Source organism: Nonlabens sp. (assembly GCF_018401815.1).
Taxonomy (GTDB): Bacteria; Bacteroidota; Bacteroidia; order Flavobacteriales; family Flavobacteriaceae; genus Nonlabens.
In genome coordinates, this window is sequence record NZ_JAGYKG010000001.1 from 1 (window position 1) to 230686 (window position 230686).

The 230686-nt window shown below is 38.0% G+C and carries 224 protein-coding genes and 1 other RNA gene (1 of these 225 cut by a window edge); 71 read left to right on the top strand and 154 right to left on the bottom strand.

Annotation, left to right across the window (positions count from 1 at the left end; translation table 11 throughout):
• Positions 1 to 66 precede the first annotated feature (66 nt).
• The 7 genes from KG732_RS00005 to KG732_RS00035 all read right to left on the bottom strand — a co-directional run bounded on the left by KG732_RS00005 (position 67) and on the right by KG732_RS00035 (position 5593).
• Positions 67 to 396 (bottom strand): hypothetical protein, encoded by a 330-nt coding sequence (locus tag KG732_RS00005; protein ID WP_213519986.1) that lies wholly within the window; start codon positions 394 to 396, stop codon positions 67 to 69.
• A 12-nt stretch (positions 397 to 408) separates the two neighbouring features.
• Positions 409 to 774: a four helix bundle protein gene (locus KG732_RS00010; protein ID WP_300980294.1), complete on the bottom strand. Its 366-nt coding sequence runs from the start codon at positions 772 to 774 to the stop codon at positions 409 to 411.
• A complete protein-coding gene (locus KG732_RS00015; protein ID WP_213519990.1) occupies positions 738 to 1958 on the bottom strand; it encodes an RNA-directed DNA polymerase in 1221 nt (406 codons plus the stop codon). Before KG732_RS00015 ends, KG732_RS00010 begins: the two co-directional genes overlap by 37 nt.
• Entirely contained in the window at positions 1945 to 2472 is a 528-nt protein-coding gene (locus tag KG732_RS00020; protein WP_213519992.1) for a hypothetical protein, read from the bottom strand. Before KG732_RS00020 ends, KG732_RS00015 begins: the two co-directional genes overlap by 14 nt.
• A gap of 110 nt (positions 2473 to 2582) precedes the next feature.
• Complete coding sequence (locus tag KG732_RS00025) at positions 2583 to 3323, bottom strand: FISUMP domain-containing protein (RefSeq protein WP_213519994.1); 741 nt, start codon at positions 3321 to 3323, stop codon at positions 2583 to 2585.
• Between the two features lie 880 nt (positions 3324 to 4203).
• Entirely contained in the window at positions 4204 to 5079 is an 876-nt protein-coding gene (gene dapA, locus KG732_RS00030) for a 4-hydroxy-tetrahydrodipicolinate synthase (RefSeq protein ID WP_213519996.1), read from the bottom strand.
• Position 5080: 1 nt separating this feature from the next.
• Positions 5081 to 5593 carry a hypothetical protein gene (locus KG732_RS00035; protein WP_213519998.1) on the bottom strand — a complete coding sequence of 171 codons (513 nt, stop codon included), beginning with the start codon at positions 5591 to 5593 and terminating at the stop codon, positions 5081 to 5083.
• A gap of 53 nt (positions 5594 to 5646) precedes the next feature.
• Here KG732_RS00035 and KG732_RS00040 point away from each other — a divergent pair, with 53 nt between their 5' ends.
• The 3 genes from KG732_RS00040 to KG732_RS00050 all read left to right on the top strand — a co-directional run bounded on the left by KG732_RS00040 (position 5647) and on the right by KG732_RS00050 (position 8238).
• Complete coding sequence (locus KG732_RS00040; protein ID WP_213520000.1) at positions 5647 to 6444, top strand: 5'-nucleotidase C-terminal domain-containing protein; 798 nt, start codon at positions 5647 to 5649, stop codon at positions 6442 to 6444.
• A 21-nt stretch (positions 6445 to 6465) separates the two neighbouring features.
• Entirely contained in the window at positions 6466 to 7392 is a 927-nt protein-coding gene (locus KG732_RS00045; RefSeq protein ID WP_213520002.1) for a bifunctional UDP-sugar hydrolase/5'-nucleotidase, read from the top strand.
• Between the two features lie 435 nt (positions 7393 to 7827).
• The gene (locus KG732_RS00050) at positions 7828 to 8238 is read left to right on the top strand and encodes a hypothetical protein (RefSeq protein WP_213520004.1); all 411 of its coding nucleotides are present in this window, start codon (positions 7828 to 7830) and stop codon (positions 8236 to 8238) included.
• A 64-nt stretch (positions 8239 to 8302) separates the two neighbouring features.
• Here the strand turns inward: KG732_RS00050 and ligA are convergent, their stop codons facing one another.
• Entirely contained in the window at positions 8303 to 10372 is a 2070-nt protein-coding gene (gene ligA, locus KG732_RS00055) for an NAD-dependent DNA ligase LigA (protein WP_213520006.1), read from the bottom strand.
• Positions 10373 to 10420: 48 nt separating this feature from the next.
• Here ligA and KG732_RS00060 point away from each other — a divergent pair, with 48 nt between their 5' ends.
• The 3 genes from KG732_RS00060 to KG732_RS00070 are packed head-to-tail and all read left to right on the top strand — an operon-like array spanning position 10421 to position 15900.
• Positions 10421 to 12688: a family 20 glycosylhydrolase gene (locus KG732_RS00060; protein ID WP_213520008.1), complete on the top strand. Its 2268-nt coding sequence runs from the start codon at positions 10421 to 10423 to the stop codon at positions 12686 to 12688.
• 1 nt (position 12689) lies between these two features.
• Complete coding sequence (locus tag KG732_RS00065) at positions 12690 to 13421, top strand: copper homeostasis protein CutC (protein ID WP_213520010.1); 732 nt, start codon at positions 12690 to 12692, stop codon at positions 13419 to 13421.
• On the top strand, positions 13411 to 15900 hold the full coding sequence (locus tag KG732_RS00070) for a glycoside hydrolase family 2 protein (RefSeq protein WP_213520012.1): 2490 nt from the start codon (positions 13411 to 13413) through the stop codon (positions 15898 to 15900). Before KG732_RS00065 ends, KG732_RS00070 begins: the two co-directional genes overlap by 11 nt.
• A 300-nt stretch (positions 15901 to 16200) precedes the next feature.
• On the opposite strand, the gene prmC is transcribed toward KG732_RS00070, so the two are convergent.
• Both prmC and KG732_RS00080 read right to left on the bottom strand, forming a co-directional pair.
• Entirely contained in the window at positions 16201 to 17046 is an 846-nt protein-coding gene (gene prmC / locus KG732_RS00075; protein WP_213520014.1) for a peptide chain release factor N(5)-glutamine methyltransferase, read from the bottom strand.
• Positions 17047 to 17238: 192 nt separating this feature from the next.
• Positions 17239 to 17715, bottom strand: coding sequence for a GNAT family N-acetyltransferase (locus tag KG732_RS00080; protein ID WP_213520016.1), 477 nt, complete (start codon positions 17713 to 17715; stop codon positions 17239 to 17241).
• Between the two features lie 132 nt (positions 17716 to 17847).
• Here KG732_RS00080 and ribD point away from each other — a divergent pair, with 132 nt between their 5' ends.
• Positions 17848 to 18861 (top strand): bifunctional diaminohydroxyphosphoribosylaminopyrimidine deaminase/5-amino-6-(5-phosphoribosylamino)uracil reductase RibD, encoded by a 1014-nt coding sequence (gene ribD, locus KG732_RS00085; RefSeq protein WP_213520018.1) that lies wholly within the window; start codon positions 17848 to 17850, stop codon positions 18859 to 18861.
• A complete protein-coding gene (locus KG732_RS00090; protein ID WP_213520020.1) occupies positions 18858 to 19724 on the top strand; it encodes an EamA family transporter in 867 nt (288 codons plus the stop codon). The genes ribD and KG732_RS00090 overlap by 4 nt, the downstream gene beginning before the upstream one ends.
• Positions 19725 to 19875: 151 nt before the next feature.
• Here the strand turns inward: KG732_RS00090 and KG732_RS00095 are convergent, their stop codons facing one another.
• Both KG732_RS00095 and KG732_RS00100 read right to left on the bottom strand, forming a co-directional pair.
• Positions 19876 to 20124: a hypothetical protein gene (locus KG732_RS00095; protein WP_213520022.1), complete on the bottom strand. Its 249-nt coding sequence runs from the start codon at positions 20122 to 20124 to the stop codon at positions 19876 to 19878.
• Between the two features lie 34 nt (positions 20125 to 20158).
• Positions 20159 to 20356 carry a hypothetical protein gene (locus KG732_RS00100; protein WP_213520024.1) on the bottom strand — a complete coding sequence of 66 codons (198 nt, stop codon included), beginning with the start codon at positions 20354 to 20356 and terminating at the stop codon, positions 20159 to 20161.
• Positions 20357 to 20401: 45 nt separating this feature from the next.
• Here KG732_RS00100 and KG732_RS00105 point away from each other — a divergent pair, with 45 nt between their 5' ends.
• On the top strand, positions 20402 to 21007 hold the full coding sequence (locus tag KG732_RS00105) for a YigZ family protein (RefSeq protein ID WP_213520026.1): 606 nt from the start codon (positions 20402 to 20404) through the stop codon (positions 21005 to 21007).
• Here the strand turns inward: KG732_RS00105 and KG732_RS00110 are convergent.
• Both KG732_RS00110 and KG732_RS00115 read right to left on the bottom strand, forming a co-directional pair.
• Entirely contained in the window at positions 21004 to 21549 is a 546-nt protein-coding gene (locus tag KG732_RS00110; RefSeq protein WP_213520028.1) for a pyridoxamine 5'-phosphate oxidase family protein, read from the bottom strand. The two genes, KG732_RS00105 and KG732_RS00110, sit on opposite strands and share 4 nt — an antisense overlap.
• 57 nt (positions 21550 to 21606) lie before the next feature.
• Positions 21607 to 22017 (bottom strand): thioesterase family protein, encoded by a 411-nt coding sequence (locus KG732_RS00115; RefSeq protein ID WP_213520030.1) that lies wholly within the window; start codon positions 22015 to 22017, stop codon positions 21607 to 21609.
• A 190-nt stretch (positions 22018 to 22207) separates the two neighbouring features.
• Here KG732_RS00115 and dnaA point away from each other — a divergent pair, with 190 nt between their 5' ends.
• Positions 22208 to 23635 (top strand): chromosomal replication initiator protein DnaA, encoded by a 1428-nt coding sequence (gene dnaA, locus KG732_RS00120; protein ID WP_213520032.1) that lies wholly within the window; start codon positions 22208 to 22210, stop codon positions 23633 to 23635.
• A gap of 23 nt (positions 23636 to 23658) precedes the next feature.
• The gene (locus KG732_RS00125; RefSeq protein WP_213521152.1) at positions 23659 to 24108 is read left to right on the top strand and encodes a low molecular weight protein-tyrosine-phosphatase; all 450 of its coding nucleotides are present in this window, start codon (positions 23659 to 23661) and stop codon (positions 24106 to 24108) included.
• A 75-nt stretch (positions 24109 to 24183) separates the two neighbouring features.
• Here KG732_RS00125 and KG732_RS00130 read toward each other — a convergent pair whose 3' ends face one another.
• The 4 genes from KG732_RS00130 to KG732_RS00145 form a co-directional block, all read right to left on the bottom strand.
• The gene (locus KG732_RS00130; RefSeq protein ID WP_213520034.1) at positions 24184 to 25239 is read right to left on the bottom strand and encodes an AMP-binding protein; all 1056 of its coding nucleotides are present in this window, start codon (positions 25237 to 25239) and stop codon (positions 24184 to 24186) included.
• Positions 25240 to 25254: 15 nt separating this feature from the next.
• Positions 25255 to 26208 (bottom strand): CPBP family intramembrane glutamic endopeptidase, encoded by a 954-nt coding sequence (locus KG732_RS00135; protein ID WP_213520036.1) that lies wholly within the window; start codon positions 26206 to 26208, stop codon positions 25255 to 25257.
• A 2-nt stretch (positions 26209 to 26210) separates the two neighbouring features.
• A complete protein-coding gene (locus KG732_RS00140) occupies positions 26211 to 27254 on the bottom strand; it encodes an o-succinylbenzoate synthase (protein WP_213520038.1) in 1044 nt (347 codons plus the stop codon).
• 345 nt (positions 27255 to 27599) lie between these two features.
• On the bottom strand, positions 27600 to 28052 hold the full coding sequence (locus KG732_RS00145) for a DUF4442 domain-containing protein (RefSeq protein WP_213521153.1): 453 nt from the start codon (positions 28050 to 28052) through the stop codon (positions 27600 to 27602).
• Positions 28053 to 28209: 157 nt separating this feature from the next.
• Here KG732_RS00145 and KG732_RS00150 point away from each other — a divergent pair, with 157 nt between their 5' ends.
• The 4 genes from KG732_RS00150 to KG732_RS00165 all read left to right on the top strand — a co-directional run bounded on the left by KG732_RS00150 (position 28210) and on the right by KG732_RS00165 (position 31772).
• Positions 28210 to 28710 carry a DUF4870 domain-containing protein gene (locus tag KG732_RS00150; RefSeq protein ID WP_213520040.1) on the top strand — a complete coding sequence of 167 codons (501 nt, stop codon included), beginning with the start codon at positions 28210 to 28212 and terminating at the stop codon, positions 28708 to 28710.
• Position 28711: 1 nt separating this feature from the next.
• On the top strand, positions 28712 to 29053 hold the full coding sequence (locus KG732_RS00155; protein ID WP_213520042.1) for a PadR family transcriptional regulator: 342 nt from the start codon (positions 28712 to 28714) through the stop codon (positions 29051 to 29053).
• On the top strand, positions 29050 to 30735 hold the full coding sequence (locus KG732_RS00160; protein WP_213520044.1) for a PspC domain-containing protein: 1686 nt from the start codon (positions 29050 to 29052) through the stop codon (positions 30733 to 30735). Before KG732_RS00155 ends, KG732_RS00160 begins: the two co-directional genes overlap by 4 nt.
• A gap of 212 nt (positions 30736 to 30947) precedes the next feature.
• Positions 30948 to 31772, top strand: a complete 825-nt coding sequence (locus KG732_RS00165; protein ID WP_213520046.1) for a DUF2807 domain-containing protein — start codon at positions 30948 to 30950, stop codon at positions 31770 to 31772.
• 188 nt (positions 31773 to 31960) lie between these two features.
• Here KG732_RS00165 and trxB read toward each other — a convergent pair whose 3' ends face one another.
• Positions 31961 to 32947: a thioredoxin-disulfide reductase gene (gene trxB / locus KG732_RS00170; protein WP_213520048.1), complete on the bottom strand. Its 987-nt coding sequence runs from the start codon at positions 32945 to 32947 to the stop codon at positions 31961 to 31963.
• A 118-nt stretch (positions 32948 to 33065) separates the two neighbouring features.
• Here trxB and KG732_RS00175 point away from each other — a divergent pair, with 118 nt between their 5' ends.
• The 8 genes from KG732_RS00175 (at position 33066) to KG732_RS00210 (ending at position 39704) form a co-directional block, all read left to right on the top strand.
• Positions 33066 to 33614 (top strand): cupin domain-containing protein, encoded by a 549-nt coding sequence (locus KG732_RS00175; RefSeq protein ID WP_213520051.1) that lies wholly within the window; start codon positions 33066 to 33068, stop codon positions 33612 to 33614.
• A gap of 58 nt (positions 33615 to 33672) precedes the next feature.
• Positions 33673 to 35181, top strand: coding sequence for a Na+/H+ antiporter NhaC family protein (locus tag KG732_RS00180; protein WP_213520052.1), 1509 nt, complete (start codon positions 33673 to 33675; stop codon positions 35179 to 35181).
• A gap of 73 nt (positions 35182 to 35254) precedes the next feature.
• A complete protein-coding gene (locus KG732_RS00185; RefSeq protein WP_213520054.1) occupies positions 35255 to 36130 on the top strand; it encodes an MBL fold metallo-hydrolase in 876 nt (291 codons plus the stop codon).
• A gap of 11 nt (positions 36131 to 36141) precedes the next feature.
• Positions 36142 to 37053 carry a patatin-like phospholipase family protein gene (locus tag KG732_RS00190; RefSeq protein ID WP_213520056.1) on the top strand — a complete coding sequence of 304 codons (912 nt, stop codon included), beginning with the start codon at positions 36142 to 36144 and terminating at the stop codon, positions 37051 to 37053.
• 379 nt (positions 37054 to 37432) lie between these two features.
• Entirely contained in the window at positions 37433 to 38068 is a 636-nt protein-coding gene (locus KG732_RS00195) for a peroxiredoxin (protein WP_213520058.1), read from the top strand.
• An 85-nt stretch (positions 38069 to 38153) separates the two neighbouring features.
• Positions 38154 to 38468, top strand: a complete 315-nt coding sequence (locus KG732_RS00200) for a co-chaperone YbbN (protein ID WP_169934699.1) — start codon at positions 38154 to 38156, stop codon at positions 38466 to 38468.
• Positions 38449 to 38697, top strand: a complete 249-nt coding sequence (locus tag KG732_RS00205) for a hypothetical protein (RefSeq protein ID WP_213520060.1) — start codon at positions 38449 to 38451, stop codon at positions 38695 to 38697. The genes KG732_RS00200 and KG732_RS00205 overlap by 20 nt, the downstream gene beginning before the upstream one ends.
• Before the next feature lie 107 nt (positions 38698 to 38804).
• On the top strand, positions 38805 to 39704 hold the full coding sequence (locus KG732_RS00210; RefSeq protein ID WP_213520062.1) for a DUF6268 family outer membrane beta-barrel protein: 900 nt from the start codon (positions 38805 to 38807) through the stop codon (positions 39702 to 39704).
• Positions 39705 to 39791: 87 nt separating this feature from the next.
• Here the strand turns inward: KG732_RS00210 and KG732_RS00215 are convergent, their stop codons facing one another.
• Positions 39792 to 40334 (bottom strand): hypothetical protein, encoded by a 543-nt coding sequence (locus KG732_RS00215; protein WP_300980256.1) that lies wholly within the window; start codon positions 40332 to 40334, stop codon positions 39792 to 39794.
• 109 nt (positions 40335 to 40443) lie between these two features.
• On the opposite strand from KG732_RS00215, the gene KG732_RS00220 reads away from it, so the two are divergent.
• Positions 40444 to 41169: a DUF4197 domain-containing protein gene (locus KG732_RS00220; RefSeq protein WP_213520065.1), complete on the top strand. Its 726-nt coding sequence runs from the start codon at positions 40444 to 40446 to the stop codon at positions 41167 to 41169.
• Positions 41170 to 41314: 145 nt separating this feature from the next.
• On the opposite strand, the gene KG732_RS00225 is transcribed toward KG732_RS00220, so the two are convergent.
• The 8 genes from KG732_RS00225 to KG732_RS00260 form a co-directional block, all read right to left on the bottom strand.
• Positions 41315 to 41470: a hypothetical protein gene (locus KG732_RS00225; protein WP_213520067.1), complete on the bottom strand. Its 156-nt coding sequence runs from the start codon at positions 41468 to 41470 to the stop codon at positions 41315 to 41317.
• A gap of 105 nt (positions 41471 to 41575) precedes the next feature.
• A complete protein-coding gene (locus tag KG732_RS00230; RefSeq protein WP_213520069.1) occupies positions 41576 to 41713 on the bottom strand; it encodes a hypothetical protein in 138 nt (45 codons plus the stop codon).
• Positions 41713 to 43047 carry a DUF58 domain-containing protein gene (locus KG732_RS00235; RefSeq protein ID WP_213520071.1) on the bottom strand — a complete coding sequence of 445 codons (1335 nt, stop codon included), beginning with the start codon at positions 43045 to 43047 and terminating at the stop codon, positions 41713 to 41715. The genes KG732_RS00230 and KG732_RS00235 overlap by 1 nt, the downstream gene beginning before the upstream one ends.
• Positions 43047 to 44180: a MoxR family ATPase gene (locus KG732_RS00240; RefSeq protein ID WP_213520073.1), complete on the bottom strand. Its 1134-nt coding sequence runs from the start codon at positions 44178 to 44180 to the stop codon at positions 43047 to 43049. Before KG732_RS00240 ends, KG732_RS00235 begins: the two co-directional genes overlap by 1 nt.
• A 3-nt stretch (positions 44181 to 44183) precedes the next feature.
• Positions 44184 to 45473 (bottom strand): DUF4350 domain-containing protein, encoded by a 1290-nt coding sequence (locus tag KG732_RS00245; protein WP_213521156.1) that lies wholly within the window; start codon positions 45471 to 45473, stop codon positions 44184 to 44186.
• Positions 45473 to 46243, bottom strand: coding sequence for a hypothetical protein (locus KG732_RS00250; protein ID WP_213520075.1), 771 nt, complete (start codon positions 46241 to 46243; stop codon positions 45473 to 45475). The genes KG732_RS00245 and KG732_RS00250 overlap by 1 nt, the downstream gene beginning before the upstream one ends.
• The gene (locus KG732_RS00255; RefSeq protein ID WP_213520077.1) at positions 46233 to 47168 is read right to left on the bottom strand and encodes a hypothetical protein; all 936 of its coding nucleotides are present in this window, start codon (positions 47166 to 47168) and stop codon (positions 46233 to 46235) included. Before KG732_RS00255 ends, KG732_RS00250 begins: the two co-directional genes overlap by 11 nt.
• Entirely contained in the window at positions 47137 to 48117 is a 981-nt protein-coding gene (locus tag KG732_RS00260) for a stage II sporulation protein M (protein WP_213520079.1), read from the bottom strand. Before KG732_RS00260 ends, KG732_RS00255 begins: the two co-directional genes overlap by 32 nt.
• Before the next feature lie 39 nt (positions 48118 to 48156).
• Here KG732_RS00260 and KG732_RS00265 point away from each other — a divergent pair, with 39 nt between their 5' ends.
• On the top strand, positions 48157 to 48879 hold the full coding sequence (locus tag KG732_RS00265; RefSeq protein ID WP_213520080.1) for an RDD family protein: 723 nt from the start codon (positions 48157 to 48159) through the stop codon (positions 48877 to 48879).
• On the top strand, positions 48876 to 49502 hold the full coding sequence (locus KG732_RS00270) for a trimeric intracellular cation channel family protein (protein WP_213520082.1): 627 nt from the start codon (positions 48876 to 48878) through the stop codon (positions 49500 to 49502). The genes KG732_RS00265 and KG732_RS00270 overlap by 4 nt, the downstream gene beginning before the upstream one ends.
• A 42-nt stretch (positions 49503 to 49544) precedes the next feature.
• Here KG732_RS00270 and KG732_RS00275 read toward each other — a convergent pair whose 3' ends face one another.
• The 5 genes from KG732_RS00275 to KG732_RS00295 all read right to left on the bottom strand — a co-directional run bounded on the left by KG732_RS00275 (position 49545) and on the right by KG732_RS00295 (position 55148).
• Positions 49545 to 50414 carry a rhomboid family intramembrane serine protease gene (locus KG732_RS00275; RefSeq protein WP_213520084.1) on the bottom strand — a complete coding sequence of 290 codons (870 nt, stop codon included), beginning with the start codon at positions 50412 to 50414 and terminating at the stop codon, positions 49545 to 49547.
• A gap of 2 nt (positions 50415 to 50416) precedes the next feature.
• Positions 50417 to 51064 (bottom strand): rhomboid family intramembrane serine protease, encoded by a 648-nt coding sequence (locus KG732_RS00280; RefSeq protein WP_300980257.1) that lies wholly within the window; start codon positions 51062 to 51064, stop codon positions 50417 to 50419.
• Entirely contained in the window at positions 51065 to 52897 is a 1833-nt protein-coding gene (mutL, locus tag KG732_RS00285) for a DNA mismatch repair endonuclease MutL (protein WP_213520086.1), read from the bottom strand. It abuts the gene before it with no gap.
• An 8-nt stretch (positions 52898 to 52905) separates the two neighbouring features.
• Entirely contained in the window at positions 52906 to 53187 is a 282-nt protein-coding gene (locus KG732_RS00290; RefSeq protein WP_213520088.1) for a riboflavin synthase subunit beta, read from the bottom strand.
• Positions 53188 to 53528: 341 nt separating this feature from the next.
• On the bottom strand, positions 53529 to 55148 hold the full coding sequence (locus KG732_RS00295) for an ABC-F family ATP-binding cassette domain-containing protein (RefSeq protein ID WP_213520090.1): 1620 nt from the start codon (positions 55146 to 55148) through the stop codon (positions 53529 to 53531).
• A gap of 139 nt (positions 55149 to 55287) precedes the next feature.
• On the opposite strand from KG732_RS00295, the gene KG732_RS00300 reads away from it, so the two are divergent.
• Positions 55288 to 56751, top strand: coding sequence for a redoxin domain-containing protein (locus tag KG732_RS00300; RefSeq protein ID WP_213520092.1), 1464 nt, complete (start codon positions 55288 to 55290; stop codon positions 56749 to 56751).
• A gap of 70 nt (positions 56752 to 56821) precedes the next feature.
• On the opposite strand, the gene fsa is transcribed toward KG732_RS00300, so the two are convergent.
• Positions 56822 to 57478 (bottom strand): fructose-6-phosphate aldolase, encoded by a 657-nt coding sequence (gene fsa / locus KG732_RS00305; RefSeq protein ID WP_213520095.1) that lies wholly within the window; start codon positions 57476 to 57478, stop codon positions 56822 to 56824.
• Between the two features lie 599 nt (positions 57479 to 58077).
• On the opposite strand from fsa, the gene KG732_RS00310 reads away from it, so the two are divergent.
• The 5 genes from KG732_RS00310 to pyrF all read left to right on the top strand — a co-directional run bounded on the left by KG732_RS00310 (position 58078) and on the right by pyrF (position 65446).
• Positions 58078 to 59028 carry a calcium/sodium antiporter gene (locus tag KG732_RS00310; protein WP_213520097.1) on the top strand — a complete coding sequence of 317 codons (951 nt, stop codon included), beginning with the start codon at positions 58078 to 58080 and terminating at the stop codon, positions 59026 to 59028.
• 120 nt (positions 59029 to 59148) lie between these two features.
• Entirely contained in the window at positions 59149 to 61335 is a 2187-nt protein-coding gene (locus KG732_RS00315; RefSeq protein WP_213520099.1) for a glutamine synthetase III, read from the top strand.
• A gap of 376 nt (positions 61336 to 61711) precedes the next feature.
• Positions 61712 to 62890: an AIR synthase related protein gene (locus tag KG732_RS00320; protein WP_213520101.1), complete on the top strand. Its 1179-nt coding sequence runs from the start codon at positions 61712 to 61714 to the stop codon at positions 62888 to 62890.
• 638 nt (positions 62891 to 63528) lie between these two features.
• The gene (gene prfA, locus KG732_RS00325; RefSeq protein WP_213520103.1) at positions 63529 to 64605 is read left to right on the top strand and encodes a peptide chain release factor 1; all 1077 of its coding nucleotides are present in this window, start codon (positions 63529 to 63531) and stop codon (positions 64603 to 64605) included.
• Positions 64606 to 64636: 31 nt separating this feature from the next.
• Entirely contained in the window at positions 64637 to 65446 is an 810-nt protein-coding gene (pyrF, locus tag KG732_RS00330) for an orotidine-5'-phosphate decarboxylase (RefSeq protein ID WP_213521159.1), read from the top strand.
• Between the two features lie 58 nt (positions 65447 to 65504).
• Here the strand turns inward: pyrF and KG732_RS00335 are convergent, their stop codons facing one another.
• Positions 65505 to 66305, bottom strand: a complete 801-nt coding sequence (locus KG732_RS00335; protein ID WP_213520104.1) for a class I SAM-dependent methyltransferase — start codon at positions 66303 to 66305, stop codon at positions 65505 to 65507.
• 62 nt (positions 66306 to 66367) lie between these two features.
• Between KG732_RS00335 and KG732_RS00340 the strand changes: the two genes are divergently transcribed.
• Entirely contained in the window at positions 66368 to 67519 is a 1152-nt protein-coding gene (locus tag KG732_RS00340; RefSeq protein WP_292890515.1) for a THUMP domain-containing protein, read from the top strand.
• A gap of 318 nt (positions 67520 to 67837) precedes the next feature.
• Positions 67838 to 68506 carry a ZIP family metal transporter gene (locus KG732_RS00345; protein ID WP_213520108.1) on the top strand — a complete coding sequence of 223 codons (669 nt, stop codon included), beginning with the start codon at positions 67838 to 67840 and terminating at the stop codon, positions 68504 to 68506.
• Between the two features lie 21 nt (positions 68507 to 68527).
• Here the strand turns inward: KG732_RS00345 and KG732_RS00350 are convergent, their stop codons facing one another.
• The 4 genes from KG732_RS00350 to mnmA all read right to left on the bottom strand — a co-directional run bounded on the left by KG732_RS00350 (position 68528) and on the right by mnmA (position 73656).
• Positions 68528 to 69157, bottom strand: coding sequence for a hemolysin III family protein (locus KG732_RS00350; protein WP_213520110.1), 630 nt, complete (start codon positions 69155 to 69157; stop codon positions 68528 to 68530).
• Complete coding sequence (locus tag KG732_RS00355; RefSeq protein ID WP_213520112.1) at positions 69150 to 70106, bottom strand: nitronate monooxygenase; 957 nt, start codon at positions 70104 to 70106, stop codon at positions 69150 to 69152. The genes KG732_RS00350 and KG732_RS00355 overlap by 8 nt, the downstream gene beginning before the upstream one ends.
• Before the next feature lie 225 nt (positions 70107 to 70331).
• Positions 70332 to 71912, bottom strand: a complete 1581-nt coding sequence (locus KG732_RS00360; protein ID WP_213520114.1) for a S8 family serine peptidase — start codon at positions 71910 to 71912, stop codon at positions 70332 to 70334.
• A 547-nt stretch (positions 71913 to 72459) separates the two neighbouring features.
• Positions 72460 to 73656, bottom strand: a complete 1197-nt coding sequence (mnmA, locus tag KG732_RS00365) for a tRNA 2-thiouridine(34) synthase MnmA (RefSeq protein ID WP_213520116.1) — start codon at positions 73654 to 73656, stop codon at positions 72460 to 72462.
• 163 nt (positions 73657 to 73819) lie between these two features.
• Between mnmA and KG732_RS00370 the strand changes: the two genes are divergently transcribed.
• The 3 genes from KG732_RS00370 (at position 73820) to KG732_RS00380 (ending at position 75832) form a co-directional block, all read left to right on the top strand.
• Positions 73820 to 74794, top strand: coding sequence for a fasciclin domain-containing protein (locus tag KG732_RS00370; RefSeq protein ID WP_213520118.1), 975 nt, complete (start codon positions 73820 to 73822; stop codon positions 74792 to 74794).
• Positions 74795 to 74876: 82 nt separating this feature from the next.
• Positions 74877 to 75344, top strand: a complete 468-nt coding sequence (locus KG732_RS00375) for a transcription elongation factor (protein WP_213520120.1) — start codon at positions 74877 to 74879, stop codon at positions 75342 to 75344.
• Positions 75345 to 75376: 32 nt separating this feature from the next.
• A complete protein-coding gene (locus KG732_RS00380; RefSeq protein WP_292892141.1) occupies positions 75377 to 75832 on the top strand; it encodes a hypothetical protein in 456 nt (151 codons plus the stop codon).
• A 105-nt stretch (positions 75833 to 75937) separates the two neighbouring features.
• Here KG732_RS00380 and KG732_RS00385 read toward each other — a convergent pair whose 3' ends face one another.
• Together KG732_RS00385 and KG732_RS00390 are read right to left on the bottom strand one after the other, a co-directional pair.
• The gene (locus tag KG732_RS00385; RefSeq protein ID WP_213520122.1) at positions 75938 to 76303 is read right to left on the bottom strand and encodes a hypothetical protein; all 366 of its coding nucleotides are present in this window, start codon (positions 76301 to 76303) and stop codon (positions 75938 to 75940) included.
• Positions 76304 to 76474: 171 nt separating this feature from the next.
• Positions 76475 to 77008: a hypothetical protein gene (locus KG732_RS00390; RefSeq protein ID WP_213520124.1), complete on the bottom strand. Its 534-nt coding sequence runs from the start codon at positions 77006 to 77008 to the stop codon at positions 76475 to 76477.
• A gap of 204 nt (positions 77009 to 77212) precedes the next feature.
• On the opposite strand from KG732_RS00390, the gene rluF reads away from it, so the two are divergent.
• A complete protein-coding gene (rluF, locus tag KG732_RS00395) occupies positions 77213 to 77944 on the top strand; it encodes a 23S rRNA pseudouridine(2604) synthase RluF (protein WP_213520126.1) in 732 nt (243 codons plus the stop codon).
• 25 nt (positions 77945 to 77969) lie between these two features.
• On the opposite strand, the gene KG732_RS00400 is transcribed toward rluF, so the two are convergent.
• Genes KG732_RS00400 through KG732_RS00415 form a run of 4 tightly spaced genes read right to left on the bottom strand, consistent with a single transcriptional unit; the run spans position 77970 to position 83127 of the window.
• Complete coding sequence (locus KG732_RS00400; RefSeq protein ID WP_213520127.1) at positions 77970 to 79433, bottom strand: TolC family protein; 1464 nt, start codon at positions 79431 to 79433, stop codon at positions 77970 to 77972.
• Positions 79420 to 80778 (bottom strand): HlyD family efflux transporter periplasmic adaptor subunit, encoded by a 1359-nt coding sequence (locus KG732_RS00405; protein WP_213520129.1) that lies wholly within the window; start codon positions 80776 to 80778, stop codon positions 79420 to 79422. The genes KG732_RS00400 and KG732_RS00405 overlap by 14 nt, the downstream gene beginning before the upstream one ends.
• Before the next feature lie 2 nt (positions 80779 to 80780).
• Positions 80781 to 82454, bottom strand: coding sequence for a peptidase domain-containing ABC transporter (locus KG732_RS00410; RefSeq protein WP_213520131.1), 1674 nt, complete (start codon positions 82452 to 82454; stop codon positions 80781 to 80783).
• On the bottom strand, positions 82441 to 83127 hold the full coding sequence (locus KG732_RS00415) for a TetR/AcrR family transcriptional regulator (protein WP_213520133.1): 687 nt from the start codon (positions 83125 to 83127) through the stop codon (positions 82441 to 82443). Before KG732_RS00415 ends, KG732_RS00410 begins: the two co-directional genes overlap by 14 nt.
• 398 nt (positions 83128 to 83525) lie before the next feature.
• Here KG732_RS00415 and KG732_RS00420 point away from each other — a divergent pair, with 398 nt between their 5' ends.
• Positions 83526 to 84203 (top strand): M24 family metallopeptidase, encoded by a 678-nt coding sequence (locus tag KG732_RS00420; RefSeq protein WP_213520135.1) that lies wholly within the window; start codon positions 83526 to 83528, stop codon positions 84201 to 84203.
• A 96-nt stretch (positions 84204 to 84299) separates the two neighbouring features.
• Here KG732_RS00420 and KG732_RS00425 read toward each other — a convergent pair whose 3' ends face one another.
• From KG732_RS00425 to recQ, 7 genes are all read right to left on the bottom strand, one after another.
• Positions 84300 to 84575 carry an ATP-dependent Clp protease adaptor ClpS gene (locus KG732_RS00425; RefSeq protein ID WP_213521162.1) on the bottom strand — a complete coding sequence of 92 codons (276 nt, stop codon included), beginning with the start codon at positions 84573 to 84575 and terminating at the stop codon, positions 84300 to 84302.
• Positions 84576 to 84628: 53 nt separating this feature from the next.
• A complete protein-coding gene (prmA, locus tag KG732_RS00430; RefSeq protein WP_213520137.1) occupies positions 84629 to 85486 on the bottom strand; it encodes a 50S ribosomal protein L11 methyltransferase in 858 nt (285 codons plus the stop codon).
• A gap of 255 nt (positions 85487 to 85741) precedes the next feature.
• The gene (gene tpiA / locus KG732_RS00435) at positions 85742 to 86494 is read right to left on the bottom strand and encodes a triose-phosphate isomerase (RefSeq protein ID WP_213520139.1); all 753 of its coding nucleotides are present in this window, start codon (positions 86492 to 86494) and stop codon (positions 85742 to 85744) included.
• Between the two features lie 269 nt (positions 86495 to 86763).
• Positions 86764 to 87837 (bottom strand): ABC transporter permease, encoded by a 1074-nt coding sequence (locus KG732_RS00440; RefSeq protein WP_213520141.1) that lies wholly within the window; start codon positions 87835 to 87837, stop codon positions 86764 to 86766.
• Entirely contained in the window at positions 87834 to 88925 is a 1092-nt protein-coding gene (locus tag KG732_RS00445; protein ID WP_213520143.1) for a BT_3928 family protein, read from the bottom strand. The genes KG732_RS00440 and KG732_RS00445 overlap by 4 nt, the downstream gene beginning before the upstream one ends.
• Positions 88926 to 89358: 433 nt before the next feature.
• Positions 89359 to 90291: a peptidylprolyl isomerase gene (locus KG732_RS00450; protein WP_213520145.1), complete on the bottom strand. Its 933-nt coding sequence runs from the start codon at positions 90289 to 90291 to the stop codon at positions 89359 to 89361.
• A 364-nt stretch (positions 90292 to 90655) separates the two neighbouring features.
• Positions 90656 to 92848, bottom strand: coding sequence for a DNA helicase RecQ (gene recQ, locus KG732_RS00455; protein ID WP_213520147.1), 2193 nt, complete (start codon positions 92846 to 92848; stop codon positions 90656 to 90658).
• 85 nt (positions 92849 to 92933) lie between these two features.
• Between recQ and KG732_RS00460 the strand changes: the two genes are divergently transcribed.
• Genes KG732_RS00460 through KG732_RS00470 form a run of 3 tightly spaced genes read left to right on the top strand, consistent with a single transcriptional unit; the run spans position 92934 to position 95098 of the window.
• Positions 92934 to 93899, top strand: coding sequence for an SIS domain-containing protein (locus KG732_RS00460; protein WP_213520149.1), 966 nt, complete (start codon positions 92934 to 92936; stop codon positions 93897 to 93899).
• 1 nt (position 93900) lies between these two features.
• Entirely contained in the window at positions 93901 to 94737 is an 837-nt protein-coding gene (gene tatC, locus KG732_RS00465; RefSeq protein WP_213520151.1) for a twin-arginine translocase subunit TatC, read from the top strand.
• Positions 94738 to 94741: 4 nt separating this feature from the next.
• Positions 94742 to 95098: a carboxymuconolactone decarboxylase family protein gene (locus KG732_RS00470; protein WP_213520153.1), complete on the top strand. Its 357-nt coding sequence runs from the start codon at positions 94742 to 94744 to the stop codon at positions 95096 to 95098.
• A gap of 179 nt (positions 95099 to 95277) precedes the next feature.
• Here KG732_RS00470 and KG732_RS00475 read toward each other — a convergent pair whose 3' ends face one another.
• From KG732_RS00475 to cysQ, 30 genes are all read right to left on the bottom strand, one after another.
• The gene (locus KG732_RS00475) at positions 95278 to 96345 is read right to left on the bottom strand and encodes a glycosyltransferase (RefSeq protein WP_213520155.1); all 1068 of its coding nucleotides are present in this window, start codon (positions 96343 to 96345) and stop codon (positions 95278 to 95280) included.
• A complete protein-coding gene (locus tag KG732_RS00480; RefSeq protein WP_213520157.1) occupies positions 96342 to 97562 on the bottom strand; it encodes a glycosyltransferase in 1221 nt (406 codons plus the stop codon). The genes KG732_RS00475 and KG732_RS00480 overlap by 4 nt, the downstream gene beginning before the upstream one ends.
• Positions 97562 to 98107: a serine O-acetyltransferase gene (locus KG732_RS00485; RefSeq protein ID WP_213520159.1), complete on the bottom strand. Its 546-nt coding sequence runs from the start codon at positions 98105 to 98107 to the stop codon at positions 97562 to 97564. Before KG732_RS00485 ends, KG732_RS00480 begins: the two co-directional genes overlap by 1 nt.
• Entirely contained in the window at positions 98107 to 99135 is a 1029-nt protein-coding gene (locus KG732_RS00490) for a glycosyltransferase family 2 protein (protein ID WP_213520162.1), read from the bottom strand. The genes KG732_RS00485 and KG732_RS00490 overlap by 1 nt, the downstream gene beginning before the upstream one ends.
• A 1-nt stretch (position 99136) precedes the next feature.
• Positions 99137 to 100168: an exostosin family protein gene (locus KG732_RS00495; protein ID WP_213520164.1), complete on the bottom strand. Its 1032-nt coding sequence runs from the start codon at positions 100166 to 100168 to the stop codon at positions 99137 to 99139.
• Complete coding sequence (locus tag KG732_RS00500) at positions 100165 to 101634, bottom strand: glycosyltransferase (RefSeq protein ID WP_213520166.1); 1470 nt, start codon at positions 101632 to 101634, stop codon at positions 100165 to 100167. Before KG732_RS00500 ends, KG732_RS00495 begins: the two co-directional genes overlap by 4 nt.
• Before the next feature lie 27 nt (positions 101635 to 101661).
• Entirely contained in the window at positions 101662 to 102567 is a 906-nt protein-coding gene (locus KG732_RS00505) for an FkbM family methyltransferase (protein ID WP_213520168.1), read from the bottom strand.
• The gene (locus tag KG732_RS00510; RefSeq protein WP_213520170.1) at positions 102560 to 103693 is read right to left on the bottom strand and encodes a glycosyltransferase family 4 protein; all 1134 of its coding nucleotides are present in this window, start codon (positions 103691 to 103693) and stop codon (positions 102560 to 102562) included. Before KG732_RS00510 ends, KG732_RS00505 begins: the two co-directional genes overlap by 8 nt.
• Entirely contained in the window at positions 103693 to 105111 is a 1419-nt protein-coding gene (locus KG732_RS00515) for a UDP-glycosyltransferase (protein ID WP_213520172.1), read from the bottom strand. The genes KG732_RS00510 and KG732_RS00515 overlap by 1 nt, the downstream gene beginning before the upstream one ends.
• A 146-nt stretch (positions 105112 to 105257) precedes the next feature.
• Positions 105258 to 106130: an N-acetylneuraminate synthase family protein gene (locus KG732_RS00520; RefSeq protein ID WP_213520175.1), complete on the bottom strand. Its 873-nt coding sequence runs from the start codon at positions 106128 to 106130 to the stop codon at positions 105258 to 105260.
• A complete protein-coding gene (locus KG732_RS00525) occupies positions 106123 to 107286 on the bottom strand; it encodes an acylneuraminate cytidylyltransferase (protein WP_213520177.1) in 1164 nt (387 codons plus the stop codon). The genes KG732_RS00520 and KG732_RS00525 overlap by 8 nt, the downstream gene beginning before the upstream one ends.
• A 273-nt stretch (positions 107287 to 107559) precedes the next feature.
• Positions 107560 to 108723 carry a glycosyltransferase family 4 protein gene (locus tag KG732_RS00530; protein WP_213520179.1) on the bottom strand — a complete coding sequence of 388 codons (1164 nt, stop codon included), beginning with the start codon at positions 108721 to 108723 and terminating at the stop codon, positions 107560 to 107562.
• Positions 108720 to 109811, bottom strand: coding sequence for a glycosyltransferase family 2 protein (locus tag KG732_RS00535; RefSeq protein WP_213520181.1), 1092 nt, complete (start codon positions 109809 to 109811; stop codon positions 108720 to 108722). The genes KG732_RS00530 and KG732_RS00535 overlap by 4 nt, the downstream gene beginning before the upstream one ends.
• Positions 109804 to 110925: a non-hydrolyzing UDP-N-acetylglucosamine 2-epimerase gene (gene wecB / locus KG732_RS00540; RefSeq protein WP_213520184.1), complete on the bottom strand. Its 1122-nt coding sequence runs from the start codon at positions 110923 to 110925 to the stop codon at positions 109804 to 109806. The genes KG732_RS00535 and wecB overlap by 8 nt, the downstream gene beginning before the upstream one ends.
• Positions 110926 to 110935: 10 nt before the next feature.
• Positions 110936 to 112192 (bottom strand): UDP-glycosyltransferase, encoded by a 1257-nt coding sequence (locus tag KG732_RS00545; protein WP_213520186.1) that lies wholly within the window; start codon positions 112190 to 112192, stop codon positions 110936 to 110938.
• 9 nt (positions 112193 to 112201) lie between these two features.
• A complete protein-coding gene (locus KG732_RS00550; RefSeq protein ID WP_213520189.1) occupies positions 112202 to 113110 on the bottom strand; it encodes a hypothetical protein in 909 nt (302 codons plus the stop codon).
• Positions 113111 to 113117: 7 nt separating this feature from the next.
• The gene (locus KG732_RS00555) at positions 113118 to 114146 is read right to left on the bottom strand and encodes a glycosyltransferase family A protein (RefSeq protein ID WP_213520191.1); all 1029 of its coding nucleotides are present in this window, start codon (positions 114144 to 114146) and stop codon (positions 113118 to 113120) included.
• Between the two features lie 208 nt (positions 114147 to 114354).
• Complete coding sequence (locus KG732_RS00560) at positions 114355 to 115209, bottom strand: glycosyltransferase family 2 protein (protein WP_213520193.1); 855 nt, start codon at positions 115207 to 115209, stop codon at positions 114355 to 114357.
• On the bottom strand, positions 115206 to 116033 hold the full coding sequence (locus tag KG732_RS00565) for a glycosyltransferase (RefSeq protein WP_213520195.1): 828 nt from the start codon (positions 116031 to 116033) through the stop codon (positions 115206 to 115208). The genes KG732_RS00560 and KG732_RS00565 overlap by 4 nt, the downstream gene beginning before the upstream one ends.
• Positions 116026 to 116805, bottom strand: coding sequence for a glycosyltransferase family 2 protein (locus KG732_RS00570; RefSeq protein WP_213520197.1), 780 nt, complete (start codon positions 116803 to 116805; stop codon positions 116026 to 116028). Before KG732_RS00570 ends, KG732_RS00565 begins: the two co-directional genes overlap by 8 nt.
• Before the next feature lie 2 nt (positions 116806 to 116807).
• Positions 116808 to 118097 (bottom strand): glycosyltransferase, encoded by a 1290-nt coding sequence (locus tag KG732_RS00575; protein WP_213520199.1) that lies wholly within the window; start codon positions 118095 to 118097, stop codon positions 116808 to 116810.
• Between the two features lie 4 nt (positions 118098 to 118101).
• A complete protein-coding gene (locus tag KG732_RS00580; protein ID WP_213520201.1) occupies positions 118102 to 119013 on the bottom strand; it encodes a methyltransferase domain-containing protein in 912 nt (303 codons plus the stop codon).
• The gene (locus KG732_RS00585; RefSeq protein ID WP_213520203.1) at positions 119010 to 119924 is read right to left on the bottom strand and encodes a glycosyltransferase family 2 protein; all 915 of its coding nucleotides are present in this window, start codon (positions 119922 to 119924) and stop codon (positions 119010 to 119012) included. The genes KG732_RS00580 and KG732_RS00585 overlap by 4 nt, the downstream gene beginning before the upstream one ends.
• Position 119925: 1 nt before the next feature.
• Positions 119926 to 120669 (bottom strand): FkbM family methyltransferase, encoded by a 744-nt coding sequence (locus tag KG732_RS00590; RefSeq protein ID WP_213520205.1) that lies wholly within the window; start codon positions 120667 to 120669, stop codon positions 119926 to 119928.
• The gene (locus tag KG732_RS00595; RefSeq protein ID WP_213520207.1) at positions 120654 to 121946 is read right to left on the bottom strand and encodes an ABC transporter ATP-binding protein; all 1293 of its coding nucleotides are present in this window, start codon (positions 121944 to 121946) and stop codon (positions 120654 to 120656) included. The genes KG732_RS00590 and KG732_RS00595 overlap by 16 nt, the downstream gene beginning before the upstream one ends.
• On the bottom strand, positions 121943 to 122770 hold the full coding sequence (locus tag KG732_RS00600; protein ID WP_213520209.1) for a polysaccharide pyruvyl transferase family protein: 828 nt from the start codon (positions 122768 to 122770) through the stop codon (positions 121943 to 121945). Before KG732_RS00600 ends, KG732_RS00595 begins: the two co-directional genes overlap by 4 nt.
• Positions 122770 to 123627 carry an ABC transporter permease gene (locus KG732_RS00605; protein WP_213520211.1) on the bottom strand — a complete coding sequence of 286 codons (858 nt, stop codon included), beginning with the start codon at positions 123625 to 123627 and terminating at the stop codon, positions 122770 to 122772. The genes KG732_RS00600 and KG732_RS00605 overlap by 1 nt, the downstream gene beginning before the upstream one ends.
• Before the next feature lie 42 nt (positions 123628 to 123669).
• Complete coding sequence (locus KG732_RS00610) at positions 123670 to 126132, bottom strand: polysaccharide biosynthesis tyrosine autokinase (RefSeq protein WP_213520213.1); 2463 nt, start codon at positions 126130 to 126132, stop codon at positions 123670 to 123672.
• Between the two features lies 1 nt (position 126133).
• A complete protein-coding gene (locus KG732_RS00615) occupies positions 126134 to 126928 on the bottom strand; it encodes a polysaccharide biosynthesis/export family protein (RefSeq protein WP_213520215.1) in 795 nt (264 codons plus the stop codon).
• A gap of 952 nt (positions 126929 to 127880) precedes the next feature.
• A complete protein-coding gene (gene cysQ / locus KG732_RS00620) occupies positions 127881 to 128681 on the bottom strand; it encodes a 3'(2'),5'-bisphosphate nucleotidase CysQ (protein ID WP_213520217.1) in 801 nt (266 codons plus the stop codon).
• Positions 128682 to 128882: 201 nt separating this feature from the next.
• Here cysQ and KG732_RS00625 point away from each other — a divergent pair, with 201 nt between their 5' ends.
• Positions 128883 to 130775 (top strand): ABC-F family ATP-binding cassette domain-containing protein, encoded by a 1893-nt coding sequence (locus tag KG732_RS00625; protein ID WP_213520219.1) that lies wholly within the window; start codon positions 128883 to 128885, stop codon positions 130773 to 130775.
• Between the two features lie 361 nt (positions 130776 to 131136).
• On the opposite strand, the gene KG732_RS00630 is transcribed toward KG732_RS00625, so the two are convergent.
• The 17 genes from KG732_RS00630 to KG732_RS00710 all read right to left on the bottom strand — a co-directional run bounded on the left by KG732_RS00630 (position 131137) and on the right by KG732_RS00710 (position 147766).
• Positions 131137 to 131511, bottom strand: a complete 375-nt coding sequence (locus KG732_RS00630) for an endonuclease domain-containing protein (RefSeq protein WP_213520221.1) — start codon at positions 131509 to 131511, stop codon at positions 131137 to 131139.
• Between the two features lie 485 nt (positions 131512 to 131996).
• Positions 131997 to 132371: an endonuclease domain-containing protein gene (locus KG732_RS00635; RefSeq protein WP_213520221.1), complete on the bottom strand. Its 375-nt coding sequence runs from the start codon at positions 132369 to 132371 to the stop codon at positions 131997 to 131999.
• Positions 132372 to 132856: 485 nt separating this feature from the next.
• Positions 132857 to 133231: an endonuclease domain-containing protein gene (locus KG732_RS00640; RefSeq protein WP_213520221.1), complete on the bottom strand. Its 375-nt coding sequence runs from the start codon at positions 133229 to 133231 to the stop codon at positions 132857 to 132859.
• 505 nt (positions 133232 to 133736) lie between these two features.
• Positions 133737 to 135047: a 30S ribosomal protein S12 methylthiotransferase RimO gene (gene rimO, locus KG732_RS00645; RefSeq protein WP_213520223.1), complete on the bottom strand. Its 1311-nt coding sequence runs from the start codon at positions 135045 to 135047 to the stop codon at positions 133737 to 133739.
• A 393-nt stretch (positions 135048 to 135440) separates the two neighbouring features.
• The gene (locus KG732_RS00650) at positions 135441 to 136052 is read right to left on the bottom strand and encodes a DUF1684 domain-containing protein (protein ID WP_213520225.1); all 612 of its coding nucleotides are present in this window, start codon (positions 136050 to 136052) and stop codon (positions 135441 to 135443) included.
• 4 nt (positions 136053 to 136056) lie between these two features.
• Positions 136057 to 136386, bottom strand: coding sequence for a hypothetical protein (locus KG732_RS00655; RefSeq protein ID WP_213520227.1), 330 nt, complete (start codon positions 136384 to 136386; stop codon positions 136057 to 136059).
• 117 nt (positions 136387 to 136503) lie between these two features.
• Positions 136504 to 138102, bottom strand: coding sequence for an amidase family protein (locus KG732_RS00660; RefSeq protein ID WP_213520229.1), 1599 nt, complete (start codon positions 138100 to 138102; stop codon positions 136504 to 136506).
• Between the two features lie 217 nt (positions 138103 to 138319).
• A complete protein-coding gene (gene ftsY, locus KG732_RS00665) occupies positions 138320 to 139273 on the bottom strand; it encodes a signal recognition particle-docking protein FtsY (RefSeq protein ID WP_213520231.1) in 954 nt (317 codons plus the stop codon).
• Positions 139274 to 139673: 400 nt separating this feature from the next.
• Positions 139674 to 139826: a DUF4295 domain-containing protein gene (locus KG732_RS00670; protein ID WP_101012092.1), complete on the bottom strand. Its 153-nt coding sequence runs from the start codon at positions 139824 to 139826 to the stop codon at positions 139674 to 139676.
• A 7-nt stretch (positions 139827 to 139833) separates the two neighbouring features.
• A complete protein-coding gene (gene rpmG / locus KG732_RS00675) occupies positions 139834 to 140019 on the bottom strand; it encodes a 50S ribosomal protein L33 (protein WP_213520233.1) in 186 nt (61 codons plus the stop codon).
• A gap of 19 nt (positions 140020 to 140038) precedes the next feature.
• Complete coding sequence (gene rpmB, locus KG732_RS00680; RefSeq protein WP_213520235.1) at positions 140039 to 140278, bottom strand: 50S ribosomal protein L28; 240 nt, start codon at positions 140276 to 140278, stop codon at positions 140039 to 140041.
• A gap of 59 nt (positions 140279 to 140337) precedes the next feature.
• Positions 140338 to 141594, bottom strand: coding sequence for a CinA family nicotinamide mononucleotide deamidase-related protein (locus KG732_RS00685; RefSeq protein WP_213520237.1), 1257 nt, complete (start codon positions 141592 to 141594; stop codon positions 140338 to 140340).
• On the bottom strand, positions 141595 to 141930 hold the full coding sequence (locus KG732_RS00690) for an Hpt domain-containing protein (protein ID WP_213520239.1): 336 nt from the start codon (positions 141928 to 141930) through the stop codon (positions 141595 to 141597).
• Positions 141927 to 142541 (bottom strand): fumarylacetoacetate hydrolase family protein, encoded by a 615-nt coding sequence (locus KG732_RS00695; RefSeq protein WP_213520241.1) that lies wholly within the window; start codon positions 142539 to 142541, stop codon positions 141927 to 141929. The genes KG732_RS00690 and KG732_RS00695 overlap by 4 nt, the downstream gene beginning before the upstream one ends.
• Before the next feature lie 3 nt (positions 142542 to 142544).
• Positions 142545 to 144017: an IMP dehydrogenase gene (gene guaB / locus KG732_RS00700; RefSeq protein ID WP_213520243.1), complete on the bottom strand. Its 1473-nt coding sequence runs from the start codon at positions 144015 to 144017 to the stop codon at positions 142545 to 142547.
• Between the two features lie 649 nt (positions 144018 to 144666).
• Positions 144667 to 147099, bottom strand: coding sequence for a hypothetical protein (locus KG732_RS00705; protein WP_213520245.1), 2433 nt, complete (start codon positions 147097 to 147099; stop codon positions 144667 to 144669).
• A gap of 85 nt (positions 147100 to 147184) precedes the next feature.
• On the bottom strand, positions 147185 to 147766 hold the full coding sequence (locus KG732_RS00710; RefSeq protein WP_213521164.1) for a ribonuclease HII: 582 nt from the start codon (positions 147764 to 147766) through the stop codon (positions 147185 to 147187).
• A gap of 312 nt (positions 147767 to 148078) precedes the next feature.
• Here KG732_RS00710 and KG732_RS00715 point away from each other — a divergent pair, with 312 nt between their 5' ends.
• From KG732_RS00715 to KG732_RS00730, 4 genes are all read left to right on the top strand, one after another.
• The gene (locus KG732_RS00715; protein ID WP_300980258.1) at positions 148079 to 149977 is read left to right on the top strand and encodes a putative porin; all 1899 of its coding nucleotides are present in this window, start codon (positions 148079 to 148081) and stop codon (positions 149975 to 149977) included.
• A gap of 36 nt (positions 149978 to 150013) precedes the next feature.
• Complete coding sequence (locus tag KG732_RS00720) at positions 150014 to 150316, top strand: hypothetical protein (RefSeq protein WP_213520249.1); 303 nt, start codon at positions 150014 to 150016, stop codon at positions 150314 to 150316.
• Between the two features lie 201 nt (positions 150317 to 150517).
• Positions 150518 to 152983 carry a TonB-dependent receptor gene (locus KG732_RS00725; protein ID WP_213520251.1) on the top strand — a complete coding sequence of 822 codons (2466 nt, stop codon included), beginning with the start codon at positions 150518 to 150520 and terminating at the stop codon, positions 152981 to 152983.
• 47 nt (positions 152984 to 153030) lie between these two features.
• Positions 153031 to 153582, top strand: a complete 552-nt coding sequence (locus tag KG732_RS00730) for a type 1 periplasmic binding fold superfamily protein (RefSeq protein WP_300980259.1) — start codon at positions 153031 to 153033, stop codon at positions 153580 to 153582.
• A gap of 197 nt (positions 153583 to 153779) precedes the next feature.
• On the opposite strand, the gene KG732_RS00735 is transcribed toward KG732_RS00730, so the two are convergent.
• The 8 genes from KG732_RS00735 to KG732_RS00770 all read right to left on the bottom strand — a co-directional run bounded on the left by KG732_RS00735 (position 153780) and on the right by KG732_RS00770 (position 162470).
• Positions 153780 to 155321: a cryptochrome/photolyase family protein gene (locus tag KG732_RS00735; RefSeq protein ID WP_213520253.1), complete on the bottom strand. Its 1542-nt coding sequence runs from the start codon at positions 155319 to 155321 to the stop codon at positions 153780 to 153782.
• Between the two features lie 238 nt (positions 155322 to 155559).
• Complete coding sequence (locus KG732_RS00740) at positions 155560 to 156888, bottom strand: DASH family cryptochrome (protein WP_213520255.1); 1329 nt, start codon at positions 156886 to 156888, stop codon at positions 155560 to 155562.
• 156 nt (positions 156889 to 157044) lie between these two features.
• Entirely contained in the window at positions 157045 to 157188 is a 144-nt protein-coding gene (locus tag KG732_RS00745) for a DUF2256 domain-containing protein (protein WP_213520257.1), read from the bottom strand.
• Positions 157189 to 157488: 300 nt separating this feature from the next.
• Positions 157489 to 158142 carry a flavin reductase gene (locus tag KG732_RS00750; protein ID WP_213520259.1) on the bottom strand — a complete coding sequence of 218 codons (654 nt, stop codon included), beginning with the start codon at positions 158140 to 158142 and terminating at the stop codon, positions 157489 to 157491.
• A 486-nt stretch (positions 158143 to 158628) separates the two neighbouring features.
• Entirely contained in the window at positions 158629 to 158955 is a 327-nt protein-coding gene (locus tag KG732_RS00755; RefSeq protein ID WP_213520261.1) for a YegP family protein, read from the bottom strand.
• 55 nt (positions 158956 to 159010) lie between these two features.
• Complete coding sequence (locus tag KG732_RS00760) at positions 159011 to 161221, bottom strand: TonB-dependent receptor (protein WP_213520263.1); 2211 nt, start codon at positions 161219 to 161221, stop codon at positions 159011 to 159013.
• A gap of 343 nt (positions 161222 to 161564) precedes the next feature.
• Positions 161565 to 162260, bottom strand: a complete 696-nt coding sequence (gene lipB, locus KG732_RS00765) for a lipoyl(octanoyl) transferase LipB (protein WP_213520265.1) — start codon at positions 162258 to 162260, stop codon at positions 161565 to 161567.
• Positions 162261 to 162311: 51 nt separating this feature from the next.
• Entirely contained in the window at positions 162312 to 162470 is a 159-nt protein-coding gene (locus tag KG732_RS00770) for a YqaE/Pmp3 family membrane protein (RefSeq protein ID WP_213520267.1), read from the bottom strand.
• Between the two features lie 208 nt (positions 162471 to 162678).
• Between KG732_RS00770 and lysS the strand changes: the two genes are divergently transcribed.
• From lysS to KG732_RS00785, 3 genes are all read left to right on the top strand, one after another.
• Entirely contained in the window at positions 162679 to 164367 is a 1689-nt protein-coding gene (gene lysS, locus KG732_RS00775) for a lysine--tRNA ligase (protein ID WP_213520269.1), read from the top strand.
• A gap of 121 nt (positions 164368 to 164488) precedes the next feature.
• The gene (locus KG732_RS00780; RefSeq protein WP_213520271.1) at positions 164489 to 164896 is read left to right on the top strand and encodes a hypothetical protein; all 408 of its coding nucleotides are present in this window, start codon (positions 164489 to 164491) and stop codon (positions 164894 to 164896) included.
• 247 nt (positions 164897 to 165143) lie between these two features.
• Positions 165144 to 165515 carry a hypothetical protein gene (locus KG732_RS00785; protein WP_213520273.1) on the top strand — a complete coding sequence of 124 codons (372 nt, stop codon included), beginning with the start codon at positions 165144 to 165146 and terminating at the stop codon, positions 165513 to 165515.
• A gap of 154 nt (positions 165516 to 165669) precedes the next feature.
• Here KG732_RS00785 and hemL read toward each other — a convergent pair whose 3' ends face one another.
• The 4 genes from hemL to KG732_RS00805 are packed head-to-tail and all read right to left on the bottom strand — an operon-like array spanning position 165670 to position 169097.
• Complete coding sequence (gene hemL, locus KG732_RS00790) at positions 165670 to 166962, bottom strand: glutamate-1-semialdehyde 2,1-aminomutase (RefSeq protein WP_213520275.1); 1293 nt, start codon at positions 166960 to 166962, stop codon at positions 165670 to 165672.
• A 12-nt stretch (positions 166963 to 166974) separates the two neighbouring features.
• On the bottom strand, positions 166975 to 167811 hold the full coding sequence (locus tag KG732_RS00795) for a glucosaminidase domain-containing protein (protein ID WP_213520277.1): 837 nt from the start codon (positions 167809 to 167811) through the stop codon (positions 166975 to 166977).
• Positions 167795 to 168763, bottom strand: a complete 969-nt coding sequence (locus KG732_RS00800) for a 1-aminocyclopropane-1-carboxylate deaminase/D-cysteine desulfhydrase (protein ID WP_213520279.1) — start codon at positions 168761 to 168763, stop codon at positions 167795 to 167797. The genes KG732_RS00795 and KG732_RS00800 overlap by 17 nt, the downstream gene beginning before the upstream one ends.
• Entirely contained in the window at positions 168756 to 169097 is a 342-nt protein-coding gene (locus KG732_RS00805) for a hypothetical protein (protein WP_213520280.1), read from the bottom strand. Before KG732_RS00805 ends, KG732_RS00800 begins: the two co-directional genes overlap by 8 nt.
• Before the next feature lie 118 nt (positions 169098 to 169215).
• Between KG732_RS00805 and KG732_RS00810 the strand changes: the two genes are divergently transcribed.
• The 3 genes from KG732_RS00810 (at position 169216) to KG732_RS00820 (ending at position 172024) form a co-directional block, all read left to right on the top strand.
• Positions 169216 to 169377: a DUF5522 domain-containing protein gene (locus KG732_RS00810; protein WP_213520282.1), complete on the top strand. Its 162-nt coding sequence runs from the start codon at positions 169216 to 169218 to the stop codon at positions 169375 to 169377.
• Between the two features lie 6 nt (positions 169378 to 169383).
• Positions 169384 to 171420 carry a urocanate hydratase gene (locus KG732_RS00815; RefSeq protein WP_213520284.1) on the top strand — a complete coding sequence of 679 codons (2037 nt, stop codon included), beginning with the start codon at positions 169384 to 169386 and terminating at the stop codon, positions 171418 to 171420.
• A 64-nt stretch (positions 171421 to 171484) separates the two neighbouring features.
• On the top strand, positions 171485 to 172024 hold the full coding sequence (locus KG732_RS00820; RefSeq protein ID WP_213520286.1) for a DUF4136 domain-containing protein: 540 nt from the start codon (positions 171485 to 171487) through the stop codon (positions 172022 to 172024).
• Between the two features lie 175 nt (positions 172025 to 172199).
• Here KG732_RS00820 and KG732_RS00825 read toward each other — a convergent pair whose 3' ends face one another.
• From KG732_RS00825 to KG732_RS00945, 25 genes are all read right to left on the bottom strand, one after another.
• The gene (locus tag KG732_RS00825; RefSeq protein ID WP_213520289.1) at positions 172200 to 174533 is read right to left on the bottom strand and encodes a hypothetical protein; all 2334 of its coding nucleotides are present in this window, start codon (positions 174531 to 174533) and stop codon (positions 172200 to 172202) included.
• A 43-nt stretch (positions 174534 to 174576) separates the two neighbouring features.
• Positions 174577 to 175611: a hypothetical protein gene (locus KG732_RS00830; RefSeq protein ID WP_213520291.1), complete on the bottom strand. Its 1035-nt coding sequence runs from the start codon at positions 175609 to 175611 to the stop codon at positions 174577 to 174579.
• A 119-nt stretch (positions 175612 to 175730) separates the two neighbouring features.
• Positions 175731 to 176150 (bottom strand): OsmC family protein, encoded by a 420-nt coding sequence (locus KG732_RS00835; RefSeq protein WP_213520293.1) that lies wholly within the window; start codon positions 176148 to 176150, stop codon positions 175731 to 175733.
• An 11-nt stretch (positions 176151 to 176161) separates the two neighbouring features.
• Complete coding sequence (locus tag KG732_RS00840) at positions 176162 to 178186, bottom strand: thiamine pyrophosphate-dependent enzyme (protein WP_300980296.1); 2025 nt, start codon at positions 178184 to 178186, stop codon at positions 176162 to 176164.
• Between the two features lie 163 nt (positions 178187 to 178349).
• Complete coding sequence (locus KG732_RS00845; protein WP_300980260.1) at positions 178350 to 179663, bottom strand: dihydrolipoamide acetyltransferase family protein; 1314 nt, start codon at positions 179661 to 179663, stop codon at positions 178350 to 178352.
• Between the two features lie 100 nt (positions 179664 to 179763).
• Positions 179764 to 180360 carry a transferase hexapeptide repeat family protein gene (locus KG732_RS00850; RefSeq protein WP_213520299.1) on the bottom strand — a complete coding sequence of 199 codons (597 nt, stop codon included), beginning with the start codon at positions 180358 to 180360 and terminating at the stop codon, positions 179764 to 179766.
• A 58-nt stretch (positions 180361 to 180418) separates the two neighbouring features.
• A complete protein-coding gene (locus KG732_RS00855; RefSeq protein ID WP_213520301.1) occupies positions 180419 to 180799 on the bottom strand; it encodes a four helix bundle protein in 381 nt (126 codons plus the stop codon).
• 53 nt (positions 180800 to 180852) lie between these two features.
• Entirely contained in the window at positions 180853 to 181605 is a 753-nt protein-coding gene (locus tag KG732_RS00860) for an enoyl-CoA hydratase/isomerase family protein (protein WP_213520303.1), read from the bottom strand.
• A gap of 107 nt (positions 181606 to 181712) precedes the next feature.
• Positions 181713 to 182036, bottom strand: coding sequence for a GIY-YIG nuclease family protein (locus KG732_RS00865; protein ID WP_213520305.1), 324 nt, complete (start codon positions 182034 to 182036; stop codon positions 181713 to 181715).
• 48 nt (positions 182037 to 182084) lie between these two features.
• Positions 182085 to 184625 carry a phenylacetic acid degradation bifunctional protein PaaZ gene (gene paaZ / locus KG732_RS00870; RefSeq protein ID WP_213521167.1) on the bottom strand — a complete coding sequence of 847 codons (2541 nt, stop codon included), beginning with the start codon at positions 184623 to 184625 and terminating at the stop codon, positions 182085 to 182087.
• Positions 184626 to 184734: 109 nt separating this feature from the next.
• Positions 184735 to 185946, bottom strand: a complete 1212-nt coding sequence (locus KG732_RS00875; RefSeq protein WP_213520307.1) for an acetyl-CoA C-acyltransferase — start codon at positions 185944 to 185946, stop codon at positions 184735 to 184737.
• Positions 185947 to 186036: 90 nt separating this feature from the next.
• Complete coding sequence (locus tag KG732_RS00880) at positions 186037 to 186417, bottom strand: four helix bundle protein (RefSeq protein ID WP_213520309.1); 381 nt, start codon at positions 186415 to 186417, stop codon at positions 186037 to 186039.
• A gap of 59 nt (positions 186418 to 186476) precedes the next feature.
• Positions 186477 to 186890: a PaaI family thioesterase gene (locus KG732_RS00885; protein ID WP_213520311.1), complete on the bottom strand. Its 414-nt coding sequence runs from the start codon at positions 186888 to 186890 to the stop codon at positions 186477 to 186479.
• A 161-nt stretch (positions 186891 to 187051) separates the two neighbouring features.
• Complete coding sequence (locus KG732_RS00890; RefSeq protein WP_213520313.1) at positions 187052 to 188275, bottom strand: 3-hydroxyacyl-CoA dehydrogenase NAD-binding domain-containing protein; 1224 nt, start codon at positions 188273 to 188275, stop codon at positions 187052 to 187054.
• 56 nt (positions 188276 to 188331) lie between these two features.
• Positions 188332 to 188688, bottom strand: a complete 357-nt coding sequence (locus tag KG732_RS00895; RefSeq protein ID WP_213520315.1) for a four helix bundle protein — start codon at positions 188686 to 188688, stop codon at positions 188332 to 188334.
• A 68-nt stretch (positions 188689 to 188756) separates the two neighbouring features.
• Positions 188757 to 189539 (bottom strand): enoyl-CoA hydratase-related protein, encoded by a 783-nt coding sequence (locus tag KG732_RS00900; RefSeq protein ID WP_213520317.1) that lies wholly within the window; start codon positions 189537 to 189539, stop codon positions 188757 to 188759.
• Positions 189540 to 189594: 55 nt separating this feature from the next.
• Positions 189595 to 190092 carry a 1,2-phenylacetyl-CoA epoxidase subunit PaaD gene (paaD, locus tag KG732_RS00905; RefSeq protein WP_213520319.1) on the bottom strand — a complete coding sequence of 166 codons (498 nt, stop codon included), beginning with the start codon at positions 190090 to 190092 and terminating at the stop codon, positions 189595 to 189597.
• Between the two features lie 82 nt (positions 190093 to 190174).
• Entirely contained in the window at positions 190175 to 190525 is a 351-nt protein-coding gene (locus KG732_RS00910) for a four helix bundle protein (protein WP_213520321.1), read from the bottom strand.
• 54 nt (positions 190526 to 190579) lie between these two features.
• Positions 190580 to 191383, bottom strand: coding sequence for a 1,2-phenylacetyl-CoA epoxidase subunit PaaC (gene paaC / locus KG732_RS00915; RefSeq protein WP_213520323.1), 804 nt, complete (start codon positions 191381 to 191383; stop codon positions 190580 to 190582).
• 61 nt (positions 191384 to 191444) lie between these two features.
• Entirely contained in the window at positions 191445 to 191792 is a 348-nt protein-coding gene (locus tag KG732_RS00920) for a four helix bundle protein (protein ID WP_213520325.1), read from the bottom strand.
• Between the two features lie 48 nt (positions 191793 to 191840).
• Positions 191841 to 192125, bottom strand: a complete 285-nt coding sequence (gene paaB / locus KG732_RS00925; protein WP_101012144.1) for a 1,2-phenylacetyl-CoA epoxidase subunit PaaB — start codon at positions 192123 to 192125, stop codon at positions 191841 to 191843.
• Positions 192126 to 192277: 152 nt separating this feature from the next.
• Positions 192278 to 193240 carry a 1,2-phenylacetyl-CoA epoxidase subunit PaaA gene (gene paaA / locus KG732_RS00930; RefSeq protein ID WP_213520328.1) on the bottom strand — a complete coding sequence of 321 codons (963 nt, stop codon included), beginning with the start codon at positions 193238 to 193240 and terminating at the stop codon, positions 192278 to 192280.
• A 223-nt stretch (positions 193241 to 193463) separates the two neighbouring features.
• Positions 193464 to 194540: a 1,2-phenylacetyl-CoA epoxidase subunit PaaE gene (gene paaE, locus KG732_RS00935; RefSeq protein ID WP_213520330.1), complete on the bottom strand. Its 1077-nt coding sequence runs from the start codon at positions 194538 to 194540 to the stop codon at positions 193464 to 193466.
• 285 nt (positions 194541 to 194825) lie between these two features.
• Positions 194826 to 195689 (bottom strand): hydroxymethylglutaryl-CoA lyase, encoded by an 864-nt coding sequence (locus tag KG732_RS00940; RefSeq protein WP_213520332.1) that lies wholly within the window; start codon positions 195687 to 195689, stop codon positions 194826 to 194828.
• 182 nt (positions 195690 to 195871) lie between these two features.
• Entirely contained in the window at positions 195872 to 196489 is a 618-nt protein-coding gene (locus tag KG732_RS00945) for a LysE family translocator (protein ID WP_213520334.1), read from the bottom strand.
• 91 nt (positions 196490 to 196580) lie between these two features.
• Between KG732_RS00945 and KG732_RS00950 the strand changes: the two genes are divergently transcribed.
• Complete coding sequence (locus KG732_RS00950; protein ID WP_213520336.1) at positions 196581 to 197108, top strand: hypothetical protein; 528 nt, start codon at positions 196581 to 196583, stop codon at positions 197106 to 197108.
• Positions 197109 to 197147: 39 nt separating this feature from the next.
• Here KG732_RS00950 and KG732_RS00955 read toward each other — a convergent pair whose 3' ends face one another.
• Positions 197148 to 198200, bottom strand: a complete 1053-nt coding sequence (locus tag KG732_RS00955) for a quinone-dependent dihydroorotate dehydrogenase (protein ID WP_213520338.1) — start codon at positions 198198 to 198200, stop codon at positions 197148 to 197150.
• Positions 198201 to 198275: 75 nt separating this feature from the next.
• On the opposite strand from KG732_RS00955, the gene lpdA reads away from it, so the two are divergent.
• Positions 198276 to 199667 carry a dihydrolipoyl dehydrogenase gene (gene lpdA / locus KG732_RS00960; protein WP_213520339.1) on the top strand — a complete coding sequence of 464 codons (1392 nt, stop codon included), beginning with the start codon at positions 198276 to 198278 and terminating at the stop codon, positions 199665 to 199667.
• 180 nt (positions 199668 to 199847) lie between these two features.
• Here lpdA and KG732_RS00965 read toward each other — a convergent pair whose 3' ends face one another.
• The gene (locus KG732_RS00965) at positions 199848 to 200741 is read right to left on the bottom strand and encodes a hypothetical protein (protein ID WP_213520341.1); all 894 of its coding nucleotides are present in this window, start codon (positions 200739 to 200741) and stop codon (positions 199848 to 199850) included.
• A gap of 46 nt (positions 200742 to 200787) precedes the next feature.
• Here KG732_RS00965 and KG732_RS00970 point away from each other — a divergent pair, with 46 nt between their 5' ends.
• Positions 200788 to 201144 (top strand): TM2 domain-containing protein, encoded by a 357-nt coding sequence (locus tag KG732_RS00970; RefSeq protein ID WP_213520343.1) that lies wholly within the window; start codon positions 200788 to 200790, stop codon positions 201142 to 201144.
• 76 nt (positions 201145 to 201220) lie between these two features.
• On the opposite strand, the gene aroQ is transcribed toward KG732_RS00970, so the two are convergent.
• Together aroQ and KG732_RS00980 are read right to left on the bottom strand one after the other, a co-directional pair.
• The gene (gene aroQ, locus KG732_RS00975; RefSeq protein ID WP_213520345.1) at positions 201221 to 201637 is read right to left on the bottom strand and encodes a type II 3-dehydroquinate dehydratase; all 417 of its coding nucleotides are present in this window, start codon (positions 201635 to 201637) and stop codon (positions 201221 to 201223) included.
• A gap of 97 nt (positions 201638 to 201734) precedes the next feature.
• Positions 201735 to 202283, bottom strand: a complete 549-nt coding sequence (locus KG732_RS00980; RefSeq protein WP_213520347.1) for a hypothetical protein — start codon at positions 202281 to 202283, stop codon at positions 201735 to 201737.
• A gap of 181 nt (positions 202284 to 202464) precedes the next feature.
• Here KG732_RS00980 and xerD point away from each other — a divergent pair, with 181 nt between their 5' ends.
• Together xerD and KG732_RS00990 are read left to right on the top strand one after the other, a co-directional pair.
• Positions 202465 to 203361: a site-specific tyrosine recombinase XerD gene (xerD, locus tag KG732_RS00985; RefSeq protein ID WP_213521168.1), complete on the top strand. Its 897-nt coding sequence runs from the start codon at positions 202465 to 202467 to the stop codon at positions 203359 to 203361.
• A gap of 144 nt (positions 203362 to 203505) precedes the next feature.
• Positions 203506 to 204474, top strand: coding sequence for an aldo/keto reductase (locus KG732_RS00990; RefSeq protein WP_213520349.1), 969 nt, complete (start codon positions 203506 to 203508; stop codon positions 204472 to 204474).
• A gap of 324 nt (positions 204475 to 204798) precedes the next feature.
• On the opposite strand, the gene rny is transcribed toward KG732_RS00990, so the two are convergent.
• From rny to KG732_RS01010, 4 genes are all read right to left on the bottom strand, one after another.
• On the bottom strand, positions 204799 to 206370 hold the full coding sequence (rny, locus tag KG732_RS00995) for a ribonuclease Y (protein ID WP_213520351.1): 1572 nt from the start codon (positions 206368 to 206370) through the stop codon (positions 204799 to 204801).
• 44 nt (positions 206371 to 206414) lie between these two features.
• A non-coding RNA gene (gene ssrS, locus KG732_RS01000) (6S RNA) lies at positions 206415 to 206526 on the bottom strand.
• Between the two features lie 55 nt (positions 206527 to 206581).
• Positions 206582 to 206872, bottom strand: a complete 291-nt coding sequence (locus KG732_RS01005; protein WP_213521170.1) for a cell division protein ZapA — start codon at positions 206870 to 206872, stop codon at positions 206582 to 206584.
• A 2-nt stretch (positions 206873 to 206874) separates the two neighbouring features.
• Positions 206875 to 207162, bottom strand: coding sequence for a hypothetical protein (locus tag KG732_RS01010; RefSeq protein ID WP_213520353.1), 288 nt, complete (start codon positions 207160 to 207162; stop codon positions 206875 to 206877).
• Between the two features lie 118 nt (positions 207163 to 207280).
• Between KG732_RS01010 and KG732_RS01015 the strand changes: the two genes are divergently transcribed.
• Positions 207281 to 209002, top strand: a complete 1722-nt coding sequence (locus KG732_RS01015; RefSeq protein WP_213520355.1) for a M23 family metallopeptidase — start codon at positions 207281 to 207283, stop codon at positions 209000 to 209002.
• Positions 208999 to 211491, top strand: coding sequence for a TonB-dependent receptor (locus KG732_RS01020; protein WP_213520357.1), 2493 nt, complete (start codon positions 208999 to 209001; stop codon positions 211489 to 211491). Before KG732_RS01015 ends, KG732_RS01020 begins: the two co-directional genes overlap by 4 nt.
• A gap of 1076 nt (positions 211492 to 212567) precedes the next feature.
• On the opposite strand, the gene KG732_RS01025 is transcribed toward KG732_RS01020, so the two are convergent.
• Positions 212568 to 213725, bottom strand: a complete 1158-nt coding sequence (locus KG732_RS01025; RefSeq protein ID WP_213520359.1) for a cysteine desulfurase family protein — start codon at positions 213723 to 213725, stop codon at positions 212568 to 212570.
• 73 nt (positions 213726 to 213798) lie between these two features.
• On the opposite strand from KG732_RS01025, the gene KG732_RS01030 reads away from it, so the two are divergent.
• Entirely contained in the window at positions 213799 to 214773 is a 975-nt protein-coding gene (locus KG732_RS01030) for a hypothetical protein (RefSeq protein ID WP_213520361.1), read from the top strand.
• Here the strand turns inward: KG732_RS01030 and KG732_RS01035 are convergent.
• Both KG732_RS01035 and KG732_RS01040 read right to left on the bottom strand, forming a co-directional pair.
• Positions 214742 to 215272, bottom strand: coding sequence for a Smr/MutS family protein (locus KG732_RS01035; RefSeq protein WP_213520363.1), 531 nt, complete (start codon positions 215270 to 215272; stop codon positions 214742 to 214744). The genes KG732_RS01030 and KG732_RS01035 overlap by 32 nt on opposite strands.
• 3 nt (positions 215273 to 215275) lie before the next feature.
• Complete coding sequence (locus KG732_RS01040) at positions 215276 to 215482, bottom strand: hypothetical protein (RefSeq protein WP_213520365.1); 207 nt, start codon at positions 215480 to 215482, stop codon at positions 215276 to 215278.
• A 104-nt stretch (positions 215483 to 215586) separates the two neighbouring features.
• On the opposite strand from KG732_RS01040, the gene KG732_RS01045 reads away from it, so the two are divergent.
• Genes KG732_RS01045 through KG732_RS13005 form a run of 3 tightly spaced genes read left to right on the top strand, consistent with a single transcriptional unit; the run spans position 215587 to position 218314 of the window.
• Positions 215587 to 217593: a T9SS type A sorting domain-containing protein gene (locus KG732_RS01045; protein WP_213520367.1), complete on the top strand. Its 2007-nt coding sequence runs from the start codon at positions 215587 to 215589 to the stop codon at positions 217591 to 217593.
• A gap of 43 nt (positions 217594 to 217636) precedes the next feature.
• Positions 217637 to 217891 carry a DUF2752 domain-containing protein gene (locus tag KG732_RS01050; RefSeq protein ID WP_213520369.1) on the top strand — a complete coding sequence of 85 codons (255 nt, stop codon included), beginning with the start codon at positions 217637 to 217639 and terminating at the stop codon, positions 217889 to 217891.
• A 60-nt stretch (positions 217892 to 217951) separates the two neighbouring features.
• A complete protein-coding gene (locus KG732_RS13005) occupies positions 217952 to 218314 on the top strand; it encodes a CCC motif membrane protein (RefSeq protein WP_292891718.1) in 363 nt (120 codons plus the stop codon).
• Positions 218315 to 218417: 103 nt separating this feature from the next.
• Here KG732_RS13005 and rocD read toward each other — a convergent pair whose 3' ends face one another.
• The gene (gene rocD / locus KG732_RS01060) at positions 218418 to 219695 is read right to left on the bottom strand and encodes an ornithine--oxo-acid transaminase (protein ID WP_213520371.1); all 1278 of its coding nucleotides are present in this window, start codon (positions 219693 to 219695) and stop codon (positions 218418 to 218420) included.
• Between the two features lie 186 nt (positions 219696 to 219881).
• Between rocD and rlmD the strand changes: the two genes are divergently transcribed.
• From rlmD to KG732_RS01080, 4 genes are read left to right on the top strand one after another with little or no spacing between them, the layout of a single operon-like run.
• Positions 219882 to 221300 (top strand): 23S rRNA (uracil(1939)-C(5))-methyltransferase RlmD, encoded by a 1419-nt coding sequence (gene rlmD / locus KG732_RS01065; RefSeq protein ID WP_213520373.1) that lies wholly within the window; start codon positions 219882 to 219884, stop codon positions 221298 to 221300.
• 6 nt (positions 221301 to 221306) lie between these two features.
• Entirely contained in the window at positions 221307 to 222812 is a 1506-nt protein-coding gene (locus KG732_RS01070; RefSeq protein ID WP_213520375.1) for a TlpA disulfide reductase family protein, read from the top strand.
• A complete protein-coding gene (locus KG732_RS01075) occupies positions 222809 to 223321 on the top strand; it encodes a DUF6452 family protein (protein WP_213520377.1) in 513 nt (170 codons plus the stop codon). Before KG732_RS01070 ends, KG732_RS01075 begins: the two co-directional genes overlap by 4 nt.
• Positions 223302 to 223997: a DUF6048 family protein gene (locus KG732_RS01080; RefSeq protein ID WP_213520379.1), complete on the top strand. Its 696-nt coding sequence runs from the start codon at positions 223302 to 223304 to the stop codon at positions 223995 to 223997. The genes KG732_RS01075 and KG732_RS01080 overlap by 20 nt, the downstream gene beginning before the upstream one ends.
• Before the next feature lie 83 nt (positions 223998 to 224080).
• On the opposite strand, the gene KG732_RS01085 is transcribed toward KG732_RS01080, so the two are convergent.
• The 3 genes from KG732_RS01085 to ruvX form a co-directional block, all read right to left on the bottom strand.
• A complete protein-coding gene (locus KG732_RS01085; RefSeq protein ID WP_213520381.1) occupies positions 224081 to 224476 on the bottom strand; it encodes a DUF5606 domain-containing protein in 396 nt (131 codons plus the stop codon).
• Positions 224477 to 224567: 91 nt separating this feature from the next.
• A complete protein-coding gene (def, locus tag KG732_RS01090; protein ID WP_213520383.1) occupies positions 224568 to 225161 on the bottom strand; it encodes a peptide deformylase in 594 nt (197 codons plus the stop codon).
• A gap of 124 nt (positions 225162 to 225285) precedes the next feature.
• Positions 225286 to 225699, bottom strand: coding sequence for a Holliday junction resolvase RuvX (gene ruvX / locus KG732_RS01095; protein ID WP_213520386.1), 414 nt, complete (start codon positions 225697 to 225699; stop codon positions 225286 to 225288).
• A 101-nt stretch (positions 225700 to 225800) separates the two neighbouring features.
• Between ruvX and KG732_RS01100 the strand changes: the two genes are divergently transcribed.
• Complete coding sequence (locus KG732_RS01100; RefSeq protein ID WP_213520388.1) at positions 225801 to 226616, top strand: 2,3,4,5-tetrahydropyridine-2,6-dicarboxylate N-succinyltransferase; 816 nt, start codon at positions 225801 to 225803, stop codon at positions 226614 to 226616.
• Positions 226616 to 227704 carry a glycosyltransferase family 9 protein gene (locus KG732_RS01105; RefSeq protein WP_292901277.1) on the top strand — a complete coding sequence of 363 codons (1089 nt, stop codon included), beginning with the start codon at positions 226616 to 226618 and terminating at the stop codon, positions 227702 to 227704. Before KG732_RS01100 ends, KG732_RS01105 begins: the two co-directional genes overlap by 1 nt.
• 46 nt (positions 227705 to 227750) lie before the next feature.
• Here KG732_RS01105 and KG732_RS01110 read toward each other — a convergent pair whose 3' ends face one another.
• Positions 227751 to 228581, bottom strand: a complete 831-nt coding sequence (locus KG732_RS01110) for a glycosyltransferase family 2 protein (RefSeq protein ID WP_213520390.1) — start codon at positions 228579 to 228581, stop codon at positions 227751 to 227753.
• A gap of 114 nt (positions 228582 to 228695) precedes the next feature.
• On the opposite strand from KG732_RS01110, the gene KG732_RS01115 reads away from it, so the two are divergent.
• Positions 228696 to 229460 (top strand): glycosyltransferase family 2 protein, encoded by a 765-nt coding sequence (locus KG732_RS01115; RefSeq protein ID WP_213520392.1) that lies wholly within the window; start codon positions 228696 to 228698, stop codon positions 229458 to 229460.
• Here the strand turns inward: KG732_RS01115 and KG732_RS01120 are convergent.
• Together KG732_RS01120 and KG732_RS01125 are read right to left on the bottom strand one after the other, a co-directional pair.
• Positions 229431 to 230279, bottom strand: coding sequence for a glycosyl transferase (locus KG732_RS01120; protein WP_213520394.1), 849 nt, complete (start codon positions 230277 to 230279; stop codon positions 229431 to 229433). The two genes, KG732_RS01115 and KG732_RS01120, sit on opposite strands and share 30 nt — an antisense overlap.
• 1 nt (position 230280) lies before the next feature.
• Positions 230281 to 230686 carry the 3' portion of a Kdo domain containing protein gene (locus tag KG732_RS01125; protein WP_213520396.1) on the bottom strand. The gene runs 347 nt beyond the window's last position, so only the last 406 of its 753 coding nucleotides appear in the window; its start codon lies beyond the right edge, outside the window — the gene reads right to left on this strand; the stop codon is at positions 230281 to 230283.

The following is a 230686-nucleotide window of genomic DNA, read 5'->3' on the forward strand; positions in this document are numbered from 1 at the left end:
TTAAGAAAGTAGTGTAAAACAGAATTAGTAATAAGGTTACAATTGTTTTTTTCATTATTTTAAATTTTAAAAAGGTTGTAGTTTCAAAATGCAATAATCCTTAAGGCAACGAACAGAGTTTCCGTTTGCTCGGTTGTTGGTATTCATGTTGGCATTGCTGCTATTGAAGTTGAGGTTGCGCGAATTGGTGCTGCTAACCGTACTGCTCCAATAGTTGCCGTTGGTACCGACATTGTTGAGCGAACCATTGCTGTTGTTGCGGTTGCCCGCCATGGGCAATAAAACATATCTTTTACACATCGTAAAATAAAAATTCATTTTACAACTGATTGCTCTTGTATCCGTGTCTTTTGAAAGAACGGACGATATGTTAGGATTAAATGCTGCACACTCCATACGTTTTGTTTTTCATTCTTGCGTATGAACTCCGGCAGTGTATTTTTGCCAAGAAGCCAATTGCTTCGACAATTCTTCTACTTGCATATTTAAAGCTACAAACCCTTTCATTCCTATTATTTTTAAGTCTTTACACAAACGAAGCAACAGACGAATAATTTCCACATTCTGTCTTGCTTGGTCAATAAATTGTTCCCTGTTGTCTTTTTTACTTTTATTCGCTTTATAAATATTAAGAAGCATATCTGTTGACTCATTCTTTAATCTTTCGCCCATGGTATATTTATACTCTCTTGAGAAAACTGCTGTTCGCTGATACGTTTGTATGAGCAAATCATAGCCTAATTTGTAAACCGGTAGTTCGGAGAAAAGTGCCATTGCCAAAAATCTTCGTTAATTATAATTTTTTTAAAATTCCGTTCCACAAAATAAAAATTGTAGAAGCGTTTGATTAGCTTACCCAACATTGCTTTTCTCAAATTGTATGAATTTGAATGTTGCATACACCCTAAATAAGAATTTAGAGTTGCTCTAATATCGCATAATTGCTGCCACGTAAACTGAGGCACTACAGCCATAATTTTATTTATTTCCTGTATTGCCTGATAAAAATTATTTTTTGTACGGTTGCCGACATAACTACAATGTGGTTTTATGATTAGTCCAAGAAACGGAATGCCATCCTCTATTGATTTTAACTCTATTTTATTGGGATGAACTTTGAGTTTTAAGTAAGAATCAAGAAAGTTGGAAAGTTGAGGGATGATGCTTTCCAAAAAAGACTTTTCGTTGTTAAAGAAGAGCATATCATCTACATAGCGCCCATAATATTTTATTTTCATTTCTTTTTTTACAAAATGATCAAAGTTATTCATATACACATTACCAAATACTTGTGAGGTTAAATTGCCTATTGGCAAACCTGTATTGTTTGGATAGTTAAACAGACTCTTCGAAGGGGGTAAACCTAACCAGTCCGATTTATTTCCTTTAATGCGACAATTTTCAGCAACATTGTTAAAAATCGTTTGCTTTATCAGGTAAATTAATGTTTCTCTGCTTATTCCTAAAAAACTCATTTTATTGGGCGGAAGCATTTCTAATACCTTCTCAAACAATATATCATGATTCATATTCATAAAATACGCCTCAATGTCCAACTTTAAGAAATACGTATCTTTAGTGAAATCTTGACTGCATGAACGCATAAACCCTCTAGCTCTATTGATACCAAAAAGAGTGCCTTTGCCAACTCTACAGCTATAGGTATCGTGAATTAGTTTGCTATCAATAATAGTGTAAATGCATCGATAGATAAAATGATGGATTACCCTATCTGTGAAATCTGCAGCAAATATCTCGCGCATTACAGGTTTTTGAATGATAAAAGCAATACAGGGTTTAGGTGTGTATTTTCTCTCAAAGATGGCTTTTGCCAATTGATGTAAATTCTCTTCTTGATTCAACTCGAAGGCAAGTTGGTTATGCGTATTGCGTTTGTTTTTACGGGCTTGCAAATAGGATAAATGCAACTGATATAAAAGCTGTTCAAATGTTTCCATTGCTCTTCTCAATTCGTTGTACTTCTAATTTTAATTCCTGTATAAAACCAAGACCTTGCATAGGCGTACTGTTTGCTAAATCGTAGTTTTTTATCATTGAAATAATCGTGGTCGTATCTAGCTGTGGATTATATAGAGAGGAAGACTCTTGTGCAGCTTCAATAATATTTTGTTCTTGTATGGTATCAATCCATTCTTTATAATCGTATTTTAGACTACCATCGTTGAGCAAAAAAACTACCTGTGTATCTTTTATTTCAAAGCTTTTTGCTTCAATTTTTTTTGTAATAAATTCCAAAGTCAATTTCCCTTTTTCAACTTCACTAACTGGAAAACCTATACTATAAACATCCGCTCCCACACTTTTTATAAATTTCCCGCTCACCTTATATTCCTTCACATTTTTTACAAACACCATGGCATCCTCATTATAACACTTATAATAAAGACCCTCCTTAAATAGGGTGAAGTATTTATTGCTTATTGCCGAATCTATTTTCTCTGCAGTAGTCATTAGAATGCTTTTTCTTAAAATCGACCGCTCCTTGGTATTAAAAACTCCCTGCCCTACGGGACAGGGAGTTAAAGTGTCAAATCAATCAAATCGCTACGCTAATCAAAGTATCAATCCTTAAGGCAACGAACAGAGAACCCGCTTGCTCGGCTGCCGGTACCCACGAGGGCATTGCTGCTACTGAAAGCGAGGTAGCGCGAACCGGTGATGCTAACCGTACTGCTCCAATAGAGACCGATGGTACCGACAGAGTTGAGCAAACCATTGCTGAGGCTGCGGTTGCCCGCCACGGGCAACTTAAGCGGTGAAGCAAAAGCACCTGTTGCGTTTTGGCTGTTCCAACTTATACGTTCAGCATCCCATTCTGTATTTGTTGGAATCCTATACCCACTTGGACAAGGGTTGTTTACCCCACTTACACCCTGCCATAAACCTGCATTTTGAGGGTTGCGCCAATCGTAATTTCCAGAATTAATAGTAATAAAATCACCATGTGCTGGTTGGTCTACCGAACTTAGGGTTGCTGTAGTTAACGAGTTACGGCACTGGTGCCCATCACTCCTGCGTCCCCATTGGTATAAATCACCGTATGAGCTAGCGTCTGTTGAACTTGTTGCAGCTTGCGTAGCGCCTAAGTTTCTGTCCATCCAAATTCTACCGGTGGTGGGGTTGGTAACGTCAACGACAGCTGTTACGCCCGAAGCACAGAATACAGCGCCAGCAGGGTATCTGCCTGTACCGCATGCTTCTATCCAAAATCCGGCATAGAAATTTAGACACTTTGTTGTGGTGTTAAAAATAACTAAACCATCTGCCGGTGATGCAATCGCATCCCTCTGAGTGGTGGTCATACGCGGAGGCAAAAATCCCTTGGTAGTTGATGATACGTCAAGTTCCGCAGAGGTATTGGGGTTTGTCGTTCCAATACCCACTTGAGCATACGTTGTTGCGGTTAATACTACTGACGCTAAAAGCGTGAAAATTTGTTTCATTGGTGTGTCTTTTTAATAGTATTTTTGATAGTGTGTTTTTTCTTTTTATAATTTTTTTCTCAATGAACGCCAACTAGTATATGGTCTTACAAAGTCAGACTTATCAGCCCTAAATCAGGGCGCTTTGTCTGACAAACGTTAGACTTTATTTATTTTTAAATATAATATTTTATACACATCCTAAAACAAAATTATAATTTTTTAAGGATTCTTTAGTTAATAATTTAAATATTATCATTTATGAAAACACTCTCTTGGTTTTTGTATAAATCAGTACACTTTTTGCTGACGATTTATGTTTATGGTTTGGTTTCTTGTCAATAAAACGGATTGAAGATTTTACAATTGGATTTTTCAAAGGTGTTAGAGAAGTTAACTAAAGTCACTGGTAACTTAAGAGATCTACACAATATGACTTACTTTAAAAATTAACATCTTAACCATGCACATTTGTTTGCAATTTGCAAACAAATGTGATAAAAAGAACAAATATTGGACAATATTGACAAAAATCTAATGATGCATAATCATGGAGTTGTCTTAAGTATGAGGTGGATATTTATGAATAATAAAAGCTTAGAAGGAAATTAATAATTAATTAACTGTTCAATATCAGTTATTTACATTCAATCTAATTCACAAAAAAACCATCCGAAAATAGGATGGTTTCTGTGGTCCCACCTGGGCTCGAACCAGGGGCCACCTGATTATTATAAGTGCAAATTTTGTACAGCTCCTACTACTCGTATTGCTTTAAAAAAGTATTTAAGCGATTTTGAAGATCAGCATCTGCTTTTACTAATGGCAACCTTACTTCATCACTGCACAATTCTAAATGCTGTAACAAGGCTTTGATTCCGGCTGGGTTACCTTGTTCAAAGATCATATCAATAACCGATGCCATTTTATAATGAACCTCATAAGATTCATCTACATCACCGTTTAAAGCGTAACGGATCATGTCAGAAAAATCTTGTGACATGGCTTGACCTATAACCGAAATAACCCCAGCGCCACCAGCAAGTGTCATAGCATTTGCAATCATGTCATCTCCAGAGATCACTAGAAAATCTTTAGGCGTGTACTGAATCATCTTCATGGCTTGTACCAGATCTCCAGCAGCTTCTTTAATAGCTACCACATTTTCAAAAGCAGCTAATCTTACGACCGTCTCTACTGACATATTAGAAGAAGTTCTTCCAGGTACATTGTACAAAATGATAGGCAACGGACTGGCTTCAGAAACCGCTTTAAAATGCTGGTAAATTCCTTCCTGTGTAGGCTTGTTATAAGATGGAGACACCGATAAGATAGCGTCAAAGCCAGTTATATCAGCTGTCTTTAGTTCGTTTACTACCACCGCTGTGTCATTCCCTCCTATTCCTATAACTAATGGTAAACGACCATCATTAGCCTGTTGAATCGTATGGATCACCTCTTTTTTCTCTTGCTTAGAAAGCGTTACACTTTCCCCAGTAGTTCCCAGCACCACTAAATAATCGATGCCATTTTCTACTTGATAGTTGACTATACGGGCGAGTGCCGGATGATCTACCGTTCCTTGTGCGTTGAATGGGGTTACCAAAGCAACACCTGTTCCTATTAGTTCTTGCATTTTATGGATGAAGTATTTTTAAATATTTAGCAATTTCGGAGATAAATACCTCTTGCTTTGTTAACGGAACGTTAACAGCAAGATCATACGTGTTTTCTTCATGAGAGGCGAGTCCCACTTTGAAGTTTGCATTCAGTTTCCTGCTGACGTATGTGGTGATCTGACTAGGCTGCTCGTAGTAATTGATTTGTAAATCGCAGGTAGCCGTTAAGCGCTCTAAAAGAGGACCTTCTTTGAAACCACCATACCATTTTACCGAACGATTATCAAAAAGAATTGCTGTTTTCAAAGCATGCTTCTTAACACTATCCGTATATCCTAATAGACTTAAGTTTTTTAATGGAATTTGTAGGTCAGTACACCATTTTTTAAACAACTCCACATCAGTACATGTATCTGCATCAAACACCACCACAAGAGATTGAGGCCATTGTGGACGGTGATTCCTGGAAATATGATCCAATTTACGGGATTCTTTTCGCAGCCATCGCTGCTTTAAAATATCAAAAATCATGTACTTTTACTGCTTATTCTACTTCACAAAAGTAGTACAATAGCACGAGGCTTATGAAAAAATATAGGTTAGAAAATAGGAAGGGGACTTGGAACTATTCCGCTTTCGCGAAAGCGGTAGTATTAGCAACTATTTTTCTGGTTTCTTGTAACCAAAAAGAATACCATCTTCAAAAAGTAGTTGGAAGTAAAATTGCAATAGACAGCAGCCTAACTAGTGTACCAGAAATCGAGGAGTATATCGCTCCTTTTAAAAAGTCTTTAGATGTTCAGATGAATGAGCAGTTGAGTTACAATCCTGTTTCCATGTACAAAAGCGATTATAAACTCAATACGCCCATCGGAAATATGATGGCCACTATTGTAAGAACACAAGGAGCGCCTGTTTACAAATCTAGAACTGGAAAATCTATAGATATCGTATTGCTTAATAATGGCGGAATCAGAGCGGGTATGCCAGCTGGTCCAGTAAGCATGCGTAGCGCTTATGAAATCATGCCTTTTGACAATGAGATCGTCATTGCCGAGCTCACCGGAGATCAAGTCAACGAACTCATTAATTATCTTATAGAACGCAAAAGTGCACACCCTATTGACGGGTTACAAATCTTATTGAATGAAGATGGTACTGCAGCCAGCGTTCTTATTAACGACAAGCCATTAGATACAAATAAGGTGTATCATGTTGCTACAAATGATTACCTCTATAATGGTGGTGATAACATGAGCTTCTTTAAAGACACCCCATTTACGAGCTTCGATTATAAAATCAGAAATGCGATGATCGATTACTTTAAAAAAGTAGACACCTTAACGTTTCAAAGAGACCACAGATTTGACTACGCGCACTAATTAGTTCCTTAAAGCAAGAAAATGGAAAGAAGAAAATTTATACGCAATACGAGTGCAGGAATAGTAGTAGGAAGTGCTTTATGGTCTAATTATGCATTGGCAAACGGCATCCTTACCGCTCCAGAGTTAGCAGCCGGAACTAAGAAAATAACCATTCTCCACACTAATGACACCCATTCTCATATCGAGCCTATTTCTGGCGGTCGCAACCATGGACGCGGCGGTGTTGCTCGCAGAGCCGCATTGATCAATAAGGTAAGAGAAGAAAATCCTAACAGCCTTTTATTAGACTGTGGTGATATCTTTCAAGGGACACCCTATTTCAATTTTTATGGAGGTGAGCTGGAAATAAAGCTGATGAGCATGATGGGATATGATGCCGCTACCATAGGAAATCATGACTTTGACAACAGCATTGAAGGCTTATATGCGCAATTGCCTCATGCTACTTTTGATTTTGTTATTTCCAATTATGATTTTTCCAACACCATTATGGACGATCAAATCAAAACTAGAAAGGTCATTATTAAAAACGGTGTGCGTATAGGATTGTTCGGTTTAGGAATACAGCTGCAAGGCTTAGTAGATCCTAAGATGTATAAAGAAACGGTTTATAATGACCCTGTTGAAGTGGCTAAAGACCAAGTGCGTTTGTTAAGAGAAGAAGACCACTGCGACATCGTTATTTGCATGTCCCATTTGGGCTATTCTTACCGAGGTGATAAGGTCTCTGACGTCTCACTAGCAGCAGTAACCTCTGGAATTGATTTAATCATAGGTGGCCATACACACACTTTTCTCGATGCCCCAGTACTCGTAAAAAATGCAATTGGAAAAGACGTACTAGTGAATCAAGTAGGTTGTTACGGAATCAACCTAGGCCGTATAGATTTTTACCTCAACGAAGGAAAAATAGATAAAGGTATGGATGTGGTTTATGAGTTGTAACAGTAAAAAGCAACTGCTTCAGCTGTAATTCAATAAACATATAGGAACAACAAAACGATTACTAAAGGATTTATCACCTCTGGAATATTGGAATCCATTGGGATTCTAAGGTTATCAAAAGGATTCACTCACAATGTGGTCCGAGACTGACCCTTTCCTAATATCCTACATTTTATGAGTAATGACCCGGTATTGGAGAGTTACCTAAAGAAATAGCGCAATAACATTTGAAAAACTAACATGGCCGTTTTAGATTCCATGACAGTTATGCTCTTGCTGCAAATGCGATGCTGTTATCGCTTGCACCAACACAAATAAAGCTCGTGCTACCGCCCTAATTACTTGGATGTTTCAGGAATGCCACTCCAATCCTTCAATGAGCGCTATAGGTGCTTATAGAGCTGCTATAGTTTGAGGTGTTTTAAAATACTTTCAGTGGCCAGAATTGCTACTAATTCTCAAAGTATCTTTATAGGTTGTATTGCAGCACTTACCAGTAATTTAGCTATTTATAAGTACGCCACAACTGGAATGCACAACACACTAGATGTATTTCCTAGTAATGGAGTTGTAGGTATTATAGGGAAGATTCTAACCGCTGTATTTGCAAAAGAAGTAAGGCTAGTTTACGGTGAAACAGAAACCTTTATGTGGCATATGATTACATTAGTAGCTATTGCTATTGTTACTTTTAGAAGTAGTTTTATTTTTTATAAGATCCTAGATATATGCATACCCATAAGAGTTACTTTCGATCAAAAAGAATGGGGTTTAGGCATAAGTCAACAGGGAATAGTTATGGATTCATCTCCCGTCTACATCCTTTTAAAAGCCATTTCTGTATAAGCACTTTTATGCTCTAATGTGAAGACGCTTTCGCGAAAGCGAAACCCAACAACTAATTATACCATTACCTATTCGAACCCTCAACCATTTCTAAAAACGCCGACTCACTAATCATAGTTATCCCTAGCTTCTCTGCTTTTTCCAATTTGGAGGGCCCCATATTTTCACCGCGAACTAAGTAATCTGTTTTACTGGAAAGCGAACTACTTACTTTTCCACCATTATCTTCTATAAGTTTTTTCAAATCGTTTCTAGACATTTCAAAAACGCCCGAAATCACAAAACTCTTGCCAACTAATTTATCTGTCTGACCTTCTAATTGTTCTTCAGAAAGTGCCAATTGCACTCCTGAGGATTGAAGTCTTTTCACCATATCTAGTTGGTGTGGGTCCGTAATAAAGGCCACTACCGACTCAGCAATACGCTCCCCTATCTCTGGCACAGCGGTAAGTTCTTCTGTTTTTTTTTCAACTGCGCTACTGACATCTGCAAAAAGATCTAGGTTTTCCTTCTCTGGCTCTGCGGGCATTTTAAACAGGGCCTCTATATTTTTATAATGCTTGGCCAGTTTTTTAGCCACCGTTTCACCTACATATCTAATTCCTAATCCAAAAAGAACACGCTCAAATGGTACCTGCTTACTGGCTGCGATACCATTGATCATATTCTCGGCACTTTTTTGTGCCATACGCTCTAATGGCAAAACTTGCTCTACAGTTAAATCGTATAAATCGGCATAATTGTGAATCAATCCGGCTTCTACTAACTGATCTACGGTTTCTGAACCAATGCCATCTATATCCATAGCTTTACGAGATATAAAATGTTGGATGCGACCTTTTACTTGTGGCGGACATGCCATTTCATTGGGACAGTAATGTTTGGCATCACCTTCATTGCGCACTAATGCGGTATGACATTCTGGACAATGTGTGGCGTAAACGGTAGGCACAGAGTTTTCTGGTCGTTTTGATACATCTACCGCTACAATTTTAGGAATGATCTCACCGCCTTTTTCTACATATACCTCATCGCCTACTCTGATGTCTAACTTTTCAATTTGGTCCGCATTATGCAAACTTGCCCGTCTTACGGTTGTTCCAGAGATTTCTACCGGTTTTAAGTTTGCCACTGGTGTTATAGAGCCAGTGCGTCCAACTTGATAGGTGATTTCTTCTAGCCGCGTCGTAACTTGCTCTGCTGCAAATTTGTATGCCATCGCCCATTTGGGAGATTTAGCGGTAAAACCCAACTCTTCTTGTTGCCGCAACGAATTCACCTTTACAACCACCCCATCCGTTTCATAAGGCAATTCCCTTCTTGCTACATCCCAGTAATTGATAAATTCAAAAACCTCTTCGATAGAGTTGACTAACTTGGATTCTTTGGGCACCTTAAAACCCCATTTTCGTGCAAATTCCAAAGAATCTGACTGTGTTTTTACAGGCAAATGTTCTCCAGCAAGTGAGTACAAAAGGCAATCTAAAGGTCGTTTGGCCACTTCGGCACTGTCCTGTAATTTCAAACTACCGCTAGCGGTATTTCGCGGGTTGCGATATACATCCAATCCTTGAGCCTCCCGTTCCTCATTCATTTTATAAAAACCCTCCCAAGGCAATACAATCTCACCGCGTATTTCAAATTTAGTCGGCACATCCGCTCCTTTTAACTGCAGTGGAACCGACTTGATCGTGCGCACATTAGCAGTTACTTCATCACCTTGATTTCCATCACCACGGGTAACCGCTTGTACAAAGGTTCCGTTTTCATAATGCAAAGAAATACTAGCCCCATCGTATTTCAACTCACATACGTATGAAATATCACCGTCAACTATTTTTTTGATGCGGGTCTCCCAATCTTTTAAATCCTCTGTAGAATAGGAATTATCCAGAGAGTACATGCGGTTGATATGCTTTACCGTACGGAAGTTTTTGGTCACCTCACCACCTACTCGTACCGACGGACTGGTTGCATCATAGAACTCAGGATGAGCGGCTTCCAGCGTTTTTAATTGCTCCAATTTCTTATCAAACTCAAAGTCTGATATGGTAGGATGATCCTTAACGTAGTAGTTATAATTGTGCTCACGCAACTCATCGCGTAAGGATTGTATTTGTTCTTTTGGACTCATAGAAAATGTCTATCTTCTGCTCAAATTTTAAGATTCTAAAATACAATAATGAGCGCTAGATTTCTAATTCTTTACAGTTTGATATTAACACTGTTGTCCTGCACAGAACAGGAGGTAAAACCGTTGCGCATTTCTATTATTCCAGCCCCGCAATCCTTGCTTGTTAACCCTGGATATTTTACGATTGACCCGTCCACCCTCATCAGCAATACAGATGACTTTACGCATTCTGTGGATTTTTTAAAAAGCTTTTTGGAAGTTACAACTAACCGCAGTTGGGAAACTAAATACGCTACAGAAAACGTCATCCTATTTGAATATGATGCATCCATAACAGCTGCCGAAGCGTACACCTTAGAAAGTAATGCCCAGCAAATTTTAATTAAGGCAAGTACCGACGCTGGAGCTTTTTATGCAGTACAAACACTGATCCAGCTCCTGCCTTTTGAGTTGGAGAAACCGGTCAATGCGCAACCGATTCACCTGCCAGCCGTCAGCATAAAAGATCAACCTCGTTTCTCTTATCGAGGCATGCACCTAGATGTTTCTCGGCACCTATTTGACGTCGAGTTCATTAAAAAATATATAAACGCCATGGCGATGCTCAAGATGAACTCCTTTCACTGGCACCTTACTGACGATCAAGGCTGGCGCATTGAAATTAAAAAATATCCCAAACTTCAAGAAATTGCTGCTTATAGGGACAGTACTTTGACAGGACATTATAACGAGTCCCCAAGATTATATAATGATAAAAAATACGGTGGTTTTTATACGCAGGAAGAAGTTCGTGAGGTGATCGCTTTCGCGAAAGCGAGACACATCAACATCATCCCAGAAATAGAAATGCCTGGACACGCACAAGCTGCAATCGCTGCTTATCCCGAATTGGGCTGTACCGGAAACGAAACAGGTGTAGCAACAGAATGGGGTGTTTTTGAAAATATTTACTGCCCCAGTGAGGCAACCTTTACATTCCTTGAAAACGTTCTGGACGAAGTCATGGAATTATTTCCATCTCCCTACATTCACATAGGTGGAGACGAGGCGCCTAAAACACAATGGAAAACAAGTGACATGGCTCAACAAGTCATCAAAGAAAACGGCTTAAAAGACGAAGCTGAACTCCAATCCTACTTTATACAGCGCATGGAAAAGTATGTCAATTCCAAAGGTCGCAATATTATCGGTTGGGACGAGATTCTAGAAGGGGGTCTGGCACCCAATGCAACAGTGATGAGTTGGAGAGGAACCGCAGGCGCAGTTGAAGCTGCAAAAGCAGGTCACGACGTCATCATGACGCCTACTTCTCATTGTTATTTTGATTATTATCAAAGTGAAAACGATGACGAACCTACCGCAATAGGCGGATTCTTACCCCTAGAAAAAGTATATCATTTTAATCCAATTCCAAAAGAACTCACTGCCGAAGAAGCAAAACACATTTTAGGCCCACAAGGAAACATCTGGACAGAATACATGACTACGAGCGACCAAGTAGAATATATGGCTTTTCCGCGTATGCTTGCTATGAGTGAGGTGGCATGGACCGCAGCCGAAAATAAAGACTATGCTAGTTTTATAAATCGAGTGGAATATTTCCATAAAAGAATGGATGAGATGGATATCAATTATGCCAACCATTTATATGAATTAAAAGGCTCGTTTAATGAGAGTCAAGAATATGAGTTACAAACTTTGTTACCTCATTACGATATTAGATACACACTGGATGGTACAGAACCTACAGAGACGGCTACTTTATACAAAGCCCCTATTCCATTTACAGCAAATATGACTTTAAAAGCTGCTGTTTTTAATGAAGAAAAACAAATAGGTCGTTTATTTACCCAAGAGTTTTTATACCACAAAGCTGTGGGCGCTAACATTAGCATCAATAAAGAACCTCATAAATCCTATCCCGGCAGCGGTGCAGCAGGGTTGATCAATGGAATTAAAGGAAGTGACTCGCGTTATGGCGATAGCGAATGGCTGGGTTTTTGGGGCGATGATATTGAGATTGAAATTACTTTTAAAGAATCTATTGAAATAAATGAAATCGAATTGCGATTTTATAATGCGCCTGGGCAATGGATTTATGCTCCCACACATATTGTCTATTTAACAAGCGAAATGCCTGGAGAAAAGGTTTACATGGAAAAATCAAAAGAAAATAGTTACAACTTAAAAATTGACCAACCAGGCGCTGTGGACTCCATTAAACTAGTTATCCCTAACTACGGCATCATCCCAGACGGCAAACAAGGTGCAGGAAATAAAGCCTGGACTTTTATAGACGAAATTATTATCAACTAATATGCTACTAGAAATTTGCGCCTCCAATTATCAAAGTGCCCTTAACGCCCAAAATGCTGGAGCGCACCGTATAGAATTATGCAGCGAGCTGGCCGTAGGTGGCATCACACCTAGTTATGGATTGCTTAAAAAAGTGATGGAAGAACTCACTATCCCCGTAATGGTATTGATACGTCCACGTTCTGGAAACTTTGTTTATACTGATGACGAATTTGACATCATGAAACGTGACATTGAGTTGTGCAAAGAGCTGGGCTGTGCTGGAATTGTTTCTGGGGTTTTAAATGAAGATTTTACGATTGATTTAGAAACTACAAAAGCATTGGTTGAACTCGCAAAACCTATGCGCTTTACCTTCCACAGAGCTTTTGACCATGTGAAAAATCCTGCAGAAGCTGTGAAAGAGCTGGCTGCAATTGGAGTTTCCAGAATCCTAACTTCTGGCCAAAATTCTAGAGCACTTGACGGAATAGCAAACTTAAAAGCGTATCAACGTATTGCGGGATCGTCTTTAATCATTTTACCTGCTGGCAGTATCAATAGGGAGAACTGTTCCGCTTTTGAGAAAGCAAATTTTAAAGAAATTCATGCCAGCGCAACAGAGATTATAGAACAAACTACACGTACTTTAGTACCTATGAATTCGCTTAAATTTATTCAAGAAAACATACAAGTCATTTCTGATACCAACCAAATAAAAGCCATTCTTAAAAACAATCATCATGAGGTATAGTGTGCTTTTACTTTTGCTCGTCTTCTGCTATTCCTGTCAAGTAGAAAAACCTAATTTACAAAGACACTACCTAGATGCTCCTTGGGAATTGTACCTAGAACAATTTACACATCCTATTGCCGACTCGATTACCATTCCTTCTACCGTTCATAGCGCTATCATAGCTACAACCAGACATCCCTTTATAGGGAATAATGAATACCGCATGCAATGGATAACCGAGACAGACTGGACCTACAAAACGCAATTTAAAGTAGATCGCAACACACTTGAAAAAGAATATATCAACCTGCATTTTGAAGGTATCGACACCTACGCCTCTATTTCACTCAATGGTGTCGCTATTCTAGAAACTGACAATGCCTTTTTACACTGGAAAACAGACGTCAAACCATACTTGAAAAAAGAAAACGAGTTGCTTATTGCCATCAAATCTCCGCTTCCAATCGAAGAAGAAAAAGCTACAGCAAATCCGTATGCCTTACCTGTTGGAAATCGAGTGTATACCCGTAAAGCCCAATTTCAATACGGTTGGGACTGGGGACCTAAGCTCAACACCATGGGAATTATCAAACCCGTGTACCTCGAAGCTTATGACCATTTTAAAATTGAAGAGGTATACATCAAACAAAACTACATACAAGATTCCATCGCCAATCTCACGGCTCAAATCAAACTTTCCCAACCTATAACAGAGCAACTCACTTACCAAATCAAGGTGAATGATAGCCTCTATCCTATTAAAATCACAGACTCCTTATTGGCATCTGATGTTCAGGCAACTCCAGAAGTTCATTTTGAAATTCATAACCCACAACTTTGGTGGCCGCATAATATAGGAGAGCCGTACTTGTATGAGATAGAAGTTTTGGTTTTAAAAGACGGAAAATTAATCGACTCCAAAAAGCTCCAAAGAGGAATACGCACCATCGAGTTAGTTAATGAGCCAGATGATGTAGGAACCTCCTTCTATTTTAAGGTAAATGGTGTTCCTGTTTACATGAAAGGCGCCAATTACATACCGCAAAACTCTATGCAAGATCTCGTCACCGATCAGCATTATGAAGAATTACTCGATGATGTCGTGGACGCTAATATGAACATGTTGAGAGTATGGGGTGGCGGTAGTTATGAGAAGGATGTGTTTTATGAAAAATGCGATAAGAAAGGAATTCTAGTATGGCAAGACTTTATGTTTGCCTGTGCGATGTACCCTGGAGATGATCGCTTTCGCGAAAGCGTAACTCAAGAAATCACCCAACAAGTCACCAGGTTGAGAAATCACAGCAGTATTGCCTTATGGTGTGGTAATAATGAGACCAGTGAAGCTTGGAAACACTGGGGCTGGCAAAATGGAAGACCACAAGCAGAACGGGATAGTATTTGGGAAGATTATCGTGCAGTTTTTCAAATCGCCATGCCTAAATATGTGAGCGAGCTCACCAAGGAACCCTATTGGGAAAGTACGCCGAAATTAGGTCGTGGGAATCCGCGTTATGAATTTGAAGGTGATGCACACGACTGGCGCGTCTGGCACGATGCCTACCCATTTGAACATTTTGAAGAACATGTACCTCGTTTTATGAGCGAATTTGGTTTCCAATCGCATCCCTCTTATGAGACCATACACTACATTAATAAAGATGGAAGCCTCAACATTCATTCGGTAGATTATGCCTCGCATCAAAAACACGAGCGCGGTAATGAACTCATACAAGAGTATATGGCCCGAGACTTCCCAGTTCCCACTAGCGATGAAGATTATGTATATGTGAGCCAATTGTTGCAAGCTTACGGAATGTCCAAAGGGCTCCAAGCACACCGACGCGCCAGACCTTATAATATGGGAACCTTATACTGGCAACTCAATGATTGCTGGCCTGCAGTGAGCTGGTCCAGTATTGATTATTTTGGGAATTGGAAAGCCTTGCATTATCAGGCAAAACGTGATTTTGAAAATTTATTGATCAGCAATTATGTCAAAGATGGTATTTTACACAGCTATGTGGTTAATGACGATCTAAATGATCTTACGAGTGGTTACAGCATAAAGATCATGGATGTTTACGGTAACGAACTTTACCAAGAATCTTTTATAGGTACGGCGGGAATGAATTCTAGTACTAAATTTCACCATATGAATCTAGCGAGTTTGGACATAGACCCTTCGTCTGTGTATGTGTACACAGAGTTTGGATCGAGTAGTACCATCGATGTACTGGTACGCCCTAAGGATTTGAAATTGCCAAAGGAGGAACTATCTCTAAAAAGCCTTAAAACCACAGGTGGGTATCAGATTACTTTAAAGTCCGCTGTTTTTGTGAAAGATGCATTTTTATACAGCCCTGTAAAAGGACATTTTTCAGATAACTTTTTTGACCTGGAACCTAAGGTAGAAAAAATACTTTTCTTTGAGACAGATAGTGATGTAGCACCTGTGTTTAAGTATAAAACTTTGAATGGATTGATGAATCACTAGAGGTCAGTTCGAGCGCAGCCTGCCTGCCGGCAAAGGCAGGTTAAGACCAGTTTAACAAGCATTGAGATTAAACTAGCAGATTCCGCATCGAGTTTCCGTTCCCCACAACCCTAAAGGGTGCGGAAACAAACAGAATTCTTTTTCAAATTCAAATTTCACCTGTCATTCTTAAATTTTTTCAGCACCTGCTTTTGATAAAAACTGAGGATTGTGTTAACTATTCACCTACGGCTTCGTAATGTAGAGACGCTGAAATAAATTCAACGAGTACGGCTTTGAAGTTCGAGTTTGAGTTCAAGTTCAAATCCTCACGCACTTCATCATCCTATAATTGCCGTTCAAGTCTTTAAAAACTTCAGATTCAAAACCCAGTTCCTTGGCTAGAGCTTTCATCTCTTCAGGTAAGTATTGATTGATTTCAAAATATAAAGTACCGTCAGCTTTTAAGGCTTTTTGAGCCAATTCTAGAATCTTGCGATAAAAAATCAAGGCATTAGTGTCGTCTACAAATAACGCTAAGGAAGGCTCGTGTTCCAGTACATTTCTGTGAATTTCTTTTTTCTCTACATTTCTTACATATGGCGGGTTGCTTACGATCACGTCATAAGTCTCTGGCAATTTATCTAAAGCCAAAACATCTTCCAATAGGGTTTTTACTGGACTTTTTAAATGGATGGCATTTGATTGTGCAAGTTCTAAAGCTTCTGGAGAAACATCCAGCAAGGTCATACGGCAACTAGGCATGGCTTCTTTAATAGATAAGCCTATACAACCCGTTCCAGTTCCTATATCAATGATGTTAAGAAAGGCTTCTTTTTTATGATGCTCAATAATCATATGAACCAGTTCTTCGGTCTCCTGACGCGGTATCAATGTGTGCTTATTTACGGCAAATTTATGTCCATAAAAATGTGCAGTTCTGGTGATGTATTGCACCGGTTTTGATGTGCGCAATTCTGTTAATGACTTCTGTAATACCTCTTCTTGAAAATGACTCAATTCTTGTCTATCGTTGATTAAAAAATCAGCACGTGACCAGTTTAACAAATCTTCACAGAGAATTTGCAAAATGCTGTAGATCTCATTTTCTGGATAAAGCGGTGAAAGTTGATCTTGATAAAGAAGCTTGAATTGGTTGAAGGTCATTCCTTGAAGTGAAAGTTGAAATCGAAACTAAAGATAAAATTTGCAACAATAAAATTAAACAGCAATAATAACGCTATCATAAGAATTAAACATGAAGGAAAAGAAAAGCACCTTAAAAACAAATGATCAAAACTACTGCCTACTACTTGTTGGACTAACTCAAAGTCAACCTGCCTAGTACTTACTAAAAAACTAGAGCCTCTTTAACATCTGCACTGGACAGGAGAAATGACCCGTATCGCCTAAGGGACCTTGGAGCAATTTAAAACCTACGTTTTTATAGAGTCCTTGTGCGTCGTACATATTATCCATGGTTTCTAAGTAGATGCTGTCAAATCGGAGTTGAGCAGCCCGTTCTAGACAAACCAATATCATTTTCTTTCCGTATCCTTTTCCTCTAACTTCAGGTTTAAAGTACATCTTCTGAAGCTCGCTTACATTTCCATAGTAGTTATCAAGTGGTGCAACGCCAGCACCGCCTACCACTACCCCATCCACTTCGAGAACATAATAATCTCTACGGGGTTTTTGGTAGTGCTGGTACATTGCTTGTGTGGCAGCATCGCTATAAGCAGTTCCTATTTTAGGAGCGCCGTGCTCTAAGATGGATTGCTGTATGATATTTTTGATCGCCTCATTATCTTGAGGCAGTATTTTGCGCAGGTTCATGGTGCAAATTTAGAATTAAGCGCTTAAAAAAATGAATTGCTCATCATAAATTATACATACGCTTCTACAATCTTCACAGCTGTTGATTTTGAGCTTGTTTTTACTTTTAATTCCTCCTTACCTTTGTTCTTTATGACGACTCACGAGAAATACATGCAACGCTGTTTGCAACTAGCACAAAACGGCTTGGGAACTACCTATCCTAATCCGCTAGTGGGAAGTGTGATTGTGTCTGAAAATGATGAGATTCTTGGAGAAGGATGGCATAAAAAATCTGGAGAACCTCATGCTGAAGTCAACGCGGTGCTGGATGCAGAGCAAAAGACTTGTGATGAGTCCGCTTTCGCGAAAGCGGTATTATACGTCAACCTAGAACCCTGTTCCCACACTGGAAAAACACCAGCGTGCGCCTCCATGATCATCAAAAAAGGATTTAAAAAAGTAGTGATCGGCACACTGGACCCGCATGATCAAGTAGCTGGAAAAGGTCTAGCCATGTTAGAAGCAGCAGGAATAGAAGTTAGTGTAGGTGTTTTAGAGCAGGAATGCAACGAGCTCAACAGGAGGTTTTTTACGTTCCACAAAAAGCAACGTCCGTATATCATTTTAAAATGGGCCGAAACTAGCGATGGCTTTATCGCGCCAGCCCATAAAGACGAGCAAAAACCCGTGTGGATCACCAACAAGCACTCCAGACAACTTGCACACCGATTAAGAGCAGAAGAAAATGCCATTTTAGTAGGTGCAAAAACTGTTTTAGACGACAACCCATCGCTTACTTGCCGCGATTGGAAAGGAGTTCACCCTACACGTGTGGTGCTAGATTCAAGAAATAGCATCTCAGCAGATTTTAAAGTTATGGATGGCGCTGCTCCTACCTTAAAATTGGACCACTCTTCTATTGATGTGGCTGAGATACTTCACGAGCTTTATAAAAACGGTCTTCAATCGGTCGTTATTGAGGGTGGAACGACCACGATTCAGGCGTTTATAGATGCCCAGCAATGGGATGAAGCCTATCAATTTATGGGAACTGAAGTCTTGTTTTATCAAGGTTTAAAAGCACCTGTTTTTAAAGGGAATTACTGCATCAAAGAACGTAAGTCCATTAAAAATGACGTGTTGAAAATATATAGAAACGCATGATTTGGTTACTTCTAAGTATAGCGACGTCCAGCTTTCTTTATGTGATTTTTAAATATTTTGAAGTCTTTAAAGTACACACGCTTCACGCCATCATAGTGAATTACATCGTGGCTTGTACTACGGGCTTTCTAGCTTACGGAAGTGTACCAGATGTAGAAGAGATCATTCATGCCGACTGGCTGTTTTACGCTTTATTTTTAGGAGTTGTATTCATTAGCATTTTTAATGTCATGGCATTAACCAGTCAGAGAAATGGCTTATCAGTCGCTGCTGTATCTGGTAAAATGTCGCTAGTTATTCCTGTGATAGCAGGGATATGGCTGTATGAAGAATCCATAGGATGGATGAAGGTAGTAGGGATTCTTCTCGCGTTGCTATCGGTTTATCTTACTTCGGTAAGGTCCAAAGAGGGGTTGACCTTCAACAAGAGCTTGTTGCTGCTTCCATTTGTTTTGTTCTTAGGAAGTGGGGTGATAGATACCACCATCAAATATGCAGAGATTACTCATGTTCCTAGCGGTGACGAACCTTTGTTTAGCGCAATTTGCTTTGCGATGGCTTTTGTCATTGGAATTCTGGTCCTGATCTATGAGGCAACTCAAAAGCGCTTTTTAACTTTTAGATCTATAGTTGCAGGTGTTGTTTTAGGAGTGCCTAATTATTATTCTATTTATTTTCTAATCAAAACCCTTAAAAACGGAATGGAAAGCAGTGTGGTGTACCCTATCAACCATGTGGGAACCGTACTTTTTACTTCAGTGTTAGGCGTATGGCTTTTTAAGGAAAAGCTACTTCCTAAAAACTACATGGGAATTGTGGTGGCTGTTGCAGCTATTCTTATGATCGCTTTTGCGAAAGCCTGACATAAAAAAATGGTTGCTACTGTCTCGTAAAGTCTCCAAAACCAGCTACCTCAATTCTTTGAGTGGCACCATTAACGTTTTGAGTAGTGGCAGGGTTAATTAGGATCACGAGGTCTGTAGCAGTTAGTGTATCAATAGTAAAGTCTGCATCTTAGCCAAATTGAGGGAGTCCAGAACTGCTTTGATTGGAGGAAGGAATCAGGTCCAAATCGGATCCGTTTACAACATAAATGCCAGAATCATTAATACTCATTGTTTGGGTACCTTGTGATATTCCTTGTAAAAATATTTCAAAAGTTTGATCACCTACAGCGGTATACCTACCATCACTATTGAATGAGAGAACTGAGCTTGCACTTACCAACTCATTAGAACTTGTAGAAGTAACTGTATTACCCATAACAGAGGCAGTAAGAGTTGTATTTGTGGCATAGTCAATAATCCCAGTCTCCCACTGCAGAAGTTGTTACCGGCCCTCCATCAGGTCCTGAACCTCCAGCGGCAGCTCCCTTCGGATTGAGACATGGATCTAAAGGTTCTGTTTCACAAGCAATTGAGGCTATTGCTAAAAATAATAATCGAGGATCTTTTTCATGATAAAGTTTAATGGTTATTTTGCTAAAATAATCCAAGCATTCCATCTTACAACCTATTAAGATGGATAAAAAAAATTACCCTTGACTGATTCTTATAAAACCATCATTAAAGCTACTGAGGAGATTCTTTATAAAGACAGAGGTAGTAAGTTCTATGCCAACGCATTTCCATTAACAGACCCTGAAGAGGTAACCGATCTCATCGCCGTCTTGCGCCACACACACCCTAAAGCTGGACACCATTGTTATGCCTGGAAACTAGGCCCTAGTGATGATAATTACAGAGCAAATGATGATGGGGAACCTAGTCACAGTGCTGGAGACCCTATATTAGGACAACTAGTTGCTCATGAACTTAGTGACGTTCTTGTAGTGGTTTCTAGAATCTTCGGTGGTACCAAATTAGGAGTAGGAGGTTTGATAAGCGCTTACCGAGAGGCGGCAAGACTTGCCCTTTCCCATGCAAAAATAGTCACAAGAACCATTACTGCTGAAGTGGAAATTTATTTTGAATACCCACAAATGAGCCAGGTGATGCGGTTTATAGAGGAGCAGCATTTTAAGATAACAAAACAAGAGATGACAACTACTTGCACGATCACCATTGCCGTACCTGAATCCAGACAACAAGAAGTGGTTGATGTTCTCCATACCATGTACCCGATTACCTCAAAACCTGTCAACTAAGGAACCAGCCACTGCCCTTTCCAACCGTCTTCGGTTTTATAAACCGCTCGTAGGTGATTAGGTCTTTTCAATCTTAAATATTCTATGGTATGTGGAACAAACTTTAAGGCCACAAAGTTACTTTCTGATCTAGATACGTATTCCACCTGATCAGGCTGATCAATAGCGCACCCAGGGGAAACAGATGTTGTATAATCCTTTATAGCCTTTTCAGAAACTTTTTGAAACAACCTTTTAATTTCTTTTTGGTCTCGCACTACTGTCAATTGACCATCTAATCGTATTTGCATCAACTTTTTAGGATGATATGCCAGCATACAAGCATTATCATTAGTACTTATATGAGAGATCTTCTGTGATCTTGCATCTGTAAAAATGATGCATTCTAAAGATTCGGATACTTCTCTTAACACTACCGTTCGGGATCTTGGTGATTTTTGTTCATCAACGGTTGATAAGGTGACGTATTTGAAGGGATGCCTTCTCATGGATATAGCGCCTCTGAGTTCGTGTATTAGGTCAGAAAATAACTCTTGTAACATATATCGTGCTGTTAATTGTTTGAAATCTCGCTTTCGAGAAAGCGAGATGTTTAATTATCATGTGTTTAAAAGCTTTTTACACGCCTCTAAAAAATCTGGAATCGGCTTTCTAGGTCTAAAAGTTTGTGCATCAGTAAATACCAAAGTGAGCTCACAAACGGCACAAACTTGATTCTTCTGATTAACTATTTCATAATCAAAAATTACTCTTGTGGTAGGTATAGATTTAAGGGAAATTTTAACACTAATTTCATCACCGAATTTGATCGGATTTTTATACTTTAAATCGATATTATAAACAGGTAGAAGCACGCCTGCCTCTTCCATTTTAACATAAGAGAATCCTAACTGGCTCAGCCAATCCAGCCTTGCCTGCTCTAAGTATATCAGATAGTTAGCATGATGAATGATTCCCATCTGATCGGTTTCTGAATACCTGGGTGTAATATTAATTGTAATTGGAAACATAAAATTTATCAATATTTATTTGTTTTATAAGGCCTTGTAGCACAGTGCAACTTTTTTTTTATAAATCAAACCTTAAATAAATTTTTTTTAAGGTTTTTTATACACATATTTGTCATCGATTATTAAAACAGTAATTCTTTGTGATTCGTAGTTCTTAATCGACCCAACACTAACCAAAAAAAAACAACTTATGGCACTGACTTCAGAATCGGTATGGGAAAATTGTCTCGCATTTATAAAAGATAATATTGCTGCTCAAGCCTACAAAACATGGTTTGCACCAATTAAACCTGTAAAGCTAACTGATACCGCTTTAAGTATACAAGTGCCGAGTCGATTTTTTTATGAATGGTTGGAAGAACATTACATCAAGTTATTAAAAACGGCACTTACCCGTGAATTAGGTGAAGGAGCTAAACTGATCTATGCGATCAAAATGGAAAATCCTACAAAAGGAATGGAAGCATTTACCGAGAAAATTCCAAGCAGTAATCGCAGCATTAATAATTCTCAAACTGTAGACGCACCGGTAAGAAGTAAAAGTCCTGAACTCAAAAACCCTTTTATTATACCTGGTATTAGAAATGTAAAAATTGAATCACAACTCAATCCATCCTATAATTTTGAAACTTTTTTAGAAGGAGACTCCAATAGACTTGCACGCAGTGCTGGAATGGCTGTTTCTAATAAACCTGGTGGGACTAGTTTTAACCCGCTATTGATTTTTGGTGGTGTAGGATTAGGGAAAACCCACTTGGCTCACGCTATAGGTGTTGGAATTAAAGAAAACTATCCCGATAAAACAGTTCTTTATATCAGTGCCGAAAAATTCACACAACAATATATTGAGTCGGTACGCAAGAACAACCGTAACGATTTTATACATTTCTATCAGATTGTAGATGTACTTATTGTAGATGACATCCAGTTTTTTGCTGGAAAATCAAGTACACAAGATGTCTTTTTCCATATATTTAATCACTTGCATCAAAACGGCAAGCAAGTCATTTTAACTAGTGATAAGAAACCTGTGGATATGCAGGACATTGAGCAACGCCTTCTTTCTCGTTTCAAATGGGGACTTAGTGCAGAGTTAAATCATCCAGATTATGAAACTCGGGTTTCGATTATCAAGAATAAACTCTATCGCGATGGCGTAGAGATGGATGAGGATGTCATTCACTATCTAGCAGATAATATTAAAACTAACATTAGAGAACTGGAAGGAGCTATTATTTCTTTAATCGCGCACTCTTCTTTTAATCGTAAGGAAATCACTATAGATCTTGCTCGCAAGATCGTAGAGAACTATGTAAAGAATACAAAAAGAGAAATTTCCATAGATCAAATCCAGCAAGTAGTAAGTGATTACTTCTCTATGGATGTAGAAACGTTGCAATCCAAGACTCGTAAACGGCATATTGTACAAGCTAGACAGCTAGCAATGTACTTCTCTAAAAAACTCACGAAAGCTTCCCTTGCAAGTATAGGAACACAAATAGGTAAAAGAGACCACGCTACCGTATTGCATGCATGTAAAACAGTAGATAACCTTGCTTCTACCGATAAGCAATTCAATAAATACGTAGAAGACCTTCATAAAAAATTAGCCAATTAGTGAACGAGAAAACAAGCATTTTAATGGTATGTTTGGGCAACATCTGCCGATCTCCACTTGCTGAAGGCTTGATGAAATCAAAACTCAACTTTACTAAATTTACAGTTGACAGTGCAGGAACAAGTAGTGGTCATAAAGGAGAAGCTCCTGACAAAAGATCCATTGCTGTTGCAAAGAAATACGGTTTGGATATCTCTAAACAAAAGAGCCGTAAACTTCTTGAAGAAGATTTTAAAAATTTTGATGTTCTTTATGTTATGGATCAGTCCAATTACAATGATGTCACTGCTCTCGCCAGTACAGAAGAGCAAAAGAAAAAAGTGATCAAAATTCTAGACGAAGTCTTCCCCGGTGAAAACCTAGACGTGCCTGACCCTTATTACGGAGGCTCTACAGGTTTTGAAAACATTTACCGCATGCTGGACCGGGCCACTGATGTTATTGCTCAGAAAATGGACAATCATATAAAATAATCATATTATTAAAAAAACAACAGCATTATAATGCTGTTGTTTTTTTAATGGCTTTTAATTTCTGCTAACCACCTTCTATCGATGGTCAGAAAATAACTTTTCTAAAATCACTCGCTTATCCATTTTGCCAGTATGGGTTAAAGCAAACTTTTCTACAAAATAAATTTCTTTAGGTATTTCAAATTTTCCCAGTTTTTGGAACGCCTGTTGCACGTCTCTTTCTTTGCCTTCTATAATCAAAATCACTTTCTGTCCTAATTCTTCGTCTGCTTTTCCTGAAATAAAAAACGATTCTGAAATGTGATGAGATAGTTTTTGTTCTATTTGAGTAGGATGTACCTTGACAGATCCTGTATTAATCACATCATCTACTCTCCCCAAGACGTTAAATTGTTTATCATTAACCAACTCCACTACGTCATTAGTAACTAATGTAGACGTAGCTATTTTAGGGGCATGAATGACCAAGCGGTTTTCTTTATCTTTTTCAATTTGAACACCCTCCAAAACAGAGTAATTCTCTTCATAAATAGGGTACAACTCTCTTACTGCAATATGAGAGGAGGTCTCTGTCATCCCATAGGTATGGAAGGCTTTGGTATGCTTTCCTTTTAATTTTTCAATAAGACCTTGAGAAACCGCGCCACCGCCGATGATGACTTTTCTAACTTTATGAATATCGTCTAGGGATTTAGCAACTTGTAAAGGAGACATGGCAGTAAAGTCGTATCTCTTATCGGCTTTACGAAGTGGTGTGGTACTAGGCTGTACAAGATCTAAATGCCATCCCAATGTCATGGCTCTTACCATCATCATCTTTCCAGCGATATAACTCAAAGGCAAGCAGCACAACACCTCTTTTTCTGCTCCTATATCAAAATACTGACCAGTCATTACCGCACTATTGATCATGTGCTGTTTATTTAATTTATACTCTTTAGGAACACCTGTAGAGCCACTAGTTCGCACAGTAACTACATCAAAGTTATCCAGCCAACTCAAGAGGAAATCACCTATTTGCTTTTCCCACTCCTCGCCTTCTTTGATATAACTGTAAGCAACGATCATGACTCCTTCATAATCTAAAGAGTGACCGTTTAATTTAAAAGTCGGATGTATTTTAGGGATCATAATTTAGTATGGTTACTATTTATCATTAAAAGGTTCTGGTTCTAATGCGAGAAACTCCTCCTTGCTCAGTACCCTACCAAACAATTTTTCTTTCCAGTTTTTCCATTTGTAAATCTTACCCAAAATAAGTAATAAAATAGGATAACCTATTCCTATAGGTAAGGCATCTACGATGGAAAATGAAGGCATAACAGAAGTGTCCAGGTAAACAGAATCTGTTTGTATAGCAGTCCAAGTAGAGGTGATCAATAAAGCTCCCACTATATTATTGGCTGCATGAAATCCCAACGCAAGTTCTAACCCCTCATCCAGCAAAGTCATCGCTCCTAAAACCAGTCCTGTGCCTATATAAAAAATCATTACAGAAGGTCCTAATTTCTCCACTTCTGGATTAGCAGCATGCATCACACCAAATAATACAGAAGTGACTATCCATGAAACTGCGCGGCTTTTGGTAGCTATACCTAAACCTTGAAGCAATTGCCCTCTGAATAAGTACTCCTCAAAACTTGTTTGAAAAGGAAATAACACTAATGAAATGAAAAGCAAGGGCAGGAAACTGGTCCAATTAAACTGCAACTCATAATTTTCAGGAACCGAATAAACAGCTATAAGGGTAGTGCCTGCAGAAAAAGTACCCCAAAGCACAAACATCAAGCCTATGCGTTTCCAATCAATCTTTTTACGAGAAGTAGTGAAATGGGTGAGTGTCTGTTGATGAATAAATTTTACCCAAAAGAATACAGCTAATAAACCCACAACAAAAATCACAAGATTTATAGCTAAGAAAACATTCTTCCCGATTTGATCTATCATTTGACTCATCAGCGCCTCCATAGACTGATCAGTTTCGGCAAGCATCAACTTTGTAGACACATAGTTAAAAGACATTAAAAGTATAAATAGTACTGGAATTACAAAAAAGTTCCAAGCCCCTAATTTTCCTTTATAACCTTGTTCTATATACATATTTACAATTTTAAATCATTAGTGTTCCAGCTGCCAGATGCGTTACAGTACAAATGACCTTTTTTAATCTCTAAAGGAGCTTCTATGTTATTAGTAAAAAGAGATCCTGTCCCCAGTCCTTGAGGCATTTTATTTCCTAAAGTGTAGGTAAATTGCGCAATCGCATTAAGGCCAACATTAGACTCTAGCGCACTAGTGATCCACCAGTTAATGTTTCTCTCTTCAGCAAGATGGATCCATTCTCTACTGCTTTGAAAACCCCCTATTAAAGCGGGCTTTAAAATGAGGTACTGAGGTTGGATAGTTTCCAGACAATTTATTTTTTCTTCTATTTCGTAACATCCTATCAATTCCTCATCAAGCGCAATATCAACAGGGCTTTGCTCACAAAGTCTAGCCATTTCTTGCCACTGTCCTTGTGCTATAGGTTGCTCGATACTGTGTACTTGATGTGACGCTATTTCTTCCAATTTTCCCAAGGCATTCTCTGGGGTAAAAGCTCCATTAGCATCTACTCGTATGCTGATCTCGCTTTCGCGAAAGCGGGAACGTATTAATTTTAACAGACTCATTTCAGACTCAAAATCAATGGCACCTATCTTCATTTTAATACAATCAAAGCCCTCTCTGAGTTTTTCCTCTAGCTGTTGCATCATGAAATCTTGATTTCCCATCCACACCAAGCCATTGATAGCAATAGCATCATGTCCCTCTGTAAACATAGAAGGAAATAAGGTGAAGGGATTACTGGACTGCAAAGACTTTATCGCCATTTCATAACCAAATAAAATAGACGGCCATTCTTTTAACGCCTGCATCATTTTTACCTGTGGTAACTTGATATGATCACATGTCCATTGCAGTTTTTCTTCAAAATCAGGGCGATCATCTATAGAAAGACCTGCAAACATATTCACCTCTCCTACTCCTTTTTTCACTCCATTATCGATGATCAAAAACCAGGTGTCTTTTGTTTTTAAAACACCACGGGAAGTTCCCGCAGGTTGCTTGAATTCTAACACGTACTTCCGGTAAACTGCTTTCATGAGGTGAATATAGTTACTAGTAGATTTTAGTTGAAAAAGATTGTGAAATAGTTAAGAAAAATAACTTAATAGAGAAGTTAGAGTTCAGAGATCAGTTGCAAAAGATGTGATTTCTGAGAAGCAGCATGGAGAAAGCTACTGAAAAGTCACAAACAAACTTGATTCTCATTTCTTTCCCTTTCAATGTTCTAAAATAAATAGTCACGACCTACTGCTTACTGAAAACGGCCACTGTTAACTCAACTACTGTCTAACAACACACCGAATACAGTTCGAAATCAACCTGCCACTTGCCCAATTCCTGCTAACTCCTGCCTACTTCATACTGCATACTGACACTGCCTACTATTTTCTCTTCACCGTCCACTCAAAATGAAATTCGCTCACTTGCACCCCCTTTTCGTTCACTCCTTTAGACGTCATCCATAAGGTTTGCCCTACTCCAGTGGCTACTGTTGTTGCGATGGCTTCTTGTATCGCCGCTCCATCCAAACATGTAAAAGTAATGCGCCCTGTGGCTTTTTTAGTAAAAGAGGCGTTGTTATTGGCCACAAGCATGGACACTTTAGCCTCGCTTTTATGTATATAAGACATCACTAAAGCCCCAGTAGAAAGCTCTGCTGCCATGGCTTGCACAGCAAAGTACATGCTCTTAAATGGGTTCTGATTGAACCACTTGTGCTTGACACTAACCGTACAGTTTTCTGCATCAATCTGGGTACATCTCACACCGGTCCACCAGCAACTAGGCAGCTTAAAAAAGGTAAATGTGTTAATTTTTTTAGGCGTGATCATAATTTTAACATTTACCGTAAAAATAGTAAAAAGGCTTGTATTTGCAACGCTTTCGCGAAAGCGAAACCATCAAAAAAATCTAGTTATAAAAAATATATGGTACTTTGTATTGCATAATACTATCTTTTAACCATATATTTGCATAAGAAAATAATAGGCTATGGAATCAACAAACCAAAATAACTACAAGACTATCGCTACGGGTATTCATTTATTAACCTTTGGAAAATGGATTTTCCCTCTTGGGAATTTTGTCCTTCCCATTTTGTTATGGATGACGAATTCTAAGAAATCTGAGTTTATAGATAGACACGGTAAACAAGCGATCAACTTTCAGATCAGCATCACACTGTATACGATTGTACTGGCTTTTATAGGCGGCGGCGTCATCATCGGATCTATGGTTTCTGGAGGGCCTAGTTTATGGAAGGCCATGGATCACGGTACTGATTTTCCTTTTTGGAATGATCTGGGCATCTTCAATACTATAGTCACAAGCAGCGTCATCTGTGGCACTGCCATACTTATTCTAGGTGTCATCGACCTGGTATGTACGATTCAGGCAGCTATTAAAGCCAATGAAGGTAAAGATTACAATTATCCAATAACGATTCCTTTCATACCTCATCATGAGGAGGTAGAAACACCTAATAAAAAATAATATGAAGATAGAAAACACAAAAGCGCAAATGCGTAAAGGGGTTCTCGAATACTGTATTCTTTCCATCTTAAAGGAAGAGGATGCCTACGTAGCAGAGATTTTGAACACCTTAAAGGACGCCAAAATGCTGGTAGTAGAAGGAACCATATACCCTTTGCTCACCAGGCTTAAAAATGCGGGATTGCTCAACTATCGCTGGGAAGAAAGTACCGGTGGCCCGCCACGTAAGTACTACGGGCTTACTGAAACAGGTAAAATTTTCCTGACAGAACTGACCACCACTTGGGACGATCTTAAAAATGCTGTAAATTTAGTAACCAAATCAAAAATGACGAAATCATGAACAAGACCATCAATATAAACCTAGCTGGGCTGTTCTTCCATATAGATGAAGATGCCTATCAACGCCTGCAACGTTATATCGCAGCAGTGAATAATTCATTTGCTGGTACTAGCGGTGCTGACGAGATCATGAGCGATATAGAATCGCGTATTGCAGAGCTTTTTCTAGAAAAAAGAGCTAATGAAATGCAAGTTATTTCCATTACTCATGTAGAGGAAGTGATTGGTATCATGGGTCAGCCTGAAGATTATGAAGTAGACGAAGAAATTTTTGAAGAACAAACTTCTCGCAAACACTACAGAAGCACTGGTAAAAACAAACAACTTTTTAGAGATACTCAAAACGGTTATATAGGCGGAGTTTCTGGAGGTATCGGATACTACTTAGGAATAGATGCCGTATGGATACGTGTGCTTTGGGTGCTTTTGGTGATTTTTAGCGTAGGCTGGGCCATACCTGTTTATGTGTTGTTATGGATTCTGGTACCCGATGCAGTAACCACTAACCAGCGTTTAACGATGATGGGTAAAGAGGTAAATATCTCTAACATTGAAGAGAATTTTAAGCAGGGTTTTGAGCCTGTGGTCGATGGGCAGACCGACGCCGACCACCATATCGTAGGTCAAAAAGGAAAACGCGGATCCATTAGATTCTTTAATCTAGTAGGAAGATTGATCAAAGGCTTTTTTAAAGCATTGATTAAAATAATAGGCTTGATTGTTTTTTTAACGGCAGTTACAGCACTTATTGCTTTAATTATTTCTACCATAACGGCTAGTTTTATAAATGTAGACGGTCAACATTTGATACATTTCTTTGACCTAGTGGTGCCTCAACATCAAGCTTCTTGGATCCTTTTAACCGCTGCTGTGATCACTTTGGGGATCCCTTTATTAGTGCTCGCTATTTTAGGACTTAAGCTGTTGGTGAATAATTTAAAGTCTATTGGGATGCCTGCAAAAATAGTTTTGGTAGTTCTATGGATCATATCAGTAATAGTTCTTAGTGTATCTATTGCAAGAATTGCTGCTAGTCAAGCATTTGACGGGAATGTCATCAAGGTAAATGAATTTGAAATTGATAAAGAAAAGGTCTTTAACTTAAAGTTGTTGAAAGATAATTATTTAGGAGACCAGATTTATGTCAATAACAACGGGATCAAAGTCATCGATTATAAAGGTGAAAAAGCTATAAGAATCGATCAAGTTCATGTGGCCATTGCAGTGAGTAGAGATAGCCTGGCGCATGTAAATATTAATTTTAAAGCAAAAGGAGATTCCTTTGACACGGCAAAATTAAATGCTGAATCCTTAGTGTACGACTACCAGTTAACTGACTCTACTTTTGTTGCGCCTAATTATATCATCGCACCTAAAGGCTCTGGTTTACTCGGTCAAAAGGTACATGTGACGATTTATCTACCTGAAGGGACAAAAGCAAAACTGAATGAAACATTTCAATACCATTACCGAGGAGACTGGATGATTGATGACGCGTTGGATTTGGGAAGTCTTAGAAATAACACCTTCCAAATCAAAAATGCTAAAGCTGTATGCTTAGACTGTCCTGTGGTAGATGAAACAGAATCTGGAGACAGCAAGAGTACTAAAGTTATAGACTCCACCACTACTACCGATGGGAAATGGAACTACACTGATGAGGATGATGAAAAGTCCGCATGACTAAACCTTTAACATTAGGTGGCCTAGAAGTAGGCAAAGTAACAGTTACTAAAACCAAAAAAGCGGGACCTTTAACCTTTACAAAAACCTATACCTATTAGAAACAATTTTCAGTTGACGTTCTGCACTTGTGATTGAGATGTAGAACTCTTAGCCGCTCCATTTCGCTATGGAGCGGTTTTTGTTTTACCTTTGACAAATAAATTATCCTTATGAAAAAATTACTACTTTTTGTTTTCGTGTTGACTACTGCAGCAACAAGCGCTCAAGAGATGATCAAAGTAAAAGGGAATCGCCAGGTAACTACCGAGGTAAGTGCGATTGCACCTTTTAAAACATTAGAGATAAGCGATGATTATGAAGTAGAAATCATTCCAGGGGCTTCTCCCCAACTAGAAGTCACCACAGACTCTAATTTACATCAATATATTGAAGCAAGAGTAATAGATGGTCAACTAGTTATTACTTCTACAGCTAGAATACGTTCTAAAAAAGAGATGAAATTCCGAATCATTTATGGACCTGAATTAAAGTCCATAATGGTTACTGATAATGCCGTACTCTCCTCGGTTACGAGTCTTGAATTTAAAGAATTAGACTTAAGTGTAGAAAAAGATGCAAAAGTGTACCTGACAGCCAAGGTAACAAAATTAACGCTTAATGCAGCATTGAACACCAAATCAGAATTGAATTTAAGTGGTAAAAATGCTGTGATTCATCTTAGAAATAAGGCCGATTTAAAAGCGTTGATCAAATATGAAAATTTAGATTTGCATGTGGGAGATCGAGCAAGTGCTAAGATAGAGGGCGATATCAAAAACGGGAAAATCAACTTGACTGAAAACGCATCCCTCGAGGGTAAAAACCTAGTTATAGATGAATTAATCTTAACAATTAATAATAATGCTCGTACCGGAATTAATGTAAAAAATAATCTTTCTATAGACTCTAGTGATGATGCAAAAGTAACTCTTTACAATACCCCTAAAATAGAAATTCAGCAATTTATAGGAAAATCTGTTTTGAATAAAGAGTAATGTTAGACGTTAGATAACTTTAAAAACCCCCTAATCAATTGCTTTGATTAGGGGGTTTTTATAAAGATTCTTATCAATTTTACAACACAAATTTAAGAAAATACACACCTGAGGTTGTACTACTAAAAAGTCTCTTTAAAGCAAGTTCAAAGAGACTTTTTGTGATCCAATCACCCTGTTTGAACCGTTTATTTAATACTGTAATCTCCAGCTTTAACTTCTTCCACAATTCCTATTTCTGCTAGGTAGCGCTCAGAATCTAGCGCGGCCATACAACCAGTTCCTGCAGCGGTAACTGCTTGTCTGTATATTTTATCTTGTACATCTCCACAAGCGAAAACACCTGGAAGATTTGTTTTAGTAGAACCTGGAACCGTTTTCAAATAACCATCTTCTTCCATTTCCAATTGGCCTTTAAAAATATCTGTATTAGGCTTATGACCTATGGCAATAAAAATTCCTGTAATATCAATTTCATGTTTTACTTGGGTTTGATTGTTAACAATGCGCAATCCTTCCACTACAGTATCTCCTAAGACTTCATCTACCTCAGAGTTGTACAATACTTTAATATTTTTTAAACCGTGAACTCTATGTTGCATTGCTTTTGAGGCACGCATGTGATCTTTGCGCACTAGCATGGTTACGCTTTTACAAATATTAGCTAGGTACGAAGCTTCTTCTGCAGCAGTATCTCCTGCTCCTACTATAGCTACATCTTGATTTTTATAAAAGAACCCATCACAAACGGCACAAGCACTTACTCCACCACCTCGCAATCTTTGCTCACTTGGTATGTTTAAATATTTGGCAGTTGCACCTGTAGAAATAATGACGGTATTGGCTTCAATTTTTGTTTTACCGTCTACAATGGCCGTATGAATGCCACCTTTTTCTTTAGAAAAATGCACTTCAGTAACCATTCCAATGCGCACTTGGGTTCCAAAACGCTCGGCTTGTTTCTGTAGGTCCACCATCATGGCAGGTCCATCAATTCCATTTGGATACCCTGGAAAATTATCAACCTCTGTAGTTGTGGTAAGTTGTCCACCTGGCTCCATACCTGTGTATACCACTGGCTTCATATCTGCACGTGCGGCATAAATAGCAGCGGTATATCCTGCAGGTCCTGAACCTATGATCAAACATTTTATTCTTTCTATATTCTCTGACATAATTGTAAAACTTTGAGATACAAATATAAGAGCATGACTTCTCAATACCTTAATCTATCGATCACTATTTATTATCCATTTATTAAGGATTTCCATAATTGCGAGATACCTTTGATTTATGCCACAAGTATACCTCAATCCTGTTACCAAAGAAAAAGCCAGTATTCTAAAAACTAGTGCTCAAACTCATGGTGCTTATATTTTAATAGAGGTAGTATTACAACCTGGTGGAGGTAACCCTATACATTTCCATAAGAGGTTTACAGAAGATTTCTATCCGCTGCAAGGTACTTTAGGAGTTCATTATTTAGGTGAGGAGCTTTTCTTGCGGCCTGGTATGCAGTTTAAAATACCCTTGTTGGATGCGCATCGTTTTTATAATCCTGGGGATCAAACTATTGTTTTTAGAGCAAAATTAGAGCCCGGCCAGCCCGGATTTGAAAACTTTATTGCCGTCCTTTTTGGTTTTGTAGGTGATGGAACAACCTTTGGTAAGAAGCAGGTACCGTTTCACCCATTGCATGCAGTTTTATTGCTGCACTGGGTTGATAATCAAGTAGATCATTTCTTATTTAGATGCATCAAACCCTTATTATCTGTATTGGTGACGCTTTCGCGAAAGCTAGGTTATGAAAAGCACCTGCTGCAAAAATATAAATCTCTTTGACGTCTAATTTGCAACTCAATATACAAAATCGTAACATTACAGTTCATCAAATGCCCTTATGGAAAGCCCAAACATCAACCAAGAAGAAGAAAAAATAATTGAAAATAACGAACTTACTATATGGGAAGCGCTTATTCCTGTTTTTGCCCTTGTTGGGATGCTCGCTGTTAATGTCTATATCTATGGTGATGATTCTTTAAGCGGTTCTAATCAGTTTGTACTGCTATTAGGAGCTACGGTAGCTGGTATAGTAGGCTATTTAAATAAGGTTTCTTACACTACTATGATAGAGGAAGTAGCACAGAACTTAAAATCTACTACTGGAGCCATTTTAATTCTTTTAATGGTAGGAGCACTTGCAGGTACGTGGCTGTTAAGTGGTATCATCCCCACTATGATTTATTACGGTCTTGATATCTTAAATCCGTCTATATTCCTTGCTGCCTGTGTGCTTATTTGTTCGGTAATTTCGATCGCCACTGGAAGCAGTTGGACGACTAGTGCTACTGTAGGTATTGCGTTAATAGGAATTGCCGGCGCACTAGACATCAGTGCCGGAATGACGGCTGGTGCCGTGTTAAGTGGGGCTTATTTTGGCGATAAGCTGAGTCCGTTGAGTGATACGACCAACCTAGCACCTGCGATGGCAGGAACAGATCTATTTACACACATCAAATACATGACCCTTACCACAGTGCCTACTATTGCTATAACGCTACTTGTTTTTATCATTATAGGATTTAATCTAGATACTACTGGTGTGGCCGATGTTTCACAATATCAGGAGGCTATTGACGCTACCTTTAATACCTCTCCTATACTATTTGTGGTTCCTATAGTGGTTATTGCCATGATTATAAAAAAAGTATCTCCTTTAATCGCTTTATTGATAGGAACTCTTTTAGCAGGTGTCTTTGCTTTGATGTTCCAACCAGAATTGGTGCATGCTATTTCTGGAGTAAAAGAATGGAATGCCACTGCTATGTATAAAGGTGTTATGAATGCCATTACTGTAAAAACGGTGGTAGTTCCAGTAACTGATAATCCAGAGATTGCCGAAAAACTAAGTGGCCTCTTTGAAGGAAAAGGAATGGAGTCCATGTTGGGAACGATCTGGCTGATTATTTGTGCAATGGTTTTTGGGGGTATTATGGATGCCATAGGTGCTTTGTCACGCATCAGTCGTGCACTACTTCATTTATTTGACTCTGTTTTTGGGCTGTTTGCTAGCACAGTAGTAAGCTGTCTAGCGATTAATGTGACGGCAAGTGATCAATACCTGGCCATAGTCGTGCCTGGAAAAATGTACGCTAAGGCTTATGCCGAAAAAGGCCTAGCCCCAGAAAACCTTTCTAGAACCCTAGAAGATTCTGGTACGGTAACCAGTGCGTTGATTCCATGGAATACTTGTGGAGCTTATCAAAGTTCTACCTTAGGCGTAGACGTAAAAGATTACTTTATCTATGCGATATTCAACTGGCTTTCTCCTTTTATGACCTTATTGTTTGCAGCTTTTAGAATAAAAATTAAACAACTAAGTGCTCAAGCACCTACTAGGAGTAGCTGAGGAGAAAAACCTTTACAACTATAAGAGCTAGACTATAGAAATGGCTCAGTCACATTTGTATAAATAAATAAAAATGAAAAAATTACTTTTTGCGCTACCTCTAGTTATTGGATGCATTTCTGCTGCACAAAACAAATTTGACGAGCTAGAAGTCATTACTCATGAGGTAACCCAAAACGTTTACATGCTAGAAGGCGCCGGAGGGAATATATTGATTCAAGTAGGAGAATCTGAAGTAGTCATGATCGATTCACCATACGCAGCTTTAAGTGATCAATTAAAAAAAGAAATTGCAAGGATTACCGACAAGCCTCTGAAATACCTCATCAACACCCACCATCACGGTGACCATACGGGAGGAAATGAAAATTTCAATACCAAAGAAATAAGCATTATTGCACATAGTAATGTAAGAAACCGATTGATAGAAAGTGAAAAAAACGAAAACTTTTTACCGGAGAAAGTACTTGAAGAAGAGTTTATAGTATCACTGATTGATGAAGACGACTTAATTATTCACGTACACAATGCCCATACCGACGGGGATAGCTTTGTTTACCTTACTAAGAATAATGTAGTACATATGGGTGATGTTTTTTTTAATGCCCGTTATCCTTTTATAGATCTCGACTCTGGCGGCTCCATAAGTGGGTACATCACAGCACAAAAGAAGGTCTTGAATACCATAAATGAAGATACTAAAATTGTTCCAGGCCATGGAGCTCTTGCTTCTTATAAGGATCTCGCTGACTACATTCCAATGCTGGTGGATTTAAAAACACAAATTCAAAAAGAGATACGTGATGGAAAAACTCGAGAACAAGTTGAGAAAAACAATTCCATAACTAAAAAATACGATGCAAAAGGTTTTGGTGATGGGTATGTCAGTTCAGAAAAAATTCGAACTGTGATTTACGATAGTTTAATTTTAGAAACTACCCACAAGTAATATCAAATTCTATGAAGGCCCTTGTGATTTCTGGTGGTGGTAGTAAAGGAGCTTTTGCAGGTGGTGTGGCACAGTACCTACAGGGAGAATTAGGTCATGAATACGATTTATACATTGGCACTTCTACGGGTAGCTTGCTCATCTCGCATCTCGCATTAAATAAAATAGCTGAAATTAAAGACGTATACACCAATGTCAATCAATCTTCTATTTTCAATCGCAGGCCTTTTTTAGTGAAGCGAGATAAATTTGGTCAGGATCAAATCAGTATCAACCATTTTAAGGTATTGCGTAATTTCTTTAGGGGGTCTAAAACCTTTGGTGAGAGCAAAAACCTGAGAAAACTTATCGCAAACACCCTTTCTAAAGAAGAATTTCTAACACTAAAAAATGGTGCTAAAGATGTAGTGGTGACCGTTTCCAACCTTTCTTTAAATGAGACCGAATACAAATCTATCAAGGATTTTGACTACGAAGATTTTATAGACTGGATCTGGATTTCTTGTAATTACATTCCGTTTATGAGCTTGGTCAGAAAAAATGGCTGTGAATATGCTGACGGAGGTTTTGGGAGCATGGTCCCTATCAAAGAAGCTATAGATCGCGGTGCTACTGAAGTAGATGTTATTATTCTAGAAACAGAAGTGACCCATTACAACAACTTACCCTCTAAAAACGTATTCTCTCTATTATCTAATCTTCACGGTTTTATGATGGACCGCATTGAAAAGCAGAACATAATTATTGGCAAATACGTCGCTGGCCATCAAGATGCCATTATCAATTTATATTACACCCCCACCGTTTTAACTACCAACTCGCTGATCTTTAAAAAAGAGAAAATGAAAATATGGTGGGAAAGTGGTTACCAATTTGCAGCCAGTAAAAATTTAGAGCTTAATGAAATTAAGGCTGATGAGTAATCACACGTGAGACAAAAATACCCACCTAATCTCGTTATCAAATGAAACCTATTTACCTACCCCTGACTATTGTCGTAAAGAATAGGAATGAGATCAAACCTAAATTAAAGTGCATGTTGCTATTCATCCTTTTTTGCACTACTTCCTTGCAGTCCATTTCAATACTTACTATATACTAGGATAGGTACTGTCTTTATCTCCCACTGGCCATCAAATAAATTTAGAATGCTTTTACTATCAATTTATCCTATTCTTAAAGCTTACTTAAATAACTAAATTCTATTACAACATTTGTTAAGTAGATTGAAAATGTTCCGCTTTCGCGAAAGCGGACACTACATTTGCATCCGTAATAAACGAATAACTTAAAAAACAAAAAATGGCTATAGTAGGTAAAAAATTTCCAAATCTAGCAGTAGATGCAATGAATGAAATGGGTGATACATTTAAATTAAATGTATTTGAAGAAGCAAAAAACAAAGGAAAAAAAGTACTTTTATTTTGGTATCCTAAAGATTTTACATTCGTATGTCCTACAGAGCTGCATGCCTTTCAAGCAGCTTTAGGAGAATTTGAAAAAAGAAACACGATCGTTATAGGTGCTTCTTGTGATACTCCAGAAGTACACTTTGCATGGTTAAACACCTCTAAAGATAATGGGGGGATAGAAGGTGTTACCTATGACATCCTAGCAGATTCCAACCGCAACCTTTCTGGAACACTAGATATTTTAGATATAGAGGTAGAATACAATGATGAGTTAGAAGACAATGTTCTTGTAGGAGACAATGTTACTTATAGAGCGACTTACTTGATTGACGAAGAAGGAACTGTATTTCACGAAGGTGTGAACCACATGCCTGTAGGAAGAAATGTAAATGAATTCCTTAGAATGATCGATGCGTATACCCACGTTCAGAAAAACGGTGAAGTATGTCCAGCAAACTGGGAAGAAGGTAAAGAAGCAATGGGAGCAAATCGCAACGCTACTGCTGAATATCTTTCTAAAAACTAAAAAGAATCATAATAATATCCATAATTAATGAGGGAAGTAGGGATCAACATCTTTTCTAATTTCCTCATTTTTTTTAAAATAATTAATAATGCAAACATTAGATCAAGATAATCTACAAGAAATCGTTGCCAATAACGATACGGTTGTAGTACAATATATGGCTACTTGGTGTGGCAACTGTCGTGTGATGAAACCTAAGTTTAAAAAACTAGCTTCAGAAAATGAAAACACTGTTTTTATTCTTGCCGATGCTGAGAAGTTTCCAGAATCACGAAAATTAGCAACGGTAGATAATTTACCCACTTTTGCTACTTTTAAAAACGGTGCCTTTGTGAACCAAGCCCAAACTAATAAATTTGAAAACCTTAAAGATTTAGTACATGAAGTTACCAGTAATTAGACATTTACAAAAAAATGCTAGCGCAGAAGCTTTAGAAGCTACTTTAGAAGTTTTAGAGAGTTTTTCTGAACACAGGTCTGTTTCTGAAGAAGAAATGGATGTAGTAGGAGAATTGATTACAAACATATGTGGCGCTCTTGAAGTACACGCTAATGTAGCTCAAGGAATGACTAGTATAGAAGCTGCAAATGCCTTTGCCCAAAAAGTAATGGGCTCTATAGACCAATAAGCAGGTATTTTGTGTGAATAATTAAGATTTTTAATAAAAAAAATGAGTAAAATGTAGAATAACTACTCTCGGAGGTATATTTTTACTTAATAAATAAAAACGACCCCATGAAATATCAAATTTCTTTATTAGTGATCCTTTTTGGATTTACTATAGCAAGTGCTCAAAACTATTTAGATCTAGCTCGTTTAAATGTCGGTAATACCACCTTAGAAGATGAAAATGGAAATCAAGAAACTGATGTAACCAATTTCAATTTTGAATTTCTTTATCCTACTCCTATAAATGATAAAACGGTTTTAATTACTGGTTTCACTGTTGAGAATACAAGTCTAGATTTTGCTGGTGCAGCAGAATTTAACAGTGAAGGATTAACCATGACTAGATTAAATCTTGGTGCAAAAATCTCCCACAACTCAAAATGGACTGGAACTTATTTATTACTTCCTAAAATTGCCTCCAACTTTGATGATTTAGGTGGAGCCGATTTCCAATTTGGTGCTATCGCCTTATTAGAATACCGTCATAAAAACAGATTTAGAACAAAGTATGGTTTGTACAGCTCTTCTGAAGAATTTGGTGCGATTATCACTCCGCTTTTGGGTGTTTACTACAGAACACCTAATAACAAATTTTACATCGATGCAGCGTTCCCTATAAGAATGGAAGCTAATTATGGTCTAACCAAACAATTGAGTCTTGGTGCCGACTTAAGAACTTCTATTAAGTCTTACAATTTAGGTGGTGGAGTTGCTGATACTTATGTACAAGAAGAGTCTATAAGATTTGCCTTATATGCCGGTTATTCTTTTATGAAAGATCAATTGATCGTACGTGCAAAAGCAGGTCTAGATACTACAGATTATGGCTTGTATAATACAGGAGATACGGTAGGAGCTCAAGTACTTACTGTAGCACTAGGTGGAGATGATAGAACTAGATTGAACAACGAGTTTGCTAGTTCCATGTTTTTAGGCTTTGATGTTATTTATAGATTGGATCTCTAAACACTATTACTAAAGACACTAATTTGCGCGGCATTAAGAAATTGTGATTTCTTAATGCCGCGCTTTTTATTTCATTAATTGCTTTGTTTAATTAGGTCTTGTATCTCCTAATCTCATATAGGTTGCCGTGATGGTTTCCCCTTCATCACCCACCTCACTTTCTAAAAGCATGGTGTTACTTGATCTTCCTTGAGCTAACAGTAGATCAGCATTTGCATCATTACCTAGAATAGTCTTTTTACTAACCGTAGACGTGATTAAAATGAGTGTAAAAAAATGACTTCCTTTTCTAATGACAAAATAATTGTCTTTAGGTTTTCCCGATAAAATCATCGAATCAAGAAGTTGGTTGTTTTGATACAATTCTACTGTTATCTCTTTTTCATCGGTATAATCAAGGAACACCTGATTTCCCTCTCTTGGATCGTGTACCTTCTTAGCATGGTGTAAACAGAGATCATTCCACAAACTATTTTCTGGATCGTCTGGGATGTTATTTTCATAGAGCCCTGTGAGTAGGGTTTTAGTTAAAACTACTGGTTTGGATGTTAATCGATTAGCAAGACCTTGTGTCGTATAACAGCCTGTAAAAAATAAGGAAAGACCTAGTATTAAGAAGAGTTGTTTCATGATGGTTATTTGGATCACAGCAATTTATCAAATTATATACCAGTATCCATCTGTTTTAGATTCTTTCCATAATCTCGTTTTTCTATATCTTTGAACAAATTGCAATCCCATGACAAAAATCACCTGTATCCTGGTCGCTATGATTACTTTAAACAGTTGTGGCAGCTTACAAGAAATCGCAAACCACTTACCTCAGGGTAGTGGCGCTCTTTCGCAAATTGACATAGGAAATGGCTTGAGACAAGCACTGGATCAAGGAATTGATAAAGAGGTAACCAAACTTATGAATACTGACGGGTTTTATAAAAATGAGCTTGTTAAGATATTACTTCCAGAAGAATTACAAAAAGTAGGTACTGGTTTGAGAAGGATAGGATTGAGCAATGTTGCAGATGAAGGTCTTAAACTACTCAACAGAGCTGCAGAAGATGCTACTCGAGAAGCACTGCCTATTTTTGTAAAGGCAGTAAAAGATATTACGTTTAATGATGCCAAAAACATTCTTCTCGGGGATCAACGTGCTGCAACCTCTTATCTAGAAAACAAAACCCAACAAGCACTTTATGCTAAATTTAGTCCAGTGATTCAAAACAGTCTAGGGAAAGTAGGTGCAACAGATTTATGGAGCACAGCTATTACCCGATACAATAGCATCCCATTTACCAACGAAGTAAATCCAGACCTTACTGATTATGTGACTCAAAAGGCTCTAGAAGGGGTCTTTAAGATGATCTCTCAGGAAGAAATACAAATAAGAAATAACGTTAGTTCCAGAGGGACAGACTTGTTAAAAAGAGTTTTTGCTTTACAAGACAATCAAAGGCTTTTAAAGTAAATTGGAATAAAAGAGCATATAATGATGCGCTTAACAATAAAGCTTTGGCGCTCAGAAAAGAGGTACATATCTTAAGATCTGAATTACTTGTAGACGTTTAAATTGCGAATGTTACTGACTCCTATTATTATATGCTGTAACTCGATTACATCCAGCATTTTTTTCTGTCTTTTTCTCTCAAATGATCCAAAGGGAAGGTATCTAATCTATTGATGCGTTCTACATGCAGTGCCTCTTGTCTTATATAATAAGCAGATAAAAACTTGACGTCCACTTTAAGTTTCTTTCCATTTACGGTCAATTTAAATTAATGACCTCTCCTCCAATGGAACGTATTTTTCCTGGTGGATTGAAAAATAAGGTAAGATATTATTGCCCCATACAATAAAACCACGATATAGCCTAGTTATTCATTATCCTCAGGCACCAGATACATCATTGCGAGAACCCCTATAATACTTGCTATAGTTCCAACAGGATACAACCACCTTGGATACTTCTTGAACAAATCATTAAAAAAATAAAGCTTTTTTTTAGTTTTCATTATAACAATCCGCGGGCTTTGATCTCTAAATATTTATTAATCGTATTTACTGTCAATTGTTGTGGCTCTGTCAATATGGTTTGAATTCCATATTTGTTCAATTCATTTACAATCAATTTTTTCTCGTAAACAAACTTCTCTGCAATGGTTTTTTGATAAATTTCTTGAGTAGACACCGCAGGTTGCTGGACCAATTCTTTAAGCTCTGTATTCTCAAAAAATATCACCACTAACAAATGGTTTTTTGCTATCGCCTGAAGGTATGGAAGCTGCCTGTGCAGCGCGTCCATAGTTTCAAAATTAGTATACAGTAATAAGAGACTGCGTTGTGTAATGGATCGCTTGATATCTATATACAATCTAGCAAAATCACTCTCTTTAAAGTCGGTATCTAAATTGTATAAGGTCTCTAATATCAAATTCATTTGAGAAGCTCTTTTTTGAGCCATTACCTGATTAGAAACTTTATCAGAAAAGCTCAACATCCCAGCTTTATCCCCTTTCTTTAAAGCAATATTTGAAATCACTAAAGTGGAATTGATCGCATAATCTACCAATTTCAATTCTTCAAAAGGCATTTTCATGGCCCTACCTTTATCGATAACCGAATAAACGGGTTGTGACTTTTCATCTTGGAATTGATTGATCATTAACTGATTGCGCTTGGCACTCGCTTTCCAGTTAATATTGCGCACATCATCTCCCTGAACGTAATCTTTAATTTGTTCAAACTCCATGGTATGTCCTATCCTTCTGATCTTTTTAAGACCGTAATCCATTAACTTGTTCGTAAACGCCATCAGCTCATACTTGCGCAATTGCAAAAAAGAGGGGTAATTAGGCACCATGGCATCTTGGTTAAAAGAAAATTTTCGCTGGGCAAACCCCAAAGTCGTACTCACAAAGATGTGCAAGCCACCGAAATGATACTCACCTCGTTCTGTGGGCCTTACGGTATATGGAAAAGTTTTAGAATCAGATTTCTGTAAGAATTCTTTGATCTCAAAATTCCTTTCCTGAAACTGAACTGGCAACTCGTCAATGATTTTTAGGTGAATGGCTGAGCTGTATTGGTTAGTCACCAATATAGCTACTGGATTTTTATCTCCATTGGAGAATTTATCAGGCAAATGACGACTTGCTTTTATGGCATTTTTAGTCCGGTACAAAAGTAAAATATCAAAAACAAGCAAGCCTATGATCACAAAGAACCCGATCTTGAAGTAATCAATCAAACGTTCAAAAAAGAACGCAAAGACAAATAGCACGACCAGAATTCCCAGTGCGATAAAAAGGCGTTGTTGGAGATAAAGACTTTTAAAAAATTTCTTCACTATCTAGGAATCTCTATATTTTCTAAAATTTGTGCCACGGCCCTGTCTGCAGTAAGTCCTTCCATTTCTCGCTCTGGAGTAAGAATAATTCTATGACGCATGACAGCAGTAGCTATAAATTTGATATCGTCTGGAGTCACAAAATCACGACCCTTGATGGCCGCGTGGGCTTTGGCTCCATTCATTATTGCAATAGAAGCACGAGGTGACGCTCCTAAGTAAAGATTAGGATTATTACGAGTATCTAAAATGATTTTGGCAATGTACTTAATCAAGTGATCTTCTATAAAAATCTCCTTGACCGTTCGTTGATATGCAGCGATTTCATCGGCATTCATTACTGTTTCGACAGTTGACTCTGCATCGGTGTTTTTGCGAGCGTGCTGATCTGTAAGAATTTGGATTTCTTCTTCTAGATTGGGGTAATCTACATTAATTTTAAACAAGAAACGGTCCAGTTGTGCCTCTGGCAGTCGGTAAGTTCCTTCTTGTTCTATGGGGTTTTGTGTGGCAAAGACTAAAAATGGCGCCTTTAAATCGTACTCTTTTCCGTCTATGGTCACTTGACGTTCTGCCATGGCTTCAAAAAGAGCTGCCTGCGTTTTTGCTGGTGCTCGATTGATCTCATCAATCAATATGATGTTGGAAAATATAGGTCCTGGTTTGAATTCAAACTCATTATTTTTCATTGAGAAAACCGAGGTTCCCAAAATATCTGACGGCATTAAATCTGGCGTAAATTGGATACGTGAAAAATTTACATCCATGGTTTTAGCAAGTAGCTTTGCTGTAACTGTTTTGGCCACTCCAGGGACTCCTTCTATTAAAGAATGTCCGTTTGCTAATATGGAAACGATCAGTAACTCAATCATTTCCTCTTGTCCAACAATCACCTTGCGCAATTCGTTTTTAATTTTATTAACTGCAGCACTTAAGTGACTTAAATCCAGCCTATTTTTAAACTGTAAAGAGTTGGCTGTACCTTCTGCTGTTGGTTGTTCCGCTTTCGCGAAAGCGGTATCATTACCAACCTCGTCACTTTTTTGAACAAACTGCTCTTGTGCAGATTCTTGTGGCGGCAGTCCTTGTGGTTGATTTTTTGAATTATTCCTTTCGTTATTATTTTCTTCCATTTCTTAATCTTTAAAAAAAGCGTCTATCTTTTTATTGAGTTGTTTTAATTCGTAATCACTGTGCACTGGCTTGCTGCGTAAGTGAGTAATGTAATCTATAATATCTTTAGTTTGCTCTTGTGAAACCCCAGTTTTATCAGATAAACGTTGAATAAAAATAGCATCCATCTTCTCGGTATTCACAAAGTATTTTGATCTTAATTTTTGTAGAAAAAAGTTAATTTTCTTATGTATGATTCCAGAAATATCACCGGTTTGAAAATACAAATTCCCTATGGTTTTTGTAAATTCTACCGTGCTATTTTCTAGCGGACTTATTACTGGAATTGCTCGCTGTTCTCGTTTTGACTTGAATATAAAATACATTAAAATCGTTCCTAAACTAATGTACCAAGACCATTTCAAGGCGGCATTAGTAAGAATAAATCTCATAGGGGAGGAAACCACACGCCTCCCTGATTTTCCATAATCATCAAAATACACAGGACCATTATTGAGATAAGAAAAGACCTCGCTTACGTACTGTTCTTTACCCTGTTGCAACATGTAATAATTAGTGAAAGCTATGGGATTGAGGTGGTAATAAATAGCTCCATCTCCTACTTTTAATTCTATAAAATTAGCTTGAGGTACTTGCCTAGACTTCGACTTTTCAACCGCTTTTTCCATAATCGATCGAATAGAATCATGATCGGTGGCCAGATGTTCTCCGAATATTTTTTTTAAATATCCTTTAACAGGCTCAAATGGCAACACCTCACCGAGTACAGTAGTTCTAGTCGTATCGTAACTCACAAAGTGACGGTAGCTGCTTCCTTTTTGATAAATATAGCTGCGATTTTCAAACAATGGATTATTCAAGCGCACTCTTACCGTGTCTACTTGGTAATAAGAGTAATCAAGGTTGGACGCTAATTTTAAAGAATCGCCTAAGGCTCCAATTACCGTTTGGGTGGAAACAAAAACTTTGTTACCGCGCTCTGCAAATTCCATAAGATACCTCATCTCTGTTGCATCAAAACCTAGGTAATTATTAATAAAGATATAATTGGCATTTGTCTCCTCTTTGTGATTTTTCAGGAAACTCACTGGATCAACTTTTACACGTTCTACCTCTTCATCAAAGAGCTCATCCAGTTGATCATACAACACATAGGCACCATAAGGGATTTTATCACTGCTAGTATAACTCTCTTCCCAGCTCAATGGCTGTGGTGTGATGACTTCTAAAAGAAGTAACAAAGACACCACACTAAATATCAAATAGAGGTATGTTTTAGAGTTCTTATCCATCAAGCAACTTTGTTTTTAAGTAGTTGAAATTCGGCTACTGCTTCTAGATAGGACTCTGCCTCTATAGGAAATTCTCCATACCAGACGTGATCATATAAATAGGATACTTTTTTAAAGTGTTCTTTAGTGTAGAGGTTGTTCAATTCTCTGTAATAATCGGTATTGGTTTTTTGAAAATCCCATTCAATTAAATTTTGGGAGCTGAGGTATTTTAACAATTCTAAGTATTGATAGCGCACCGCGTTTCTATAATTGCCTTCTCGTTCATTGTTTTGAATGAGTTCTGTAAAGTCTATTTCTTCAATGTGGGTTTCTTCTATCATTACCTTTCTGGTCTTCGGAGAAGTTTTTCCAAAAAGTTTAGAAGCATTTTCGTTGCCTAAAATTCTTATAATCATAAAAATAACCACTGCTGCAATAACAAAGTAGAACAGATAAGTAAGGATTTTAATGGTGAGTGGCGATAGGCTAAAGCCAAAAATATTTTGAATTCTTTCCATTATCCAGCTTATAAATCTAGCGAAGAAGTTCTCATTAGTGGTTGATGTGCGCTCATAATTGAACTCTTCCCCAGAGTATTCTTGTTTTAAATCCTGATCAATTTTGCGTAAGCGGAGGTTTCTGGTATCGTAATTCCTCCCTAAGGTATCAACTATTTCGACAGGCTGCTGTTCAATCTGTTGAATCAGATTCTCAACGACTTGAGCATTCCCTAAAGTAGAATAAGCAAGAGCTATAAATAGGAAGTACAAGTAGGTTCTATTCCTCATTTCCAACTCCTAATTTAGAAATGCGACTTTTTAAAAACACATGGTACTTGGTCTCATGAAGGTTAAAATACAGATAGCCCATGACAAACATGATTAAAAAGAAAGTCAGTATTCCTGTAATGCTATTGATGGCATAAAAGAAAAATTCTACTGCTTTTAAAAAGATATTGTTATCTAATTCTATAGTATCTTCTGCACTGTTATAACTGTAAAAAAATATGATAAGCGTAGGTAATAATTGAAATAAAGCAGAGGTAAGGTAAATAAGAATGCTAGTGATAAAGGAAACCCCTATAGCTTTCCAATACTTAGAAAATAACATTTCCCATCCCTTTCCTAATGCAGCTACGGCATCAAGGTGCTCATCATAAGCATAGGAAAACATGCTCATACCTATCCAAGTAAAATAGGAAATCAAAATTATAGGAAATATGATCAGCACCCCTACTATGGGTATGATTATAGCTATCACAGAAGCTATAGAAACTGGCACAATCGCAATTCCACCTATCAATAGGATCAGGAACATGCCTCCAAATTTCCTTTTAGCAAAATGAAACACTTCTTTATAGTTGGGGTTATTGCTAGCATCTCTTTCATACAATCGCAAATAAACACCTGCTAAACTGGCGTTTAAAAGGATCACAATCACATTGATAACAAAACCTACAACACTAGCGGCAATGCTGGTTTCTAGAGAGCCAGAAATCGCCTGATCAAGGTAAGAACCATTTGACAAAGCTATTAAAGCATCTAGACCAGTATCTGCAAGATAATTAGTCAAAAAAAGAATAATGATAAAGATAAAGTTATAGGTGATAAATACCTTAAAAATATTTTTATGATCGCCTTTTAAAAAATCAAAATAGGCAGTTATTACTCCGCCAAAATCTCTACGCAGCCTCGGCTCTATGTATTTGTTCATATTTGTTTTTAACTATTCTAGGGTACACCCCGTAATACCATATAATTAACATTGCACTTCCTATCACAATAGCCCAGTTGATGATCGCAGGCATAAAGGCATACCTGGTAACAAACCCTTCTATAAAACCTGCTAGAATAAATAGAGGAATCGTGCTCACCATTACTTTTAAACCAGCCTTTGCACTTTTGACTAAGGAATATTTACGTTCATAAGTACCAGGAAACAGTAAACCATTTCCTAAGATAATGCCTGCAGCTCCACAAACAACAATGATAGAAAGCTCTATTGTACCGTGCAACATAATAACACGCCAGGCCTCTAGAGTCACTCCTTCTTTATAAAACATGGTAAAAAAGGCACCTACCATAATACCATTACTAAAAATAACATATAAAGACCCAATGGAAGTAAGGAAACCTAGCGCAAAACACATCATTCCTACTCGTATGTTATTGATCGTAATACCTAGAAACATCCCACCTTGACCACTGTCCTGATAAACAGCCGTCGGGTTTCCTGCTTCTATATTTTCTAAAGTCATAGTTACATAGCCGTCTCCTAAGATCAACCTTACAAAACTATCATCAAAAACTGTGCTTATACTACCTATAAATACAGCAACAGCAAAAGCTAGAATAGCTAAAAGAAATTCTTTTTGATAATCAGAAAAAAACAATGGAAAATCTGTCGTAAAGAACTTTACAATGCTATTTTTGTTTTCTTTCTTATTAATATAGATCTTTTGATGCGCTTGACTCGCAAGTGAATTGAGGTACTTTAAGGTATTGGAATTCTTATAATAGGTCTGTGCATACGCCAGATCATTAGTGAGGTGAATATACAAGTCAGATAAATGATCTGGATTGATCTTGATATTAGCATCTAACGCTCTTTCAAAGGCAATCCATTTTTCTTTATTTTGCTTGATGAAAGCAGCTTCACGCATGGGCTCATTTTTTGAATAATGATATAAACTTACAACCGTATGTCTAATACTGCAATTAACACAGCACAAAATGTAACTATTGAATATGAATTTGCTGGTATAGGAAAACGCATTATAGCTTTTTTACTAGATGCTGTCGTACTAATTATCTACATCATCACGGTGTCACTAACCGTTTATAAAGCAGTGGATTTATTTGATCAAAATAACGTTTTGGGAATAAGAGAATTAACTCTTCTTCCTGTTTTTTGTTATTCCTTATTTATGCATCTTCTGTTTAATGGGCGTACCCTGGGAAAATTTGTCATGAGAATTAAAGTAGTTAAAGAAGATGGATCTCCTGCACGACTATCTGATTTTCTAATAAGGTGGATATTAAGACTTATAGATATCGTTTTATTCTTTGGAACCGTAGGAGTTGTAGCTATGTTACTTTCAGAAAGAAAACAACGATTGGGAGATATAGCGGCAAAAACTATTGTGATCAATACTAGAAAAAGAACAAAAATATCGCATACCATTTTAGAAGACGTAGACCCAGGTTACCAGCCACAATTTCAAAACGCCGATATCCTTACCGATGCTGATGTAAATGAAATCAAAGACATCTGCCGTTTAGCAATAGAAAGTCGTGATTACATGACTTTGCAAGAACTGCGCTTGAAGGTAGCATCCCTTCTGAAAGCAGAATCCGCTCTAAAAGACGAAACTTTTATACGAACTGTTCTTAAAGACTACACGTTTTTAACTCAAGGACGATGAATTTTATAGAAGTTATTGATATACTAGGAACTATAGCTTTTGCTATATCTGGTGCTTTAGCCGCTTTTTCAAAAAAGCTAGATCCTTTTGGTATTGTTATTATTGCCTTTGTCACTGCTGCTGGAGGTGGCACCTTAAGAGATATCCTTATAGGTATTGAGCCAATTTCATGGATGCGAAATATGACTTTTATTCATATAATATTGGCCTGTGTTGTCCTCACTTTCTTTTTTAGAAAATACTTATTAAAACTGCGTACCACGCTCTTTCTATTTGATACGATAGGAATAGGGCTTTATACGGTTGTAGGTTTAGAAATGGGACTTAAAGCAGGGTTACATCCATTAATTTGTATCGTACTAGGTTGTATTACAGCTTGTTTTGGTGGTGTAATAAGAGATATTTTGGTGAATGAAATTCCGGTGATTTTTCGTAAAAATATTTATGCAACTGCCTGTATTTTAGGCGGTGGGGTCTACTTTATACTTCTAAAGTTTCAATTGCCAAACGAAATCATTTTTCCTGCCTCAGCAATTTCTGTTATCGCTATACGCATAGCAGCTGTGGTGTTTAAAATCAATCTTCCATCACCTTATACGAAAGAAGAAATTATGGAAGACTAAGTTGGTACTATTGCTTTCGCGAAAGCAGAACAATTAAGACCGTTAGTCTTTCCCTGCCTTAAACAGATAATCCTTTTCTGCCTTAGATAGCGATTCATAACCACTAGAAGAAATTTTATCCAAAATGGAATCCACTTTAGCCTGATCTGTAGATCGAGCAGCAGAATTGGAGGCCTTGTTGTTCCCTTTATAAACCGTCTTCATCTTAGCTTTGCGTTCTGATTTTGTGGAATTGGACCCAGACTTAAAAAGGCTGGCAAAATAGTCTCCTATTTTTGCAAAACCCTCCAGAATATCTATCCCTTCTTTCATACGTATAGCGGTATAATAACCTATTCCTGCTCCTGCAAGATGCGCTAGACTGCCACCAGTATTTACCTGTAACACTACCATGGCTAGATTAGACGCTAAGAAAAAATAGGCAAAATATTTCAACTTGATGTTCACAAATATGAGTCGGTATTCGGACTCTGGAAAGTAGGAACAAGCAAAAAAGATCAAAGCAAAAACTCCTGCACTAGCACCTATCATGCTACCTCCTTTAAAGAACCCAGGCAGTAACCCAGTGGCTAGTATAAAAGAAATGGCACCTCCTAAAACTCCCAAAAAGAATAAGGATAGCAATTGCCTGCCTCTAAATATATTTAGGACATACCTTCCCGCAATGTAAATCCCAAAAGCATTCCCTATAAAATGCCATAAATCTTCATGAAGAAAACCATACGTAATCCAGCTCCAAGGTTGTAACAAGGCAGGTATAAAACCTTTGACCAGAGCTAGTTGTGAGTAAGCTGGGAAATATAAGCGACTCAAAATCCACCCTGATATCGCAGTGAAAAATAAAATCGTTATAAGTTGACCACTCGTATCAAACGAGGCATATTTTGCCTTGAATTTATCCCAAATATTCATACTTAATAGATTCTGTATTTATCCATATCATTTTTCTTCCAGTACCACACCATAATAAATCCAAATATCGCTCCTCCTATATGAGCTAGGTGAGCCACATTAGGATTACTGGCCACGATGTGAAAGGTAGCTAGTAATTCTTTGATCATATAGAACCCTATCAAATATTTAACTTTTATAGGAATAGGAATAGGAAACAAAACCAACTTCTCGTTGGGATACAACCATAAAAAAGCCGCCATGATGCCATAAACCGCACCACTTGCTCCTACAGATGGAATTCTGTAACTGGTTGCCATAAAATAAGCATTATTAAAGGTGAAACTATAAAAATCTACTACAGCGACCGTTAAAAAAGCACCAATTCCACACATTAGATAGAAAAACAAAAACCGCTGAGATCCCATCCAGCGCTCGATTGCTGGCCCTAAAAAAAATAGAGCAATCATGTTACCAAGCAAGTGTGAGATATCAAAACTATGCACAAACATATGGGTAACCGGCTGCCAGATATTGAAGTTAGGATTCTTAAAGAACCACAATGCCAAGGTCTCAAATAACTCAGGCGCTAAAAAAGTAATACCTAGGTATACCATTACATTAATAATGAGTAGGTTTTTAACCATAGGTGGTAAACTGATATTGATCATTTAATTAAATTTTGAGTGAAGACTATCTCCAGATAAGTTGATAAATATTTTTCTCCCAGAAGCAGTTATTTCTGGCTCTTTACAAGCAAATAGTTCATCTAATAAGCTTTCCATCGCCTCACTATTCAATGCCTCACCTGTCTTAATAGACATCGTCACAGCCATAGTTTGAGCTAACCTGTCTGCTGGAGAATACTTGTTTTCTGGTAATTCTTGTTGCTCTTTTGCAATGATCGCCTCTAAAACAAGAGGAACATCTTTTTCTTTTAATTCTAATGGAAGCCCCTCGATCTCTACCACATTATGCTCTAATGTCTTAAATAAAAAGCCAGTATGTTCTAGTTCTTCTTGCAAATTGATAAGAACAGCCACTTCATTTGCTGGTAAATTGAGCTTAATGGGGAAAAGCAATTGCTGGCTTACTCCATTTTGCACGGTAAGTTGTCTCAGTAACTTTTCATACAAAATTCGTTCATGTGCGCGTTGTTGATTCACCACCAGCAACCCACTTTTTAAAGTACTGATTACATACTTGCGCTGTAACTGAAAGATATTGCGCTGCTCTACTTCGGCTTTGTGGAACATAGAAGAGGTACTGCCTTGCGCATGTGTCTCATCAATAAGTTGTGAGGTTTCTTCTATTCCTGCATACAACGCCTCCCATGGTTGCGTTAGTGGCTTTTGAAATGAAGGTGTTGCATAGGATGTATTGGTATTACTTTCTTGCTGGAAGGGATTAAAATCCGGATTTACTTCTATCTTAGGAACCTGCGAATGCGCATTTTTTGCCACATCATAAGGCACTTCATATTGCTTTTCTTGCTGAAAATCAATAGCATTTACTGAAAACTGCCCTAAAGCGTGCTTGACACTTGATCTAAGAATCGCATATAAACTGTGCTCATCATCAAACTTCACTTCTGTTTTTGTGGGATGAATATTAATATCTACGCTGTCTCTAGGGACCGTGAGGTATAGGAAATACGACGGATTTGATTTGTCTTTTAAAAGACCTTCAAAAGCACTAGCAACCGCATGACTCAAATAATTGTGCCTTACAAACCTATCATTTACAAAAAGGTATTGAAGACCTCGAGTCTTTCTTGCAAATTCAGGTTTGCCAATAAAACCTTTAACCGTCACCAACTCGGTTTCTTCATCTACAGGTACTAGTTTTTCACTAGTCTTAGACCCCATAATACCAACAATACGCTGTCTGTAAGTACTTTTCACCAAATTAAACAAGGAGGTGTCATTGTGAGTAAAACTCATGGCTACCTCTGGATGTACCATAGCTACTCGGTGAAACTCATCCGTAATATTGCGCAATTCTACTTGGTCTGATTTCAGAAACTTTCTTCTAGCGGGTACGTTATAAAATAAATTACGTACACTGATCATTGTGCCTTGAGACGTGACTACAGGTTCTTGTCGACTGACTTTACTACCTTCTATTTCTAATAGGGTACCTAAGTCGTCCTCTTGTCGTTTAGATTTCACAGCAACTTGTGAAATGGCAGCAACTGAAGCGAGAGCTTCTCCTCTAAAACCTTTGGTGTACAAGTTAAAAAGATCATCTGCGGTGGCTATTTTTGAGGTAGCATGACGTTCAAAAGCCATACGAGCATCGGTCATGCTCATTCCCTTTCCATTATCAATCACTTGAATTAAAGTTTTACCAGCATCTTTGACAATTAGCTGTACTTGCATAGCACCTGCATCTATTGCGTTTTCTAGCAATTCTTTAACCACACTGGCCGGTCGTTGCACCACTTCTCCAGCCGCTATTTGATTAGCAACGTGATCTGGTAATAATTTTATTATGTCTGACATGAAGTCAATTAAAATCTAAAGATGGATAAATCAAAATCGATGATCCAGAGAAAAAGGAACACTAGAATGGCTATGATAATCAAAAGTCTTCTTTTCACCACTACATCTGCTCCTTGTTGAAGATCTTGAATCGCATTGCCAAATTTACCTTTTAATCCTACGTTATGGACCGTAGAGCGTTGATCATCAAACTTGTGTTTGATTTCAAAGGGTTTTGAACCCGTACTACTTTTATAGTAACGTGGCTCATAATCATATTTTTTATTCTTTCTGCGACCTATCAATCCCATAACCTCTGGTATTTTACAAATTTAACAAATACTGCTCAGACCTAGTGCAAAGATTGCTCCTAATAAACAGTGAGCTAAAAAATCAAAAGAGATCATAACTAGCTCTGAGAAAATACCAGTAGATCCCATTGTTATAGCGGTAAATATACAATCCTCCGGTTATACTTGTCAGATGATAGAACAGGGGAAACCCGTAAAAACTCTTGGGAATCAAAAAGGATCCCGAATCAAGTGCGGAAAATAATTTCCAAAGTTAAAATTATACAATACTGCCTACTCCAATTTGTGAGCTTGCTCACAAATCAACCTGCCTGCTGCCTTCTGAAAACTGTGACTGTAAACTATACCGAGTACATCTGATCTCTCAATTCCTTGATCTTCTTATCGTCCATATATTCTTCAAAAGTAGTGTAGCGATCTATCGCGCCGCTAGGAGTCAATTCGATCACACGATTACCTACAGTTTGTGCAAATTCGTGATCATGGGTAGTTAAAAGAACTGTTCCTTTAAAGTTCTTAAGGCTGTTGTTTAAGGCTTGGATAGATTCTAGATCCAAGTGGTTAGTAGGCTCATCTACCATAAGCACATTTGCTCTTTTCATCATCATGCGAGAAAGCATGCAACGCACCTTTTCACCACCAGAAAGTACGCGAGCACTTTTTAAAGCTTCTTCTCCTGAAAAAATCATTTTACCTAAAAAACCTCTAATGTGAACTTCTTCTCTCTCTTCTTCTGTTTGTGCATACTGTCTTAACCAGTCTACTAAATCCATGTCGACATCAAAAAACTCCGAATTATCAACAGGTAAATAACTTTGAACGGTAGTTACCCCCCAATTAAAAACTCCTGAATCTGCGGTGGCACGATCGTTTAGAATATCGTAGAATAATGAAGTCGCACGACTATCTCTAGAGAAAATAACGACTTTATCACCTTTAGCAAGGTTGATGTCTATATCTTTAAAAAGCACCTCTCCATCTACCGAACCTGTAAGTTTCTCTATATTGAGAATTTGGTCTCCAGCTTCTCGATCTCTGTCAAAAATAATAGCAGGATACCGTCTAGAAGAAGGTTTTATTTCAGAAATATCTAATTTATCTATCATCTTCTTACGAGAAGTAGCTTGTTTAGACTTGGCCATGTTAGCGCTAAATCGAGCAATAAACTCTTGCAATTCTTTTTTCTTGTCTTCCGCCTTTTTATTTGCTTGCTGGCGCTGTCTTGCAGCAAGTTGAGAGGATTCGTACCAGAAAGTGTAATTCCCACTGTATTGATTGATTTTACCAAAATCAATATCGGCTATATTGGTGCACACAGCATCTAAAAAGTGCCTGTCGTGAGATACAACAATTACGGTATTTTCATAATTGGCTAAAAAGTGTTCTAACCATGAAATAGTTTCATAATCCAGATCGTTAGTTGGTTCATCCATTACTAGCACATCTGGGCTTCCAAAAAGCGCTTGTGTCAATAATACCCGCACCTTTAATTTATTATCCATATCACTCATCAAAGTAGAATGATATTCTTCTCCTATTCCTAAGTTAGACAGAAGTGACGCTGCGGCGCTATCGGCATTCCATCCATCCATTTCTTCAAATGCGACTTGAAGCTCTCCTATTTTATCGGCATTCTCATCGCTATAATCTGCGTAAAGTGCGTCAATCTCTGTTTTTAACTGATAAAGAGGCTTGTTTCCTTTGAGAACTGTTTCCAGAACCGTATCCTGATCATGGGCATTGTGATCTTGCTCGAGAACAGACATTCTCTTACCTGCTTCCAGACTTACATGACCACTGGTAGGATCCATTTTACCCGTGAGAATTTTGAGGAAGGTCGATTTACCTGCCCCATTTGCACCAATTATCCCGTAGCAATTGCTGCCACCAAATTTTGCGTTTACCTCGTCAAATAATATACGCTTACCGAATTGTACCGATAAATTAGAAACCGTTAACATAGATTGATTTTTGAATTTGCAAAAATACTCATTCTAGGGAGTTTAAAAAAAACTCTTTGCCATCAATTTAACAAGGCATTAACTGGACTTTAAGATCAATAAGTCTTTTTTTGTAGTCACCGCTTTTTTTTGTATCTCTATGTTTGAAAAAATATCGCTTTCGCGAAAGCGTAACCCCTCTATTTTCTTTACCATTTGCGCTATGACGTACCTGGTATTTCTATCGAGCTGTGAAAATAAACATCAAAGCAACACTACTTCAATCGTACTCATTGGAAAGATTATTAACCCGAGAACAGATCATGTAATTTTAAGAAATTATGCTGGCATACAAGACACTTTAAAATTAAATAAAAAAGGAGTGTTTACAAAAAGGTATGAAGGGGTACAACCTGGACTATTTACTTTTGTGCATACTAATGAATACCAATCCTTCTACGTTGGGTATGGAGACACTTTGAGATGGCGACTCAATACTAAGGCTTTTGATGAATCACTATCTTTTACTGGCGCAGCAGCAAAAGAAAACAATTACCTCATCGACTTATTTTTAGAAATTGAAAAAAGCAACAGAAGCTTATTGAGTGAATACCAAAGAGAGCCTAGTAACTTTAAACAATTGATAGATGATCTTATCGAGAAAAGAATCAAAAAATTAAGAAAGGCCGCAAAAAAAGATGACTTTCAAGATTGTTTTGTTGAAAACACTATTAAAATCATAAAGTTTAATGGCTGGTCCAGGCTAGAGCGTTATGCCTATACCCATTACGGCAAAAATGATATCCTGAAGAGCGACGTATTGCCCTCTAATTTTTATTCTTACCAACACCATCTAAAAATTGATGACAGCAAATTGCTCAATAATTATGCTTACCGTACTTACATTACTTCTCTCGTATCTAATATTGCTCTGTACAACTGCGCTCGTAAACACGGTTCTGGGAAGGCTGTAGACCGAATGGGTTATGACTATCGCAAAGAAAAGCTACATGTGATCGATAGCTTATTTACTGATCAAGAACTTAAAGGACTGTTTGCAGGAATAGAAACTAGAAACTTTATAAGAAATAGAAAAAATGCAGAGGAAATTAAGAATTTAGTTTCAGAATTTTTAAAAATCTCTGAAGATGACGCTCTAAAAGACAACATCACTAAAATGGCTGCGACTTATATGAATTTAGATCCAGGCAATAAACTTCCAGATTTTGAATTATATCAATACAACAATAAGATTACTGCTTTGTCTGCACAAGTAAAAGGATTAGGTGTGCTTTTCTATTGGTCTAATGAAAATGAATCTTACGCCTTGCGCATTCATAAAAAAGTCAACGAGTTAAGAGGAAAGTATCCTGAAATTAACTTCATAGGGATCAATCTTGACGACCCTACCAGTAATGTATGGCATGAAGCAAGCGAGAAATTTGGCTTTAATGAATCATCAGAATTCCAATTGGTGGATAGTCAATCCATAAGTAAACAACTAGCGCTGAGGAATGATAATCGCAGTATGGTAGTTGGACCAAGTCTTACCATTATAGACCCAAATATCAATCTGTTCCATTATCAAATAGAAACCACCTTATTAGGTTATTTAAGTAGGTAAGACTATGGTACCTAAAAAAGCGGTCTCATTAAAAAATAAGACCGCTTTTTTGTTGTACAAAATGTACTGTTTATGAATTCCCTTTTTTATAGTCTGCTAGAAATGTGGCTAGACCTATATCTGTTAATGGGTGCTTTAACAAGCCTTCGATAGAAGAAAGTGGTCCTGTCATCACATCTGCTCCTAATTTTGCACAGTCAATGATGTGCATGGTATGTCGTACTGATGCTGCAAGTATTTGGGTATCAAAACCATAATTATCATAAATCATTCTTATCTCGGCAATAAGGTGTAACCCATCAGTACTGATATCATCAAGTCTACCTATAAAAGGCGATACATAAGTAGCACCTGCTTTTGCAGCAAGTAATGCTTGTCCTGCACTGAACACCAGTGTTACATTAGTTTTAATTCCCTTGTCTGTAAAATACTTACAAGCCTTAACGCCGTCTTTGATCATAGGAAGTTTTACCACTATCTGATCATTTAAGGCTGCTAGAGCTTCACCTTCCCTTACCATACCTTCAAAGTCTGTAGAGATCACCTCTGCACTGACATCTCCATCTACCAGTTCACAGATTTTTTTATAATGGTTAATAATATTTTCTCCACCCGTTATTCCCTCTTTAGCCATAAGAGAGGGGTTGGTGGTTACTCCATCGAGAATACCCATATCTTGGGCATCTGCTATTTGGTCTAAATTTGCGGTATCAATAAAAAATTTCATCGTTGTGTGTTAAGATGTTAATTATAACTGTGCTACAAAAATGAAGATTACCTTTCGTAAATAAGTGTTTTTATAAAAATAAATATGATTATTTTTTAACAAGCCATTTTGATAATGATCAGATGTACAACCCATACATGGCTACTTTAATAACTATTGATACAAGGCAGCAGCTGGCATCTATTTGAGCCAATAGCTGCTAGTAAAAAAAATAAAGCTCTTCTATTCTTCACCTTCATACATTTTAATGTGAACAGGAAGTCTTTTTATGGAACAGGTCGCAGTTACTCATTTGATGTGTCGATCATTTTTAGATCACTTAGAAAATTACTAGTCATTAACAAAAGAAGGATGATAAGGGTATTCCTTGGTTATGAGGTTGATAAAAACAGGTTTTTAGAAGTATTTATGAGGTCCTAAATAATGGAAAAGTTAGTGTTGGATTCTTCAGCTTTTGCGAAAGCGAAACAAGCCTCTCTTAACGAAACAATAAGCCAGCCTCTTAAAAATTTGATCAGCATTTTAAATTTTTGTTTTTCACACTTCGTATAACAATAGGTAGGGATTATCTGCTATTTTTGAACTTTTAATTATTCCCAATGAGTATATTTTATTTGTTACTAGGCTTAGTACTTCTCGTTATAGGGGGCGATTTTTTAGTTCGCTCCTCGGTAGGTCTGTCTTTAAAACTTCATCTTTCTAAGATGATCATTGGTCTTACTGTAGTTTCTTTTGCTACCAGCGCCCCAGAACTTATAGTAAGTATTCAGTCTGCAATGGATGGATTATCAGGACTTGCTGTAGGAAACGTTATCGGCTCGAACATCGCAAATATTGCATTGGTTATGGGAACAACTGCCTTAATTGCGCCACTGGCAATTGATAAAGACTTCTTTAAATTTAATTGGCCTTGGATGATGGGTTTTAGCATTCTATTATACGTATTACTCCTATCAGGATACAATTTGGTGCGCTGGGAAGGAGCGGTGTTATTAGGAGCAATGGTAGTTTTTCTGATTTTGTTGATTAGAAGAGCACGCAAGGATTCAGACGCTTTAGGTATAGAAAAAGAATTACAAGAGTCCAAATGGTGGCACATCTTTCTATTCTTTCTTTTAGGAGGAGCGGCCTTATGGCAAGGGAGTGAATTGCTGGTTCAAGGCGCAGTAGATATTGCCGCTCAATTAGAAATTCCTGAAAGTATTATTGCTGTATCTGTGGTTTCGGTAGGAACCTCGGTGCCAGAACTTGCAGCCTCGATTATAGCGGCATTAAAAAAAGAAAAAGCCATCTCTTTAGGCAACCTTATAGGTTCTAATATATTTAATATAGGTTCTGTATTGGGAATAACTGCCTTGATACAACCCATACAAATTAAAGAAACCGGGATGAGTTTGTTAACTAATGATATCTACTGGATGCTGGGTATTGCATTAATGCTCTTGCCATTGGCTTTTTTACCCAAAGCCTACCAAATCTCCCGTTATAAAGGCTTCCTTTATATAGTGACTTACTTACTTTTTATTTATAGTACCTTCTCTACCCTATAAACCATAGGGTTTGTTTACAAAGAATACCATATTGTTGATATTTAACCTTCTTTTTATTGGGGCTAGATCGTCATATTATATTATTTTTGTTCTAGTCTGTCAATTATAAACACATAACAAATGTCTACATTAAGATTTCAAGCACTAAAAGAAACACTCAATCGCAAAGAAATTGCTGTTCATGAACCAGCGAGACGAAGCGATATTTTTGGGAAAAATGTCTTTGGCAAAGGAGCTATGCGCCAACATTTAAATAAAGATGCCTACAAAAGCGTGCAAGACGCCATCGTTAAGGGCAGTAAAATTGATCGCAATATTGCAGATCATGTTTCTACAGGAATGAAAGAATGGGCCATCCAAAACGGTGCTACTCATTATACTCACTGGTTCCAGCCTTTAACAGGAGCAACTGCCGAAAAGCACGATGCATTCTTTGAATTAGAAATGGACGGTACCGTAATAGAAAAATTTGGTGGAGGACAACTTGTACAACAAGAACCAGACGCTTCTTCTTTTCCTAACGGAGGAATCAGAAATACATTTGAAGCTCGTGGTTATACCGCTTGGGATCCTACATCTCCAGCTTTTATTATGGGAACTACACTTTGTATACCAACAGTATTTGTAGCCTATACTGGAGAAGCACTAGATTATAAAACACCTCTTTTAAGATCTTTGCAGGCAGTAGACAGTGCAGCTACAGATGTATGTAAATATTTTGATAAAAATGTCTCTAAAGTGGTGGCTACTTTAGGTTGGGAGCAAGAATACTTCCTTATAGATAGCGCACTAGCCGATTCTAGACCAGACCTTCAAATGGCTGGGCGCACCTTATTGGGGCACTCTTCAGCAAAAGGACAGCAGCTAGATGATCATTATTTTGGAGCTATCCCTACGCGCGTATTAAACTTTATGCGTGATATGGAAACGGAGTGTATGCTTTTGGGTATACCTGTAAAAACACGTCATAATGAAGTAGCACCTAATCAGTTTGAATTGGCTCCGATTTTTGAAGAGGCTAACCTCGCCGTAGATCACAACTCCTTGCTAATGGACGTGATGAGAAAAGTAGCTTCCAGGCACTTTTTCAAAGTCTTATTCCATGAAAAACCTTTTGCAGGAGTTAACGGCTCTGGAAAACACAACAACTGGTCGCTAGCTACCAATACGGGAGTCAACTTGCTTTCTCCTGGAAGTACACCTATGAAAAACCTTCAGTTCCTAACCTTCTTTGTCAATACGATAAAAGCAGTTCACGATCATGAAGAATTGATCAGAGCCACTATCGCTAGTGCATCTAATGATCACAGACTTGGGGCAAATGAAGCACCACCAGCAATTATCTCTGTATTTATTGGCTCTCAATTGACTAGAGTCCTTGATGAATTAGAAAAAGTAACAGATGGAAAACTTTCTCCAGAAGAAAAAACGGATCTTAAACTAAACGTAGTTGGCAAAATTCCAGAAGTTATTCTTGATAATACCGACCGTAACCGTACTTCCCCATTTGCCTTTACAGGAAATAAATTTGAACTGCGTGCCGTAGGTTCTACCGCAAACTGTGCGAATCCCATGACCGTTCTTAACGCAATTGTTGCACAACAATTAATTGAATTTAAAGCGGAAGTTGATGCGCTTATAGTAGACAAAAAGCTTAAGAAAGACGAAGCGATCTTTAATGTACTGAGAGAGTACATCAAGAAGTCTAAGAAAATCCGTTTCGAAGGTGATGGTTATGGGGAAGCTTGGGAAAAAGAAGCTAAAAAACGCGGCTTAAGCAATAACAAAACAACACCTAACGCTCTTAAGGCTAAAATATCTAAGAAAAGCATCCAGCTTTTTGAAGGATTAAATATTATGAGCAAAGTCGAGACCGAGCTGCGTTATGAAATTGAAGTAGAAGAGTATGCCTTACGCATTCAAATTGAAGGACGCATTCTAGGGGATATTGCTCGTAATCATGTGATCCCAACAGCTATCAAATATCAAAATACCTTGATAGAAAATGTAGTCGGATTGAAAGAAATCTTTGGTAAAGACTTCAAAAAAATGGCTAAAGAACAAATGACCTTAATCGAGGAAATCTCTAATCATATCGAGAATATCAACAAGGGTATTACAGAAATGACTGAAGCTCGTAAAAAAGCTAATAACGCTAAAGATGCCGTAACAACCGCTGCAGCTTATTGCGATGACGTAAAACCCTACTTTGATGTGATACGTTACCACTGTGATAAACTAGAACTGCTTGTAGATGACGAAATTTGGCCATTAACTAAGTACAGAGAATTATTATTCACTAGATAATTTACATTTATTTGATACGTTACAAAGCCCTAGGATTTATGTTCTAGGGCTTTTTTTGTTCCGTTAGTTTTGCTTTCGCGAAAGCGAGATAAGTAATAACAAAAAACTCGCGCATCTCCCACTTATTAAAAAACATGTTAGACCGTCTGAAGAATCTAACAACAAACATTTAAAACTTGACTTATTGGAACATGGTTAAAGAGAAAGATATTTGTTGTAAAACTTAAATGGTGGCATGCACTAGAAAGTGGCCCCGAATGTTCACTGAAACTGGAGACTTCCCTCTTATTAATTTTCTTGATAACCTCTTTATACTTTTTTCTTAATAATGAGTACTTCATACTTTGTACTTAAATCTTAATAGTAACTTTGCAGTATGAGCCAAGACATTTCCAAAAGATATGCGCAGCGCGGTGTGAGCGCTGGCAAAGAAGACGTACATAATGCGATCAAAAACGTAGATAAAGGATTATTCCCACAAGCCTTTTGTAAAATTGTTCCTGATTCGTTAACAGGGTCAGAAGAACATTGTTTGATCATGCATGCAGATGGCGCTGGGACGAAGTCCAGCCTCGCCTATATGTATTGGAAAGAAACTGGCGATATCTCCGTATGGAAAGGCATCGCTCAAGACGCCTTGATCATGAATGTAGACGACCTGCTTTGTGTAGGAGCTACCGATAATATTTTACTTTCTAGTACCATAGGAAGAAACAAAAACGTGATAACAGGAGAAGTGATTTCGGCTATTATCAATGGAACAGAAGAACTTATAGCCGATCTTAAAAAACACGGTGTAGAAATTATCTCAACCGGTGGTGAGACTGCCGATGTTGGAGATCTCGTAAGAACCATTATCGTAGATTCTACCGTTACCGCTCGTATGAAACGCTCTGATGTAGTAGACAATGCTAACATAAAAGCTGGAGATGTTATTGTAGGATTGTCCAGCTCTGGACAAGCCTCTTATGAAACAGGGTACAATGGCGGGATGGGATCCAACGGTCTTACCAGCGCACGTCATGACGTTTTCAACAAAAGCCTTAAAGAAAAATACCCAGCCAGTTATGACGCAGCCGTTCCTGAAGAATTGGTATACTCCGGTTCTAAAAACTTAACCGATCCCGTAGAAGGAAGTCCGCTGGTTGCTGGTAAACTGGTCTTATCTCCTACCCGTACCTATGCGCCTATCATCAAAAAGATTCTAAGCGAGGTGAACCGAGAAGATTTACACGGAATGGTACATTGTTCTGGTGGTGCGCAAACTAAGATCTTACATTTTGTAAAAGACTTACACATCATCAAGGACAATATGTTTGAACTACCGCCATTGTTTAAAATGATTCAACAGGAATCAGGAACAGATTGGAAAGAAATGTATCAGGTATTCAACATGGGGCATCGCATGGAACTCTATGTAAATGAATCTATCGCACAAGAAATTATAGCGATCTCCAAATCGTTCCACGTAGATGCAAAAATCATAGGTCGCGTGGAAGCTGCAAGTTCTAATAAACTCACTATTGAAACTGAGTTTGGAATTTTCGAGTATTAAACCCATTGGTCAAGGGCAACTAGTTCTAGTTTCTACTTGATAAAATCCTCAATGCTTTGGTTGTATTCGAACCTCCAAAAACCGTGGGTATCACCTGGAATAAATAGAAGTTATTAGAGGTCTCACCACCTCCAGTTTCGGCTACATATAGCGTTTGCAAAAAGGTGCTTCTGTCCTGGTTTGATCATAATTTTATAGAAATCCCCGCGATGGCTCAAAGAATTCCAATGTTAAGAACTTAGTGAGGCATGTTGGATTTCGCCTTCGCGAAAGCGCGCTACTACTTACTTCTATTCTATTTTTTAATTCTTAGTCAAAATAATAAATCGCACTTCTATAATCAGTACCACGACTGTGGTTCTTTGTTGCAGCATGTGTCTGTAGATGCATATCAATTAATTTTTACCAATCTACTTGGTCTGTAAAGTAAGTAAGGACCGCTTCACTCCTATTCTCAAGTGGAGACACTTGAAAATAACCCTTGATCGATTCCCTCTACCCCTTCAATAGCCTGAAATACGGCTTCAATACGCCGATGGCAACCACCGCCAAAACTTAGTTGAGTAATCGTTTTGATGTGTGAGATTATAGTAAAAATTACGGGCAAATTCCGTATTTTCGCAGACTTGTAATAGACCATGATAGATAAATTAAATATTGTAAAAAACCGTTTTGACGAGGTAAATGACTTGATCATACAGCCAGATATTATTTCTGATCAAAAACGGTACGTAGAACTTACCAAAGAATATAAAGATCTTAAAAACCTCATGGACAAACGTGAGATGTATATAGAACTGACTGCTAATTTAGAAGAAGCACAAGAAATCATATCAGACGGTAGCGATGCAGATATGGTAGAAATGGCACAGATGCAGCTTGATGAAGCTAAAGAAGCTATTCCTGCACTAGAAGAAGAAATACGCATGATGCTGGTTCCTAAAGATCCTGAAGATTCTAAAAATGCCGTTATGGAAATACGTGCAGGTGCAGGTGGAGATGAAGCGAGTATTTTTGCGGGTGATCTTTTTAGAATGTATGAAAAGTACTGCTCTAGTAAAGGTTGGAGTACCAGTATCGTAGATACCAGCCATGGAACTAGTGGTGGTTATAAAGAAATCATCATGGAAGTAAATGGTGAGGACGTTTACGGTACTTTAAAATTTGAAGCTGGAGTGCACCGCGTACAACGAGTACCTCAAACAGAGACTCAAGGACGTGTGCATACTAGTGCTGCGACAGTTATGGTACTGCCAGAAGCAGAAGAATTTGACTTAGAACTCGACATGTCTGAAGTGCGCATAGAACGCACCACATCTACCGGTCCGGGAGGTCAGTCGGTAAACACGACCTACTCTGCCATTAAATTACACCACGAGCCTACTGGTATGATCGTGAGCTGTCAAGATCAGAAGTCTTCTCATAAAAACTTAGAGAAAGCCCTCAAAGTATTGCGCTCTCGTTTATATGATATCGAACTCGCAAAGAAAATGGCAGCCGACTCTGAAAAGCGTAAAAGCATGGTAAGTACTGGTGACCGTAGTGCCAAAATTAGAACCTACAACTATTCTCAAGGACGTGTAACAGACCACCGCATCAATTTAACCTTGTACGATCTAGATAACATCATCAATGGTGATATTCAAAAAATTATCGACGAGCTGCGATTGGTAGATAATACAGAGAAGTTGCAAATGAATGATGACGGCATATAACAGTGCCGGAACCCAAAGAGAACAACAACCGATGACCGTACAAAAACTAACCACTCAAATACTTCAAAAAAAATCCTTCCTTTGTGTAGGATTAGATGTGGATTTAGAAAAAATACCCGCTCATTTATTGCAGGAAGAAGATCCTATTTTCGCTTTCGCGAAAGCGATTATAGATGCTACACACGACTTATGTGTAGCCTATAAACCCAACACAGCATTCTTTGAAGCATACGGGGTAAAAGGATGGATGGCTTTAGAAAAAACCATTCAATACCTCAACGAAAACCATCCGGATCACTTCACTATAGCCGATGCCAAACGTGGAGATATAGGAAACACTTCTACTCGATATGCCAAAGCCTTTTACGAAGATTTGAATTTTGACAGTGTCACCATTGCCCCTTATATGGGTAAAGATTCTGTAGAACCATTTCTTGCTTTCAAACATAAATTTGCTATTCTTCTGGCACTCACATCCAACCAAGGTGCATTTGATTTCCAGACCAAATCTGTAGATGGAAAACCCTTGTATCAACAAGTGCTTCAAACAGCATCACAATACAAAAACAGTGATCGATTGATGTATGTCGTAGGTGCTACAAAAGCGGAGTATCTTAAAGAAATACGTGAAATTGTTCCTAATGCTTTTCTATTAGTTCCTGGCGTAGGAGCACAAGGTGGCAGTCTAGAAGAGGTAGTGAAGTACGGAAAAAACGATCAGATAGGATTATTAGTTAATTCTTCTCGTGGTATCATCTACGCTTCAAAAGAAACAGATTTTGCTGAGGTGGCACGAGCCAAGGCAATGGAATTACAACAGCAAATGGCTGGATTGATTTAAAAGAAATTTTAAAAGACCTCTCTAAAAATAAGGCGGTTCCAAAGAGTGATGGGTTCCATTAATTTCTAAAAATCATGATCAATCGCTCTGAAGTTTGTTGATCAAAGTCCTCTAATTGATAATTTCCATAAACATCTACTAGATCTAACCCTGCAGCAGCAAAATAGCTTTGAAAATCTTCTAAAGTTAACGCGCTTACTCGTTCTGTAAAGTGGTAATCGTGGTCGTTATCTCTAAATTTTATATCCTTATATATAAAACCATTTTCAAAACGCCTGGTATTGTGAAAGGTAATTCCTTCCTCGGTTTTAGAATTTTGTGGGACCAAGTTTTTAATCACCTGATGCACATTCATAAAATCAATCACTCCATAACCACCTGGTTTCAGATTTTGTCGAATGGCCTTGATTGTCTTTAAATTATCTTCTGCGTCATTAAAATAGCCAAAACTGGTAAAGAGATTAAAAACGGCATCAAAAAGTTGATCATAAGCAAGCGTCATGTTGTGCACATGGAAGTCGATCTTAGAAGTATCTATAGGAGCTAAGCTGCTGCTTTCTTCATGAGTAGATTCGATCAACGCAGTTTTTCTCAATTCCGCTTTCGCGAAAGCGATACTACTGTCACTCAAATCAACGCCCGTGACCCGATATCCCAGTTGATTGAGGTACATGCTGTGACGGCCACGACCACAGGCTAAATCCATAATATGAGCATTTTCGTCCAACTTTAATCGCTGGCTAAGACGCTTCATAAACGCTCCTGCCTCTGCATCATCTCGATCTCGGTAAAGGATGTGGTAATAAGGGGTATCGAACCAACTGGCGAACCACTGATCTGATGTGTTTAGATTGCTCATAGACCACAAAAATACCTTAATTTTGTGGATCAAATTCCACGATGATGTCCCAAAATTTTAAGATGATTGCCAAAACGCTTTTTGGCCTAGAAGAAGTTCTTGAACAAGAACTCCAACAACTAGGCGCCATGAATATAAAGCGTGGTGTGCGGATGGTTGAATTTACTGGAGACCAAGGATTTATGTACAAAGCAAATATGATGTTGCGTACCGCTATCCGAATTTTAAAACCTATTTATAGTTTTAGCGCACGTAATGAAGTAGATCTTTACGATGGGATTTATCAATACGACTGGTCCAAGCATCTTACACATCACGACACACTTGCTGTTCATGGCACCATTGCCTCTCAATACTTTAACCACAGCCAGTATGTGGCATTGAAAACTAAAGATGCCATTGTAGATCAAATACGTCGCAATACCGGTCAACGACCAGACGTGGATACCAAACATCCAGATTTAAGAATATCAGTACATATTAACGATCAAAACGTTGATGTATCTTTAGATACAAGTGGCGAACCTTTATACAAACGCGGTTATAGAAGCATGACCAACGAGGCTCCAATCAATGAAGTTCTTGCCGCTGGAATCATATTGTTAAGTAATTGGGATCAACGTTCTACATTCATAGACCCTATGTGTGGTAGTGGAACCATTGCAATAGAAGCAGCAATGATAGGGGCTAATATTGCTCCTAATATTAACCGTAACGAATTTGGCTTTGAGAAATGGCCTGATTATGACAACCAGTTGTTTGAAAATATTCAAGAGAGTTGCTTGAAAAAGATGCGCGAATTTGACGGGAAAATTATCGCTAGAGATGCCGATGGGTATACCGTAGAGAAAGCCATTGAGAATGTGAAAAATGCCAATCTTACTGACTTTATAAGGGTAGAAAAAGGCGATTTCTTTAGAGACCACCAAAGTGCTAGTGCGTTCTTAATGTTTAACCCACCTTATGATGAGCGTATTTCTGTGGATGTGGAAGAATTTTACAAAGAAATAGGTGACACCTTAAAAAAACGTTATGCTGGTTCTACAGCATGGATGATTACTGGAAATCTAGAAGCATTGAAATATGTAGGCTTGCGTCCTTCTCGTAGGATCCAATTGTACAACGGTAAGATTGAGGCAAAATTAGTGAAGTACGAAATGTATAAAGGGACAAAGAAATTGCATAAGGTCCGTTCTAGTGAGGAGGAAGAGTAAGCCCCATTGCCCTGCGGACATTTCCCCAATAGGGAAAGCTAATGAAGTGGGATGAGGGATGTGGTCAACTATATTTACTAACCTTGCTTAAGAATAAGCAGATCCCTGATAAATTTGAGACAAGCTTTCAGGTTAAATTTATAATCCTCGAGCCAAATTTTCTGCGATGACGATCTAACTAAGAACTTCAACTTCATTTTAACTAAATTTGCAACCTAAACAATAGGCGTCCATTAAATAACAGAATTATGGGTGAACTGAAATAGTAACTTACAATCAAAATACTGCAACAAACCACTCTGAACTCATAACTTGTACATGAATATACTTTTACCGTTTCTCGCTGTTTTATTGGGTTTTGCAGCCGCATTGCTTTTAAAAACACAATCAAAAAGCCGAATAAAATTATTGCTAGCTTTTTCTGGGGCTTTTTTATTGAGTGCTGTAGCCAGTGAATTCTTACCAGAGATATACCAAAGTGGCGAAGCTACCTATGGAGCATTCCTTATGGGTGGGGTTTTCTTGCAAATTATCCTAGAGTTTTTCTCTAAGGGAGCTGAGCATGGTCATTTGCATATCAATAAAGAAATGCCTGTATTTCCGTATTTGCTTTTTGGAAGTTTATGCCTGCATGCATTCTTAGAAGGAATGCCTTTACAAGGAGAAACCAGCATGATTTATGGAATTGCCATACATAAAATACCTATAGCCTTTATTTTTACTTCGTTTTTATTAGCGAGTCATTACAATAAGTGGAAAACAGTTTTGATCGTATTGTTTTTTGCAGCGATGTCTCCTTTGGGAAGTCTTGCAGCTGAAAATCTGAACATCCTTCAAGATTACATGCTACCTATTCAAGCTTTAGTAGCTGGAATAGTTCTTCATGTTTCGACAACTTTAATTCTAGAAGCTAGTGAAGCACACAAATTTAATTTTGCTAAGATTGTAGTTATGGTTTTGGGGGGAGTTTTGGGGTTTTTGTTGTAGTTGTTGATACTATTTAATCTATCAACTTACCACAAACCAAACCATAGCGGCATGACTCAGGCTTCCTCCTAACACAAATAGGTGCCAGATCACGTGGTTGAAATACAGTTGATTCCACACATAAAACACAATTCCTACCGTAAAGAAAATACCACCGGTAATTAAGAGATTCATCTGTAAATAAGTAAAGGAATCGCTTAAGGTCTGGAGGTCAAAGACAATCATCCATCCCATTACCAAGTACAATATACTTGAAAAGGCTTCAAACTTCCCTGTAAAGAACAACTTCCATATTGTACCAAATAAAGCGACTCCCCAAACAGCTGCTAGAATATATCCCCCACTAGATTGCTCTAAAGTGATCAAACAAATTGGAGTGTAAGTACCAGCTATAGAGGCATAAATAGAAATATGATCCAGCTTTCTAAGCTTAAATTTTAAAACCCCTTCTTTTGCCCTGTGGTAAGCTGTTGATGAAAAGTACAAGAAAAGTTGGGAGAAGCAATACACTAAAAGTGCCACTAACATATCATCTATGGACCAATCTGCAGTTGTAAATAATCCAATGCTTATGCCTATAAAAAGAAGAAACCCAATCCCATGTGTCATGACATTCCAAACCTCTTCTAGGTCTGTTTGTGCTCTAGCCATCAAGGGATGTATTTAGAAGTTCCTTTCTAGCTTCTTCGTATTCAGCAACCATAGCTTCTACTACTTGAGCCGCAGGAATAATTTCGTCTATAAGTCCTGAGACTTGTCCTATTTCTAACTCGCCCTCCTGCATATCGCCTTCAAACATTCCTTTTTTAGCTCTTGCCCTTCCTAAAAGTGTTTTTAATGCTTCAGGAGTGGGTGCTGTTTTGTACAGCTCTTGAACATCATTCCAAAATTTATTGCGCATCATTCTTACGGGAGCCAATTCTTTTAATGTTAAATGCGTTGCTCCTTCTCCAGCTTCTACAACAGCCTTTTTAAAATTAATATGACTGCTTGCTTCATTTGTCGCGACAAATCTGCTTCCCAATTGCACTCCATCTGCGCCTAAAACCATAGCCGCGAGCATCCCTCGACCGGTAGCAATTCCTCCGGCGGCGATCAATGGAATATCAATTGCTTTTGCTACTTGTGGTATTAAAGTTAAGGTGGTGGACTCTTCCCTACCGTTATGTCCGCCAGCTTCAAAACCTTCAGCAACCACAGCATCTACTCCTGCTTCTTGTGACTTTAAAGCAAATTTTACCGAACTCACTACATGAACTACGGTAATACCGGCCTCCTTTAATCGTTTGGTATAAGTCTTAGGATTCCCTGCACTAGTAAAAACAATCGGCACTTTTTCTTCAATGATAATTTCTAGAATTTCTTCCAGATCCGTATACAACAAGGGAACATTGACACCATAAGGCTTATTTGTTCCTGCTTTTGTTTTTTGGATGTGTTCTCTCAATACCTCTGGGTACATGGAGCCCGCTCCTATTAAACCCAAACCACCAGCGTTGCTTACTGCGGTGACTAGTTGATGTCCACTTGCCCAAATCATCCCACCTTGAATGATGGGATATTTAATATGGAATAATTTGGTGATGGGGTTTTGTGGCATGAATGTGTTTCTAAAAAATGGTAGTGTAGCAAATTTAAGGAAGATTAATTGGGAACAAGCATCACGCCAAAGCCTTTTGGTCAGTTGTTATGGCTTCATGACATTTTTCCCTTCAGCTTAAGGGAAAGGCTTCTGCTTAGAGTCATTTGAACTAATAGGTAGTAGTAAATCGTTTATTTCTTAGAACCTCTGCTTATGCTTGTTCATAAAAAGCAATTGTTATAACTATCGAACCACAACTTTATAAGTAGTCTCTTTTTGATCAATTCTAAAAAGATACAACCCAGCAGCAATTTGATGCAGGTCAATAGGAGCCTCTTGTGAGACTGATTCTTCCAAAATGAGTTGTCCTTGTAAGTTATAGAGTCGGAAAGAGGTGGAGTTTTCGCCTCGAGCGGTAGTAAAGATCAACTCTTTGTCTTTTACATAATAATTAAAATCCTGAAGGTTGAAATAGGTCGTGTTTAAGGTTTGTTGTGCGGCTCCAAAATCAGGAATTCCGTAACCCAACAAATTATCTGGAGTCGTCGCTTGATGGGCACTAGCTCTTACGGCATCGACTATTTCTTGAGGCGTAAGGTTGGGGAAGGCCTGCATCAAACAAGCAACCGAACCACTGATCAATGGTGCACTAAACGAGGTACCACTTGTAGCGACCAGATTCCCAGATTCGTCTATAGTTGCCGTAGCGCTTCCTTGGGCGGCAATATCAGGGCGTATGCGACCATCTACCGTGGGGCCGATACTGGAGAAACTTGATTTCACTTCTGTGGCAGTTACAGCGCCTATAGAAAATGCTCCCAACGCATCTGCCGGGGCAGCATTATAGGGATAAAGGGTGCTGTTACCAGAATTTCCTGCACTGGTAACCACTACCATTCCTTTCTCAAAAGCAACATTAGCTCCTCGGGAAATAAAGGCTGTGATACCGTTCATATCTTGATAATCGAGGCTTTCGGCGGTGTTGTCAAAATCTAAATAACCTAGAGATACATTGATCACATCAACACCAAGAGAATCGGCACGCTCTGCGGCTTGTACCCAATAAGACATTTCTGCTGGAGTTTCTTGCGAGGCTTCTTCGGTACGAAATAAATGATAACGGGCATCTGGTGCCGTTCCTTCAAAATTACTAGGGTCATTTCCTGCCATCACGCTTAATACTCTTGCTCCGTGATAGTGATCTTCATAAATAGTAGCATCTCGATCTACAAAATCCCAACCGCCTGCGATGCCATTGTTGTTGCGCAACTGCGCAAAACCCGTATTGATATCTACATTGGGAAAACCCGAATCTGTTACAGCAATGAGCATACCAGAACCTGTATTTCCGGTATTGTGCAAATTGTCAAGACCTATCATTTGTATTTGATTTGTTGCCGTACCATAAGACAGTGGTGTGGTGACCGTTTGAGCAAACTTATCTCGATGGCTGCTAGAAGCACTTTTTGTAGGGTCTGCATAATCGATACTGGATACAAAAGCGAAGTTGGCTAACGCATCGATATGGGAGGTAGTTCCTACTACATGCACACAATTGAACCATTTGGATTGGGCTTTGTAGGCAATTCCCGGTTGTGCTTTGATCTGTGCGACATACAACTGATTCATAGGCATATCTCTATCGTCAATAGGAATGTGGTGCCTGGCTTTGCGGTCTAGTGCTCTTTGAGTTAAAATACTCTGTGGGTTAGTGAGTGACGCCAGTGTATTAGGTTTATCAGCAAAGTAAATCCAAGCATGAAAATCTTGAGCGCTGGCCAAGCTCGTTATTAAACCAACAACTAAAAACAAGAGTTTTTTCATAGGTTTAAATTTACGGGTTTTTTTCCTAAATCCTTTCCAAAGAAAAGGACCGCTATTTTCTTTATACTGGCTATTGAGAGTAGATTCAAGTTCGAGTTCGAATTCATTTACCACTTCTTTCCCCAGCCCTAAAGGGTGGAAGCTACACTTTTATTAAATGGTCATTCCGCTGCAGAGCGGAATCGGATGTTACCTTCTCAACCTCATAAACATCACAACACCCATCCCAACCTTCCCTCGAGGGAAGGCTTTTAATCGTTTTTTCAAGTTCGAGTTCGAATTCATTTACCACTTCTTTCCCCAGCCCTAAAGGGTGGAAGCTACACTTTTATTAAATGGTCATTCCGCTGCAGAGCGGAATCGGATGTTACCTTCTATATCTCATCAACACCGCAACACCCATCCCAACCTTCCCTCGAGGGAAGGCTTTTAATCGTTTTTTCAAGTTCGAGTTCGAATTCAAGTTCGAGTTCAATAGCCTATTCCAAATACTTTTGAAAGAAAAGGGTGCTTTACCGCATGTTTTAAATTTAAACTTAAATTTATTTTAAGCAATAACACCGCTTCCTAAACACTCGTTATCTTGATACCAAGCCACAAATTGTCCTGGTGAAATAGCACTTTGCTCGTCATCAAAAATAACGTATAGTCCATTTTCTACACGATGCAACGTCGCTTTCTCTAAAGTCTGACGGTAACGTATACGCGCCATTACTTCTAGTGTTGCTCCTATTTCTATTTCTAGATCTTCTCTAATCCAGTGCGTTTCGGCAGCAGTTACAAAAAGTCCGCGTCTGTATAATCCAGGATGATTTTTTCCTTGACCTACATAAATCGTATTGGTAATCACGTCTGTTTCAATAACAAAAAGCGGCTCGGGTGTACCACCTACAGCGAGTCCTTTGCGTTGACCACGTGTAAAATAATGTGCCCCTTGATGTTGTCCTACTTTTTTCCCTTCTGTGGGATGGTATTTCCGCTTTCGCGAAAGCGTCACCAGTTCCTCATCCGAACCAGCAGCTGCTGCAGGAACAAGCTCTAGCATCTTCTCGCGACTGGTTTGCGCGTCGATCTCCACGATATCGCCAACCTTAGGTTGTAATTGCTGTTGTAAAAAATCTGGCAAACGTACTTTTCCTATAAAACACAAGCCTTGGGAATCCTTTTTACCAGCGGTTATCAGGTTCTGAGCCGCGGCTATTTCTCTGACTTGAGGTTTTTGTAAATGACCTATTGGAAAGAGGGTTTTGGCGAGTTGTTTTTGAGAAACTTGACACAAAAAATAACTTTGATCTTTATTGGCATCTGCTCCTCCTATCAAATGGTGAACTTCTTGACCGTTTTCTATGCTAGTTGTTTTTTGGCAATAATGACCTGTTGCGACAAAGTCAGCACCTAGTTCTAAGGCAATATCCATAAAGACATCAAACTTGATCTCGCGATTGCAAAGCACATCTGGGTTAGGTGTGCGCCCACGAGCATACTCGTCAAACATATAATCTACAATGCGTTCCTTATATGGATTGCTTAAATCTACGGTCTGAAATGGAATCCCTAATTTATCCGCGACCAACATTGCATCATTGGAATCTTCTAACCACGGACACTCATCACTTATAGTCACGGTATCATCGTGCCAGTTTTTCATAAACAAACCGATCACCTCGTGACCTTGTTCTTTTAACAAATACGCAGCAACGCTAGAGTCTACGCCACCAGAAAGTCCTACTACTACTTTTGCCATACTGCAAAAATACGATAAGAGCAGTCGATAAAAGTAGCCAACTGATTAGATTTTTCTTATTGTAGAACGTAATCTATCTATCAGAAAACTTCCAGTTTTGAAAGCTTTATAAACAATTTAAATAGTTTGTTTTCGTTATTTTGCAACTTGAAAAAGAAAAGAAATGAAGACTGCTTTTAAAAATTATACTGTTGCCGTACTAGCACTAGTCACGATCGTACTTATTTCATGTGAAGATGCAGATGATAATGGGAATATCATAGATCCTAATAACTCTGCATTCGACTTGACAGAAACCAACTCCGATTTGAGTATCCTCAATACGGCATTGATACAAACAGGCCTGGACGCAACATTGGATTCTCAAGGAACCTATACCGTTTTTGCTCCTAACAATGCGGCTTTTAATCAGTACTTTACGTCAAACGGTTATGCCAATATTGAAGCTGTTCCTATAGCAGAATTAAGAGCCATTTTACTTTACCACCTTCTCAATATTGAAGTGACTAGTGATTTACTAAGTACTGGTTATGTAAAAACCTTGGGGAAAGATGAAGAAGTAGAAGCGCTAGACTTATTTATAGAGGCTACCACTTCAGTGGTACTTAACGGGAGTATTGCAGTAGCCCAAGCTGATCTGGAGGTAGATAATGGAGTGGTTCATATTATTGATGGAGTTTTAGAGTTGCCAACCATAGCCACTCTAATTGCTGCAAATCCAGAATTCAGTAATTTAGAAACCGCACTATTACAACAAGGACTAGAAATTACTTTATCTAATACTGATGGAACTATGCAAGATCCATTTACTGTATTCGCTCCTACAGACGATGGGTTTCAAGCTTTAATAGACATAGACCCTATGGACGGTCTTACTAACCTACAAGACCTTCTTGACCTTACCAATCTTACCGATATCTTATTATATCATGTAGCAGGAAACCTGCGCATACGCTCTGGAGATATCAGTAATGGATTCGTAATTGATCCTATTGCCGCAGGAACCTTTTCTATAGCTACCACGTCTGGAATTGTCATCACTGATGGGCAGATGATAGAAGCCAACGTAACCGCTACAGATGTTACTGCTGTTAATGGAGTCATTCATACTATTGATATGGTGATGCGATCTTTGTAACTAGGACATCTTTAAAATTTTAAAAAATCTCGCTCTTTGGCGGGACTTTTTTTATTCTATATTTACCATTATAGCGCATTTTATGAGTAGGATCGATTACCCAGAACTTAAAAAAACCATCAATACACACTGTCTTGAACTAGTGGGCGATCGATTAACAACTATTGACCACAACCTAGATTCCTTAATGGACGCTAAGCGCAATGAAACAAAAAGTAGCGCTGGAGATAAGTATGAAACCGGTAGAGCCATGATTCAAAATGAAGAAGAACTCTACAAAAGGCAACGTGCTGAAACTTCTAAAATTCTCGATCAATTGCTGCGTATCGATCCAGATAAAGAATGCCATCAGGTAGAACCCGGAGCACTAGTGCTATTGCCTTCTGGTTTGTTCTATGTAGCTGCTGGAATGGGTAAACTTTCTGTGAATGGCATAGACTGTTTTGCGATATCATTATCTTCCCCTATAGGTCAAGCCTTAAAAGGTAAAAAAACAGGCGAAGTCATTAGGTTTCAAGATCAAGATGTGATGATTCTAAAAGTGTATTAATAATTCAGTTTCTACTTATGGTGTTCTCTAAATTGAATAAACAATTAACCGAATTAGCCTCATTTATTAAAGCCGGTGACCAACTCAATCTTAAAGTTTCCAAAAAAAGCAGCTACTGGCATTTAGATCATAGCTGCAAGGTATTGCATGCCATTTCAGAAGCTTTGACGACCTCTCAACCAAAAGATTACCAACCAAAGTACTCGTTGCCTAAATTGATGATCATGACAACAGGCTTTATTCCTCGAGGAAAAGGTCGAGCACCAAAGCAAACTTTACCTACAGGTGACCTCTCAACAGAAGCATTATATTCTAATCTTGAAAAAATTAAAGAAGCGATAAAAGACCTCAACGACTTATCAAAGAACAACAACTTTAAACATCCGGTTTTTGGATATTTAAATCTGAAGGATGCGATTAAGTTTATGGGGATTCACACCCAGCATCACTTAAAGATCATGAGAGCTATTGTAAGTAATAATTCGTAGTACTAAAAATTAGGAATCTATCGACGACTTCTATTAAAACAAAAAAATCCAGCTTTTCAGATGGATTTTTGTCGATAGGTGTTGTCAAAATGTGAGTAGGAAAACCTACTCTTCTTCTTCGTCTTTTTTCTTAACCTTAGGAACAAATAAGGCTGCTCGTTCTAATAATTTTTCAGACACTTTAAACTCTCCACTAAACTCATAAGCAGCGTCTTCTCTACTAAATTTAAAATACGCAGACTTGGCCCATCTTAAGTCGGTTGCTTTTTTTAGAAATTGCTCGTGTGTAAGGATTTCCTCTACCTCATCATTTTTCCATACGAGTATGCGATAAATACCTACTCCATTTTTCATACTTCTCTCAATAACTTCTCTAAAAGCCTCTGATGAGAATACCTGCACGCCCTCTTCAGTAACCTTGTAATCAAGGTCTTTAAATAAGATAGCCGTTAAGAATTGTTCTAAAGTCATGGTGTTTTTTTATTTCAGGAAACAAAGGTACTGCTATACTCTATTATATTGATGAATAGCACTACTAATTATAAGCATTCCAATGGTCCTATTGGAAGAATAAAAGAAGTAGCATCATTTTACCTTCTAGCTGTGTTTGTCTTTCATTAAGAAAAAAATAGAACTCTTTCCTTAAGAATAATGCCCTAAAGAATTTTGTGGATCACCACCTGAATTAAACTGGGATTTTACATGAGGTTTATTCAAATCCAGAATAGTGAAAACTCCTAGAAGAACTCCCAATATACCGGTAATGCAATTGATGATTGATATGGCAAAAATAAAATTATAATTGCGTCGCTCCTTGATATATTTTCCCGCTAATAAAGTTAAAAGACCAATGCTAACCGTAATTACAAATCCAACTGCTCCTATGACAATAAAAATATTCCCTGGATGAAATGGCAGGTTCTGATCATGATTCATAGATCCAGATGTCAAGGCAGTTCCTAAAAATATATAGAGTAAGAAAAATAATGAAAATAAAATCGTCAGAATTCCCTTTACCATATGCAGGGCAGCAAAAGCACCTAAATTATCGGTAGGTAAGTACGGATCATAGGGCTGCTGATATTGTTGTTGTTGTTGATAAAAACCAGATGAGCTCTGCTGATTTTTTTGATTTTGATTTGTTTCCGTAATGATATATCTTGTTATTGGTAGCATAAAAACACCTTTAGTTACCAGATGATCTCATTTAGTTAGCAGTTCATTTTAAAATTACCGATTTTCTATCTAATTATCTTGGAAAAATGACAAGGACATCTAATGATAACAAAAAGAAACTCTTAAAAATTTATAATCTTTTAGCGTGCATAAAGTCCCTTTTGAAGAAATGCAACATAAGGATCAAAATCCTACCTTTGCAATATGTCAGAAACTACTGGAATACGTATTAATAAATTCTTAAGTGAGCAAGGTTTTTGTTCGCGCCGCGCTGCAGACAAACTCATTGAGCAAGAGCGTGTCACTATAAACGGAAAGGTTCCAGAAATGGGAACTAAAGTCATGCCAAATGATGTCGTCGCTGTAGATGGGGAATCTATTTCTAAGAAAAAAGAAAAACCGGTTTACATTGCCTTTAACAAACCTGTGGGTATCGTTTGTACCACAGATACTAGAGTAGAAAAAGACAATATCATCGAGTACATCAATTATCCCACACGTATTTTCCCAATAGGAAGACTAGATAAGATGAGTGAAGGACTTATTTTCCTTACTAACGATGGTGATATCGTCAACAAGATCTTAAGGTCTCGCAACAATCACGGAAAAGAATACATTGTCACCGTAGACCGAAGTATTACCGAAAGTTTTCTTCAAAAAATGCGCTCAGGTATCCCTATACTCGATACGATAACTAAAGAATGTGAAGTAGAACAAATAGGGCGTAAAACCTTTAGAATTGTTCTTACTCAAGGTCTCAACAGACAAATACGTCGCATGTGTGAATATTTGGACTACCGAGTCACCAAGTTAAAACGCATACGCATCATGAATGTCTCACTAGACATCCCTCATGGTACGTATAGAGATTTAACTGTAGAAGAACTGAAGGAGATGGATAGACTTACCAGTCAGAGCACAAAAACGTTGGACTAACCAGCTGCTCAACTGTATTAAAAAATTACAAATTCTCAGGGACTAATGCCAGACTATTAAAAAGCCTTGCTTTAGAACTCAACAATTTCACCCCTACTTCTAGTCTTTTAAGACTTGCTTCAATCAACTTTGTTTCTCTAGCGTTGATTAAGAAAAGAGAACTGTCTCCCAATTCGAACTTTCGCTCTTCAGCAATAAGCATGAGTTGAGAATCTTGCTCTATTTCTTGAGTGATGTCATTTTGTATTAGATAAGAGTCGATCTCACTAAAAATAGCTTTTACCTTGTTTTCAATGGCAAGGGATGTGGCTAGCACATCATATTCTGCATCCTGCAATTTGATTTGTGCGAGCTTTAAATCTCCTCGTTCCTTTCTCAGAAACAAGGGCATAGAAAAAGATAAGCCTGCTTTATAATTACTCCATTGAAATGAATTGGTATTGTCCCAATCTGGTGATAAGGCATCATAGCTGGCTTCAATTTTAGGCAATAGCTTATTGCCTTTAAGCTGTCGTTCTACCTCCAGCTGATCCATTTTAAGTCGCAACGCCAGTATTTTAGGGTGATTTTCTACGGTAAATAAATCTAGTGATTGCCCCATAATTTCTAATGCCGCATCAATTTGGGAGAGCAGCTCTTTTTCTGGAATCACTGTTTCTTGTAATTCTACAGGAATGTCATCCAGCCACAAATAATTAGAAAGTTCCAATCTTTTTTTGATAAAGTCAATCTTTGCTTGTTCAAATCCTAGCAGTCTTGTCTTTACCGCAATGCGAGCTTCTACAGAATCAATGACAGCCTTATCACCAGTTTCTACACTACGCTTGATACCGGCAAGACGTATTTGAGCATTTTTTAAAATCCCCTGAAAGAGTTCTTTTTCTTGTGCTGCTTGCCACCATTCAAAATAAATCTCTGTAGCGTCGTATAAAACGGCATTCACCAATAAGTCTCTTTCAGATTGAGTTTGCTGTCGGAACAATTTTGCTTTTCTTAAGGTGGCCATACGGTCATTAATCCACAATCCTTGACCTAATTGCACACTAACTCCCGCACTGTACAACCCCTCTTCTGGAACATTAAGTGATGGGTCCAAAAAGTCTCCTTCATTGCGTTCTGCTCCAGCTTTAAATTCCACACCGTACCAGGTAGGGATTTTAAAAGCACCTCGCAACTCATCATAATATTCAGTTCCCTTAAAATCTTTACGATCGTAATCTACCTCAATTTTAGGGTCAAAACCACCGCGAGCTTTTAATAATTGTGCTTGACCTTGATCTACCACGAGTCCTGCTTGTTTAACTATGGGATGGAATTTTTTTACATAGCCTAGAAATTCTCTAAGGCTCATTACCGTTGTGTCCTGAGCTACAATTTGAGGGGTTGGTTGTTGGTTTTGCTTTCGCGAAAGCGGTACTGCCATTAAACTGCTAGAGACCAATAGCATAACAAAGACTAGCTTAAGTGAAAAGGCATTATTTCTTATCATTCCTATCTTTTTTAGTAGGTTCCGGAACGTAGTAATTGGGTGGAAAACCATTAAGTCGACGCCATAATTCATACCAAATAGGCACATCTTCTAACAAAGCTATAGTACGAGCACCAGAACCTGGACGCAATGCATCTGGCCATATATGGTCTTTCTCGTCAGGAGCCAATAGCACACGATACTTCCCTTTTCCCTCGGTTATAAAAGTCTCTACCGCAATAACTTTTGCTCCATAAGTTCCATAAGAGGCATTAGGCCATCCAGAGAAAACAATAGCTGGCCAACCGTCAAATTGCACTCGGACCTTTTCCCCTAAGTGTATCAATGGCAAGTCGATAGGCTCGACAAAGGTCTCTACTGCAAGATCATAATTTGCGGGCATAATATTGATCAAGGGCTCGCCGTCTTTAAAAGTCTCGCCTATCCCACCTAAAATAGCTTTATTGATAAATCCGTCTTGTGGCGCAGTTACAAAATAGAGGTCATTCCTAATTTGATAATTGGTGCGATCTGTTTCAAGTTTACTAACTTGTGCTTCTACATCTAACTGACTGGATTGTGCCGTAAACTGATCGCCACGAGCTTTTGCAATCTTTTCTGCATATTCTTGTCTAATGCGGCTCAACTCGATCTCTGCATTGATCAACTCATTTCTGCTTTGCAGCAATTTTTGTTGTTGAGAAATAGCCTTAGCCATAGTTGTTCTAGCCTTTAGGTTTTTCTCTTCCACATCTGCTAAAGACTTGAAGCCTTCTTTTTCTAAAGTTTCCACACGTATTAATTGCGTTTGAGCAATTTGCTCATCATTTTTGGCCGCTTGAAGATCTATGCTGTCTTGTACAATTTTAAGTTGGGACTGGATGAATTTGTTTCTCGCCTGGCTTAGTTTCAATTCTCTTTCACTAGCAAGTGCCTCTATTTGATTGTCTAAAGCTCCTATTTTTTCACGATAAGAGGCAACGCTTGCCGATTTAGCATCAATTTGTTGACCCGTACGACCCACCAAGTTGGGATCAAAATACTCACTTTTCACCTCGCTTATTTTCAATACGGTATCCCCTTTAGTCACACGATCTCCTTCTTTTACATACCACTCTACAATACGTCCTGCTATTGGAGATTGTAAAGTAAGTGGGCGTTGATCTGGCGTTAAGGTAGTTACAAAACCATTTCCTGTGATGTTTTGAGTCCAAGGAAAAAACATTAAAATAATAGCAAAAAGCGCAAATCCACCTAAAAACCTATTGAAGTATTTATAATGCTTGCGTTTCAACACCTTTCTACCCGCATTGAAATTATTCAAATTAGGCTGATCTTTGAGCTCGTTTTTAGATATATTAAGCATAATTATTGATCTAAAATTAATTTACCGTCGTGCAGTGTTATCAATCTTCCACAACGTTTTCTCCACTCACTATTCTGACTAACTACAACTAGTGACCATCCATTAGATGGATCTGTAAGGAATTCCATAATTCTGGATGCTTCCTCTTCATCAAACTGGTCTAATGGATCTTTTAAAATAAGCATTTTCGGATGTCTAACGATGCTGCGAGCAAGAACAATTTTTTTACCAACCGTATAACTCAATTCTTTTCCTTCTGGAAAAATAACGGTGTCCAATCCCTTAGGTAGTTTTTTAAGGTAATTGATCAGGCCTACTTTTTCAAGCGACCAATAAATACGCTCGTCATCTACACTTTGATCTCCAAAGGTAATATTGTCCCTCAAGGTACCTTCAAAAGGGGTTTCTTCGGTTAAGGACTGGCCTAAATGAGCTCGGTAATAATTAAGGTCGAGACCTCTCAAATCAGAATTATTTACATAAATACCGCCTTGAGTAGGCTCGATAATTCCAGCGATAAGTCTTAACAAGGTAGCTTTACCACTACCGTTAGAACCGTTGATAAGTATGGTACATGTTTCAGAAATCTTGAGTGAGATGTTATCTAATATAGGCCGTGTTCGGTCTGGTACAGTAAAAGTTACTTGATCGAGTTCGATATGAAAGTTTTGCTCATTATTAAAAGAATGCTCTCCTGATTGAGGCTCCAATTCCTTATCTACTACTTGAGCTAATTTCTCTAAGGAAGTTAAAATATCGTAAAATGATTCTAGCCCAGAAATAATTTTTTCCACAGCTCCTATGATGATTAAAATAATAAGCTCTGCTGCTACAAATTGTCCGATGTTCATTTCTTGGCTAAGCACAAGTAATCCCCCTATAACAAGAAGCCCTGCTGTGATTAACACTTTAAAACCTATGAGTTGAATCGCTTGTATAATCAATACTTTAAAATGCTGCTCTCGGTACTTTAGATATTCCGAAACTAATGCATCATTCTTATCTACAGCGTGACTTGTTATTCCAGAAAGTTTAAAACTGATCAGTGATCTTGCAATTTCTTGAAGCCAGTGAGCTACTTTATACTTTTTTTTAGATTCTAAAAGACTAGTTTTCAACCCTTTTTCAGCGGTGTATTTAAAGAGAAAAAAAGCAGAAACCACCAGTAAAACTCCGTAAATAATAAAGAATGGGTGATAGAAGGATAACAGTAATAGTCCAAATATAATTTGTAAAATAGCCGTTGGATAATCTACTAGTAATTTAGATAAGCTCTTTTGTATAGTAAGGGTATCAAAAAACCTGTTAGCTAACTCTGGCGGGTAGAAACCTCGTAAAGCACTCATTTTGATTTTTGGAAATCGGTAGGCAAAATCAAAAGAAGACCTAGTAAATATCTTTTGTTGTATATTCTCGGTAATTCGTATTTGCATAATTTGCAAGACCCCTCCAAAAGCAACTCCCAAAGTAACTAATACCACTAATAGCATCCACGAAGTACTAATTTGGGCTCCTTGAATTAAGTTAATGATTGCCTGAATTCCTAAAGGCAATGAAAGACCTACTAAACCAGCAAAAATAGCATAATAAAAGATTTGCTTGATGTCTTTTTTGTCCAGCTCCAGCATGCTAATCAGACGCTGCCAGGCGGTGAGTATATTTTTATTTTTTTCCATTGGATATGATAAGTTGATCTACTAGATTTAAAAAATATGACGTAGGTGTTGTGATATCATTGCAATCGGTAATCGCTGCAAAATGATCTTTTAAAAAGTGTTGATGCAAGGCTCCTTGTATGATCATACTGCTTAAAGAAGAAGGGTATTCATAAACCGAATTTACCTCTTCAATCATGTCCTTAAGCCTTAAAACCAACCGTTTATAAACTGCAAAATAACCTTCTTTATTTTCGGTGTCCACTTCTTTAGTTAAATAAGATTTAGAATATTCTGCAATCACAATTTTATTTAACAACACTTCATCAATGTGATTAAAGTTTGAGTCTTGTATGACTTCTTGAGTTAATATCTCAATAGCTTTATTCAATTTATCTTTAGGAGAGGACTGGGATAATGTTTGAAGAACCAATTGATATTCTAACCAGCTCCAATACCATGAAGTAAGGTAGAGCAATAATTTATGCTTGTTTTCAAAATACCTATAAATAGAACTTTCATTAGATTTAATCTCAAGACCAAGCTTTTTAAATGTGAATTGCTCAAAACCCAATTCATAGATCATCTCTATACTACAACTAAGGATGCGTTTACCTAAATCAGAACTTTCAGGATCTTTGACGTATAATTTATCATTGATCTCTACTTTAAGATTTTTGAGAAGTGTTTGCATTGTGTTGTATTGTTTACCACACAAATATAATAGTAATACTATTATCATATGATATCAATAGTTTTAATTAACAATTCTTTTTAAAAAAGGCAGTACCCCATTTCAATTTCTGAGGAATAAGTGTTGAGAAAAAGCCCTACACCAATGCCTTACAAGCCACTGACCGTAGGTGCCAAAACCTTTATACGAGACTTACCCTGCAGGGCTTAGACAAAAATATACACTCGATGAATATCGGAATTGAGCAAAAAAGGGAGCCTTAAAGTGATGTGTTAATTAGTTATTTTAGTGTCTGACCTTACTTCAGAGATCCTTGCAGCTGCTCTTGAGCCGCAAATAGACCGTACATTAACAACAAAAGATGCTCTCAATTCCTTACAGAATATTATTTTTACCTGATGACAACTACCTTAAAAGAACTCCAAAAAGCGGAAGAAAAAGCAGCTTTGTTATTTCAAGAAATTGAAAAAAGACAGCTTATACGAGCGGGCAGAACAGAAAAAGAAGTCAACACTGACATTTTTGAACTGGCAGAGAAATTATTTGGTATTCAAAAATACTGGCACAAACGTATTGTTCGCGCTGGAGAAAACACCCTACATCCTTATGATGAAAATCCGCCAGATTTGACTATTAGAAAAGATGATATCCTTTTTATTGACTTCGGTCCTATTATAGAAGAATGGGAGGCAGACTATGGTAGAACCTATGTTATGGGAGCTGATCCTTATAAAAAACAACTGGCCGTAGATTCTGAAAGGATTTGGCACAAGGCAAACGAACATTTTAAAAATAATCCAGAAATTACTGGCGCTCAGTTATATGAGTTTTGTGTCGAGTTAGCGGCTCGTCATGACTGGGAATTTGGTGGGCCAATAGCTGGTCACCTTATAGGTTACTTTCCGCATGAAAAATTAGAAACAGAAGTAAAAACAAATTACATACATCCAGAAAATCATACTCCTATGAATCAAATAGGGGCAGATGGAGCGCTACGTCATTGGATTATAGAAATTCACTTGGTGGACAGTCATAAAAAGATAGGTTCCTTTTTTGAGCAACTCGCTGGTTTCTAAAGCAGCTTCAAAGTTCCATATCCCCAAAACACCTATTTAAAACTGGCATTTATGTTGTATTCATTAGTAATAAAATAAAAAAGGGAAAGCAAATTTTTATTGGATCTCAGCCGTTAATCCAGCTTCTAACAACGCCGTGCAACGTGGCTTTAAATCGTCATAATCTCCAGACTTGACATTGCATTTTCCTTTATAATGAACTATAAGTGAACATTGCTCGGCTTGTATAGGGGTGTGATCACATGCTGCCACCAACATATCTATAACGTGATCAAAAGTATTTACCTCATCATTAAAAAGGACAATTTTATTTTCCTTTTGCTCCAATACTTCCAATTCCAATTCTGGGAGTACCTGCTCTTGTATGCTCATTTTCATAGGTATAAAGTTATGATAAATCTATTTAAAAAAAATCAACCCTAACGTTAAAGTAATTCTTTATACATTTTAGCAGCTATCCAGTTGTCTTTTTTAAGATGGGAGTCGTAAACGATACCGCACTCCTTACACTTGCTTTTAATGAGTTTTAAATCGTCTTCGTAAAAACCACTAAAAAGTATGGTTCCACCCCTTTTTAAACTTTTAGCATATATAGGAATATCTTGAAGTAAGATATTTCTATTGATATTAGCGATGATAAAGTCATAAGATTTACCCGCCAGTTGCTCGGCACCCCCCAATATGACATTTACCTGATCCATTTTATTGCGCGCTACGTTCTCTAGTGCATTTTCATAACACCAAGTATCAATATCTATAGCATCCACTGCCGCAGCACCTCTCATTTGAGCTAGAATACCCAACACTCCAGTACCGCTTCCCATATCCAGTACATCCAGACCTGCAACATTTTCTTCTAATAAATGCTGGATCATCATGTGCGTGGTCTGATGGTGTCCTGTACCAAAACTCATCTTTGGCTCTATAACAATATCAAATTCGACACCGCTAGCCTTATGAAATGGTGCGCGTACTTCACATCGGTTATTCACTGTAATCGGATCAAAATTCTTTTCCCATTCTTCATTCCAATTAGTTGCTGGTAGTTCCGCTTTCGCGAAAGCGAGATCACATAAGTCATTATCCATAAGATCTACGGTATCCAGTATATGCTCACTATCCAAAGATTGTAACACATACGCCTTGATCCCATCTTCGGTCTCTATAAAACTCTCAAAACCTACCTCACCCAATTGTGCCATCAGCACGTCACTCCAAGGTTCTTGTGGGACTATGGTAAAGCTGTATTCGACATAAATCTGATCGATACTATTATTTTTCATATGGTAAACTCTTGAACTTTTAAAATGAATTAAACGACCTTCTAATACTTGTCCAACGCCCGTATGGAACTCGTGTTCATGTAATGTATTTGTTCGTTTGATATTGTTTTCTATGGACGCTTGAAGTTGTAGATGACTGCATCAACTGGCAGGACATCTGCGACTTACTGTCTTCAATCTAGATTTCATACTGCCTTGCATCCCCAACTACCTTAATTAGGTGACTAAAGCAATAGAACTAAAAAAAATAAGTTTTTAAAATGCATGGGCAATATCCAAAAAGGATTGTGCGTCTAGAGAAGCGCCACCGACGAGACCTCCGTCTACATCTGGTTTTGCAAAAATCTCTGCAGCATTGGAAGGTTTTACGCTACCACCATAAAGAATACTGGTATTATTTGCGGTTTCTTCTCCAAATTTTGATGCTATAAAAGAACGCAAATGTGCATGCATTTCTTGTGCTTGTTCTGGACTTGCGGTTTCTCCAGTACCTATTGCCCAAACAGGTTCGTATGCCACAATTACCCGCTCCATTTGCTCGGTGGTAAAACCAAACAGTCCTTTTTCAATTTGCTGAGTAACTGTTTCAAAGTGCTTGCCCGCTTGGCGTTGTTCTAGGTGCTCTCCGCAACAAAAAATCACACGCATGCCTTTTTCTAGAGCCGTTTTAGTTTTTGCAGCCAGTAATTCGTCTGTTTCTCCATAAATATCTCTGCGCTCGGAATGTCCAATAATGATGGTTTTAATCCCTACACTGTCCAACATATCTACAGAAACCTCTCCTGTATAAGCTCCTTTTTGAGCTTCGCATACGTTTTGTGCGACTACTTCTATAATAGTATCCGAGGTGCTATTAAATGCTTGGTATAAAAAAGGGTGAGATGGAGCAATCATCAATTCACAATTAAAGCCCTTTTCAAGACCTTTTTTTAGGTCAATGATAAGACTTCGGGTTTGCGGCAAATCGCAGTTCATTTTCCAGTTTCCAGCTACTATATTTTTTCTCATGGTTGTTGTTTTTAGGTAATTATCAAAATTGCCGTTTTTATTACTGTTGTGCAAATGATTGTAGAGGTATTGACTTTTAAATAGCAAAAAACGTTTGCGCTAGGGAAGCGAGTGATAAGAAAAAAAAGCTACTTCTCCTGCTACGTTATTATATTTTAATGATCCCTAGCAGTGATATGATCCCGTAGCATATTTATTTACAACGCATTACTCACCCTACTCTTCATTTATCAACTCCTTGTTTAATAATTGAATAGCCGAATAGCGAGTTATTCCAGCTTCACTCGTGGGTCCAGCCATACATAGATCAAATCTACTAAAACATTAATAAGGATAAATGAAGTCGCAATGATTAGAACAGCTCCTGTAATGACTGGCAAATCTTGGGTATTTAATGCCTCTACTATTTCCTTTCCTATACCGTTCCAATTAAAAATATATTCTACAAACACGGCTCCTGCAAGCAAACTTGCAAACCAACCGCTTACGGCAGTAATTACCGGGTTCAGTGCATTTTTAAACGCATGTCTTTTAATCACTTGTAAGGTAGTGAGTCCTTTTGCATAAGCTGTAGTAATGTATTCTTGCCCCATAACTTCCAGCAGGCTGTTTCTCATGAGTTGAGAAATAACCGCTAAAGGTCGTATCCCAAGAACTACTGCAGGTAAGATCAAATTGCGCCATTGCAATTGCATTCCTTCTCCATAATCATCCATTTCATATAAACTACCACTCATCTTCAAGCCTGTATATTCATGCAACACATAGCCAAAAATAAACGCAAAAATAATAGCGCTAAAAAAACTAGGAATACTCATTCCCATGGTACTTACCAGTTGAATGATTTGATCGATCCAGCTGTTGTTATACAAAGCAGAAACTACTCCTAAAAACAAGCCCAAGACCAATGCAATACTTATAGCCGCTATGGCTAGAATCAAGGTATTGGGTAAAGTTTCTGCTATAATATAACTTACTTTTTTACCTGTTTTTTGAAAAGATTCTCTAAGGTAAGGCCATTTGACATAAGTAGCTATTGCCCTTATAGTAAAGAGTTCTATACCCGTGTACTGTCCGTCGTCGTAAGTAAAATGAGCAGCCTCTTCACTGTGAAATGATATAGGTGATAAATCATTGAGAAAATACAAATACTGAGTTCCTACACTTTGGTCTAATCCGTATTTTGCTCTGACATTTGCCAGTTGCTCTTCCGACTCATTTTGCCCGAGCATCATTTGCGCTGGATCTCCTGGCAACAGGTAAAACAACAGGAAGATTATGGTCACCACTCCATATAACGTCAGTATCGCATAGCCTATTTTTTTAAGTACATAACTTATCATAAAGCCAGTTGCTCCAAATCATTCCAATGAGACTTGGCGGTAATCACTCCTTTTTTAATGATCATAATAGATGGTGTAGAACGTACAGCAGTTTTGATTTGAGTCCCATCTGTGGTGTAAAATGGGATCTCCACATTATTGACCTCTAGTAAAGGTTGCAATTGATCCATAGGATTTGCACTCAGCCCTATCACTTCGTAACCGGCTTTCTGTGCTCGTTGTATAAAGGCAGCTATCTTTTGCATACCTTCTTCTTCAGCTTTGGTCATATCGTAAATCATGACAAAGGCTACTTTTTCTTTATCTAAGATTTCTGGAGTGAAGTCTTCGCCATCTTTTTCTATAGAAAAGTCATGAATTTTAGGAAGAGCTGCCTCTTGAATGATACGTGTCTCCACTTTGTCATAAGCTGGTCGACCTTCTGGCGGCAAACCTTCTGTAGTGATTATTTCCTCTTTTCCATCGACTGTATAATACCAGTCATACCCATAAATAGCTGGCTGACTAGGGTCTTCCTTCATTGCCTCTTCTATATCGGTTCCAATTTTATAGGCTCTAAAATCTAGAATAGGTAGGTGCATCAACACGTAATAGGCAATAATAAAACAGATGATAGTGGCTACGAGAATGATAATAGAGGATGTGGCTTTCGCGAAAGTGGAACCTATTTTATCCCTATTAAAAAACAACACCAATATCATTACTAATAGCACGATGTCTTTGTAAAAAGATTGCCAAGGTGTTAGCGGAATAGCGTCACCAAAACAACCGCAATCCGTCACTTTATCAAAATATGCGGAATAGAACGTTAGAAATGTAAAGAAAACAATCATGAACAATATGGACCAGATGGTAAACTTTTTCTGAAAACCAAGGAGAAGCATCATCCCTAATACCACTTCAAAAATCACTACAAAAATAGCCATAGGAAGCGCAAACGGCTGTAAAAACTCCAGTCCTAAAACAGCGGCACTGAAATATTCATCCAGTTTATAAGAGAACCCTAACGGATCATTTAATTTAATTAAACCACTAAATATGAATAATATACCGACAAACCAACGGCAAAAACCTACTAATCCTTTCATGCTTTTTTATTTAAAAGGTAAATATAAGAATTAGACGCGAATATGTTAGTCTTTGAGATGAGGGATGAGGGATGAGGGATGAGGGATGAGGGATGAGGGATGAGGGATGAGGGAAAATTATTTTTTACAGCTTCTTGACCTGATCTTACTGCGCCAACTTGTGAACATTTTTTGACAGGATCTCTTTGAGGAAATTATTTTACTTAAGAATTTGCGGTCGCTACAACCTATATTGCTCTTTAATAAAGAATAAGATCTTCCAATTTAAAGTGATCATTACTTTAGGTTTAACAAAGACACCCCCCTTTTTCTCTCGGCTAAAGGCTTTGAGTTCTATAGTTATCCCACTCCACATACCACATACCACAAAATAAGAAAAGCTCCATCCTCAACTAGAGAACAGCGCTTTTTTAAAAAGATATCGGAGTACTTATTACTTTACAGCAACCAGTTCTACATCAAACACTAAGGTAGCATCTGGTGGAATAACACCACCTGCACCAGCACTTCCATAAGCCATGTGAGATGGAATCACGAAACGGGCTTTGTCTCCTACTTTTAAAAGTTGGATCCCTTCATCCCATCCTGCGATGACTTGCCCCATTCCTAAAGCAAAATCTATAGGCTGCTTGCGGTCATAACTAGAGTCAAACACTTTACCGTTAGGAAGCATTCCTTTATAATGAACACTAACTGTTTTTCCTTTTTCCGCTTGTAGACCATCACCTTGATTGATGATTTTATAACGCAAACCACTTTCTGTTTTATCAAAACCCATAGCGATCTCATCCATCTCTTGGTCTGCTTGTTTTCTAGCTTGCTCTTCGCGTTTTTTCCCAGCTCCTTCAAACTGACGGAATTCTTCTACCGCGTTAAATGCTTTTGCTGTATTACCTTCTCTTAAAATGCTCACTTTAATAATTTCATCACCTTGAGCAATGCTGTCTATAACGTTTTGTCCTTCTATTACGTTGCCAAAAACCGTGTGCTTGTCATCTAACCATGGTGTTGGTATATGAGTAATAAAAAACTGAGAACCATTTGTTGCAGGTCCTGCATTTGCCATACTTAATACTCCAGGTGCATCATGACGTAATTCTGGATGGAACTCATCATCAAAGTTATAACCAGGTCCGCCAGAACCAGTTCCTTGTGGGTCTCCACCTTGCACCATAAAATCTGGGATTACTCGGTGAAATTTTAATCCATCGTAATAAGGGATTCCTTGTTCTTTGGCTTTGTTCTCTAAGTTCCCTTCAGCGAGAGCAACAAAATTACCTACTGTTCCAGGTGTTTTATCGTAATGTAGTTGTACTAGGATTTCTCCTTTAGTAGTGTCCAATTTTGCGTAAATTCCTTCTTGCATTATTATTTTTTTAAGATCGCAAAGATAATTCTTTAGAATTCAGTCTTCAGAATGCTTTTATGGTTTTTTTGCTTCTTATTTACAGAGGCCTAATTTTATAATACCTTCCATATTTTTTCTGTATTAATCACTTGGCTTCTTCTTTTTTTCTCGCCAAACCTTTTTGTTAGGTAACTGTATTAGAAATTAGGTAGGAACACCAACTGCATTTATGTTCGCCAAATTTGAAACAGCACTTTACCCCTTTAACCTTCATTTTTCCTTTAAAAAATAACATCGTTAACTTGATGATAGAAAAAGTCCCAGAAGGAATCTTCCAATTGGGACTTTTATACGTTATGAAATGTTAAATAGAGTGCAACACTTAATTAGCTACTTCACTAATAAACTTCAACCTATACAGACGCAGTTCTTCTTCTTCATAATCCCCATCAAATTCTTCTATCGCGGCGTCTATTTTATCCGATTCTGATTCTATAAAATACTCATGGAGTTCTTCTTGCTGTTCTTCATCCAGTATTTCATCAATCCAATAACCCAGGTTTAATTTGGTGCCACTATAAACGATGCTCTCTAATTCACGGATCAGATTATTCATGTCCATTCCCTTTGCACTTGCCATGTCGTCAAAGTTGAGCTTGCGGTCTATACTAGTGATGAAGTACAATTTATTTCCAGATTTTGCCCCTGTGCTCTTAATGATTAAATCATCTGGCCTTAAGACGTCATTATCTGCTACATATGTAGAGATCAATTCTACAAATGGTTTTCCGTACTTTTTTGCTTTTCCTTCCCCTACTCCATGGATATTTGCCATTTCTTCCATAGTGATGGGGTACTTAGTTGCCATATCTTCTAGAGAAGGATCTTGGAATACTACATAGGGTGGCACTTTCTTTTGTAAAGCTACTTTTTTGCGTAAATCTTTTAAGAATTTCACTAATTGTACATCTAAAGCACCACCTGTGGAAGCCCCCACGATTTGGTCAGAAGACTCATGGTAGGTGTGATCGTCACTCATCATGAATGTCTCTCCCGAAGTGACAAATTCCCGACCTGCATCCAGCACTTTTAGCGTGCCGTAAGTTTCTATATCTTTTTTGATCAAACGAGCGACCAATACCTGACGTATCAAGGCCGTCCAAAAGGCTTTTTCTTTATTTTTTCCACTTCCAAAATAGTCGTGTTGATCTAGCTTATGGCTAGAGATCATGGCATTATTTTTACCCATCAGGATATTGACAATGTCTTTAGATTTGTAACGTTCACCTGCTGTTTCAATCAATTGAATTAGTTTTTTCACTTCTTCTACTGCTTGTTTTTGAGGCTTTGGGTTGCGCATATTGTCATCCATATCACCCCCTGCACCAGTGGCTGGATCAAATTGTTCTCCAAAATAATGTAAGATATACTGTCTACGGCTCATACTCGTTTCTGAGTACCCTACCATTTCTTGTAAGAGTGCATGACCTATTTCTTGCTCGGCAATAGGTTTTCCAGACATGAATTTTTCTAATTTTTCAATATCTTTATAAGAGTAATACGCGAGGCAATGTCCTTCTCCACCGTCGCGTCCTGCACGACCGGTTTCTTGATAATAAGATTCGATACTTTTAGGAATATCATGATGAATAACAAAGCGAACATCTGGTTTGTCGATTCCCATACCAAAGGCTATGGTCGCCACCACGACATCTGCATCTTCCATCAAGAACATATCTTGATGTAATACTCTTGTTTTGGCATCTAGTCCTGCATGGTATGGAACTGCTTTGATTCCATTTACTTGTAACACCTGAGCAAGACCTTCCACTCGCTTGCGAGACAGACAATATACAATACCAGACTTTCCGTCATTTTGTTTTATAAAACGAGTAATATCAGTATCTACCGTTTCCGTTTTAGGGCGCACTTCATAAAAAAGATTGGGCCTATTAAAAGAAGCTTTAAAAGTAGTGGCATTAGTAATTTGTAAATTCTTTAGAATATCTTCTTGCACCTTAGGAGTAGCAGTAGCTGTAAGTCCTATAATGGGAATATTTGACCCTATGCGATCGATGATCTTGCGCAAGTTTCGGTATTCTGGACGGAAATCATGTCCCCATTCACTAATACAATGCGCCTCATCTACGGCTAGAAAAGATATTTTTTGTTGTTTTAAAAAATCAACATACTCTTCTTTGGTCAGTGACTCTGGCGCCACATAAAGCAATTTAGTAATACCGCTTGCAATGTCTTCTTTTACTTGTTGCACGTCTGCTTTAGAAAGAGAGGAGTTGAGCACGTGTGCTACGCCATCGTGATCAGACACGCCGCGTATGGCATCGACTTGATTTTTCATCAATGCAATTAATGGAGAAACAACAATAGCTGTGCCTTCCTGCATCAACGCGGGTAACTGGTAACAAAGTGACTTACCACCACCCGTAGGCATGATGACAAAACAATCTTCTTTATTAAGTAGTGCTGTGATGACTTTTTTTTGCAATCCTTTAAATTGCCCAAATCCAAAATATTTCTTTAGATTTTCTTCTAATCCTATTTGCGTATCTGCCATGCGGCTGCTGCGTTTTGTTTATCTTTGTAAGCTAAATTTACGATATAATTTGTTTATTGCAAATTATAGATAAAACTAATCATTTTTGGAAGAAGAAAATAAAGTTTTAGAAGTTGCGAGAAGAACGATTCGCATTGAAGCACAAGCTATTACAGATCTTGTGGATGGTATTGATTCCGCTTTCGCGAAAGCGGTACTGCACATACACCACTCCAAAGGCAGGGTAATTATTACAGGAATAGGTAAAAGTGCGATTATTGCCCAGAAAATAGTAGCTACTATGAACTCTACCGGAACACCTGCGATCTTTATGCATGCAGCCGATGCGATACACGGTGACTTAGGCATCGTACAAAGCAATGATGTGGTGATCTGTATTTCAAAAAGCGGGAATACTCCAGAGATTAAAGTACTGGTGCCGTTGATCAAAAATTTCAATAATAAATTGATTGCTATAACAAGTGAAAGAGATTCCTTTTTAGGAAAAGAAGCAGACTTTGTGATTCATGCAGCGATTAAAGAAGAAGCTTGTCCTAATGGCCTGGCTCCTACCACTAGCACTACTGCGCAACTGGTTATAGGGGACGCGCTTGCGGTAAGTTTATTAGAATTAAAAGGCTTTACTGATAAAGATTTTGCAAGGTACCACCCAGGTGGCGCCCTAGGTAAAAAATTATACTTGCGTGTTCACGACATCAGCGAGAAAAACAACCAGCCAGAAGTACAAGCGACCACCACTTTAAGAGAGGTGATTGTGAATATGACAGAAAACATGTTGGGCATGACGGTAGTAACTGAAAATCGTCAAGCTATAGGAATTATTACCGATGGTGATTTAAGACGCATGCTTTCCAGCGGTAAAAACATCGATGACCTAGTGGCTAGTGATATAATGAGCCCACATCCCAAAACCATTACCACTGATTCTATGGCCGTACTAGCTCGAGAGTTGATGGAAGAAAAAAACATCTCTCAATTGATCGCCGTCAATGAAGACGGTTATGCTGGTGTGGTGCATATTCATGATTTAATAAGAGAAGGAATCGTTTAACATGGCTCGTAAAAAAGTAGACCCTAATAACATGTCATTCCTAGATCACGTAGAAGAACTGCGCTGGTCATTGATACGTTCTATAGTTGGAATTTTAATCGGTGCTGTAATTGCAGGGATTTTTACGGATTTTATTTTTGACGTCATCATTTTTGGACCTAAGAGAGGTACGTTTATCACCTATGAATTCTTTTGTGACTTTGGAAAGTATTTTGGCATTGTCAGTGATTTTTGCAATCCAGATTTTAATTTCAAAGTACAATCTAGAGAGATGTCTGATGAGTTTTCTACTCACATCTGGACCTCTATTTTAGTAGGTTTTGTAGTTGCTTTTCCATGGGTTTTGTACCAAGTATGGAGGTTTATATCACCTGGATTAAAAACGACGGAAAAAAAATACAGCAGCGGTTTTATTATTGTTTGCTCTCTGTTGTTTTTTATAGGAGTGACCTTTGGTTATTTTGTAATTGCTCCTTTATCCGTGCACTTTATGATGACCTATAACTTAAGTCCAGAAATATCTACCGAACCTAGTTTATCCAGTTATATAGGATATATCAGAGCTTCTATTTTAGCTTCTGGTTTGCTTTTTGAATTGCCAGTCATCATTTATTTCTTAACTAAAATAGGTCTTGCTACCCCCGCAGGATTGAGAAAAAACAGGAAGTATGCCTTGGTTATTGTACTGATAGTGGCAGCTGTTATCACACCACCAGATGTTGCCAGTCAAATAATAGTTGCTATACCTGTGTTAATTTTATACGAAGTGAGTATTTTCATCTCTAAATTTGTGCTTTACCGACAAAAAAGAAGAGAAAAGAAATTAGCTACCCCATAATTTTATGAGCAATCCAGTAGAAGAATTCAATGCGTATCGCGCAAAAATGAATGATGCTATTATTGAAGACAACAATAAAATCATCAAACGCATCTTTAATATAGATACTAATGCTTTTGCAGCAGGTTTCTTAGATAAGAAAACTAAAGAACTCTTAGGCCTCGTTGCCAGTACTGTGCTGAGATGTGATGACTGTGTCAAATACCATTTAGAAGCCAGCCATAAAGAAGGTATTTCTAAGGAAGAAGTCGTAGAAGCACTTTCCATCGCCACATTAGTGGGTGGAACCATTGTAATCCCTCATCTGCGACGTGCTTATGAATACTGGGATGCTATCGAGCAGCACGCTGCCAGTAAATAATTAAGGGAATTTATTAGTAGCTGGAATCTGTTTTCAGTCTCAGTAGGCAGGTTGATTTGCTCGCTGCGCTCGCAAATGTTGGTATACCATGACTAACAAGTTTGCCCCTTTCTTGCTTCCGACTAGAGCCATGCATAATGACTGCCCTGTACTAATCTTGGGGAAGTAAGGACCATAGCTTAAGAATGATAAACCTCCAAAAGCTGCTTTACATATAGCTCACTGCTGTAATGCTGTTGTACCTGTTCTCGGAATTGAACCGCATGAAGATCTCGTAATTTGCGATTTGAGATCAGTTCTTCTAGAGCTGCTGCTAAAAGCTCTGGATTTTCTGGAGGAACAACGAGCCCGCAATCAGCTACAACCTCTTTACAAGCGCCTACATCAGTAACAACTACGGGTAATTCACACAATCCATACTCTAATAAAGCGACCGGCAATCCTTCTGACTTAGAAGAGAGCACTCCTATATCACAGGCATTAAGAACGGCTGTGACATCAGGTCTTGATCCCAATAAGAAAACACGACTTACAAGAACTGGATTTTGTATGTGACGCCTCAATTCTTTGGAATAGGCATCCTGAAAATCCTGACCACAGAGGTGTAAGGTCCATTCGTGATATTCTGGCGCTAACTTTTCAAAAGCTTGAAGCAGACGGAGCTGGTCTTTTTGTTCCCTTAAGTTGGCAAGACAGACGATGCGTTTTCCCACAGTTCCAGCCAGCGGGCTCAAAAGCGGAACCGTCGAAACTTTTACAGCAAAGTTCTCTAAGTAGCGCACCTTTTTACAATTCAGCTCCTGCTCTGCCCAAGTTTTTAATCGCTTGTTAACGCTTATAATTTGGTCAAAAAATACAGAAATCAACTTCCATATGTTATGGGGCCTTTGATCCAATTGGTCAGCCTTACCATAATGGTCGTGCCAGATCAGTTTAGGTGGGTTCTTCAATACAACTAATGCGAGCACCGCTATATAAGCAGACGTACTGTGCGCATGAAGTACTTCTATTTGATGCTGTTGTATATAACTCCTCAATTTAAAAATAGCTCGCCATCCTATCTTGCCTTTCTTGTTTAAAAAAAGATAGGCTACCTCTGGGGCAATTGCTTGTTGAAGCAAGCCTTCTTTTCTAGTCACACAAAGATGGGAGTCGTGACCTTCTTTAGCGAGCACATTAGCAATATTTACCGCCATACGTTCTGCGCCACCGGCTTCCAGACTGTCTATAATTTGAAGCACTTTCATCTTTTTGGGGCTTTTGGTAAATGCATTTCTTTTAAAAGCAAAGCAATTTCTCTTTCAAAATCATCCAGGGTGTATTGTTGCGACCAGGCCGCAGCAGCTCGTGACATCTGCTCTAAGAGTTCTGGTTGTTTTAGGCATGCAACCACTAGTGTTCCAGCTTGTGCTATATCATTGATCAAGATACCTCGCTGAGTGTTATCCATACATTTGCCTAGCCCTAAAGGGTGGGTTTCTTTATCTGCATTGGAAGTGGGAAGTTGGAAGTGGGAAGTTGGTATTCCCAGCATCCAGGGGACGCAGCTTATTTTACTTGCTACAGGTATACACCCCCAAAACATGGCCTCAGCGACGGCTTTGGGCCAACCCTCACTTTTTGATAATAGAAAGGAGAAATGTGCCTTTTGATAAGCTTGAGTAACAATACTGTTCTCCACATTACCGTGCAAGCTAATATGATCTTCTAACCCAGCTGCTTTTACAAGGTTTTCAATGACTGCTTTTAAAGGACCATCCCCGTAATAATCTAAAGAAATAGCAATTCCGTTAGCCCTTAGTTCTTTTACTAGTTCAAAAACTTCTAATGGCCTTTTATTGGCTCCCAGGGTTCCTACAAAAACGGCTTTATAAGGTCCCTTCCAATTCTTATTGGCTACAGGCTGGATCTGATTCCTGCTATACGTAGCTGTAAAGAAGGTTTGGATATTTTTAGTTGGATTGGGCCATTCTCCATAGACCAATACCTTTGTATTTTTTGTGAGGAAGGTATTGGAAAGCAGTTTCTTTTGCCATCTATAAGCCATAGGTTGCGGCGCTTGAGGATCAAAGTTTCCGGCATATTTAACGGTCTTCCTTTTACTCGGAAATAAGATTTGTACCATAACAGCCAGTAAAGCTAGATTTCCTGGGCATCGCAAGTGAATATGATCTGCTTTCGCGAAAGCGAAACACAAAACCGTAAATTGATAGGGTATACTAAAAAAGGAACTGATGGCTGAAAATAGGCTGTGAAATTCAAGACGTTTGACACTTTTTATTTCAACATCTTGACGATCCAAAGCTGTAGTAAGCAAGGAACGTTGGTATCTAGTTGGACAAACATATGTAATTGAATCCGCATATTTCATCCACATATTCATTTCCTTAACGTATGGTGCATAAGCGACCTTCTCCTTACTTTCAAAAAGAATAGGTGCATCAGAAATGATAAGTAATTTCATTAGATATAAGCGCTTGAATCGTTCTTACTTATTTCTACAGCAGGAACACCTAAAACAGTTACTCCGTCACTGACGTCTCTTACAACTAAAGAATTGGCTCCTACCATAACTTTATTACCAATAAAAATCTTTCCAGCTAGGGTAGCATTTGCTCCTATATAGACTTCGTTTCCTATGACAGGCGCTCCTCGGTAGTTTCCTTTACCACTTACTCCAATGGTCACTCCTTGGGATATATTGCAATTTTTTCCAATGATGGCTCCTGCATTAATAATGATTCCAGAATGATGCCCTATGTACAACCCTTCTCCTATTTGAGCAGAATAAGGCAATGTGATTCCGGTAAGCACCTCCACTGCTTTTTGGTGACAAACTCCTATTCCCAATAGAGGCGATTTTAAAATCTTAGGTAAGGTTGAAGTATAAATCCAGTTAAAGAAGCGGTACTGAAATAAGGCCCACAAACCTTGCTGTGTTAATAGCATGATAATAGCAGGTTTCCCACTATAATCGGTATATCTTTTTATGTCTTTAAAAAGCTTCATTATTTAGGTTTATGGAAGAGTAAGCTGATGATTCCTACACTCCTTCCTATTGTTTCAGTAAATGCTTCTTTGCGTTCGTGAGTAGTAAAGATATTGTGAAATCTAATAGCAGTAAGCAATAAGGTGATTTGATACCATTTCAACTTACTTTTAAAGGATGGATGGGGATGCTTAACACGCCATACGTACCAGCCGTTGCGTACGACCATTTTTCCATAAGCATACTTATTTGGTCTTCCTGCCGCATCGTGATGGTGCTCTAGTTGTGCTGCCGTGTTGATATATAGATCACCTATATGGGAAAGTCTTAAGGTAAAATCTGCATCTTCATATAAGCCATATCCTTCAAAATATTCTGAAAATTTATGTTCTTTTAATACGGATAACGGAAAACTAGACACACCGCCCATCAATTGTTCTACTTGATAAATGTTGCCTGAGGGTGGTAAGAAACTGACGGATCTACCATGCCCAAATGCGGGATAAACTGCTGGAGGGGTGTGTTGAGCTAGACCTAATTTTCTCCTCAGTGTATACCGGCTGCTTTCTTTACGACGGAAACCATCATAATAGAAATAATTAAGGTCGTTTTTATCTTCTGTTGGTGAAACCTCCCAAGAAATCTCATTACTAATATAGCCGCCGACTCCTATAGCTTTAGGGAATTTAGTATAGGTGTCTAGTAAACTTTTAAAATAATCTTCCTGAAGAATGGTATCGTCGTCTAGAAAAGCAACAATATTTATATCCGTACCTACTCTATCAATTCCGTAATTTCGTTGTTTGGTCAAGCCGCGATGTGCAGCTGGTACTTTGTAATATCTTAAACTTGAACTCGAACTTGAACTTGAACTCGAACTTGAATGAAGACTGGAACTATCTTGAAGTAACAACTCCGTTTTATCATCAGTAGAGCCATCAATAATTAATACCTCATCAGGTAGTTGGGTTTGTGACCTCACAGATTCCAGCAACCTAGATAAAGGTTCTGGACGCATGTAGGTGCAAATGATGAGGGAAGTCTTCAATTTATAATAAGGCTTTTAAGGAGTTGATCAATTTACCAAAGTAGGCATGTCTGCTTAAGTAATTTTCATAAAGACTGCGATTAGAGATTTGTAATGCTTCAAACGAAGAAGGCGTGTGAGATTTATGAAATTCTAGTAATTGTTCTACTACATTTTCATGAGGTGCGACCCGACAGATGTGTTGATCCCATTCGATCAGCTCTTCTAGAGGTAATTGCACATCAGTATCTATAAGCACAGGTATTTTTCCCAAGGCGAGCGATTCATAAAAACGCACCGAAAAATTTCCAGCACCCCGCAAGCAAAACGTATATGGAGCATCATTTAAATTTTTAAAAAACTCTAGATTGGATGCCTTTCTTTGTTCCTGAGTTGTGGCACCTGCACGGTACTTATCTCGGTATATAAAATCAGTTTGGATAGATGGATTTGATTCTAACTCTTTGAGATAGGAAAATCTCTTTCCTGCAGCATTATAAATGGATTGTGTGTCGCTTTTATCCTTTTTAAGCCAGCGATTCCAATTGGCTTTTAAAGTTGATACAGTAATGCGCAATTGTTCTTTAAAACTAGGATTTGCAAAACCTGTAAAGGATAGTGCCGGTTGTTCTTGATAAGCATGCGGTTGAAATACCAAATCATCTCGTTCTAAGGGATCACCTATAAATGCAGGAATGACTATGGTTTGTAGATCATTTAAAGATTTAAATCCAGCATTGCGCCAGGTTATAATCACCTTATCATTAAAAGTCTTGCCATAATCACCACCTGTATAGACCATCAACTTCCTATTATTAGATCTAGCCAATTCATAAAGAGAATCATATTGAGTTTGATACCCCTTTTGAGGAATCGAAAAATAGTTGAGCGGAAAAATAAAGGCATCGGCTTCATTTGGGTCTTCTACTAAGCAATAGTGTTGAAAAACAGAGGAATGAGCCTGTTCATAATAATGCAAGTCAAACAACAAAGGATGCACTTGTCTCCTGTTTTCTGGTTGTAATAAATCTTGGTATGTATATAATTTGATCATAGTTGACTTGCCCATTTTTCACTTTGATTCCATGCTTCTTGATATTTTTTATAATGTTTCCAAGGCAGTATGGTTCCAAAAACCCCATAAGTTTTAAAAAACTGAACCATTTTATATCCCAACAGCTGTTTATGGGTATAGTTCTTTTTCCGATAATACATGATTTGAGGTGAAGGCTTCGGCTGCACCTCGTCTTCTTGCCACGGAAAAAGATGTGGTTTTCTAAAACCACCTACAGGTGCTTTTAAATGCAACAACTGTATTTGAGGAGCATATATCACATCATAGCCTGCTTGACGGATTTGCATGCCATAATCCACATCTTCTCCATATCCATGCTCCAGGGCCATATCAAACTTACATCGCTCTACTATTTCTCTATGAACAATAGAACAGCCTGATCCGAATGATTCCCATTGCTTAAATGTATGCAGTCGTTCTTGTTCCCCTTTTTGCAAACAAGCAAATGTGACACATCGAGCTTTAGAGTCATCTAGAAATTTCGTGACTTGACTAGAAAAGTTTTCGGTAACGCGCACATCATCGTCAAATAGCAGTACCCATAGAGCGGTAGTTTTGCTTAAAGCAAGATTACGAGCATTGCAAGCACCTGTTTGATGTATGAATTCATGAGTAATTTGAAACGGCCAGTCTTCCTCTACCAGATAGCTTAACTCTGTAGCAACATTAAGGTCTGCATTTTGTTCTATTATGACCAGTCGATTAGGCAAAACCGTTTGCTTAGCAAGATCTGTAAGTACATCGTATAAATACTTGGGTCTACCCATAGTAGGTATCACCACATCATAATTCAAGTTTTTTACAGTAGCGGTATCTAAAGTTTTTTGCAATTCATTTACATCTAACTTTAGGACTCTTTTTTTATAGAATTGTGCTTTCGCGAAAGCGTATAATGGAAAACGCTTTTCATACCAGATATGACATAGTAAAAGTAACACCGCCCATATGGACTTATAATGTTGTTTTACAAAACGGTATAATAAAACGGTATCAAACTTATCTTCCTGTGGTGTAATCAACGGCAATTGATAACTTAAAATCCCTAAAGGTCTTGCCAACTTACTCAATGAATTGATCCAATACAGCAAACTAGTTTTATAACTCAACTGACCAGCAATCTGGTTCACTAACGACGCATGTAACGTAACTATTTCGGCGCTTTTTATCCACGTAGGATACTTGTTGGAGCTGGACACTGCGATAAATGGACTGTCTTCCACATAACCCAAATCCTCGTGTAAGAGGGTGCAAGAGGAAACAATAATGTGTGGTTTCAACATGCTGCTTGCAGCCTTTTGAAAAGAGACTGCATCTACACCCTTTCTATAAATGAGAAGTGTCTGATCTGGTTGGTTCTTAGCAATTTTTTCAATAGCCAAAATTACTGGCGCTCCTTTATAAAGAGAACTGGAGATTTTATTATTGATGTATTCTATAAAAACCATGTTATGTAAACCTATAAATTGAATTATCTAAATGTGATGCTGTAGTACGTTAATTATTGGCCCTGTTGCCAAACGAGATGTGACAAACTCCAGATTTCTTAAAAATAAGGTGTTGAATTGACCTTTATCATAATTTTCCAAAGCCTCTATGCTTCGGCTTAAAGGATGGTACCTATAGGGTATAAAACCACGTTCTATCAAATATGCTGCAATTTCAGCATTGGAACTATCATATTTTTTTCCAGAATGATTAAGTTCTATGACCACCGCTTTTAAACTAGATGAGCTAAGGAGTTGAACCGCGCCTTGAAGTGCCAGCAGTTCATAACCCTCTACATCTATTTTAATTGCAGTAACATTTGAAGAGCCTGTGAAATGATCTATGGTACCTACGTTGATTTCGGTAGCTTCAGGATAATGTTGATCAACAATTTTGTTCATAACCCCGTTATGCGTACTTAGAAAAAGTCTTCCTTGTTTACTAGAGACCCCATAATTATACAACTCGACGTAAGAACTCAAATTATTAAGCGCTACCTGTTGTTTTAATCTTTTAAAGGTTGATTCTAATGATTCTATTGCGATCACCTTATTTTTTACAATGCCTGCAGTCAGGATGCTGAAATGTCCCATATTTGCTTCCACATCGACAAAACAATCTTCTTTCCTTAAAAAGTGTACTAAAAACAGGGATTCCCTATAATCATAAACTCCGTAATATATGTTGTCTATTAAGCCAGCATCTCCTTTTTGAATAGAGAGTTGTAATCCATGTATACAGTTAAAGACGACACTTCTATTTAAAATTAGTTTAAAATTAGTTGAAAGATATTTAAACAAAGCTTTTAAAGGTTTGGCTGCGGTCAATTCATGTTTTTGAAACATCCCAAAACGCTTTTGAATTTTGGCAAGAGCAACTTGTGTTTTAGACATGAATTATGGTGTTATAAAAGGCCTTGTTTTGATTTAAGATCTTATTTTTTGGAAAATGACTTTCTAAATAATGACGCGCATTAACACCACAATTTCTTGCAAATTCTCGATCTTCTAACATCCTTCTTAAGGCATCAGTAAATAGCTCTGTATCGTCTGGATCAATAGTTAAACCTGTGTGTTCCTGCAGCATAAGTTCGGGCGACCAACCTATATTACTAGTGACCAAGGGCTTTGCTAGAGCCATAGCCTCAAGCCACGTCATTGGAAAAGCTTCGGCATAGCTAGGCAAACAAACTACGGTAGCAGCATTTATATACTTACTTACTTCTTTATAAGCTACTTGATCAATAAACTCAACACGATGACGATGCACTGTATCTATTTCTTGTCGGATCAATTCACTAGTCATTTTACCCGTCCACACATCTTTTACGTCTTTACCTAAATATTTTAATTGAACATCTGGCAACTGAGCCGCGAGTACATTAAATGCCTTAGCTAAAGCAATAACTCCCTTTTTACGAATAACTGATCCAAAGTTGAGAATATAAGTTGTCTCTGACTTGGAATGAACTGGTCTAAAATCCTCTAAATTTATTAGATTAGGAATCACTGTAATTTCATTTTCTAAACCGAAGAGCTCTTTGGTTGTTGCAGCTGTAAAAGCACTTACGCTAGTAATGCCCGTTGCCTTTTGTAAAGCCCATTTCTCAAAAAGATAATTCTTCTTTTTTTGGGACCTGTTTTCTAAATGGCAAAAGTAAGTATCGCATCCGTGCAATCGGATGACATGCGGTATCTGAAACTTGCAAAATGCGGTTATCCCTGTCCAATCTACGGCCTCTAGTAGGTCTATTTCAGCACTGTTTCTATTGATGTAATGCGCAATGTATTTCCTATAAAAATAAAAGCCTCCAAATAAATAAGTCCTTTGCTTGATCAAATGAAAGTGAACACCGTACTCTGTAAATACAGCATCCTCTTCCTGACCATAAACAAATAAGGTCACCTCATGTCCTTCGTCACACAATGCTTGAGAGAGGTTTTTAATGCTCGTTCCTATACCGGCGCTATGTTTTATGGCACTATGCGGATATTCCGGTGTAAGGAAGGCGATGTGCATTAGTTTAAAATCTGATTGATCCCTTCCCAAATACGCTCACTAGCTTTTTCAGGTGATTCTGGTTTGTTGACGATTTCATACCACTTTTTAGTTACTGGAACTGGATCTAACTCCCCATCTAATAAGCCCTTGATGCCATCGTAAATTTCTTCTTTACGCATCGCCCAAGTCACTGATTGATCGTAATCCGGCATGGAACGAAAATGAACATAGTTGTAATTCTGTCCTATGTCACGAGTTCCTTTTTGAAGCTGTGGTTGCTCGTAATTCGGATAAATGGTAGGCTTGTCGTGAATCACAAAATCAAATACCATACTGGAACAAATGTTGACCACTAGTTCGCTGTGGTAACAGGTATTGACCAATAAAGCAAAATCTTCTTTGGTAGGCATGACTTGATTCCATTGTTCCCCCATAGGTTTCCACAACGGATCTACAGGAGTGATGACGTCTTTATAATGCTCTAAAACAGCATCGTATCTTCCAGAGAAATCAATTGGTACTTTTCTATAAATAATAGCTACATCACGTCCTTCTTTACGCAGTTGGCGCACAGCGATGGCCGTGTCTTCCAAGTAATATTGATCTAATGGCGAAGTGGTTTGATCATCTCCCGAAAAACAGATGTACTTGGTAGTAGTATCTAAACCATGAGTTTCACAAAATTGCTTTCGCGAAAGCAGTAAAGAAGCATCATAATGAGGCTCAAACTGTGGTGTTCCAGTAACGAAAACTTGTGCTGCTTTTGTTTTGGGATAATATTCCAACAGCTGTGCTTTCATTAATTCGGACCAGACAAAATAATAGTCCGTCTCCACCGTACTCATTCCTTTAGGTAAATTGTCCCAACTATAGATCCAGCAAGCAGTGCGTATCCCCAAGTCCTTTGCCGCTAAAAGAGGGGCTATAGCCTGTGTTGCCCGTTGTGTGGTACAAAAAACCAAATCTGGTTGGTGTTCTTCCAATTGGGCTTTCACCTCTTGATAACGCGCTGTAGAGCGCTCTGCAGCATTCATTTGATCCATCAATTTTTGCCAACCCTGAGGGCTAGCACTAAAAATTTCATGAAATGTTACAAAAGCACTTTTTAGTAGGTTTTTAAAGCTGCTCCATTGCAATGGAAATCTATAAGTTGGATATACTGGATCATTGGTTCGCTTTCGCGAAAGCGCTAATTCTACTCTTTTCCGAGCATGACTAAGGACTGCTGTTTTGGGATGTATTTTGGTGCTTTTGATCGTTACTTCTGGATAGCCTAATTCTTGCTCCAAAGGAAAAATAGTGTTGTTCCAGTAGGTGATATCAAAACCTTGCTGCTCTCCTATTTCTTTAAACTGCGTAAACGCAAAATTGCGCAGCCCTACTCCATCAGGAAAAAGAATGAATACCTTGGGATTGCTGCTTTTATGATGACTCATTTTAGTTTTTTAATGGTACTGCGTTGTGCTCGAGGAGACCTGCTAGTGTTTCTGCCCATTCGAGCGCAGTCGAAAACTAACTCCTCTTAAAAAATTATCCAAACTCAAAACTCTGAACTCTTAACTCTGAACTCTTAACTCATAACTTATTTTCGATACTTCAACTTATCGCGCTGTGCTTGCTCAATGGGTAGGATATCTGTATTCTTGTAATCTAATGCTTGATGAACTGCTTTTAAATCCCGAGCTAATTTTCTCATTCCGGCAGGTTCTAAGGAGGCGCTGTGGTCCGTTCCTTTCCAAGTACGATCTAATGTGTAATGACGCTCTACCACAGTTGCTCCGAGCGTGTAAGCAGCTACATCTACCGCTATTCCTAAATGGTGTCCTGAAAAACCAATGGTCTTTACCCGATTGCCAAACTTTTCTATCATGGCTTTAATGTCCAGCAAGCAAACGTCTGGAAAGGGCACCGGATAACCAGAAGTACAGTTGTACAATACCAAATCGCTTGCACGATTGTGTTTTTCAAAAAAGCGAACCAGTTCTTCCATCTCCTCTTTGGTTGTCATTCCTGTAGAACAGTGAATTTCCCCTTTGTAATTTTCGCACAACCAGCCTAGCATCTCGTAATGATTGTTACAAGCACTCGGAATCTTGATGAATTCTGGATTTAAACCTGCAATTTCTTTAGCGCTGGTAGTATCCCAAACACTAGTAGAATAAGTAATCCCTACTTCTTCACAATAGGCTTTTAACTCTGCGTGTTGGTTCACATCAAATTCAAGAAACTCCCGGTGTGCCCCATACGTATCTCCATAAGAATTCGCCGGGTTAGGGTGAGGTGCATTGTACTGGTCTTTAGTAAGAAACTCTTTGTTATGGCGCTTTTGAAACTTTACGGCATCTACTTTACAGAAGATAGCTGCTACTTTGATCAATTCTTTAGCGATTTCCATGTCACCTTTATGGTTCCCACCTATCTCAGCAATGGTATAAGGTTTTTTATAGTTACTCATAACGGTTGTTGTATTTGATTATAAATTCGGTAGCTTCCCGAATGGCTCCTTCACCGCTATTGTTTTGCAGCCGTACATCTGCATGAATTTTTATAAGTTGTGTGGCATTTGCCGGCGTAAATGACCAGCCAGCGGCACACATATTGGCCAAGTCGTTCACATCATCACCCATATAAGCGATTTGGGAAAAGGACAAGTTTTTATCCGCAACGATTCTGGAAAGTAGGCTGTACTTGTCTTTAACTCCTAAAAAGACTTGGTCAATTTTCAATTTGTTCATTCGGCTAGCAACAATCTGCGAATCCTCTGAAGTCATGACCATTACTTCTACCCCATACTGACGTAAGATCTCTAATCCCATTCCGTCTCGCATGTCAAACTTTTTCATTAGCTCCCCATCTGCTCCATAGTAAATACAGCCATCCGTAAAGACACCATCTACATCCAGAATGAGGTGGGTAATGCGCTCACTTTGTTTCTTTGACTTCAAACGAGCAGCCAGCAATTCCTCCACTATGTTCCAATCGGTTAAGGAATCGATCTCTGTAAGGCTGTCCTCAGGCATAGTGATCGTAGCTATATTACCGCTTATTCTGTTGTTGCTTTCGCGTAAAGCGGAATAAGTTGTGACATAACAAGCTCCGTTCTCTATAAGCAGGCCTTCAAAGTCTTGCCGTCTCGGCCGATTAAAAATATCATAATTCATAGGAGTACCGTCTGCGTGCCAAGTAAACCGATGCGTCTTGACCACAGTTAATGCGCTGTCATAATTCTTGCCGTGGGCTACTACTTCTATACAGGTATTGATGTCTATTGCAGTGGTAAATGGAGATGTGGCTTGTAACAAACAAAATACATCAAAATTTGAAGTCAGCCCATCTATAAATTCTAGGATACCACTTTCGGTACTGGCGGTATCTGTAGCACTAGAAGCACTTCTTTTTACCCCAATTACTTTATCGGTCCAATGGTATTCTTTTTCTATAAAGGAAAGAATATCCAAATCATCTGTAAACACATACACCTCATCGAGATGAGAAGCTATGGCCTCTCCTAGAACCCAACAAAAAAGAGGCCTTCCTAAAAGCTTTTTTTTGTTTTTACCAGGAATGCTATTGGAGCCTGCACGTAATGGAATAAATCCTATGGATTTCATAGATATAGTGTTGTGGTCAAATTTAAGTAAACAAGCCGATACCCTTATAAAATAAAAACTTTTAATCGACGTATTACCATGCTTTTAGCTACCGAAAGGCTAGAGGTATAATTTTATTGAACTTTTGTGGAATTCTTGACCTCGATAAGATCAAATTTTACTACTTATAGCAGGTCCAACAGGATACTTATTACTTTGGTATTAGAGCAATCTATCAAAATAAACCTTGGTCAACTTTGAACTATAACTTGACAAACTTTTTTAAGGGAGCCTCTAATCATTGAAAGGGGTCGAGGAGTTGTCTCTTTCTATTGATGGTATCATTTGATACATCTTCAAGGCTTTCTTTGTAAGCACTTCACGGCTTAAATGTTCCTGAGCGTAAGCTTGATTGTACACAAAGGCGTTCTCAATCATGGCGAGGTTTTGTATAGCAAAGCTAATATGCTGTTGGATCTCTTCCGAATTTTCACAATCTTCAATAAGCAATCCGTTTTTTTTATTTTTTATAAGCTCTGCTGTAGCACCTCCAGGATTGGACTGTATAGGAAAAGCTCCTGCACAGATGGCTTCAAGCAACGTATTAGGCATTCCGTCACTATTTGAATTTCCTATATAAATCAAACTACTGCGAAAGAGTCGGATCAACTCCTCATGTTCCATAAGCCCTTTGATGGTCAAATGCGGTATGCTCCCCTCTTGAAATTGAAAGACCGCGTCATTTTCAACTCCAAAAACAACTACCTCAAGATCGGTGAGTTGAAGGCAAAGCTGTTCCAAAGCTTTGAGAACAGGAACTGCTCTACCGGATCTATTTTCATTGCCTTTGACGGCAATGATTTTACGCTGCGATTGAGGGATTTGATAGGTTTTAAAAGCCTCTAAATCAAAACCACCGCCTCCCGGAAAAACTCCTAAATGTGTTCCTATAAACCCTAATTCAGTAGCAATTTCTTGATCCCTTTTACAATCTGCAAACATGTAGTTGACTCTAGGTAGGACTTTTTTGATATCCTTTAAGTGAGATGAATCCTTTCTAAAGTAAAACAAATCACTACCCCATGAAGAATAGATCCACGGGATATTGTTTTGTAACATGAATGGCAATATAGGGGTGCAACTTACATATAAGGCAAAGGAATGTATGGCATCGGGTTGAATTTCTTGTACCGCTTTCGCGAAAGCCTCTTCTACTTTTGTATCGTATTTATTCACAAGAGCAGTGTATAATTTGGGCGATCTATTTTTAATAAAGGTACGTCCGCGTTTTTTAAGAAAACCTTTTTTCCACCCAGTGATTTGAGTCATCCAGCTTATAGAAGGCGCATCACCTTGGTCGAGTATATCAAACCAATAGACCTCATGCCCGCTATCTCTCAACTGCTCTGACCAGCGGCGGAAGTGTATGGAATTCATAGATACCAATAGGATTCTCATAGATTCCTTTTTAAATAAATCACTAAGTGAATCACTGCTTTTTCTCTATCAAAACTATAATGATACGGACAATTGCGATGGCTTTTTATAATAGATTCTAATAGCATCTCATTAGCCTGTTCTATGGAGATAAAATGAGCAGTTTTCTTTCCAGCAACTTTCTTAATTCTTGTTTTAAGACTGTTGGCATTTGGAGAAGGAGACACTTTTAATTCGAGGATTACAGAACGATCTAAGGCTTCTGTAAAATAAGTAAAAGCTTTTATCTCTTCCCGAGTCGCATCAAGTTTCATACGCATGCTAGGAGATTCCAGCTGTCTGTATTCTTCGGGATTACATAGGATTCCCCATTGATCGTTATGATTCGCCTTTATTTTTTTGAAATATTGATTCCATAAAAAATAACGATGATTGATACGCTCTAACAAAGGGTGAAAAGGCAATGGACTCTGCTTACTTCGATAGGATTTTGCATGCCATTGATGTTTGAAATAAACCTCTTTGTTATAAAAGTGTATGTTATAGCCTGCATGTTGCAACCGCATATGCACATCGGTATCCTCACTGCCCCAACCGTGAAAAAACTCATCAAATCCATTGATGGACTTTAATTGTTTGGCAGGAAAAACACTGATACCTGTAGCTTCCTCACCAGTTGCAAACTTGATATCGTAATCGAGAAATGTTTTTTCCAAAGCACTTTCTTCTTGGGTCATGATACCTACCGTATAATAAACAGATGCTGCAGCAGGAAATGTTGATAATTGGGTTTTCAGAAACTCTGGATGCCATATCATATCCATATCACCAACCATCAAATGAGTAGTCGTACAGGATGTTAACACCATATTAATACATCGCGATTTACTCCATAGTTGCCCCTGCGTTGGGCAGAGAATTAAGTCAACACGAGAAAAAGAGTCGGTTAATTTTTGGAGCTCGGATTGGTAACTTAAATCGCTACCATAATCAACAATCACTACTTGAGTTGCGTCAGTTAATTGTGAGTTAATGGAATCCAAACTGCGTTTTAAAGTTACCATAGATCGGTTGCGGTTGGGAATAATTACAGTTAGAGTATTACGCATCTAGAGATTTCATTACGTCTATAATTTTTGCGACAGCGGTCCCGTCTCCATAAGGATTTACAGCTCCAGCCATTTTATTATAATGAGTTTTGTTATTGATTAAGTTTCGGGTTTCTTTAATAATTCTTTCTTTATCGTTTCCTACTAGAAGGACGGCACCACTTGCTACTGCTTCTTGTCGTTCTGTAAATTCTCGCATCACCAGCACAGGTTTATTGAGTGAAGGAGCTTCTTCTTGAATGCCACCACTATCTGTAATAATTAAATAACTGCGTTGCATAATCCATATAAATAACTCATAATCCAAAGGTTCTAATAATTGTATGTTATCAATTCCTTTGAGCTCTTGATGAACTGGCTGAAGTATTTTAGGGTTGAGATGTACTGGGAAAACAATTTGAAAACCAGAAAACTCTATCGCTATCGCTTTTAGTGCTTTACAAATTTCTAGAATTCCCTTACCCTGATTTTCTCTACGATGAGTGGTAACGAGAATAACCGGAGCTTTTGTTAAAGAGTTTTTAAACCTTTGGAGTTTTTCTGAAGGGGACTCTTTTACAATTTTTAATCCCAAGAATAGTGCATCTATAACAGTATTACCAGTAACTGTAATATGTTCCTCATTGACTTTCTCATCGAGTAATACTTGTTGAGATTGTAATGTTGGAGCCATGTGTAATGTGGCAAGTCTTGAAATAATTTGACGGTTTGCTTCTTCTGGAAATGGGGAATAAATATTTTGAGTGCGCAGACCTGCTTCAATATGCACTATTTTTTTTTTCAAATAAAATGATGCTAATGAAGCAATCATTGCTGTACTAGTATCTCCATGAACAAAAACATAATCAGGTTTAAAGTTCTCAATAACGGCGGTAATGCCATCCATTAAGCGACTTGATAATGCGGACAGACTTTGGTTAGGTGTCATTAAATCCAGATCGGTATGTGGCTGCAATTGGAAGAAATCAATTACTTGATCTAGCATTTGCCGATGTTGTGCGGTGAGGCATAGATGCAGATCAAAAATATCTGACTGTGCTAAAAAACCTTTGATCAAAGGAGCCATTTTTATAGCTTCTGGTCTGGTTCCTATGACAAAGAGTATTTTTTTCATAACCTATTTATTAAGACTTTTCTTTTATAATTTCCAATGCTTTTAGAATACTAGAACTCTCAAAGTAGCTTTTTAAATGAGTAACACCCGAAACGGTTTTTTCATATTTATTTTCCCAGTTTAAATAAAGGTCTGTTAGATGATTCTTCAATAAAGTCATATCATCTATCTCGCAGTAATACTGATAGTATTCGCCTAATATTCTCCTGGTTTCACTGTAGTAAGGACCTAACAATAAAATAGGCTTATTGGCTGCTATACAATGAGGTACTTTACCAGGCAAAAAGGGACTGGATGGCCCTTTTGCTTCTAACACTACATTTACAGCAGCTTGTTGTTGCATGTTAAAGGTAGTTTCAAAGGGTTCTTTATTGGGACTTAAAATTATTTGTGAGCATTTTTGAGATAAAATTGCCATTTCTTGGTGAAAAATTGAAGAACTCCCTACCATGACTAATCTGGCATTGTTTTTTGCCTCTGGAACATCCTTTATAAATGCCATAAAGGCCTTTAATAACGTCATGGGATTGCGAGCACTCATTAAAGAACCTGCGTGTAAAATATTAAATTTTGAACTATCAAAATACGAGGGATAGACACCTGTATCTCTTAAATTTTTAGTGATTAAATGAGGAATAATAACGGCTTTATTCTTTCCTGACGGATAGTAACTTTCCATCCACTCACCAAGCATTTGACTAGGATAAATGATCGATTTAGCTGCTTTGAAAAGAGCTACGAAAAAATCTCTTTTTTTCTGATGCCCTGGTTCTACCCAATCATAAGGCCTAGGGTAACTATGCATAGGGAAAGGATCATGTATGTAAGCTAAGAACTTTTCGTGCCATTGTGGTAGTTTTAAAATCGCTTTATGAGCTCTAAAACTGCTGGCATAACTTAACGCTAGGATATAATCATAATGCACTGGCGATTCTTTTTCAATAGCCTGCTGGATACTTTTGACATCGTAATCATGTGCATAAGAAAATCCTTTTCTTGATTCAACCCAATGATTGATATTACAACCTGTCAAACGTTGAAAAATTAGTTGGGCTTTGGCTTTAGCATAGGACCAACTCGTTTTTTTCTCCTGAATGCTGATGCATGGGGTTTGTTTTAAATCAATTTCTTTTCTAGAATAATGGAGTACTTTAATAACAAATCCTTGTTCTATAAAACCTTCGATTAAGGCTCTAGAGGTTTTACCACCACTAGATTGTGTAGAAATAGTATCTGCCACGACGAGTATTTTAAAAGGTTTATTCATTTCAGTTGTTTAATGGTACCTCATGTAATTTATATAAGAACGTTTTGCCTTATATAATGCTATTTTTATTTTCTGTATTTTATTATTAGGGACTATAACTTTACTCTTTTTTTGGTATTCTATAACACTTGATTCCCAAGTATCATCTAACCAATTTTGAAAATAATGTGGATCACAGCCATTTAAAAACCATTTTTGTGCCTCCTTCACTAAATCACTATTATAGATATGGAAAGCAGGCAGGTGCGTATCTATAAATATAGGAAAGCCCAGCACTTCTGCACGCGTGCATATATGACGGTCTTCTCCTCCAAAAGGCATGTTTTTAATCTTAGAAAAATTCACGCCTGCTCGGACAGCTTTGTTGCTTAATAGGGTACAAGCTCCTCCTGCGCCTACCTGATAAGTTCCCTTCTCTTTTAATTTTAGAATAGACTGTGCTTCATAATAATCCCAAGAATGAACATCCCAGCAGTTGGGTTTTGCAAAGGTTTGATCTGTAAAAACGGTCCAAAAAATCTCAAACACAAAATCTTTTTCTAATTCAACTAAATGTTTAAGGGTTTGAGGGTGCAACACCAAATCAGCATCTACCATAAAAATAGCATCGTAATCATGTTCCAAAGAGATCTCTAAGGCTCGATTTTTAATATCAATAATTCGATCTACAGACTCTTGCGTCCAGTGGTGTTTTTTATAAGTGGAGGCATCTGTAAACAAAGAGCCCAAAAGGCTTACCTTTTGATGTAAACCAGCAAACTGTTCCGTAAACTTCTCTGCATCAACTTCCTTATTATCGTTATATACTAAAATATCATAGGTAAACCCCTCTGCTTCTTGCTGTAACCAAGAAGGCAGACTAAGTTCCAAAACAGACTTAGGTTTGCACAAAGAAGAAAATAATAAGATTTTTTTCAAGGAAGTGTTATTTGAAAAATTTAAGAGCCAATTCTTTATTGAGCCCACATTTTTTTAAATAGGTATTATAAAAATAAGGATAACTCATAAGCTTTTTAAAGATTTTGTTTTTCAGAAAGTAGCTTACATATGATTTTTTTAAAGTCCGCATTTCTGGCCATTTTAACACTTTTTTTTCACTGTCTTCTATAGCTTCAAATTCTTTCTGCATCCAGGACTCAAAAACATTTCCTAAATGAAAAGCGTGATTAGTAGCAGTAGATAACCTATAACCATTAGACTGAGTAGATGGAATATCCAAATACAGTTCCTCACTATTTCCTCCTAGGGTATACGGAGTAGGTTCTTGTGGTGCAAACTGAAATATTTCTCTGCGGTAGGTAGTACAAAAATGACTGCAACCCACAACAGCCTCTGTGCCATCAGTTGCCGTTAACGTGAGTATTTCGAGTTTTTGATGTTCGTTTAAATGAGGCCATCCTATGCTTTTTACAAAGCTTTCTAATGCTTCTGGATTTTTCGCTTTCGCGAAAGCGATTTTATTAGAAATCAAGTGATCCAACCATATATTAGACACATACTGATTAAAGGTTTTATGAATAGGTACTGGCGCCACTGCAGTCGCTTTAGGAAATGAAGAGAATACTTGAGATACTGCTTGATCCCAGTCAGTTAAAAAAAGTACATCGGCATCAGTAATAGTTAGAAAGCTTTCATCGCTGGCTAAGATGCCTTTGCGTATGCTATTGAGTTTACCTATCTGATCGGTTACTATCAATAATTCATCTATCCAACCTTGAGACACCAAATCGAGTAGCTTTTTATGAGTGACAGCACTACATCCATTTGCGACAACAGTTATGGGCACTTCAGCGATTGCTCCTCTTTTGATACTTTTAAGACATAAACTAAAAATTTGAAAAGCATCTTTGTAATACTCCTCCTCATGAGGTATGTATAAAGGAATGATCACCCGATGATCACCAGCGGTGGATGCCACCCTTTGATGTCGAGACCTATTGAACCCTTCTCTCATATCAAAAGAGTTTTACACACCCAATTAAAACGAGCATCAATTAAGTTATATTTTTTAATAATGTAATTCATTTTACTTCAGCAATCTTTGTAGTTCTATAAATTAGGTCTTCATAAAATCTTATAAATTTGAAATGTAAGACTCTAGATAATCGATGATATTTAATAGGCTGCAGGACAAAAACTATAGGGTGAAATCATAACTGCAACTAATTAAGTGAACCTTGTTTAAACACACTTTTAATTGATTTAAAAAAGTGCATGACCACCTCTAAAAATATTATCAAGGCATAATTAAAGCCGCCTAAGGTCTTTTTTAAATAATACTTCTTACTCATCACAATATGCCTCAATATCTCTGGGTTGTTAGTTCCTGAAGATCCGCCACCCAAATGAATCACAGCAGACTGAGGGAATAATACACTTTTAAAACCAGCATTACTATACCGCCATCCCAGCTCCATATCTTCAAAGTATAGAAAAAATTTAGGATCAAATAAACCGTACTTCTCAATCATGGTACGTTTTATAATTATTCCAGCAGCTGCCAAATACCCTACTACTTTAGGAGTCGTTACATCACACACCTTAAATGTGGCATAATCATCTTCTTTACATTTTGGAATTTTCCAATAACCCATATCATGAATCATTTTTCTGAGTCCGAGCAAATTCCCGTAAGCATAATTTTTAGAACCGTCTTTTTTTAAAAAGTTAGGCCCAACGATACCAACATCTTTATGTTGCTCCAAGTAATTAATCATAGCTGGAACACTTAAAGAATCCATTAAATAAGCATCAGAATTTAAAAGGAACACATAATCACCAATAGCATGCTCAAAACCTAGGTTATTTGCTCTCCCAAAACCTAGATTCTCCTTACTTTTTATAACATGCACCTTCGGAAAAGAGAGTAGCCCCTCTTCTATTGGCTTTTGGACAGACCCGTTATCTACCACTATAATTTCAAATGTCAGGGTCGTTATATACGAATAAATCGAGCTCACGGCTTGTTTTACCTGTGCTGGCGTATTGTAGTTTATGATGATTACGGAGAGCATCATGTTATTATGGATTTTATTCTCTTTTTTAGCTTAGAAAAAATCATAAACCCCCTAAAAATAAAACTGTTTCTGAAAGCTTGTAGCTGCATTTCTTGATAGTGTGATCGCTGTGCAATATCATGGTAAGTTCCTAATGTATTTATATAAAAGTTATAGTGCTTTTTAACGATATAGGATTTTATAGCTTGAATATTATCAGGAGTTAATAGCGTATTACGAGAAGTTTTTTTTATGCGATAATAAAAGCATAACTCATTTAAAAAGAAAACTTGTGGATCTTCCTTTAAAAGACGAATCCAAAATTCCCAATCTTCCAAACCTTTGTCCATAGTTAGGTCATAACCACCTATACGCAGATAATCTTCTTTTTTAAACATGGCACTTACATAAATAGTATTTGCTAAAGCAAGTGCTTTTAAATTGAAAGAAGGCAACTCCCATAAACCTTGTTTATCCCCTACGAGCATGGCTTTACCATAAACTACTTTGTAGGTAGGTGTATTTTTAAAAATCGCAACTGCTCGCTCGAGATAGTTGCTATTTATATAATCATCTGCATCGAGTGGTAAAATAAAGGTTCCTTGGGCGTTGTCAATTCCTTGATTGCGCGCATTGCTTACTCCTGCATTATTTATAGAGACCAGTTTAAATCTGTGATCTTTAGCAACCCATTGTGATGCAATTACAGCAGAATTATCTGTACTACCATCGTCTATAATGATACACTCCCAATTTTCAAAACCTTGATTAAAAACAGATTGCAAAGAATCATCAAGGTATTCACCTTGATTATAACAGGGTACAATTACAGACACATCAACCATTCGTCACTTTTTTAAATAAGCGGTTACACAGTAATAACACTTGTTTTTTTTTGTTTGTAATCTTCCTTGAAAATGCGCTGGGATAATAAGACCTATGCAAGGGAAGTTTCTCTGGGAAATAACGTGCTATCATTTTTTGGCGTTCTTGTGCAATCTTATCCTGCTGCATACTACTAAGACCATCATAATAAAAAACACTAATGGTATGATCCACGTGTGTGAAATTAAATGATTGTTGACCTACACCTAGTAGAAAAAATTTCCAATCAGAGACAATACTTAAAGAAGTATCATATAACTGATTATTAAAGCAGGCTTTTCTAATTAGAGTAGCTGGATGTGGTAAACTATCTTTAATTAAATAATCCAATGTGAGATGAACTGGGTATTTCTTTATCCAAGTATGGTCAGCCACCACCTCTATATTACCATAAACTAATTCAACTTGTTGCTTCTCATCTATTCCTCCTACTAAGGTTGATAAACTGCTTTTATTTTTAAAATGATCCCCACTATTCAAAAAAAGCAGGTAATCTCCACGAGCCACTGCAATCCCTTTATTCATAGCATGATATATCCCGTCATCCGGTTCACTGACCCAGTAAGAAAAGTTATCTTGATGTTGCTCTGTCAAAGCTGCACTGCCATCCGTACTACCACCATCTATTAGGATATGCTCATAGTTGGTCAGCGTTTGTTCTTGTACACTTTTGATTGTGCGTTTAAGGCCAGCGACGTCGTTGTAGTTGATAGTGATGATGGAGATGAGCATAATTAATTATTCTTGGAGTGTATTTCTTGAAACAACGTTATATAAGCCTTTGCTTGAACGCTCTGATCATATTTCTCAACGGCTAAAGTTCTAATCTGTTCTTTAGAGCAAGTAACTCCATTTAGTAAATAATATTCAATGGCTTCCTTTAAAGAATCTACACTTACCTCTTTGGTTATCAATCCGTTTTCACCATGTTCAATCATTTCTGGAATACCACCTACGGGAAAACCTATTACTGGTGTACCACATAACAATGATTCCAGTACGGTATTGGGTAAGTTATCCATTAAGGATGGAATTACAAAAACGTCTGCTAAAGAATAAACTAAACTAATAATCCTTTCGTCTGAAATAGAACCCAAATGCCTTATTTCTATGTGGCTTTCTAATACTGGTTTGTCTTTACCTATGGAACATAAAATAATATCTGCTCTATCAAGCTTTTCTAGTGCTCTTTTTAAATATACATATCCCTTTCTACTGTTGGAAATAGAATCTGCTACAAATAATATGACTTTCTTATGCAGTGGTATGCGATATAATTCTCTTGCAAAAGATTTATCACGATATGTATAGGTGTTGACATCTAGCCCATAGGGTATCAAGTTTACTTTTCTTGTTTTAAAAAGCTCACTTTTACCGGCTTCACTTTGTAACCATTTAGAGGGAGCTACTATACTCAAAGATTTGAATGGTGCCAATGAATTGATTTTATCATCCAAGTTTTCTTTAGCACATGATTTTTCAATATTTAAAACATTTCTTTTAATAGGCTTTCCTTGATCATCTATTCCATGGATCATTTCTACATAATGTTCGCCTCCTGTAAAAGGGTTCATATCATGCAAAGTCCAAATGACTGGTTTTTTATTCTTTTTAAAAAAAGACTTATAATCTAGAAAACCTGCCACCCAATGCAAGTTGATCACATCTGCCTCTTGATACAATGAGAAGCTGGTGATGTCATAATTTGATTCTGGAAAACTAAACAACTCAAGTCCTGCTGCTCTATTTTTAAAAAACAGTTCTTTTTTACATGACTTAGGCATTAAGAAAGTTAAGTTCCACTTTTTTGCTATTTTTTGTTGTATTCGTTTAAAATAATAGCTGCTTGACAAATGATTTAGTGACGTTTTATTTATAAATAAATAGGAATTTTCAATTTCTTTAGTTTTGTGTAGCAGTAATAATTTAGAATCGACTCCTTGATTGAGTAGACCTTGGTGCAATCTTATGCAAGCATTTGCAGCGCCACCATTATCGTAGGTATTTATCAGTAATACTTTCAATTGATTATGGTTTTTCGAATATAGCAAGGATAGAATGACCTTTAATATTTTTTCTGTTCCGTTTGGAATAAATTTTTACAAATTTCAATAGTGGGATTAACCGATTAATTCGTCTAATGATATTATAGTTTTTCATTAAACGTTCAAAAGTTATTTTTGAAAACCAAGCAACATGATAATCTTGTAATGGTTCATTTACGATCTGTAATAATTTGATTGGAAAAATATTTTCAAGAATTTTTAAAGATTTAGAATTCCATCTACCCATATGATGTGGAGGAAAGTTTAGTATACCTCCTTCAGAATATTTAATAAAAGAATCGTTATTTGGAACGCAAATTACTAATCGACCACCTTTCTTTAAAATTGACACTTGAGCTTCAATAAAAGAATTCACATCAGCGATATGTTCTAGAACCTGAAAAGAACAGCACATATCAAAGCTTTCAGAGTTTCTAAAAGAGAATTCTTGTACCGTTTCTGATATGACATTTAAACCTTGCTCTTTAGCTTTTAAAACTCTTTTCTGATTTAACTCTAAACCACTGATATCGAAACCTTCATTTGCCAAATGTCTTACAAAACCTAGACCTCCACTTCCTACTTCTAAAATTCTATCTCCGGGTTTTAAAGTTTTTTTAATAAATTCATGCTCCCATTTCCAAGGCATATAATACCAATCAAATCTTTCTAATTCTTCATAAAATAGGCCATCTCCAACAATTGTACTTGGTGAAAAAAATTGATATTTTGTGTTGAGACATTCAAACAAATTGATTTGATCTAAATCCTTATAATAATTACTTACGTCAATTTTAAGTTCTTTTTGATAGCGTAGAGTTAAATCAGCTACTGAATATGTGTTCAACAACTTTGATGTATTTTCATCGAATGAACTGGTTGAATTTAATTTCATGATATTATTTTTTTGAACCGTTTTATGACTTTGGCAAAAGTTATTTCTTTGTTTTGCTTTTTATTGAATTTTATAACCTTTTTTAATATACTTTTACTTTGTACCAACTTCTGTACCGGTTCAAAATAAGATTTATTTAAATTCTTATCTAAATCGCTTTTAGATTCTATTTTAAAGCAATGAACTCCTGAGCCATCAAAACCAATATTTTCTGTATAACTTTGATTTGGGTGCAGACATAATCCATTTAATAGAAAAACCGAGGCATGCCATTTCACGGCCCAAGTATTCCATAATCCAGATATATTATTTTCTAAATGTTCTAAGAATGGGTAAGAATTATCCAAATTAAACTCTTTGGTTCTATTTTTTGTAATTATCTGATTATACAATTTAGTGGCGTTTGAGTCGTAATGTACCCAAGAACTTGACCAAGTTGCCCACCCCCAACAAGAAGTTTGATTGTAAAAGAAGAATTTTTGGCTTATTTTTTTAATCGGTGGAAAATAACCTGAAATATGCATGACTTTATCTTCCATTTCGTAATATTTCAAAGCATCATTCATATAAACTAAAAATCCAGTTGAAGTCACAATATCATCTTCAAGAACAATTACCCATCTGTATTTTTCAACAATTTCTGTTACACCTTCAGTTATTGAAGCTGCAAGGCCTTTATTAACTTTTGACTCTATAATATGCACTTTACCACACCACTCTTGTTCTTTTATGACTTTTCTGGTCCTAGTTATAGCGTCTAATTCTATTTCACTAGCATTTTCCTTGGCACCATCAGCATAGATATATAAAATAGATTCACTCGCTAGGTCATTGATTTTCAATGCCTCTAGTGTCTTTCTAGTGTGCTCTGGCCTGTTGTAGACGAATAAAACGATGGGTGCTAGATTCATTTTAAGAGATATTATCTTTAAAGAATAATGTATTCAAGGTTTTTGCAATAAAAGAATAGTCTTGACCTTTAAGGAATTTGAACATCTCACTGTCATCTATAAAACGCTCTATCGATTGTTTTTTCAAATTCTCTACTAAAAGAAGTCTAGGCCTAAACCGCTCCCAATCATTTGATTTTAAAACATCTAAATCAAGTCCTTCTACATCAATCGTCATAAAATCTATTTGTGTCCCAGGCTTGATACACGTATCTAGAATAGCATTCAAGGGATAGGTTTTTATCTTTCTTTCCTGTATAATTTTATAAACACCTTGGCCTTCTTTTATTTGAGCTTCCTCTTTAGAAAAAGTGTTTAAGGCAGGTTCATTAAACATAAAATAGTCAAGTTCTTGTTCAACTAGGGAAACTCCTATTTCTAAATTGATATCATTAGGGCGTAGAATTTTAAATTTATCCATAACACCCGGTAATGGGTCTACGTTTAAACCATTCCAGCCTTTTGCATAAAAGAGTGCCGTATTAGAAAAACGTTTAGGATCATGAGCTCCAATATCAACATAAAAACCTTTTTCCTTTTTTTCTAAAAACCTTTCTAATATCAAGTCTTCTCCTTCTTGAGAGAAGGATAATGAGGTCATTTCATATTTGCGTTGAAAATCGTTAATCTTTTCTTGTGCGATAAATAATTTGACCTTTCCAGGAACCAGGAACTGAATTAATTTTTTAATTATTTTGTATGCCATGATCCTTTCAATAAAAATTTAGAAGAGCCATCAAACCCTAAATTACCCGTTCCGTAAAAATCTCCTTTTATTACGTTTAAACTACCTATAGGCACTTTAGGCCAGTCCGATTCTACATTATTATTAAGTAACCTACCCTTAATTATATAGTCACCAGAGTTTAGCGGTAAACTATCGATTTGACATTTAACAATAATGCTATCCTTTTTATCGGTATTGATTATTTTTTGTTGATATGAAGAATAAATTACGCTTAATAATTCGTCTTGTTCATTATATATCGAAAAACCTAAATCTAAATAACAATCATAGGAATCAATTTTATTAATTAAAATCTCAAAACAGAAAAATACAGAATCTCCATTGAGAGTGTATTCTAACTTATTTCCAAATCTGTCTTCAATATAAAATCTTGAAAAGATAGCTTCTCCTGTTCCACTTCTATCGGATATCGCTTCCAGATCTTTAACCAATTCAAAATTCGTATTTGATAAATAAAATGAAATTGCTTCTTCTGTTTTACCATCAAATTGGGTGCTACCATTTTTTAACACTACACAACGTGTACAAAGATTTTTAACAGCAGCCATATTATGACTCACAAATAGCACCGTGCGACCACTAGTATTAGAAATATCTTGCATTTTCCCGATCGCCTTTTTTTGGAACTCGGCATCACCTACGGCAAGCACCTCATCTACCACGAGAATGTCTGGTTCTAAAAAAGCAGCAACGGCAAAGCCTAGACGTACACGCATCCCACTGGAATAGCGTTTTACTGGGGTGTCTATATACATTTGACAACCTGAGAACTCTACGATTTCATCGATCTTACTAGAGATCTCTGCCTTATTCATTCCTAGAATCGCACCGTTGAGATAGATGTTTTCTCTACCCGTAAGTTCTGGGTGCATTCCTGTACCTACTTCTAGCAAGCTAGCAATACGACCTTTGGTCTTGATACTTCCTGTCGTAGGACTGGTTACCCTAGAGAGTATTTTTAATAAGGTAGATTTACCAGCACCATTTTTACCTATAATACCCAGTATCTCGCCACGTTGTACTTCAAAGTTAATATCTTGTAATGCCCATACATAATCGGAGCTGGCCGCAGCACTGCGGTCATTTACAGCTCCTATTTGCAAATAAGGGTCTTCTTTACCTCTTAATCGATGCCAGGTACGATTCAAATCATGTGCTACGGTACCCGTACCTACCACTCCTAAACGGTATTGCTTTGAGAGGTGCTCTACCTTTAATATGATATCATCACTCATAAACACTCAGTTTTAAAAGGGCAAACAGCCAGTAAGTCTTGTTGTACTTGTTTGATTTTTGTAGCCCTAGGCAACGCGTCTACATGATTTTTAATCATAGCTATAGATGCTTCTATATCTTGTGATCGTTCCATATCGCTAGCGGTATAGGCATTTAAATCTACAGACATCAAATAGTCGTGATACTTTACGCCATCTCCTTGAATATTATTTGAAAAACGAACTTGTACCGCGGGGATTTGATAAGCGTGTGATACGATAAGACCGTGTAAAGAGGAGGTTAAAATATGTTCGCAGGCTAATATATCATTAGTAGTTTGTTCTATATCATTAGTTCTAAAATTAATTACTTTTACGTCTTCGTGTTCTGTGTAGTAATTTTTTACGAGCTCATAATCGCATATATGAGGCACAATTCCCAATTTAAATTTTTTCTCTACATCGGGACAATAGTAGAGTGGTAACAACAAGGCTGGATCCCCATAGATGGCTGGGCAGTTATAACCTAGATCTAGGAGGCGCTTTCGCGAAAGCGGACCTCTTACTGCCAGGAAGGTGGCAGCAGCTAGTTGAGAATCCGTCGAAATAATCCCACTGCCCCAAACGGTGCAATGTGTGCCAATATGTTCCAATATACTACCTATACTGACATACAAAGGCTTCCAAAAATTTTTAAAATAAAATTTGTTTGCTCGATACCATTTTACAGGTGTTTCTGATATTTTTTCTACGAGATATTTTCCTAAAAAATCTCCATAGTTTTCCTTATCTAGTTTTTGAATATAAATTTCACTCCACCAATATAATCTTATGAATTTTCCCATTATACGGTATCTATAAAGGTTTTTTCGGTGTTATTAAAAACAACCAGACCTATAAAAAAGAGTATCATTCCCAATATAAATCCTAAGGTAATTCCTGTCCAGTGAATCTCTAGATTATTGAACCATAACGTGCGGTAACTTTCAATAATATGTGCTAATGGATTCCACTCTACTAACCAGAAGTAGTCTTTTAATTTATCTTTTGCTGCTTCTAGAGAATACATTACGGCACTCAAATACATCACAAGACCCAAACCAAAATTGATCAAAATAGATAAATCACGATACTTGGTCGTTAATGCCGAAAAAATCATTCCCAATCCCATACCTATTAAAATTACATTGAGGATAAGAACAAACAATAAAGGCAAGTAATAAGAAGGCCTTACTTCCATACCATTATAGGCATAATAGATATAAAAAATAATCAATATCAGTACCTGTATTCCATATTTAAAAAGTTCAGAGAGCACTTTAGACGCTGGAGCAATAAATCGTGGAAAATACACCTTCCCAAAAAGTCCGGCATTTGCTTTGAAAGCATTACTGGTGGCATTTAATGATTCTTTAAAATACGACCATAGAGTTAGGCCTGTCAGGTTGAATAAAAAATTAGGAATGGCACCATTGTCTATACCTGCAACTTCGTTGAAGACCAGTGTAAAAACCACACTAGTAAAAAGTGGCTGTATAAGAAACCATAGTGGTCCTAAAATGGTCTGTTTATAAACAGTAACTATATCTCTTTTAATAAAAAGGATTAATAAATCTCTATACTCCCATATTTCCTTAAGGTTCAAGTCTATCAACTTCCCTTTAGGTTTGATTTCATAAAGCCAATCTTCTGTTTTGTTCATGATTTTTTTTGAATGCGCTTTCATTAAAGCAAAGTTGATTTTCTAATTGGACCTACTAAAACCTTTTATAATTTCCTTAATTCTATGAAGAATTCCAGCTCTCTTCTCATCTTCATGGTACCCATTGCCATAAGCACCATAACCGTAACCAGAGCCATACCCGTAGCCGTAGCCGTAAGCTCCCCGATCTTTAAAGTAATTGAATACAAAACTCAAATTTTTGATTTCCCCGCGTTGGTATTTTTCATTCACCACATCCAGCATTCCTTTTTTGGTATACCCCTGACGTACCACATACAAAGTCGCATCGACATATTTAGCGATCTCCAAAGCATCTGCTACCAAACCCAAAGGAGGGGTGTCCAGAATGATGTAATCGTAGTCCAGTTGAAACTGCTCAATCATTTCTCCCGCACGTCTCGACATGATCAATTCACTAGGGTTGGGAGGCACTGGCCCAGAAAGGACAATATCCAAATGTTCGATACCCGTTGTACGTACGATATCCCTTAAACGGCAATCCTTCACTAAATAATTAGAGACACCCAGATCGTTATCTACTCCAAAATCATCAAATATTTTGGGCTTCCTTAAGTCCAGACCGATAAGTAAGGTGCGTTTGCCACTTAAAGCAAATACCGTCGCCAAGTTGATGCTGGTAAAGGTCTTTCCTTCTCCACTCACACTGCTGGTCAACATAATGGTACGCGAGCCATTAAGTGACTCTTGATTGTAAATAAAATGCAAGCTGGAACGTATGCCTCTAAAGGATTCGGCTATGGTAGATTTGGGCTTGTCTTTTACCACTAGGTTGTTAGGATGACGTGCCTTACCCACTACACCTATAGTGGGTATGGGAGATAATTTTTCTATGTCCTTGGGGGAATGGATAAAATTGTCTAAAATGGTCAGCACAAAGGCAAAAGAAATAGGAACTGCCAAACCAATCAGCAAAGCTATCAAATAATTGATATTGGAATCCCGGCGTGTACCTCCACCTCCTGTATCCTTGGCTTCATCAATCACGTATACATCAGATACATTGGCAGCCTTCACAAGCTCTGCTTCTGCTTTTCTAGACATGTACACATTATAAGCGTTTTTATCCAGGTCAAATTGCCGCTGTATCCTTAAGAACTCCTGTTGCTCTTTAGGCAATTTTTTTATTTGGCCCTCCACTTGGTTTATTTGAGTATACAACATGCCCAATTCCTTTTTCAATAAAGAGTTAGAGCTTTTAATGTTTTCATAAATCACTTCCTTAATCGCATTGATATCCCTATCAATTTCCCTAAATACAGGGGCGTCGGCACGCATAGCAAATTCCCTTTTTTTGCGTTCTTCTGATAAGTTGATCAATCGCGCGACAGCACTAGAAATACTTCCTTCTTCAATTCCTACCACAGATGGCGCTTGGATAACGGTATAGTCCGTTTTATTTTTAAGATAAGCCTTTAAGTTATTGTAATAATTGATTTTATTTTGAATGCTGCGCTCTTGTATTTCAAAATCGGTCAAACGCTTGTTGAAATCAGTGTTTTGCGTTAAGGCGTCCACTAACAAGGATTTATCTTTAAATTTTTCTAGGTCTTGCTCTGATTTTTTTAGGGCTTTTTCTTGTAAAACCAACGAACTATCGATGTACCTGATCGTACTAACAGCAAACTTGTTTTTGCGCTCCAACTCGCCTCGCTCTAGAATCACAGAACTGGTATTGATGTAATCAATCAATCGTTGTTTATTCCCGCCACTTAAACTTAAAAGCAATATAGAAGAGCCTTCAGGGGATGGGTTAATCGCAATGCTTTTATAGTTATGGACTGTACCCCAGTAATTTCCAAAATTAATTAACCACTCTCCTCCTGTAGCAATAGTTGACCCGCGCTTTTCTATCATGGCATTTAAAAAAGGCAACTGTATGGAATCACCAAATTGAAATTCCTGTTTCCAAGTGCCTTGAGGCACCGTTATGCTTTGGTTGGCTTTTTGTCCATAATGATAGCCAGAAGCCTGAGGGCTTGGGAACTCAGTCGAAAGTTCAAAGCGCTCTTGATCCTTGACTTTGATCCGTATGTTCTTGCCATAAAGCTGGGCTTTATTGGAGTCTGCATACATAAAAAAGGGGGTTTGTTTGTAGGCATCGGTGTGATAATAATCTCCTTCTTTGATGTAATTGATGTAAAACTGCAACTCGTCCACCACCTGCTCAGCATGCGTGCGGGACTTGAATTGCACAATAGCCGTTGTTACCTTATCGGTGGTACCTCCCCAATTAAAAGTCAGACTGGTATTGCTCGTAAATAAAGGATTGGAATTATCCTTGATACTGATTAAAGAACTGGCACTGTAAACCGTCTGTATGAATTGATTCTTATAATAGGCATAGCTGCAGGCTATTCCTATACACAAAAAGAACAACCACCACAACTTAAGCAGTTTTAACAAAAATTGCTCGATGTCAAATATTCCAGCCAAGGAATTGATATCTTTTTCTACTTCCTCCATTCTATAGCCGTGTAAATAATAACAATGTGGTGACTAAGGTGGTAAATACCGAAATGATTGTGGTGAAAGAAGCCAATCCAGTAGTTCCGGTTCCCACAGCTTTTTGAGGCAAAGGACTCACGACTATCATGTCATTGGGTTGTATGTAATAATAAGGCGAGTATACCACATCTATAGTCGTCAAATCCAATTCATGCGTACGTACCCCATCTGGGTAGTGCCGCACTATTTTAACCGCAGTTAAATCTCCGGTAATGGGTACCCCACCACCATCTGCAATGGCTTCTATAATACTCACCTGGTCTCTATAGATGATTTTCTGTCCAGTACCCCCTACTTCTCCCACCATAGTATACCGCAGTCCATCCAATTTTACAGTTACAAAAAGATTGGCATTTTCCTTAAAATACTCGTTAATCAATCTTTTTTCTATCAGCTCACGCAGTTCTTCTACCGTCATTCCCAAGGCTTTTATTTTACCCAATTGGGGGATGCGTATGTCTCCGTGTTGGTCTAGAGAATATCCAGTAAGGTATAAGCTTCCATTTTGTCCAATGCTGCCTTCACCTACTATATTGAACATCTTGACCAAGTCGGGATCCAAAGGTGCTTTTATTTGAATAGAAAGAACGTCATTGATTTGCAACCTATACGGGGGTGACATCCTTCTGATGCTGATTAAAGAATCATTTAAGGTCGTTTTGGATTCCTGTAAATAAGTGATTTTACGAGTAGGTACACAAGAACTAGCGATCAATACCATAAAAATCACATATAGACCTAACAGGTTTCTCATGTATAGAAAAAATAGAAGATAAAACAAGTTGCAAATATAGAATTATTGCTGATTAAAAAAATTTTAACTGAATTAATTTACATTTAATCGTTACCAATTAATTTAATTTCGTTAATTCTTTTCTCTTTAGACATATTAATAATACCTAATAATTACAACCTAATCAATTACCCGTCAAGTCCAAATACACGTATTAACAACTGTATATCAGTATATTAATATAAATTTTAACTCCTTATTGACTTATTACACTTTATAAAACGCCTTTATTAAATGTTATTTATCGATTTAAATAGTTATTCGTCTTGATTTATCCGATTAAATCCATTTAGGAAGTATTTGTTCAAATTTTAACTTACTAAAATCAATGGATCGATCTAATTCATGATCCTATTAACTCATCCTCTTTGAGCTTGTAATAGAGATACTAATGCAATCCAAACAACCAGTCCTTATTCGATCATTATTTTTGCTACTTCTACCAAGTTGCCTAAAATTTATTGAAAGTACGTCACCTCAACTCTTACCACACTTCCATTCAGTTAGCAAATTACTTCCATCTATAGTCTCGGTTCAGCTTCTATTGGTGTTGAGTTAAATTTTCAAAGCTTTTGCAATCGCCGATTTACATAGCCAAAAAAGCCATGTCAACAAAACCACCAATAACAAATAAATTAGTAAGGAAGTGAGCTGTTTTTGACGCCTTTGAAAATGTAGGAGCAACTATTCTTCAAGGCACGCTAAATGTTGCCTCTATTCCAAAATTACTCGGAACAAAAATATTCGAAAAAAAATAGCGCCCTTTTCATAAGAGCCTCTGTAATGACTGCTCTGGAAGGCTTGGTGATAACTTCAATAGCTTCTCTAAAAAAACATATGCAACAAGAAAAGAAGTCGCATTGATGTGCTAGATACTGTTTTTGACTGTAGGTCAGTTTTTTAGATCCCCTTATTACCTCACTATAAAAAATGGATGGTACAAATCTTCTTTATTGTATTGTAAAGGCAGGTTTGTTTCTGCATTCAAGACCTGCAATCCTACTGCTTCACATAGCGCTTGCCCTGCGGCTATGTCCCACTCCATGGTAGGACCAAAACGAGGGTAAACCTCGCAAACTCCTGAGGCAACCAAGCAAAACTTTAAGGAGCTGCCTATAGTTTCAATAACTACTTCTCGATGGCTTTCTTTTTTCAAGTTTTCAATAAAGGCCAGTGTGGCCTCATTCATATGGGACTTACTCCCCACAATTTTGAGCAATTCCTCACTTTTATGGGGTAGCAAGGGCACTGATTTTTCCAGCAGTTCTTCAATTTCAGGCAATTCATCTTTGTAATCGTATCTATAAGCTGCCGTCATGGTACTATTGGTAAAATACAACCCACCTGTAACTGGAACGTAAATAATCCCCATTTGCAACTTACCTTCCACTAGTAAGGCAATGTTTACGGTAAACTCTCCATTTCTATTGAGGAATTCTTTAGTGCCGTCCAGCGGGTCAATGATCCAGCATTCTTCCCAGTTTTTGCGGGCTGTATAGGCTACATTTTTAATTTCCTCGCTGATAATAGGTATCCCGGTCAACTCCAGTTGCTCCATTAAAATAGCGTTAGAAGCCAGATCAGCTTGAGTAAGTGGAGACTCGTCAGCCTTTGTTTCCGACTCTATGTGGTCTTGATGGTAGACTTCTAAAATAGCTTCTCCAGCCGCAATTGCCGCTTGTATACAGTGATATAAGAGATCTTGATGTACCATAGTTAAAAAAAGTTATAGTCGTAAAAATACCAAAGATTTATCCGAGAGCGATCAACACCTGATCGTTTTCTATCGGGTCTGGGATGATCTTGTTCTCGCTTTCGCGAAAGCGAAACCATTACCAGTAAAAGAACCCATAAAAAGTTGAAATAGCTTGTGATACTGACGTAATATTGCATTTCTTAATTAAGACCGATTGCCATGAATTACATCACCGTAGAAAACGTTACCAGAGCCTTTGCAGATAAAGTGCTTTTTAAAGACCTTTCCATTGGAATCAATCAAGGACAGAAGATAGGTTTTGTAGCAAAAAACGGGTATGGAAAATCGTCCTTGCTCAACATCATCACCCGTGCCGAAGAGCCGGATAGTGGAAATGTATCCTATAGAACAGGTTTAAGAATGGCCTTCTTATCTCAAGAACCTGATCTGAATCCCAACATGACGATAGAAGAAGTGATTCTAGATAGTGATGTACCTACCATGAAAATCATCGCCGATTATGAGCACTCCATGGCCAACCCCGACGATGCCGACATGATGCAAAAGGCACTAGACGCGATGGATGCGGCAAATGCATGGGATTTTGAAACTAAATACCGACAGATCCTCTCCAAACTGCGACTGGATGACCTGACCCAAAAGGTAGGTAACCTCAGTGGTGGACAGAAGAAGCGTATCGCTATGGCCATGGCATTGCTGTCCGACCCGCAGTTGTTGATCATGGATGAGCCTACCAACCACCTGGACCTGGAAATGATTGAGTGGTTAGAAGCCTATTTTAAACAAGAAGATTATACCATTCTTATGGTGACTCACGACCGTTATTTCTTAGATCGAGTGTGTAATGAAATTATAGAACTGGACCAAGGACAACTGTATACCTATAAAGGGAATTATTCTTACTATGTAGAGAAAAAACAGGAACGCCTGGAAGTAGAACAGACCAATCAAGAAAAAGCGCAACAACTCTTTAAAAAGGAGCTGACCTGGATGCGTCGCCAGCCCAAAGCAAGACGTACCAAATCCAAGTCTCGAATAGAAGATTTTTACCAAATTAAAGAAGCCGCTAGCAATAGACGTAAAGATCATCAAGTAGAACTAGAGATCAATATGGAACGCCTAGGAACTAAGGTGGTAGAATTGCATAAGATCAGTAAATCCTTTGGCGAAAACCATTTGATTAAAGACTTTTCTTATAACTTTCTACGTGGAGAGCGTCTTGGGATTATCGGTAAAAATGGAACTGGAAAATCTACTTTTTTAAACATGATTACCGGTGCCTTAGAAGCAGATGCCGGAAAAGTGGTGATAGGAGAAACTGTAAAAATCGGTTACTACACGCAAAACGGGATGGAAACAAAACCTGGGCAAAAAGTCATCGATGTAGTCAAACAATACGGTGAATACATCCCCTTGAACAAAGGAAAAATCATCAGTGCCAGCCAACTATTGGAACGTTTTCTTTTTGACAACAAGAAGAAACACGACTTTGTAGAGAAGCTGAGTGGTGGTGAGAAAAAGAGGTTGTACTTGTGTACGGTTCTGATTCAAAATCCCAACTTCTTAATACTGGATGAACCTACAAACGACTTGGATATTCCTACCTTGAACGTCCTGGAAAATTTCTTAATGGATTTCCCTGGTTGTATTATTGTAGTGAGTCACGACCGTTATTTTATGGACAAGATCGTCGATCATTTATTTGTCTTTAATCAGTCGGGGAACATTACTGACTTCCCTGGGAACTATAGTGACTTTAGAGCTTATGTAGGAAACACAGACCTGGCTTTAGACAAAGACACCGAAGAAGCGGCAGCGGCTTTAGCAGTAGCTCCAAAAGCCATCGCAGCGCCAAAAGCTGATCCTACTTCAGGACCTACAAGAGAACAACAAAAAATGCTTTCTAGAATGGAAAACAAAATCAAGCAACTGGAAGAGCAAAAGAAAAAGCTTCAAGATAGCTTTTTAGACCCCGAGATACATCCTGATCAAATGACTGAAAACGCTATTCAGTTAGAAAAAATAAAATCACAACAAGAAGAAGCTGAAATGGAATGGCTGGAACTGAGTGAGCAGATTGCTGCTGATTAGTTTAGAGTTATAGTGGACAGGCATTGACCATGAATTGAAAATTTCTGGTTGGGAATGGCTTTTTTGAATACCATAAACATCGCGTCCAACCCTTTTGGTTCTAGATCTCGGCAAAGCCGAGACTGCGAACCTGTTTTCCCTTCCGCTGAAGGGAAAGGCTGGTGTAGTGCGATTTATATACTTTTAGAAAGGCAGGATCAGATGCTGCTTTTTATGGCAATGGTCAAGCAATTAAAAAAGCATTTGTACGTCTATCGAGCCTGTATGTTCCCAAAATTAAAAGCTTTCCCCTTATAAGATAAGGGGAACATTTCATTCGTGTACGAATGAAATAAGGGGTTTCGCGGTGCTAGAATCTATCTCAAGGGCTTTTCTTCTTCACTGTATCTCGTATCCATTCAAAAATATGCTCCAGATTCTCAAAGACCATTTTATTCTCGAACCTAAGAATCGTAAAACCCAGTTCCTCTAAATCTTGATCTCGTCGCTCATCTTGATCTCTTGCTTCCGGATGATTGTGAATTTCTCCATCTAGCTCAATAATTAAACCTATAGATGCACAATAAAAATCCACAATATAATTACGAATAGAATGCTGTCTTTGAAAACGCAAACCGTCCAATTGTTTTGATTTGAGGTGAGACCACAAATACTTTTCTGCCGGAGTGCTATTGTTACGCAGTTTTCTTCGGTAGTATTCTAAAGACTTTTTGGTATGGATTCGTTTTTTATTCAAGTAAGGAAGATAATAAAAAGCATTTAAACATCTAACAACCTAGTAGTTGCATCAAATTAAAAGCTTCCCCCTTATAAATCTTACTTCCGACAAGCGACCAAAGAAGCGAGAGGAATGCAGGTTTCATTCGTGTACGAATGAAATAAGGGGTTTTAAGGTGCTGGAAGTTTTCTATATATCTAGCTGTGCTCGCAATTCCAACATCGCGTCCCACCCTTTTGGTTCTAGATCTCGGCAAAGCCGAGACTGCGAACCTGTTTTCCCTTCCGCTGAAGGGAAAGGCTGGTGTAGTGCGATTTATATACTTTTAGAAAGGCAGGATCAGATGCTGCTTTTTATGGCAATGGTCAAGCAATTAAAAAAGCATTTGTACGTCTATCGAGCCTGTATGTTCCCAAAATTAAAAGCTTTCCCCTTATAAGATAAGGGGAACATTTCATTCGTGTACGAATGAAATAAGGGGTTTCGCGGTGCTAGAATCTATCTCAAGGGCTTTTCTTCTTCACTGTATCTCGTATCCATTCAAAAATATGCTCCAGATTCTCAAAGACCATTTTATTCTCGAACCTAAGAATCGTAAAACCCAGTTCCTCTAAATCTTGATCTCGTCGCTCATCTTGATCTCTTGCTTCCGGATGATTGTGAATTTCTCCATCTAGCTCAATAATTAAACCTATAGATGCACAATAAAAATCCACAATATAATTACGAATAGAATGCTGTCTTTGAAAACGCAAACCGTCCAATTGTTTTGATTTGAGGTGAGACCACAAATACTTTTCTGCCGGAGTGCTATTGTTACGCAGTTTTCTTCGGTAGTATTCTAAAGACTTTTTGGTATGGATTCGTTTTTTATTCAAGTAAGGAAGATAATAAAAAGCATTTAAACATCTAACAACCTAGTAGTTGCATCAAATTAAAAGCTTCCCCCTTATAAATCTTACTTCCGACAAGCGACCAAAGAAGCGAGAGGAATGCAGGTTTCATTCGTGTACGAATGAAATAAGGGGTTTTAAGGTGCTGGAAGTTTTCTATATATCTAGCTGTGCTCGCAATTCCAACATCGCGTCCCACCCTTTTGGTTCTAGATCTCGGCAAAGCCGAGACTGCGAACCTGTTTTCCCTTCCGCTGAAGGGAAAGGCTGGTGTAGTGCGATTTATATACTTTTAGAAAGGCAGGATCAGATGCTGCTTTTTATGGCAATGGTCAAGCAATTAAAAAAGCATTTGTACGTCTATCGAGCCTGTATGTTCCCAAAATTAAAAGCTTTCCCCTTATAAGATAAGGGGAACATTTCATTCGTGTACGAATGAAATAAGGGGTTTCGCGGTGCTAGAATCTATCTCAAGGGCTTTTCTTCTTCACTGTATCTCGTATCCATTCAAAAATATGCTCCAGATTCTCAAAGACCATTTTATTCTCGAACCTAAGAATCGTAAAACCCAGTTCCTCTAAATCTTGATCTCGTCGCTCATCTTGATCTCTTGCTTCCGGATGATTGTGAATTTCTCCATCTAGCTCAATAATTAAACCTATAGATGCACAATAAAAATCCACAATATAATTACGAATAGAATGCTGTCTTTGAAAACGCAAACCGTCCAATTGTTTTGATTTGAGGTGAGACCACAAATACTTTTCTGCCGGAGTGCTATTGTTACGCAGTTTTCTTCGGTAGTATTCTAAAGACTTTTTGGTATGGATTCGTTTTTTATTCAAGTAAGGAAGATAATAAAAAGCATTTAAACATCTAACAACCTAGTAGTTGCATCAAATTAAAAGCTTCCCCCTTATAAATCTTACTTCCGACAAGCGACCAAAGAAGCGAGAGGAATGCAGGTTTCATTCGTGTACGAATGAAATAAGGGGTTTTAAGGTGCTGGAAGTTTTCTATATATCTAGCTGTGCTCGCAATTCCAACATCGCGTCCCACCCTTTTGGTTCTAGATCTCGGCAAAGCCGAGACTGCGAACCTGTTTTCCCTTCCGCTGAAGGGAAAGGCTGGTGTAGTGCGATTTATATACTTTTAGAAAGGCAGGATCAGATGCTGCATCTAGCGGAAATAGTCCGGCAATTAAAAAAGCATTTGTACGTCTAACTATCTAGTAGTTGCATCAAATTAAAAGCTTCCCCCTTATAAATCTTGCATCCGACGAGCGACCAAAGAAGCGAGAGGAATGCACACTGAAAACTGAGACTGAGAACTGAGACTGAAAACTAAAACCTACTTCTCCTCAACAGGCACTGCAAATAAATCAAAATCCTCTGCTTCTGTGATGATAACATTCACAAATGAACCTACCGATATATAGTGTTTGTCTGCATCTATAAGGACCTCGTTATCTACATCTGGGCTGTCAAATTCGGTGCGGCCTACAAAATGATTCCCGCGTTTGCGATCGATCATCACTCTGAATTCCTTTCCTATCTTTTGCTGATTGAGCTCCCAAGAGATTTGAGATTGAATTTCCATGATCTCGTTAGCGCGTTCCTGCTTTACCTCAGCTGGAACATCATCTTCTAGCTTATAAGCATGCGTATTTTCTTCATGCGAATAAGTAAAACATCCCATACGTTCAAAACGCTGGTCAGTTACCCATTGCTTTAAGATTTCAAAATCTTCTTCTGTCTCACCAGGATAGCCTACAATCAATGTGGTACGTATGGCCATTTCTGGAACTAGCGTTCTGAATTTATCTAGAAGTGCATTGGTTTTTTCAAAAGTAGTTCCACGACGCATGGATTTTAATACAGGCGTAGAAATATGTTGTAGCGGTATATCCAGGTAATTGCACACCTTAGGTTCGCTTTTCATGACGTCTAAAACATCCAGCGGAAAACCAGTTGGGAACGCATAATGCATGCGTATCCATTCGATTCCCTCTACTTTTGCCAGCTCGCGCAGCAATTCGGCTAGTCGTCGCTCTTTATACAAATCAAGACCGTAATACGTCAGGTCTTGTGCAATTAAAATCAATTCTTTTACCCCTTTTGCCGCAAGCTTTTCAGCCTCGATAATCAGGTTTTCAATTGGGGTGCTTTTGTGGCCACCACGCATTAATGGGATTGCACAAAACGAACATGGTCGGTCACAACCTTCAGCTATTTTAAAATAGGCGTAATTTTTTGGTGTGGTCGTTACTCGTTCCCCTATCAGCTCGTGCTTGTAATCGGCACCTAATGCTTTAAGAAGTGATGGCAATTCTGTGGTTCCAAAATACTGATCCACATCTGGAATTTCTTTTTGAAGATCTGGCTTGTAACGCTCCGATAGACAACCGGATACAAATACCTGATCCACCTCGCCTCTTTGCTTACGTTCTACAAAATCAAGAATGGTGTTCACAGACTCTTCCTTGGCATTATCAATAAAACCACAGGTATTGATCACTACAATATTTCCCTCTTCTTCATGTACCACATCTTTACCGCTGGCCTTCAATTGGCCCATCAGCACTTCACTATCATACACATTCTTAGAACAACCTAAAGTAATTACGTTGATCCTGTTCTTTTTTCTTGTTTTTGTTCTCATAAGCGGCTACAAATTTACGACTTAGGCGTGGTTTATTGCTGATTTTAACAGGCTTTCTATTTTCTTGAGAAAATGTAAGTTGATCGGGAAACAGCTCCAGGCGAAAGTGGACTTCTCCAAAAGCCTTGTCGGCAGTTTTAAAAACAAGAGCACCCTAAAATCATAGCTGCTAGATGGCTTTAAAACGATACCTAAAGTTTTACAGATAATAAAATAACCGGTCGCAAAAAGATCTAAATAGGCGAGATGACTAATTGTAATTCTACAACTTCCTAAAACTCCTAAAACCCAGCTAGACAGCGTTAACTTTTACTTACTAGATTGATGATCCAAGATTTCCAAATCTCGACACTTAATCAAACATGCCAAGAAAAATACTTGGTATGTTGGTTCCTAAAACTTCCTAAAACTCCTAAAACCCTCTTGAACACCAGCAGTAACTTTTAGAGGTAAATGATTTTCTGCTGGAGGAATAGGACAAGAAAATCTTTCGCTATAAGCACAATAGGGATTGTAGGTGTTATTAAAGTTAAGGGTTAAGCTCTCCTCTAGCGGTGCTCTCAATTCCATATAGCGACCTAATTTATAAGACCCTGCTCCATTGGTCTCATCTGTAAAAAATACTGATAGGTAATTGTAATATTCTGGATCATCTTTTAAACTAGGACTCGATAAAACAAGTAATTTGCATTTCTTACCCTTTAAGGTAACATGCAAATAACCGTATTTTACGAAAGAGGCAATGCGCGTGGTGGAAGTTTCTAACGGTAATTCTTCTGTATTAGGTAGTGGTTCAAATCTGGCTTCCACTACAAATTCTGGATCAAAATCGTAGAAGTTTAAATAGCCAAAATTCTTCTTTTCCCTTTCTGTTAAAACCTTATTCTCTCCAGATTGGTATTCTAAAGAAAGCTTCTTTCGGTAGTCTATAGATTCTTGCTCCTGATCCTGAGCACCTAAGCTAAGGCTAAAAGCGAGTACTAATAAAATAACGATGTTTTTCATCCTATTAAGAAGTAAGACTCCATATCCATAGAGCGATGTCATTGTAATAAAATCTAGCCATTGCAACAACAGCAACTGCAACTGTGGTAATGGACCAAATGTATTTTTTATACACCACACTAGCACCTGTAACTACAAATACTAGCAAGTGTACCACGGCCATAACATACAACGGGTCATAGGCATTTTTAGGTGCCATCGGATTATCTGCTAATGGGTTGGTGAGCAACTGAAAAACTACGGTACACATGTAAAAAGCAGCATAAATGACCACGATCTTAGTGGTTATTTGAAGGCTTCGATCGTTGAATAATGGGGGTCGTTCTTGTTCCAATTCTTTTTTCTTAACTATTTTTAACTCAGTCGCATTACCACCTGATACTTTCCAAAAATCCTAAAGAGATGTATACCTCTATCTGCATCTGAAAAAAAGCCTCTTTAAAAAGCCTGATTAATTGTTATAATTTTTTGGCAACACTCTGTGTTTGGTCCTCTTCTCATAAGCAGCGGCCCAATTAAAAAGCAAGAGGTCTTTTTCCTTAGGCGCGATAAACGTAAGGCCATAGGGTTGTCCTTTGGCAGTATAACCCATAGGAACGGTCATCGCAGGAAAGAAAGCCGCTGCAGCTACACCAGCTGTATAGTTATTGATAGAAACAAAACCATGGAGATCATGCTCCTTTATCAAATTATAAAAGTACTCTTGAGCAGTTGCCGTCATCGCCTCTTTAAATCTCCAAAAATCAGCATCAGAAACAGCAGGCTCGTCCATAATTCCTTGGAAAAGACGCTGCCCATAAGGCATGGCTTTTAAAGAATCCTTTCTGTTCCATTCCATGACTTTAGCAACGTCCCAACCGCGATATGTAGCATTTGCTTGGCTTTCAAAATAAGCAGGCAAGTCCTTTTTCATATCTGCATTGAGCAGTTTTAAGAATCCGTTTAATTGTGGTCTGGTATTGTCTACTTCAATAAGTACGGCTCCAGATTCTTCTAAATCCAGTAAGGCTTTTGCATATAATGGATTTTCTTTAAAAGAAGTCCATACGGCAAAGCGAACTCCTTTTAAACTAGCGGTTTCAAAATTATTAGAACCATATTCGTCGATCACTTCATAAGGCGCACCTAATGCTTGTGCTAGAATGGCATTGTCCATTACGTTTTTGGTCATGGGTCCGGCGGTATCTAAATAACTGGAAATAGGCACAATTCCAACACCGCTAAAAGTTCCAGTAGTAGGTTTATAACCTACCACACTATTTTGAGAAGACGGAGATAGAATAGAACCAGAAGTCTCTGATCCAATAGCAGCTACAGCAAAATTTGCTGCGACACTAACACCACTTCCACTGCTGGAACCGCCGGTATCTATAGTTCTTCTTCCATAAGGATTTAAGGTCTGTCCACCTACTGCGCTGTAACCACTCGGACAATCGCCACAAAAGAAATAAGCCCATTCACTTAAGTTGGTTTTTCCTAAAATAACCGCTCCTTCTTGTCTTAGTTTATTGACGATTTGAGCATTTTGAGCAGTGGTGTTGTTGATCAATACGGCCGCACCAGAAGTGGTAGGCATGTCTTTAGTATTTATATTATCTTTTAATAAAATAGGCATTCCTTTGATAGAATAATAAGCGAGTTCCTCCCCATTTTTCTTGGCATAGGCCAAATCTTGATCGGCAGCATCAGCTTGTTTTAAGGCATTGGGATTGATCGCAATCACAGCGTTCAAAGATTTGGGATTCTCTCTGTCGTAGGTATAAATTCTTTTCAAGTAGAAAAGAGTCAGGTCTCGGTAGGAAAATTGCCCACTAGCAATGGCTTCTTTAATTTCCGGAATACTCTTTTCAAGAATAAGGCCTTTAAGCTTATCGCTTTCGCGAAAGCTTACCACTTCATCTAACAAATCACCAAAAATCTGATCCTTATCTAAATAGTTAGAATCCAATACTTTGAATTCTCTAATATCAGTAGTTGCAAGTTGTACTGACGTATCTGAAGACTTGCAAGCTAAAAATAGCAACGGCAAGAAAAGTAGCAATTTTTTCATGAAATAAGTTTGCCTAAAAATAAAACTCTTAGGCTTAAAATAAACTATTTAAAAGCATTTTATATACTGCGGAAAGAAAAACACAAAAGACCCTTGCACTGCTGGAATAAAGGCTCCAAATCATTTCTTAAAGCTAGAAAAACAAAATAAACTCCAGTAAGGGCTTCTTTTCTATACGGCAACTGAAAAACTTCTTATAATGGAGGACTTCCTGATTCTAATTAAAAAAGCTGTCCACAAACTCTACTTTATTAAATACTTGAAGATCTTCCAAGCCTTCTCCTACCCCTATATAACGCACTGGAATTTGGAACTGGTCAGAAATACCAATCACCACACCACCTTTTGCAGTGCCGTCTAACTTGGTAACGGCAAGACTTGTTACTTCGGTAGTTGCGGTAAATTGCTTTGCTTGTTCAAAGGCATTTTGACCTGTAGAACCATCGAGTACCAACATCACATCGTGGGGAGCGTTAGGAATGATTTTTTGCATCACGCGCTTTACTTTAGAAAGCTCGTTCATCAAGTTGACTTTATTGTGTAAACGTCCGGCGGTATCGATAAGAACGACATCTGCATTTTGTGCGACAGCACTTTGTAAGGTGTCGTAAGCGACACTTGCAGGGTCACTTCCCATAGCTTGCTTTACAATCTCTACACCTACTCGTTGTGCCCAAATATCCAATTGTTCTACTGCAGCGGCTCTAAAAGTATCCCCTGCTCCTAAAACAACTTTCTTACCCGCTTTTTTAAGTTGGTATGCTAATTTACCAATGGTAGTGGTCTTTCCTACTCCATTAACTCCTACAATCATGATGACATAAGGACCATCGGTTTCTGGAATGGTAAATTCTGTAGCATCACCTTGATTCACCTTACTCATCAATCCCGCAATTTCTTCGCGTAAGATTTGGTTCAATTCGGAAGTACCTAGGTATTTGTCTTTTGCTACACGAGCTTCTATGCGATCAATGATCTTTACCGTTGTTGCAACCCCTACATCGCTAGAGATCAATACATCTTCTAGATCATCAAGTAGCTCAGCATCTACAGTAGATTTACCTGCTACAGCTTTTCCCAGTTTGTCAAAAAAGCTGGATTTAGTGTGCTCCAGTCCTTTGTCTAGTGTTTCTTTTTTCTCTTTAGAAAATATGTTTTTGAAAAAACTCATGGCTTATTTAGAATGAGTACAAAAATAAGAAAGTTAAGGCCAATAATGACTATAGTTGTGATGAAAGAACATCAGGACGGTTTCCAGAAAATTAGACATAGAGGTCCTACATGGCGGTTCTCTGAGATAGTTTGGCCACAATGGTTACCTACTGACGAAAGCACACCTGCTGCACGGTATATTGTACTTATGCATCAAACAGCCTAGCCGCATTGAAAAATATTCCTTCGTGATTAGGAGAATGGGAGAGCAAAAGTGATTCGGAAGGTCCCCCTATATAAGTTTATAAGGCTGTGGTTCTTGTGATACCGCCCTTCTAAAAAGTGGAATCCTGAGATAGTTCCAAAACAAAAAACCGTCCTATTTTCATAGGACGGTTTGGAACATTTAATTAACCAACTTATTTCTTATTCAAGAAATCGTTTACTAAATCTGGCGCCATAATAGCACTTACAAATGTATAAGCGCCTGTTTTAGGAGACTTTACCATTTTGATTGCTTTCGTTAATCTTACATTTCCCGTTTGTAGGGATGCGATTGATTTCTTTGCCATGTCTTACTTATTTAATTTCTTTATGAACCGTCATACGCTTCAAGACCGGATTGAACTTCTTGAGCTCAAGACGATCTGGCGTGTTTTTCTTATTCTTTGTAGTGATGTAACGAGACATCCCAGCCATACCAGACTCCTTGTGTTCTGTACACTGAAGAATCACTTGTATTCTATTTCCTTTACTTTTTGCCATCTTATGTACTTTTTAAAAATTACTTAGTAAGAAAACCCTTAGTACGAGCCTCTTTAATTACTTGAGTAATTCCTTTCTTATTGATGTTTTTTATTGCTCTAGCAGATACTTTAAGGGTAACCCACTTATCTTCTTCCGGTAGATAGAATTTCTTCTTGAAAAGATTTACGTTAAATCTACGTTTAGTCTTATTCATAGCGAAGGAAACATTATTTCCAGTCATCGCTGATTTTCCAGTAAGTTCACAAACTCGAGACATGATTATTGTTATTTAAAATCGGAATGCAAAATAACGATATTTAATTCGATCTCACAAGTCTAAATTAGCTGCTTTTTTAATAATTCTTTTTGAAGCAATTCAAATGACTTATTTACGGTCTTTTGAATCACTCGTTCTCGATGATTCCCCATCATAAATTTCAACGCAAAACTCTCTTTTTCCGAAGCTATACCAATAAAAACCGTTCCTACGTCGGCATCGCTATCTCCTGTTGACGGACCTGCATTCCCCGTAGTAGCAACTGCATAATCTGAATTAAATAGTTTTTTTACGGCTAAAGCCATCGCCTCAGCCACTTCAGCGCTTACTACAGAATGTTGCTCAATGAGCAAAGGATCAATACCCAAAACGGCCACTTTTGATGCTGTTGCATAAGTGATCGTACTTCCTTTAAAGAACTTTGAGGCTCCTGGAATTTCTGTAATTAAGTTGGCTATTTTTCCTCCCGTACAACTTTCTGCGGTGGCTAGCGTTTTATGTTGCTGTGTAAATAAACGACTCACTTGGTCTACCAAGTGCTCTTCATTGCTTTCTCCGACAATAATATCTTCTATAATCAGGTAAAGTGTTTTGATTTGTTCAGCTACTTCTTTTTCAAGAAGCAATTTATTTACTCCAACAGTTGACAAACGCAGCCTGACCGTTCCTAAACTTGGCAAATAAGCCAGTTTAATATGCGCTGGAAGTGCCTCTTCCCACTGCGCAATTCGGGTAGCGATGGTACTTTCTCCTTGACCAGCGGTTAAAATTGTCCGATGATGTATATGAGGTAATCCAGGAAGTTTTTGAATTCTAGGCAACACCTCACTCTTCATGATTTCTTTCATTTCAAAAGGAACGCCTGGCATGGAAACAAAAACTACAGCACTGCGCTCCAACCACATTCCTGGAGCTGTTCCAAAATTATTTTTAAGGATCACTGCTTTGGATGGCACCATAGCTTGAGCTGTATTCATAGACACCATAGGATCTTTAATGTACTTGGCAAATAATTGAGTCACATGATCCAATACTTCTTCATCAAGTACCAATTCATCATTTAAATATTCACAAATAGCAGATTTAGTAATGTCGTCTTTTGTAGGCCCTAATCCACCTGTGATCAGCACGAAATCTGATTGTGATTCCGCTTTCGCGAAAGCGGATAATATATGATCCCTATTGTCGCTTATAGAGATGATCTCGTGCACATGGACACCTATTTTATTGAGCTCTTGTGCCATCCAAGCAGAATTGGTATCCACAATCTGACCTATAAGTATTTCATCCCCTATCGTAATTATGGTCGCTTTCATTTAAAAATCTCTTTTAAGCTGAATCAACGTTTCTTGTAGTTCTTGAGATAAGTGCTTAAAATCTGCACTTATATCTTTTAGTGCAGCACTTTTTGCCCATTTCTCCAGCACTAATGCATTATGGTACCCGCTTAACCCAAACATTTCTAGAGACGGTCTTATCTTATGAGCATAGCGTTGCACATTTTCTCGATCTTTTTCTGTTACCGCTAATTCTAAACGATCCAGATCAACAGTCATTTCTTGAATAAAAATGCCTACCATTAATTTTATGAAATCGGGGTCATTATCAGATAGTTCGATGATCTGCGATAAATCGTAAGTTACTTTTTTCATTTAACTCTTATTTCAAAGAGCTCTTTGCCATGAAGCACGCCTTTTAGAACATCATTTTCTGATACTTTAGAAACTCCAGCAGGTGTTCCTGTGTAAATCAAGTCTCCTATTTTAAGGGTGAAGTATTGGGAAACATAAGCGATGATCTCATCTATCTTCCACAACATACATGTGGTGTTCCCGTCTTGTTGTAAGACGCCATTTTTAAACAACTGAAATTCAAGATTATCCAATTCTGGGAGCTCACTTTTATTAATAAAGTCTCGGGAAATCACTGCGGCCCCATCAAAGGCTTTGGCCTTTTCCCAAGGCAATCCTTTTTGTTTGAGTTGTTGTTGAACATCTCTAGCTGTAAAATCGATACCAAGACCTATCTCTTCGTAATATTTATGGGCAAACTTCTCATCGATGTGTTTACCGATGCGGTTGATCTTTACGACTACTTCCACTTCATGGTGCACCTCGTTAGTCCATGGCGGAATAAAAAAAGGCTGTTGGTGCAAAACTAGGGCTGTATCTGGCTTTAGAAAAACTACAGGCTCTTCAGGTCGCTGGTTTGCTAGCTCCTCTATATGATCGGTATAATTCCTGCCTATGCAAATAATTTTCATAGTCTATCTACTGTAATTAGGAGCTTCTTTAGTGATGGTCACATCATGCGGATGACTTTCCATCATTCCAGCAGCAGTAATTTTTATAAAACGACCTGTTGCTTTTAATGTTTCAATATCCTTTGCACCACAATAGCCCATTCCTGCCCGCAACCCACCTAAGAACTGCGTCATGCTTTCTACCAAATCCCCTTTGTAAGGTACGCGACCTACGATTCCTTCTGGAACTAATTTTTTAATATCGTCTTCTACATCTTGGAAATAACGGTCTTTAGAACCGTGTTGCATGGCTTCCACAGAACCCATTCCTCTATACGATTTAAATTTACGACCGTCATATATAATGGTTTCTCCTGGAGATTCTGTTGTACCTGCTAGCATAGAACCTAGCATAACACAATCTGCTCCAGCGGCAATAGCTTTAGGTATATCTCCCGTATAACGTATTCCGCCGTCTGCAATTACGGGAACTCCAGTTCCTTTTAAAGCATGAGCCGCTTCCATAATGGCACTTAATTGTGGAAAGCCTACTCCAGCAACTATACGAGTCGTACAAATAGATCCTGGACCTATTCCCACTTTTACAGCATCTGCTCCAGCGTCAGCTAGGTATTTTGCAGCCTCAGCAGTAGCAACATTTCCTACCACTACTTCTAGATCTGGAAAACTTGCTTTTACTAGTTTTAACACATCTACCACGCCTTTGGTATGACCATGAGCAGTATCTATAACTACCGCATCTACTCCTGCAGCAACTAGCGCACGAGCTCTTTCTACCGCATCACCAGTAACCCCTATAGCGGCCGCTACACGCAGGCGACCGTATTGATCTTTGTTTGCGTTAGGCTGCAGGGTTAACTTTGTAATATCTCTAAAGGTAATTAATCCTTCCAGTTTGCCCTCGTCGTCGACAACGAGCAGTTTTTCAATCTTGTGTTGTTGGAGAATAATCTCAGCCTGTTGCAAGGAGGTTCCTGTTTTTGCTGTTACCAAATCTTTTGAAGTCATTACCTCCGTTACTGATCTTGAATCGTCTTTTTCAAAACGCAAATCGCGATTGGTAATGATGCCTTTGATGTACCCCTCAGCATCAATAATAGGAATACCACCTATACTGTGCTCTCTCATACTGGCCTTAGCATCTCCTATAGTAGCCTTTTCTGTCAAGGTTACTGGATCGATAATCATACCACTTTCTGCACGTTTTACACGACGTACTTTTTGAGCTTGAGCCTCAATGGTCATGTTTTTATGAAGAATACCTATACCCCCTTCTTGCGCCATAGCAATTGCCATACGACTTTCAGTAACGGTATCCATTGCTGCCGAAATTACGGGAGCATTGAGTGTTATATTTCTGGTAAATTTAGATTTGATACTTACTTCTCTAGGAAGTACCTCGCTGTAAGCAGGTACTAGAAGTACATCGTCGTAGGTTAACCCTTCGCCTAAAAACTTGGATTCGTGAGAGATCATGCAATAAAATTTTATTGCATGCAAAGATACCTATTTAATTCTTGTGTTGGATTTTTTATGATTCTTAATTAGTTATCAATTGTTTCTCGCAGAAATAACCAGCTTTCTTAACTTTGCATAAAGGGAGTATCATCGATATTATGTGTCTTAAACAATTAACTTCAAGCGAAATAACTATTTTTTTAATGATTTTTGATGAGGCTTAAGCAACTAGTGATACAATTATAATCATAAGAATAAGACTACAATTAAAGCAGCTGCATTTTAATAATATCTCACAAAAAGTAGTTGAATCCATTATTTGTAAACGTTCTCAACTATCTCTCGAGCTGACCCCTAACCGCAATAAGACCTCTACCTGGCCAGTGAATTAACATTGCTTCAGTTAAGAAAGAATTAAAGGATTACAAAAATTGATACCGTAAATGAACTCTTAAAAAAAGATCAGTGAAGCACCTTAGAGTGGGCATTCAATGAGTCAATCCTAAAGATATTCAAGCCGATGACGAGCAAATATTTAAAATTTTATCCTAGACTGTATGAAATTCCTTGTTTAATAAGAGACCTGTGACCTGAATAGCACGTTTTGGATGCTATAGTGTATTACAGCATCTTGAGGCCCCTCTTATTCAACACAATTGAAGTACACTTACCATTTATATACAATCACCTCATCACCATCTAAAGTAGCCAGGTATCGATTCTTAGATTGGGCTATAGCACTTTTAGTTGTTCCATAAACTGGTAAGGAAGAAAGGATGTCACCTTTCCTATCCATGATATACACCTTGTTTTCTCCTGTTTCAATAAGATGAATAAAATCACCGCTGGAAAGACGAGTAACTTGAGCTGGCAAGTAAGTCCCATAAGGTAATGTTACATCATACCCATTGATACTTAGCTCGTTGTTATTTTGAATCAATAGCATTCTTGAATTAGCCACTAAGGCATCAACACTTTGGTACGCATCGTTATAAGTCAAGATTCCCAATACGGGATCCAACTGCATCAATTTACCGTCTTCAGTTAAGGCTAAGACTCTGTTTTTATTTAAAAATAAGGATGTTTTAAGCGTTGGCTTTTCTTTAACAGTGGTGCGTGTAGAACCCGTTCTACTCAATAATGCTATAGAATTGTCCGCTTTCGCGAAAGCGATATAATCCTTTATTCCTACCCTAAAGTGTTGCGGCTGGCTGGTGATCTTATTTGATTTTTTGTAAGAAAACCCACTCACTTTTTTCCCTTCTATGTCCAGCATGATCAACGCATCGCCTTGAGTGACTAAAAAACGGTATTCACGGCGGCCATCATAATCAAAGACGCTTAAAGGTTGTGTAATCGCATCTTTAAACTGTTGCGGATAGGCGTTCACATCTTTACCATTTCTATCTAGAAAATATACGGACTTGTCAGTAGTAAAAGCCATTTGTTTGCGACCATTTTTATAGGCGTCTGTCACTTCTATTTCTCCAAGAATAGGCCCATCTAATTTTTTACTCCACCATTTTTTTCCAACTTCAGAAAGTAAATGTAGGGTGAAGTCCTCGTCTTGAAAAGCTACATCATGTCTTTTACTCAAATGATTGGGAAATAAAAATGGCCCTGAAATGATCTTTTTAGGTGAATTATACGAGGCTATTTGACTGATTTTCATTTGATTACTTTTACCCACTGCATAAGGAACCATTAAGTGGTAATGCGCGTATTCCTTTTCATGAACATACTGACTAATCATTACAGGGAAGTCATTTTCATCGAGTTGTTGAATCAACTTCAGATCATCTTGATCACTGTCTTTTGCCACCTCTTTAAACTCTTTGTTACTGGTGATTTTAAGAAGGCTGCTGCTATTGCTCAAGGTTTGTCTCACATCCTCCCACCAAGGTTGCTCTGATAAAAACGTTTTGTTTTGGTAATTTGAGATCAACTCTTCTGCTGCACTAACTGTAGGGGAACAAATAAAGTATTGATCAAGAACGGTGACAAATTGGTACTCTTTGGCTTGCACTAAAGGTCGTATCGCATGAGTCTTTATAGGATTCGTCAATTCATAAATCAGGTGATCCCGGTACGTCGACATAGCGACAGAAAGACTGTCTAGATTCATGAAAATGGCTTCGTATGGTTTTAGCGTAAATACCAATGCATTTGTTTTCTCCAGTTTTACCTCACTCATTTCTTGGGTATTCTCTAAAATTGCCATCAACTGGCTCCCCACTTTTACCTCATTACTGTGGTATCTTTTCAAGTTGTCAATAAGTTGGGAAGGGTTTTGGTAAGTAACCGATTTTAAACTTCTAAAACTTAAAGGCACAATGTCTTGAATATGATTTTCAGCTGTATCTAGGTTGTTGTACAAGTCGTGATCCATTTTTAGACTGTCCTGATACGTGATAATGCCATCCAATTGAAAATAAGGACCTCCACTACGAGCCTCTAGTTGATACCACTCGGCATGGTTTCCATTGTCACTGATGTTTTTACCTAAAAGGAATTGCTCCAACCACTTCTTTTCTGTTGCTTTAACGTAAAAAGAGCTGCCACTTTTAGTTCGGTTATAGATATTTTGAAACCCATCGTCAAAAACATAATCAGAGATATCCCTTCTTACAATGCTTTCTAATACCAACAAGGAAGAACTCGCTAGGTGCACTCCTTTGTGATTTACTGAATAATAACTGCGCTTATCAATTTCCTTTTTAATGATTTTTGCGTCGTTATATATAATTTCAGAAGTAGTTGAAGTAGTATCTATAGTCTTTTTTAAGGGAGAAGTAATGAGTGTAATGACCACTTCATTTTTACCTTCTATACTCAATGCAAGCAAAGACTCCTCTTTTGTATCGTAATTTTTAAGAAAAGAACTGGCTTCCTTTATTTCTTTAATGCGCGAAAGCGCTGATAATTTATTCAACAATTCATTACCGCTAAAAAACTGATTCAAATCTTCTAAATTATCTGTATGAACAATAATCTTAGCATCGGTAGGAATGCGGTTGATCAAATCTTTGTTGATTTGATTATTCTCCTGACAAGATATACAGGTAAGTACTAAGATAATAAGAGCAATACTATTGCGCATGGAAGTCAATTTAATTAATACAAAAGTAAATAGGATGATCCTTCAAAACGTTAGAAATGCGAACAACTTATAAAGCTAATATCAACTAATCTGAGAGTAATTTAAAAGTCATGCGATGATAAGGAGTTGTACCGTGTTTTCTTATCGCATCTCGGTGTTTCTTAGTAGGGTAACCTTGATTTTTTTCCCAGCTGTACTCTGGATGTTCCTGTGCAATACGCGCCATAAAATCATCTCTATAGGTTTTTGCAAGAACTGAAGCCGCTGCGATGTGTAAATACATTCCATCTCCTTTTATCACCGTAGTTGCAGGTATTTCTCCATAAGGATGGAACTTATTACCATCAACAGCAATATGCTCTGGACGTATGGTTAATCCGTCTATAGCCTGATGCATGGCAAGAATACTGGCTTGTAAAATATTGATCTCATCTATCTTTTCCATCATCACATGCGACACATGGTAATCCAGTGCTTGCTCTTCGATCAAGGTCCTAAGCTCGTACCTGCGCTTTCGCGAAAGCTTTTTACTATCGTCTAATAAAGCTGATTTAAAATCCAGCGGTAAAATGACCGCAGCAGCAGTTACTGGCCCACAAAGACAGCCTCGTCCCGCCTCATCTGTACCGCATTCTATTATTCCGTGATGTATTTGATTTAAAAGCATTTTCAAAAATACATCATAGCAACAATTTAAAATCGGTTCTATCAAGATACCATTAATTAACATCACTTGAGGCACCTTCACTGGTATCTTTTTTTTTCTTGGCAGTTGCTAATGGCGCTTTCCCAAGCGGTCTCTATGAAAAGTATTCACCGATACGGGCATCAAAAAACCAACTTCGCTTCTTATTCGTCCTTTTATGATTAAAATAGGTATTACTTTTGAACTCTGTTTGCCGTGATGTTTATGAAACGACTTTTCTTTTTATTTTTTTTGATGCCGTTGGCCCTTTTGGCTCAAAGGGAAAAACCGCCTTTGCAAAAAGGTACTATCAACGATCAAAACAGACCTATAAGTAACAAAGAAGTAACTGTTGAGGGAGAAAAACCACCTATCACCGACTACCTGATCATCTCTCAAAAACGAGATACCACTTATTTGGACACCACCCTTACCATGGCAAAGGATTTTAAATTCAACTACCTGCGTCAAGACGATTTTGAGCTCATGCCCTTTCATAATGTAGGACAGCCTTATAACGAGTTGGGTAAAAGCTTTGACCTAGAACTTCTATCTCCTCGATTAGGATCTCGAGCAAGACACCAAAATTATTATGAGATTGACGATGTTTTTGACTACTACGTCCCTACTCCTTTAACTGATTTATATTTTAAAACCGCGGTGAATCAAGGGCAGCAATTAGAAGCATTATTTACTTCTAACTTATCTCCCCAATTCAATTTCTCTATCAGCTATAAAGGAGTGCGCAGCGCAGGTAACTATGTCAACACCTTGAGCAGTTCTGGCAATTTCAAATTCACTTCTAGCTACACCTCAAAAAATAAAGCCTACCGACTCAGAGTACACACCGTTTTTCAAGACCATTTAAATGAAGAAAATGGAGGTCTAGAAGCGGCTTCTTTACAGGGCTTTAGAGATGATGAAGCCAATTTTCAAAACAGAGGAAGGTTAGAACCCAACCTCACCGATGCCGAAAGCCTTCTGGACGGAAAACGATTTTATATAGATCAAGATTATGAAATAATAGGAAAAAAAGACAGCACCTCATATTATAGTGGTCGCATATATAACAAAGCTTATTACGAAGATAAATATTACCGATTTTCTCAAAACAGTGCTGATGAAGGCTTTCTAGGTGAAGCATATATTTCTTCTAACCTACAAGACCAAACAAATCTAGAGGAGGGAATGATAGAAGCTGGCGCTACTTATGATCATCATTTGTTAGGCTTTTATAAAGCTGGAGTTGCTAGACATAAATACAACTACGGCTACGATAGATTGATCAATCAAAACAGCGGGGTCATTAACAACCGACTGATAGGAGAACTCTATCAGTTCAAAGCAGCCTTTGAAAAGCGCATCGGTAAATTTGATGTTACCGCAACTGGTGGTGTGAATATCGCAGGAGACCTCGACGGTCAGTTTATCAACGGGCAGGCTTCCTATACATTTAAGGATGTTGCTGTAACAGCTGGTCTAGCGATCAGTTCTCGCGCACCAGATTTTATATTTACGCTTCATCAAAGCGATTACCTCAACTACAACTGGCAAAACAGCTTTAACAATATCGAAAAACAAGAACTGAGCTTCCTTATCGATTCTGAGAAATATGTCAACGCTCAAGTGACTTTTACCACCCTACAAGACCATGTGTATTTTGCGCAAAGTCTGGTTACCAATACCAACAATGAAGTAACTGGCTATAACGCTTTACCACTTCAGGCCAGTGGAGATATTACCTATCTCAAAATTAAACTCAATAAAGACATCAGTTTTTTGAAGCACTTTGGACTTGACAACACGCTGATGTATCAACAAGTTACACAAACTGATGACATCATCAACGTTCCCGACCTCACGGCCCGCAGTACCTTCTACTACAAAAACAGGTTCTTTAAAAACGCCTTGTTGCTCCAGACAGGAGTCACAGCAAAGTATTTTACGGAATATCACATGGATGGATACGATCCAGTTTTAGGAGAGTTTTACAGTCAAAATACAGAGGAACTAGGCGGTTTCCCGATGATAGATCTATTTGTAAATGCAAAAATAAGACAGACCAGAATCTTCTTTAAACTGGAACATGCCAACCAGCTTTTTGCCGGAAATACCAATTATTTTAGTGCACCCCGCAATCCCTATCGAGACTTTAGTATTCGTTTTGGGTTGGTATGGAATTTCTTTTTATAAAATTTTAGATTTTTTTAAGACGACATCTGCCTATATTTGACTGTGGCTATACGTAAATCCATTATCGCTTCTTTTTTGTTGTTGTTGTTTATAGCAGCACAACTCTCTGTGGTCCATGAATTCTCTCATGAGGAAGACAGCACAGAATGCGCGATTTGTATAGTTGCTCAGGATTTTCAGACCCAATCTTTTGACGTAGCTGCTGCGGTAGAATTTGATCCTATTGCATTTGTTCGTATCAAGGAAAAGATTGACGTTGATCTCGCTTTCGCGAAAGCGGAGTCCCAATCCATTATCCACACCACACGACCACCGCCATTTTCAATGGACGCTATCTAGATGAAAGGTCTTCTATAATTTGTTTTTTTTATTCTTATATCCTGAAAACTAAAGCACAGCTAAAGCTCCACTTTAAGTTGATCAGTTTTTGGATAGAAAATTAACTCCAATTATTTTACCCTCCTTTTCACTTACTTAGTTATTGCTTGAATTAAAGTGGGCTTCTCGCCCCAACACTTGGCAGTCATTTAAATTTTAAACATGTTTACTAAACAACTCGTAGCTATAGCTGTATTTCTCAGCTTTTGCTTCAGCAATGCACAAGAATGCACGCTTGTGCTCCAAGGAAAAGTAATAGATTTCCACGATTCCAAACCTTTGGAATTGGCCCAAATTTATGTGGTCCAATTACAAAAGACGTATATCTCAAATGCAGATGGCTCTTATAAAATAAGTGGTCTCTGCCCGGGAACTTATGACATCAACGTATCGCATTACGATTGTGAGACCAAGAAAATAACCTTTGAAATAGGTCAAAACAGAACCCTGAATATTTCTTTAGAGCATCATATCAGCGAATTAGAAACCGTAAACGTACTTGCAGACGTTCATGACAACCATGCCAGCACCCAATCCAGCACTAGAATTAATGCTGAAAAAATTCAGGAATACAGCGGTGGCTCTTTAGGTGACGCTCTGGCAACAGTCCCTGGGGTGAGCTCCTTAAAAACAGGGAATAGTGTTGTAAAGCCTGTGGTACATGGCCTTTATGGAAGTCGCGTAGCGATCGTCAATGATGGGTTGCGACAACAAGATCAAGAATGGGGTGTTGAACATGCTCCTAATATAGATCTCAATACCGCTAGCAATATACAGATCATCAAAGGAGCTAGTGCATTGAGGTACGGAGGAGATGCTATAGGAGGTACTATTCTTATAGAGCCTGCTCGTGTCATTTCAAAAGATACCTTAAGAGGACATGCGATCCTACAAGGACAGACCAATGGCCGTGGCGGTAGCGCAACAACTACTATTAATAAGTATCGCGCCTCTGGATGGTACCAGCAAGCAACACTAACCTATAAAAAGCTAGGTGATTTTGAAGCACCAGACTATGTATTAAGCAATACAGGAAGTGAAACAGCTGCTGTAAATCTAGGAGTAGGTTTCAAAACCTTTGAGTATGGAGCAAGTGCTAAATATTCCTTCTACAACAGTGATATAGGAATTTTAAGAGCCTCCCATATAGGAAACGCCGGCGATTTAGTACGCAGCATCAACTCTAGGCAGCCACTTATTATCAATGAGTTTACTTATGATATAGACGCGCCAAAACAACAAGTGGCCCATCACGGGCTGCAATTCAACGTGTTTAAACGATTTGCTGGATTAGGTAAATTGAGTATGGACTATTCCTTTCAGTTCAATAACCGCAAAGAATTTGACATTAGGCGTGGTGCAAATGTGGGTCTCGCTTCTCTAGACATCGACTTACAAACTCAAAACATAAGTCTATATGGTATAGCAGATGCTTTTGAAAACACCACCTATGAAGCCGGAATAGATTATATGAACCAATTGAACAGACCCAATGCTGCGACTGGTGTAAGAAGATTGATTCCAGATTATGATGCCAATAAAATAGGTGCCTTTGCCAGTCTGACTCACGAACCATCTGAAAAATGGGTGCTGGACGCAGGCATGAGATATGATCGTTATGATATCAACGCGACCAAATTCTACTTGCAAAGCCGCTGGGAAGATTTGGGTTATGAGGTGCAATTTGCTGCATTTGAAATAGGCGAACAAGGAAATCAAATTCTGACCAATCCAGCATTCCAATACGATTTATTTGCTTTTACCGCTGGCGCAAAATACTTATGGGATCGGCACTACGATCTAGCTCTCAATTTGAGTAGTGCTAACCGAGCTCCTAATCCTAGTGAGCTATTCAGCGATGGGTTGCACCATGCCTTAGCAACTATTGAGTTGGGAAGACTGGACCTGAAAAAAGAGCAGTCTTATAAAGTAAATGCTACTTTTCATGGAAATGAAGGTGATCTAGATTTTGAAATCAATCCGTATATGAACTTTGTAACTGATTTTATACAATTGATCCCTACAGGAATTGAAACGACTATACGAGGTGCTTTCCCTGTATTTCAATACGAGCAAATAAATGCACGACTATATGGAGTAGATGTGCACGCTAGTTATGATTTCTGGACCAAAAGACCAGCAAAGGAAATGAAAACAAATCCTGATGAAATCGTTGATGAATTGACAAAATTAGTGAGCCTAGAAAGTAATATTTCTTATATCCATGGAACCGATTCGAGCAATGGTATACCGCTTATAGATATGCCTCCATTCCAGATGGAGACACAGCTTATCTGGTACAATGCTTTTGTAAAGCGTCTGGATTTTAGACTGGCAAATCAAACTGTACTGCAACAAAATCGATTTCCAAATAACAACTATGATGTGAGTATTCCTGATGATCAAGGACAACTCATCACCTCTACGGTAGATATTTCCAGCACTCCAGCCGCTTATAGTCTATGGAATGTTGGTGTGAGTTACGCTTTCGCGAAAGCGAATACCAAAATCAACCTTAGCACCAACAACTTATTTAATACCCAGTACCGCAATTACCTCAACCGACAACGTTTCTATGCAAACGAAGTAGGTCGAGACATTCAGTTACAAATTATCTATAACTTTTAAAAACAACAAAAATGAAAACAATGAAAACAATGAAAACAATGAAAACAATGAAAAAATCAATCCTAGCTTTACCCTTAGTCGCTGTATTCTTTATGACTTCCTGTACTGATGATGACCCAGTTACTATCATCAATGAAGAAGAACTGATTACTACAGTAGAATTAGAACTCACCAACTCCACTGACGCCACTAATGTGGTCCTATTTAAATCAGTCGATATAGATGGTGAAGGTCCGGACGACCCAGTAATCACTATTACAGGAACTGTAAATACCAACAGTACATATCTGGGAGAAGTGCGTTTCCTAAATGAATCCATTGCGCCATCTGAAGACATTACGGAAGAAGTAATTGAAGAGTCCAATGAACACGAAGTATTTTATATCACTAGCGTTAACGAGCTTACGATAACAAAAACAGATGTGGATAATAATGGAAATCCGCTAGGGGTAGTCACCAGCTTCCAAACTGGTGCCGTAGGAACAGGAACACTAACAGTAGTATTGCGTCACGAGCCTACAAAACCTAACGACAACACTCTAAGTGGTGCCGGTGGTGAAACCGATGCAGAAGTGAGTTTTACTTTTGAAGTGGAGTAAATAAGTTTGGATTACCTAATACCTAAAGCCCGTTAAAGTAATTATTGCTTTAATGGGCTTTATTGTTCTTATTAAATGCAAGAATAAAATGACGCCTTAAAATTACTTAACCATTTTACTACAATAGTCCAATTTTTTCTTGCTAGTACATCACCCAAATTTATCAATCCATAACTTTGCTGATTGGATAAAATAAATTAAAAGTCTCCTGGAAAATCGATCACCTTTTGGGCACGTTGACGGTGTTTCTTCAATAATTCTGGATCCATCTTGCGCAGCAATGCCATCATCATGTTCATACGCTGGTTGTTCTTTAAATGCGCTTCTTTTTCTGCCAGAAAATTCCAATACAAAGAGTTGAAGGGGCAAGCGTCTTCTTCTGCTTTCTTCTTAGCTACTTGATAAGCACAACCTTTACAGTAGTTACTCATCTTGTTGATATAACTACCGCTGGATACATAAGGTTTGGTAGCGACAATCCCTCCATCTGCCCATTGAGACATGCCTCTGGTGTTGGTGATTTCTACCCATTCTATGGCATCAATGTAAATTCCTAAATACCACTCGTCCACATAACTTGGGTCGGTCATGTTGAGTAATGCGTAGTTCCCCGTGATCATCAATCGCTGTATGTGGTGGGCATAAGCATTGTCTAGCGAGTTGTTAATAGCATGTTTGAGGCAATTCATCTTGGTATCACCAGTCCAATAAAATTCAGGTAGTTTATTTTTATTTTCTAAAGCGTTTTTTATTTGGTAGCCAGGCATTTCACTCCAGTAAATCCCGCGCATGAATTCGCGCCAGCCTAAAATTTGCCTTATAAAACCTTCTACTTGAGAAATGTCTATTGCTGGTGTTCCGCTTTCGCGAAAGCGAGATATAACAGCCTCAATAACTTCCAATGGAGAAAGGAGTTTACAATTCATCGCAAAACTCAATCTGGAATGAAACAGGTACTCATGGTCGGTATGCATGGCATCTTGAAAATCGCCAAAATGAACCAACAAATGCTCACAGAAATAATTCAACACGTCTAATCCTTCTTGACGCGTAGTGGGCCAATTAAAATTAGACGGATCGATGCGACCTATAGTTTTCACCCCTTCCTTTTTCAGTAAATCAGTAATTTCAGTGACCTCTTTTCTAAACCTGCGTTCGTGTGGGATAGGGGTCTTTTCATCCCATTTATTGCGGTTGCTATGATCGTAATTCCATTTACCTCCTTCAGGCTCTTGATCGCCTTCTATCATGATATCATATTTCTTGCGCATATCGCGGTAGAAGTATTCCATGGTCCAGCGTTTTTTACCTTCAAAAAACTTTTTTACATCATTTCTCTTAGTGAAGAAATGCTCGGTATCATAAGCTTGCCATTCTATATTTAGCGATTTACAAAAGGTTTTCAACTGTTGATCCAACCGCCATTCATCTGGTGCGAGGTATTCAAACTTTTCGATACCCTGTTCTTTAATAAGATGTTGTAGATTCTTTACAAGATCTTGAGTGTTGCTTTTATTGTCTAAGTTATAATACACACTCTTCCATCCTCGCTCTTGTATCCAAGAATTAAAACCACGCATCGCCATAAAAAAGGCTACTACTTTTTGAATGTGATGCGTTACATAGTCCGTCTCCTGGCGCATCTCTGCCATAAAATAAGTCACATTTTCTTGATCCCCATGGAACCAGGAATGTTGATGATTGAGTTGATCGCCCAGTACTAATCTCAGTGTTTTCATATGTTCTATTTAATTTCCGCGCAGGCGGAAATCTTTTTATGGTGTCAAGCCGTTGCATAACGGCTTCGCTAAATTCTTTCTAGACGTGGACAAAAACCATCTGTCCAATGCCAGAATAAATCCTCCTCTGTAAAATTATATTCTCAACAGTCAGCATTTTTTTACGCTGCCGAATGAATGTGGCATCTTGTTCCATTTTCGAGATCGAATTCAATTTCAATTTCAAGTTCCATTTCATTTAAAACAATCCTTCTTGCAACCACAACTGCTGGAACTTTCCATCAGCATCATAACGGCTGGCTTGTAATTCTATATTAAAAGTTCTGTTTCTCGGATCGTTTCCTACTCCACTGTTATACATCCAGTTGCCATAATTAGAATGTACATCATAATCGATGAGGATGTGTTCAAAATAAGCAGCTCCTATTCTCCAATCTTGTTCTTTGTGCATGGACCAATAGCTCGCCACATTCTGTCTGCCGCGGTTGCTCATAAATCCAGTAGCAGCAAGTTCTTTCATATTTGCATTTACAAAAGGTTCGTGTGTTTCTCCTGCTATCCACTTTTTAAGTTCGCGCTCACTAGAGTTCCATTCGTAATCATTTTGAAGTATCCCCCCTATTTGAAAAATCTCACTTTTATGTTTAAGTGAAACATACTTAAAGAAATCCCTCCATATCAATTCAAAAATAAGCCAGTAGGTGTCTTGATTCTTTTTAACCTCTTTTTCAAATCGTTTTACTTCGTGATAAATCTGTTTAGCAGATATACAACCTATCGCCAGCCATGCACTGAACTTACTGCTGTAATCAATTCCTACTAGTCCATTTCTGGTATTTTTATAATATTGAAGTTTTTTCGTTTGCCAAAAATAGTGATCCAATCGTTCCCAAGCAGCGGTCGCGCCTCCATTCCAAGGAAAAGCACTGCGGCTGTCTTTTTCAAAGTCTTCCAATCCCAATTCTTTTAAAGTCGGGATAGAAGTCACCTCTACTTCTGGTGCCTGTTGTTGGTAATTTTCAATACTAACCAAATCACGCACCTCACACTGCTTTTCGCACTTCTTTCTAAATTCTGTAAAAACTCGAGGCAGCTGACTCCAATTTTCAAAAGGCACATCGTCTGGGTGAAATAAGAACTGATCGTAAATTCGATGCCCTTTTACTTGATCTTTTAATCCGGCACTTTCTATCGCCTTTCCTAAATCTTCTTCTTGTTTCAACTCGTCACGAGTCCATTCCTTTTGGAGAAAAATATTTGAAATGGCATGTTGCTCTATTAATCTTGGAATAACAGCCGCTGGAGTGGCATGAAATATCAACAGCGGAATCCGGTGCTTTTCAAGATGAATGCGTAAATCCTCTAAGGCCTCCCTAATCAACTGAGCCCGGTATTTACCTGTTTTACCAAAGGGCAGCTCCAACTCTAAATCAAAACTGCTTTTTTCGTAAAAATTAGGATCAAAAAAATAAACCCCAATGACATCACCCTCCATCTCACAAGCCGCTTTTAGGCTTTGATTATCTGCTACTCTTAAATCATTTCTAAACCAAACTAGGTTGCTCATATTCTTCTTTTTTTGTCAAGCCATTACAGAACGGCTTTGCTATACTCTTTCTCCATACCGACAAAAATCATCTGTCCAATGGCAGAATGAATTCTGCCCCAGTGAAATTATATTGTCGCCTTTTGGAGTTCTTTTCTTGCGCCGAATGAATTCGGCTTATTTATTGGAACTGCATTTCTTACTGCAATACTTGACGGTTTCCCAATTCTTTTCCCACTTTTTACGCCAGGTGAATTCGCGTTCACAAACCGGACAAACCTTAATAGGCAACTGATGCTGATTACGTGCTTTTTGTTTCATAACATGTTCTGCATTAACGCAAATCTCTTTTAATAGTCAAGCCGTTGCAGAACGGCTTCGCTTTATAATGTCTCTATAGTCTTTTAAAATCATCCTCAAAGGCAGCATGAATGCTGCCTCTTTGAAATTTAATGTCGCTTATCAACCTCCTTTTATGACGCCTAACGAAGGCAGAATGAATTCTGCCTCTATAAATTATAACGTCACCTCACGGCGTTTTTTTGTTACGCCGAATAAATTCGGCTTTTTGTTTCATTTTCAAATTCGAGTTCAAATTCAAGTTCGAGTTCAAATTCACTCCTACTTCCCTGTTTTCATAGAGATTTCTTCCAGGTCCTTACCCAGTTGTGCATAGCTCAATCTCTTGGACACTTTCGCGACAGCGTAACCGTCGAGGCCATTTATAGTGACCGTTCCAGCTTTTCCTAGATCGACCCAACCATCTGCTGCCAAGTGATTTTCATTCAAGAAAATGTCGGTGATTTTACAAATCACCAGGATACACTTGTTTTCTTCTAAATAATATTCGTTGACATATTCTGCTACGAGTTGTACCGGAGCCTCTTTTACAAAAGGCGTTGAAAACCCGTCTCTTTCTATCTTTTCAATAGCAAGTTTCTCAAATTCAGAAATAGACACATCGTACTTGGAACTAGATTGATGAGCGTGGTCTATCAAGGATTGAGGTAGGTGATTGAGCGTGATCTTACCCGTTTCTTTAAGGTTGTAATAGGTATGACCTACACCATATCCTAAGGGTCTTTGCACAAAACTAAATAGCGCCGGATTGCTCCCTAAATGAGTCACACTGCTAAAAACAGCCACATTATCTACACCATCTTTCGATCGAGTGGCCAGTAAATTAGCACTTTTAAATCCCGTGATACTGTTCACCAAGTTGCCCCGATAAATACGTTCATAATTCTGAAGTTCTTCAAGGCCTATGTGTTTCATTTGTTTAACTTATATCTTCAAAGATAAAACAAAAGCCTTTTGTATGTGGTTTTTGAAATGTTTAAACTTTATTAAATTGCTGTATGGATTTATAAAAGGCATTTGAGCTCAACAAAGAAACTTGGAATACCAAAACAGGTATTCATTATGAAAGTAAATTTTATGATAAGTAAGCTTTCGCAAAAGCGAAAAACTCATTAAACTCCTACGAGATCGACGCCCTTGACGGGGTAACCGGCAAGAGGTTGCTGCACTTGCGATGCCACTTCGGACAAGATTCTTTGAGTTGGGCAAATAAAGGCGAGGAAAGGAACTCGAACTCGAACTTGAATTTGAAGTTAAAGTTGAAACTAATTCTTGAGATCAGATAAAGCGAAGCCGTTATGCAACCGCTTGACGTTGAATTAAGTTCTAGATATGAAATAAATCAAAAAACCCCTTTTCAATAACTGGAAAAGGGAATTTTATATAGAATGCAATGTATTTCTAAGAGTCCACCACTTCAGCATCTGGTGCATTTTTTTTAAGGCTTTGTATGCCGTTATCACGAGCGCTTTCAGACTCGTACATTTCGCTTTTTCCTATGACTTGACCATTAGTGGCTGTAAGGTTAAAATAAGACTTTCCAGAAGAACTCACTCCTTTAGTATAGCGTTTATCGTCTTGGGAATTCTTGCGAACTGATTCGATTCCATTATCCCGGGAGGCTTTAGTTTTATACGCCTGACTAGCTAATATATTTTGCCCATTAGATGCTTTTAATCTAAAGCGGTATTCTTCTGACTTATTTTTATAAACTTCAAATTTTCCCATGTTGGCATCTTTATGATAGGTGCTAAAGATAAAATACTTCTTGAAGATCTGAAAACTAAAACCTCGCTATTAATCCCGCATTGATACCAAACGGATGTCCAGGTCGCAAACCAGCTGGTTGTCTAGAAACGGCATATTCATTATCCAACACATTGATCATGTTTAAGGTACCAGTAAGGTTGTTATTAAAATGATACCTTCCAGAGACATCAATTATAAAGTTACTATCTACCCTTTCTGAAGCTATCGTATCACCTGACCCCGCAACAGTTCTCATTTCTCCTACAAATCTAGCATTGGCATTGATATCAAATTTGGAGTGAGAAAGACCTGCAAGAAAATTCCACTGATTTTCTGCGATATATGGAATTTCATCTCCTATGGCTACCTCGCCATAAACATTACTATCAAAAGCATTTTGAAATTCAGTTTGTGTATGAGTGTAATTTAAGGTGAGCGGTAAGGACCAATCACTGTTGCCCTCCAATAGATCATAAGAAAAACTCACTTCTATTCCAGCGACATTCACTTCTCCAGCGTTGAACATATCTGTGGTTCCTCCTCCACCGCTAGCAGCGAGATCGCTTCCTAATAAATTGCTGTAGTCATTAAAAAATACCGTAGTCTCTCCTCTTAAGCCATTGATAAGAAAACGAGATCCCAATTCATAGTTAACGCTTTCTTCAGCAGCTACATCAGGAGCACTTCCTGGAGGGGAAAATCCTTTGTGAACACCTCCAAAGAAAGACCATAAATTAGTGATGCGGTAATTTGCTCCTATTCCAGGAATAAACACATGAACACTGTTTTCTCGAGAACTCAAGTTGGCCCCTGTGCGACCAGGATCGTTACTTCCGTAATTATCTCTAGTAAGTGTGATGTCTTCATATCTCAAACCTGGAGTTAATGTTAATTTACCCAAAGTTGCTTTGTAAAGGGCGTGAAAAGCAATGGCCTCAGCATCTGACACCCGATTCGCATCTGTACCTCTGGTGGCTGGAGAAGTTCGAGCTAGTTGGCCATTTTCTACACCAAATAAGTCTACCCATTGAAAGCGATCTTCTTGATCTGTATGATAACGTATCCCTAATTCTAAATCACTTAACATATCATCACCAAATTTTATGTTTACTTTTGATTGAACTCCTCTAGAATAATACACTCTATTGTTTGCTTTCACTCCCAAAACATCTTCGGCAGTATCTTGTCCACTAGAAATAGCGTCGTATTCACTTACATAAGTAGTGGGATCTGTAAGTATGTTATTAAGAGATACCGCACCATTTCCAGTATTTACATAATCGAGTTTGTACCAATTCCTTTTAAAATTATTGGAATAAGCGGTGGTTTGAACTGTAATGTTCTGAGCAGGTTTGATAAGGTGAGTTAATTGAATTTGATCGTGCTCGGTGACAATATTATCTGCTGCACTACCTAAATACCTTCTATATGGATTCGTTTGAAAATCTGAATCTGTAAGACCTAAATAGGTCTCATTATCCAAGCCTTCACTGTACTGCAATTTTAAAGTTAAGGATTGCTGAATTTTTGCAGAGGCTTTTGATCTGTAACTGAATTTTGCACTGTAATCGTTGCGATCAAATCCGGTGTTTCCACCATTATCTAAACTTTTAAATCCATCACTACTGAAGTTTAAAAAATCCACCATATACCCCCATTGCTCTCCACTGTCGCCAATACGCAATTCTGTCTGTCTAGAATTAAAGTTCCCCATACTCATTCGAGCATACCCATTTAACTCATTAGGGATGGAGTTTGACACAAAATTAATGGCTCCACCAGTGGTAAAAGGCCCATATTGCACCTGACTACTACCCTTTAACACTTCTATAGCTTCCATACGAGCTACATTAGGAAAATAATAAGCTGCCGGAGACGAGTAAGGTGCTGGGGAAATAAGCACTCCATCTTCCATCAAAGTAATTTTAGAAGAACGCTCTGCTTGTGTACCTCTTAAGGATATGTTAGGTCGCAATCCAAAACCATCCTCTTCTGTAACGTTCACCCCAGGAATTGAAAGCAAGGCTCTGTTTACATCTGTATAATTAAATTTGGTCAGGTCTGTTTGTGACATATAATAAGAAGAACCTGTTCTATTCTGAGCTTCAAACTTACTTCCTATTAAAGAATTAGGTTTGAGATGAATCACTTTTAGATTTTCAACAGAATCTGCTGGTTGTTCGTTTTGGGCTTGTGATAATTGAATACTGACAACAACAATAACTAAACTTAGTATCTTTTTCATTTATTTAGATTAAATATAAATAGGGTTTTAAATTCGACTGCAAATTTAAAACGCTTATTTAGATTAAATAAACATAAGGATCAATTTTAACAATTGTTATTACTTATAACAAGTCTGAAAATCATTGATAAAATATATAGAATGATTCTAAATAAGGTTTTCTAGCTGATAATAAGCTATATAATTATCTGTGTTGATGTGTGAGTTGTTGGGAAGTTTCGCTTTCGCGAAAGCGAGAACCTAATAGAATCATGAATGGATGCTATTTCTATTCACAAATGCCAAAAAATAAGTGGTTATTTAAAAAGTAGGAAAGCAATAGATACAGACAACTAGCAATGGCTTAAACCAACTCTGCCTCAAAAAGCGCTGTAAAATAGGTTTTGATTTTGGACTTCACTTCTTCTAGGTCTACCTCTCTTTTAAGCTCCACAGCTAGTGAAGTGACCGCTTTATCCTCTATACCACAAGGAATGATATGATCAAAATAGCCCAAATTGGTATTGACATTAAAAGCAAAACCGTGCATGGTTACCCAGCGACTAGCGCGCACTCCCAAAGCACAAATCTTGCGCGCAAAAGGTGTTCCTACATCCAGCCAAACTCCTGTTTCTCCATCGCTACGTTCTCCCTTTAGACCGTAGTCCGCTAGGATTTTAATAAATATTTCTTCTAAAAAACGAAGGTATTTGTGAATATCGGTAAAGAAATTGTCCAGATCTAATATAGGATAACCTGTAATTTGCCCAGGGCCGTGATAGGTTATATCACCACCTCGATTGATCTTATAAAAAGTAGCTCCTATTTTCCCTAACAAAACTTCATTTGCTAATAAATTTTCAAGATCGCCACTTTTACCAAGGGTATAAACATGTTCGTGTTCTACAAAAAGCAAGTGGTTGGAGGTCTCTAATCCAGCATCTTCTCGTCTGTTTTTGATTTTAGTAGTTAGAACCGTCTTAAAAAGTTCTTCTTGTAAATCCCAAGTTTCCTTGTAATCCTTGCGACCTAGATCCTGAAAAAATACTTTTTTGTTCATCTGACAAAGGTAAAAGTAAGAAGTGGGTTTACCTTAAGGAACGCATAAATTTTACCTATCTGGATTATTCAAAATAATCAAAGCAGCAATCACACCAGGAATCCAACCTAATAGGGTGAGTATAAAAACAATAATAATTGAACCACAGCCTTTGCCTATAACGGCTAGTGGAGGGAAAATAATGCAAAGGATAACACGCCAGACGCTCATACTCTAATTACTTGTTAATGATTAATTGATTTTAATTTGCAGTCGCAGTTGATGAACCAAATTTTAAGCAAAGCTAAGAATATTATGTTCTTTCATTATTAAAAATGCTGACTGCGGTAGCGAGTGATAACAAAAAAGACGCTACAAAAACAATTTTGTTACACCATGTAACCAAGTTATCTTTGCAAGCTTAATTCAAAGATACAATATGCAACTTTCTGAACAAGAAATCGTACGCCGTGAGAAACTAGGCAAGCTGCGTGAGATGGGAATAGACCCTTATCCAGCAGCACTTTATCCAGTAGACTCCACCTCTAAAAAGATAAAAGCAGATTTCAAAGAAGGTAAACAGGTGGTTATTGCGGGTCGATTAATGGCGATTAATATTCAAGGTAAGGCCTCCTTTGCACAGCTTCAAGATAGCGAGGGTCGCATACAACTCTATTTTAACCGCGACGAGATTTGCCCTGGTGAAGATAAATCCATGTATAATGATGTCTTCAAAAAGCTTTTAGATTTAGGAGATTTTATAGGTGTTGAAGGAACTCTATTTACTACCCAAGTAGGGGAGAAAACCGCAATGGTTAAAAAGTTTCAATTGCTTAGTAAATCATTAAAACCTTTACCTATACCTAAGCAAAAAGATGGTACAACTTACGATGCATTCACAGACCCAGAAATGCGGTACCGACAGCGCTACGCCGACCTTGTCGTGAATCCGCATGTGAAAGAAGTGTTTATTAAAAGAACCAAGCTTTTTAATGCGATGCGTTCATTTTTTAACGACCGTGAATATTTTGAAGTAGAAACACCTATACTGCAGCCTATTCCTGGTGGAGCTGCTGCACGACCATTTATCACTCACCACAATTCGCTGGACATGCCACTTTATATGCGTATTGCAAATGAATTGTATTTAAAAAGATTGATTGTAGGTGGTTTTGACGGGGTGTATGAATTCAGTAAAAACTTCCGTAACGAAGGGATGGATCGCACACATAACCCAGAATTTACAGCGATGGAAATATATGTAGCCTACAAAGATTACAACTGGATGATGGACTTTACAGAAGAGCTTTTGGAGCACTGTGCAGTACAAGTAAATGGAACAACCACCAGCCAATTTGGGGCACACACCATTGAATGGAAAGCACCTTACCCGAGAGTAAGCATGCGCCAGTCGATTATTGATTTCACCGGTTTTGATATTGATGGGAAAAATGAGGAAGAGTTATACGCTTTCGCGAAAGCGGAAGGAATAGAAGTCAATGCCACCATGGGGAAAGGAAAGTTAATTGACGAGATCTTTGGCGAAAAATGTGAAGGCAACTACATACAGCCTACGTTTATCACAGACTATCCTAAGGAAATGTCACCCCTATGCAAGCAACACCGTGATAATCCAGAACTAACCGAACGTTTTGAATTGATGGTGTGTGGTAAGGAAATTGCAAATGCGTATTCAGAATTAAACGATCCTATAGATCAAAGAGAGCGTTTTGAAGCGCAACTTGCCCTTGCCGATCGCGGTGATGACGAGGCGATGTTTATAGATCAAGACTTCTTAAGAGCACTTGAATACGGGATGCCTCCTACTTCTGGATTAGGAATAGGAATGGATCGATTGATCATGTATTTAACGAACAATCCATCGATTCAAGAAGTGCTGTTTTTCCCGCAGATGAAGCCAGAAAACAGCGTTTCTGTAGCGCTTAATGAAGAGGAACAATTGGTTTTTGAGTTACTTTCTAAGTCAGGAAAAATGGACTTGAATGCCTTAAAAGATCTGGCTGGATTAAGTAATAAGAAATGGGATAAATCTATCAAAGGACTAACCGGTAAAAAAGTGGCTAAAGTTTCTAAAACAGATGAAGGGCTTTTTGCAGAGGTGGTTTGATCAGCATTCTAATACTTAAAAACCTGCTTATCATTACTGATAAGCAGGTTTTTTTTTTGCCCTAAATGAAACCATATCTAAAATATCAGGTCATAGAAGGGTAACATAAAAATACAAGCACATGAAAAAATTAATGATTTTAGTAGCAATACTAACAGTAGGTTTTGCAAATGCCCAACCTGGAGAAAGGAATTTAACTCCAGAACAAATGGCTTCTATGCAATCTAAAAAAATGACCTTAGTTTTAGATCTTGACACAAAGCAACAAGTACGAGTAGAGCAATTGTTATTAGTCCTAGCAAAAGAACGCGTGGCTGATAAAATGAACCGAGAAGATAGATCTCAACTTAATGATCTTGAAAAGATTACAAGAATGGAAAATAGGCTCGACAAGAGGATCGCCATGAAGAGAGAAATGAAAAGCATCTTAAACACCGATCAATATAAGAGATGGGAGAAAATGATCGCCAAAAGAGCGAAAAGAAAAGCTGGGAAAAACAAAAGAGGCGAAAGAAGAAATCCTTGGTAGTCTGTTTTCTCATAACAAACAGCCTTTTTAATTCTTGCTGTTAAATTAATACCTGCAGGTTTCTTAATTGAAGTCCGTATGTTATTTAGAATTCCTTTTAACCTTCTAAAGAAGCCCGATATTAGAGCTGTTATCATCAGTTAAATTCTATAGTATAATGATGCATTTGAAAGCAAAAGAAATGTCCAAATGAGCTCTTGATATCCAATTAAATCCTTATTTTTAAAAATTATAATAATATATGATCATGAAGAAATTACTTTTTACGGTGGCGATCCTTGCAGGATCATTATCTTTTGCTCAACAAGAAATAAGCAATTCACAACAAGAATTGAGTAAAAATACCAGTGCAAGAGTTCAAGCATTTAATGAAAAAATAGATGCTAAAGTGACTGCGATTGTTGAGATCACAAAGTTGGATAAAAAGAACCACTCAGAGCTTAAAGAAATAGTAGCTACAAAAGAAATGCTCTTGATACGTCTGGATCGTGAAGGAAAAGAAGTTCAGGATTACCAAGGACGTCGTAATAACATCATGAATAACTACCAAGAACTCTTGAAAAAGTTATTGGGGGAGTCCAAGTTCAATTTATTACAAAGCAACATAAGCCCTAAATAAAAAAGGCTATGTCAATGTGTATGTGTAGTCCTAAATAAAAAACCGTTCTTGAATAAAGAACGGTTTTTTTATGTGTTGTCTGAACTATCTTAAAATGAATAAGATTCTAATTTGCTGCAGCTGTTTTATTTATTGCAGCCTACCATTATTAGAACTACCACTTTGCTACCACTTCTCTACTAGCCTCTATCGTTGTATCCAGATCTTCATAACTCAATGCATCATTTAAGAAGTAGGATTCAAAAGCACTAGGTGGTAAATAAATACCTCGCTCTAGCAGGCCGTGAAAGAACTTCTTGAACCAATCGTTATTACCAGTTGCCGCGCTAGCAAAATCAACTACTTCTTGATCTGTAAAATGTACCGACATCATGGATCCGTAACGATTGATCTGGTAATCCAATCCTTTTTCAGAAAGCACGCTGTCTATTCCTTTGTGTAAGTATTCGGTTTTAGTAGCTAGGCTATCAAATACCTCAGGATGATTTTTTAAATGAGACAACATCGCAATACCAGCACTCATCGCCAGAGGATTCCCGCTTAAGGTTCCTGCTTGATAGACTGGTCCTAACGGAGCCAAGTGATTCATGATTTCTTGACGTGCAGCAAACGCCCCTACAGGCAGCCCCCCGCCGATCACCTTACCGTAGGTAACTATATCTGCTCTTACACCAGTAGTTTCTTGAGCGCCGCCTGGAGCCAGTCTAAAACCGGTCATCACCTCATCAAAAATAAATAAAGCGCCGTTCTCATCACACAAGGATCTGATGCCTTCTAGGAAACCTTCCTGAGGTACTATACAACCCATGTTTCCAGCAATAGGTTCTATAATGACACAGGCAATCTCGTCTTTGTTTTTCTTAAATATATCAGCTACTTGGTCTAAGTTATTGTACTGCGCTAGCAAGGTGTCCCTCGCAGTACCTGGAGTCACACCAGGACTATTAGGACTACCGAAAGTCACTGCACCACTACCCGCTTGAATCAAGAAGGAGTCACTATGACCGTGGTAACATCCAGCAAATTTTATGATCTTGTCACGCCCGGTAAAACCTCGTGCCAATCTTACGGCACTCATGCAAGCCTCCGTACCAGAGTTGACCATTCTAATTTGATCCATGTTAGGAACCATAGAAAGTGCCAGTTTTGCAATTTCTGTTTCCACAGCAGTAGGCATGCCATAAGAGGTCCCTTTCTTAGCAGCCTTGATCACAGCCTCTACGACAGGTTCAAAAGCATGACCTAAAATCATAGGCCCCCAAGAGGCGATGTAGTCTATTAGTTGATGGCCGTCTTCTGTTTGTAAATATGCACCTTTTGCACGTTCAACAAAAACAGGGTCCCCTCCTACGGCATTAAAAGCCCTAACTGGAGAGTTCACCCCGCCTGGGATGTATTTTTTTGCTTCTTGAAAAAGAGCACTACTTCTTTGGTAAATAAATGACATGAAAATGGATTATTATTTAACAATAAGCACTTGGCCTATGTTTAACTCGTCTGATTTTAGCCTATTGATTTTTTTAAGTTGTTCAATAGTGATCGCGTATTTTTTTGAAATCCTATATAACGTATCTCCCTTTACGACCACGTATTTCGTAGTAAAGCTAGTCGTATTGTTTTCTTTTAGTTCCTCTATGACCCTAGGTTTCTCGCCAATAACCTTACCCAAAGCCATATGGTCATATCGATACAACTCGTAGCGTTCAATAAGACTGATCAATTTTTGAGGGTATTTCTTATCAGTAGCATAACCCGCATCTTTCAAGCCATTTGCCCAACCCTCATAATCATCCTTTTCCAATTTAAAAAGTCCCGCATATCGCTTGCGGTCTTTTAAAAATAAAGAGTGATCTCTATAAGAATAGCTCGCATTATTATACGTTCGGAAGCATTCCTGAGCTTCATCATCGTCATGATAGATACGTCCACCGGTCCATCCTGTATGACATTTAATTCCGAAATGATTATTGGCTTCTAAGGCAAGTCTTCCACTACCAGAACCGCTTTCTAGAATTCCTTGTGCAAGGGTAATACTTGCTGGGATTTTATAAAGTTTCATTTCTTGCATGGCCACATCTTTAAAATCCTCCACATAATTGGCGACCTTATCGGTACTGCGTATTGTTGTTGTAGTGGTCACCTTATCCTCTTCTGGAACAACTACTGGTGCATTAGGAGTGGTTGTAGTTCTATTTGATTTTTGTTTGGTAGTTCTCACCTGCTTCTTAGCGCCGCAAGAAACCAGGAACATTCCAGCCAATAGTAAGGAGCAAAGGAGTCTAAAATTGATTTTCATAACTAAGCTTAAGACGTCGTTTTTTTTCTAGCATTTTATTATATCCAGCGATGGATTGCAGACCGCCAGTATGGACAGCTAAAATACGAGTTTTACCTTTGATAACGCCACTTTCAACCATTTGTTCTATCCCATACATCATTTTTGCAGTATAAATGGGTTCTAGTGGAATTCCACGAGGGTTTTCTTTTGTCACGCTTTCGCGAAAGCGAGTATTCATATAATCAATTAATCCATCATCAGACTTTGCATAACCGCCAAAAGTCATCTCATTTACCACCTGAAAATCCCTTCTAAGGGTATATTTTTCAATCTCCTTTTTCATAAAGGCTCCTTTTAACGCAGAAAAAACAATAATTTTTTGATCTGCTGTGGCACTATTGATAATTCCAGCGGCTGTACCGCCAGTTCCAGCAGCTACACAAATTATATGGTAATAGGTTTTATCTTGTTCTGTAAGAATTTCTTCTGTTCCTTTTACAGCGAGACTATTGGTTCCTCCTTCTGGAATGTAGTAGTATGAACCAAAAATAGCCTCCATCTGCAACTGAAATGCTTTAGTGTCTTTCTTTCGGTAGGCTTCCCTTGAAACAAAATGAAGCTGCATGCCATTTTTATGCGCATTTTTTAAAGTGCTGTTATGAGCAAATGTCTTATTCAGATCCTCCCCTAACTCTTCTCCACGTATCACCCCTATAGTCGGTAAACCCAAAAGTTGCCCTGCTGCGGCTGTTGCTGCAATATGATTGGAAAAAGCACCACCAAAGGTCAGAATAGGTTGCTCACCCTGCTTTTGTACCTCAAGAAGATTGTATTTGAGCTTGCGCAACTTATTCCCTGAAACCTGCTGGTGAAGCAAGTCTTCTCTCTTTATGTCCACCTCAATTTCTACATCTGGAAAGAATTTGAACTTCTGATTCACCGAATCCTTTGGTCTAAAAAGCCTATTCATACGCATACTTTTTACCGTAAAACTTTATAAATGACCCCAGCTTTCGGCTATTTTGATCATTGAAACCCGCTTCAGTGGAATAGGCTTCACTTTCAAAGACGAAATTCCTAAACACCTTATGCTGATTTTTAACTTTTACGAACTGAATCAAGTAATCCATCGCGTATTCTAAATAAAAAAACAACACTAAAAGCGCTTTCTGCTGTGCCCCATGAATATCTTCCTGATTCATAACAACAAGGTCCTTGACATATACCTTATCCTTCACCAATAATAATGGCAATGGCGCGAAGCTCTTGTATTTTTTTAGATATTTTAATTTTAATAGCATCATGAATACAAAGTTATTCATTTAAGAAGCAGCTATTACTTTAATGCTGTATCATTTTTACTTGACTAAAACAACCCATTATCCATTCCTTTATGTCTTTATACTGTCGTATTTTTATAGAATGAAAAAAAATATTCCGGTCGAGGAAGGTGATTACTATATTACACCACAAGGATACCGCTGTTTTACAGAACAATACCACCTTAAGAGAGGCTATTGTTGTGAAAGCGGTTGCCGGCATTGCCCTTACGGTTATGATAAGAAAACAAACAGCCAAAATTAAAATTTCATGAAAGACAATAGTTCCATAGATCGCTTTCGCGAAAGCATACAAACGGGAATTCCTGAAACACTACCAGCCGCTTATCAATACGATCCTGATGTGAATCACGCTCCGAAACGTAAACAGATTCTTACTCCTGATGAAGAAAAACTGGCTTTGCGCAATGCATTAAGGTATTTTGATCCCAAACATCATGAACTATTATTAACAGAATTCAAAGAAGAACTAAATACTTACGGCCGTATTTATATGTATCGTTTTATGCCAGAGTATGAGATGAAGGCACGTAATATAGCAGATTACCCAGCACAATCACAGCAAGCCGCTGGAATCATGTTAATGATACAAAACAACCTAGATCATGCCGTGGCCCAGCATCCACATGAGCTGATCACCTACGGTGGTAATGGAGCTGTTTTCTCTAACTGGGCACAGTACCTTCTTACCATGAAGTACCTCAGTGAGATGACTGACGAGCAAACCTTGGTCATGTACTCTGGACATCCTATGGGATTATTTCCTTCTCATCAAATGGCACCACGTTGTGTCGTGACTAATGGAATGATGATTCCTAACTACTCCCAACAAGACGACTGGGAAAAGTTCAATGCGCTAGGTGTAACACAATACGGTCAGATGACCGCCGGTTCTTTTATGTATATAGGACCACAAGGAATTGTTCATGGAACTACCATCACCGTTCTTAATGCTTTTAGAAAAATAAAAGAATCACCTACTGGCAATATTTTTGTTACTTCTGGTCTAGGTGGTATGAGTGGGGCGCAGCCTAAAGCTGGTAACATAGCTGGCTGTATTACCATTTGTGCAGAGATGAATCCCAAAGCGGTGCATACCAGACATTCCCAAGGTTGGGTAGATGTAGTTATAAATAATACAGCCGATTTAATTAAAAGGGTACAAAAAGCACAAGCAGCTAAAGAAACGGTTTCCATTGCTTATGAAGGCAACATTGTTCACGTTTGGGAAGCTCTTGACGAAGCTCAAATTCACATTTCTATAGGAAGCGACCAAACCAGTTTGCACAATCCTTGGGCTGGTGGTTACTATCCAGCAGACCTTTCTTTTGAAGAGTCTAACCTTATGATGAGTAATCAACCCGACCAATTTAAAATAGAAGTGCAAAAGTCGCTGCGACGTCATGTGGAAGCCATCAATAAACACACAGAAAAAGGCACCTATTTCTTTGACTATGGCAACGCGTTTTTACTAGAATCAAGCCGTGCTCATGCTGATATTGCAGGAGTTGGTAAAGAATTCCGTTATTCTTCTTATGTTCAAGATATCATGGGACCTATGTGTTTTGATTATGGTTTTGGACCCTTTAGATGGGTTTGCGCCTCAAATGATCCAGAAGATCTTAAGAAAACAGATCAAATTGCAACTAGGGTACTAGAACAATTGTCTAAAGAAGCGCCAGAACGCATCCAGCAACAAATGCAGGATAACATTAAATGGATCAAAGGAGCGCAAGAAAATAGATTAGTAGTAGGCTCACAAGCACGTATCCTCTATGCAGATACCACGGGGAGGATTGAAATTGCCCGAGCATTTAACAAAGCTATTGCTGCCGGAAAAATAGGACCTGTTGTTTTGGGACGTGACCATCACGATGTTTCTGGAACAGACTCGCCTTATAGAGAAACCTCTAATATCTATGACGGCTCTCGTTTTACTGCCGACATGGCGATACAAAATGTCATAGGAGATAGTTTTAGAGGTGCTACTTGGGTTTCTATTCATAATGGAGGTGGTGTAGGCTGGGGCGAAGTCATCAACGGTGGTTTTGGAATGGTAATTGATGGTAGTCAAGAGTCAGAAAAAAAATTGGAATCCATGCTGTTTTGGGATGTGAATAACGGTATTGCTCGAAGGAACTGGGCACGAAATGAAAATGCTGTTTTTACTATTAAAAAAGCGATGGAAACCAATCCAAATTTAAAAGTCACGATCCCTAATTTGGTTAGTGATGATTTGATAGATAAAGTTGAACCAGCTGGTGATAAGAGTCTAACTATTTATTAGTTAAAATTTGGATGAACTTCGTCCAAGTCAACTTCATATCAATTCCAGCATAACAAAAAAAGCAATGAAAAAACTAGTTACTCTTCTCGCAGTAATTGCCTTATTAGCAAGCTGTCAAACACTGCGTGTCTCGCAAGACTATGCCTTAGGTACTTCATTCAACGACTATAAAACGTACGCCTATTACAAAAAAGGCGTGGATGAGGCTAAGATTTCAGATTTAGATAAAAAACGAATCTTAAGAGCTATCGATTCAGAGATGGCAGCAAAAGGCTTTACAAAATCCGAAAACCCAGACCTATTGGTCAGCATCTTTACAGATTCTAAAGAACGTGTTGATGTATACAACAACAACTGGGGTTGGGGCTTTGGTTACGGCTGGGGCTGGGGCGGCGGCTTCTGGGGTAATAACATGGCAAACAATGTCACTAGAACCACTGAAGGTATTCTCTACATAGATTTGATAGATGCTCAACAAAAAGAATTGATCTGGCAAGGAGTTGGAAAAGCACCGCTTAAATCCACTCCAGAAAAAAAGGTAGAACAAACTAATAAAATCGTAAAAGAAATCTTAGCACAGTTTCCACCAATACCTAAAAACTAGGATCGCATCACTTATTAAAAGTCCCATTTCATTAAGTTGAAATGGGACTTTTTTTGTCTTAATTGATACAGAGAGAATTCGGGCCCTTAGCCTTACCTTTCTTATTTTGATTTTATAAAAGTGTCACAGTTCCTAGGTATGAAATCTGTTTAATTAGAAAATAGTATTATTTAAATCACTCCATATAATTCCTGAACCAAGAACATTCCTTCAATACCTCTTTATAATATGCGGTATCAGAATAGCCGTCTTTCAATTGGTTGAAATAGGCTTTGTGCTCCCCACAAATATGAAGTTTGTAGGTTTTCCTATCATAATCATAAGTTCCATCTTCACAGCTATTGGTTTTGGCGAGCATAAATAGCAGGGCCGCTTTAGTTTCCCTAGAACCTCTCTCTAAGTTCAGTCCTTTTAAGAAGTACTCACTTGCTTGTCCCAGAATGAAACTGTCATCTGGAACTTCTACCTCACCATCGTCATCACCATAACTAGATGTATTCAAGGCATTGCGATAATCATTGGTTATGTAATACGCATTATTCATAAACCAGCCTTTATGACTCATGTTGTACCAAGCATTACCTATCATGTAATAGTAATCGGCGGCTTTATCTGGATTGGTTGGTGCGAGCTGTTTTAGTCGCATCAGAGTTTGCGCTAATTGAATCTTGTTATCCGCATAAGATTCGCGTTCTATATTGGGATTAATCTCTTTTGCATTTTCTCCCAGAATATTGGAATAGGTAACATGAAAGTCATTTGAAATGGAAGTAAAGGGCACGTTCATATACTCTTTAATCGAGGCAGAAAATAATTCTGTACGCACCCCTTCTTCCCAAAATACTTCTGGATTTTTTACTTGCTTGAATTCGGTAATTGCCTCTTCCAGCCGGTCCTGCCTCAAGTAGTATGTGCCTCGTAGATCGTGAACATAGTCTTTAGGCTGCGTTTTCATTCGTTGTTTAATCGTCTTTTCAAATGATGTGGGATAAGGCAGTCCAACAAATGCATCAAAATTATTGATGTAATTTTCACTTAAATAAAAGTATTTAGAACTGTATTCCCAACTATCTCCATGAGCCACACCTACTCCAATCCAATCGTAAGGATCATTATTTGAATAAGCATCGTAATTAATAGAAGCCAAAACACTAGCAATAGGATTATCTGCATTTTTATACAACGCACTCATATGATTGAAAAAGGCAGCTACTGTAGGCTTATGAGTTCGCAAGTCTTCATCGCGAGCGATACGTTCATAACTTTGATTGATTTTTTTTCTATCCAACGATTTGATGCTCATGAATTCAACAGCCGTTTGTAACCTTTTAAAATGTTTTTTATATGCAGGCTTAGGATTTAATGTAGCCATATAACTTAAGGCCAATTTACTTTCATTTTGATACAAATAAGTGGTAGCTAATACCAGCGACCATACCTCTTTATTTTTAAGGTTTTCGTCTTTGAGGATAGTGGTTGTGAAAAGTTGCAATTGATTAGCATAGCCATCGACAGGTTCCCTTTCATCGTAATATCCCGATTCGTTATGTTCAAAAATACTTGATTGCATTTGATCTAAATAACGAACAGCAAGCACTTCCAAATAAGGTGAATTCACATTTTTGCGAGCGATGTTTTCCATTTCACGTAGTACAGAACCACGACCGTGAAATGCTTTGAAAAAACTCTTCACATCCATATTTTTATTTTCAGCAACAAACTCTGAGTTGTTCTCTAATAATTCCCAATCCAAAAACCTTAAGCTGATACCGCAAGTGCTGCGTCTATCTGGTAATTGATTATAAACTTCTAGGTAGGAGGTAGCTGCTAAAACCTGAAGGTTTTGATGATAGGCCGCACCGGCCATTTCTTCCATGGCACGATAGTAAATGTATTTATAATTACTTGTTTTTTTAAGAATCGTGTAAAAATACCTGATCGCTGCTTCGTTCTCCTGAAGGTAATGTGCCATTTTTACCGCTTGAAACCCTGCTCTATTGCGCATAAAATCGTCAGGAGCTTTGGCTACAAGCTCTAGTGCCTTAGAAAGTAATTCCCTTTTATCTGCAGTTCTTTGTTGCTCTTGATACTCAGATCGCTCCCCTTGATACCAACCGGTACCGCCAGAAGCGTCACTAGAGGTATGTTGGGTTTGTTTAGCAAGAATTAGGTATTCTTTAAAAAACTGAATTTTTTTATTACGAAGCTTTTTACCCAAATCATCATTATAGGTTTCAAAACCTTGTTCTCCTAAAAACCATTCTAAAGGTCTTGTATACATGATCTGTCGCAGTTCTTCTTCGGTAAATTCGCCATTAAAATAGGTGACCCATTCTTGTATATTGATAGATGGTAGGCTACTGTATATATTATCGCAAAATGGGGTGTCTGGACAATTTAAAAAAGCATGAACATCTTTATTGACTAGAGAAAATTGGTCGATGATGGGGTAGTAACTATCTTCCCAAGTGGCGTCCCAACCACAAAAAGCTCCTGTATTAGTATTCATAGTGCTCCCAAAGCCTAAGACAGGAAATAAAAAAAACCACCATTTACTGAGCAAAAGACGATAGTTCATCAGAAGAGAATTTTAAAGTTAATGGGGAGTTAATGTGATAGAAAATAGTCTCATAATTAGAATCTGATCCAGAGGCTTTTTTGATCAGGGAAGAGAGTTCTTGAAGTTTTTCTTTGTTCACCGTTTCTACCCTTAAATCGTCCCCTTTATAAATAAATATACCATTGATGTATGAGTCTGATGTGGCTTTATAGCTGTTTTCTTTTCCCGCTTTCGCGAAAGCGGACTCCAACAAGCTCGGAGTCAGATCTCTTATAAGCCCTTGGAGTTTTCCTTCTCTGTAAAGAACCCCCCATTCAAAAAGAGGTAGTGCCACATCATAAGGCAACGGGTAGTCTTCTAGCTGCTTTAGATATAGAGCAGTAACCTCATTGCTTATTATGGAATTCACTTCTTCTACATCGCCCAAATCCCCTACATTATAAGCCATTAACACCACTCGATCTACAGGCGGTACACCGGTGCGTTCCTTAAATTTCACTTGATGAAGCCTTAAGGTAGAACTGATGACATAACCTGGCATTTCTTTTTTTAAGAATTTTAGAAAATTAAAAAAATTAGTCTTGGTACGATCTGTCCAGTCACAATCCATCTGTATTTGTTTCACTGCAGCTTTACCTGTCAAATGTTTATTTTGAATGCGTTTGATCTTCTCTGCCGTGTTTTTTGCTAGTTTATTTAAGTTGTTTTTACCTGCATCTTTATGCAAGAAAACCTCATTGCGTATGTAAACTACAGGGATAATTTCTTGAGCCATAATTTGTACCTCCTCATCAAACTGAATGGTTGCTATTGGAAATACGCTATTGGCTTTTCGGTCCACTACTAAATCAAAAAAGCGCACATATTCTTTATAAGTGCCCCCATCTTTAATCAACTGATCTGTGTTCTCTGTAGGATGATAGTTGGTACTCCAGTGGTAAAAGGAGTAGTTGTTGCCTGTTTTTATATCTTTTTTACAAGAAATAAAAAGCGTGGCAAGAAGAAAAAGTGTAATAATCTGACGCATGTAGTACCCTTCAAAAGAAGATATAAAGATACTCAATTGATCGCATCACCATACAATAATTATAAGGAGTCTAAGATTAATACATATGCAATTGGTATCTTTATTTCAACTAGCTTTTCCTATACGTAGCTAGCGTTTACAACTACCTTGTACTGTATAGCTACCATTTTATCAAAGGTTTTAGAAACCGAACAATACTTTTCAAAGCTTAAGTCAGCAGCCTTTTGGGCTTTGTCTGGATCGATAGCTCCTTCCAAGAACACGTTTACATGCATTTCTTTAAAGGGTCTGGAATCGTCTAATAAATAACGTTCTCCTTCTACTTCTACTTTATAGCTGGTAATTTCTTGGCGTTGTTTTTTAAGGATGGAAATGATATCTATCGCACTGCAAGAACCTACACCCATAAGCAATAATTCCATAGGACTCACTCCTTGAACGACCTCCATGCCACTGTGGTCTATCATTACTTTATTACCTGACTTGCCTGTGGCTTCCATTAGGTAATCCTTATTTTTTCTTTCTATGGTAATTTTCATCCTTCTCAAATTTAGTAATTGAGTATCTCCTCAATCTTGTTTTTCACTTTCTCCGTACTAGGAATCATCGTTTCTTCTAAAATAGAATTCAGTGGTATGGCAGGCATATTTTCAGAACCTATGACCATTACCGGGGCATCTAGGTAGTTAAAACATTCTTCCTGTATACGACCTTGCAAGGCACGAGAGAAACTGTTATCACTAGGCTCCTCCGTAACCACCAAACATTTTCCACATTTTTTGACACTTGTAACAACGGTCTCATAATCCAACGGATGCAAGGTTCTTAAATCCACAATTTCTACCCTGTTCTGTACACCCAGCTCTGCAGTGGCATTCATTGCCCAATGCACACCCATTCCGTAGGTAATGATACTCAGCGTTTCTTCTTCTTCTTTTTTCCAGATTTCTTGTAGTACCCAAGCTTTTCCAAAAGGCAGCACATAATCCTCACTAGGCTCTACACTCATGGCGCCCTTGGTTCCCTTAACTTTAGACCAGTACAATCCTTTATGTTCAAAAATCACTACCGGATTCGGGTCGTAATAGGCCGCTTTCATCAGTCCTTTTAAATCGGCGCCATTTGATGGATAAGCAATTTTTAAACCTCTTATATTAGAAACCACACTTTCCATAGAACTGGAATGGTAGGGCCCGCCAGAACCATAAGCACCTATAGGCACTCGTAATATCATGGATACTGGCCATTTTCCATTACTTAAATAACAAGAACGAGACACCTCTGTAAAGAGCTGGTTCAGTCCAGGCCAGATGTAATCTGCAAATTGTACTTCTACAATAGGTTTTAATCCTGCGGCACTCATTCCTACGGTACTTCCTATGATAAAAGCTTCTTGGATAGGGGTATTGAATACTCTATTGTCACCAAATTTTTGAGCCAAGGTTGCTGCTTCTCTAAAAACACCGCCCAATCTTCCTCCCACGTCTTGTCCGTAGAGCAAGCATTCTGGGTGTTTTTTCATCAATTCCTCGATGGCAAATAGGGCACAATCTACCATGACCACCTTCTCTGCTCCTTCTGGAGAACGCTCTCCTTTTTCCTCTGTAATTGGTGTTGGTGCAAAATCGTTGGTAAATAAATCGGCTGGCTCTGGGTCGGGTTGTTGTAAAGCTAGGTCTAGTGCTTTTTTTACTTCCGCTTTCGCGAAAGCGTCATAACCTTCGACATCCTGCTCACTAAAACCATTATCGAGAAGTAACTTTCTCATACGCGGATATGGATCACGACTTCTCGCCTCTTCCAAATCATCACGGTAAAACTCCATGCGCACACCACTTGTGTGGTGATTTAACAATGGTACGGTGGCATGAACCAAAAATGGCCTGCGCTCGGTTCTTATTTTTTCAATCACCTCATTTAAGGTGTTGTAACTTTCTTCAAAATCAGTTCCATCTATAGAAATCGCTTCTATACCGTGAAACCCTGCAGCATATTCGGCAGCGTTTTGAGCACGTGTTTCGGCCGCACTAGCACTAATATCCCAACCGTTATCTTGTACTAAATAAAGAATAGGCAATTGTTTGAGCGCTGCCATTTGAAAAGCCTCAGCAATTTCTCCTTCGGTAACCGATGCATCCCCTAAGGAACAAACTACTATAGAATCTGAAGTCACACTAGAATCTGAACTAGCGTCTACGGCTTCTCTTTGCTCTTCACTTAAGCTTTCGCGGTAATGAAACCCAAGAGCAACACCTGTAGCAGGAATAGCCTGCATTCCAGTAGCACTGGACTGATGCGGTATTTTAGGCTTGTCGTCATCCTTTAAAGAGGGATGCGAGTAATAGGTACGTCCACCAGAAAAAGGATCGTCCTTTTTTGCCAAGAGTTGTAACATCAAGTCATAAGGTTTCATGCCTATAGACAGTAACATCGCGTCGTCTCGGTAATAGGGAAACGCATAATCCTGTGGCAATAATTGCATCCCTAGCGCAGTCTGTATCACCTCATGACCGCGACTGGTCGCGTGAACGTACTTAGAAACTATTTTAAAGTTTTCTTCGTAGAGTTCCGTCATGGACTTAGCGGTAACTAGGTTTTTGTATGCTTGTTCTAATAATGACTTTTCCAATTGTTTATTTTTATGTCAAGCCGTTGAAGAACGGCTTCGCTTAATAATTAATTCAATAGACTTTTAAATCGTCTTCGACAAGCTCAGACTGATATCTGTCTTCTGTATTTTAAAAATCTTTATCAGGTGCCACCTCAAGGTTATCTGCAACCTGACGAAGGAACGAGCCTCCTAAAAATCCATCTACTACTCTGTGGTCAAAAGATAAGGAAAGCATCATCATACTGCGTATTTCTATAGCATCCACACCATCTCTTGTCATTACCTCAGCACGTTTTTTAATGATTCCTGTGGCGAGAATGGCTACTTCTGGCTGATTGATAATAGGGGTTCCCATAAGGGATCCAAAAGTTCCCACATTAGAAATGGTAAAAGTCCCTCCTTTGATATCATCGCCACCTAGTTTATTTTCTCTCGCTAGGTGTGCCATGCGATTCACATCGGCTGCGATTTCTGGCAAGGATTTTTGATCGGCATTTTTCACTACTGGAACAATTAAATTTCCAGAAGGCAGCGCCGTTGCCATTCCTACATTAATGTTTTCTTTAATGATAATATTGTTTCCATCTACACTTGCATTGATATTGGGATATTCCTTAATCGCTCGTGCCACCGCATCTACAAACAATGGTGTAAAAGTCAATCGCTCCCCATGTTTTTCTTGAAAAGGAGCTTTGTTCTTATTACGCCAATGGACTAAATCGGTTAAATCTGCTTCTACATAAGCGGTTACATGCGGACTGGTATGCTTGCTGTAGACCATACGATCGGCAATCATCCTGCGCATGCGGTCCATTTCTACAATCTTACCAGTTCCTTTATCAAATTTTAATTGAGGTATGCGATAAGCAGTTGGGTCTGGTTCATTGCTCACGGCTTGTGCAAACTGGAAAGGTCTTCCCTCATTGAGGTAATTCACCACATCACTCTTGCGCAACCTGCCTTCATTGCCCGTTGCTGGAATGCGCGCCAACTCTTCATAGGACATATGATTTTTACGTGCTATAGCATCTATCAATGGACTGACAAAAAGGTCTTGGTTGACGTATGAACTCGAAATTGAACTTGAATTCGAACTTGAAACTTTTAGTTTCTTGTCATTCTGCACTTGATGCGGAATCTCTTCTTTCTTTTCGCTAGATGTATTTGAATCTTCCGTTATTGAGCTCGATGCGCCACTAGAAGCACCATCAGTCTCCTCATAATGAGCGAGCACACTACCTATTTCCACTGCATCATTTGCAGCGCACAAGTGCTTCAACATGATTCCAGCAGCTGGCGCTGGAACTTCATTATCTACTTTATCAGTTCCCACTTCTACTAGTATATCTCCTTCTTCAAAGGATTCCCCTTCTTGAACAAGCCAGTTTAAGATGGTTCCTTCGGTAATTGATTCTCCCATTTTTGGGAGTATAAAATCCATAGTGTTTGCCATGGTATAAAAATAAGAAAACTAACGCCCGTTAGTATGTAAAATTATGTTGTAATTCCGCTTTCGCGAAAGCGAAATGCCTTCAACCCCTTTATTTCTTCTTCATTTCTTGAAGTGTCTTATAAAAATCTTCCTGAACTGGACGGTTTTCAGGGAGTTCTCTAAGTGGCTCTACTTCTTTCATCGTATCGTGACAATCGGCAGGTAGTTGTTGGTACAATTGAGTACCAGCAGTTTTCCAGGCCATCATTTCATCAGAAACCTCTTTGATTTTTTGAGCAGGATTTCCTACGATAAGCGAACGAGGTTCAAAAACAGCTTCGGCTTTTACAAATGCCATCGCTCCTACAATGCATTCATCTCCTATAGTAGCGTCATCCATGATCACGCTGTTCATTCCTATCAGGCAATTGCGACCTAAGTTGGCTCCATGAATAATTGCTCCATGACCTACGTGTGCACTTTCTTTGAGTGTAATGCTTTTACCAGGAAACATGTGAATGGTACAATTCTCCTGCACATTAACTCCGTCTTCCAGAATAATCTCCCCCCAATCGCCACGTATGACCGCACTAGGACCTACATAGCAATTCTTACCTATAATCACGTTACCTATGACCGTAGCCTGCGGATGTACAAAACTAGACTCGTGGATTACTGGGATGTGGGATTTGAAGGAGTAGATCATGTGGTGTGTGGTGTGTGGTGTGTGGTGTGTGGTGTGTGGTGTGTGGTGTGTGGTAAAATCATTTTTTATTTAATCTTAATCTAATTTTACTGCGTAAACCTGTTAACATTTTTTGAATGCTTGTTATCTCTTTTCTAATATTCTCACTTTGCTCAAAGGATATGTATTTTCTCCTGAACGCTTTTTCGTTTGCAGAAACACATTCATTGGAACTATGAATCGCATGATTAATATGTTTTACAAACTGTGCATCACTTCCTGGATAGCCTTCTGCAATGTTTAATGCGATTGAATCTGCCGCTCTTCTAAACTGGGAACTTAGCGCATACAATTCACGTTGTGGAAACTCTCGAACTAAAGAATCTACAACCTCAGCAAAATCCATCGCCTTTTGATAAACAAGTAGATCTTCAAACTTAAAATGATATTCGCTTTTCATTTCTCTTTATTTAAAAGAAGGAATAACTAAAACCACATGCCTCATACCTAAATCTACTTAAATCTCTTTAAGGTTTCCTTAGTAAAATCGCTTAAGACTAATCTCCCGGAGATCTTTGCTCGTTCAAAAAGTAATTGGTCCCAATGTTCACAGCCGGTCCAAAACATTTTTTTCATTTCGGCCATAGCATCTGGATTATAGGTGCATAAATTCTCAGCAAAGACCTGAATTCCAGCATCCATTTCTTCTGTAGAATCATAAACCTCAGCAAAAAGCCCATTGTTCTTAGCCCATTCTGGGGAATAAAATTCGTTTGCATTGATAGCAATCTGGCTCATTCCTGTCAATCCTAATTTGCGCTCTACTGCTGGACCCACGACAAATGGTCCGATACCGATGTTGAGCTCACTCAGTTTGATACTGGCAAATTGAGTTGCAAAACAATAATCTGTCGCACTGGCAACTCCTACTCCACCTCCAACAGTTTTTCCTTGGACACGACCTAAAATGAACTTAGGACACTTGCGCATTGCATTGATCACATTTGCAAAACCAGAAAAGAATACCTCGCCAGTTTTTTCATCATTTATGGCTATCAACTCTTTAAAACTTGCTCCTGCACAAAAAGTGCGTTCTCCTCCAGATTTTAATACGATCACTTTTGTAGCCTCATCATTCCCTGCATCGGTAATTGCTTGTGCTAGTTCTGCTAGAATAGCACCAGGCAAAGAATTGTGTGCTGGGTGAAAGAATTCTATGGTTGTTATTGCGTTTTCTGTTTGTTTTTTTACGTAGGGATCACTCATATTTATAAGCTTTTAAGTTTGTATGAAGCGAATACACCCTCCGGCGCATTGACGTCCTTGTCGTCAAGCCGCTGCAGAGCGGTTTCGCGTAATAATTATCTCATTGTTTATTCAAATCTCTCTTTACTAGTTACATATCCTGTAAAATCCCAATCTGCTGCTAAATCAATCCACTCAGGATTCCTACTTTCAATCAAGTTTATTTTATATACTCTTTTCCACTTTTTAATCAACTTTTCTCTCTTGATCGCCTCTATTGGATTATCATAATGCTCATACCAAACTAGCTGTTTGATATTGTACTTGCCAACATGAGTTTCAAAAGTGGCTTGCTTATGATCAAAAGTACGTTGCTTAATATTGTTTGTCACACCTACATAAAACAGTTTGTTCTTCATATGAGCCATTATGTAAGTGTACATTGATTTCATAATATCGGCGTTAGTGATTTAGCGAAGCCGTCCTGCGACGGCTTGACATTAACCTACTATTTCAAACTGTTCAAAATGATGACTTAAATGCTTTCTCTCCAACAAGGTCCACTCGTATTTGGTCAAAGGTCCAAAAACAGCATTTTTAGTTGTTGCTTTTGGATTTCTTTTGTAAAAATCCAAGTATTCATTTCTTGCTTCAAGCAGTTGCGCTTTTGCAGTTTCTAAGTCGGCATGCTTTAAATCTTCCAGTGCACCATCTTTCATCAATGGCATTTTGTGGTTTTGAGGCATTTTATCAAAGTTCCATAAGGTTGCCGCTACTTTTTCTAGATATTCTTCTGGAGTAGCTACTTCAAAGTCTTGGATTTCTCCACTGGCAATACGGTAACTCATTTCTAGATGTTCTACCATATGCTGTGGTGTCATCGTTCCCCAATGTGGTGTGGCATCCTCTTTTAATTTTGATAAGGAAGATTTGATATAGCTCTCTGTAATTTCTGGAAAAACAGTCTGCTTTTTCTCTACCATGGTTAAGATAGTGGCAACGGCAACAAGTGCGGTAGCTTCCTCATCCGTCTTTCCGTTTTCATAATCTACAGGCTCTGCGTCAAAAACTTCTACATACCATTTTACGATCCCAGATGGATGCTCTCGACCAGCTACGTCGCGTTCTCTTTTTTCTTTACAAGTAAGTCGTACATAAATTGTATCATTATGATACAAAGGTCTTAAAAAGCGAATGTCTTCCAGACCGTAATTAGCACTTACGGGACCTTTATTAGGATATACAAAAAGTCCTGCCGCAGCACTAATAATAAAGTAACCGTGAGCTGTGCGCTTCTTAAAAATACTTCCTTCTAAACTGGTAATATCGGTATGGGCATAAAAATGATCCCAGGTAAGATTGGCAAAATTCTGAATGTCGCTATCTGTGAGTGTTCTTTTATGAGTCTCCAGACTCATGCCTGGTTGGATATCTTCATAATGGTAAGAAAATGGATGGTTCTCTGTCTTTTTGTAAGCTGCATTAGGTTGATAAACCCCAGTGATTTCAGTTAAAGAAGTTGGACTTCCTTGCACCGCACAGCGTTGCATATAATGTTTGATACCACGCAATCCGCCCATTTCTTCACCACCACCAGCTCTTCCCGGACCTCCGTGTACCAGTAAAGGCAATGGCGATCCATGACCTGTAGATTGTGGCGCGCTGTCTCTGTTTAAGGTTAATATTCTTCCATGCGATGATGCGGCGTTGATGGTGTACGCTTTCGCGAAAGCGTCATCACTAGTAACCACACTGCTCACCAATGAACCTTTACCCATATGAGCCAGTTCTATGGCCTCATCTATATTTTTATAAGGCATCAAGGTACTCACAGGACCGAAACATTCCACCTCGTGAACCGATGTGTTTTTAAAAGGCTGGTCTTCTCGCATTAAAATAGGCGACATAAACGCCCCTTTTTGAGCGCGGTCTCCATAAACTTCTACCTCATCCATGCTTCCATAGACTAATTTTGCTGTTTTTGCTATTTTACTAATTTGATCTTTTACGGCCGTTTTTTGATTCTCATTGATCAGGGCACCCATACGAGTTTCTCTTAACAACGGATCTCCTATTACCGTTTTAGAAAGTTGTTTTCCAAGAGCTATTTGCACGTCTTCCATCAGGTTTTCTGGAACCAAGATTCTTCTTATCGCTGTACATTTCTGGCCGGCTTTAGAAGTCATTTCTTTACGTACTTCTTTGACAAATATGTCAAACTCTGGAGTTCCTGGAACCGCATCAGGCCCTAGTACTGAGGAGTTCAATGAATCTGCTTCCATAGTAAATGGAACAGACTCCTCCAGCAAACGAGGATGTGCTTTTAATTTTCTTCCTGTTTGTGCACTACCCGTAAATGTGACTACATCTTGAGAGTTTACGGTATCTAATATGTTTGTTGTTAAACCGCTTAATAACTGTAAAGATCCTTCTGGTACTATTCCAGAATTGATAATTTCACGTACGACAGCCTCTGTTAAAAAAGCTGTTTGTGGTGCTGGCAATACTACAGCTGGCATTCCAGCCATCCAGTTAACCGCACATTTTTCTAACATTCCCCAAACTGGGAAGTTAAAGGCATTGATATGTACCGCAACTCCTTTGCGAGGTACTAAAATGTGATGCGCCATAAAACGACCTCCTTTAGATAGGTCTATGGGGTCGCCTTCTACGGCATAAGACTGATCTGGAAATAACTTTCTCAAACTCGCATTGGCAAACAAATTACCAAATCCTCCTTCTATATCTACCCAACTATCTGCTCGTGTGGCTCCAGTTCGGTAACTGATTTCATAAAAAGCAGCTTTTCTCTTATTTAAATAAAGTGCCAGCTTTTTAATCATGTTCCCACGTTGCTGGAAGGTCATGTCTCGCAAGACTTTTCCGTGATTACGACCGTATTCTAACGCAGACTTTATATCCAGGCCTTCGGTGCTGGTAAGACCTATTACTTCACCAGTAATAGCGTCGTACATGTTGCTTGCTGACTTCTCTTCTCCAGCTTGCCACTGGCCATTGATGTAACTTTCTAAGATCATAATTTTTTTATAAAAAATTGCCTTTTTATCGCTTTCGCGAAAGCGGATTCCAAACCTTTCCACGAAAATACAAAACAACTGGCAAAAACTAACAAGTGTTAGTTAGTTCCATCTAACTCACATTTTCAATTACCATCGCATAACCCTGTCCAACTCCCACGCACATGGTTATTAAGGCATATTTTTTACCCGTCAACTGAAGCTCTAATGCTGCGCTATAAGCAAGACGTGTTCCTGTAACACCTAATGGATGTCCTATAGCAATAGAACCCCCATTAGGATTGATGCGTTGATCATCATCAGACAGTCCCCATGCTCTGGTGCATGCCAGTGCTTGGGATGCAAAAGCTTCATTCAATTCAATCACATCCATGTCATCCATAGTAAGGCCTGCTTTTTCTAATGCTTTATTACTAGCTGCAACAGGTCCTATCCCCATGATTCTAGGTTCTACGCCTACTACGGCACTACTCACTACCCTTGCGATAGGTTTTAAGTTGTATTTCTTAACCGCATCTTCACTGGCAATAATAGTCGCCGCCGCACCATCGTTTAACCCACTTGAGTTTCCTGCAGTAACAGAGCCACCTTCTTTTTTAAAAGCTGGACGCAGTTTTGCAAGAACTTCTTTGGTCGTACCTGGACGTATAAATTCGTCATCCTTAAAGATGATCGGATCTTTTTTACGTTGTGGGATTTCTACGGCTACAATTTCTTTAGCAAATCTTCCTGATTTTTGTGCTGCAGCTGCTTTTTGTTGTGACCAAGCAGCGAAAACATCTTGATCTTCCCGAGAGATCGTATGTTTTTCTACTAGGTTTTCAGCGGTATTTCCCATGCCGTCTACACCGTACATTTCGGCCATTTTGTGATTGACAAATCGCCAGCCAAAACTAGAATCATACATTTTAGAATCGGTACCAAAAGCGCTGGTAGGTTTTGCTATCACTAACGGTCCACGAGTCATGTTCTCTACTCCACCAGAAATGAATACGTCACCATCCCCTGTTTGTATGGCTCTATGCGCATGAACAATCGCACTCAATCCAGAGCTGCACAATCTATTTACTGTTTCTCCAGGAACCGATACTGGCAAACCAGCCAGCAACCCAGCCATACGCGCAACGTTGCGGTTGTCTTCTCCAGCCTGATTGGCACAACCCATGATCACGTCTGCATAGGCGTCTTTTGGGATGTTAGGATTTCTCTCAACAACTGTTTTAATAACATGTGCGGCAAGATCATCTGGCCGTATGGTCGATAAAGTTCCTTTGTAGCTTCCTATTGGAGTTCTTACTCCGTCGATGATGTATGTGTTTTTCATTGTTTAGGTATGTGGTATGTGGTATGTGGTATGTGGTATGTGGTATGTGGTATGTGGTATGTGGTATGTGGTATGTGGTATGTGGTAAAATCATTTTTTATTCAATCTTAATCTAATTTTACTGCGTAAACCTGTTAACATTTTTTGAATGATCGTTACTTCTTTTCTAATATTCTCACTTTGCTCAAAGGATATGTATTTTCTCCTGAATGCTTTTTCGTTTGCAGAAATACATTCATTAGAACTATGAATCGCATGATTAATAGGTTTTATAAACTGTGCATCACTACCTGTATAGCCTTCGGCTATATTCAGTCCTATGGAATCTGAGGCTCTTCTAAATTGAGAACTTAAAGCGTATAATTCCCTAGGTGGAAAATCTTTAGTTAACGCATCAACAAATTCTGTAAAATCCATCGCCTTTTGATAGACCAATAAATCTTCAAATTTAAAATGATACTCACTTTCCATAGTTTCAAAGATAGGATAGCTATCAACTAATACCTAATACCACATGCCTCATCCCTAATTTACCAATCCTTATTCGTCCTATACACCACTCCTTTAAAAAGCGCCACCAGCTCGTCGCCTTTTTTTACCTCAACGATATTGAAACCTACTTTGGTTTTGGTTTTATCGAGGGTGCATTCTGCGGTGATGTAGTCGCCTTGTTCTAGTGCTTCGATATGATTAATACTGGTCTCAATAGAAACAGCAAATTTACCATGTGTGTTGGATGAAAAACCAAAAGCCGTATCTGCCAGCGCATAAGTAATACCGCCATGTGCTTTTCCCATACTATTGAGCATTTCTGGTCTTATGGTCATACCTAACTTCACACAACCTATTTCTACCGATAAAATCTCCATCCCTAACCAAGTAGAGTAAGGATCTAACGAAAGCATTTTTGCTGGTATCTTTTTTCCGTCTAGTTTTTGAGTCATGAAGTTGGTGAGTTGATTAGTTGATTAAAAGTGTTATTTATCTTTATGACTTCGTCTTAAAGCTGAGATCATCTTTCCGATTTCTGTTAACAATCAAATCTTCCAGCTTAAAATGATACTCCCTTTTAAACATATTTAATTTAATTTTTCCTTTTAGGGACTCAAAGACTCAATGACTCAAAGACCAATCCGCTTTGCTTCATTTTCCTTAATAAAGGTGAGCATCTATAGCGATCTTCTCTATATACATCATACAAAGCATCCAGTCCATTCACGCACCAGTCCATTCCCTTTTCGTTTGCCCAATCCAGTAATCCTTTTGGATAGTTCACTCCTTTGGTCATGGCACTATCTATTCCTTGAGCAGTAGCGATATTTAAGAACAAGGCATCTGCAGCCTCATTGATGAGCATTACAAGCACTCTATCTTGGAGCTCTTTAAGGAGTTCAGGTGATTTTTCTGGTTCCGCTTTCGCGAAAGCCTGCTCGCTATCTGCATTCACATAATCATAAAATCCGCGTCCTGATTTGCGACCTAGCCAACCTGCCTCGACCAATCTCTTTTGAGTCAAGGAGGGCTTATAACGCGGATCAAAATAGAACGCAGTGAAGACCGTCTCTGTGACCACATAATTCACGTCATGACCTATATAATCCATGAGTTCAAAAGGCCCCATTTTAAAACCTAATGCCTTTAAAGCGTAATCTATAGTGGCAAAACTGGCCATTCCTTCCTCATAAATACGCAGGGATTCGCTATAAAAAGGTCGCGCCACTCGATTTACGATAAAACCTGGTGTATCCTTAGCGACAGCCACTACTTTCTTCCAGTTTTCAATGGTAGCAACACAAGTATCTATGACATTTTGAGCGGTTTGTACTGCTGGTATCACCTCCACCAACTTCATTAAAGGAGCTGGATTAAAAAAGTGAATTCCTATACATCGTTCTGGTTGATCCAAAGATGCAGCAATGCTAGCAATACTTATACTAGAGGTGTTAGAAGCAATAATGCAATCTCGAGAAACATGTGATTCTAACTCTTGAAATACCTTTTTCTTGATATCGAGATTCTCTACAATCGCCTCGATGGTTAAATCAGCATCTGATAAATCTTTGATCGCACTCACATAAGAAATATTAGACTGTATGCGGTTTTTCTCGTCAAGGTCAATTCTTCCTTTCTCAATAAGCCGATTCATTATTTTTTCAAGAGCTGCTTCTGCTTTTTCTAATTGCTCTTGATTGACATCAAATAGTTTTACTTGACAACCCGCTGTGGCAGCTACTTGAGCAATTCCACTTCCCATGGTTCCAGCGCCTATGACTCCTACTTTGGAGATTAACGATTGGGGATTAACGATTGGAGGTTTTTGATTTTTCATTTATAAAATAGTGAAGTTGGAGATTAACGATGGCGAATTTTTTACCAATGAGTTATTTATGATTTTAAAGAGCTGGTTTTAATACTAGCTACAAAAATGGAAATTAATTGATTGTTTTCATCAAGTAATTTATCGATTAACTCGATTTTAGTGATTGTATGAGCACCTTTTTGAATCTTAAGGTTCACATAAGACTCTCTTAACTCTTTTAAGGCTATTTTCATTTTATGAAGAAAGTCTCTGTTGGACTCGGCAGACCTAGCTTCGCCATAATTCAAAGCAACTGCAGTGGTAGACCTAATTAACTGTCGTGATAAATGCTGCGAAGCAAAACTTTGATCAATAAACTTACAAACATTTATGACCTCAATTGCAAAATTGATCAATCGATCTTCTAATTCATTTGGATTCATAATGAAAGGGTTTAGTGGTATGGACTAAGAATCGTTAATCAACAATCGTTAATCTCCAATCGTTAATCTTACTTGCCTTTAAAAACCGGCTTGCGTTTTTCCATAAAACTCGCGACACCTTCGGCGTAATCTTCCGTAGAGGCACTTTCAATTTGAAGTGTAGATTCCAGTGCCAATTGTTCTACTAGGGTATTTGAAAGGGACTGGTTTAAGGCTTTTTTTGTATTGGCTAAGGCCACTGTAGGTAGATCTGCTAGTTTTTGTGAGGTCGCTTTCGCGAAAGCGATAAATTCATCATCCTTTACGACTTTGTAAATCATTCCCATTTGGTCCGCTTCGGTGGCTGAAATTTTATCGGCTAGCATCATAGTGGCACTGGCCTTGCCAAATCCTATCAATCTAGGTAAAAAGAAGGTTCCAGCGCTATCTGGAATCAGTCCTATTTTAGAAAAAGCTTGAATAAAAGCGGCACTCTCTGTTGCGATAACTACATCACAACACAATGCCAGGTTTGCCCCGGCTCCAGCAGCAACTCCATTAACTGCAGCTATTACTGGTTTTTCTAGATTTCTAATCTTCAAAACTATAGGGTTGTAATGATCATCGAGGATGGCTTTAAAACCTGGGTGCAACTCTGGATTGGTAATTTCTTGAATGTCTTGTCCTGCGCAGAATGCTTTTCCTTCACCTGTAATCAAAACTGCTCTTACGTTCTCATCTGTAGCGCATTGATCTAGTGCGTCTTGCATGGCAAAAGCCATCTCTTTATGGAACGAATTAAATACTTTTGGTCTGTTTAGAGTTATAGTAGCAACACCGTTTTCGACTTGCAAGAGGATGGAATCTGACATGGATCTTTTTAATTTTTATAAATATACTAGTTGTTGCGCTTTCGCGAAAGCATAACTACTTCAAGCACTTAAAATAATCAAAAGGCTCCAAGCAATCCTCACATTGAAACATGGCTTTACATGCTGTAGAACCAAACTGGCTTACGAGCTTGGTATTCTTAGAACCGCAGTTGGTGCACTTCACCAGCTTCTTTTCGTTGAGCAGTACATCCTTATCTGCAGACTCTTCTAGTGGTGCAGCGATACCATAATCTTCAAGTGCCTTGCGACCGCGATCTGTGATCCAGTCCGTCGTCCAAGGCGGACTCATAATTAACTGTATATGTGTAGTGTAGCCAAGAGCTGTAAATGCTCTCTCTAAATCGTCACCTATCACGTCCATTGCTGGACAACCGCTATAGGTAGGGGTGAGCTTTATGGTAATGTCCTTTCCATCTACTACCACATCTCTAATCACTCCAAGATCTACCACGTTTAAAACAGGTATTTCTGGATCCATGACGGATTCTAGAATATTTAAAAGATCTTGAGTTATGTTGTAATTATGAATCATAGGTTTTGAATATTGATCAAGGGAATTTTAAGTTACTTTCTTTTAAAAAATCGAAATTGAAGCCGAAGTTGAAATCGAATAATTATAATTTATTTTTAATAATAGTAACCACTATTCTAATTAGTTGATCATTCTCATCCCTTAACTCTTTTAGCTTGTTTTCTTCAACAAGCTTTGCTTTTTGCTGTATATTAAGATTCCTAAGACATTCTCTCAACTCTTTAAGAGTAATCCTTAATTTATTAATTTGGTCTTTTACTGTCCCTGCACCTAGCGCTTCGCCATAATTTAGGGCTGTGGAACAACTCGATCGAATTAACTGCTGAGCCAAATATTGAGCAGCATAAGAGTTGGGCATTTTTGAATAAAGCAAAATTACTGAAGCTGCAAAATTTTCTAACCTATCTGCTAAATCGTAATCGTTTTTCGCCATTTTCTATACTTTAAAATTCAACTTCGATTTCGATTTCGATTTCAACTTCAAAACTCACCATTTCGAATCCGGATACGCGCGTTGCATATACTGCATCTCGGTAAGGATAAAGCCCATATGCTCGCTGTGCAATCCTTCTTTACCTCCTTTTTGGAAGTATGCTACTTCTGGAATATCTAGAGTTGCTATAGTGAGTAACTCTTTTACCTTTTCATAGTAGGTATCCCGAAATGCTGACATATCTGGTGCTACTCCGGCCTCGATCATCGCATCATCTGCAGTGGTGGTTTGAAAGAGTTCATCGGTATAAATCCAAAGATCATTCACTGCTTCTTGGACTCGGCTTCTGCTTTCTTCTGTTCCATCTCCTAAACGTTTTAACCAGTCTCCTGAAAAACGCTCGTGATAACTCGCCTCTTTAATTCCTTTAAACGCAAGGGCTCTTAAAGTCTCATCAGCACTTTGTTGTAAGGCGTTTAAAAACATCTTATTGTATACATCAAAGAAAAACTGACGTACAATAACATAACCGAAGTCTGTATTGGGCTGTTCTAACAATAATACGTTTTTGTACTCTCGTTCTTTCCGTAGAAATGCGATATCGTCTTCTGTTGATTTATCTCCTCTTAACTGGGCGATGTATTGATAAAAACTACGCACTTGACCTAGCATATCTAGGGAAATATTAGTCAATGCAATATCAGGCTCTAAGTTTGGGCCATGTCCACAAAGTTCTCCTAATCGCTGACCTAGAATCAGGTAGTTATCTGCCACTCCCAAGAGGTAGTTGATTAGGTGTTCTTTGTTTTGTGTTGATTCCAAAAATTTTGGATTCAACTCTTTTATCGGTTGTTTCATATCAATGAAATGATTAAAAAATCAAAACGAAAATCAAAATCAAAATCAATTTTGAGCACGCTTATTTTTGGTTCTTAATAATTGTTGCAACTATTTTACTGAGCTGTAAAGATTCTTCTACTAGATTTGTTTGGTCGTTTTTTAAAAGATTGGCTTTAAGTTGTATCCTTAAGTTATTTTTACATTCTTTTAATTCCTTTAAACAAACCCTAAGCTTATTAATCTTGTCTTTACTAGTTCCTGCACCAGCAAACTCCCCGTAATTTAAAGCAGCACTTCCGGAGGAACGGATAAGTTGTTCCGCATAATATTTTGACGCGTATGTTTTTATCGGAAAATCAAATTCTCTAATCACATCTGCTGCAAATAGTATCAATCTACCTTCTATATCATAAGGTTTTTCACTCATTATGGTTTGATTTTAGTTTTGATTTTGATTTTGATTTTCTTTTTAAAACTACATATGTTTTAGTTCATCAGGCAGCTCATAAAAAGTAGGATGACGGTATACCTTGTCTGTTGCTGGCTCAAAGAGTTCCCCGCTAGACTCTGGGCTACTGGCAGTAATATTAGTAGACTCTACTACCCAAATACTGACTCCTTCATTTCTACGGGTGTATACATCGCGGGCATTGTTCATGGCCATCTCTGCATCTTCAGCATGAAGACTACCGCAATGCCGGTGTTCTAGTCCGTTTTTAGATCGTATAAAAACTTCCCATAGTGGCGTTTCTTGACTCATATTCTTTTAAATTTAGGTTTAAGTTTAAAGGTTTACTCATGCGCTAACCCCATTATCCTTCAAACATTTCACAAAAAGGGAAAAATTAGGTTGCCCTTAATTAGGTAACAAATAAAAGGTCCTTTCCGCTACATGATATTTAAGGCAATCCTTTAAACCGCTTTAGCGATTTCTTTTTTCCTATCTTTCTGTTTTGCAGCATATGCACTCGCTGCTTCACGTACCCAAGCTCCATTCTCCCATGCATTGCGACGGTCGTCCAATCGCTTTTTATTCATAGGTCCGTGACCTTTTACCACTTGCCAGAATTCGTCCCAATTGATCTCGCCAAAATCATAACTTCCTTTCCCGTCATTCCATTTTAAATCTGCATCTGGAATAGTCAATCCTAAAAGTTCTGCTTGTGGAACCGTCTGGTCTATGAACTGCTGGCGCAACTCGTCATTCGTCTTGCGTTTTAACTTCCACTTCATAGATTGCTCTGTATGTGTACTTGCCGCATCTGTGGGTCCTAACATCATTAATGACGGCCACCACCAGCGGTTCAATGCATCTTGAGCCATTTCTTTTTGTTCTTCCGTACCATTACAAAGGGATAACATAATTTCATATCCTTGTCTCTGGTGAAAGCTTTCTTCCTTACACACACGTACCATGGCACGAGCATAAGGTCCAAAAGAAGTACTACACAAAGGCACTTGATTGATAATTGCAGCACCATCTACCAGCCAGCCTATAGCTCCCATATCTGCCCATGTCATTGTTGGGTAATTGAAAATCGAAGAATATTTTGCTTTTCCAGAATGCAAATCTTCATACATCTGCTCGCGAGTTATTCCTAATGTTTCACAAGCACTGTATAGGTAAAGACCATGTCCAGCTTCATCTTGCACCTTTGCCAGTAACGCCACTTTACGACGGAATGATGGTGCCCGAGTGATCCAATTTCCTTCTGGCAACATCCCTACAATTTCAGAATGTGCATGCTGGGAAATTTGTCTGATATGCGTCTTGCGGTACTTTTCAGGCATCCAGTCTTTAGGCTCGATCTTTTCATCTCTCGCAATTTTAGCGTCAAATTGCGCTTCTAAACTTTTGATTTCTGCTTCACTCATTATTTCTATATTTTGACGCTTCGTAAACGTCTATGAAACTTTGTTCACATGCGATGCGAACTTACTTTGTCCAGCTGTTGCAAAACGGCTTCGATATATATTGATCGTGAGGCTTTTAAAAACCTCTATACGTTACTTTTCTCGTTATTTATAATTATTACGCTTTCGCGAAAGCGAAATAACAAAACAGCTAAGCGCCAAACGCTAACAGCTAATAGCTAAACTACACGTCATAATCCACGACTAGTTTCTTACTGGTAGGGACACTTACACAACTCAATACAAATCCTTTTTCTACTTCTTCATCGGTCAAAGCATAGTTGACTTTCATCTCCACAGAGCCTTCTACCACTCGACACTTACAAGTACTGCATACACCACCTTTACAAGCATAAGGTAAATCTGCTCCAGCATGGATAGCGCCATCGAGCAGGTTGTCAAAATCTTTACCTAATACAAAATGGAATTCCTTACTTCCATCAATGATGGTGACCTCTACTCCATCCACTTTTTTCTCCAGCGCTGCAGCTGCTCTGGCTTTATCGGCATCGCTCAAACCACTGACAAAAAGTTCAAAATGAACGTTCTCTTTTTTCATTCCTGCAGCAACCAGCTCATCTCTAATCAAAAAGATCATCTCTTCTGGACCACAAATAAAAGCGTGATCTGTATGCGGTGCGTTAATTAAGGTTTGAGTAAGCGCTTGCATCTTTTCTTGATCAAAACGACCATTAAACAATGGAATATCACGATGCTCTCTACTCAGGAAATAAAAAACTTCAAAACGACTTAAATACTTGTTTTTAAGCGCTTCTATCTCTTCCTTAAAGATAATAGATTTTACTGTTCTATTGAGGTAGAATAACTTGAATTTAGTATTTGGCTCGCTAGCGAGGTGGGTTTTAATAATACTCAACATAGGAGTAATACCACTACCAGCAGCAAATGCTACATAGTTCTTAGTTTCTTTTTTATCAGCAGCTTCAATTCCAAAATCACCACTAGGCGCAGCAACTTGAAGTACGTCACCAGTTTTCAACTCGCGATTCACATAGGTAGAAAATTTACCTTCAAAGATTTCTTTAACGGCTACTTTCCATTCATCATCCAGCGGGCTGCTGCATAACGAGTAACTACGTCGCAGATCTTCACCATGTATCATGGCGCGCAAGGTCAAGAATTGCCCAGGACGGTACTTAAATTCCTCTTTCAATTCCTGAGGAACGTCAAAAGCGATGACCGTAGTGTCTTCCGTCTCTTTATAAACTTGGGATAATGTTATGTTATGGAATGTAATCACTTTCTATAGGTCGTTAAGTTGCTACAAAACTAACACTTGTTAGTTTGAAAAACAAGCACCTTATTTTTAACCTCTCAAATAAATTTAAAAAGCCACCTTTAACTTGAATTTCACGACCCTAATTAAAGCTGCATCGTATCTTGTTACTAATGAAGTATCCTCATATTAAAGCACGAGAATCCATTTTAAAAGAGGCATAAAAAACCATGTATTTTGGTCCTGTATCAATAAGATTAAGAGTAAGACACATTCAAGGACATGTTGCGTACTCCTGACGCGATAGCATTAATGATACTTTGTAAAAATCTTTGTTGCCTCGTTATAACTACTTTCAAAAGACATAGGCCTAATATTGCAATCTGCCTGTACCGTATTGAAATAGCTTAGCATTTTTTCTGTAGGCATATTACCCGTAAGTTCATCTTTTGCCATAGGGCAACCACCGAAACCTTGAATTGCACCGTCAAACCTCCTACATCCAGCTTGATATGCCGCATCTATTTTTTCGTGCCAAGAAGAAGGAGTGGTATGTAAATGCGCACCAAATTCAATATTTGGATATTTTAGAATCAAATCTGAGAAAAGGTAGGCAATGTTCTCCGGATTTGAATTGCCTACCGTATCCGAAAGCGATAAGATCCTGACCCCCATTCGGTACAATTTATTTGTCCATTCTCCTACGATCTCCACATTCCATGGATCACCGTAAGGATTGCCAAAGCCCATAGAAATATAAACAACTAATTCTTTATTATTTTTTTGAGCGAGATCAATGATCTCCTGCAGCAATATCACACTTTGATTAATAGTTTTATGAGTGTTGCGCATCTGAAAATTCTCAGATATAGAGAATGGATAACCCAAATACTGAATTTCGGGATGTTCACAAGCCGCTTGAGCACCGCGCAAGTTGGCTACAATCGCTAGTAATTTTGAATTGGTTTTTGAAAAGTCTAATTTGGAAATAACCTCTGCCGTGTCGACCATTTGAGGTATGGCTTTAGGGGAAACAAAACTCCCAAAATCTATAGTATCAAAGCCGCAACGCAATAGTGACTGAATGTATTGCACTTTCAAATGTGTAGGAATAAATTCTTTTATTCCCTGCATCGCGTCTCGAGGACATTCTATAATTTTCACCTTTTCCATGGAATTGCAAATATAAGCTTACGCAAAGGTTTGCGAAAAGGATTTATTGCTTCAGTATTTTAATAATGAAAGATATAATAATAAAACTATCCTCGCCCTTGACCTAACTCTTTCAGCGGAAGTGAATTCAATATCGCTAGCATCACCTTAATTTATTGGTGTTCCCCTCTTTATTTTAACGTTTACTGTAGCAATAGGGCCACAGCTATCCCGATAAAAACAACTAGTTGTGTCCATTTCATGACCGGTGCAAACCATGTGGATGATTTAATAAAACTTGCTGCTTTCCCTGCGACTAAGGCCAGTGCGTAAAAAACCAACAAAGAAACCAACATAAAAACACCACCTAACATATAAATCTGTATCCAATCTGGAAAGGAGTCTGTTCTAATAAACTGAGGTAATAAGGCAAGAAAGAATAAAGTGACTTTAGGGTTGAGCAAATTCATGGTGATTCCTATTTTATAAAGTTTCCATAAACTTTGAGAAGACGCTTTAGAGTCACCAAATTCAATAGAAGAATCTGATTGGTATATTTTAAAAGCGAGATAAAGTAAGTAAATGGCCCCAGCTATTTTTATAGAATACAGCAACCAGTCATTATCTCTGATAATTACTGCAAAACCGAAGGCAACAATGGATGTATGAACAATACAGCCTGTAATCAACCCACTAGCAATGGCGATTCCATATTTAGAACCTCTTGCAACTGATTGTGTGAGTACAAAAATATTATCTGGTCCTGGAGATAGTGCAAGAATTAAAGTTGCGAAGGCAAAAGAGATCAAGGTTTCTAGCATTTTCCTTAATATTTTTAATAATTAGTTTGTTTAATCATAATTTTAATCATAATTTTAATCATAATTTTAATCATAATTTTAAATTAATATTATGAAAATCAGACTTTTATTAACAGCTTTTATTGGTTGTTTACTTTTCACTTCTTGTGAAAAAGACTCAACCCAAACTGAACTTGAATCTTTTGAAACGACATTTCAAAAGAAAGGTCTATCTGATCCATTTGCCTTTAACTACACTATAATAACTACTCAAGGTAAATCTGCTAATCTTACAACCCTAAAAGTTAAAGATTTTATTTCAGGTAAGCTCTTAAATTCAGATGAAATAATTGAATTCACTGATTATCAACTACTACAGAATCCAGACGATGAAACTGAATACGCTATTACTGCCATCGCAGTTGATGGCAACATGAAAGTTAATGTACAAATGTTTCAAACTGAAATGGGCTTTGAGCTAACTGGTAAAAAATGCACTTGTAAATCTTCATGCAGTTACGGTTGTGATGCCTCGATATGGGGAGGACAATGCCAATGTAGTTCATGTTCTGACAGGAAAGAATGCAAAAAAGAATCGTCTATAGAAATTCCAGACCCATCGATAATTGCTGCGCCATAAACAAAAAGTGAAAATAAAATCAAAAGCTTTCTTAAGAATTTAAGGAAGTTTTTTTGTTTTGAGAATGGCTTCATTAATTTCCTTAATCAAGTTAGGACCTTCATAAACAAAGCCCGTATACAACTGTACCAGACTAGCTCCAGCATTTATTTTATCAATGGCATCTTGTGCCGTCATGATGCCACCTACTCCGATGATAGGAAAAGCTCCCTTACTTTTTTGATGTAAAAAAGCAATCACTTCTGTCGCTCGATGAGTTAAAGGTGCGCCACTGAGTCCGCCGGCTTGTTGAACTAATTCTTCTGCTGATTGCAATCCTTCTCTAGAGATGGTGGTGTTAGATGCGATCACTCCATCTATTTTAGTGTCTTCTACTATTCCTATGATATCCAGTAGTTGGTCGTCGGTAAGATCTGGTGCGATTTTCAGGAGAATAGGTTTTCTATTTTCTTTTACATTGTTCAAGTCTTGAAGTGTTTGCAAAATATGAGTGAGTGGTTTTCTATCCTGCAACTCGCGCAATCCTGGTGTGTTAGGCGAGCTTACATTTACCGTAAAATAATCCACGTGATCAAAGAGTTTTTCAAAACAAATGATGTAATCGTTTACCGCTTCTTCATTAGGAGTGACTTTGTTCTTACCTATGTTACCACCTATCAACACGTGATTGGGTTGACCTAATTTAGGATTTTTCTTTAAGCGCTCCACAGCAGCATCTACTCCACCATTGTTGAATCCCATTCTATTGACAATCGCCTGATCTTTTTTTAATCTAAAAAGACGTTTCTTAGGATTTCCATCTTGTGGCAAAGGTGTGAGCGTTCCTATTTCTATGAATCCGAACCCTAGATTTGAAAATTCTTTGAAGGCTTTGGCGTCTTTATCAAATCCCGCAGCCATTCCCACAGGGTTTTCAAAGCTTAAACCAAAGAGTTCTCTTTTAAGCGCAGGGTGATTTTTTTTAAATAGCTTTCGCGAAAGCGCACTAAAACCAGGTACTTTATTTAAAATTTTAATACTGCTGAAGGAGAAGTAATGTACTGCCTCTGGATCAAAAGCAAATAACAAGGGTCTAATAAGTGATTTATACATAATAATAAGCTTGTGCAAATTTACAATCCGTTGGACTTTATTCCATATTTTTGTTACTCTTAAAAAATGACTGATATGAGTAAATATGATGTGATCGTTTTAGGCAGTGGACCTGGCGGATATGTAACGGCAATACGTGCGTCTCAACTAGGGTTAAAAACGGCTATAATTGAAAAAGAATCTCTAGGTGGCGTTTGTTTGAACTGGGGTTGTATTCCTACTAAAGCACTGATAAAAAGTGCTGATGTGTTCAATTACCTTAACCATGCTGCAGATTACGGTCTTAAAGCAGATAATGTAGATAAAGATTTTACTGCTGTTGTAAAACGCAGTCGCGATGTGGCTGATGGAATGAGCAAAGGGGTGCAGTTCCTTCTTAAAAAGAATAAAATTGACGTAATCATGGGTTACGGTACGATAAAAAAAGGTAAGAAAATCGAAGTGAAAGCTGAAGATGGATCTACCTCAACTGTAGAAGCAGATCATATTATTATTGCTACAGGATCAAAATCTCGTGTACTTCCTAACTTACCCCAAGACGGTAAGAAAGTAATAGGCTATCGTGAAGCCATGACGTTAAAGCAGCAGCCTAAAAAACTAGTTGTTGTAGGTTCTGGAGCAATAGGTGTCGAATTTGCTTATTTCTATAATGCGATGGGAACTGAAGTTACTATTATTGAGTATCTAGACCGTATTGTTCCTGTGGAGGATATTGATATTTCTAAGCAAATGGAACGCAGCTTCAAAAAATCCGGAATCAACGTAATGACTTCTAGCGAAGTGACTAGTGTGGATACTTCTGGAGATGGCGTAAAAGTAAAGGTAAAAACTAAAAAAGGAGAAGAAGTAATCGAAGCAGACGTAGTTCTTAGTGCTGTAGGTATTGAAACTAATCTTGCCAACATAGGTCTTGAAGAAGTCGGAATCTCTACAGATCGAGGTAAGGTACTGGTGAACCAATGGTACCAAACTAATTTACCTGGATATTATGCTATAGGTGATATTACTGCTGGTCCAGCACTAGCTCACGTCGCCAGCGCCGAGGGTATTCTTTGTGTTGAAAAAATAGCTAACATGCACGTGGAACCATTAGATTATGGAAACATCCCAGGATGTACCTATTCCAATCCAGAAATTGCTAGTGTAGGAATGACCGAAGCGCAAGCAAAAGAAGCTGGATACGAAATTAAAGTTGGTAAATTCCCGTTTAGTGCCTCTGGAAAAGCAAGTGCTTCAGGAACTAAAGAAGGATTTGTAAAAGTAATTTTTGACGCAAAGTATGGCGAGTGGTTAGGATGTCATATGATAGGTGCAGGAGTTACCGACATGATCGCTGAAGCGGTTATCGCAAGAAAATTAGAAACTACAGGACATGAGGTTCTAAAAACAGTTCATCCACACCCAACGATGAGTGAAGCGGTTATGGAAGCTGTTGCAGATGCTTATGGTGAGGTGATACACCTTTAGTTAGCTGTTAGCTGTTAGCTGTTAGCTGAACATATAAAATCCCCAATTCAAACAAGTAAAATTGGGGATTTTATTTGGCCTGATTAAAAAATAGTTACTTACTAGAAGTGTCTAGCGATCATGCTAGATTTAACGTTGCAGAGATTTGCAGGCGCTTATTCCAATAATTAACCTTATTAATTAGAGCTTCTTAAGGCTTGGTTTTTCTTTGTAAAACACAAATGTCACTTCCTCGCCTAATTGAAGATTAGAGGCCAGATCAATGAGTTCGCCGTTTTTTTTCATCAATTGAATTTTGGCAGTATTAGGTGGTTTTCTTCCCAAGCTAATTGCCTTAAGTGAAATGGTGTTCACAGGATCTATTAAGGTCAACTCCATTTCTTTCTTTTTAGCAATAGGACTGTAAGCACTTAATATCTTATTTCCATTAATGGTCAGGTCTATTTGATCACCGTCTACATCTCCATCATCCCAAATAATTAATTTTAAATATTTTTCTTTCCAGAAAATGTTTAATCGCTCTCCTCCTTTTAAATCGTTTTTTGCATACCGATTGAACATTTTATCCATATGGATCTTTTGCTTGACACTGTCGGCTATGCGGTCCAAGCGTTCCACTCGTTTTTGAAATTTATCCGTGCGTTTCTGAATTTTTTCAGCTGCTGCCATGACCAGTTCACCATCGATACAGCTGGTTAAATCATCGTAATACCCTTTAAAGTTACCGTCTATTTTTGAGCGACCATTTAATTTTCTCATGCTACCTGTAAAATACACATTGCAAAAATCCAGCTGTTGGATATCTGACTTGGTATAGATGATATCCACTTCTCTAAATTCCAACAAATTTTCTTTATCATCATACCTACCTACTATAGCAGCCTTAGTTTCGTGTTGGCCATTAAGGTCAGTATAGGAATAGCCAGAAATTTTACCATCGACTTCTTTAAAGTCCAGTCTATAAGGGATCATAGAACTATCTGCTAGTTTTAAAAGGCCTAAATATTCATAGGTCTGACCATAAACAGTAGTAAAACAGAACATTAAAAACACGACAAATAATTTATATTTCATAAAAAAGTATATATTTGGGTAAATATAAACAACTAACTAAGTATTTATGAAAACAAAATTAACTATAGCTCTTATGAGCATATTTATGATGCTAAGCACTTTTGCATTTGCATCCTTTCCAGTAGAAAGACAAGTACAGACACAGGTAGTGACACTAGAAGACGGTACTAACGTAGAAGAATCTACTGCTACACTAACTTCTCCTGCCGCTGTTGCATGGTCAGAAGATCAAACTATTGCTTTGCTCTTATGGTTTTTCCTCGGAGGATTTGCAGCACACCGTTGGTTCTTGAAAAGTCCATGGTACTGGAACGTGTTGTTCATCTTAACCTTTGGTTTCTTTTTTGTAGGTTATATCATCGATGGAATTGAAATTATAACAGGAAGTTACCCTGGTCTATAATTTTTAAAGCCTTAAAATTAAAAGCTCGTATAGAATAAATTCTATACGAGCTTTTTTATGATCTCTCATCTGCAGATTAAATAAAACTCGTCACCGCAAGTTCATAACCTTTAAGTCCAAAACCACTGATCACTCCGACAGCATGTTTTGAAATATAAGATAGGTGTCTAAATTCCTCTCGATCCATCACGTTAGAAATATGTACTTCTACCACAGGTGTCCTAATTCCAGCCACGGCATCTCCTATACCTACAGACGTATGTGTATAGGCCCCGGCATTTAAGATCACCGCATCAAAACCATCTTCCTCTGCTTGATGAAGTTTATCGATGATCTCTCCTTCTATATTGGACTGGAAATAGCCCAGCTCCACTTCTTTAAATTGGAATTGTAGTGCTGTAAAATGGTCTTCAAAAGTTTGAGAACCGTAAATTTCAGGTTCACGTTTGCCTAGCAAGTTTAAATTAGGACCGTTAAGGAGGAGTATTTTCATGGAGTAAAGATATTGGTTATTCCGCTTTCGCGAAAGCGAGACATAAAAAAAGCAGCTCCGTTAAGAACTGCTTTTGTAATATTGAATAAGAGTAGCCTTAGAAGTAAAGAGCAAATCCTACGTTAAATTGAAAAACACCTTGATCAGTGAAATCTTCATTTAATGAATAATTGTATCTTAAACCTGGCTCTATAGAAATAGTATCACTAACAAACCATGCATAACCAGCTCCTAGACCTAACCAAAGCGGAGTCTCTCCTGCAAAGTTTTCCACCTCATCGCCAGAAGCTCCTGTGATGTCTAATGTTATTGGAATCATACTTTTAATGTAATACTTAGCCCCTAAACGGTAAGAAAAAGAACTTGTAGCATCTCCTTGATCTGGACTAAAACCTCCGTATCCTAATCCTGCTTTGATTGCAAGATCATCCATTATAAAGTAACCACCATCTAATCCAATATTGTAAGAAGAGCTTCCATCACTTGAAGCAAAATACAAGCCTGTAGTACCCAACATTGCATTTCCAGTATTAGCTTCTATAAGCCATTTACTCTCACTAGTTGGTCCTCCTGTAGAGTCTTCCTGAGCATTAGACATTCCCATTCCAAAAACTGCAATTGCAGCACATAATAATAATTTTTTCATAATAAGTTAAATTAGTTTATAGTAAAATTATAAATATGTAAGAATTAGATTGTTAATTATATATTAATTTTATCTCAAACCAACATACAATCTATTCGTAAACAGTACATTATAGTATACTCAACTCTTAATAACAATTCAAGTACCTTATGCCTTACTTAATAAATTTTACCTTTGCATGATGAAGTGGAATCAAGCCATTAAAGACTTTGCGATCTATTCTCAGTTAGAACGAGGATTATCTATCAATACGATAAAAGCGTACAAGAGGGATTTAAAAAAACTCTCCCTATGGCTGGAAGAAAACGACATGGAAGACCTTCCTATTTCTATACCTCAAGACAGCCTACGGACTTATATTTACGAATTGGCTAAAAGGGTACAACCTCGTTCTCAAGCAAGAGCGATCAGCAGTTTAAAAGCGTTCTTTGAATACCTCATTTTAGAGCGTTACAGAGAAGATCAACCTATGGCGCTCATAGAAGCTCCTAAAACAGGACGCAAGCTGCCAGACACCTTAAGCACTACAGAAATAGACCTGTTAATCAACAGCATCGATCGTTCTACACCAGAAGGAGAACGCAATCGTGCCATGCTGGAAACACTTTACGCTTGTGGTTTGCGTGTCAGCGAATTGATCAGCATTAAAATAAGCGATCTATTCTTTAACGAAGGCTTTTTAAAAGTGACTGGTAAAGGAGACAAGCAACGTTTTGTGCCTATAGGAACCTACACTATTAAAATTATTGAACGCTATAAAAACGAAGTTCGCATTCATGTTCCCATAAAACCAGAGCATAGCGACACCCTTTTTCTCAATAGACGAGGTGCCGGATTAACCAGAGCCATGATATTTCATATCATCAAACAACAAGCCATCCAAGCTGGAATCAAAAAATCTATTAGTCCGCACACGTTTAGACATAGTTTTGCTACCCATTTATTAGAAAATGGTGCCGATTTAAGGTCCATTCAAATGATGCTGGGCCACGAGAGCATTACTACTACAGAAATTTATATGCACGTGGATCGCGCACATCTTTCTAAAGTGATGCAACAACACCACCCTAGAGCTTGATAATTGTAAATAGCTTTGTTAAACGCTGAGATCCTGACAAGTACCACTGCCTATTGCTTATACTAAAATTTTGATAAAAGGAGGGCTGTTTTTTGGTTTCCGCTTTCGCGAAAGCTAACTTTAACACAAACAATATACGAGATCATGAAAACTTTAAAGTTTAAAAATGGCGACCAAATGGCCGCAATAGGATTAGGAACTTGGAAATCAAAACCAGGTGAGGTGAAAGCAGCAGTCATCACAGCACTAGAGTCAGGATACCGACATATAGACTGTGCAGCCATCTACGGAAACGAAAAGGAAATAGGAGAAGCCTTTAGCGAGGTGTTTTCTAAAGGAATCATCAAAAGAGAGGACGTTTGGATCACTTCTAAGCTTTGGAACAACGCGCACTTAAAACAAGACGTAGCTCCTGCTTTAGAACAGACACTGAACGACCTGCAATTGGATTACCTGGACTTATACCTCATCCACTGGCCGGTAGCTTTTAAACCTGACACGTCCATGCCAGAAAAACCAGCAGATTATCTTTCTCCAGAAGAGGCGCCTGTTCATGAAACTTGGAATGCGATGACAGCTCTTAAAAAAGAAGGGAAGGCAAAACATATAGGCGTTTCTAATTTTTCGATTAAAAAACTAGACGACCTTCTTTCAAAAACAGATGAAGTTCCAGAATTGAATCAGGTAGAATTGCACCCGTTGCTGCAACAAAACGAACTTTTAGCATATTGCTCTAAAAAAGGAATCCACTTAACTGCTTATTCACCTTTGGGAAGTGGCGACCGTAGTGAAGGTATGAAACAAGATAATGAACCTAATATGCTAGAAAATGACACCATCAAGTCTATAGCAAACAAGCACAACGCCAGCCCCGGACAAGTATTGATCAACTGGAGTGTCAGCCGTGGCACCGCCGTTATTCCTAAGTCCACCAATGAAGGCCGTATAAAAGAAAACCTTGCATCAGACACTATAGATTTTGACAAAGAAGATCTTAAACAATTAGCTGCTATGGATCAACATTACCGCTATGTTACAGGAAGGTTTTTTGAAGTACCTGAAAAAGGCTATGCTACTATTTATGATGAGCAGGCAGTAGGCAGTAGGCAGTAGGCAAAATTAAAAATCCCTAAATCAAGCGAATTGATTTAGGGATTTTTTGCTATCATTTTACTAGTTGTTTGAGGTTAATGGGTGTGACGTGTAACTTTTACCCTGAACACTTCAACACATTTAGCTGAGCACATTCTAAAGTCATCTCTTGGTATCGCATAAATGCTTGAGTTGTTTAATAAAAGAAATTGGGTAATCAAAACAAACTCAAAATGAAACAATACAAATCAAAAAATCTCAATGAAGCTAGCTTCATTGAGATTTAAATAATAAATTTATTCTTTAATAATCTGTATAGCTTATTTAGGACTAGACATTCTAAAGTTACTTAGCGATATTTACCGCTCTAGTTTCTCTAATTACGGTCACTTTCACTTGACCTGGATAGGTCATGTCTGTTTGAATTTTTTGTGAAATTTCAAATGATAATTGTGCTGCACGATCATCATTAATCTTTTCACTTTCTACCATGACACGCAGTTCACGACCGGCTTGAATCGCATAAGCTTTTTCAACTCCTTTAAATCCAAAGGCGATGTCTTCTAGATCTTTTAATCTTTGGATGTAAGAATCCAGTACTTGTCTTCTTGCTCCTGGACGCGCACCACTAATGGCATCACATACCTGAACTATAGGAGAAAGTAAAGAAGTCATCTCGATCTCATCGTGGTGAGCTCCTATAGCATTACAAACTTCTGGCTTTTCACCATGTTTCTCTGCTAGTTTCATACCTAGAATAGCATGAGGAGTTTCATCTTCTGTTTCTGGTACTTTTCCTATATCGTGTAACAATCCAGCTCTTTTAGCAAGTTTTGCGTTTAAGCCTAGCTCTGCAGCCATAGTGCCACATAATTTTGCTACTTCTCTACTGTGCTGTAATAAGTTTTGACCGTAAGAAGAACGGTACTTCATACGCCCTACCATTTTGATCAATTCTGGATGTAATCCGTGAATTCCCAAGTCGATTACCGTGCGTTTTCCTACATCAGCAATTTCTTCATCAATTTGTTTTCTGGTTTTTTCCACCACTTCTTCAATACGTGCCGGGTGTATACGGCCGTCAGTCACCAGTTTATGAAGTGATAAACGAGCTACCTCCCTGCGTACTGAATCAAAACAAGAGAGAATAATGGCGTCTGGAGTGTCGTCTACAATGATCTCCACACCAGTTGCTGCTTCTATTGCTCGTATGTTGCGTCCTTCACGACCTATGATGCGTCCTTTTACATCATCACTTTCTAAGTTAAAAACAGACACACAGTTTTCTACTGCTTCCTCTGTTCCTATACGTTGAATGGTGTTAATAATAATTTTACGCGCTTCCTGTTGGGCGGTTAATTTTGCCTCTTCAATGGTTGTTTGAACGATGCCCATCGCTTCAGACTTTGCCTTATCTTTTAGAGACTCTACCAATTGCATTTTTGCATCTTCTCCAGACATTCCACTAATGACTTCCAGTTGTTTGATTTGAGATTCATGGAGCTTGTCAACTTCTTCCATTCGTTTATAGACCGAATCCCGTTTTCCTTCTACATCTTGAAGTTTGCTCTCCAGCGACTGGTTTAATTTTTTACTTTTAGCGAGCTCATTAGAAACGGTTGCCTCTTTATCCTTTGTGCGTTTCTCTGCATCTCTCATTTTTTGTTCTCTAGACATGATTTCTTTTTCATGTTTAGACTTTAATTCCATGAACTTCTCTTTACCTCTAAAAAGTTTTTCACTTGAAATTTTTTCTCCTTTGGTCTCTGCCTCTTTAATAATTGACTCTGCGTCTTTTTTTGCTGTAGCGATAAGGCTCGATGCCTTACCTTTTTCAACTATTGATTTTGCTATAAAGAAGCCTATTGCTAGACCTACTACCAGTGCCCCTAAGGCATATATTATTGTTTCTGTCATTGGTTTTTGTATATAAAAAACCTGCACAAGTTTTGGTTTTGTATGAACTCCTTAATATAAATTATAAGGTTAACTGGATGATCAAGGATCCGGCGCATACGTCCGGCTTGCTTTTACAACCACGACTCACCCTTTTTAGAGAAATACGTGTTGAGTTCACCAAAAAATGTAAACAAGTGCAGGTAGTAACTGTTTTATTATTAAAGAACGACTATGACAACTGCTTTTCGAGCATCAAGTTAAGAACATTTAATTGTTCTTTGGCTTGTTTTACATCGGCACTGTCATCTATGGTAATTTGCTCAGATTTTGCTGCAAACTGTAACGCACACATAGCGAGAAGATCTTGTTTATCTCTCACGGCATAGCTTTGTTCCAATTGCTTGATCATGGCTTCTATACTTTTTGCAGCTTTACGCAAACCCTCTTCTCGAGAAGGATCTATAGTTAACGGATAAACCCTATCAGCTATTGAAATTTTTATTTTTAATTGATCTGCCACTATTACGTCAATTGTGCAATACATTGATCGATCTCTCTAATCAAAGCATTTATTTTGAGCTTTGTTTTTGTTTTATATTCGTCACTACCCAGCATTGCATTAGCCGTTTTAAGCACTACGATTTTATCTTCACTTTCCTTAAACGATTGGACCAACGCATTATTCTCCTTTTCTAGTTCATAAATACGCTGTTCTTGATCACTCATTTGAGCCTTTAATCTAGTATTCTCTGATAGTAAATACTTGATCTTTAGCTCTATTTCAGTAATTTGAGAAGATAATGAAGCCATACTAACTAATTAATACTGTAACTACAAATCTAGGATTACCTTCGGACAAATCAAATAATAATGTAACAAAGTTTGAAAAGCTTTATGTTAATCGATTATCTCATTATATCTTTAACTCATGATTAGACCATTTTTTTGCTTTCTGGCTTTTTTCTTATGCCTATTTCGCTTTGGCGAAAGCCAAACATTAAACGAGCTCCCTCAGGATTATTTTGTAACCCCTCTCGATCTGGACCTGATCCTTAGTGGTACTTTTGGCGAATTGAGATCCAATCATTTTCACAGTGGCCTCGACATTAAAACAAATCAGCGCACCGGTGCAAAAGTGCTTGCCACTGCGTCTGGATATGTGAGCCGCGTCAAAATTGAACGTTATGGATATGGAAAAGCGCTTTACATCACACATCCTAATGGATATACCAGTGTGTATGCTCATCTGGAAAAATTTTCACCTCGAATAGAACACTATGTGAAGAAAAAGCAATATTTAAACGAGTCTTATAGCATTCAATTATTTCCTAAAGATTTAGAATTAAGGGTTGACCAGGGTGAACTGATAGCTTACAGCGGCAATTCTGGTGGTAGTGGTGGACCCCACCTGCATTTTGAAATTAGAGATGCTGCATCAAGACCTATCAACCCAATGTTGATGGGAATTGATATTCCAGACACTAAAAGACCTCTTGTAAAAGAAGTTAAAGCGTATCCATTAAAAGAAACCTCGACTATAAATGGAAAACATGAAGCACAACTTTTAAGATTGATTCCGTTAAAAGGAGGTAAATTCAAAGTAGCCCCTTTTAGTGCTTATGGAGAAATAGGAATAGGGGTCAACACCAGCGATCAACAAAATGGAGCAACTAATCAAAACGGAACTTATCATATAGTAACCCATTGGAACGGTACACAAAATTTTGAAATGACCTTTGATCAATATGCCTTTGACGAGTCCAGATACATCAATCAAATGATCGATTACGAACATTTTAAAACTACTAAAAGTCGCATCGCTAGATTGTACATTCCTGAGGGAAGCCCGCTTAGTCTGTATCAAGACCACGTTAATAAAGGCGTCTTACAACTCTTTGACCCTGGCACTACTCATGCCTACCGTATCGCTATAGAAGACTATAAAAAAAATGCTGTAGAAATCAATATGAGTATCAAAAATGATTCGGGACCAAGCGCGCTGCTATCTCCTACAAATGGCCAACTCACCTATGTAAACCACAACATTACTTACAATGAGCAAAAGGGTCCTTTTTCATTGACAATTCCCAAAGGAGCGCTTTATGAGAGTGTGCTCTTGGACATTTCACAAAATGCAGATACCCTGAAGGTTCACAGCGACATTGTTCCACTTCACAGAAATATGGTCATCAATTATGATATCAGTCCTAAAGAAAATGACAACATCAAACAATACTACATAGGAAGAGTAACTGAATGGGGTGCTGTTTATCATGTCAATACCAAAAGAAGAGGAAATACCCTAAGCGCGGCTACCAGAACTCTTGGGACCTATGCTATAAGTAAAGATGACGTGCCACCTACCATCACACCCGTCAACTTTAAACACAAGCAATGGATTACTAATAATACAACATTAACCATAAAAATAGACGATGCAGAGACTGGAGTAGATGCATATCGAGCTACGGTTAATGGCAAGTTCATTTTAATGGAATACGATTATAAAACTGGAGAACTCACACACGATTTTGAAGATGGGGTCGTTACTGATACTGAAAATGAACTCAAGGTGATCCTTACTGATAATGTAGGAAATAGCACTACATTTGAAGCTACATTTTATCGTAAAAGCAAACCGACAATTTGAAGAATTTCTTACTATTTATCGCAGTACTCGCGACCTGTTTTCTTGATGCCCAAGAGGCCATCATACAAGGAATTATCTTAGATGAAAACAACAAGCCTATCGCAGATGTTAACGTCAATGTATTAGGAACCAGGATAGGAACCGCAAGCGACAATACCGGTTTTTACAGACTTATTGTTCCAGCAAATCAGAAAATCACCATAGTTTTTACATCGATTTCTTTTAAGTCGGCTACTCAAAATTTTGACTTGGATGACAGGGCCCCGTTTGAATTTAATCCGGTACTAAAAACAGCCATTGAACAAATGGGTACCGTGACTATTAACAATACCAGGACGAAAGAATTTGCTGGAATCACCAATGTAGACCCCAAGGTAATAAGAGCCATTCCAGGCGTACAACCTGGTGTAGAAAATCTTTTAAAATCACTTCCGGGAGTGTCCTCTAACAATGAATTGAGCACACAATATGCTGTACGAGGTGGAAATTTTGACGAAAACCTCGTATATATCAATGAAATCGAAGTCTACCGACCCTTTTTAATACGCAGTGGCCAACAAGAAGGTTTGAGTATCGTGAATGCCGATTTAGTGCGCAATGTTGATTTCAGTGCGGGTGGTTTTCAATCCAAATACGGTGACAAATTAAGCTCTGTTCTTGACATTGAATACCGTCGCCCTACAACATTTAGTGCAGGAATAGACGCTAGCTTTTTAGGGGTAAATACTTATGTGGAAGGTAACGCTTTCGCGAAAGCGGCCACCGCAATAATGGGATTGCGGTATAGAAACAACAGTCTATTTGTGAATTCTAGAGAAACTGACGCCATCACTAGACCTGTTTTTATAGACGCACAAACCTATTTAACCTATCAAGTAAGTCCAAAATTTGAGCTAAGCTTTTTAGGAACTATTGCGATCAATAGTTATGAATTTGAGCCACTGACTTCGCAAACTAATTTTGGAACTGTAGATGATGCACAAGCCTTGATCATCAATTACGACGGAAGAGAAAACGATCAATACGAGACCTATTTTGGCGCGATAAAAGCCAGTTATGATGTCCATAAACTATTGAATTTACGTTTTATAACCAGCGTTTATCATACCCAAGAGCAGGAGCATTTTGATATTTTAGGACGCTATCGCATCGGGCGGCCCAATACAGATATAGGTGGTGATGACCTGGGAGAAGTTGATTTTACAAGAGCAATAGGTAGTGAGCTGGATCACGGACGCAACGATCTAGATGCGCTTATCGTTAACCTAGAGCACAAAGGAACATTAGAGCTTGACAGTGAAAAAAAAGAAAATGACCAGCTGGATTGGGGCATCAAGCTCAATACAGAAGACATAAGAGATCGCCTAAGAGAATACACTGTAATCGACAGTGCTGGTTTTAATATCCGGCCACCCTCTGTTCCCGCAAATGACCAGCCTTATTTCTCTTATGTGGCACCACTTGATGCCTTTGAAGCCGTAAGCGCAGATAATAATGTTCAGATCACCCGACTGCAAGCCTTTGCTCAATACAGCAGTCGTGGCTATTTAGGAGATCACGAAGTTTACTGGAATGCTGGCCTGCGATCGCACACTTGGAACGTCAGTGGAAGCGGTATTAACAGCACCACCCAAACTGTTTTTTCTCCTCGTGGGCAAATAGCTATAAAGCCTCACTGGACCAACACCAATATGCTGTTTAGATTCTCTTCTGGTCTGTATTACCAACCCCCATTTTACCGAGAATTACGAGATCAACAAGGGGTGGTTAATCCAGACGTAAAAGCTCAAAAATCAGTGCACGTTGTTTTAGGAAATGATTGGAGTTTTGACTGGACTACAGAAGATGGAGAAAAAAGACCTTTTAAATTGACTAGTGAGGCCTATTACAAGAGCTTAACTGACGTGAACACCTATACCTTAGAAAATGTAAGGATACGCTACCGAGCAAATAACGAAGCAACTGCTTATGCTTACGGTCTGGATGTAAGACTGGCCGGTGAGTTTATCAAAGGAACCGAAAGTTGGATTTCTTTAGGCTATTTAAAAACAGAGGAAAATCTAAACGGACGTGGTTTTATAGCCAGACCTACAGATCAACGACTTAAAGTAGCTTTTCTCTTCCAAGACTACGTTCCTAACATCCCTAATCTAAAAGCGTATATCAACATGGTTTATAGCTCTGGGTTACCTGGCGGATCCCCTAGCTATGCAAATCCTTATGATTTCCAGTTCCGTTTAAAAGACTATTTTAGAGCAGATCTAGGGGTGCAATTTGTATTGGTAGACGACAAGAAGAAAGCGAGACAAGGCAGTTGGTTAGAGAATTTTGATGAACTCTCTATAGGTGCTCAAATCTTTAATATTTTTGATTATGAAAACAATATTTCTAATCTTTGGGTAAGAGATGTTGCTACTAGTGCGCAATACGCCGTTCCAGTAAGGTTAACTCCTAGAGTTTTTAATTTAAGACTGATTGCTAAGTTGTAGGATGAGGTATGAGGTATGAGGGATGAGGGATGAGGGATGAGGGATGAGGGATGAGGTATGATGAAAAACGATACAGATTATTAAGATTAAATCCATTAAGCAATGAGATTATTTGTTTCTTTTAAGTTTCTATCTGCTGTGGTGTTATAGTTTGATAAATGTGGTATATATTGTAAATAAGTTCTCCTAAAGATTTGATTTGCATCAAATGATACAGGATCGTATTCAGTAATGGTTAATTGTTTAAGAGGTATTTAGAGCAATATGCAAATGAATAAGTGTATTTATATAAGGCCATTCAAGAGTTGTAGTGTTCCATTAACAGAAAGACTGAGACATTATATGATTCTTTTGAGATGGGTCCAAATACTTGTTATTAATCACCTTTAAACATTTTATGAAGATGATGAGTCTGTGGATGATCTTAGGTTTTATAAATAGATTGCTATCTAAATCCTAGTTTATCAATATATTATAAGGATAGCAATAACTTTGTTGAGTTCTAGATTTGATAATATACCCCGTTTATGTCAATTTTTGATAGAGCTCTTCTGCCTCAACTAGCATAAAAGATGTTATTAGCCAAGATGTTCAGCGAGTAAAAGTTTGAGCTAGTTTATGAACGGATAGGTCCCCAACAAAGGTCCATATTGAGGACTGGTTGAATGTACTTAAGGTGAGACAATGAGAGACTATTAAGCTTAAGAAGAGTAGTTTGTTTAACCTAGGTATGAGGTATGAGGTATGAGGTATGAGGTATGAGGTATGAGGTATGAGGTATGAGGTATGAGGTATGAGGTATGAGGTATGAGGTAAAATTAAAAAATCAGATAGGAAAATCGCCTTTTTATTTGTTGATTTTTTGAGTTGTGTTGTTTAAAAAGGGTCATCTGATTTCGCCAAGCTAAATTCCAAGGTTGTAAAGATTGCATTCTTTTTAAAACATAAAATCGCAAGAAGAACCGCTGTAATCTTAAAAACAGACTTGCAAAAAACTAGAGCGCTTTTTATATGGATCACTGAAAACATCAGTTAAAACCATGAGATTATAAAAATGAAAACTTCTCTAGAGAATGTTAAACCACCATTGCTTGTAGGTACTCCTTCAAAACACCAACTACGTAGTCCAGCTCTTCTTTTGTGTTGTAAATCGAAAAGCTAAAACGCAAACTAGGCTTGTTCAAATCTTCTTCTGAAAGAACACTGGTCAATACATGAGATCCTTTTTGAGAACCACTCTGGCATGCACTTCCTTTAGAACAAGCAATACCTTTTAAATCCATAGTAAATAATAACATCGCAGCTTTATCTGCTGGACATGGTAAACATACGTTCAACAGGGTATAAGTACTGTTATTATGATCGCTACAATTTCCATTAAATTTGACTCCAGGTACATGAGCTTCTAATTGTTCTTTAAAATAGTTTTTAAGATCCAGCACATAAGCGCGATCGTCTTCTAAGCTATCATAGGCCATTTTCAAAGCGAGGTCCATGCCTACAATATTGTGGACACTCTCAGTCCCTGCTCTAATACCTCGTTCTTGAGATCCTCCTAAAATAATAGGTTTCAAACCTGTTCCTTTTCTTACAAAGGCAAAACCTACACCTTTAGGCCCATGAAATTTATGTGCAGATACCGCAGTAAAATCCACAGCCAACGTAGCCAAATCCATTTCATAATGCCCAATCGATTGCACGCAATCGCTATGAAACAATGCATTGTGTTTTTTACACAAAGCTCCTACTCGATCAATGTCTAACTTATTCCCAATCTCGTTATTAATATGCATCAAGGAAACAAGTGTTTTCTTATCGCTTGAAGAAAGTAAGCGTTCTAAATCTGTATAATTGGGCGTACCACATTCTTTTAATTTCACATGTGTGATTTCAGTACCGTATTTTTCGGCACAGTAATCTACTATGTAAATAACCGCATGATGTTCTATTGAAGAGGTAATAATACGTTCTACTCCAAGGTCGCGTACACAACTATGAATAGCGAGGTTATCTGCCTCTGTACCACCAGAGGTAAAAATGATTTCGGCTGCAGTAACGTTGAGTTGAGCCGCAATATTTTTACGAGCAGTCTCTACTAGCGACTTGGCACTACGCCCATACGTGTGCGTGGAGCTAGGGTTACCATGTACTTCACTCATTACGTCAGTCATTCTCGCAATCACTTCTGGCCTCATTTGAGTGGTCGCTGCGCTATCTAGATAAACTTGTTTCATATCAGCAAAAGTAAATTATTTACAATAAAAATGACCCTTTAGCGCTTTAATATGATTCACTACTTTTGTAACCATGAAAAAACTGCTGTACCTTATTTTCCCTATAATTTTAATAGGCTGTGATGATGGAGATATCATTACTAATGATTTTGATTTTGAAGATGCTAGCGTAGAAGCCTGTGACCCTACTCTTGTCTCAGGTAGTGTGTATAATTATGTTTTTTATAAAAACGAAAATACCAATTTTGAAAGCTTGGTGTTGCAATTTGCTACTCCAGAAGATGTCTTGAACCTAGAGGGAGACTATGGACCATTCCCAATAACACCTAACGGACCCAATACATTTGAATATCGGAAATTCAATGCCGCCCCAGGATCTAATTATTACTGTAACAGCATCCCACCTAGTTTTCCAAGTGTCACAGAAGTATACACCGCCATGGCTGGAGGTATTTATATAACAACTGAACCACGCACTGATGATGATAATGACGGTATTCCAGCCACTGCAGAAGGAGCTGTATTTATAGATGGTGTGATTGATCCCATATCTAGTCAAGATAGTGACGGTGACGGTATCCCAGATTACCTAGATATTGATGATGACGGGGATAATGTGCCAACTGCTCAAGAAGGGGTTGTTTTAAACACCGATGGAAGTGTAAATATAGCTGCTAGCAGGGATACTGACGGAGACGGAATACCAGATTATTTAGATACTGATGATGATGGAGATGGCGTGCTTACCATTAACGAAGATACCAATCGCGATCTAGATCCTACTAATGATATTGCCATTGGCTCTAGCGTTCCTAATTACCGAGACTTTTCTGTTAGCGCATCAGCTAATCCAATAATCGTCCAATACCGCGAGCATAGTATACAACGCATCACCCAACTGCGCATCAGTATTACCAATCTGAGCTTACAAAATGAGCTAGAAGAAATTGTTTTTGAAACCTATCCTTTTGGAGATTTTCTAAAGGAAGCTATTGAATTGAGTTGCACCCCCCCTTTTACGGGTTCTGGTGGATGTATATTTCAGTAGCACCGCGACCATACTTTTGGTAATCGGCGTCATAAAACTTAATGTGTTCATACCGCTGAAAGAGAAAATAAAGTTCTTCTTTGAGCACTCCTTGGCCTACTCCATGTATAAAAACGAGTTTTGGAATGCGGTTTTGGATGGCCCATTCTATTTGATGCCTTGCGGTATCTACTTGAAGATTTAGTTTGTCATAAGCATCCATTCCACGTTCTGATGTTACCAGTTGGTGAATGTGTAAATCCACTTCAACGGCTGGAATAAAAGCCGCTTTTTTTCTAGAAACCTGTCTTGTTTTTGGTTTTTTAGGCGCAGGTTCTTCCTTGCGCACCACATGGGAAACTTTGAAAGACCTGTCTAAAATCAACTCCCTTCGATGGTACGATATTTCTATGCCTTCATCTGTTAATATGGTTATTTGTTCCGCTTTCGCGAAAGCGACCACCCCGCCAAAATCATCGTCCAACACCAATACCCGATCACCTATTTTAAATCCAGACATATGCTATTCTTCTTCATCATTCAAATGATCGTCTTTGTGTTGCACCCAATGATTGCTTGCTCGGTATGCCCCAAACATAAGAGACAGCAGTCCCAAGGTCTTGAAATAGACATTTACCGTCTCTATAAGGATAGAATACAATAAAAAAATAGCTCCTAGCAGGATCAAAAATCCGTTGATGAGGGGTGTTTTTTTGTTCTTAATCGGCATTTTTTTTATTTGAACTAATTTATGGCACAAATCTATAAACTTATCTAAAACTATTGAGGATAAGGATCTTAAAATTCTATTTTTACTTTGTTAAAGTTCCTATTATGAAAAATGTACGGTGTTTATTATTAGCTGTTTGCGCCTTTCAAGTGGCCGCGGCTCAGCTTTGGGTAGTTGGTGATAATTTCGTTTACTCCAAAGGAACGAGCATTTATGTTAAAGATAAAATCAACCTAGATACCAATTCAAAAATATACTTAAGAGAAGAAGCTCAATTACTGCAAGAAAATAATGTAGCTAATGAGGGAAATGGCCTCATTTCTGTTTTCCAAGAAGGTACTTCTAATGAATTTACTTACAATTACTGGTCTGCACCAGTGAGCAATCAATTAACTGGAATCAACGGTAACGTGGGATTTAATAATACACAAATTAAATATCCTACTGTAGACACTTCCGACACAAACATCACCTCTACTGATTTAACTACTGAGGCAGGAGACTCTCAAATACTTGCTTACGGGGTACGAAATGGGATGTCTGATGATGGCAATACAGGTGGGACTGCATTGCGGATTGCCGGAAGATGGTTATGGACTTATGATAGTGGAGGCAATCCTCTTACCGGTTACGCGGGATGGACGATATTTAATGGAACACAAACTACTCGCACTGGTTACGGCTTCACAATGAAAGGAGTGCAAGATATGGGAGGTCTTAACTATGGTATATTCAATAATGGCGAGGCGGGACAACGATATGATTTTAGAGGTCGTCCTAACAATGGAACAGTTCTGGTAGGAGTAGGTAATGACAATGGTACACTTGCAGGTAATCCTTATCCAAGTGCCTTAGATTTAAAAAGATTTTTAGAACATAATGCCAAAGACACCGGGGCCAATACCGTTAAAATGGATCCATGGGTAGAATTTTGGATTTCTCAAGAAGAAACATCTCATTCCTTAACCAGTTACTTAGGGGGTTATGCTAGATATGTACCGATGGGTTTTGATGTTGGAACGGACAATGGATACGCAAACAGTGGGACCTACTTAGAGCCGATTTTTAGAAGAACAGATAACAATGGTAACATAGTTACTAGTTCAGCGCAACTCGCTGGAGGTGGAATTACTGCAAGTCAAAGCTCAACAGATGGAAAGAGAAGGTATGCCGCCATTGGTCAAGGTATTTTTATATCCAGAACAACTACTGATGTGCCAAACACATCAAATTCTTTTTTACAAGGAGCAACGCCTAATATTACTACTGGAGTGCTATTACCTGGAGGCCAAATAGGGGAACAAATTGAATTTAATAATGCTATGCGCGTATTGAAAAAAGAAGATGGGTCGTCTTCTATTTTCAAATCTGCTCCTGGAAATACCAGTTCTAACCCGCAAGATGCGCTCATTGCACATCAAATACCTAAGATGGTTATAAATGTTATTCCTAATGGATTATATGTCAGACCACTCACCTTTGCTTTTGACGATAGCACTTCACAAGCTTATGACTTTGCTTGGGAAGCTGCTATTTCTGGAAGAATAGCAACAGATGCTTATATTAAAATAGGAACTCATGGGGAATTTGGCCTTTCTTCACAAGCATTTGATGAAGACATGATTTTACCTATTGGAGTTCAAATAGATAGTAGTAATACCACTCCAATTGAGGTAGAGTTTGAACTTGCTTTTTTAATCAATTTTAATCCTGCAAACGTTTATTTACACGATACTCAAACTAATGTATATCACGATATCAAATCTGGAAACAAAACCTTACTTATTGCCCCTGGACACCATGCCAATCGTTTTGAAATCACTTTTAAAAATACTTCTGGAACCCTAAGTAATAATATCATTAAAGATAGTAATTTTGATATTTTCCAAAATAACAACAACAAAGAATTGACCGTGTTAAATCCCAAGCTAAAAGAAATCGTGAATATTTCTTTGTACGATCTTGCTGGAAAGCAATTATTCTCTATCAGGCCTACTTCTATTGAAGCGAGTTACCGTTACAATACCGCTTCTTTATCAAGCGCTATTTACATTGCTAAAGTCACCACTAATGAACAAGAAACAGCTGCCAAAGTAAGTGTTTCTAACTAATACACTACCCATATTTATGAATGAGAGTTGGATGCTGCCTTGTATGAGTAAACAATTAATAGGATTAGACTGTCCTGGATGTGGCATCCAACGCTCTATATCTTTATTGTTAGATGGCCGTCTAGAAGACTCCTTTTTTATGTACCCTGGATTGTTTCCAGGTATGTTTTTATTCTTATTTCTAATTTTTGATTGGTGGGCAAATGTGAAATATGGGGAGCACATAAAACTTTGGGCGACCATCATTACCATAGGTACTATTCTTACCAGTTTTATAGCTAAAATGGCAATTCATTAAAAATTATTGTAACATTGCAAGGTAGTGATCAACTAACCTGAAATTTAAAACCGATTAACCATGCAAAAATTAAACACCACCTTAGTATACATCTTATCTGTTATCGGATTTTTATGCTGTTGTGTATACGGTATAGGAACCATATCTGCTATTATAGCACTTGTAGTAGCAAACAAAGAACTCGCTAAATACCATGCCAACCCAGATGAGTATGTAAACGCTAACGCAATGAAAACTGCAAGAACTGTTGCCATTGTTTCTTTAGTCCTATCATTTATCGGATTAACATTTGTAATATGGTCATTAGTTAATCCATGTGTATTTTTTGATTGGTACATAGGGGTGTTTGAAGGAATGGAAGGAATGCCAGCAGAATCCATGGAACAACTATATCAAGCCGCTGAAAAAGCTGGATGTAGATAAATCTTATAAAATCATACTTAAAAAGGGAAAGCTCGCGCTTTCCCTTTTTTTGTTTTAAGACTTAATAAGTCAGTAGTACTGAGGTTGGTTTTGTACTTCCATCTTATTCGAATTCTTTCAGTGTTTTAATAATAATTGAAATACACTCGTCAAGTTGGTCTTTAGTCATCACGAGTGGTGGTGCAAATCTAATAATATTTCCATGTGTAGGTTTAGCAAGCAATCCATTATCTCTTAACCTTAAACAGATGTTCCATGCCGTCTTGCTATCTTCTGTATCGTTGATGACAATAGCGTTCAACAAACCTTTACCTCTTACCAAAACAACTGTATCAGTTGTTTCAATGTACTTATTAATTTCAGCTCTGAAATAGTTTCCTAACACACGAGCGTTTTGAATCAAGTGTTCATCCTTCACCACTTCAAGTGCTGCCATTGCTACAGCAGCTGCTACAGGATTACCTCCAAAAGTAGAACCGTGTTGTCCTGGCTGGATCACATTCATCACTTCATTATCTGCTAATACAGCACTTACAGGATAAGCGCCACCAGACAACGCTTTTCCTAAAATCAATATATCCGGACGTGCGTAAGTTTTTTCTTGTCGTTCACAATGTGCTTCACAATTACAATCTCCACATACCGCTAACAAACCACCAGTTCTTGCGATTCCGGTTTGGATCTCATCTGCAATGAATAACGCATGGTATTTTTTACACAAATCACGAGAAGACCTCATAAAATCATCATGCGGTGTAAATACACCAGCTTCTCCTTGAATAGGCTCAATTAAAAATCCTGCTACATTTTCTTCTTGAAGTGCTTTTTCTAAAGCTTCTGTATCATTGTAAGGGATCTTAATAAATCCAGGTGTATAAGGACCAAAGTTTTTGCGGGCCCCTTCATCATTGGAGAAGGAAATAATCGTCGTTGTACGACCGTGAAAATTATTTTCACAAACAATTATTTTTGCTTCATGCTCTGCTACTCCTTTTTTTTCATACGCCCATTTACGTGCAATCTTAATCGCTGTTTCCACAGCTTCAGCACCAGTATTCATTGGTAATACCTTGTCAAACTGAAAATATTCAGTCAAGTACTTTTCGTACCATCCTAGTTTATCATTATGAAAGGCTCTTGAAGTAAGCGTCAACGTTTGGGCTTGTTCATTCATCGCATTAACAATAGCAGGATGACAATGGCCCTGATTCACCGCACTATAAGCACTTAGGAAATCGTAATACTGCTTTCCATCTACATCCCAGACATAAACCCCCTTACCTCTTTCTAGCACTACGGGTAACGGATGGTAATTGTGTGCTCCGTGCTGGTCTTCTAAATCTATATAATGTTGTGCTTTGCTCTGTGTATCCACGCTCATAGTTGTGCTTTTGTTCTTTTGACGCAATTTAACCATTTCGATGTGAGGATTAAAACAATACGCTTTAAGAATTTGCGAAATTCTGAATTCAAACCCAACTACTTCGCTGTTCAACGATTCTATAAAAACCTATAATTGTGGTGCGTGTTGGAATATACTGGTAGAATTACATTAATTTTGTCACCTATGTCAAAACGAATAAAAAGAGCTCAAAAGTCCTTTGAAAATGTACCCGTAGTAGATGCTGGCGCAAGAGGTAAAAGTGTTGCAAAAACAGAAGAAGGTGAAGTAATTTTCCTTACAGATGCAGTCCCTGGCGACGTGGTTAACATACAAACCTTTAAGAAAAAGAAGTCCTTCTACGAAGGGAAAGTAACTAAATTTATTGAATTAAGCGATAGACGCACCACGCCCGTTTGCAAGCATTTTAACACCTGTGGAGGCTGTAAATGGCAACACATGACTTATGAAAGTCAGCTGTATTTTAAGCAAAAAGAAGTCTCTGAAAATCTAAGGAGAATAGGTCACTTAGAACTTCCAGAAATGACTCCTATCGCTGGCTCTTCAGAACAATACCGCTACCGCAACAAAATGGAGTTCAGTTTTTCTGCAAACCGTTGGTTGACTCTAGAAGAGATTCAAAGTGACATAGAAATTGAAGATAAAAAGGCACTTGGTTTTCATATTCCTGGGATGTGGGATAAGATTTTACACCTGGACGAGTGCCATCTACATCCGCAAATAGGAGAGGATATTAGGTTGAGTGTGCACGCTTTCGCGAAAGCGGAAAACATATCCTACTTCAACCCAAGAGAAAAATCTGGAACACTGCGCACGTTAATGCTGCGCATGTCTTCTACCGGAGAAAATATGGTAGTGATCCAGTTTTTTGAAGATAATGAAGCGCAAAGACGGGCCTTATTAGATCATTTAAAGGAAACCTTCCCACAAATTACTTCTTTGCAATACATCATCAATGCAAAGGCAAATGACACCATTTATGACCAAAACGTGATTTGTTATCATGGCCGTGATCATATCTATGAAGAAATGGAGGGTTTGCAATTCAAGATCAATGCCAAGTCATTTTATCAGACCAACAGCAAGCAAGCTTATGAACTATATAAAATCACAAGAGACTTTGCTGGACTTACTGGAGAAGAGCTGGTCTATGATTTGTATACAGGAACAGGAACCATTGCACAATTTGTAGCAAAACAAGCAAAACACGTTGTAGGAATTGAAGCTATTCCTGTAGCTATAGAAGATGCTATAACCAATGCAAAGCATAACGGTATAGAAAATACCACCTTCTTTGCAGGCGATATGAAAGAAGTTTTTACACAAGACTTTATCGATGAACACGGACAACCCGATGTCATTATTACCGATCCGCCACGAGACGGTATGCATAAAGATGTGGTCGCTCAATTAATAAAATTAAGTGCAGCACGTATTGTTTATGTAAGTTGTAACAGTGCAACACAAGCGCGTGATCTGGCATTACTAGATGAGAAGTATACCATCGTTAAGGTACAACCGGTCGACATGTTTCCTCAAACACACCATGTGGAGAATGTAGTTTTATTAGAATTAAAAAAATAAGATACAATGAAAAATCTATTTTGCGCTATAGCGCTCGTTATCCTCTCTAGCTCTTGTAAAGAAGCTCAAGAAGACGTTAAACAAAAACAGAATACCGTAGTTATTTCTGGTCATCTACAACTTACTGATTCTTTAGAATTAGAAAAGATTACGGTTTATGGTTATGACATGATGAGCAAAAAGTCCTTCCAAGAAGATGCTCTAATAAATGAAAATGGTCAGTTTACCACTTCCTTCCCTTTAGCGTCGGCAAGTGCGCTTACTTTATACGGCAATAATAGTTTTCAAATTATAGCCATTCCTGGAGATAGCATTTTCATCAACTATACAGAAGGTAAAGATGAAGCCGCTTTTAAAAAGAACCTCAACTTTGGCGGTAAAACTGCAGCCACTCAGAAAAAATTTCAAGAATACCTCGCGAGCAATCCACTAAAGACTGAAGCCTTTTATAAGAAAGAAAGTGAGCTGGGTTACCAGGACTTAGAAAAGCTTATCGATGACCAAACTAAAAAACTTAACGACTATTATAAGAACTACTTGGATGATACAACACTCAACAAGTACCTAAAAGACTACATCGCAACAGATAAGAAGTTTGCTGTTATCAATACAAAAATGGATTACGCCTCTTTTGCCAAGTACTACGGTAAAAAAGTACCAGAAATGGACAGTCCTTATTACAAAGAATTGATTCATTTACCTGAATTGACCGAGGAAGATTTGGTCAATACGAATGCTGTCAATAGTATTCTATACAACAACCATGCTTATGCTTCTAGAGAAATAGAAAAAAAATTCCCTGAAGCAACTCCACAAGAAATCGATCAGGTGGTCATTGAAAGTGCTCTTAAAGAAGGTAGTTACCTGAGCCAGCATACTGTTTCCATGCTGGTAATGGGAGATTTAGACGACCATTCTACAAAGCTCTATGAAGATAATTCTGAGCAGCTTATGGATTATTTAAAAGACTCTTCCCTGCTTACTGCCATTCAACAAGAGTATAAAAAAACTAAAGACCTTATTGAACAACCACAAATTCCTGCTGAAGCAGAATTACTAACGTTTAAAAGCGATGATGCAGCTACGTTTCTTGAAGAAATCATAAGCAATGCAAATGGCAAAGTAATATACATCGACAACTGGGCCACTTGGTGTGGGCCTTGCAAAGCAGAGTTTAAAGAAGCTTCTCCAGCACTTCACGAGAAATTTAAAGAGGATGTAGAGTTTGTTTATTTATGCCATGCCAGTAAAGAAAAAGCATACATCCCCTCTATTGCAGAGTATCAGATTAAAGGAAAACACTATTTCTTAACCGAAGAGCAAGGAAGCATTATTCAACAGCAAATAAATCTAGAAGGTTTTCCCACCTATACTATTTTTGACAAAAAAGGAAACCGCGTTCTTTCTGATTATATTCACAGACCTAGTTATGGACCTACTTCAGATATTTTAACAAAGCTGGTTTACGATAAAGAGGTGGATATGGCAACTAGCGCTAAGCAATTAAAATGAATAAATTCTCCTGCATACTTTTAATCCTTACCACAGCAGTTCTATGTGGCAGTTGTGAAAAAGATGATTTGTGTACACCAGATCAGGCGGTAACCCCTAGACTGGTTATTGAGTTTAAAGATCTGTTGAATCCGCTACAGAATAAGGCAGTGGATCGCATCCAAGTTCAAGAAATAGGAAGTAGTACTTTTGCCCCTCTTAATACCGACGGGTCAACCACACTGAGCAATACAGAAAGTATCTCTATTCCTTTGCGTACCGATAGTAGCAGGACCAGTTATAACCTGATTCTCACAGAAGATGGAGTTGTAAATTCAGACAACATAGACTTCAACTATATTCTTGGAGAAGCATATGTCAGTAGAGCTTGCGGTTTTAGAGTTGTTTACAATAATCTTGTGGCTGTTCAAACAGTAGAGACTACTGGAAATCAATGGATAGAAAGAGTGATTATAGTAGAAGATCAGGTAACGAATAATACAGACGTACATGTTCAAATACTTCATTAGCATATTACTTCTTCTCTCCTGTTTGTTGAGTACCGCTCAAGGCGAAAACGAGATCAAAAATGACAGCCTCATCTATCAACAAGCATATGGACTGCGCGCTGGTATAGACCTTGCTAGTTTGATAAGAACTGGTATAGACGAAGATTATACTGGTTTTCAAATCCTAGCAGATTACCGAATGTCAAAACGATTATACGTCGCTGGTGAACTAGGTGCTGAATCTTTAAATAAAACTAGTGAACGTGTTGATTATAAGACTTCAGGTTCCTTTATAAAAGCTGGGGTCGATTACAACTTTTATCAAAATTGGTTGGACATGGATAACATGATCTATGGAGGCGCTAGACTAGGTTATGCAACTATGTCACAAACACTACATAGATACGATTACAATATAGATAACAACTATTTTCCTGTTTTTACTAATGTTGTTGATAGAGAGTTTTCTGGTTTGAATATGATTTGGTTAGAAATCCAATTTGGATTTAAAGTACAGGTTTTGAATAACCTCTACCTAACTGCAAACCTTCAATTAAAACGACGACTTTCAGAAAAAACACCAGAGAATTTTGACAATCTATACGCACCAGGATTTGGTAGAACATTTGATACTAACGACATAGGTGTGGGATATTCCTATGGAATTACCTACCGCATTCCGTTTGTTAGAAAGTAGTTTTTATTCAATAAAATTTTAAAACGCCTTTCTATTTTAACTTTAACGTAAAGGCTTTTTAAAATTTTCAACACACTAGGGTGTTACTCTTCCTCTAGAGCTCCTAAAAGGTCATTATTTTGAAGCAAGTTGTACCATTGTATTACCTTTTTAATATCACTGGCATAAACACGCTCTTCATCATAGTCTGGAAGTACTTCATTAAAATAATTTTCCAATTCCTTTTTACCTACCTTGTGGTTGATCGCTGGACCGTTAGTTTCCTTTTCGGCTATTTTTTTTAAAACCACTTTTAAAGGCATTTCTTTCGTGTAAGTGTAAATAGAGATATCTTTAAGAACACTTACATTGTGATTGATACCTACAATAGAAGTTTTTTTATCTAACAAAGATTCTACTACAAAGCCGTTTTTAGCCTTGCTTTTTAATTGGTACAACCCTGGCTTACCTGTTATGGACAATATATTTTCTAAACTCATCTTTTTCTTTTTTAGCGGCGCAAATATATATCATTACACCTAACCTTAGTAATTATGTAAACACTTCACATTTTTTTTGTGAAGATGGTTGTTATTGCCTTCTTCCTTTGACCTCCGGAAAACGCATGCGGTAATCCACATCAGTTTTTCCTTTTGATATGTTAGAAAGCCTGCCTTTTATCAACCGCTTTTTAAGACTTGAAATTTTGTCGGTAAACAAAATGCCTTCTATATGGTCGTATTCGTGTTGTATCACCCGCGCAATTAACCCGCTATACGTAGCTGTATGTTCTACAAAGTTTTCATCTAAGTAACGGATCACCACTTCTTCTTGACGGTAAACGTCTTCCCTTACATTAGGAATGCTCAAACACCCTTCATTAAAAGCCCATTCCTCCCCATTTTCTTCTATGATCTCAGCATTAATGAATACCTTTTTAAATTGGCCAAGTTGTTCTGACTCTTCTTGAGGAAGTTCTGGATCATCTGAAAAAGGAGTGGTATCTACTAGAAACAGTCTAATAGGCAAGCCCACTTGAGGTGCAGCAAGCCCAACTCCGCTAGCATTATACATGGTTTCCCACATATTTTTAAGAATTTCTATAAATTGTGGGTACTCAGGAGTAATATCCTTTGCTTTTTTTCTTAAAACGGGATCGCCATAAGCGACTACTGGTAAAATCATGTTCTTAAACGATTAAAGTTCAATGCCTATTAATAAATAATAAACTTAATTATTTTTCTTTTTAAAACTATTGATGCGCTTGTTGATCAATATGATGACAAGAACACTAGAAGTTTTATAGCGTTCATCTTTTGCGTTCCATATAACTCTGTAAAATAATAGTCGCTGCTATTTCATCCACTAAAGCTTTATTATGTCGTTGCTTTTTCTTTAGACCATTAGTAAGCATACTCGCATGAGCCATCTTTGATGTAAAACGTTCGTCCTCACGTTCTATTTTTACATTGGGAAACAATTCTTGTAATTGTAACGCATATGTCCGCAACCATGGTCCTAGCTCACTATCCGTGTAATCCATTTGCTTAGGCTCCCCCAAAATTATAGCTTGCACCTCTTCTTTGCCCAGGTATTCCTGAAGAAAAGCGGTTAAATCGCGAGTGGCTACAGTGGTGAGTCCAGAGGCAATAATTTGCATAGGATCAGTCACTGCTATTCCTGTTCTTTTTTTACCGTAATCGATTGCTAGTAATCTTGCCATACGTTTGCAAAAATAATCAAATGAAAAAGGATGTACTAATATGCTAGCTCCAAAGAAGCAATTCAAAAACTTTGCCCCTATATTTGTAAAAATAATAGATTGTGAATCAATTAAGAATTGTTGTAGAAAATGCTTGGGAAGATCGTTCCCAATTAGAGAATAGAGTCACTCAAAGTGCTATTAGAGAAGTGGTAGATATGCTAGACCGCGGTACGCTGCGCGTTGCAGAACCTACTGAAAATGGATGGATCGTTAACCAATGGATCAAGAAAGCTGTCGTTTTATACTTCCCCATTCAGAAAATGGAAACCATAGAATGCGGTCCATTTGAGTATCACGATAAAATACCATTAAAAACAGGTTATAAGAGCAAAGGAATACGTGTAGTACCCAATGCTGTAGCAAGACATGGGGCTTATATCTCAAAAGGGGTGATCATGATGCCTTCTTATATCAATATAGGTGCCTACGTAGGAGAAGGCACTATGGTAGATACATGGGCAACCGTAGGAAGTTGTGCTCAAATAGGTAAAAATGTGCATTTAAGTGGTGGTGTGGGTATAGGTGGAGTTTTAGAACCTCTTCAAGCAGCGCCTGTCATTATAGAAGACAATTCATTTATAGGCTCGAGGTGTATCGTGGTAGAAGGCGTTCATGTAGAGTCGGAAGCTGTTTTAGGCGCCAATGTTGTACTCACAGCAAGTACTAAAATTATAGATGTTACAGGCGATCAGCCTGTTCAATATAAAGGTCGTGTACCAGCGAGATCTGTAGTCATACCTGGAAGTTATGCTAAAGAGTTTCCGGCGGGAACTTTTAACGTTCCTTGTGCATTAATCATAGGACAGCGCAAAGAGAGCACTAATAAAAAGACGTCCCTTAACGATGCTTTACGGGAGTACAACGTAGCCGTGTAATGAGGATATTGCTCATTCAATATCAAATGCTGGGAGATGTGCTTACAAGCACTATCATTGCAGATCAGCTGAAGATTACCTTTCCTGACGCTCATCTAGATTACCTTGTCATAGCACATGCTGATGCGCTGGTACAACATCACCCTGCGATCGATGGACTAATTAAAGTCTCCAAATTTGATTTTGATAAAATGAGTGGAGTGATCTCGCTTTCGCGAAAGCTAAAACACAAAAAATACGACCTTCTTATTGATGCTTATGGTAAAAATAATACTGCCTTATTATCTCTATTATCAGGTGCGAAACAAAGAATAGGTTATCATAAATGGTTTTCAAGTCTGGCCTATACCGATGTTGTAAAAAACACTCCTGATCCTTCTATTTACAAAACTGGTCTTGCCTTAGGAAGTAGAATGCTGCTCACCTCACCTCTCACCAAAGACGTACAATGGCATTTAAAACCAAAAATTTACCTCACCGATTTAGAAAAAGCAGAAGGAAAAAAATGGCTGTATCAACAAGATATTGATCTTGAACAACCCCTCACCATGGTAAGTGTTTTGGGAAGTAATAAAAACAAAACCTTACCCTACGCCTACATGGCCAAGGTTTTAGATAGGTTTGTAGCTGCTACTGCATCACAACTGCTTTTTAATTATATCCCTAGTCAAAAAAAAGAAGCGCAGGCTGTTTTTGATTCCTGTTCTGCCCAGACTCAACAACAAATTTTTATCCATGCTTTTGCACCAAGCATCAGAGATTTTCTTACAATAGTATCTCACTGTACTGGTATCATAGGAAATGAAGGAGGTGCTATAAATATGGGAAAAGCACTTGACATCCCTGCATTTACTATTTTCAGCCCATGGATCAATAAGGCCTCTTGGAATGTCAATGAAGATGATAAAAGGCACCTCTCGGTGCACTTAAAAGACTACCGACCAAAATTATACGATAACTTACCCCCTAAACAGTTGAAAGCCCAAGCCATTAAGTTGTATCAACAATTCATTCCAGAATTAATGTTTGGAGATTTAGATCGATTTATTAAAGAAAATTATAGTTCGGTAATGATTTCATCAAAATAAATACAATCCAATTGAAAGGCTATCATTAAGGCTGTTTTAATACAACTTACTTCTCTTGCTTTACAATTCCAAAGAGAGTAAAGTTCCTTTTGTCATCTCTTGTTGCCTTTCTAATTTCCTTGTTTTTGTCGATAGAATCTTGATTTTTATAGCCCCGAGCGTGATCCAAGTGCAAACAGATTGCACTATACCTTATTTGCTTGGATTTGATCCCATAATTAAATAGGCGCTCTCCTAATTCACGATCCTGACCACCGTACTGCATGCGTTCGTCAAAACCATTGATCGCTATGAGGTCTTTTAACCAACCGCTGGAATTGTGTCCATTCCAACTTGCATTGGTAGGGGTGAGGTTTTCCATAATTTTTGCGGTGACAAAGCCTGAATTCAGTTTTTGATTTTTATAGGAAGCAGGCAATCCATTACGTTTTAACCACTCTAAGTCAAAACAACGTTGAATGGCTATATCCTCCTCGGTAATTTTTTCAGAAAGCCCTAATGGTAACTTGTAATAACCTCCAGAGAGAAAATGTCCTGGCTCCCGACGCTCATAGTGTATTTGAAGAAAATCTTCTCTGGCTATACAGTCACCATCAGACATTACCACATACTCAGCGTTACAAGCCATGAGTGCTTTATTTAAAATCATACTCTTCTGAAAACCCTTATCTTCATGCCATACATGAATTATTTTTTTTGCGCTTTTCTGTTGATAACGCTCTATAAACTCCTTGGTTTCTTTATTAGAGCCGTCATCTGCGATAACAATCTCAAACTGCCTAAAAATCTGATGCTCATAACTCCACAAGGTTTTTTCTAACCAAGGAATAGAATTATAAGTACTTATTACAACCGATATGGATGGGTCTTTAATCATAGAAGGATACTAGTAGATGATGTCGCACAAATTTAATGATATAAGCTGGGTATTTAAGATAACAAAGTTATTTTTGCTACTGTTTGATTATTATCATGTAGATTAGCTGCCATAATGTTAAAATACCCCATCACCGCTATAATACCAGCCTATAATGAAGCCCACAATATTGTTGAGGTTCTAAAAAGCGTGGATTTTTGTGACGAAATTATATTAGTAGATAGCAATAGCACTGATAATACCGTAACGCTAGCGCAACCCTATTTTGATAAATTACTTTCTAGAGAATACATTCACAGCGCCTCCCAAAAAAACTGGGCAATACCCCAAGCGACTCATGAATGGATCCTATTGGTAGATGCCGACGAACGAGTTACCCCCGCATTAAAAGAAGAAATTATCCAGTTGATCCCTAACTTAACGGCTAATGGCCACGCAGGATACTGGATGGGAAGACGTAATTTCTTTATGGGAAAGCAGGTGCGTTATAGCGGATGGAAAAACGATAAGGTAATACGCCTATTTAAAAAGTCACATTGTAAATACGTAGACAAACATGTGCATTCTGAAATTGAAGCAGATGGAACAATAGGCTGGTTAGAAAATAAATTATTGCATTACAAATACGTTAGTATTGATCATCATGTAAATAAACTACAACGCTATGCCAGCCTGCAAGCCCGCGATTTTGATAAAAAAGTAGGGAAAATAACTTTATTTCATGTTGTTGTTAAACCTTTTTGGGGGTTTTTCAAACATTACGTCATTCAACTCGGCTTCCTAGATGGTTTTGTAGGTTTTTCTATTGCCTATTTGAGAAGTTACGGGATTTTTATGAGGTACGTAAAACTATGGTTGTTGCGCAGAGGTATTGATTAACTTTCTCAGTTCAGGGAATTCATTAAGAATATTTTCCATTTGAGTTCGATTATAGTCTCTATCAACGTTTATTTTCTTAAGCGATATTTTTTGGGTTCCTGAAATAGGTATAGGTTCAGGAAGGTCATATCCTGATGGCACACTATTATTTCCATTTAAAAGTGCCATCACTTTAAACCAAGGATCGTCGTTTTTAGGAGTTATTCTCATGAATGTCTCCAAATCTGTAACTTGATTGCTTAAGACATTAGGTGGATATGCAACTGTAAATGCACCAATAGGCATGAACCAGTTATCATCGGCAGTTTCTTTAGTAGCGTACTTCCATTGTGGATAAGGAAGTACTTTTCCTTCTTTATCAAATGATATATTACGGCCTCTGTGTGAAGTAACTTTACTTGGATTTTTAATCGCAGCCTCATACAGTTTTGATAATGTTGAAGGATGATAGATGACATCATCATCTACAGTAATAATCATATCTTGCGGAAATGCTTTTACACTGTGAATTAATTTTCTATGACTAAACGTATAATCTGAATAACGTATCTCTAATAAACTTTGAGTTAAAGAAGTCAAAGTTTCTGGCAAGTGACCTTCTAAATCTTTGTGCAACCAGAGAACTATTTTTTTCGGTTTACAGTCTTGTAGCAAAACACTTTTAAGCGTGATGTGAATGGTTTCTAATCTAGATGGAATTGAAGTAAGCGAGACGATTGCATCAATCTCAGGAACATTCCTATCTATTAATTCTTCACCCTTCACTTTGTTCAATCTCCAACTATTGTACAAAGACGACGGCCATTCTTTCAATTTCATATTACAATATTTTTTTTATTCTTTTCTTTAAACGTTTTTTCCTATGAAAAGCCTCTTGAAAATTCTGTGTGTATTTCCACATGGTATCTATAGTCGTATGAGCGTCTTCATCAGAAAGTCTAGCATAAGCTGTTCCCATAACTTCATACATCCATTTTTTAGGAGACAGGCGTTCAAAGTTTTTAAGTCGATCCTCATAAGGTATATTATAAAACTTCATCCTATTGAGATCTACTAAAAAAAAGTAATAATGACCATCTCGCTTCTTTATGAGGGTATTTCCTGGAGAGTGATCCATAAAATAAATTCCAGCGTCATGCATGTCATACATAAACTTTGAAAACTGCTGCAATATAGTCACTTTATCTTGTAACGCCTCATCGTTCGTAATCTCTCGGTAGGTAAAA

Bases quoted from the DNA above. Each gene is read 5' to 3' on its own strand.
- KG732_RS00045 (WP_213520002.1), top strand. From the start codon at position 6,466: ATGGAAAGAAGAAAATTTATACGCAATACGAGTGCAGGAATAGTAGTA.
- KG732_RS00270 (WP_213520082.1), top strand. From the start codon at position 48,876: ATGAATTTTATAGAAGTTATTGATATACTAGGAACTATAGCTTTTGCT.
- xerD (WP_213521168.1), top strand. From the start codon at position 202,465: ATGAAGTGGAATCAAGCCATTAAAGACTTTGCGATCTATTCTCAGTTA.
- KG732_RS00690 (WP_213520239.1), bottom strand. From the start codon at position 141,930: ATGAAAAAAGTAACTTACGATTTATCGCAGATCATCGAACTATCTGAT.
- KG732_RS00280 (WP_300980257.1), bottom strand. From the start codon at position 51,064: ATGATCAATATCAGTTTACCACCTATGGTTAAAAACCTACTCATTATT.
- KG732_RS00095 (WP_213520022.1), bottom strand. From the start codon at position 20,124: ATGGGTAATACAGTTACTTCTACAAGTTCTAATGAGTTGGTAAGTGCA.
- KG732_RS00745 (WP_213520257.1), bottom strand. From the start codon at position 157,188: ATGAAACAAAAAGCACGTAATCAGCATCAGTTGCCTATTAAGGTTTGT.
- KG732_RS00025 (WP_213519994.1), bottom strand. From the start codon at position 3,323: ATGACCACCACTCAGAGGGATGCGATTGCATCACCGGCAGATGGTTTA.
- KG732_RS01075 (WP_213520377.1), top strand. From the start codon at position 222,809: ATGAATAAATTCTCCTGCATACTTTTAATCCTTACCACAGCAGTTCTA.
- cysQ (WP_213520217.1), bottom strand. From the start codon at position 128,681: ATGGTACATCAAGATCTCTTATATCACTGTATACAAGCGGCAATTGCG.
- KG732_RS00565 (WP_213520195.1), bottom strand. From the start codon at position 116,033: ATGGTTGATGTGTCTGTAATTGTACCCTGTTATAATCAAGGTGAATAC.
- KG732_RS00980 (WP_213520347.1), bottom strand. From the start codon at position 202,283: ATGAAAAAATTATTATTATGTGCTGCAATTGCAGTTTTTGGAATGGGA.
- KG732_RS00660 (WP_213520229.1), bottom strand. From the start codon at position 138,102: ATGAAAAAATTGCTACTTTTCTTGCCGTTGCTATTTTTAGCTTGCAAG.
- KG732_RS00020 (WP_213519992.1), bottom strand. From the start codon at position 2,472: ATGACTACTGCAGAGAAAATAGATTCGGCAATAAGCAATAAATACTTC.
- KG732_RS00990 (WP_213520349.1), top strand. From the start codon at position 203,506: ATGAAAACTTTAAAGTTTAAAAATGGCGACCAAATGGCCGCAATAGGA.
- KG732_RS01025 (WP_213520359.1), bottom strand. From the start codon at position 213,725: ATGAAACAAGTTTATCTAGATAGCGCAGCGACCACTCAAATGAGGCCA.
- KG732_RS00180 (WP_213520052.1), top strand. From the start codon at position 33,673: ATGGAAAGCCCAAACATCAACCAAGAAGAAGAAAAAATAATTGAAAAT.
- prfA (WP_213520103.1), top strand. From the start codon at position 63,529: ATGATAGATAAATTAAATATTGTAAAAAACCGTTTTGACGAGGTAAAT.
- KG732_RS01085 (WP_213520381.1), bottom strand. From the start codon at position 224,476: ATGAGTTTAGAAAATATATTGTCCATAACAGGTAAGCCAGGGTTGTAC.
- KG732_RS00770 (WP_213520267.1), bottom strand. From the start codon at position 162,470: ATGAGCGTCTGGCGTGTTATCCTTTGCATTATTTTCCCTCCACTAGCC.
- KG732_RS00315 (WP_213520099.1), top strand. From the start codon at position 59,149: ATGTCTACATTAAGATTTCAAGCACTAAAAGAAACACTCAATCGCAAA.
- KG732_RS00865 (WP_213520305.1), bottom strand. From the start codon at position 182,036: ATGAAATCAATGTACACTTACATAATGGCTCATATGAAGAACAAACTG.
- KG732_RS00940 (WP_213520332.1), bottom strand. From the start codon at position 195,689: ATGGAAAAGGTGAAAATTATAGAATGTCCTCGAGACGCGATGCAGGGA.
- KG732_RS00210 (WP_213520062.1), top strand. From the start codon at position 38,805: ATGAAATATCAAATTTCTTTATTAGTGATCCTTTTTGGATTTACTATA.
- prmA (WP_213520137.1), bottom strand. From the start codon at position 85,486: ATGAAAAATAATAGTATCGATCAGATTTATGTCGAATACAGCTTTACC.
- lpdA (WP_213520339.1), top strand. From the start codon at position 198,276: ATGAGTAAATATGATGTGATCGTTTTAGGCAGTGGACCTGGCGGATAT.
- KG732_RS00340 (WP_292890515.1), top strand. From the start codon at position 66,368: ATGATTGCCAAAACGCTTTTTGGCCTAGAAGAAGTTCTTGAACAAGAA.
- rpmB (WP_213520235.1), bottom strand. From the start codon at position 140,278: ATGTCTCGAGTTTGTGAACTTACTGGAAAATCAGCGATGACTGGAAAT.
- KG732_RS00345 (WP_213520108.1), top strand. From the start codon at position 67,838: ATGAATATACTTTTACCGTTTCTCGCTGTTTTATTGGGTTTTGCAGCC.
- KG732_RS01030 (WP_213520361.1), top strand. From the start codon at position 213,799: ATGAAAAAACTGCTGTACCTTATTTTCCCTATAATTTTAATAGGCTGT.
- KG732_RS00735 (WP_213520253.1), bottom strand. From the start codon at position 155,321: ATGAAAACACTGAGATTAGTACTGGGCGATCAACTCAATCATCAACAT.
- KG732_RS00015 (WP_213519990.1), bottom strand. From the start codon at position 1,958: ATGGAAACATTTGAACAGCTTTTATATCAGTTGCATTTATCCTATTTG.
- rocD (WP_213520371.1), bottom strand. From the start codon at position 219,695: ATGAGCGTGGATACACAGAGCAAAGCACAACATTATATAGATTTAGAA.
- KG732_RS00295 (WP_213520090.1), bottom strand. From the start codon at position 55,148: ATGTTAACGGTTTCTAATTTATCGGTACAATTCGGTAAGCGTATATTA.
- paaD (WP_213520319.1), bottom strand. From the start codon at position 190,092: ATGATTCATAATTACAACATAACTCAAGATCTTTTAAATATTCTAGAA.
- KG732_RS00810 (WP_213520282.1), top strand. From the start codon at position 169,216: ATGAAAAAAAATATTCCGGTCGAGGAAGGTGATTACTATATTACACCA.
- KG732_RS00060 (WP_213520008.1), top strand. From the start codon at position 10,421: ATGAGCGCTAGATTTCTAATTCTTTACAGTTTGATATTAACACTGTTG.
- KG732_RS00970 (WP_213520343.1), top strand. From the start codon at position 200,788: ATGAAAACAAAATTAACTATAGCTCTTATGAGCATATTTATGATGCTA.
- KG732_RS00785 (WP_213520273.1), top strand. From the start codon at position 165,144: ATGAAGAAATTACTTTTTACGGTGGCGATCCTTGCAGGATCATTATCT.
- KG732_RS00400 (WP_213520127.1), bottom strand. From the start codon at position 79,433: ATGATAAGAAATAATGCCTTTTCACTTAAGCTAGTCTTTGTTATGCTA.
- KG732_RS00110 (WP_213520028.1), bottom strand. From the start codon at position 21,549: ATGTTACAAGAGTTATTTTCTGACCTAATACACGAACTCAGAGGCGCT.
- KG732_RS00515 (WP_213520172.1), bottom strand. From the start codon at position 105,111: ATGAGTCATCATAAAAGCAGCAATCCCAAGGTATTCATTCTTTTTCCT.
- paaC (WP_213520323.1), bottom strand. From the start codon at position 191,383: ATGAAACAACCGATAAAAGAGTTGAATCCAAAATTTTTGGAATCAACA.
- KG732_RS00895 (WP_213520315.1), bottom strand. From the start codon at position 188,688: ATGAATCCAAATGAATTAGAAGATCGATTGATCAATTTTGCAATTGAG.
- tatC (WP_213520151.1), top strand. From the start codon at position 93,901: ATGGCTCGTAAAAAAGTAGACCCTAATAACATGTCATTCCTAGATCAC.
- dnaA (WP_213520032.1), top strand. From the start codon at position 22,208: ATGGCACTGACTTCAGAATCGGTATGGGAAAATTGTCTCGCATTTATA.
- KG732_RS00705 (WP_213520245.1), bottom strand. From the start codon at position 147,099: ATGCGCAATAGTATTGCTCTTATTATCTTAGTACTTACCTGTATATCT.
- KG732_RS00090 (WP_213520020.1), top strand. From the start codon at position 18,858: ATGATTTGGTTACTTCTAAGTATAGCGACGTCCAGCTTTCTTTATGTG.
- KG732_RS00500 (WP_213520166.1), bottom strand. From the start codon at position 101,634: ATGGTTTTTATAGAATACATCAATAATAAAATCTCCAGTTCTCTTTAT.
- KG732_RS00260 (WP_213520079.1), bottom strand. From the start codon at position 48,117: ATGCGTGAAGCTGCTTTCATCAAGCAAAATAAAGAAAAATGGATTGCC.
- KG732_RS01110 (WP_213520390.1), bottom strand. From the start codon at position 228,581: ATGATTAAAGACCCATCCATATCGGTTGTAATAAGTACTTATAATTCT.
- rlmD (WP_213520373.1), top strand. From the start codon at position 219,882: ATGTCAAAACGAATAAAAAGAGCTCAAAAGTCCTTTGAAAATGTACCC.
- KG732_RS00265 (WP_213520080.1), top strand. From the start codon at position 48,157: ATGTCTAATACTGCAATTAACACAGCACAAAATGTAACTATTGAATAT.
- KG732_RS00470 (WP_213520153.1), top strand. From the start codon at position 94,742: ATGAGCAATCCAGTAGAAGAATTCAATGCGTATCGCGCAAAAATGAAT.
- KG732_RS00035 (WP_213519998.1), bottom strand. From the start codon at position 5,593: ATGATTTTTGATATTTTAAAGCAGCGATGGCTGCGAAAAGAATCCCGT.
- KG732_RS00585 (WP_213520203.1), bottom strand. From the start codon at position 119,924: ATGAATCTAGCACCCATCGTTTTATTCGTCTACAACAGGCCAGAGCAC.
- paaB (WP_101012144.1), bottom strand. From the start codon at position 192,125: ATGAGTCAAGAAACGCCACTATGGGAAGTTTTTATACGATCTAAAAAC.
- KG732_RS00230 (WP_213520069.1), bottom strand. From the start codon at position 41,713: ATGAAAACTAAAAAAAAGCTTTATTTTTTTAATGATTTGTTCAAGAAG.
- KG732_RS00795 (WP_213520277.1), bottom strand. From the start codon at position 167,811: ATGAAAATCAATTTTAGACTCCTTTGCTCCTTACTATTGGCTGGAATG.
- KG732_RS00150 (WP_213520040.1), top strand. From the start codon at position 28,210: ATGGAATCAACAAACCAAAATAACTACAAGACTATCGCTACGGGTATT.
- pyrF (WP_213521159.1), top strand. From the start codon at position 64,637: ATGACCGTACAAAAACTAACCACTCAAATACTTCAAAAAAAATCCTTC.
- KG732_RS00070 (WP_213520012.1), top strand. From the start codon at position 13,411: ATGAGGTATAGTGTGCTTTTACTTTTGCTCGTCTTCTGCTATTCCTGT.
- recQ (WP_213520147.1), bottom strand. From the start codon at position 92,848: ATGGCAGATACGCAAATAGGATTAGAAGAAAATCTAAAGAAATATTTT.
- KG732_RS00590 (WP_213520205.1), bottom strand. From the start codon at position 120,669: ATGGCATACAAAATAATTAAAAAATTAATTCAGTTCCTGGTTCCTGGA.
- KG732_RS00350 (WP_213520110.1), bottom strand. From the start codon at position 69,157: ATGGCTAGAGCACAAACAGACCTAGAAGAGGTTTGGAATGTCATGACA.
- KG732_RS00595 (WP_213520207.1), bottom strand. From the start codon at position 121,946: ATGAGTGATGATATCATATTAAAGGTAGAGCACCTCTCAAAGCAATAC.
- guaB (WP_213520243.1), bottom strand. From the start codon at position 144,017: ATGATCTCTCACGAATCCAAGTTTTTAGGCGAAGGGTTAACCTACGAC.
- mnmA (WP_213520116.1), bottom strand. From the start codon at position 73,656: ATGGCAAAAGTAGTAGTAGGACTTTCTGGTGGCGTAGACTCTAGCGTT.
- KG732_RS00065 (WP_213520010.1), top strand. From the start codon at position 12,690: ATGCTACTAGAAATTTGCGCCTCCAATTATCAAAGTGCCCTTAACGCC.
- KG732_RS00010 (WP_300980294.1), bottom strand. From the start codon at position 774: ATGGCACTTTTCTCCGAACTACCGGTTTACAAATTAGGCTATGATTTG.
- KG732_RS00255 (WP_213520077.1), bottom strand. From the start codon at position 47,168: ATGAACAAATACATAGAGCCGAGGCTGCGTAGAGATTTTGGCGGAGTA.
- KG732_RS00555 (WP_213520191.1), bottom strand. From the start codon at position 114,146: ATGAGAGAAGGGTTCAATAGGTCTCGACATCAAAGGGTGGCATCCACC.
- lysS (WP_213520269.1), top strand. From the start codon at position 162,679: ATGCAACTTTCTGAACAAGAAATCGTACGCCGTGAGAAACTAGGCAAG.
- KG732_RS00165 (WP_213520046.1), top strand. From the start codon at position 30,948: ATGAAAAAATTACTACTTTTTGTTTTCGTGTTGACTACTGCAGCAACA.
- KG732_RS00140 (WP_213520038.1), bottom strand. From the start codon at position 27,254: ATGAAAGCAGTTTACCGGAAGTACGTGTTAGAATTCAAGCAACCTGCG.
- KG732_RS00530 (WP_213520179.1), bottom strand. From the start codon at position 108,723: ATGAGAATCCTATTGGTATCTATGAATTCCATACACTTCCGCCGCTGG.
- KG732_RS00580 (WP_213520201.1), bottom strand. From the start codon at position 119,013: ATGAAATTAAATTCAACCAGTTCATTCGATGAAAATACATCAAAGTTG.
- KG732_RS01115 (WP_213520392.1), top strand. From the start codon at position 228,696: ATGTTAAAATACCCCATCACCGCTATAATACCAGCCTATAATGAAGCC.
- rny (WP_213520351.1), bottom strand. From the start codon at position 206,370: ATGACAGAAACAATAATATATGCCTTAGGGGCACTGGTAGTAGGTCTA.
- KG732_RS00290 (WP_213520088.1), bottom strand. From the start codon at position 53,187: ATGGGATTGATAGGTCGCAGAAAGAATAAAAAATATGATTATGAGCCA.
- KG732_RS00950 (WP_213520336.1), top strand. From the start codon at position 196,581: ATGAAAATCAGACTTTTATTAACAGCTTTTATTGGTTGTTTACTTTTC.
- KG732_RS00250 (WP_213520075.1), bottom strand. From the start codon at position 46,243: ATGAGGAATAGAACCTACTTGTACTTCCTATTTATAGCTCTTGCTTAT.
- fsa (WP_213520095.1), bottom strand. From the start codon at position 57,478: ATGAAATTTTTTATTGATACCGCAAATTTAGACCAAATAGCAGATGCC.
- lipB (WP_213520265.1), bottom strand. From the start codon at position 162,260: ATGAACAAAAAAGTATTTTTTCAGGATCTAGGTCGCAAGGATTACAAG.
- KG732_RS00125 (WP_213521152.1), top strand. From the start codon at position 23,659: ATGGTATGTTTGGGCAACATCTGCCGATCTCCACTTGCTGAAGGCTTG.
- KG732_RS00220 (WP_213520065.1), top strand. From the start codon at position 40,444: ATGACAAAAATCACCTGTATCCTGGTCGCTATGATTACTTTAAACAGT.
- KG732_RS00855 (WP_213520301.1), bottom strand. From the start codon at position 180,799: ATGAAAAGCGAATATCATTTTAAGTTTGAAGATCTACTTGTTTATCAA.
- KG732_RS00800 (WP_213520279.1), bottom strand. From the start codon at position 168,763: ATGAATAGGCTTTTTAGACCAAAGGATTCGGTGAATCAGAAGTTCAAA.
- KG732_RS00510 (WP_213520170.1), bottom strand. From the start codon at position 103,693: ATGCACATCGCCTTCCTTACACCGGAATATCCGCATAGTGCCATAAAA.
- KG732_RS00850 (WP_213520299.1), bottom strand. From the start codon at position 180,360: ATGATCTACTCCTTCAAATCCCACATCCCAGTAATCCACGAGTCTAGT.
- KG732_RS00185 (WP_213520054.1), top strand. From the start codon at position 35,255: ATGAAAAAATTACTTTTTGCGCTACCTCTAGTTATTGGATGCATTTCT.
- KG732_RS00910 (WP_213520321.1), bottom strand. From the start codon at position 190,525: ATGGCGAAAAACGATTACGATTTAGCAGATAGGTTAGAAAATTTTGCA.
- KG732_RS00425 (WP_213521162.1), bottom strand. From the start codon at position 84,575: ATGAGCATACAAGAGCAGGTACTCCCAGAATTGGAATTGGAAGTATTG.
- KG732_RS00445 (WP_213520143.1), bottom strand. From the start codon at position 88,925: ATGAAAGGATTAGTAGGTTTTTGCCGTTGGTTTGTCGGTATATTATTC.
- KG732_RS00965 (WP_213520341.1), bottom strand. From the start codon at position 200,741: ATGAAATATAAATTATTTGTCGTGTTTTTAATGTTCTGTTTTACTACT.
- KG732_RS00840 (WP_300980296.1), bottom strand. From the start codon at position 178,186: ATGACGGAACTCTACGAAGAAAACTTTAAAATAGTTTCTAAGTACGTT.
- KG732_RS00410 (WP_213520131.1), bottom strand. From the start codon at position 82,454: ATGGAAAAAAATAAAAATATACTCACCGCCTGGCAGCGTCTGATTAGC.
- KG732_RS00240 (WP_213520073.1), bottom strand. From the start codon at position 44,180: ATGGAAGAAAATAATAACGAAAGGAATAATTCAAAAAATCAACCACAA.
- KG732_RS00825 (WP_213520289.1), bottom strand. From the start codon at position 174,533: ATGAATACTAATACAGGAGCTTTTTGTGGTTGGGACGCCACTTGGGAA.
- KG732_RS00760 (WP_213520263.1), bottom strand. From the start codon at position 161,221: ATGAAAAAGATACTAAGTTTAGTTATTGTTGTTGTCAGTATTCAATTA.
- KG732_RS00880 (WP_213520309.1), bottom strand. From the start codon at position 186,417: ATGGAAAGTGAGTATCATTTTAAATTTGAAGATTTATTGGTCTATCAA.
- KG732_RS00945 (WP_213520334.1), bottom strand. From the start codon at position 196,489: ATGCTAGAAACCTTGATCTCTTTTGCCTTCGCAACTTTAATTCTTGCA.
- rpmG (WP_213520233.1), bottom strand. From the start codon at position 140,019: ATGGCAAAAAGTAAAGGAAATAGAATACAAGTGATTCTTCAGTGTACA.
- KG732_RS00605 (WP_213520211.1), bottom strand. From the start codon at position 123,627: ATGAACAAAACAGAAGATTGGCTTTATGAAATCAAACCTAAAGGGAAG.
- KG732_RS13005 (WP_292891718.1), top strand. From the start codon at position 217,952: ATGCAAAAATTAAACACCACCTTAGTATACATCTTATCTGTTATCGGA.
- KG732_RS00480 (WP_213520157.1), bottom strand. From the start codon at position 97,562: ATGAAATTACTTATCATTTCTGATGCACCTATTCTTTTTGAAAGTAAG.
- wecB (WP_213520184.1), bottom strand. From the start codon at position 110,925: ATGAAAAAAATACTCTTTGTCATAGGAACCAGACCAGAAGCTATAAAA.
- KG732_RS00215 (WP_300980256.1), bottom strand. From the start codon at position 40,334: ATGAAACAACTCTTCTTAATACTAGGTCTTTCCTTATTTTTTACAGGC.
- KG732_RS00155 (WP_213520042.1), top strand. From the start codon at position 28,712: ATGAAGATAGAAAACACAAAAGCGCAAATGCGTAAAGGGGTTCTCGAA.
- KG732_RS00080 (WP_213520016.1), bottom strand. From the start codon at position 17,715: ATGAACCTGCGCAAAATACTGCCTCAAGATAATGAGGCGATCAAAAAT.
- ribD (WP_213520018.1), top strand. From the start codon at position 17,848: ATGACGACTCACGAGAAATACATGCAACGCTGTTTGCAACTAGCACAA.
- KG732_RS01050 (WP_213520369.1), top strand. From the start codon at position 217,637: ATGAGTAAACAATTAATAGGATTAGACTGTCCTGGATGTGGCATCCAA.
- KG732_RS00695 (WP_213520241.1), bottom strand. From the start codon at position 142,541: ATGAAAATTATTTGCATAGGCAGGAATTATACCGATCATATAGAGGAG.
- KG732_RS01035 (WP_213520363.1), bottom strand. From the start codon at position 215,272: ATGTCTGGATTTAAAATAGGTGATCGGGTATTGGTGTTGGACGATGAT.
- aroQ (WP_213520345.1), bottom strand. From the start codon at position 201,637: ATGAAAATACTCCTCCTTAACGGTCCTAATTTAAACTTGCTAGGCAAA.
- KG732_RS00860 (WP_213520303.1), bottom strand. From the start codon at position 181,605: ATGAGTGATCCCTACGTAAAAAAACAAACAGAAAACGCAATAACAACC.
- KG732_RS00475 (WP_213520155.1), bottom strand. From the start codon at position 96,345: ATGAAAGTGCTTCAAATTATAGACAGTCTGGAAGCCGGTGGCGCAGAA.
- KG732_RS00525 (WP_213520177.1), bottom strand. From the start codon at position 107,286: ATGAAATCCATAGGATTTATTCCATTACGTGCAGGCTCCAATAGCATT.
- KG732_RS00780 (WP_213520271.1), top strand. From the start codon at position 164,489: ATGAAAAAATTAATGATTTTAGTAGCAATACTAACAGTAGGTTTTGCA.
- KG732_RS00005 (WP_213519986.1), bottom strand. From the start codon at position 396: ATGGAGTGTGCAGCATTTAATCCTAACATATCGTCCGTTCTTTCAAAA.
- ftsY (WP_213520231.1), bottom strand. From the start codon at position 139,273: ATGAGTTTTTTCAAAAACATATTTTCTAAAGAGAAAAAAGAAACACTA.
- KG732_RS00130 (WP_213520034.1), bottom strand. From the start codon at position 25,239: ATGATCCCTAAAATACATCCGACTTTTAAATTAAACGGTCACTCTTTA.
- hemL (WP_213520275.1), bottom strand. From the start codon at position 166,962: ATGTCATTTATTTACCAAAGAAGTAGTGCTCTTTTTCAAGAAGCAAAA.
- KG732_RS00730 (WP_300980259.1), top strand. From the start codon at position 153,031: ATGAAAAAATCAATCCTAGCTTTACCCTTAGTCGCTGTATTCTTTATG.
- KG732_RS00755 (WP_213520261.1), bottom strand. From the start codon at position 158,955: ATGGGAAAATTTGAAGTTTATAAAAATAAGTCAGAAGAATACCGCTTT.
- KG732_RS00450 (WP_213520145.1), bottom strand. From the start codon at position 90,291: ATGCAAGAAGGAATTTACGCAAAATTGGACACTACTAAAGGAGAAATC.
- paaA (WP_213520328.1), bottom strand. From the start codon at position 193,240: ATGAGTGAAGCAGAAATCAAAAGTTTAGAAGCGCAATTTGACGCTAAA.
- rluF (WP_213520126.1), top strand. From the start codon at position 77,213: ATGTCAGAAACTACTGGAATACGTATTAATAAATTCTTAAGTGAGCAA.
- KG732_RS00900 (WP_213520317.1), bottom strand. From the start codon at position 189,539: ATGTCAGATTCCATCCTCTTGCAAGTCGAAAACGGTGTTGCTACTATA.
- KG732_RS00835 (WP_213520293.1), bottom strand. From the start codon at position 176,150: ATGAAAATTACCATAGAAAGAAAAAATAAGGATTACCTAATGGAAGCC.
- KG732_RS00320 (WP_213520101.1), top strand. From the start codon at position 61,712: ATGAGCCAAGACATTTCCAAAAGATATGCGCAGCGCGGTGTGAGCGCT.
- mutL (WP_213520086.1), bottom strand. From the start codon at position 52,897: ATGTCAGACATAATAAAATTATTACCAGATCACGTTGCTAATCAAATA.
- trxB (WP_213520048.1), bottom strand. From the start codon at position 32,947: ATGTCAGAGAATATAGAAAGAATAAAATGTTTGATCATAGGTTCAGGA.
- KG732_RS00360 (WP_213520114.1), bottom strand. From the start codon at position 71,912: ATGAAAAAACTCTTGTTTTTAGTTGTTGGTTTAATAACGAGCTTGGCC.
- KG732_RS00820 (WP_213520286.1), top strand. From the start codon at position 171,485: ATGAAAAAACTAGTTACTCTTCTCGCAGTAATTGCCTTATTAGCAAGC.
- def (WP_213520383.1), bottom strand. From the start codon at position 225,161: ATGATTTTACCAGTAGTCGCTTATGGCGATCCCGTTTTAAGAAAAAAA.
- KG732_RS00650 (WP_213520225.1), bottom strand. From the start codon at position 136,052: ATGAAAAACATCGTTATTTTATTAGTACTCGCTTTTAGCCTTAGCTTA.
- KG732_RS00370 (WP_213520118.1), top strand. From the start codon at position 73,820: ATGAAGACTGCTTTTAAAAATTATACTGTTGCCGTACTAGCACTAGTC.
- KG732_RS01010 (WP_213520353.1), bottom strand. From the start codon at position 207,162: ATGGCTTCATTATCTTCTCAAATTACTGAAATAGAGCTAAAGATCAAG.
- KG732_RS00390 (WP_213520124.1), bottom strand. From the start codon at position 77,008: ATGCTACCAATAACAAGATATATCATTACGGAAACAAATCAAAATCAA.
- KG732_RS01120 (WP_213520394.1), bottom strand. From the start codon at position 230,279: ATGAAATTGAAAGAATGGCCGTCGTCTTTGTACAATAGTTGGAGATTG.
- KG732_RS01105 (WP_292901277.1), top strand. From the start codon at position 226,616: ATGAGGATATTGCTCATTCAATATCAAATGCTGGGAGATGTGCTTACA.
- KG732_RS00440 (WP_213520141.1), bottom strand. From the start codon at position 87,837: ATGATAAGTTATGTACTTAAAAAAATAGGCTATGCGATACTGACGTTA.
- KG732_RS00535 (WP_213520181.1), bottom strand. From the start codon at position 109,811: ATGCGTAATACTCTAACTGTAATTATTCCCAACCGCAACCGATCTATG.
- rimO (WP_213520223.1), bottom strand. From the start codon at position 135,047: ATGAGAACAAAAACAAGAAAAAAGAACAGGATCAACGTAATTACTTTA.
- KG732_RS01015 (WP_213520355.1), top strand. From the start codon at position 207,281: ATGATTAGACCATTTTTTTGCTTTCTGGCTTTTTTCTTATGCCTATTT.
- KG732_RS00520 (WP_213520175.1), bottom strand. From the start codon at position 106,130: ATGAGTAACTATAAAAAACCTTATACCATTGCTGAGATAGGTGGGAAC.
- KG732_RS00750 (WP_213520259.1), bottom strand. From the start codon at position 158,142: ATGAAACACATAGGCCTTGAAGAACTTCAGAATTATGAACGTATTTAT.
- KG732_RS00615 (WP_213520215.1), bottom strand. From the start codon at position 126,928: ATGAGAAACCTGTTAGGTCTATATGTGATTTTTATGGTATTGATCGCT.
- KG732_RS00405 (WP_213520129.1), bottom strand. From the start codon at position 80,778: ATGCTTAATATATCTAAAAACGAGCTCAAAGATCAGCCTAATTTGAAT.
- KG732_RS00710 (WP_213521164.1), bottom strand. From the start codon at position 147,766: ATGCTTTTAAATCAAATACATCACGGAATAATAGAATGCGGTACAGAT.
- KG732_RS00385 (WP_213520122.1), bottom strand. From the start codon at position 76,303: ATGACTTTAGAACAATTCTTAACGGCTATCTTATTTAAAGACCTTGAT.
- KG732_RS00485 (WP_213520159.1), bottom strand. From the start codon at position 98,107: ATGAAGCTTTTTAAAGACATAAAAAGATATACCGATTATAGTGGGAAA.
- ruvX (WP_213520386.1), bottom strand. From the start codon at position 225,699: ATGGCAAGATTACTAGCAATCGATTACGGTAAAAAAAGAACAGGAATA.
- KG732_RS00885 (WP_213520311.1), bottom strand. From the start codon at position 186,890: ATGACTCAAAAACTAGACGGAAAAAAGATACCAGCAAAAATGCTTTCG.
- KG732_RS00830 (WP_213520291.1), bottom strand. From the start codon at position 175,611: ATGCGTCAGATTATTACACTTTTTCTTCTTGCCACGCTTTTTATTTCT.
- KG732_RS00890 (WP_213520313.1), bottom strand. From the start codon at position 188,275: ATGAAAAATCAAAAACCTCCAATCGTTAATCCCCAATCGTTAATCTCC.
- KG732_RS00420 (WP_213520135.1), top strand. From the start codon at position 83,526: ATGACAACTACCTTAAAAGAACTCCAAAAAGCGGAAGAAAAAGCAGCT.
- KG732_RS00300 (WP_213520092.1), top strand. From the start codon at position 55,288: ATGTTTGAAAAAATATCGCTTTCGCGAAAGCGTAACCCCTCTATTTTC.
- KG732_RS00685 (WP_213520237.1), bottom strand. From the start codon at position 141,594: ATGAAAGCGACCATAATTACGATAGGGGATGAAATACTTATAGGTCAG.
- KG732_RS00610 (WP_213520213.1), bottom strand. From the start codon at position 126,132: ATGGAGGAAGTAGAAAAAGATATCAATTCCTTGGCTGGAATATTTGAC.
- KG732_RS00815 (WP_213520284.1), top strand. From the start codon at position 169,384: ATGAAAGACAATAGTTCCATAGATCGCTTTCGCGAAAGCATACAAACG.
- KG732_RS00375 (WP_213520120.1), top strand. From the start codon at position 74,877: ATGAGTAGGATCGATTACCCAGAACTTAAAAAAACCATCAATACACAC.
- KG732_RS00955 (WP_213520338.1), bottom strand. From the start codon at position 198,200: ATGTATAAATCACTTATTAGACCCTTGTTATTTGCTTTTGATCCAGAG.
- prmC (WP_213520014.1), bottom strand. From the start codon at position 17,046: ATGACCTTCAACCAATTCAAGCTTCTTTATCAAGATCAACTTTCACCG.
- KG732_RS00195 (WP_213520058.1), top strand. From the start codon at position 37,433: ATGGCTATAGTAGGTAAAAAATTTCCAAATCTAGCAGTAGATGCAATG.
- KG732_RS00135 (WP_213520036.1), bottom strand. From the start codon at position 26,208: ATGTATATAGAACAAGGTTATAAAGGAAAATTAGGGGCTTGGAACTTT.
- KG732_RS01080 (WP_213520379.1), top strand. From the start codon at position 223,302: ATGTTCAAATACTTCATTAGCATATTACTTCTTCTCTCCTGTTTGTTG.
- KG732_RS00570 (WP_213520197.1), bottom strand. From the start codon at position 116,805: ATGCTCATCTCCATCATCACTATCAACTACAACGACGTCGCTGGCCTT.
- KG732_RS01070 (WP_213520375.1), top strand. From the start codon at position 221,307: ATGAAAAATCTATTTTGCGCTATAGCGCTCGTTATCCTCTCTAGCTCT.
- KG732_RS00725 (WP_213520251.1), top strand. From the start codon at position 150,518: ATGTTTACTAAACAACTCGTAGCTATAGCTGTATTTCTCAGCTTTTGC.
- KG732_RS00205 (WP_213520060.1), top strand. From the start codon at position 38,449: ATGAAGTTACCAGTAATTAGACATTTACAAAAAAATGCTAGCGCAGAA.
- KG732_RS00505 (WP_213520168.1), bottom strand. From the start codon at position 102,567: ATGTCTAAAACACAAGTTGCTCTTGCCAAAATTCAAAAGCGTTTTGGG.
- KG732_RS00415 (WP_213520133.1), bottom strand. From the start codon at position 83,127: ATGCAAACACTTCTCAAAAATCTTAAAGTAGAGATCAATGATAAATTA.
- KG732_RS00600 (WP_213520209.1), bottom strand. From the start codon at position 122,770: ATGGGAAAATTCATAAGATTATATTGGTGGAGTGAAATTTATATTCAA.
- KG732_RS00560 (WP_213520193.1), bottom strand. From the start codon at position 115,209: ATGATGCTCTCCGTAATCATCATAAACTACAATACGCCAGCACAGGTA.
- KG732_RS00115 (WP_213520030.1), bottom strand. From the start codon at position 22,017: ATGTTTCCAATTACAATTAATATTACACCCAGGTATTCAGAAACCGAT.
- KG732_RS00160 (WP_213520044.1), top strand. From the start codon at position 29,050: ATGAACAAGACCATCAATATAAACCTAGCTGGGCTGTTCTTCCATATA.
- KG732_RS00190 (WP_213520056.1), top strand. From the start codon at position 36,142: ATGAAGGCCCTTGTGATTTCTGGTGGTGGTAGTAAAGGAGCTTTTGCA.
- KG732_RS00335 (WP_213520104.1), bottom strand. From the start codon at position 66,305: ATGAGCAATCTAAACACATCAGATCAGTGGTTCGCCAGTTGGTTCGAT.
- dapA (WP_213519996.1), bottom strand. From the start codon at position 5,079: ATGCAAGAACTAATAGGAACAGGTGTTGCTTTGGTAACCCCATTCAAC.
- KG732_RS00545 (WP_213520186.1), bottom strand. From the start codon at position 112,192: ATGAATAAACCTTTTAAAATACTCGTCGTGGCAGATACTATTTCTACA.
- KG732_RS00740 (WP_213520255.1), bottom strand. From the start codon at position 156,888: ATGAGCAACCTAGTTTGGTTTAGAAATGATTTAAGAGTAGCAGATAAT.
- KG732_RS00355 (WP_213520112.1), bottom strand. From the start codon at position 70,106: ATGCCACAAAACCCCATCACCAAATTATTCCATATTAAATATCCCATC.
- KG732_RS00310 (WP_213520097.1), top strand. From the start codon at position 58,078: ATGAGTATATTTTATTTGTTACTAGGCTTAGTACTTCTCGTTATAGGG.
- KG732_RS00845 (WP_300980260.1), bottom strand. From the start codon at position 179,663: ATGGATTTTATACTCCCAAAAATGGGAGAATCAATTACCGAAGGAACC.
- KG732_RS01040 (WP_213520365.1), bottom strand. From the start codon at position 215,482: ATGCCGATTAAGAACAAAAAAACACCCCTCATCAACGGATTTTTGATC.
- ligA (WP_213520006.1), bottom strand. From the start codon at position 10,372: ATGAGTCCAAAAGAACAAATACAATCCTTACGCGATGAGTTGCGTGAG.
- KG732_RS00275 (WP_213520084.1), bottom strand. From the start codon at position 50,414: ATGAATATTTGGGATAAATTCAAGGCAAAATATGCCTCGTTTGATACG.
- KG732_RS00670 (WP_101012092.1), bottom strand. From the start codon at position 139,826: ATGGCAAAGAAATCAATCGCATCCCTACAAACGGGAAATGTAAGATTA.
- KG732_RS00495 (WP_213520164.1), bottom strand. From the start codon at position 100,168: ATGATCAAATTATATACATACCAAGATTTATTACAACCAGAAAACAGG.
- KG732_RS00920 (WP_213520325.1), bottom strand. From the start codon at position 191,792: ATGAGTGAAAAACCTTATGATATAGAAGGTAGATTGATACTATTTGCA.
- KG732_RS00040 (WP_213520000.1), top strand. From the start codon at position 5,647: ATGAAAAAATATAGGTTAGAAAATAGGAAGGGGACTTGGAACTATTCC.
- KG732_RS00875 (WP_213520307.1), bottom strand. From the start codon at position 185,946: ATGAAAAACACATACATCATCGACGGAGTAAGAACTCCAATAGGAAGC.
- tpiA (WP_213520139.1), bottom strand. From the start codon at position 86,494: ATGAGAAAAAATATAGTAGCTGGAAACTGGAAAATGAACTGCGATTTG.
- KG732_RS01045 (WP_213520367.1), top strand. From the start codon at position 215,587: ATGAAAAATGTACGGTGTTTATTATTAGCTGTTTGCGCCTTTCAAGTG.
- KG732_RS00245 (WP_213521156.1), bottom strand. From the start codon at position 45,473: ATGGATAAGAACTCTAAAACATACCTCTATTTGATATTTAGTGTGGTG.
- KG732_RS00175 (WP_213520051.1), top strand. From the start codon at position 33,066: ATGCCACAAGTATACCTCAATCCTGTTACCAAAGAAAAAGCCAGTATT.
- KG732_RS00625 (WP_213520219.1), top strand. From the start codon at position 128,883: ATGAATTACATCACCGTAGAAAACGTTACCAGAGCCTTTGCAGATAAA.
- KG732_RS00805 (WP_213520280.1), bottom strand. From the start codon at position 169,097: ATGATGCTATTAAAATTAAAATATCTAAAAAAATACAAGAGCTTCGCG.